The organism is Paracoccus angustae, from assembly GCF_042648745.1.
Lineage (GTDB): Bacteria > Pseudomonadota > Alphaproteobacteria > Rhodobacterales > Rhodobacteraceae > Paracoccus > Paracoccus angustae.
The window spans coordinates 330213-493763 of the sequence record NZ_JBHRXY010000002.1; the positions used below are offsets into that span (position 1 = coordinate 330213).

At 68.1% G+C, this 163551-nt stretch carries 167 protein-coding genes, 1 tRNA gene, 3 pseudogenes and 1 riboswitch (1 of these 172 cut by a window edge); of the genes and pseudogenes, 81 read left to right on the top strand and 90 right to left on the bottom strand.

What is annotated here, in order from left to right:
• Positions 1 to 762, bottom strand: partial view of an efflux RND transporter periplasmic adaptor subunit gene (locus ACFOM8_RS04675; protein WP_377759754.1) — the 5' portion only. Its footprint begins 423 nt before the window's first position; 762 of the gene's 1185 nt are visible here — the first part of the coding sequence; its start codon is at positions 760 to 762; the stop codon falls past the left edge of the window.
• 114 nt (positions 763 to 876) lie between these two features.
• Here ACFOM8_RS04675 and ACFOM8_RS04680 point away from each other — a divergent pair, with 114 nt between their 5' ends.
• A complete protein-coding gene (locus tag ACFOM8_RS04680) occupies positions 877 to 1470 on the top strand; it encodes a TetR/AcrR family transcriptional regulator (RefSeq protein WP_377759756.1) in 594 nt (197 codons plus the stop codon).
• A 112-nt stretch (positions 1471 to 1582) separates the two neighbouring features.
• On the opposite strand, the gene ACFOM8_RS04685 is transcribed toward ACFOM8_RS04680, so the two are convergent.
• From ACFOM8_RS04685 to ACFOM8_RS04700, 4 genes are all read right to left on the bottom strand, one after another.
• A complete protein-coding gene (locus tag ACFOM8_RS04685; protein ID WP_377759758.1) occupies positions 1583 to 2992 on the bottom strand; it encodes an FAD/NAD(P)-binding protein in 1410 nt (469 codons plus the stop codon).
• Between the two features lie 16 nt (positions 2993 to 3008).
• Positions 3009 to 3227, bottom strand: coding sequence for a hypothetical protein (locus ACFOM8_RS04690; RefSeq protein ID WP_377759760.1), 219 nt, complete (start codon positions 3225 to 3227; stop codon positions 3009 to 3011).
• Positions 3224 to 3829 carry an RBBP9/YdeN family alpha/beta hydrolase gene (locus ACFOM8_RS04695; protein ID WP_377759761.1) on the bottom strand — a complete coding sequence of 202 codons (606 nt, stop codon included), beginning with the start codon at positions 3827 to 3829 and terminating at the stop codon, positions 3224 to 3226. Before ACFOM8_RS04695 ends, ACFOM8_RS04690 begins: the two co-directional genes overlap by 4 nt.
• Positions 3830 to 3920: 91 nt before the next feature.
• Positions 3921 to 4394: an Lrp/AsnC family transcriptional regulator gene (locus ACFOM8_RS04700; protein WP_377759763.1), complete on the bottom strand. Its 474-nt coding sequence runs from the start codon at positions 4392 to 4394 to the stop codon at positions 3921 to 3923.
• 180 nt (positions 4395 to 4574) lie between these two features.
• Here ACFOM8_RS04700 and ACFOM8_RS04705 point away from each other — a divergent pair, with 180 nt between their 5' ends.
• Positions 4575 to 5027, top strand: a complete 453-nt coding sequence (locus ACFOM8_RS04705; RefSeq protein ID WP_377759765.1) for an RrF2 family transcriptional regulator — start codon at positions 4575 to 4577, stop codon at positions 5025 to 5027.
• A gap of 183 nt (positions 5028 to 5210) precedes the next feature.
• Positions 5211 to 5913, top strand: a pseudogene (locus tag ACFOM8_RS04710) (transposase); the annotation flags it as partial.
• 141 nt (positions 5914 to 6054) lie between these two features.
• Here the strand turns inward: ACFOM8_RS04710 and ACFOM8_RS04715 are convergent.
• The 5 genes from ACFOM8_RS04715 to ACFOM8_RS04735 all read right to left on the bottom strand — a co-directional run bounded on the left by ACFOM8_RS04715 (position 6055) and on the right by ACFOM8_RS04735 (position 8911).
• Entirely contained in the window at positions 6055 to 6663 is a 609-nt protein-coding gene (locus ACFOM8_RS04715) for an exonuclease (protein ID WP_377759767.1), read from the bottom strand.
• Positions 6664 to 6818: 155 nt separating this feature from the next.
• Positions 6819 to 7469 carry a pseudouridine synthase gene (locus ACFOM8_RS04720; RefSeq protein ID WP_377759768.1) on the bottom strand — a complete coding sequence of 217 codons (651 nt, stop codon included), beginning with the start codon at positions 7467 to 7469 and terminating at the stop codon, positions 6819 to 6821.
• Positions 7466 to 8092 carry a LysE family translocator gene (locus tag ACFOM8_RS04725; protein WP_377759770.1) on the bottom strand — a complete coding sequence of 209 codons (627 nt, stop codon included), beginning with the start codon at positions 8090 to 8092 and terminating at the stop codon, positions 7466 to 7468. The genes ACFOM8_RS04720 and ACFOM8_RS04725 overlap by 4 nt, the downstream gene beginning before the upstream one ends.
• Complete coding sequence (locus tag ACFOM8_RS04730) at positions 8089 to 8466, bottom strand: GFA family protein (RefSeq protein WP_377759772.1); 378 nt, start codon at positions 8464 to 8466, stop codon at positions 8089 to 8091. The genes ACFOM8_RS04725 and ACFOM8_RS04730 overlap by 4 nt, the downstream gene beginning before the upstream one ends.
• The gene (locus ACFOM8_RS04735; RefSeq protein ID WP_377759774.1) at positions 8459 to 8911 is read right to left on the bottom strand and encodes a GAF domain-containing protein; all 453 of its coding nucleotides are present in this window, start codon (positions 8909 to 8911) and stop codon (positions 8459 to 8461) included. Before ACFOM8_RS04735 ends, ACFOM8_RS04730 begins: the two co-directional genes overlap by 8 nt.
• Before the next feature lie 60 nt (positions 8912 to 8971).
• Between ACFOM8_RS04735 and ACFOM8_RS04740 the strand changes: the two genes are divergently transcribed.
• Genes ACFOM8_RS04740 through ACFOM8_RS04760 form a run of 5 tightly spaced genes read left to right on the top strand, consistent with a single transcriptional unit; the run spans position 8972 to position 12650 of the window.
• A complete protein-coding gene (locus tag ACFOM8_RS04740; protein ID WP_377759776.1) occupies positions 8972 to 10306 on the top strand; it encodes an ATP-binding protein in 1335 nt (444 codons plus the stop codon).
• Positions 10303 to 10926 carry a response regulator gene (locus ACFOM8_RS04745; protein WP_377759778.1) on the top strand — a complete coding sequence of 208 codons (624 nt, stop codon included), beginning with the start codon at positions 10303 to 10305 and terminating at the stop codon, positions 10924 to 10926. Before ACFOM8_RS04740 ends, ACFOM8_RS04745 begins: the two co-directional genes overlap by 4 nt.
• Positions 10927 to 10931: 5 nt before the next feature.
• Positions 10932 to 11444: a DUF2478 domain-containing protein gene (locus ACFOM8_RS04750; protein WP_377759780.1), complete on the top strand. Its 513-nt coding sequence runs from the start codon at positions 10932 to 10934 to the stop codon at positions 11442 to 11444.
• Positions 11441 to 11710 (top strand): sulfurtransferase TusA family protein, encoded by a 270-nt coding sequence (locus ACFOM8_RS04755; protein WP_377759782.1) that lies wholly within the window; start codon positions 11441 to 11443, stop codon positions 11708 to 11710. The genes ACFOM8_RS04750 and ACFOM8_RS04755 overlap by 4 nt, the downstream gene beginning before the upstream one ends.
• A 13-nt stretch (positions 11711 to 11723) precedes the next feature.
• Positions 11724 to 12650: an AEC family transporter gene (locus tag ACFOM8_RS04760; protein WP_377759784.1), complete on the top strand. Its 927-nt coding sequence runs from the start codon at positions 11724 to 11726 to the stop codon at positions 12648 to 12650.
• Positions 12651 to 12653: 3 nt separating this feature from the next.
• Here ACFOM8_RS04760 and ACFOM8_RS04765 read toward each other — a convergent pair whose 3' ends face one another.
• The 6 genes from ACFOM8_RS04765 to ACFOM8_RS04790 form a co-directional block, all read right to left on the bottom strand.
• The gene (locus ACFOM8_RS04765) at positions 12654 to 13661 is read right to left on the bottom strand and encodes a sn-glycerol-3-phosphate import ATP-binding protein UgpC (protein ID WP_377759785.1); all 1008 of its coding nucleotides are present in this window, start codon (positions 13659 to 13661) and stop codon (positions 12654 to 12656) included.
• A complete protein-coding gene (ugpE, locus tag ACFOM8_RS04770; RefSeq protein ID WP_377759787.1) occupies positions 13662 to 14510 on the bottom strand; it encodes a sn-glycerol-3-phosphate ABC transporter permease UgpE in 849 nt (282 codons plus the stop codon).
• Positions 14510 to 15388, bottom strand: coding sequence for a sn-glycerol-3-phosphate ABC transporter permease UgpA (ugpA, locus tag ACFOM8_RS04775; RefSeq protein WP_377759789.1), 879 nt, complete (start codon positions 15386 to 15388; stop codon positions 14510 to 14512). The genes ugpE and ugpA overlap by 1 nt, the downstream gene beginning before the upstream one ends.
• 55 nt (positions 15389 to 15443) lie before the next feature.
• Positions 15444 to 16757, bottom strand: coding sequence for a sn-glycerol-3-phosphate ABC transporter substrate-binding protein UgpB (ugpB, locus tag ACFOM8_RS04780; RefSeq protein WP_377759791.1), 1314 nt, complete (start codon positions 16755 to 16757; stop codon positions 15444 to 15446).
• A 204-nt stretch (positions 16758 to 16961) separates the two neighbouring features.
• Positions 16962 to 17555, bottom strand: coding sequence for a restriction endonuclease (locus ACFOM8_RS04785; protein WP_377759793.1), 594 nt, complete (start codon positions 17553 to 17555; stop codon positions 16962 to 16964).
• A gap of 506 nt (positions 17556 to 18061) precedes the next feature.
• Positions 18062 to 18220 carry a hypothetical protein gene (locus ACFOM8_RS04790; RefSeq protein WP_377759794.1) on the bottom strand — a complete coding sequence of 53 codons (159 nt, stop codon included), beginning with the start codon at positions 18218 to 18220 and terminating at the stop codon, positions 18062 to 18064.
• Between the two features lie 178 nt (positions 18221 to 18398).
• Here ACFOM8_RS04790 and yghX point away from each other — a divergent pair, with 178 nt between their 5' ends.
• On the top strand, positions 18399 to 19298 hold the full coding sequence (gene yghX, locus ACFOM8_RS04795) for a YghX family hydrolase (RefSeq protein WP_377759795.1): 900 nt from the start codon (positions 18399 to 18401) through the stop codon (positions 19296 to 19298).
• 15 nt (positions 19299 to 19313) lie between these two features.
• On the opposite strand, the gene ACFOM8_RS04800 is transcribed toward yghX, so the two are convergent.
• Entirely contained in the window at positions 19314 to 20039 is a 726-nt protein-coding gene (locus ACFOM8_RS04800; protein WP_377759797.1) for an SHOCT domain-containing protein, read from the bottom strand.
• Between the two features lie 107 nt (positions 20040 to 20146).
• Here ACFOM8_RS04800 and ACFOM8_RS04805 point away from each other — a divergent pair, with 107 nt between their 5' ends.
• Positions 20147 to 21205, top strand: a complete 1059-nt coding sequence (locus ACFOM8_RS04805) for a hypothetical protein (RefSeq protein ID WP_377759799.1) — start codon at positions 20147 to 20149, stop codon at positions 21203 to 21205.
• Positions 21198 to 22358 carry a UV DNA damage repair endonuclease UvsE gene (uvsE, locus tag ACFOM8_RS04810; protein ID WP_377759801.1) on the top strand — a complete coding sequence of 387 codons (1161 nt, stop codon included), beginning with the start codon at positions 21198 to 21200 and terminating at the stop codon, positions 22356 to 22358. Before ACFOM8_RS04805 ends, uvsE begins: the two co-directional genes overlap by 8 nt.
• 4 nt (positions 22359 to 22362) lie before the next feature.
• Here the strand turns inward: uvsE and ACFOM8_RS04815 are convergent, their stop codons facing one another.
• The 7 genes from ACFOM8_RS04815 to leuB form a co-directional block, all read right to left on the bottom strand.
• The gene (locus ACFOM8_RS04815) at positions 22363 to 23430 is read right to left on the bottom strand and encodes an HlyD family secretion protein (RefSeq protein WP_377759803.1); all 1068 of its coding nucleotides are present in this window, start codon (positions 23428 to 23430) and stop codon (positions 22363 to 22365) included.
• The gene (locus tag ACFOM8_RS04820) at positions 23427 to 25049 is read right to left on the bottom strand and encodes an MFS transporter (RefSeq protein ID WP_377759804.1); all 1623 of its coding nucleotides are present in this window, start codon (positions 25047 to 25049) and stop codon (positions 23427 to 23429) included. The genes ACFOM8_RS04815 and ACFOM8_RS04820 overlap by 4 nt, the downstream gene beginning before the upstream one ends.
• Entirely contained in the window at positions 25046 to 25474 is a 429-nt protein-coding gene (locus ACFOM8_RS04825; RefSeq protein ID WP_377759806.1) for a MarR family winged helix-turn-helix transcriptional regulator, read from the bottom strand. The genes ACFOM8_RS04820 and ACFOM8_RS04825 overlap by 4 nt, the downstream gene beginning before the upstream one ends.
• A gap of 88 nt (positions 25475 to 25562) precedes the next feature.
• Positions 25563 to 27368 (bottom strand): gamma-glutamyltransferase, encoded by a 1806-nt coding sequence (gene ggt, locus ACFOM8_RS04830; protein ID WP_377759808.1) that lies wholly within the window; start codon positions 27366 to 27368, stop codon positions 25563 to 25565.
• 140 nt (positions 27369 to 27508) lie between these two features.
• Positions 27509 to 27585 (bottom strand) — tRNA-Pro (locus tag ACFOM8_RS04835).
• A gap of 47 nt (positions 27586 to 27632) precedes the next feature.
• Positions 27633 to 28592, bottom strand: coding sequence for a DMT family transporter (locus ACFOM8_RS04840; RefSeq protein WP_377759810.1), 960 nt, complete (start codon positions 28590 to 28592; stop codon positions 27633 to 27635).
• Positions 28592 to 29716, bottom strand: a complete 1125-nt coding sequence (gene leuB, locus ACFOM8_RS04845) for a 3-isopropylmalate dehydrogenase (RefSeq protein ID WP_377759812.1) — start codon at positions 29714 to 29716, stop codon at positions 28592 to 28594. Before leuB ends, ACFOM8_RS04840 begins: the two co-directional genes overlap by 1 nt.
• Positions 29717 to 29860: 144 nt before the next feature.
• Here leuB and ACFOM8_RS04850 point away from each other — a divergent pair, with 144 nt between their 5' ends.
• From ACFOM8_RS04850 to ACFOM8_RS04860, 3 genes are read left to right on the top strand one after another with little or no spacing between them, the layout of a single operon-like run.
• Positions 29861 to 31054, top strand: a complete 1194-nt coding sequence (locus ACFOM8_RS04850; RefSeq protein ID WP_377759814.1) for an MFS transporter — start codon at positions 29861 to 29863, stop codon at positions 31052 to 31054.
• Positions 31047 to 32084, top strand: a complete 1038-nt coding sequence (locus ACFOM8_RS04855) for a glycosyltransferase family 4 protein (RefSeq protein WP_377759816.1) — start codon at positions 31047 to 31049, stop codon at positions 32082 to 32084. Before ACFOM8_RS04850 ends, ACFOM8_RS04855 begins: the two co-directional genes overlap by 8 nt.
• Complete coding sequence (locus tag ACFOM8_RS04860) at positions 32081 to 32710, top strand: glycosyltransferase family 29 protein (protein ID WP_377759818.1); 630 nt, start codon at positions 32081 to 32083, stop codon at positions 32708 to 32710. The genes ACFOM8_RS04855 and ACFOM8_RS04860 overlap by 4 nt, the downstream gene beginning before the upstream one ends.
• A 123-nt stretch (positions 32711 to 32833) precedes the next feature.
• Here ACFOM8_RS04860 and ACFOM8_RS04865 read toward each other — a convergent pair whose 3' ends face one another.
• Both ACFOM8_RS04865 and ACFOM8_RS04870 read right to left on the bottom strand, forming a co-directional pair.
• Positions 32834 to 33301 carry a DUF2214 domain-containing protein gene (locus ACFOM8_RS04865; protein ID WP_377759820.1) on the bottom strand — a complete coding sequence of 156 codons (468 nt, stop codon included), beginning with the start codon at positions 33299 to 33301 and terminating at the stop codon, positions 32834 to 32836.
• 6 nt (positions 33302 to 33307) lie between these two features.
• Positions 33308 to 33691 (bottom strand): DUF6152 family protein, encoded by a 384-nt coding sequence (locus tag ACFOM8_RS04870; protein WP_377759822.1) that lies wholly within the window; start codon positions 33689 to 33691, stop codon positions 33308 to 33310.
• A 184-nt stretch (positions 33692 to 33875) separates the two neighbouring features.
• On the opposite strand from ACFOM8_RS04870, the gene ACFOM8_RS04875 reads away from it, so the two are divergent.
• Both ACFOM8_RS04875 and ACFOM8_RS04880 read left to right on the top strand, forming a co-directional pair.
• A complete protein-coding gene (locus ACFOM8_RS04875; protein ID WP_377759824.1) occupies positions 33876 to 34898 on the top strand; it encodes an aspartate-semialdehyde dehydrogenase in 1023 nt (340 codons plus the stop codon).
• Between the two features lie 6 nt (positions 34899 to 34904).
• A complete protein-coding gene (locus ACFOM8_RS04880) occupies positions 34905 to 35504 on the top strand; it encodes a DedA family protein (RefSeq protein ID WP_377759826.1) in 600 nt (199 codons plus the stop codon).
• A gap of 200 nt (positions 35505 to 35704) precedes the next feature.
• Here ACFOM8_RS04880 and ACFOM8_RS04885 read toward each other — a convergent pair whose 3' ends face one another.
• Complete coding sequence (locus ACFOM8_RS04885; RefSeq protein ID WP_377759828.1) at positions 35705 to 35926, bottom strand: hypothetical protein; 222 nt, start codon at positions 35924 to 35926, stop codon at positions 35705 to 35707.
• Positions 35927 to 36108: 182 nt separating this feature from the next.
• On the bottom strand, positions 36109 to 36756 hold the full coding sequence (locus tag ACFOM8_RS04890; protein ID WP_377759829.1) for a carbonic anhydrase: 648 nt from the start codon (positions 36754 to 36756) through the stop codon (positions 36109 to 36111).
• Positions 36757 to 36894: 138 nt separating this feature from the next.
• On the opposite strand from ACFOM8_RS04890, the gene ACFOM8_RS04895 reads away from it, so the two are divergent.
• The 4 genes from ACFOM8_RS04895 (at position 36895) to serB (ending at position 40725) form a co-directional block, all read left to right on the top strand.
• The gene (locus tag ACFOM8_RS04895) at positions 36895 to 37272 is read left to right on the top strand and encodes a hypothetical protein (protein WP_377759831.1); all 378 of its coding nucleotides are present in this window, start codon (positions 36895 to 36897) and stop codon (positions 37270 to 37272) included.
• Positions 37273 to 37616: 344 nt separating this feature from the next.
• A complete protein-coding gene (locus ACFOM8_RS04900) occupies positions 37617 to 38981 on the top strand; it encodes a leucyl aminopeptidase family protein (RefSeq protein ID WP_377759833.1) in 1365 nt (454 codons plus the stop codon).
• Positions 38978 to 39820: a C40 family peptidase gene (locus ACFOM8_RS04905; protein WP_377759835.1), complete on the top strand. Its 843-nt coding sequence runs from the start codon at positions 38978 to 38980 to the stop codon at positions 39818 to 39820. The genes ACFOM8_RS04900 and ACFOM8_RS04905 overlap by 4 nt, the downstream gene beginning before the upstream one ends.
• A 26-nt stretch (positions 39821 to 39846) precedes the next feature.
• Positions 39847 to 40725 carry a phosphoserine phosphatase SerB gene (gene serB / locus ACFOM8_RS04910; RefSeq protein ID WP_377759837.1) on the top strand — a complete coding sequence of 293 codons (879 nt, stop codon included), beginning with the start codon at positions 39847 to 39849 and terminating at the stop codon, positions 40723 to 40725.
• Here the strand turns inward: serB and ACFOM8_RS04915 are convergent.
• Entirely contained in the window at positions 40715 to 41716 is a 1002-nt protein-coding gene (locus ACFOM8_RS04915; protein WP_377759838.1) for an NAD(P)H-dependent flavin oxidoreductase, read from the bottom strand. The two genes, serB and ACFOM8_RS04915, sit on opposite strands and share 11 nt — an antisense overlap.
• Positions 41717 to 41891: 175 nt before the next feature.
• On the opposite strand from ACFOM8_RS04915, the gene ACFOM8_RS04920 reads away from it, so the two are divergent.
• Positions 41892 to 42650 carry a TSUP family transporter gene (locus tag ACFOM8_RS04920; protein ID WP_377759840.1) on the top strand — a complete coding sequence of 253 codons (759 nt, stop codon included), beginning with the start codon at positions 41892 to 41894 and terminating at the stop codon, positions 42648 to 42650.
• Here the strand turns inward: ACFOM8_RS04920 and ACFOM8_RS04925 are convergent.
• Positions 42647 to 43633, bottom strand: coding sequence for an asparaginase (locus ACFOM8_RS04925; RefSeq protein ID WP_377759842.1), 987 nt, complete (start codon positions 43631 to 43633; stop codon positions 42647 to 42649). The genes ACFOM8_RS04920 and ACFOM8_RS04925 overlap by 4 nt on opposite strands.
• Positions 43634 to 43789: 156 nt before the next feature.
• On the opposite strand from ACFOM8_RS04925, the gene ACFOM8_RS04930 reads away from it, so the two are divergent.
• Both ACFOM8_RS04930 and rlmN read left to right on the top strand, forming a co-directional pair.
• Positions 43790 to 44314: an invasion associated locus B family protein gene (locus ACFOM8_RS04930; RefSeq protein WP_377759843.1), complete on the top strand. Its 525-nt coding sequence runs from the start codon at positions 43790 to 43792 to the stop codon at positions 44312 to 44314.
• Between the two features lie 162 nt (positions 44315 to 44476).
• The gene (rlmN, locus tag ACFOM8_RS04935) at positions 44477 to 45646 is read left to right on the top strand and encodes a 23S rRNA (adenine(2503)-C(2))-methyltransferase RlmN (protein WP_377759845.1); all 1170 of its coding nucleotides are present in this window, start codon (positions 44477 to 44479) and stop codon (positions 45644 to 45646) included.
• A 111-nt stretch (positions 45647 to 45757) separates the two neighbouring features.
• Here rlmN and ACFOM8_RS04940 read toward each other — a convergent pair whose 3' ends face one another.
• Entirely contained in the window at positions 45758 to 46174 is a 417-nt protein-coding gene (locus ACFOM8_RS04940) for a VOC family protein (RefSeq protein ID WP_377759847.1), read from the bottom strand.
• 99 nt (positions 46175 to 46273) lie between these two features.
• Positions 46274 to 47107, bottom strand: a complete 834-nt coding sequence (locus ACFOM8_RS04945; protein WP_377759849.1) for an LOG family protein — start codon at positions 47105 to 47107, stop codon at positions 46274 to 46276.
• A 78-nt stretch (positions 47108 to 47185) separates the two neighbouring features.
• On the opposite strand from ACFOM8_RS04945, the gene dapD reads away from it, so the two are divergent.
• The 3 genes from dapD to carB all read left to right on the top strand — a co-directional run bounded on the left by dapD (position 47186) and on the right by carB (position 51919).
• Positions 47186 to 48007, top strand: coding sequence for a 2,3,4,5-tetrahydropyridine-2,6-dicarboxylate N-succinyltransferase (gene dapD, locus ACFOM8_RS04950; RefSeq protein WP_377759851.1), 822 nt, complete (start codon positions 47186 to 47188; stop codon positions 48005 to 48007).
• A complete protein-coding gene (locus tag ACFOM8_RS04955; RefSeq protein WP_377759853.1) occupies positions 48004 to 48462 on the top strand; it encodes a YaiI/YqxD family protein in 459 nt (152 codons plus the stop codon). The genes dapD and ACFOM8_RS04955 overlap by 4 nt, the downstream gene beginning before the upstream one ends.
• A 121-nt stretch (positions 48463 to 48583) precedes the next feature.
• A complete protein-coding gene (gene carB / locus ACFOM8_RS04960) occupies positions 48584 to 51919 on the top strand; it encodes a carbamoyl-phosphate synthase large subunit (RefSeq protein ID WP_377759854.1) in 3336 nt (1111 codons plus the stop codon).
• A gap of 157 nt (positions 51920 to 52076) precedes the next feature.
• Here carB and ACFOM8_RS04965 read toward each other — a convergent pair whose 3' ends face one another.
• The 6 genes from ACFOM8_RS04965 to ACFOM8_RS04990 all read right to left on the bottom strand — a co-directional run bounded on the left by ACFOM8_RS04965 (position 52077) and on the right by ACFOM8_RS04990 (position 55263).
• Positions 52077 to 52847, bottom strand: a complete 771-nt coding sequence (locus ACFOM8_RS04965) for a DUF1217 domain-containing protein (RefSeq protein ID WP_377759855.1) — start codon at positions 52845 to 52847, stop codon at positions 52077 to 52079.
• A gap of 7 nt (positions 52848 to 52854) precedes the next feature.
• Entirely contained in the window at positions 52855 to 53259 is a 405-nt protein-coding gene (gene flbT, locus ACFOM8_RS04970; RefSeq protein WP_377759857.1) for a flagellar biosynthesis repressor FlbT, read from the bottom strand.
• Positions 53256 to 53621, bottom strand: coding sequence for a flagellar biosynthesis regulator FlaF (flaF, locus tag ACFOM8_RS04975; RefSeq protein WP_377759859.1), 366 nt, complete (start codon positions 53619 to 53621; stop codon positions 53256 to 53258). The genes flbT and flaF overlap by 4 nt, the downstream gene beginning before the upstream one ends.
• Before the next feature lie 73 nt (positions 53622 to 53694).
• Positions 53695 to 54537: a flagellin N-terminal helical domain-containing protein gene (locus ACFOM8_RS04980; RefSeq protein ID WP_377759861.1), complete on the bottom strand. Its 843-nt coding sequence runs from the start codon at positions 54535 to 54537 to the stop codon at positions 53695 to 53697.
• A 172-nt stretch (positions 54538 to 54709) separates the two neighbouring features.
• On the bottom strand, positions 54710 to 55006 hold the full coding sequence (locus tag ACFOM8_RS04985; RefSeq protein ID WP_377759863.1) for a hypothetical protein: 297 nt from the start codon (positions 55004 to 55006) through the stop codon (positions 54710 to 54712).
• A 17-nt stretch (positions 55007 to 55023) separates the two neighbouring features.
• Positions 55024 to 55263: a chemotaxis protein chel gene (locus tag ACFOM8_RS04990; RefSeq protein ID WP_377759864.1), complete on the bottom strand. Its 240-nt coding sequence runs from the start codon at positions 55261 to 55263 to the stop codon at positions 55024 to 55026.
• A 156-nt stretch (positions 55264 to 55419) separates the two neighbouring features.
• On the opposite strand from ACFOM8_RS04990, the gene fliK reads away from it, so the two are divergent.
• Positions 55420 to 56346 carry a flagellar hook-length control protein FliK gene (fliK, locus tag ACFOM8_RS04995; protein WP_377759866.1) on the top strand — a complete coding sequence of 309 codons (927 nt, stop codon included), beginning with the start codon at positions 55420 to 55422 and terminating at the stop codon, positions 56344 to 56346.
• Positions 56347 to 56358: 12 nt separating this feature from the next.
• Positions 56359 to 57018, top strand: a complete 660-nt coding sequence (locus tag ACFOM8_RS05000; protein ID WP_377759868.1) for a flagellar hook capping FlgD N-terminal domain-containing protein — start codon at positions 56359 to 56361, stop codon at positions 57016 to 57018.
• Here the strand turns inward: ACFOM8_RS05000 and cbbR are convergent.
• Positions 57015 to 57935, bottom strand: a complete 921-nt coding sequence (gene cbbR, locus ACFOM8_RS05005) for a LysR family regulator CbbR (protein WP_377759870.1) — start codon at positions 57933 to 57935, stop codon at positions 57015 to 57017. The two genes, ACFOM8_RS05000 and cbbR, sit on opposite strands and share 4 nt — an antisense overlap.
• 94 nt (positions 57936 to 58029) lie before the next feature.
• Here cbbR and ACFOM8_RS05010 point away from each other — a divergent pair, with 94 nt between their 5' ends.
• The 8 genes from ACFOM8_RS05010 to rpe all read left to right on the top strand — a co-directional run bounded on the left by ACFOM8_RS05010 (position 58030) and on the right by rpe (position 66725).
• Positions 58030 to 59025 (top strand): class 1 fructose-bisphosphatase, encoded by a 996-nt coding sequence (locus ACFOM8_RS05010; protein ID WP_377759871.1) that lies wholly within the window; start codon positions 58030 to 58032, stop codon positions 59023 to 59025.
• A 7-nt stretch (positions 59026 to 59032) separates the two neighbouring features.
• Positions 59033 to 59905: a phosphoribulokinase gene (locus ACFOM8_RS05015; RefSeq protein ID WP_377759873.1), complete on the top strand. Its 873-nt coding sequence runs from the start codon at positions 59033 to 59035 to the stop codon at positions 59903 to 59905.
• An 18-nt stretch (positions 59906 to 59923) separates the two neighbouring features.
• Positions 59924 to 61918 carry a transketolase gene (gene tkt, locus ACFOM8_RS05020; protein ID WP_377760073.1) on the top strand — a complete coding sequence of 665 codons (1995 nt, stop codon included), beginning with the start codon at positions 59924 to 59926 and terminating at the stop codon, positions 61916 to 61918.
• Entirely contained in the window at positions 61909 to 62988 is a 1080-nt protein-coding gene (gene fba / locus ACFOM8_RS05025; RefSeq protein ID WP_377759875.1) for a class II fructose-bisphosphate aldolase, read from the top strand. Before tkt ends, fba begins: the two co-directional genes overlap by 10 nt.
• A 15-nt stretch (positions 62989 to 63003) precedes the next feature.
• The gene (locus tag ACFOM8_RS05030; protein WP_377759876.1) at positions 63004 to 64467 is read left to right on the top strand and encodes a form I ribulose bisphosphate carboxylase large subunit; all 1464 of its coding nucleotides are present in this window, start codon (positions 63004 to 63006) and stop codon (positions 64465 to 64467) included.
• Between the two features lie 86 nt (positions 64468 to 64553).
• A complete protein-coding gene (locus ACFOM8_RS05035; RefSeq protein ID WP_377759878.1) occupies positions 64554 to 64970 on the top strand; it encodes a ribulose bisphosphate carboxylase small subunit in 417 nt (138 codons plus the stop codon).
• Between the two features lie 97 nt (positions 64971 to 65067).
• Positions 65068 to 66015, top strand: coding sequence for a CbbX protein (cbbX, locus tag ACFOM8_RS05040; RefSeq protein WP_377759880.1), 948 nt, complete (start codon positions 65068 to 65070; stop codon positions 66013 to 66015).
• Between the two features lie 11 nt (positions 66016 to 66026).
• Positions 66027 to 66725, top strand: coding sequence for a ribulose-phosphate 3-epimerase (rpe, locus tag ACFOM8_RS05045; RefSeq protein WP_377759881.1), 699 nt, complete (start codon positions 66027 to 66029; stop codon positions 66723 to 66725).
• Positions 66726 to 66853: 128 nt separating this feature from the next.
• On the opposite strand, the gene ACFOM8_RS05050 is transcribed toward rpe, so the two are convergent.
• Complete coding sequence (locus ACFOM8_RS05050) at positions 66854 to 67399, bottom strand: DsbA family protein (protein ID WP_377759883.1); 546 nt, start codon at positions 67397 to 67399, stop codon at positions 66854 to 66856.
• A 68-nt stretch (positions 67400 to 67467) separates the two neighbouring features.
• Here ACFOM8_RS05050 and ACFOM8_RS05055 point away from each other — a divergent pair, with 68 nt between their 5' ends.
• Positions 67468 to 68247 (top strand): SDR family oxidoreductase, encoded by a 780-nt coding sequence (locus tag ACFOM8_RS05055; RefSeq protein ID WP_377759885.1) that lies wholly within the window; start codon positions 67468 to 67470, stop codon positions 68245 to 68247.
• Here ACFOM8_RS05055 and ACFOM8_RS05060 read toward each other — a convergent pair.
• The gene (locus tag ACFOM8_RS05060) at positions 68244 to 69944 is read right to left on the bottom strand and encodes a glycosyl transferase family 90 (RefSeq protein ID WP_377759887.1); all 1701 of its coding nucleotides are present in this window, start codon (positions 69942 to 69944) and stop codon (positions 68244 to 68246) included. The genes ACFOM8_RS05055 and ACFOM8_RS05060 overlap by 4 nt on opposite strands.
• A 197-nt stretch (positions 69945 to 70141) precedes the next feature.
• A riboswitch (glycine riboswitch) is annotated at positions 70142 to 70230 on the top strand.
• Between the two features lie 156 nt (positions 70231 to 70386).
• On the opposite strand from ACFOM8_RS05060, the gene gcvT reads away from it, so the two are divergent.
• From gcvT to gcvP, 3 genes are all read left to right on the top strand, one after another.
• On the top strand, positions 70387 to 71511 hold the full coding sequence (gcvT, locus tag ACFOM8_RS05065) for a glycine cleavage system aminomethyltransferase GcvT (protein ID WP_377759889.1): 1125 nt from the start codon (positions 70387 to 70389) through the stop codon (positions 71509 to 71511).
• Between the two features lie 7 nt (positions 71512 to 71518).
• Positions 71519 to 71878 (top strand): glycine cleavage system protein GcvH, encoded by a 360-nt coding sequence (gcvH, locus tag ACFOM8_RS05070; protein ID WP_377759891.1) that lies wholly within the window; start codon positions 71519 to 71521, stop codon positions 71876 to 71878.
• 86 nt (positions 71879 to 71964) lie between these two features.
• A complete protein-coding gene (gcvP, locus tag ACFOM8_RS05075; RefSeq protein WP_377759893.1) occupies positions 71965 to 74805 on the top strand; it encodes an aminomethyl-transferring glycine dehydrogenase in 2841 nt (946 codons plus the stop codon).
• Between the two features lie 9 nt (positions 74806 to 74814).
• Here the strand turns inward: gcvP and argC are convergent, their stop codons facing one another.
• The 12 genes from argC to ACFOM8_RS05135 form a co-directional block, all read right to left on the bottom strand.
• On the bottom strand, positions 74815 to 75726 hold the full coding sequence (argC, locus tag ACFOM8_RS05080; RefSeq protein WP_377759895.1) for an N-acetyl-gamma-glutamyl-phosphate reductase: 912 nt from the start codon (positions 75724 to 75726) through the stop codon (positions 74815 to 74817).
• Positions 75727 to 75781: 55 nt separating this feature from the next.
• Entirely contained in the window at positions 75782 to 76111 is a 330-nt protein-coding gene (locus ACFOM8_RS05085) for a DUF779 domain-containing protein (RefSeq protein WP_377759897.1), read from the bottom strand.
• Complete coding sequence (locus ACFOM8_RS05090; protein WP_377759899.1) at positions 76108 to 77166, bottom strand: DNA topoisomerase IB; 1059 nt, start codon at positions 77164 to 77166, stop codon at positions 76108 to 76110. The genes ACFOM8_RS05085 and ACFOM8_RS05090 overlap by 4 nt, the downstream gene beginning before the upstream one ends.
• Before the next feature lie 125 nt (positions 77167 to 77291).
• On the bottom strand, positions 77292 to 78818 hold the full coding sequence (gene adh, locus ACFOM8_RS05095) for an aldehyde dehydrogenase (protein ID WP_377759901.1): 1527 nt from the start codon (positions 78816 to 78818) through the stop codon (positions 77292 to 77294).
• A 131-nt stretch (positions 78819 to 78949) separates the two neighbouring features.
• Entirely contained in the window at positions 78950 to 79894 is a 945-nt protein-coding gene (locus tag ACFOM8_RS05100) for a GAF domain-containing protein (protein ID WP_377759902.1), read from the bottom strand.
• Positions 79895 to 79961: 67 nt separating this feature from the next.
• Positions 79962 to 82373: a membrane-bound PQQ-dependent dehydrogenase, glucose/quinate/shikimate family gene (locus ACFOM8_RS05105; RefSeq protein WP_377759904.1), complete on the bottom strand. Its 2412-nt coding sequence runs from the start codon at positions 82371 to 82373 to the stop codon at positions 79962 to 79964.
• A 99-nt stretch (positions 82374 to 82472) separates the two neighbouring features.
• Positions 82473 to 83648, bottom strand: coding sequence for an ABC transporter ATP-binding protein (locus ACFOM8_RS05110; protein WP_377759906.1), 1176 nt, complete (start codon positions 83646 to 83648; stop codon positions 82473 to 82475).
• 21 nt (positions 83649 to 83669) lie between these two features.
• Positions 83670 to 85205: an alpha-amylase family glycosyl hydrolase gene (locus ACFOM8_RS05115; RefSeq protein WP_377759908.1), complete on the bottom strand. Its 1536-nt coding sequence runs from the start codon at positions 85203 to 85205 to the stop codon at positions 83670 to 83672.
• Between the two features lie 3 nt (positions 85206 to 85208).
• Complete coding sequence (locus ACFOM8_RS05120) at positions 85209 to 86342, bottom strand: carbohydrate ABC transporter permease (protein WP_377759910.1); 1134 nt, start codon at positions 86340 to 86342, stop codon at positions 85209 to 85211.
• Entirely contained in the window at positions 86342 to 87337 is a 996-nt protein-coding gene (locus ACFOM8_RS05125; RefSeq protein ID WP_377759912.1) for a carbohydrate ABC transporter permease, read from the bottom strand. Before ACFOM8_RS05125 ends, ACFOM8_RS05120 begins: the two co-directional genes overlap by 1 nt.
• 60 nt (positions 87338 to 87397) lie before the next feature.
• A complete protein-coding gene (locus ACFOM8_RS05130; RefSeq protein WP_377759914.1) occupies positions 87398 to 88753 on the bottom strand; it encodes an ABC transporter substrate-binding protein in 1356 nt (451 codons plus the stop codon).
• A gap of 83 nt (positions 88754 to 88836) precedes the next feature.
• Complete coding sequence (locus ACFOM8_RS05135) at positions 88837 to 89832, bottom strand: quinoprotein relay system zinc metallohydrolase 2 (RefSeq protein ID WP_377759916.1); 996 nt, start codon at positions 89830 to 89832, stop codon at positions 88837 to 88839.
• Between the two features lie 195 nt (positions 89833 to 90027).
• Here ACFOM8_RS05135 and pqqA point away from each other — a divergent pair, with 195 nt between their 5' ends.
• The 12 genes from pqqA (at position 90028) to ACFOM8_RS05195 (ending at position 99053) form a co-directional block, all read left to right on the top strand.
• On the top strand, positions 90028 to 90120 hold the full coding sequence (pqqA, locus tag ACFOM8_RS05140) for a pyrroloquinoline quinone precursor peptide PqqA (protein ID WP_076522366.1): 93 nt from the start codon (positions 90028 to 90030) through the stop codon (positions 90118 to 90120).
• 71 nt (positions 90121 to 90191) lie between these two features.
• The gene (pqqB, locus tag ACFOM8_RS05145) at positions 90192 to 91073 is read left to right on the top strand and encodes a pyrroloquinoline quinone biosynthesis protein PqqB (protein ID WP_377759918.1); all 882 of its coding nucleotides are present in this window, start codon (positions 90192 to 90194) and stop codon (positions 91071 to 91073) included.
• Positions 91070 to 91837, top strand: coding sequence for a pyrroloquinoline-quinone synthase PqqC (gene pqqC / locus ACFOM8_RS05150; protein ID WP_377759920.1), 768 nt, complete (start codon positions 91070 to 91072; stop codon positions 91835 to 91837). Before pqqB ends, pqqC begins: the two co-directional genes overlap by 4 nt.
• Positions 91834 to 92214, top strand: coding sequence for a pyrroloquinoline quinone biosynthesis peptide chaperone PqqD (gene pqqD / locus ACFOM8_RS05155; RefSeq protein ID WP_377759922.1), 381 nt, complete (start codon positions 91834 to 91836; stop codon positions 92212 to 92214). Before pqqC ends, pqqD begins: the two co-directional genes overlap by 4 nt.
• Complete coding sequence (gene pqqE / locus ACFOM8_RS05160; RefSeq protein WP_377759923.1) at positions 92211 to 93359, top strand: pyrroloquinoline quinone biosynthesis protein PqqE; 1149 nt, start codon at positions 92211 to 92213, stop codon at positions 93357 to 93359. Before pqqD ends, pqqE begins: the two co-directional genes overlap by 4 nt.
• On the top strand, positions 93356 to 94132 hold the full coding sequence (locus ACFOM8_RS05165) for a quinoprotein dehydrogenase-associated SoxYZ-like carrier (RefSeq protein WP_377759924.1): 777 nt from the start codon (positions 93356 to 93358) through the stop codon (positions 94130 to 94132). Before pqqE ends, ACFOM8_RS05165 begins: the two co-directional genes overlap by 4 nt.
• A gap of 10 nt (positions 94133 to 94142) precedes the next feature.
• On the top strand, positions 94143 to 94703 hold the full coding sequence (locus ACFOM8_RS05170; RefSeq protein WP_377759926.1) for a cysteine hydrolase family protein: 561 nt from the start codon (positions 94143 to 94145) through the stop codon (positions 94701 to 94703).
• A gap of 122 nt (positions 94704 to 94825) precedes the next feature.
• A complete protein-coding gene (locus tag ACFOM8_RS05175) occupies positions 94826 to 95533 on the top strand; it encodes a response regulator transcription factor (protein WP_377759928.1) in 708 nt (235 codons plus the stop codon).
• Positions 95533 to 96699 (top strand): FIST N-terminal domain-containing protein, encoded by a 1167-nt coding sequence (locus ACFOM8_RS05180; RefSeq protein WP_377759930.1) that lies wholly within the window; start codon positions 95533 to 95535, stop codon positions 96697 to 96699. Before ACFOM8_RS05175 ends, ACFOM8_RS05180 begins: the two co-directional genes overlap by 1 nt.
• Positions 96689 to 98011 (top strand): ATP-binding response regulator, encoded by a 1323-nt coding sequence (locus ACFOM8_RS05185; protein WP_377759932.1) that lies wholly within the window; start codon positions 96689 to 96691, stop codon positions 98009 to 98011. Before ACFOM8_RS05180 ends, ACFOM8_RS05185 begins: the two co-directional genes overlap by 11 nt.
• A gap of 89 nt (positions 98012 to 98100) precedes the next feature.
• Positions 98101 to 98718, top strand: a complete 618-nt coding sequence (locus tag ACFOM8_RS05190; RefSeq protein WP_377759934.1) for a hypothetical protein — start codon at positions 98101 to 98103, stop codon at positions 98716 to 98718.
• Entirely contained in the window at positions 98715 to 99053 is a 339-nt protein-coding gene (locus tag ACFOM8_RS05195) for a hypothetical protein (protein ID WP_377759936.1), read from the top strand. The genes ACFOM8_RS05190 and ACFOM8_RS05195 overlap by 4 nt, the downstream gene beginning before the upstream one ends.
• A gap of 196 nt (positions 99054 to 99249) precedes the next feature.
• On the opposite strand, the gene ubiB is transcribed toward ACFOM8_RS05195, so the two are convergent.
• Both ubiB and ubiE read right to left on the bottom strand, forming a co-directional pair.
• On the bottom strand, positions 99250 to 100788 hold the full coding sequence (ubiB, locus tag ACFOM8_RS05200) for a 2-polyprenylphenol 6-hydroxylase (RefSeq protein WP_377759937.1): 1539 nt from the start codon (positions 100786 to 100788) through the stop codon (positions 99250 to 99252).
• The gene (ubiE, locus tag ACFOM8_RS05205) at positions 100785 to 101531 is read right to left on the bottom strand and encodes a bifunctional demethylmenaquinone methyltransferase/2-methoxy-6-polyprenyl-1,4-benzoquinol methylase UbiE (protein WP_377759939.1); all 747 of its coding nucleotides are present in this window, start codon (positions 101529 to 101531) and stop codon (positions 100785 to 100787) included. The genes ubiB and ubiE overlap by 4 nt, the downstream gene beginning before the upstream one ends.
• 75 nt (positions 101532 to 101606) lie before the next feature.
• Between ubiE and mutM the strand changes: the two genes are divergently transcribed.
• From mutM to ACFOM8_RS05245, 8 genes are all read left to right on the top strand, one after another.
• Positions 101607 to 102452, top strand: coding sequence for a bifunctional DNA-formamidopyrimidine glycosylase/DNA-(apurinic or apyrimidinic site) lyase (gene mutM / locus ACFOM8_RS05210; protein WP_377759941.1), 846 nt, complete (start codon positions 101607 to 101609; stop codon positions 102450 to 102452).
• Positions 102453 to 102521: 69 nt separating this feature from the next.
• The gene (locus ACFOM8_RS05215) at positions 102522 to 103298 is read left to right on the top strand and encodes an enoyl-CoA hydratase (protein ID WP_377759942.1); all 777 of its coding nucleotides are present in this window, start codon (positions 102522 to 102524) and stop codon (positions 103296 to 103298) included.
• Between the two features lie 154 nt (positions 103299 to 103452).
• Positions 103453 to 103722, top strand: a complete 270-nt coding sequence (gene rpsT / locus ACFOM8_RS05220; RefSeq protein WP_207472085.1) for a 30S ribosomal protein S20 — start codon at positions 103453 to 103455, stop codon at positions 103720 to 103722.
• Between the two features lie 562 nt (positions 103723 to 104284).
• The gene (dnaA, locus tag ACFOM8_RS05225; protein ID WP_377759943.1) at positions 104285 to 105664 is read left to right on the top strand and encodes a chromosomal replication initiator protein DnaA; all 1380 of its coding nucleotides are present in this window, start codon (positions 104285 to 104287) and stop codon (positions 105662 to 105664) included.
• An 89-nt stretch (positions 105665 to 105753) separates the two neighbouring features.
• Positions 105754 to 106872, top strand: coding sequence for a DNA polymerase III subunit beta (dnaN, locus tag ACFOM8_RS05230; RefSeq protein WP_377759945.1), 1119 nt, complete (start codon positions 105754 to 105756; stop codon positions 106870 to 106872).
• The gene (gene recF / locus ACFOM8_RS05235) at positions 106869 to 107945 is read left to right on the top strand and encodes a DNA replication/repair protein RecF (RefSeq protein ID WP_377759947.1); all 1077 of its coding nucleotides are present in this window, start codon (positions 106869 to 106871) and stop codon (positions 107943 to 107945) included. Before dnaN ends, recF begins: the two co-directional genes overlap by 4 nt.
• Positions 107946 to 108039: 94 nt before the next feature.
• Entirely contained in the window at positions 108040 to 110478 is a 2439-nt protein-coding gene (gene gyrB / locus ACFOM8_RS05240; RefSeq protein ID WP_377759949.1) for a DNA topoisomerase (ATP-hydrolyzing) subunit B, read from the top strand.
• 150 nt (positions 110479 to 110628) lie between these two features.
• A complete protein-coding gene (locus ACFOM8_RS05245; protein WP_377759951.1) occupies positions 110629 to 111399 on the top strand; it encodes an outer membrane protein in 771 nt (256 codons plus the stop codon).
• 49 nt (positions 111400 to 111448) lie between these two features.
• On the opposite strand, the gene pdeM is transcribed toward ACFOM8_RS05245, so the two are convergent.
• Genes pdeM through ACFOM8_RS05270 form a run of 5 tightly spaced genes read right to left on the bottom strand, consistent with a single transcriptional unit; the run spans position 111449 to position 117766 of the window.
• Positions 111449 to 112123, bottom strand: a complete 675-nt coding sequence (gene pdeM, locus ACFOM8_RS05250; protein WP_377759953.1) for a ligase-associated DNA damage response endonuclease PdeM — start codon at positions 112121 to 112123, stop codon at positions 111449 to 111451.
• Complete coding sequence (locus tag ACFOM8_RS05255) at positions 112120 to 114495, bottom strand: ligase-associated DNA damage response DEXH box helicase (protein WP_377759954.1); 2376 nt, start codon at positions 114493 to 114495, stop codon at positions 112120 to 112122. Before ACFOM8_RS05255 ends, pdeM begins: the two co-directional genes overlap by 4 nt.
• A complete protein-coding gene (locus ACFOM8_RS05260; protein ID WP_377759956.1) occupies positions 114492 to 116042 on the bottom strand; it encodes a cisplatin damage response ATP-dependent DNA ligase in 1551 nt (516 codons plus the stop codon). Before ACFOM8_RS05260 ends, ACFOM8_RS05255 begins: the two co-directional genes overlap by 4 nt.
• Positions 116039 to 117031, bottom strand: a complete 993-nt coding sequence (locus ACFOM8_RS05265; RefSeq protein ID WP_377759957.1) for a ligase-associated DNA damage response exonuclease — start codon at positions 117029 to 117031, stop codon at positions 116039 to 116041. Before ACFOM8_RS05265 ends, ACFOM8_RS05260 begins: the two co-directional genes overlap by 4 nt.
• Positions 117032 to 117061: 30 nt before the next feature.
• A complete protein-coding gene (locus ACFOM8_RS05270; protein WP_377759959.1) occupies positions 117062 to 117766 on the bottom strand; it encodes a helix-turn-helix transcriptional regulator in 705 nt (234 codons plus the stop codon).
• 63 nt (positions 117767 to 117829) lie between these two features.
• Between ACFOM8_RS05270 and ACFOM8_RS05275 the strand changes: the two genes are divergently transcribed.
• Positions 117830 to 118396, top strand: coding sequence for a glutathione S-transferase family protein (locus ACFOM8_RS05275; RefSeq protein ID WP_377759961.1), 567 nt, complete (start codon positions 117830 to 117832; stop codon positions 118394 to 118396).
• On the opposite strand, the gene ACFOM8_RS05280 is transcribed toward ACFOM8_RS05275, so the two are convergent.
• A complete protein-coding gene (locus ACFOM8_RS05280) occupies positions 118393 to 119286 on the bottom strand; it encodes a DMT family transporter (RefSeq protein WP_377759963.1) in 894 nt (297 codons plus the stop codon). The two genes, ACFOM8_RS05275 and ACFOM8_RS05280, sit on opposite strands and share 4 nt — an antisense overlap.
• Before the next feature lie 180 nt (positions 119287 to 119466).
• Between ACFOM8_RS05280 and ACFOM8_RS05285 the strand changes: the two genes are divergently transcribed.
• Positions 119467 to 119838 (top strand): hypothetical protein, encoded by a 372-nt coding sequence (locus ACFOM8_RS05285; RefSeq protein WP_377759965.1) that lies wholly within the window; start codon positions 119467 to 119469, stop codon positions 119836 to 119838.
• Between the two features lie 78 nt (positions 119839 to 119916).
• On the opposite strand, the gene ACFOM8_RS05290 is transcribed toward ACFOM8_RS05285, so the two are convergent.
• Both ACFOM8_RS05290 and ACFOM8_RS05295 read right to left on the bottom strand, forming a co-directional pair.
• The gene (locus ACFOM8_RS05290) at positions 119917 to 120216 is read right to left on the bottom strand and encodes an HU family DNA-binding protein (protein ID WP_207102658.1); all 300 of its coding nucleotides are present in this window, start codon (positions 120214 to 120216) and stop codon (positions 119917 to 119919) included.
• 149 nt (positions 120217 to 120365) lie between these two features.
• Positions 120366 to 121850: an AMP nucleosidase gene (locus ACFOM8_RS05295; protein ID WP_377759966.1), complete on the bottom strand. Its 1485-nt coding sequence runs from the start codon at positions 121848 to 121850 to the stop codon at positions 120366 to 120368.
• Between the two features lie 93 nt (positions 121851 to 121943).
• Between ACFOM8_RS05295 and ACFOM8_RS05300 the strand changes: the two genes are divergently transcribed.
• Complete coding sequence (locus tag ACFOM8_RS05300) at positions 121944 to 122846, top strand: SDR family oxidoreductase (protein ID WP_377759968.1); 903 nt, start codon at positions 121944 to 121946, stop codon at positions 122844 to 122846.
• Positions 122839 to 124059, top strand: coding sequence for a UbiH/UbiF/VisC/COQ6 family ubiquinone biosynthesis hydroxylase (locus ACFOM8_RS05305; RefSeq protein WP_377759970.1), 1221 nt, complete (start codon positions 122839 to 122841; stop codon positions 124057 to 124059). Before ACFOM8_RS05300 ends, ACFOM8_RS05305 begins: the two co-directional genes overlap by 8 nt.
• A gap of 60 nt (positions 124060 to 124119) precedes the next feature.
• Here ACFOM8_RS05305 and ACFOM8_RS05310 read toward each other — a convergent pair whose 3' ends face one another.
• Both ACFOM8_RS05310 and ACFOM8_RS05315 read right to left on the bottom strand, forming a co-directional pair.
• Positions 124120 to 125541, bottom strand: coding sequence for a UdgX family uracil-DNA binding protein (locus ACFOM8_RS05310; RefSeq protein ID WP_377759972.1), 1422 nt, complete (start codon positions 125539 to 125541; stop codon positions 124120 to 124122).
• On the bottom strand, positions 125538 to 126770 hold the full coding sequence (locus tag ACFOM8_RS05315) for a putative DNA modification/repair radical SAM protein (RefSeq protein WP_377759974.1): 1233 nt from the start codon (positions 126768 to 126770) through the stop codon (positions 125538 to 125540). The genes ACFOM8_RS05310 and ACFOM8_RS05315 overlap by 4 nt, the downstream gene beginning before the upstream one ends.
• 138 nt (positions 126771 to 126908) lie before the next feature.
• Here ACFOM8_RS05315 and ACFOM8_RS05320 point away from each other — a divergent pair, with 138 nt between their 5' ends.
• The 3 genes from ACFOM8_RS05320 (at position 126909) to ACFOM8_RS05330 (ending at position 129611) form a co-directional block, all read left to right on the top strand.
• Positions 126909 to 127502: a LolA family protein gene (locus tag ACFOM8_RS05320; RefSeq protein ID WP_377759976.1), complete on the top strand. Its 594-nt coding sequence runs from the start codon at positions 126909 to 126911 to the stop codon at positions 127500 to 127502.
• A 115-nt stretch (positions 127503 to 127617) separates the two neighbouring features.
• Positions 127618 to 128865, top strand: coding sequence for an MFS transporter (locus ACFOM8_RS05325; protein WP_377759978.1), 1248 nt, complete (start codon positions 127618 to 127620; stop codon positions 128863 to 128865).
• 53 nt (positions 128866 to 128918) lie between these two features.
• Positions 128919 to 129611, top strand: a complete 693-nt coding sequence (locus ACFOM8_RS05330) for a 5'-nucleotidase, lipoprotein e(P4) family (RefSeq protein ID WP_377759980.1) — start codon at positions 128919 to 128921, stop codon at positions 129609 to 129611.
• Between the two features lie 82 nt (positions 129612 to 129693).
• On the opposite strand, the gene ACFOM8_RS05335 is transcribed toward ACFOM8_RS05330, so the two are convergent.
• Genes ACFOM8_RS05335 through ACFOM8_RS05360 form a run of 6 tightly spaced genes read right to left on the bottom strand, consistent with a single transcriptional unit; the run spans position 129694 to position 134606 of the window.
• Entirely contained in the window at positions 129694 to 130287 is a 594-nt protein-coding gene (locus ACFOM8_RS05335) for a hypothetical protein (RefSeq protein WP_377759982.1), read from the bottom strand.
• Entirely contained in the window at positions 130284 to 131105 is an 822-nt protein-coding gene (locus ACFOM8_RS05340; RefSeq protein ID WP_377759984.1) for an ABC transporter permease, read from the bottom strand. Before ACFOM8_RS05340 ends, ACFOM8_RS05335 begins: the two co-directional genes overlap by 4 nt.
• Entirely contained in the window at positions 131102 to 131833 is a 732-nt protein-coding gene (locus tag ACFOM8_RS05345; RefSeq protein WP_377759986.1) for an ABC transporter ATP-binding protein, read from the bottom strand. Before ACFOM8_RS05345 ends, ACFOM8_RS05340 begins: the two co-directional genes overlap by 4 nt.
• 25 nt (positions 131834 to 131858) lie before the next feature.
• Complete coding sequence (locus ACFOM8_RS05350; protein ID WP_377759988.1) at positions 131859 to 132428, bottom strand: hypothetical protein; 570 nt, start codon at positions 132426 to 132428, stop codon at positions 131859 to 131861.
• A gap of 28 nt (positions 132429 to 132456) precedes the next feature.
• Entirely contained in the window at positions 132457 to 133422 is a 966-nt protein-coding gene (locus ACFOM8_RS05355; protein WP_377759990.1) for a YVTN family beta-propeller repeat protein, read from the bottom strand.
• Positions 133423 to 133430: 8 nt separating this feature from the next.
• Positions 133431 to 134606, bottom strand: a complete 1176-nt coding sequence (locus tag ACFOM8_RS05360) for an ABC transporter substrate-binding protein (protein ID WP_377759992.1) — start codon at positions 134604 to 134606, stop codon at positions 133431 to 133433.
• 181 nt (positions 134607 to 134787) lie between these two features.
• Here ACFOM8_RS05360 and ACFOM8_RS05365 point away from each other — a divergent pair, with 181 nt between their 5' ends.
• Positions 134788 to 135342 carry an SRPBCC family protein gene (locus ACFOM8_RS05365; RefSeq protein ID WP_377760074.1) on the top strand — a complete coding sequence of 185 codons (555 nt, stop codon included), beginning with the start codon at positions 134788 to 134790 and terminating at the stop codon, positions 135340 to 135342.
• Positions 135339 to 136271, top strand: a complete 933-nt coding sequence (locus ACFOM8_RS05370) for a YncE family protein (RefSeq protein ID WP_377759994.1) — start codon at positions 135339 to 135341, stop codon at positions 136269 to 136271. The genes ACFOM8_RS05365 and ACFOM8_RS05370 overlap by 4 nt, the downstream gene beginning before the upstream one ends.
• Here the strand turns inward: ACFOM8_RS05370 and ACFOM8_RS05375 are convergent.
• The 11 genes and pseudogenes from ACFOM8_RS05375 to hrcA form a co-directional block, all read right to left on the bottom strand.
• Positions 136246 to 136776 carry a PQQ-dependent catabolism-associated CXXCW motif protein gene (locus ACFOM8_RS05375; RefSeq protein WP_377759996.1) on the bottom strand — a complete coding sequence of 177 codons (531 nt, stop codon included), beginning with the start codon at positions 136774 to 136776 and terminating at the stop codon, positions 136246 to 136248. The two genes, ACFOM8_RS05370 and ACFOM8_RS05375, sit on opposite strands and share 26 nt — an antisense overlap.
• The gene (locus ACFOM8_RS05380) at positions 136773 to 137582 is read right to left on the bottom strand and encodes a substrate-binding domain-containing protein (RefSeq protein ID WP_377759998.1); all 810 of its coding nucleotides are present in this window, start codon (positions 137580 to 137582) and stop codon (positions 136773 to 136775) included. The genes ACFOM8_RS05375 and ACFOM8_RS05380 overlap by 4 nt, the downstream gene beginning before the upstream one ends.
• A 1-nt stretch (position 137583) precedes the next feature.
• Positions 137584 to 138264 carry a c-type cytochrome, methanol metabolism-related gene (locus ACFOM8_RS05385; protein WP_377759999.1) on the bottom strand — a complete coding sequence of 227 codons (681 nt, stop codon included), beginning with the start codon at positions 138262 to 138264 and terminating at the stop codon, positions 137584 to 137586.
• A gap of 185 nt (positions 138265 to 138449) precedes the next feature.
• Positions 138450 to 140246: pseudogene (locus ACFOM8_RS05390) on the bottom strand (methanol/ethanol family PQQ-dependent dehydrogenase); the annotation flags it as partial.
• Positions 140247 to 140413: 167 nt separating this feature from the next.
• Positions 140414 to 141247: an S-formylglutathione hydrolase gene (gene fghA / locus ACFOM8_RS05395; protein WP_377760001.1), complete on the bottom strand. Its 834-nt coding sequence runs from the start codon at positions 141245 to 141247 to the stop codon at positions 140414 to 140416.
• The gene (locus ACFOM8_RS05400; RefSeq protein ID WP_377760002.1) at positions 141237 to 141752 is read right to left on the bottom strand and encodes a GNAT family N-acetyltransferase; all 516 of its coding nucleotides are present in this window, start codon (positions 141750 to 141752) and stop codon (positions 141237 to 141239) included. Before ACFOM8_RS05400 ends, fghA begins: the two co-directional genes overlap by 11 nt.
• Complete coding sequence (locus ACFOM8_RS05405) at positions 141749 to 142390, bottom strand: ATP-dependent Clp protease proteolytic subunit (protein ID WP_377760004.1); 642 nt, start codon at positions 142388 to 142390, stop codon at positions 141749 to 141751. The genes ACFOM8_RS05400 and ACFOM8_RS05405 overlap by 4 nt, the downstream gene beginning before the upstream one ends.
• Positions 142391 to 142468: 78 nt before the next feature.
• Positions 142469 to 143599, bottom strand: coding sequence for an S-(hydroxymethyl)glutathione dehydrogenase/class III alcohol dehydrogenase (locus tag ACFOM8_RS05410; protein WP_377760006.1), 1131 nt, complete (start codon positions 143597 to 143599; stop codon positions 142469 to 142471).
• A 92-nt stretch (positions 143600 to 143691) separates the two neighbouring features.
• Positions 143692 to 144276 (bottom strand): S-(hydroxymethyl)glutathione synthase, encoded by a 585-nt coding sequence (gene gfa, locus ACFOM8_RS05415; protein WP_377760008.1) that lies wholly within the window; start codon positions 144274 to 144276, stop codon positions 143692 to 143694.
• A 345-nt stretch (positions 144277 to 144621) separates the two neighbouring features.
• Complete coding sequence (locus tag ACFOM8_RS05420) at positions 144622 to 145152, bottom strand: nucleotide exchange factor GrpE (protein WP_377760010.1); 531 nt, start codon at positions 145150 to 145152, stop codon at positions 144622 to 144624.
• A gap of 6 nt (positions 145153 to 145158) precedes the next feature.
• Positions 145159 to 146214 (bottom strand): heat-inducible transcriptional repressor HrcA, encoded by a 1056-nt coding sequence (gene hrcA, locus ACFOM8_RS05425; protein WP_377760012.1) that lies wholly within the window; start codon positions 146212 to 146214, stop codon positions 145159 to 145161.
• Between the two features lie 72 nt (positions 146215 to 146286).
• On the opposite strand from hrcA, the gene rph reads away from it, so the two are divergent.
• The 6 genes from rph to ACFOM8_RS05455 are packed head-to-tail and all read left to right on the top strand — an operon-like array spanning position 146287 to position 150081.
• Complete coding sequence (gene rph / locus ACFOM8_RS05430; protein WP_377760014.1) at positions 146287 to 147000, top strand: ribonuclease PH; 714 nt, start codon at positions 146287 to 146289, stop codon at positions 146998 to 147000.
• Positions 146997 to 147605, top strand: coding sequence for an RdgB/HAM1 family non-canonical purine NTP pyrophosphatase (gene rdgB / locus ACFOM8_RS05435; RefSeq protein WP_377760016.1), 609 nt, complete (start codon positions 146997 to 146999; stop codon positions 147603 to 147605). The genes rph and rdgB overlap by 4 nt, the downstream gene beginning before the upstream one ends.
• Positions 147598 to 147972 carry a RidA family protein gene (locus ACFOM8_RS05440; protein ID WP_377760018.1) on the top strand — a complete coding sequence of 125 codons (375 nt, stop codon included), beginning with the start codon at positions 147598 to 147600 and terminating at the stop codon, positions 147970 to 147972. Before rdgB ends, ACFOM8_RS05440 begins: the two co-directional genes overlap by 8 nt.
• Positions 147973 to 147974: 2 nt before the next feature.
• The gene (hemW, locus tag ACFOM8_RS05445; protein ID WP_377760076.1) at positions 147975 to 149153 is read left to right on the top strand and encodes a radical SAM family heme chaperone HemW; all 1179 of its coding nucleotides are present in this window, start codon (positions 147975 to 147977) and stop codon (positions 149151 to 149153) included.
• A gap of 1 nt (position 149154) precedes the next feature.
• Entirely contained in the window at positions 149155 to 149508 is a 354-nt protein-coding gene (locus ACFOM8_RS05450; protein WP_377760020.1) for a YbaN family protein, read from the top strand.
• Between the two features lie 39 nt (positions 149509 to 149547).
• Positions 149548 to 150081: a DNA-3-methyladenine glycosylase gene (locus tag ACFOM8_RS05455; RefSeq protein WP_377760078.1), complete on the top strand. Its 534-nt coding sequence runs from the start codon at positions 149548 to 149550 to the stop codon at positions 150079 to 150081.
• Here ACFOM8_RS05455 and ACFOM8_RS05460 read toward each other — a convergent pair.
• Both ACFOM8_RS05460 and ACFOM8_RS05465 read right to left on the bottom strand, forming a co-directional pair.
• Positions 150044 to 150733 (bottom strand): SOS response-associated peptidase, encoded by a 690-nt coding sequence (locus tag ACFOM8_RS05460; protein ID WP_377760022.1) that lies wholly within the window; start codon positions 150731 to 150733, stop codon positions 150044 to 150046. The two genes, ACFOM8_RS05455 and ACFOM8_RS05460, sit on opposite strands and share 38 nt — an antisense overlap.
• A gap of 64 nt (positions 150734 to 150797) precedes the next feature.
• Positions 150798 to 152282: an HWE histidine kinase domain-containing protein gene (locus ACFOM8_RS05465; RefSeq protein ID WP_377760024.1), complete on the bottom strand. Its 1485-nt coding sequence runs from the start codon at positions 152280 to 152282 to the stop codon at positions 150798 to 150800.
• Between the two features lie 342 nt (positions 152283 to 152624).
• Here ACFOM8_RS05465 and ACFOM8_RS05470 point away from each other — a divergent pair, with 342 nt between their 5' ends.
• The 4 genes from ACFOM8_RS05470 (at position 152625) to ACFOM8_RS05485 (ending at position 155073) form a co-directional block, all read left to right on the top strand.
• Positions 152625 to 153059 carry a YsnF/AvaK domain-containing protein gene (locus ACFOM8_RS05470; RefSeq protein WP_377760026.1) on the top strand — a complete coding sequence of 145 codons (435 nt, stop codon included), beginning with the start codon at positions 152625 to 152627 and terminating at the stop codon, positions 153057 to 153059.
• On the top strand, positions 153049 to 154056 hold the full coding sequence (locus ACFOM8_RS05475; protein ID WP_377760028.1) for a YsnF/AvaK domain-containing protein: 1008 nt from the start codon (positions 153049 to 153051) through the stop codon (positions 154054 to 154056). The genes ACFOM8_RS05470 and ACFOM8_RS05475 overlap by 11 nt, the downstream gene beginning before the upstream one ends.
• 411 nt (positions 154057 to 154467) lie before the next feature.
• The gene (locus tag ACFOM8_RS05480; RefSeq protein WP_377760030.1) at positions 154468 to 154716 is read left to right on the top strand and encodes a hypothetical protein; all 249 of its coding nucleotides are present in this window, start codon (positions 154468 to 154470) and stop codon (positions 154714 to 154716) included.
• A gap of 9 nt (positions 154717 to 154725) precedes the next feature.
• Positions 154726 to 155073, top strand: coding sequence for a hypothetical protein (locus ACFOM8_RS05485; RefSeq protein WP_377760032.1), 348 nt, complete (start codon positions 154726 to 154728; stop codon positions 155071 to 155073).
• On the opposite strand, the gene ACFOM8_RS05490 is transcribed toward ACFOM8_RS05485, so the two are convergent.
• The 6 genes from ACFOM8_RS05490 to ACFOM8_RS05515 all read right to left on the bottom strand — a co-directional run bounded on the left by ACFOM8_RS05490 (position 155047) and on the right by ACFOM8_RS05515 (position 161286).
• Positions 155047 to 156552 (bottom strand): FAD-dependent oxidoreductase, encoded by a 1506-nt coding sequence (locus tag ACFOM8_RS05490; protein WP_377760034.1) that lies wholly within the window; start codon positions 156550 to 156552, stop codon positions 155047 to 155049. The two genes, ACFOM8_RS05485 and ACFOM8_RS05490, sit on opposite strands and share 27 nt — an antisense overlap.
• Before the next feature lie 2 nt (positions 156553 to 156554).
• A complete protein-coding gene (locus ACFOM8_RS05495) occupies positions 156555 to 157586 on the bottom strand; it encodes a quaternary amine ABC transporter ATP-binding protein (RefSeq protein ID WP_377760036.1) in 1032 nt (343 codons plus the stop codon).
• The gene (locus ACFOM8_RS05500; RefSeq protein WP_377760038.1) at positions 157579 to 158466 is read right to left on the bottom strand and encodes an ABC transporter permease; all 888 of its coding nucleotides are present in this window, start codon (positions 158464 to 158466) and stop codon (positions 157579 to 157581) included. The genes ACFOM8_RS05495 and ACFOM8_RS05500 overlap by 8 nt, the downstream gene beginning before the upstream one ends.
• 66 nt (positions 158467 to 158532) lie before the next feature.
• Positions 158533 to 159531: a glycine betaine ABC transporter substrate-binding protein gene (locus ACFOM8_RS05505; protein WP_377760040.1), complete on the bottom strand. Its 999-nt coding sequence runs from the start codon at positions 159529 to 159531 to the stop codon at positions 158533 to 158535.
• A gap of 75 nt (positions 159532 to 159606) precedes the next feature.
• Positions 159607 to 160395, bottom strand: coding sequence for a pyrroline-5-carboxylate reductase family protein (locus ACFOM8_RS05510; protein ID WP_377760042.1), 789 nt, complete (start codon positions 160393 to 160395; stop codon positions 159607 to 159609).
• A gap of 258 nt (positions 160396 to 160653) precedes the next feature.
• Positions 160654 to 161286 (bottom strand): TetR/AcrR family transcriptional regulator, encoded by a 633-nt coding sequence (locus tag ACFOM8_RS05515; RefSeq protein ID WP_377760044.1) that lies wholly within the window; start codon positions 161284 to 161286, stop codon positions 160654 to 160656.
• Positions 161287 to 161435: 149 nt separating this feature from the next.
• Here ACFOM8_RS05515 and hpbA point away from each other — a divergent pair, with 149 nt between their 5' ends.
• Both hpbA and ACFOM8_RS05525 read left to right on the top strand, forming a co-directional pair.
• Positions 161436 to 163472 (top strand): N-methyl-L-proline N-demethylase HpbA, encoded by a 2037-nt coding sequence (gene hpbA, locus ACFOM8_RS05520; protein ID WP_377760046.1) that lies wholly within the window; start codon positions 161436 to 161438, stop codon positions 163470 to 163472.
• 3 nt (positions 163473 to 163475) lie between these two features.
• Positions 163476 to 163551 (top strand): annotated as a pseudogene (locus ACFOM8_RS05525) (electron transfer flavoprotein subunit beta/FixA family protein); the annotation flags it as partial.

Consider the following 163551-nt stretch of genomic DNA (forward strand, 5'->3'; position numbering starts at 1 on the left):
CGCGACCAGTTCCCCGGTCGCGGCATAGGTTTCGCCGGTCTCGAGGGTCAGCGTCGCCTCGATCTTCTCGGTTAGTTGCAGCCGCCCCGCGCTGATGTCCTCGCGCAGCGACAGCATCCGGGCCGAGGGTTCGTACATGTCCACCTCGATGGGGTCCAGGCGGGTGACGGTTGCCAGGGCCTCGGCCTGGTTCGCCGTGACCAGATCGCCCACCGACACCTGGGCCACGCTGGCCATGCCGTCGATGGGGCTGGTGACGGTGGTCCAGTCCAGTTCCGCCTGCGCCAGGGTCCGCGCGGCCTCGGCGGCCTGCAAGGCAGCCTGCGCCTGTTCCAGCGTGGCGCGCGATTCATCGACCTGCGCCTGCGTGGTGCCCGATCCCAGCAGCCGCTCGGTCCGGCTGAACGAGGTTTCGGCCTGGGTCAGCGCCGCGCGGGCCGATGTCACCTGCGCCTCGGCGCTGGACAGGTTCGCCCGGTAGGTGGTCGGGTCGATGCGGAACATGGGCGCGCCCGCCTCCAGCGCGGTGCCGGGCCGGTAAAGAACCTCGGTGATCAGCCCGCCGACCCGGGGCCGGATCGCGGCGTCCGCCTGGGCCACCGCCCGGCCGGGCAGCGTCACGACGCGCGGCACCGGCTCGGGCTGGACCGTCACCACGCCGACCCTGGGGGGCGGCGTCTGGCCATCCTGCGCATGGCCCGGCAGGGCGAGGCCGCACAGCGCCAGCAGCGCCGTGCAGACAAGGGGGCGGATACGGAACATCGGATGATTCCTTCGACATGGAGCACAAGAACGGCGGCGATTGCGCGCCTTGTTGCACAGTCGTGCATACTGTGCAATGTTTGCCTTGCATGAACATTCGGGGGAGGGCGCCACATGGCCCTGAAGTCAACGCTTCGTGATCGCAGACGGGTGCAGACCTCGCGCGAGATCCAGCGGGCGGCGCTGTCCCTGGCGCTGCGGCACGGATACGACGCCGTCACGACCGAGATGATCGCGGCCGAGGCCGGGATCAGCCAGCGGACCTTTTTCAACTATTACCTGAACAAGGACGCGGCGATCGTGGGCACCGCGCCCTGTTTCGACGAGGACACGGTGGCCTGGTTCCGCGCCTCGTCCGGGCCGTTGCTGGCCGATCTGTTGCAGGCCTTGCGGCGGTTGCTGAACGGCAGCGACCTGAACCGCGGCACCTCGCAGCTGATCGACCGGCTGCTGGACACGGCGCCGGAACTGCTGCCGATCTTCTATGGATCGCTGAAACGGCTTGGCGACCAGATCGCGGATCTGGCCGTGACCCGGATCGGAGAGGAGGCGCGCCCCGACGCCGAACTGCTGGCCGAGGCGATCTCTCACGCGCTGGCCGACACCTTCCGCATCTGGGCCAATGACGACGCGATGTCGGCGGACAGCATCGTCGACGTGGCCGCCGCCAAGCTGCAAGTGCTGCGCAGGTTTCTGGAACAGGTCTGACCGACCGCCATGCGCCTGGCGATGGCCAGCGCCCGCCTCGCCTTTGGCCCTGCGCAACCGCCGAGGCGGGCGGCGAGGCGCGATGCCTGGCCCTTGTTCCGCCCGCGCCGGTTCAGTCGGGTCGGATGAGGGCAGATGCGGCGATCAGCCGACGCGCCAGCCCCGTTGTCTGGTCCCGGATGTCGGAAATGGCGGTGATTTCCCAGTAGGCCGCGCGGGACGGGGGGCCGACGGCGAAGATCCGGCTGGAGGGCCTGCCCTGCGCGTCGATGACGGCGGCGTCCGGGGTGACGTCCAGCCCGAGGCGCAGCGGGTCGATGCGCGCCTGGCCATGGCGCAGCAGGCTTGCCACAACCGGCGTCGCGTTGCGTTCGGGATCGCGCCGGACGCCCCGGCAGTCGATGATGCGCGCGCATGTCACGCGCTGTTCGACCCGGCTGCCGCGGCATCGGATCACGGCCAGCAGCCGGCCTTCGGCATCGCGTTCGGCCCCCTGGAATCCGGCGGCCAGAAGGCGCATCCGCCCGGCGGCCATCGCCGCGCGGATCGGAGCCGCGCTTTCGGGCGGCAGGCGGTGGCGGTGAACCTCCCACCAGGGGGCCGCATGGCGCAGGAAGCGGGCGCGCTCTCCCTGGGGCAGCGCCTGCCAGATCGCCCGGACATGCGGACGCACCCCGTCCATGGCGTCGCGCCAGCTGCCGCCCGCCGCCTCGGCCTGGCGGGCGGCCCTGCGCAGCCAGGCCATCAGCCGGCTGACCGGCGCGCCCAGGGGGATGTCGCCGGCCGCGACCGCAAGGGAACGCATCGCGGCATGGACGCGCGGCAGCTGCGCGCGGCGCGAGACGACCAGGATCCCGCCGCAATGGCCGCGCCGCAGCAGGCTGAGAACCTGGTCCACCATCGACAGGCCCGATCCAATGATCACCACGCGCTCGTCCCGGTCGGGCGGATCGCCTTGTTCCCAGGATCCCCGCACCAGCCCCCTGGGGTCAGGCTCCGGCAGGGCGTGGCCCGTCGCCAGGACCGCCATGTCGGCGCGGATAAAGGCGCCGTCGGACAGGCGGGCCGCGACCCCCCTTCCGTCCTCGGCCAGGCCCACGCAGATGTCGCGCAGACAGCGCAGGCGGCGGGAACCGTCGCCGCGCGTCCAGGGGGCGATCAGGCTGGCCATGTAGGCGCCATAGGTGGACCGGCTGACGAAGCCGTCGCCGGGCTGCGGCCCCGCGGAGATCCCCTGTTCGGCCAGCCAGTCGCAAAAATGGCCGGGCCGGTCGGGAAAGGCGCTCATGCCGATGGCGCGGGTGTTCAGCAGATGGTCGGGATCGTCGGTGGAATAGGCGATGCCGCAGCCCAGCATGTGCCGCCCCTCGACGATCGTCACCCGGGCCTCGCCTCGGGCGTCGCCCAGCAGGTGGATGGCCATCAGCACGCCGCTGGCGCCGCCGCCGATCACGACGACATGGGGACCGGCGCCTTCGGCCAGCGGGGCCAGGGGGGCGGCCCGCGTCGGATCAAGGGTCATCGGGGGCCTCGCAGGCTTAGAACAGCGCGGCCGTCAGCAGCGCCAAGGCCGTCAGGCTGGCGGCGATCAGGATCGCGCGCGCGGCGCGGCCTGTGCCATGGACCGCGGCATCGCGTCCGGCGCGGCGCAGGTGCAGTTCGGTCCGGATGTCGAACATGAAGGGCACTCCGAAATCAATGACGGGATCGGGATCGGGATCGGCGCGACGCCGGACGCGGCGGGCGGGTGTCGTCATGGGCCCGGCGGGCGGGACCGGACCGGAGCCGCCTGCCCGAACCACCGGCGCAGGACCGATGGGCGTTCCGTCCGCCCCAGCAGCCGGTCGCGGATCACCTTGCCGCCCGGCCAAGGCCCGAAGCCCGAGGCCACGTTGACATGGCCCGCATGGCCCAGATCCACCAGGTCCGCGCCAAGCGCATCGGCCAGATCCCGGCTGCGGTCGAAGGCCATCCAGGGGTCGTTGCGGCTGGCCACCAGCACCGCGGGCACGTCCGGCGCGGTTTCGGGCAGCGGGCCGAAGCGGCGGATGCGGCGGCACTGCTCGGTGGGGGCCATCGGATCGGCGGGCGCGACCAGCATGGCGCCGCGCACCTTCAGCCCCGACCAGCGGGCCAGCATCTGCGCGATCAGCACCGATCCCAGCGAATGGCCGACCAGGATGCTGTTGGGGTGACGCAGGATCATCACCGCCAGGGCGGCCTCCCAGGCCTCGCGGACGGGGCGGCGGGGATCGGGCAGATCGACGATCATCGCGTCGGGGTCGGTGCGCGCCCACCAGTCCTGCCAATGGGGACCGGGCGATCCGTCAAGGCCGGGAACGATCAGGGTCTTGGACATCGTGCGAATCCTTCCGCTCTGTTCCGCATTAACACTACAATACTTGTCGTGATTTAGATCCCAAAGATCCCCCGCCAAAGAGAAGAAGGATCTAGCGGTCGCGGGTGTTGACCGGGTAGGCGGTGGTATAGCGCAGCCGCTCCATCGCGAAATGCGAGGTCAGGTTCTTGATCGGCACGGCGTCCGTCAGGCGGCGGTAGAAATCGTCATAGGCGGCCATGTCGGACACGGCCACGCGCAGCAGGTAGTCCATTTCCCCCGCCATGCGATAGGCTTCCATGATCTCGGGAAACTTGCGCACCGCGGCCAGAAAGGCGTCGCGCCAGTCGGCGCCGTGGTCAGAAGCCTCGACCCCCACGAAGACGGTCAGGCCCAGGCCAAGCCGCGCGGGGTCGGCCAGGGCCACCCGGCCGGTCAGCACGCCCGCCGATTCCAGCTTCTGGATGCGCTTCCAGCAGGGGGTTTGCGACAGGCCCACGCGGTCGGCGATCTGCGCGATCGGCCGGGTGGCGTCCTCCATCAGGGCGGCGATGATCTTGCGGTCGATAAGATCCAGGCTGTTCATGCGCGGTTCCTTTGGCAGCGTCGTGATGCCCAGGGTGCCAGAAAGATGACAAATGTCTAGCGTGATTGTCGTATATTTGGGGCGAATATGCGCCGGACCCGTCGCCGCGGAACATTCGCGCATGGGGGTCTTGCTAAATCTCGACCTTGAGTCGGGTGTTTTCCCGCCGTAGGGTGGGCCATGATCACGCAAAAGATGAAATACGCGCTGAAGGCGATGCTGGTTCTGGGCGACGAGGCCGCCCGTCCGGCCCCCGAGGCGCTGACCATCGAAAAGATCGCCCGCCGGTCGGACACGCCCAAGCGGTTTCTGGAACAGATCCTGCTGGAACTGCGCAATGCGGGCATGGTCAGTTCGATCCGCGGCCGGTCGGGCGGCTATCTGCTGATCAAGCGGCCCGGCGACGTTTCCATTTCCGAGCTTTTGCGCCTGATCGACGGTCCCATCGCCCCCCTGCCCTGCCTGTCGCGCCGCGCCTATCAACGCTGCGAGGATTGCCGGGACGAGGCCTCCTGCCGCATCCGCAAGGTCTTCGCCGAGCTCTTCTGGTCCTATCTGATCCTGATCGAATCGCTGACACTCGAGGACATGCTGCGGTCCGAACAGGTGGCGGATCAGGTGATCGGGGCGTAGAAGGGAGACGGCCTTGGGATTGGATGCAAAGGACCGAGGCCGTGTGGAAACTGGTGTTCGTGGTCGATTTTGACATGGCCGCGGGGGATCGGCATGTCGGGCTTCATCAAGGGCGTTGAGCGCGGGCAGACGGATCTGTTCCGGATCGTCTCGAGGACCGGATCAGCGAGGATCACCTGATCCGTGCTGTCGATCTCTTTGAACATGGCCGTTGACACCGAGACCCATCTGATCGTGGCGCATGACGTGACCAACCAGGTCCATGATCGCGACCTTTCTGGCGCCCACGGCAAAAGCCGCGAAGAATGCCCTGCGGCGGGACGACCTGCATGCGCTGGCGGACAAGGGCCATTTCGGCGGCCGTGAGATCCTCCTCTGTCATGAGAGGGGCATCACAACGACCGTGCCGCGTCCCGAGACCTCGGGCAACCGCGCCAAGGGCATGTATGTGAAAGCCGACTTTGCTTACGACCAGGACACGGATGTTTACCGCTGCCCAGCGGGCGAGGCGCTGAGCTATCGCTACACCACCGAGGAAGACGGCCTCCAGCTGCGGCGCTGCCGGACCGGCGAATGCGGCAACCCTTCGATCAAGTCACGCTGCACCACCGGCTAGGAACGCCGGATCACGCGATGGCAGCATGAGCATCTGATCGAAGAGGCTTTGACAAGATTGAAAAGCACGTCAGAGCCGATGACGGTCCGCCGATCTGCTGTCGAGCATCCGTTCGCAACGATCAAGGCCTGGATGGGCGCAACCCATTTCCTGACCAGGCGGCTGCCCCGCGTGAAGACCGAAATGGCGCTGAACGTGCTGGCCTACACCATCAAGCGGATGGTTGCCGTGATCGGCATCCGGAACCTCATGGCGGCAATCCGGACCTGAGAAGGCAGAGAGAACTTCCGTTTTTACATGCCGACCGCTTCTGCAATGCGACGCCCAGTCCGAGCACACACCACTTCCGGCGCGGAGAGTTTCCACGCAGACTGGTCCCTTTGCAGACTCTGGATCAGAATGGCTAAGAAGCTAAGCCAGATCTGACGGCCTTAGTTTTTCCTGCTGTAGGAGAGCTTGGAGGACGTAAGCAACAGAGAGGGCATCATCCAAGGCATCATGCCCTTGAAGCGGCGGATGCTCGATCTTGAAGTAATTGGCCAGTTGGTTGCTACGCGTCTTCTTGACATCCTCATATGGCATCCCCGCCTTTAGCAGGAGGGCACAAGCATTGCCGAACCGCGTGGCAGGGATCGGGGGCATCAATCCCTCTACATAGCAACTGATCGCAACCATATTGAACTCGTCCTTTCCCCAGGACCAAAGCCGTGCGCCAGAAGCAAAATCCTTTGTCCGCTCAAGAGCTTCTTCGAGAGGTAGCCCTTTTCGTGCAATGATGTCCTCCGCAATGCCGGTCAGCTTTGTGAAAAAAGGATCAAGCGTAAACTGCTCGCCATGCCGATCACGAGGAATGACGTAAAGGCGCAAGGTGTCCAGCAGTGGAAACTCCCCTTCCAGACCTATCTTTGCCGCGCCAATCTGAGCAACAACCGGATCGGGATCATAAGGCCCGCACCAGAAGCGTGAGGGTGAGCCTTCGGCGGTCAAAAACTCGCAGTCGAAAACCAGGGCATGATCCATTCTGCTACTTCCCCCAATTCCAGGGAAAGCCTATGCCCTCCGCTTAGGTTCAGGCAATTACCGCTTTGTCCCGCATAGCGGTCTGAATTACCATTGGCCAACATGCCGAGAAGCTTGAAGCGCCGGCAGCTCGCAGCATGGTCATCAGCACTGCTTTAGAACGGCGCCGCCTGGCTGAAGCTGACCTGAACCCCGCTGTCTGGATGGCGCAGGCGCAGGCTTTCGGCGTGCAGCATCAGGCGCGGATGGTCCGCCGCGGCGCCGGCGGCATACAGCGGATCGCCCAGGATCGGATGGCCGATCTGGGCCATGTGGACGCGCAACTGGTGGCTGCGCCCGGTCAGCGGGAACAGCCGCACGCGGGTTTCGTCATCGCTGGCCCGGATCACCCGCCATTCGGTCAGCGCCGGGCGGCCCTGTTCGTGATCGACCTTCTGGCGCGGGCGGTTCGGCCAATCGACGATCAGCGGCAGGTCCACCCGGCCCGTCTTCGGCTCCAGCCGCCCGGCGACGCGGGCGGCGTAGGTCTTTTTGACCTTTCGATCCTCGAACTGCTTCGACAGGCTGCGCTGCGCGTGCGGCGTCAGGCCGAAAACCATCACCCCCGAAGTGTCCTGGTCCAGCCGATGCACCAGCAGAACCGTGGGAAAGGCCCCGCGCAGGCGGTTGATAAGGCAGTCGCTCTTGGCCTCGCCCCGGCCCGGCACCGACAAAAGGCCCGAAGGCTTGCCGACCACGAGGATCTCGTGGTCGGCGTGGATCACCTGGGGCGCATCGGGCGGCGGGGCATAGGCGAGAACGCTCACTTCGTGACCAGCCGGATCGCCAGGCCCGCGAACATCACGGCGGCGATCTTGTTGATCAGGCCAAGGCGCTGCCCGATCACATGGCCCGCATAGCCCGCGACGATGCCGTAACCCATCGTGACCAGCGTCCCGGTAAAGGCGAAGATCAGCCCCAGGCCCAGGATCTGCTGCCAGACCGGGCCCCAGGCGGGGTTGGTGAACTGCGGCAGGAAGGCCAGCAGGAACAGCACCGGCTTGGGGTTCAGGGCGTTGGACAGGAACCCGCGCCGGATGATGTTCCAGGGCCGGACGCTGCCGCGCGCGGACGGATCGGCCGGTCCCGCGCGCCAGCTTTTCCACGCGAGCCACAGCAGATAGGCGGCGCCCGCGTATTTCACGGCCAGCAGCGCGCCGGGATGGGCCGCGATCAGGGCGCCCAGGCCCACGGTCGCCAGCGTCACGTGCATCAGCACGCCCAGGCCCACGCCGAAGCCCGCCAAGGCGCCCGCGCGCGGCCCGCCGCCGATGCCGCAGGCGCTGGCGAAGAACACGTCCTGGCCGGGGGCCACGTTCAGCATCAGCCCGCCCGCGACAAAGGCGGTCAGCTGCGCCGCGGGAATGGCGGCAATGGTGTCCCAGATCATCCTTGCGCTTCCTGCGGCAGGCCGTCGGCGATGTCGTAGTAATCGCCCTTGTCGGCCACGAAGATGTGGCCCTGCAAACGCAGGCCGGTGGGGCCGTCCACCGCGCCCGCTGCGACCTCGCAATCGGACGACCCGGCCTTGCGCCAGAACAGGCTGCTGCCGCATTCGGGGCAGAAACCGCGCTCGGCCTCGGGGGACGAGCGGAACCACTTGACCGGGCCGTCCAGCGTGAAGTCCCGGGCCCCTGCGGCCGCCCAGACATGGCCCGACCAGCGGCGGCACTGGCCGCAATGGCAGGCGTTCAGGGGATCGCCGCTCCAGGTGCCCTTGAAGGTGACCGCCCCGCACAGGCAGCGTCCGGTGAAATCAGACATCGGCGAAAACCTCCTCCAGAATGGCGGCCAGCCGGATGGCGTCTTCGTCGGTGAAGGCGTCGGGCCGGTCGCTGTCGATGTCCAGAACGCCGATCAGGCGGCCGTTGTTGCCAAAGACCGGCAGGACGATCTCCGACCGGGTGGAACCGGCGCAGGCGATATGGCCTGGAAAGGCGTCCACGTCGGGCACGATCTGCACCCGCCCCGTCCGCGCCGCCGCCCCGCAGACGCCGCGCGAAAAGGGGATCACCAGGCAGCCATGGCCGCCCTGATAAGGGCCGATCTTCAGCAGCTCGGGCGCGACCACGCGGTAAAAGCCGGTCCAGTCGAAGCGGTCGGAGGCATGGTGGATCTCGCAGGCCAGCGTCGCCATCAGCGCGACGGCGTCGGTCTCGCCCTGGGTCAGGGAGCGGATGCGGGCGTGAAGGGCGTCGTAATCTGTCATGGGGCCTTTCTATGCCGGGCGATCTTTACGGGCAACCGGGCCTCGGCCAATCTGCGGGCCATGAACCGCCTCACGCTGACGCAGCGCATTCTTCTGGTGATCCTGGCCGTGCAGGCGGCGCTGTTCGCGGCGATTGCCGTGGCCAGCCTGGAACGCGTGCGCCGCGACATCGCGACCGAGACGCGGCTGGCGGTGGAAACGGCGCGCGCGCTGGTGCTGGCCACCGTGGGAACCATGCACGGGGCGGTGCCGCCCGACCGGATCATGCGGCTTTTGCCCGAACGGCTGGTGGTGCCGCGCCATGTCACGGTGGGCACGGTCGACGTGCTGGACGGCGTGGTGCGCCGCGCCCCGGTTCCGGCCCCCGCCCCGGCCCCGGCCCCGCGCTGGTTCGCGGCCCTTGTCGCCCCGAACCCGATGGAAACCCGCCTGCCCGTGGTGCTGGAAGGGCGGCCGCGCGGCTATGTCTTCATCGCCACCGATCCCGGCGCGGAAATCGCGCTGGCCTGGCAGCACTTGTCGGCCTTTCTGGGGCTGGCGGCCTTGGGGGCCCTGACGCAGGCGGCGCTGATCCTGTGGGCCACCCGGGGGGCGCTGCGGCCTGTCGCGGTGATCGCCAGCCGCCTGGGCGACCTGCGCCGGGGCGACCTGACGGCGCGGGTCGGCCCGGTGGCCGGGCGCGACCTGGGGCCGATCGCCGCGGGCGTGGACGACCTGGCCCAGGCCCTGGCCCGGGCGCAGGCCGACCGCGCCCGGTTGCAGCGCCGCGTCGTCACGCGGGGCGACGAGGAACGCAAGGCCGTCGCCCGCGACCTGCACGACGAGATGGGCCCCTGCCTGTTCGGCCTCCGGGTCGAGGCCGACGCCCTGCGCGAGGCCGCCCCCACCCCCGCCATCGCGGCCCATGCCCAGGCCATCGCCCGGATCGCCGAGGAGATCGCCCGGGTGAACCGCGCCCTGCTGGGCGACCTGCGGCCCGCGGCCGTCGGGCAGCTGCCCCTGGCCGCCGTGCTGGCCGATTACGTCGCCGACCTGGGACGGCGCTTTCCCGATCTGGAGATCGGCCTGGATCTGGCCCCCGGCCTGCCGGAACCCGACGAGGCGACCGCGCTGACGCTGTTCCGCATCCTTCAGGAAGGCACCACCAACGCCCTGCGCCATGCCGGAGCCAGCCGGGTTTCGGTCCGCCTGTGGACCGATCCGGCCCATTGGCGGATGGAGCTGCGCGACAACGGGCGCGGCATGGCGCCCGGCGCGCGCGAAGGCACCGGCTTGACCGGGATGCGCGAACGCATCACCCTTCTGGGCGGCGATTTGCGCTTGTCCTCGGGCGCAGGGGGAACCACCATCGCCGCCAGCCTGCCCTTGCCGCAGACGGAAGAAGGATCGACATGAAATCCGCGCTTGTCATCGACGATCATCCGATCACCCATCTGGGCGCGAACCGCCTGCTGCGCGATCTGGGGTATGACCGCATCGGCCAGGCCATGTCGGGCGAGGAAGCCCTGGCGCAACTGGCCGGAGACGAGGCGCCCGACCTGATCGTGCTGGACATCAGCCTGCCGGGTGCGGGGGGCCTGGATCTGGTGGCGCCCCTGCGCGCCGCCGCCCCCGATGCCCGGATCCTGATCTTTTCCATGAACGACCAGACCGGCTTTGCCGCCCGCGCCTTGCAGGCGGGCGCGCAGGGCTTTCTGTCGAAGAACGCGCCCCCCGCCGACTTCCGCGAGGCCGTGCGGATGCTGGAGGCGGGCGAATTCTATCTGTCGCCGCGCCATGCCATGGCGCTGGCGACGCTGCGGGCGGGGGCCGCGGCCGATCCCCTGGGGGCGCTGTCGGACCGCGAACGGCAGGTGCTGGCGCTGATAGGCCGGGGTCTCAGCCTGCAAGCCATCGCGGACGAGCTGGATGTGAGCTACAAGACCGCCGCCAACACCTCGTCCATGCTCAAGAAGAAGCTGGGGGTCGAGGGGATCAACGGCTTGATGAAATTCGCGCTGGACAGCGGGGTATGAGGGCGATGCTGGGTTGGTTCGGTCTGGACAACGATGCCCCGCCGGGCGAGGCGGACCGGATTCTGGCGCGGCTGTCGGCCCGGCTGGCCGATGCCGGGCTGCGGGTGGCGGGCGCCGTCCAGCAAAACACCGATCTGGGCGCCGATTGCGCCTGCGACATGGACGTGCTGGTGATCGGCGAGGAGGACGCGCCGGTGCGCATCTCCCAGTCGCTGGGCAGCGGCTCGGGCGGCTGCCGCCTGGATCCCGGCGCGCTGGAGACGGCGGCGGCCCGGGTGTCGGCGCGCATGGCCGGGGCCGAACTGCTGATCCTGCCCAAGTTCGGCCGGCAGGAGGCCGTCGGGCGCGGCTTTCGCAGCGTGATCGCGCAGGCGGTGGCGGACGGCATCCCCGTGCTGCTGCATGTCCCGCCCGAGCAGCGCGCGGCCTGGGCCGATTTCTGCGGCGGCATGGGCGAGCGCCTGTCGCCCGACGCCTTGGCGGACTGGTGCCTGGACCAGGCGGCGGGCGTTCCGTGAGCGTGCTGGTCGATGCGCGCGGACTGTTGTGCCCGCTGCCGGTGCTGCGGCTGCGCAAGGTGCTGCTGGGCCAGGCTGCGGGCGCGCGGGTGCGCCTGCTTGCCACCGATGCCATGGCCGCCGTGGACGTGCCGCATTTTTGCGACGAATCCGGTCACGCGCTGATCGGGCAGCGCGATCTGGAAGACGGGGCGATCGAATTCGTCGTCGAAAGGGGGCCTTCCGCCCCCTCGGCCGCGGGCGGCCTCACCCCCGAGGGTATTTGAGCAAAGAAGAATCATGTTGGCCGTATTCCTGAAGACGCTGCCCTTTTTCGGGCTGATCGGCCTGGGCTGGCTGGCCGCGCGGACGCGGTTCTTTCCGCAGGAGGCGGCGGCCTGGCTGACGAAGTTCGTTTTCTATTTCGCGCTGTCGGCCATGCTGTTCCGCTTTGCCGCGGGCCTGGATCTGGCGGCGCTGTTCGATGGGCGCTTCGTGCTGGCCTATCTGGGCGGATCCCTTGCCGTCTGGCTGATCGGCATGGCGGCGGCGCGGGCGCGCCGCCTGCCCCTGGCCGAGGCCGCGATGGAGGCGCAGTGCTGCATGATCGGCAACACGGGCTTTCTGGGCGTGCCGATGCTGGTGGTGCTGCTGGGGGACCGCGCCATCGGCCCGGTGCTGATGGTGCTGACCATCGACAGCCTGGTTTTTGCCACGCTGATCACGCTGATCATCCATGCCGCGCGCCAGAACGGGCCGCGCCTGGCCAGCCTGATCCCCATCGGGCGCGGCATCGCCGCCAATCCGATGATCCTGTCGATGCTGGCGGGCCTTGCCTGGGCGCAGATGCGCCTGCCCCTGCCCGGCCCCTTCGACGAATTCCTGGCGCTGCTGGGCGGGGCCGCCACCCCCGGCGCGCTGTTCGCCATCGGCGCCAGCCTGGCCGGGCGGCGCATCGGGCGGCTGGCGGTCTCGGCCTGGCTGAGCGGGGCCAAGCTGGTGCTGCACCCCCTGGCGGTGGGGCTGGCGGCCTGGGCCTTGGGGGTCGAACCCTTTGCCGCGGGCGTGATGGTCGCCGCCGCGGCGCTGCCGGTGGCGGGCAACGTCTACATCCTGGCCCAGCATTTCGGCATCGCGCAACAGCGGGTGTCCGCCGCGATCCTCATGTCCACCGCGCTTGGGATCGTGACGATCCCGCTGGTGATGCTGCTGATCGGGCAGGCGTAGGGATCAGCCGATGCGCCGCCCGGTTTCGGGGTGGAACAGATGCAGCGAACCGGGGCGGCAGGCCAGCCGGACGGTGTCGGACAGCGGCGCGCCGGCGGGTATCGCCACGGTCAGCCTTTCGCCGCCCGTCTGGCCATGGACCAGGCGCTGCGCGCCCAGCTCCTCGACGGCCAGCACGTCCATCTCGATGGGACCGTCGGGGGCGAGGCTCAGATCCTCGGGGCGGATGCCCAGGGTCGCGGCCTGGGGAATGCCCGGCAGATAGGGCACGGCGCGGCTGCTGATCAGGTTCATGGCCGGGCTGCCGATGAAGCCCGCGACAAAGGTCGAGGCGGGCTTGCGGTAAACCTCGAGCGGCGTGCCGATCTGTTCGATCCGGCCCGCGTTCAGCACCACCAGGCGATCCGCCAGGGTCATCGCCTCGAGCTGGTCGTGGGTGACGTAGATCGAGGTGGTGCGCAACCGGCGCTGCAACTCCTTGATCTCCAGCCGCATGGTGACGCGCAGCTTCGCGTCCAGGTTGGACAGCGGCTCGTCGAACAGAAAGGCCGCCGGTTCGCGCACGATGGCGCGCCCCATGGCGACGCGCTGGCGCTGGCCGCCCGACAGGGCGCGGGGCTTGCGGTCCAGATAAGGGCCGATTTGCAGGATCTCGGCCGCCTGAGCCACGCGGCGGTCGATTTCCGCGCGCGGCGTGCGGCGGTTCTTCAACCCGTAGGCCAGGTTCTGGCGCACCGACATGTGCGGGTAAAGCGCATAGTTCTGGAACACCATGGCGATGTCGCGGTCGGCGGGCTCCATGTCGTTGACCACCCGGCCGCCGATGCGCACCGTGCCTTCGCTGATGCTCTCGAGCCCCGCGATCATGCGCAGCAGCGTGGACTTGCCGCAGCCGGACGGGCCGACCAGAACGATGAATTCGCTGTCCGCGATGTCGATGCTGACATCGCCCACGGCGCGGGTGCCGCCGGCATAGATCTTGCCGACCGTGTCGAGGGTGATTGAGGCCATCTACTTCTCCGTCTCGATCAGGCCCTTGACGAACAGGCGCTGCATGCCGATCACCACGGCCACCGGGGGCAGCATCGCCAGCATGGCGGTCGCCATCACCAGATGCCATTGCGGCAGCCCGTCCACCGCGTCGGCCATGCGCTTGATGCCCGCCACGATGGTGTAATAGTCGCTGCTGGTGGTGATCAGCAGCGGCCATAGATACTGGTTCCAGCCATAGATGAACAGGATCACGAACAGCGCCGCGATGTTGGTGCGCGACAAGGGCAGCAGGATGTCGCGGAAGAACTTCAGGGGGCCCGCGCCGTCGATGCGCGCGGCCTCGGTCAATTCGTCCGGGATGGTCAGAAAGACCTGGCGGAACAGAAAGGTCGCGGTGGCGGAGGCGATCAGCGGAACCGACAGGCCCGCATAGCTGTTCAGCAGCCCCAGATCGGCGACGACCTGAAAGGTCGGGACGATCCGGACCTCGACCGGCAGCATCAGGGTGATGAAGATGCACCAAAAGGCCATCTGCCGCAGCGGAAAGCGGAAATAAACGATGGCGAAGGCCGAGGTGATGGAAATCGCGATCTTGCCGCAGGCGATCAGCAGCGCCATGATCAGCGAATTCAGCATCATCGTGCCGACCGGCGGCGTGCCGCTGGTGGATACGCCCGCGTCCAGCATCCGGGCATAGTTTTCCACCAGATGCGGGCCGGGCCAGATCGGGATGGTGCCCGACATGAAGTCGGTCGCCGTATGGGTCGATGCGACAAAGGCCACCCAGACGGGCAGCGCCACGATGGCCACGCCGATCATCAGCGTCAGGTGCGCCAGAAGGTTCAGGCCGGGGCGGTTCTCGATCATCAATAGGCGACCTTCTTTTCGACCCAGCGGAACTGGACCACCGTCAGCGCGATCACGATCCCCATCAGCACCACCGACTGCGCGGCCGAGGATCCCATGTTCTGGCCCACGAAACCGTCGAAATAGACCTTGTACACCAGGATGTTGGTGGCCTGGGCGGGGCCGCCCTCGGTTGTGGCGTCGATCACGGCGAAGGTGTCGAACATGGCATACACGATGTTCACCACCAGCAGAAAAAAGGTCGTGGGCGACAAAAGCGGCAGGGTGATGTCGAAGAACCGCCTGACCGGCCCCGCGCCGTCGATGGCGGCGGCTTCGCGCAGGCTGGCCGGGATGGATTGCAGCCCCGCCACGAAAAACAGGAAGTTGTAGCTGATCTGCTTCCAGGCGCTTGCGATCACGACCAGCAGCAGCGCGTCGGTCTTGGAACTGATGTGGTTCCAGTCATAGCCCACCATGTCCAGGACATAGGGCATGATGCCGATGGTCGGGTTGAAGATGAACCACCACAGGATGCCCGCGACCGCCGGGGCCACCGCATAGGGCCAGACCAGCAGTGTCGTATAGATGCTGGCGGACCGGATCATGCGGTCCACGGCCACGGCCAGAAGCAGCGCGAATCCCATCGACAGCACCGTCACCAGCACCGCGAAGACCGCCGTGACCTGCAAAGCGTTCAGGTATTCCGGGCTGTTCCACAGCGCCTGGAAGTTCGACAGGCCCACGAAGCTGGTGTTGATGCCGAAGGCGTCCTGGCGCAGGAAGCTTTGCCGGATGGCCTGGGCCGCGGGCCACAGGAAGAAGACAAGGGTGATCGCCAGCTGCGGCGCCAGCAGCAGCCAGGGCAGCAGCTGGTTTCGGAAAAGCGTGCGCTTCATCTTCGCCTTGCCCTTTGGGACGACAGGGCCGCGACGACGCGCGGCCCCATGCCGGTTACTGGTTCTGCGCCTGGAATTCTTCCAAAAGCGCGTTGCCGCGTTCGACCACCGCGTCCAGCGCGCCTTGCGCGTCCTTGGACCCGGACAGAAGCTGCTCGAACTCCTCGTCGATGATGCCGCGGATCTGGACATAGTTGCCGAAGCGCAGGCCCTTGGAGTTCTCGGTCGGCGCGTTCAGCGTGATCTGCCTGATGCCGGTATCCGCGCCGGGGTTCTGGGCGTAGAAATCCGCCATCTGCTCCATCGCCGCCTGCGTGATCGGCAGATAGCCCGAGAAGGACGCCCAGTCCGCCTGCACCGCGGGCGTGGACAGGTATTCGAAGAACTTCGCCACGCCCGCGTATTCCTCGTCGGGGCGGCCCGACAGCACCCACAGCGAGGCGCCGCCGATGATGGAATTCTGCGGCGCGCCTTCCACGTCGTCGTAGAAAGGCAGCATCCCGTAGCCCACCTCGAAATCCTTGGCGTTGGCGATCACGCCCGCCCGGCTGGCCGAGCTGGCCATGTACATCGCGCAGTCCTGGGAATAGAACATCGGCGCCGCGTTGTCGCCGCCGACCGGGCCGCCGTATTTGAAGACCCCCTCGTCGGACAGGCGCTTGAGGTTTTCCCAGTGCTTGACCTGCACCGGGCCGTTCAGCGTCAGCCGCGCCGACAGCCCGCCAAAGCCGTTCCCTTCGGTGCCGATGGGCTGGTTGTGCCAGGCCGACAGGTTTTCCGTCTGGATCCAGCTGATCCACTGGGTGGTGAAGCCGCAGGTGCCCGCGCCCGAGTCGCGGATCTTGGCGCTGAATTCCTCAAGCTCGGCCCAGGTCTCGGGCGGGGTGTCCGGGTCCAGGCCCGCCTTTTCGAACATGGTCTTGTTGTAGTAAACGATCGGGGTCGAGCTGTTGAAGGGCAGCGACAGCATGTTGCCCTCCGTGTCGGTGTAATAGCCGACCACGGCGGGCAGGTAGGCCTGCGGATCGAAGGCCGCGCCCTGGTCGGCCATCAGCTGGTGAACGGGAACAATGGCGCCCTCGGCGGCCATCATGGTGCCGGTGCCGACCTCGAAGACCTGGACAACGGCGGGCTGCTGCTGCGCGCGGAAGGCGGCAATGGCTGCGGTCATCGTTTCCGGGTAGGTGCCCTTGTAGGACGGCACGACCGTGTATTCATCCTGGGCATCGTTGAAGCCCTTGGTGATTTCCTCCAGCTTGGCGCCCAGTTCGCCGCCCATGGCGTGCCACCACTGGATTTCCGTCTGGGCCTGGGCGGCCGACAGCGACGCGGCCAGCGCCAGCGCGGACGCCGTGAAAAGTCGGTTCATGATTATCCTCCCTTGTGGAGTTGCGGTTCGCGCCCGGGCCTAGCGGGCCCCGGTGACGCGAACGCGACATTCGCATGACGGAAGGGTGACATCGTTCGGGAAACGGGTCAATGAGGCTAAACCGCTGGCGGCATTGGCCTTCTGGCCTGCCGTAGCGTCAAGAAGCCTGCCGTGGCCCGCCCTTGTTCGCCCGATCCAAGCCCCTCAGGTCAGCTTGCGCAGGCGGGGAATGTCCTTGACATGCAGCAGATGGACGCCGGTGCGCCGGGACAAGTCCCTGGCGCTTTGGGTGTAATGGCCGGTGGTGATCACCACGGCCATGTCGACGCGGTGAAAGGCGCGGCCGGAAAAGGCCTCTTGCACCGCCTTGTTGCCGACGGGGCCGCCGTAGCGCTTGCACTGGATGCCCACCTTTCTGCCGTCGCGCCGGGCGATGATGTCGATGCCCTGGTCCCCCGAGCCCGCCGTGACATCGGCGCGCCAGCCGTGCATTTCCAGCCGGCCCGCGACCCATTGCTCGAAGGCATGGCCGTCGGCGGGGCAGAAGGACGGGCGGCGCGGCGCCGCTTTCCCGGAACGGCGCCTTCCCCCGCGCCGCGCGGTTTTCCGGCGCAGCAGAAGCGCGGGCAGCAGCAGCCCGGCCAGGACGATGCCCAGAACCATCGGCTTCGGATCCGGCCCGGTCTCGGCCGCGGTGCCCGCAAAGGACGCCATCAGAAAGCCGCAGATCACGACAAGCGTGGCGGACAGAACGGCGTATCTGAAAAAATAGAAGACGGTCGAGATCAGATGGCGCATTTCCGTTCGATGCCGGGAGAACAACATGCCCCGAGCGCGGGCGACCCGAGGAAGCACATCCTAGGGGAAGAACGAAGCGTCAACAATTCTTGAATCGCGCGACCGGCACTCTTGGCATTTCAAGGCGTTCCGGGCGGCGGCCAGGGCGGATCGGCAATCGGCGGACAGGCGCGCGGCGCCGTTCGCCGGGCGGGAACGGAAGGAACAAGGAACCACGGGCGTTTTCCCGCCCCTCCGCGCCGAGGCTGCCGGGAACGGCACTTGCCGGGGCGGATAACGCGCCGCGCGGGCAAGTCGCAGGCCCGGATGCCGTGCCTCAGATCGCGCGCCCCAGATCGCGCGCCCCGAACCGTGCCCCGAACCGTGCCCGTGCCGGCGGCCTGCCAAGGGAAGGCCGTTCCCGCCTTTCGCCCTGCCATTCGCTCCGCCAAGGGTTCTTCCGGGCCCGGCAGCGATCCGCCGGGCGATCGGCTTCAGCACGTTGCGGGCCCTCGCTCCGCCGGGGGTCAGCCCCCGCCGATGCCCGTCGTCACCTTGCCCGTGCCGCCGCATTCAGGGCATTCCTTGCCGTCGGCCCGCCCGCTGCCCTCGCATCTGCGGCAGATGTTCTCGCCCGATCCGGGCACGCCGGGCGGCACGGCATCGGAATTTTCCTTGTCGCTCATCGCGGCCTCCTCTGCATGTCCTTGTTCCAGTCAACACAAAGCGCCTGGCCCCGTTCCGCCAGACGGCGACGGAATGGCGCCGCCGCCGGAAAGGCGCCCGCTTTCAGAACTGTGATGCGCCTCCGCGGCATTTTGGTTCTAGGATTTCACCCGCACCCCCCGGATGAAGGGATTTCCCATGGCACGCCTGACCGCGAAGGACTTTCCGCCCGAACTGCTGGAGCTTTACGATTTCTACGCCCATGGCCGGATCACCAAGCGCGAATTCCTGGACCGCGCGGCCAAACACGCGGTGGGCGGGATGACCGCGCTGGCGCTTTTGAACATCCTCGGCCCCGATTACGCGTTGGCCCGGCAGGTGGACTTCACCGATCCCGGCATCCTTGCCGAATACGTCACCTACCCCTCGCCCGAGGGACACGGGACGGTGCGCGCCTATCTGGTCCGCCCCGCCCGGGACGGCGTCGCGGTCGAGACCCCTGCGGGCGGCGTCGTGGTGGTGCACGAGAACCGGGGCCTCAACCCCTATATCGAGGATGTGGCGCGGCGCGTGGCCAAGGCGGGCTATGTGGCGCTGGCGCCGGACGGGCTGACCTCGAAGGGGGGCTATCCGGGCAACGACGAGAAGGGCCGGGAATTGCAGCGCGAGGTCGATCCCGCGAAGCTGATGAACGATTTCTTCGCCGCCATCGCCTTCCTGCTGGACAGCCCCATGACCAACGGCAAGGTCGGGATCACCGGCTTCTGCTATGGCGGCGGCGTGTCGAACGCGGCGGCGGCCGCCTTTCCCGAACTGGCCGCCGCCGTGCCCTTCTACGGCCGCCAGGCGCCGGTCGAGGACGTGCCCAGGATCAAGGCCCCGCTGCTGCTGCACTTCGCCGAAACCGACGAGAACGTCAACAAGGGCTGGCCCGCCTACGAGGCCGCGCTGAAGGAGCACGGCAAGACCTACGAGGCGCATGTCTATCCCGGCACCAATCACGGCTTTCACAACGATTCGACGCCCCGATACGACGAGGCGGCGGCAACGCTGGCCTGGGACCGGACCTTGGACTGGTTCGGCAGATACCTGGGCTGAACCGGCGGGCGGCCCTTAAAGCCGCGCCAGCAGTTCGGCCTTCTTCGCGTCGAACTCGGCCTGGGTCAGGATGCCGCGCGTCAGCAGCGCGTGAAGCTGCTCGATCATGGCCGGGATCGACCCTTCCGCTACAGCCGGTCCGGGCCGCGCCTCGGGTGCGGGGGCGAGGGCGGGGGCGGGGGCAGGGTCAGGGGCGGTGTCCGGGGCGGCGACCGGGGCCAGGCTGTCCAGCGGCACCGGCCCGCGCCGGCTGGCGAAGGACAGCGCATGGCCGCCGCCCTGCTGCTGGGACACGCCGCTGATCTGGTGCTCGCCCGTGTCGTAAAGAAACATCCGCCCGCCGCGCATCACGGCCAGCCGCTTTGCCGCGGGAAAGACGGCATAGCGCATGTCGTTCTGCGACCCGCTGGAGGATGGCGCCCCGAGCCAGGACGGCCAGTCCAAGGCATCGCCGGGGTTCGGGGCCTGCGGGGCGGAGGCGGCCGGTCCGGCAAGGCCCGACAGATCGCGGATCAGGCCTTGGACCCGGGCCTTCAGGCCGGTGCCGGACATGTCCCCGACCATCAGCATGCCGCCGGACCACTGGCCCATGCCGCCGAACTCGGGGTGGTCGAACTGCGCCTGCCGCCCAAGGCCCCGCGCCAGCGCGGCCAGCATCGCCTCGGCCGCATCAGGGCTGAAACCGTGCCGCCGCGCGGCCTTTGCGACACGGTCGCGCCTTTCTTCGTCGGTCGATCGCATGCCGGACCCTCCGCCGTTCCGCGCCGCCTTTGTCCTGAAACGCCCGCCGGGGACCGGTCCGTTCCCATGACCCGTGAAACCGGGCGGCCCCTGCGACGTTGGGCACCATGTCCGACCCCCGCCCCCAATGCCCTGCCGACGTGGCCCCCGCCTTCCGGGCGGCCCTTGACCGCTTCGACCCGGGCCGGCGCCCGCTGATCCTGGGCCATTTCGACGCCGATGGGCTGTCCGCGGTGGCGATCCTGGCCCGCGCCCTGGACCGAGCGGGCCGTCCCGCCGACATCCGCGTGACCGGCAAGGGCGAAAATCCCTGGTCCCCCGCGCTTCGGGCGGAACTGGAAGAACGGCAGCCCGGCGGGCTGATCGTGACCGATCTGGGCATCCGCCAGGGCGACATCCTGCCGGGCCTGCCCACGGTTCTAGTCGATCACCACGTGCCCACAGGCACGCCGGGCGAGGCGGCGGTGATCTCGGGCAATGGCTGGCGGCCGGAACCCACCTCGTCGCTGCTGGCCTTCTGGTGCGCGCAGGCCCTGGGCGACAACGACGACCTGCTGTGGCTTGCGGCCCTGGGGCTGATCGGCGACATGGCCGGAGAGGATTTCCCGCAGCTGGCCGATGCGCAGGCGCGCTATGGCAAGACCGCGCTGCGCGACGCGGTGTCGCTGGTCAACGCGCCCCGCCGGACGGCCCGGGCCGATGCCAGCCCGGCGCTGGCGCTGCTGCTGCGGTGCGGATCGCCCAAGGATCTGCTGAAGGGCGGCCATCCCGAAACCGCCCTGTTGCAGGCCGCCAAGGCCGAGGTCGCGGCGGAACTGGACGCGGCCCGGCGCACCCCGCCGAAGGTGCGCGGGGATGTCGCGCTGATCCGCTTTTCCTCGCCTTGCCAGGTCCACCCGCTGGTGGCGCAGGCCTGGCGCGGGCGGCTGCGCGACAAGATCGTGCTGGCCGTCAACACCGGCTACCGGCCCGGCTGGATCCATTTCGCCGCCCGCAGCGCCACCGGCACGGATCTGATCCGCTTTCTGGCCGATCACCGCCCGCCCGGCGCGGGCCCCGAATACGGCAGCGGCCACGCCCAGGCCACGGGCGGCGCGCTTCGCCCCGCCGTGTGGGCCGATTTCGCCGCCCGGATCGGCTTTCCCGAGGAGACCGCGCATGACTGATCGACCGCTCCGCCTGGGCTTTCCCGTCAAGGTGATGGGACGGCCCGGACTGAAAAGCAACGACACCCGGCGCTGGCGGCAGAACCCGCATCTCAAGACCTCGCTGGAACACGTGGACGCGATCCTGGACTACATGGCCCAGGTGGGCATCGACATGTACCGGATGTCCTCGGATCTGGCGCCCTATGCCACGCATCCCGACATGCCGCAGTTCCACGCCATGGTGGCCGAAAGCGACGCCGAGCTTGCGGCGCTCGGGCGCAAGGCGCGCGGGCTGGACATGCGGCTGTCCTTTCACCCTTCCCAGTTCGTGCTGCTGAACAGCCCCGATCCGGCGCTGACGGCGAAAAGCATCTGGGATCTGGCCTCGCAGGCCGAGATTCTGGACCGGATGGGCATGGGGCCGGAAGGCGTTCTGGTCACCCATGTCGGGGGCGTCTACGACGACCGCGAGGCAAGCCGCGCCCGCTGGATCGAGGGTTACGAGCAATGCCCCGACCATGTCCGCCGCCGGCTGGTCCTGGAAAACGACGACATCCGCTTTTCCGCCGCCGACGTGCTGTGGATCCACGACCGCTGCGGGGTGCCGCTGATCTTCGACTACCAGCATTTCTGGTGCCTCAACCCCGAGGGGCTGGCGCTGCGTCCCACGCTGGAACGCTTTGTCCGCTCGTGGCCGGCCGGCGTGCGGCCGAAGATCCATTTCTCCTCGCCCCGGACCGAATTGCGGGAAATCAAGCGCAAGGTGACCGACAAGGAGCGCGAGGCCCTGAAATCGGCGGGTCCGGCCAAGGGCGGCGCGCCGACCAAGGAGGTGGTGAAACCCACGTCGCGCTTCAAGACGGTGCTGCTGCCGCCCGTCTGGACGGGCCACGCGGATTTCACAAACCCGTTCGAATTCGCGACCTTCATGCGCGAGGCGCAGGGTCTCGAGTTCGACGTGATGCTGGAAGCCAAGACCAAGGATCTGTCGCTTCTGAAGCTGCGGGGAGATCTTCTCCGCTATGCGCCCGAGGTGGCGGCGCGATTTGGCGTGGACCCCGGGGAAGCCTCCGATCTGGCCGAGACCGAGGAGATGCCGGACGAAGGGGTCGAGGCCGACGATTCGCCCGACGTGGACGAAGGCGACCAGCTGGCATCCGCGAGGGCCTGAGCCGTCACCCCGGCGCGGTGGCGGTGTCCACATGGACCACCACCGACATGCCGGGGCGCAGGTGTTCCGCCATCTGCTGCCCCGGGTCGATGGAAATGCGCACCGGCAGGCGCTGCGCGATCTTGGTGAAGTTGCCGGTCGCGTTGGTGCCCGCCAGCAGGCTGTATTCCGACGCCGTCGCGGGCGAGAAGGATTCGACCCGGCCCGCAAAGGCGCGGTGCCGCATCGCGTCCACGGTAAAGCGCACAGCCTCGCCCGGCAGCAATCCGGTCAGGCTGGTTTCCTTGAAATTGGCGATGATCCAGACATCGCGGCCCACATGCGACACAAGCGCCGTGCCCGGCGTCACGTATTGCCCGACCCGGACCGCGACCTGGCCCAGACGGCCGTCCGCAGGCGCGCGGATCACGGTGTTGTCCAGCTCGATCCGCGCCAGCTCCACCGCGGCCTGGGCGCTGGCGATGTCGGCCCGGCGCGATTGCAGGGCGGCGCGGGCGGATTTCACCGCCTCGCGCTGCACGTCCAGCTGCGCCTCGGCCTGGGTGACGGCGGCCTCGGCCTGCCGCAAGGCCAGATCCGACTGTTCCGCCGCCGATTGCGATGCGACGCCGCGCGTCCGCAGTTCCCGCGCGCGGTTCCAGCCGGTCCGTGCCGTGGTCAGGGCCGAACGGGCGGAGTCGACCCCGGCCCGATCGGCGCGCACTACCGCCTCGGCCGAGGCGACGCTTTGGGCAGCGACCTCCATCGCGGCCCGGGCAGCGGCCTCCATCGCGGCCCGGGCAGCGGCCAGTTGCGCGTCGGCCTGGGCCAGCTTCTGGCGGGCGATGCGGTCGTCGATCCGCGCGATCGCGTCGCCCGCCTTGACGGGCTGGAAGTCGGTGACATCGACCGCGGCGACATAGCCCGAAACCTGCGGCGCCACCGTTGTGACCTTGCCGCGGATATAGGCGTTCTCGGTTGTCGGCTCGGCGGCCCGGAAGGGCGGCAGATGCCAGGCGTAAAGCAGCAGCAGCACGCCCGCGAGCCCGATGGCCAGGGCGACAAGGGTCGGAAGAAGGTTTTCTTTTTTCATGGGGTCGTGTCCGGTTCGGGGGCGGGCGCCATGCGCAGGGCCAGCCGGTCGCGCAGCAGGTGCAGTACCAGGGCCAGGGCGGCGGCAAGGGCGATCAGGGCGGTCAACAGATAGGCGTCGTTGTAGGCCATCACGGTGGCCTGGGCGGATGCGTCCTGCGCGATCTGCGCGGCGGCCTGCGCGCGCCGGGCGGTGGCGTCGGGGATCTGCGCGGCCAGGGCCGCCACATGGCCCGCGATGGTTTGGGCGGTGGGCGCGTCGGTGGCGGCAAGCTGTTCGGTCAGGGCCGCGTAATGGGCGGCCTGGCGGTGGTCGATCAGGGTGGCGAACAGGCCCGACCCCAGCACGCCCCCCAGGGACTGGGTCGAGATGAAGACGATCACAAAGGACAACAGGTACTGCGGCCCGCGCGCCAGGGCCGAAACCAGTCCGGCCATCATCGCGGGGGGCAGGAACAGCATCCCCGCGAACCCGATCAGCGCCTGGCTGACGATCATCTGTTCGGGCCGCGTGTCCACCGTCGCATGGGCGTCCATAAAGGCGCCAAGCGCGATCAGCAGCAGCGCCGCCAGATGCAGCGCGGGCACGCGGTCCGGGCGCATCCAGGCCAAGCCTCCCAGCAGGCTTGCCCCGACAATCACGGCGAACAGCCCGGTCATCTGCGCGGGCGCGACGCCAAGCGCCTGGAACATGCGCGGCGCGCCCGCGGCCTGTTCGGACAGGATCAGCCGGAACAGGAACAAGGTCGCCGTCAGGTGCAGCATGGCGGGGCTGACCAGCCAGCGGATGTCCAGAAGCGGCGCGGCGCGGTTCAGCTCGACCGCGACGGCAATGGCCAGCGCCGCGGCCGAAGCCGCCAGCAGCGCGCCGATCCAGGGCGCGTCGGTCCAGTGATGGATCGGCCCCATGACAAAGCCGATGGTCAGCCCCGCAAAGCCGAAGCCGATCAGCAGAAAGCTTGCGAAGTCCAGCGCCTGGATCACCTTCATGTGCGGCACGGGCCGCAGCGGCAGGCGGAACACCAGCATCAGCGACACCATCGCCATGCCAAGCGCCGTCAGGTGCATCCATGTCAGCCCGCCATCCCCGATCAGCGCGGGCGAGACGACGCGCGCCAGCGTCGGCCCCGCCATCATCACCGCCATCGCGGCGGGCAGGCCGAGGCGCATCTTCCATGACTGCGACAAGGGTTCCAGCATGTACATGAAGGCCAGCGTGGACAAGGGCGCGGCCGCCGCGCCCGACAGCGCCTGCACCACCACGGCCGACCGGAAGTCGCTGATCCAGACGGAGGCGAAGGCCACCGCGACATAGGCGACGATCCCCACCTCGGCAAAGCGGCGCAGCCCGAATTGGGTGCGGATCTTGATCAGCAGCAGCGGCAGGGACGCGCGCGGGATCATGTAGGCCGCCATCAGCCAGCTGGCCTGGGCGGCGGTGATGCCCAGATCGCCCGCGATCTGCGGGATGTTGGCCGACACGAAGCCCTGGCCCAGGCCCTGCGACAAGGCCAGCATCACCGACGCGCCCATGTAGGCCAGGGCGCGCGGCACGGGCAGCGGGGGGTGGACCACGGGGGCCGGGGCGGCGGGACCGGTCAAGGGGGCGGAACCGCTCATTCCCGGTCCAGCCTTGCGATGTTGGCGGCGATCCGGTCCAGCACGGACTGGGCCACGGCCAGGTCGCCGTCCGGGATGCCCGCCACCAGTTCGGCCCGCATCCGGCGGGTGAAATCGACGATGCCGCTGTCCCGGCCCCGCGCGGTCAGGAACAGCGCGTTCTTGCGCCCGTCCGATTCGGCGGGCCGGCGTTCGACAAAGCCCGCGCGTTCCAGCGCGTCGATCTGGCGCTTGAGCGTGGGCGCCTCGATCTCCAGCGCGGCGGCCAGTTCCGCCTGCGTGGCGCCGTCCATCCGCGACAGGGTGGTCAGCGCCCGGGCGCGCGACAAGGTCAGGCCCATGGCCTGGGCCCGCGCGTCATAGCTGCGGCGCAGCAGGCGCATGAGGTGCAAGAGCGTATCGAGAAGATGCAAGGATCGCGGCATGGCGGAAGCGTGGTTAGATCGTTAGCAAGCTAACCATTCAGGCGCCAGGCTTCAACCCCCCGGGGAACGGGACAGGCCGCGGCATGTCTCAGCCGCCCAGGGCGATGCCCTCGCGCCGGGGATCGGCGCCGCCCGACAGCGCCCCGTCCGGGCCGATCGCGATGCCTTGCAGGCCCGAGGTCAGGTCCGTCTCGTTCAGTTGGAACCCCATGGCGGCCAGGCCCTCGGTCAGGGCGGCGGGCAGCCCCGCCTCGATGTCCATGGGACCGAAGCGGTTCACGATGTTGGGCGCGGCCACGGCCTTCTGGATGTCCATGCCCCAGTCCAGATGCGCGACGATGGCGCGGGCGACATAGCCGATGATGCGGCTGCCCCCGGGCGAGCCGATGACCAGCACCGGGCGCCCGTCCTTCAGCACGATGGTCGGCGCCATGGACGACCGGGGGCGCTTGCCCGGGGCCACGGCATTGGCGATGGGCCAGCCGTTCCCGTCATGGGTTTCGAAGCTGAAATCGGTCAGTTCGTTGTTCAGCAGGAAGCCGCCCGTCATCAGGCGCGCGCCGAAGCCGTTCTCGATGGTGGTGGTCATCGACAGGGCGTTGCCGTCGGCGTCCACGATCGAGATATGCGTGGTGGACGGCAGTTCCAGCGATGCGTCCTGCCCCCACAGCGCCGCATGGGACCAGCCGGGGGCCCCCGGGCTCACCTCGGGCAGGCTGTCGTCGCCCGCCAGCAGCTTGGCGCGTTCGGCCAGATAGGCGGGGTCGATCAGCCCCTGGGTCGGCATCGGCACATGGTCGCTGTCGGCCATGAAGCGGCCGCGGTCGGCGAAGGCCAGGCGCGAGGCATCCCCGATCAGCCGCCAGCTTTCCGGGCTTTCCGCCCCCAGTGCCGTCAGGTCGTAGCCGCCCAGCATCCCCAGGATCTGCCCCACCGTCAGCCCGCCCGAGGACGGCGGCCCCATGCCGCAGACATCGTGGCCGCGGTATTCGACGCAAACGGCGGGGCGTTCCATGACACGATAGGCGGCAAGATCCCCCATCGACAGCCCGCCGGGATTGTCGGCCCCGCGCACGGCGGCGACGATGCCTTCCGCGACCGGACCCCGGTAGAACCCGTCCGCGCCGCGCGCGGCCAGGCTGCGCAGGGTCGCGGCATAGGCGGGGTTCTTCAGCGTCGCGCCCGCCGCGACCGGCTGTCCGCCCGGAAAGAAATAGGCGGTCGTGGCCGGGTCGGCCTGCAAGGCCTCGCCTTCCTCCGCCACAAGCGATGCCAGCCGGGGCGAAACGGTGAAGCCCCCCTCGGCCAGCCGGATGGCGTCGCCGAACAGGCCCGACCAGTTGGCCTTGCCCCAGCGGCGATGCGCGTCCTCCAGCAGCGCGGGGGTGCCGGGCGTGCCCACGGACCGGCCGCCCACCACGGCCTCCATGAACTCCATGGGCTGGCCGTTGTCGGTCAGGAACAGCGTCGGGGTTGCCGTCAGGGGCGCGGTTTCGCGCGCGTCGAGCGTGGTCAGCGCGCCCGTTTCCCCGTCATGCCAGACCAGGAACGCCCCGCCCCCCAGGCCCGAGCTTTGCGGCTCGACCAGGCCCAGGACCGTCTGGACGGCCACCATGGCATCGGCGGCGCTGCCGCCCGCGGCCAGCACCCCCGCGCCCGCCTCGGCGGCCAGGGGGTGGGCGGCGCTGACCATCCAGCCCCGGCCCGCCACGGGGCGCCCTTCGGCCTTGGCCGTCAGCGCCGCGCGCGCGGCGGCGGACAGCGGGCCGAGATCGCCGGCCCGGGTTTCGATGTTCGTCGCCGCTTCGGGCGCGACGGCATCCGTCGCCTGCTGGGCCAATCCTGCGGGGGCGCTGCCCAGAAGCAGCGCGAGTGCCAGGCTTGCTCGTGCCATCCTTCCCTCCACCGTCGGTTCTCGCAGTCTGCGCGCGCGGGAACGATGGCGCAAGGAACTTGAGGGGCGCAAGGAACTTGGGCGGCGGCGGGGGGTGTCATCGCATGATGGGGGCTTTCCCGACAGGCCGGAAAGCCGACTGGTCGGAGCGAGAGGATTCGAACCTCCGACCCCCTGCTCCCGAAGCAGGTGCGCTACCAGGCTGCGCTACGCTCCGACCGTGAGGGGGCAGGTAGCGCGGGGCGCGCGCCATTGCAAGCCCCGTCAAGGGCGCGGCGGCCATATTCTTTGCAAAAGCGAGGTGCGGGGCGCCGTCACCGTTTCCGCCCGGATGCGGGACGCGATCACCGGGCGATTCACGGAATTGCCGCCCCGCCCTTCGCGCCAGACGATGTAGATGCCCGATCCGATGATCACCGCGGCGCCCAGAACGGTGGGCGCGTCCAGCACCTCGCCGAAGACGATCCAGCCATAGGCGGTGGCCCACAGGATCTGGGAATACTGCATGGGGGCGACAATGGCGGCCTCGCCCGCGCGATAGGCCAGGATCAGCAGGAATCCCGCGATCAGCCCCAGGCAGGCGATCACCCCGGCCAGCGCCAGATGCGGCAGTTCCATCGGCCGATAAGCCAGGGCCAGCGACGCCCCGGTGGCCACGAAGTTGCCCAGCATCGGCCACATCAGCAACACCAGCGGGCGTTCGGCCCGGCCCAGCTTGCGCAGGATCACGGCCGTGCTGGCCGACGCGACGGCCGAGGCCAGGGCCGCCAGATGCCCCCATTGCAGCGCCTGCGCGCCGGGGCGCAGCACGATCAGAACCCCCAGAAGACCGATCACCACGGCGGCCCAGCGGTGCAGCCCGACCCGTTCGCCCAGGATCGGGATCGACAGGATCGTCACCAGCAGGGGCGCCGAGAACAGGATCGCGTAAACCTGCGCCAGCGGCAGATGCGAGAAGGCCAGGAAGCTGCCCATCCCCGACACCACGCCCACCACCGTGCGCAGCGCCACCCAGCCGGGATGGACGGGGCGCAACGTGCCGGGGGTGGGGTCGCGCATGACGATCAGCGTGACCAGCGGAAAGGACAGCAGCGACGAAAAGAACAGCACCTGCAACGCGGGATACTGCGCGCCCAGCACCTTGATGACCACGTCATGCGTCGCATAGATGCCCATGGCCAGCAGGGCCAGAACCGCGCCGCGGACGTTGGACGCGCCCTCCATCAGCCTTGGGACAGGGCGGCGAGGATGCGGTCGCCCATCCCGGCGGTCGAGATCGGGGTGCCGCCTTCCGGTCCCATCAGGTCGGCCGTGCGCGCGCCCTCGGCCAGAACCCGTTCGACCGCGCGTTCCAGATCCGCCGCGGCGTCGCCCTGGCCGAAGGAATAGCGCAGCGCCATGGCGAAGGACAGGATGCAGGCGATCGGGTTGGCGCGGCCCTGCCCCGCGATGTCGGGGGCCGATCCGTGGACGGGTTCGTACAGCGCCTTGGGCCGCCCGTTGGCCATCGGCGCCCCCAGGCTGGCCGAGGGCAGCATTCCCAGGCTGCCGGTCAGCATCGCCGCCGCGTCCGACAGGATGTCGCCGAACAGGTTGTCGGTGACGATCACGTCGAACTGTTGCGGGCGGCGGACCAGCTGCATGGCGCCGTTGTCGGCATACATGTGCGACAGTTCCACATCGGGATATTCGGCGTCATGGACCCACTGCACCTCCTCGCGCCACAGGACGCCGGATTCCATCACGTTGGCCTTTTCCATCGAGCAGACCCGGTTCGACCGCCGCCGCGCCAGTTCAAAGGCCGACCGCGCCACGCGCCGGATCTCTCCGCTGGTGTAGCGCTGCGTGTTGATGCCGACGCGCCCGCCTTCGTTGCCGGGATTGTTGCCGTCCGAATGGATGCCGCGCGGCTCGCCGAAATAGATCCCCGAGGTCAGTTCGCGCACGATCAGAATGTCCAGGCCCGCGACCACCTCGCGCTTCAGGGACGAAAAATCGGCCAGCGCGTCGAAGCACTGGGCCGGGCGCAGGTTGGCGTAAAGGTCCATCTCCTTGCGCAGGCGCAAAAGGCCGCGTTCGGGTTTGACGGCGAAATCCAGGCTGTCGTATTTCGGCCCGCCGACCGCGCCCAGCAGCACCGCGTCGACCGATTGCGCCCGGGCCATCGTTTCGTCGGTCAGCGGCGTGCCATGGGCGTCATAGGACGCCCCCCCGACCAGACCGTGGCTCACGTCGAAGGACATGCCGCGATTGGCGCCGAACCAGTCGATGACCTTGACCACCTCGGCCATGACCTCGGGACCGATCCCGTCGCCGGGCAGGATGAGAAGCGAATAAGGGTCGGACATGGTTCCTCCGGGTTCTTGGGTCGCGCCGTCGCGTCCGGTGCTAGCCCCCCGGCCTGGGCGGGTCAAGTTGGGCCGCATTCCTGCCGCCGTGCCTTGCGCCCGGCGCGGGCTTGGCGCAGCCTGCCGCCGCAACGGAGGGATGGAATGCGCTGGATCCTGTCGCCGGGACTGATGTCCCTTGTTCTTGGCTATACGCTGAGCCAGTTTTATCGCGCCTTTCTGGCGGTGCTGTCGCCCACGCTGGGGGCGGAACTGGGGGCGGGGCCGGCCGATCTCGCGCTGTCCTCGGGGCTTTGGTACATCGCCTTCGCCGCCGTGCAGATCCCCGTCGGCTGGGCGCTGGACCGCTTTGGCCCGCGCGAAACGGTGGCGGTGCTGCTGGCCTTTGGCGGCTGCGGCGGGGCGCTGGTCTTTGCGCTGGCGCAAGAGCCCTGGCACATCCACCTGGCGATGGCGCTGCTGGGCATCGGCTGCGCGCCGGTGATGATGGGCAGCTTCTTCATCTTCGCCCGCACCCTGCCCCCCGCGTCGATGAGCGCGGCGGGCGGCGCGGTGGTGGGCATCGGATCGCTGGGCAACATGCTGGGGGCCGCGCCGCTGGTCTGGGTGATCAACGCGGTCGGCTGGCGCGCGGCGCTGGCCGGGCTGGCGCTGGTCACGCTGCTGGTGGCGCTGGCGATCCTGGCCCTGGTGCGCAACCCCGGCAAGCCCGCGGGCCAGGGACGCCCGGCGCGGCTGCGCGATCTGCTGGCGGTGCGGGAACTGCGGCTGATCCTGCCGCTGCTGGGCGTGACCTATGCGGCATCGGCCTGCATCCGCGGGCTGTGGGCCGGTCCCTTCCTGTCCGAGGTTTATGGCGCGGGCGACTATCTGATCGGCTGGGTGACGCTGGGCATGGGGCTGGCGATGGTCGCGGCGAACCTGTCCGTGGGCTGGATCGTGCGCCTGATGGGGTCCGACAAGCGCACCTCGGTCGCCAACACGGTGCTGCTGGGCCTGGTGCTGGCGGGGCTGTGGCTTGGATCGGGCGAAAGCCTGCCGCTGTCGGGGGCGCTGCTGGTGATGGTGTGCATCTCGGACAGCTCGTATTCGCTGATCATGTCGCACGGCCGCGCCTTTCTGCCCCATCACCTGGTCGGGCGCGGGATCACCTTCATGAACATGGTCTCGATTTCCGGCGTGGGGATCATGCAGTTCCTGTCGCGGCCGGTTTATCTTTCGGCGCAGGCCAGCCACCCCCCGGCCGAGGCCTACGGCCATATCTTCCTGTTCTTCCTGGTGCCGCTGCTGATAGGGCTGGCCTTTTACCTGTTCAGCGCCGAGAACCGCCATGTCTGAACCGCTGGTCGTCGCCCCCAATCTCAAGCGCCGCTTGTCGGGCGTCACCGCCACCGTGGTCCGGCTGATCCCCGTGCAGGCGCGCATGATCGCGATCCGCGCCACCGGCCCCGGCCTGCCGCCGGACGTGCCGCATATTCCGCTGGCCCGGGCCGTTCTGATGCCGCGCGACCGCTGGCGCGTCTGGCACGCCCGGCGCAACACGGAAATGGCGCTCGGGCTTATCCTGCGCCGGGTGCTGCGGCGGAAATACCGGCTGCTGTTCACATCCGCCGCGCAGCGGCGGCATACGGGCTTTACCAAATGGCTGATCCGGCAGCAGGACGCGGTTGTGGCGACCTCGGACAAGGCGGCCGGCCACCTGGACCGGCCCGCGACGGTGGTGATGCACGGGGTAGACACCGCGATCTTCCAGCCGCCCGCCGACAAGGCGGCGCTGCGGCGCGAATTGGGCCTTGACCCGGACGCGGTGCTGGTCGGCTGCTTTGGCCGGGTGCGCGCGCAGAAAGGGGTGGATCTGCTGGTCCGCGCCGGGCTGCGGCTGCTGCCGGACCGCCCGCGCGCCCAGATCGTCTTTACCGGCCGCGTCACCCCCGACAACCGCGCCTTCGCCGACGGCCTGCTGGCCGAGATCCGCGCGGCGGGCTTGCAGAACCGCATCCGTTTCCTGGGCGAGCTGCCCTGGGACCGGGTGGTGCGCCATTATCAGGCGCTGGACCTGTTCGCCGCCCCGGCCCGCTGGGAAGGCTTCGGCCTGACGCCGCTGGAGGCCATGGCCTGCGGCGTGCCCACGGTCGCCGCCCGCGTCGGCGCCTACGAGTCGCTGATCCGCGACGGCGTGACCGGCAGCCTGGTTCCCCCCGACGACGGGGATGCCTTGACCGGGGCGCTGCGCCGCTGGCTGGACGAAGATGCCGCGCGCATCCTGGCGGGCCAGGCCGCCCGCGCCCATGTCACGGCGCACCACGCCATCGAGGGCGAGGCCCGCGCCCTTGTCGCGATCTACCGCGACCTGCTGGCCCGGCCATGAACAGGCTGGCCTTTCACGCCGCCCGCCTGCTGCGCGACGAAAATGCGCTGCAATCCCTGTCCGTCCCGCAAGAGAACCTGCTGGCGGATCTCGAGAACAAGTCGGTCGCGCTGATCGGCAATGCCCGGTCCCTGGCGCAGGCCCGGCACGGCGCGGCCATCGACGCCGCCGATCTGGTGATCCGCATCAACCGAGCGCCCCTGCCCTCGGCCGACAGCCACGGCGCCCGCACCGACTGGCTGGCGCTGGCGGTGCGGCTGCCCGGCGAGGACCGCGCCCGCCTGAACCCCGCGCGCATCCTGTGGATGTCGCCCAAGCGCAAGCGGCTGGACTGGCGGACCGCGACAAGCCCCGGCTTCTACCTGCACCCGCTGAAGGATCACCGCGCGCTCAAGGACCGCCTCGCCGCCCCGCCCACCACGGGGGCGATGATGATCGATCTGCTGCTGCGGTCGCGCCTGACCGGCCTGACGCTTTACGGCTTCGACTTCTTCGCCAGCCAGAGCCTGTCCGGCCGCCGCACCGCCCAGCAGGTGCCCCACGATTTCGCTGCCGAGGCGGATTGGGTCGCGGATCTGCGGCGGTCGGACGGACGGTTGACCCTGATCCGGGGCGGATGGGCGTAGGACCGTCCCAAGCCCGGGCGGCGCAACCGCCGCGGCCGGTGCGGCCCCGCGGCCACGAAAGGCCAGGCGGCGCGAACAACCGCGGCGCCGAATGGCGAAGGGCAAAGTCTGCTTTTCCTGCCCTTACAGGAACCCGATCCAGCGGCCCGCCAGCAGCACGGCAGGCCAGGTCGCCGCCGACGTCGCGGCCAGGATCCGGGCCGCGGGGCCGGGCCGCCCGGTCGCCATGACCCGCTTCCAGGCCAGCCCGTGCATGGCCGCGACATTGCCCAGACCCAGGCCCAGCAACGCCAGCTTCCAGCGGAATGCCGCGTTGCCCAGGTATTCGCCCGCGTCCACCGACCACAGGCAGAACCCCGTCGCCACCGCAAGGCCAAGCCCGATTCCCGCCATCCGCGACAGGAACGGCCCGATCACGGGCAAGGGCGGTCCCCGAAGAACCCCCAGCACCCGCAGATCCAGCGGCAGGATCGCGCCCACCAGAAGCCCGATCGACAGGATATGCAGGGCGTTCACGACCATGTAGAGATCGCCCGACCCCCGCAGCGCCCGCGCCAGGCCCGATGCCTCGATCCAGGCCAGAAGCTCCATCGCCGGTCAGTCGGACCGGATGCGTTCGGGATACATGTCGTAGTTCCGCCCGTCGATCACGATGCGCACGGCCTTCATATGCGCCTCGCCGGCGTCGCGGTCGCGGTTGCCGATCACCGTCACCCGGTCGCCGATCCCGGCGGTGTCCGCCGCAAAGCCCGACCGCGCGGTCCGGCCCGGATTGCCCAGTTCCACGAACCAGACCGTTCCGTCCGCCGCCCGGACGCGCAGGCTGGGATGGGGCGGGGCCATCGAGATTTCCTCGATCACGCCCTCCAGACGGGTCTGGTCCTCCTGGGCCCAGGACCAGCCGTGATGCGCCCGCGCCGGCGCGGAAGCGGCAACTGCAAGACCAAGGGCAAGGGTCGCGGAACAAAGGGTGCGGAACATGGCGGAACTTTCCGGTTGCCTGCGTCAAGAATAGCGCGCCTTGGCCGGGCCGCGGTTGACATTGGCGTGACCCTGCGGCCGCCCCTCCGCCCCGCCCCGCTCTGCGGGCGCCCCCTTCCCCCTTCCCCTGCGCCACCGCTTGCGCTAAACGCACCCGACCGCCAGAAAAGGGAGTCCCAAGGAGATGGGCTACAAAGTCGTCGTCGCAGGCGCCACCGGAAACGTGGGCCGCGAAATGCTGAACATCCTGGACGAACGCCAGTTCCCCGTGGACGAGATTGCCGCGCTGGCCTCGCGCCGGTCGCAGGGCACCGAGGTCAGCTTTGGCGACAAGACCATCAAGGTCAAGGACATCGAGCAGTTCGACTTTTCCGGCTGGGACATCGCGCTGTTCGCCATCGGCTCGGACGCCACCAAGCTCCATGCCCCCCGCGCCGCCGCGGCGGGCTGCGTGGTGATCGACAACTCCTCGCTTTACCGCTACGACCCCGAGATCCCGCTGATCGTGCCGGAAGTGAACCCGGACGCGGTGCATGGCTACAAGAACAAGATGATCATCGCGAACCCCAACTGCTCGACCGCGCAGATGGTGGTGGCGCTGAAGCCGCTTCACGACCGCGCGCGGATCAAGCGCGTCGTGGTGTCCACCTATCAGTCGGTGTCCGGCGCCGGCAAGGACGGCATGGACGAGCTGTGGGACCAGACCAAGGGCATGTATGTCCCGGGCCAGGAAGTCGCGGCCAAGAAGTTCCAGAAGCAGATCGCCTTCAACGTGATCCCGCAGATCGACGTGTTCCTGGACAGCGGCGACACCAAGGAAGAATGGAAGATGACAGCCGAGACGAAGAAGATCCTCGACCCGTCCATCAAGGTCACGGCGACCTGCGTGCGCGTTCCGGTCTTCGTGGGCCATTCGGAGTCCATCAACATCGAGTTCGAGGATTTCCTGGACGAGGACGAGGCCCGCGACATCCTGCGCGAGGCGCCGGGCGTCCTGGTCGTGGACAAGCGCGAGCCGGGCGGCTACACCACGCCGGTCGAATGCGTGGGCGATTTCGCGACCTTCGTCAGCCGCATCCGCCAGGACGTGACGGTTGAAAACGGCCTGAACCTGTGGTGCGTCAGCGACAACCTGCGCAAGGGCGCGGCGCTGAACGCGGTGCAGATCGCGGAACTGCTGGGCAACCGCGTCCTGAAAAAGGGCTGAACCCCGGTGTTCGACTGGATCGCGGGCTTTCTGGAAAGCGGCGGGGCCTTGGCCATCGCCGCCCTGATGCTGCTGGAAAACGTCTTTCCGCCGATCCCGTCCGAACTGATCATGCCCTTGGCGGGCTTCAACGCCGCGCGCGGCGGCACGCCCTTGTGGCTGGCGATCCTGGCGGGGGGGCTTGGCTCGTTGGCCGGGGCGTGGTTCTGGTACCATGTGGGCCGGGCCTTCGGCCGTCTGCGGCTGCGCGCGCTGATCGCGCGCCACGGCCGCTGGCTGACCATGAACCTGTCCGATTTCGCCATGGCCGAGGCCTGGTTCCAGCGCCACGAGCGGGCCGTGGTGTTCTTTGGCCGCTTCGTGCCGACGGTGCGGACGCTGATCTCGATCCCGGCCGGAATCGAGCGGATGCCGCAGGCGCAGTTCCTTCTCTACACCGCGCTTGGCAGCTTCATCTGGTCGGGCGGGCTGGCCTTGGCGGGTTATCTGCTGGAGGACAGGTACGAACAGGTCGAACACTGGATCGACCCGCTGTCCACGGCGGTCGTGATCGGCATCGTCGCGCTGTATGTCTGGCGCGTGATCCGCTGGAAGCCCGACGCCTGAACGCCGTCGCATCGCGCGGTCCGCCACACCCGGCTTGTCGTCCATCGCGGCGCCTGCCCGGTCATGCAGGCTGACGTTGCCTTCGCCGTCCACGGACAGCAGGCGGCCATGGGTTTCGTGCGACAGTTCCGACGCGCCAAGCGTCACCGCGCCGCTGTTGTCGCGCTCCGGCAGGGCGGACGAGCCGTTCAGGCGGCCGTTCACCTGGCCCAGACGGGCGTTTTCCGTGGCGACACCATGGTCATGTCGGCAAGCCGGGATGCGCTGGCCGTCCCGCGCCCGGCTTCGGCGGGGGCGGGGGTGGCGCGGAACATCCGATCGACGGAGCCGAAGGCGTTTTCCAGGGCGGCGTCGCGAACATCGCGTTCCTTGACCGCCATCTTCGCCACGGCCTCCGTGACGGCGGCCTGGGGAACGGCCACACTCCCTTTCAGGATATGTCAGCAGAGGGTGTCGGCGGGATGCTGATCACGCGATGATCGCCCGGAACATCGCCAGCGGATCGGTCCCGCGGCGTGCCCCTCGGTCCCCCCTTATCCGGGCGCGACCCTTGCAGGGCCGCCGCCGCACGGCCGTCCGCGTCGATTTCCGGGAAGGCGTCCCGTCAGACGGCCGCCCAGCTTTGCCCGCCGTCCGTCGCCTGGACCAGCGTGCCCTCGCTGATGTCGTGGACAAGGCCGTGGATCGACATCTGGCCGGATTCGACCGCCGTGCGGACAAAGGGAAAGGTCATCAGGTTCTCGATCGAGACCAGCACGGCCTCGCGTTCCAGGGCGGCGATCTGCTGGTCCTCGGGCAGATCCTTCACGCGGTCATAGCCAGGGCGCAACACATCCATCCAGCGGCCGACGAAGCTGGTCTTTTCCTCCAATTCCGGCGCGCGTCCCGAACACATGGCATGGCAGCCCGCGACGCCGCCGCACATGGTATGGCCCACCACGATCAGATGGGCGACCTTCAACGCAGTCACCGCGTATTCCACCGCGGCGGACGTGCCGTGCTGCAACCCGTCCGGCGCATAGGGCGGCACCAGGTTCGCGATGTTGCGGTGGATGAAGAATTCGCCCGAATCCGCGCCGAAGATGCTGGTGACGTGGACGCGCGAGTCGCAGCAGGAAACCACCATCGCGCGCGGGCGCTGCCCGTCGGTGGCCAGGCGGCGATACCAGGCGCTGTTTTCGGAATAGGACGTGGCCCGCCAGCCGTGGAAGCGGCCGACCAGGTATTGCGGCAGGGGGCGGATGTTGTGCATGTCTCACCTCTCTTGTGCGCCGGTTGATAGGCCGGCATTGAAACAAATTCGAGCGATTTCTTGCGGCCGCGGCAAGCCTTTCTTCACCGCCCTGGATCATGGTGGCGGGACTGACGTGCAAGGCAAGGGTTGAGGCAGATGGCACAGATCACGGCATTGGCGGTTTCCGAACCGGTCCGGGTCGATTCACGCCGGGTGGGCGATATCGTGACCGAACTGGGCGAAACGGCGGCGCAGAACGTCATCGGGCTGGCCCTGGAACAGCTGGCAGGCGCGCTGACCTCTGCCGACCGGGCCATCCGCGATGCCGATCTGGACGAGGCCGCGCGCCAATGCGATCTCCTGGCGCGGCTGGCCTGGCAGATCGGGTTGCTGTCGCTGGCCGGCGTGGCGATGGATCTGGGCTGCTGCGCCGAAAGACGCGACCCGGTTGCCCTGGGCGCCATCCATGCCCGGCTGATGCGGGTCGGCAACCGCTCGCTGACGGCGATCTGGGACCGCACGGGATTGGGCTAGGGCGGATCGAGATCCGGGTCAGGCAGGCGGTCCGATCAGGAACGGCGCCCTGCGGCGGTCACGTCGGGCGGGCGCCGACTTGCCGGGCGTGAAGCGCCTGCCAGGGCAAGAAGCGCCCGGACATCGTGCCAGCGGCAGGATTTTTAGCGGCCGACGGGCGAAACGCCGGGAGGAAGGCGCCGACCGGGCCTTGGCCGCCCGGGTTGGGATGGCGCAGCGCGGCGAAGGCAAGGGCCCTCGCCGCAGAGAAGCCGGCACGGCGGGGGATTGCCCCCCCGCAACCCAGGCTTGCGGGCCGGACCGCAAGCTGTAGTCTGGCGCCCGGACAGACAAGGACCAGCCCCATGATCCCCGACTTCGCCCCTCCATCCGCCGATGCCCTGCCGCTCTGGGCCGTGTGGACGGGCGATCCCCTGGTTGATCAGGCAGGCCCCTGGCCCGCCGCCAGCGGCTTTTCGGGAAAGCGGGGCGAAATCTGCCTGCTGCCCGATGCCTCGGGCGGGCTGGCGGGGGCGTTGCTGGGCCTTGGCGACCGGGCGCAGGCCAGCCGCCACCGCTTCGTTCTGGCCCATGCGACCGCCCTGCCCGCCCGCGTCTGGCGCCCGATCCTGCCCGAAGGCCTGGACCGGGACGAGGCCGCGCTGGCCCTGCTGCTGGGCCAGTACCGCTTCGCCCGATACAAGGGAAAGGCTTATGACGGTCCGCAGTTCACCTGCCCCGATGGCGTCGATGCCGCCCCCATCCGCGCCCAGGCTGCGGGCGAGTTCCTGACCCGCGACCTGATCAATACCCCCGCCAACGACATGGGGCCGGACGACCTGGAAGCCGCCGCCCGCGCGCTGGCAAAGGAGATCGGCGCCGCGATCGCCGTCACCGCCGGCCCGGACCTGCTGGACGCGAACCTGCCGATGATCCATGCCGTGGGCCGCGCCGCCGAACAGGCGCCGCGCCTGATCGACATCCGCCTGGGCACCGGCGGCCCGCGCCTGACCCTTGTCGGCAAGGGCGTCTGTTTCGATACCGGCGGGCTGGACATCAAGCCTGCGGCGTCGATGCTGCTGATGAAAAAGGACATGGGCGGGGCGGCGACCGCCCTGGGCCTGCTGAAGATGCTGGCGCTGACCGGCGCGGCGGACCGGATGCGGATCCGGGTGCTGCTGCCGGTGGTGGAAAACAGCGTTTCCGCCGCCTCCTTCCGGCCCGGCGACGTGCTGACCAGCCGCAAGGGCCTGACGGTCGAGGTGAACAACACCGATGCCGAGGGCCGGCTGATCCTGGCCGACGCGCTGACGCTGGGGGCCGAGGAATCGCCGGACCTGATGGTATCGCTGGCCACGCTCACGGGGGCGGCGCGGGTGGCGCTCGGCCCGGACCTGCCGCCTTTCTATTGCGACAACGATGCCACGGCGGACGCACTGTCCCGCGCGGGGATGGCCGTGCGCGATCCCCTGTGGCGGATGCCGTTCTGGGACGGCTACGAACCGCAGATCGAGCCGTCCATCGCGGATCTGGACAACGCCCCCTCGGGGGGCATGGCGGGGTCGATCACCGCCGCGCTGTTCCTGCGCCGCTTTGCCGAAGGATCAGGGCGCTATGTCCACATGGACATCTACGGCTGGCAGCCGACAGCCGCGCCGGGCCTTCCCAAGGGCGGCGCGGGCCAGGGGGCGCGGGCGATCCTGGCCGCGCTGCCGCGGATCCTGCCATGACCCTGGACCGCCGCCTGACGCCCGCGACCGACCGCGTGGCCCTGGAAAGCCTGGCGGGCGTGATCGAGCGTCCGGCCTATACTCCCGGCCATCCCGCGCGGCTGGCCGTGCCGCTGGCCGATCTGATGACCGCCCCCGACGGCCGCCGCGACCGGCAGGTGAATTTCGGCGCCGATGTCACCGTGATCGAGACGCGGGGCGATTGGTGCTTCGTGCAGACGGCGCTCGACGGCTATTGCGGTTGGCTGCCCTTGGCCTCGCTGGGCCACGACCTGCCGCCCATCACCCACCGGGTGACGGCGCCCGCCACGCATGTCTATCCCGCCCCCGAAATCAAGCAGCCGGAACGGGCCAGCCTGTCCTTGGGCGCGCGCCTGTCCGTCGCGGAGGTCGAGGGGCGGTTTGCCCGGCTGGCGACAGGCGGCTTCGTGCCGGTCCAGCATATCGGCGAAAGGCCCGCCGCAGACCCGGCGCGGGTGGCCGAAAGCCTGCTGGGCACGCCCTATCTGTGGGGCGGCAACAGCCGCTGGGGGATCGACTGTTCGGGGCTGGTCCAGGCGGCGCTGACGGCCTGCGACATTCCGTGCCCCGGCGACAGCGACCTGCAACGCGCGGCCTTTCCGGCGGCGGAAGGCATCCGGCGCGGCGATCTGCTGTTCTGGCCGGGCCATGTCGCGCTGGCCATGTCGCCCGACCGGATGATCCACGCGACGGCCTTCGCCATGGCGGTGATCGTTGAACCCGTTTCCGACGCCCTGGCCCGGATCGACACGGCGGGCGACGGCCCCTTTCTGGGCATTCGCCGCCCGCCTCTGGCGCAGCCCGCCGCCTTGGCCTAGACCGCCGCCAAAAGGAGTTGCGGCCCATGTTCACCGTTTCGCTGATCGCCTCGCCCCTGCGCGCCAACCTGACCGAGGACGTGGCCCGGGGGCTGGCCGACCGCTGGGGCGGCGGGCCGCTGCGCTGGCTGAACCCGGGCATCGCGGCGGAATTCGACGTGTCGGCCGAACCGGCCGATGCGGCGGGCGCCTGGGCGGAGTTGCAGCAACAAACCCTGGATCTGGCGGTCCAGCCCACGAAAGGGCGGCGCAAGGCGATCCTGCTGGCCGACATGGATTCCACCATGATCGGCCAGGAATGCATCGACGAGCTGGCCCATGTCGCGGGCGTCGGCCCCCGCGTGGCCGACATCACCGCCCGCGCCATGAACGGAGAGCTGGATTTTCACGGCGCGCTGACCGAACGCGTTTCGCTGCTGGCGGGCTTGCAGGACAGCGTGATCGCGGATGTGCTGGCCTCGCGCATCACGCTGGCCTCGGGCGGGGCGGAACTGGTGGCGACGATGCGCGCCAATGGCGGCTATGCGGCGCTGGTCTCGGGCGGCTTCACCGCCTTTACCGAGGCGATCGCCGACCGGCTGGGCTTTGACGAACACCGCGCCAACACCCTTGTGGCCGAGGGCGGGCTGCTGACCGGACATGTCGGCACCCCGATCCTGGGCCGCGAGGCCAAGGTCGAGGCCCTGATCGAAATCGCCGCCGCGCGCGGCCTGAGCCCCGCCGATGCGATCGCCGTGGGCGACGGCGCCAACGACCTGGGCATGATCCAGCTGGCCGGAACCGGGGTCGCGCTGCACGCCAAGCCCGCTGTCGCGGCGCAGGCGCCCATCCGCATCAACCATGGCGACCTGACGGCGCTGCTGTATCTGCAAGGCTATGCGGCCACGGATTTCGTCACGGGCTGATCGCCAGCACGGTTTCCCCCGCAGGCCGCGCGACGCTGGCGGCGGCGCCGGTGCCTGCCCAGAATGCCCCGTATCCGGTATTCCCCTTGGCGGCCGCGGCGGCGTGCAGCGCCTTGCCGATGTCGTAGGCGACCGGATAATCCGCCGCCGCGCTGTCGTCGACAAGGGTGAAATCATTGGCCAGGCACCGCGCTGGACGCCCCGAGATCGCGCGGGTCATGACCGTCTGTCCGCCCGACAGCGCCGCGCAATGCGCAGCCGCAGTCGCAGCCTCGGGCGCGCGCAGAAAGGCCGTGCCGCATTGCACCGCGACGGCGCCCGCATCCATGGCCGCACGGGCCGAGGCCCGATCCATGATCGCCCCCGCCGCCACCACCGGCAGGCCCAGCGGCACCAGGGCCCGCGCCAGGGCCAGATGATCCAGCCGGTCATCCGGGCCGTGGGGGTGGAAGATGCCGCGATGACCGCCAGCCTCGTACCCTTGGGCCACGATCGCGTCGAAGCCCGCCGCAACGATCGCCCGCCCTTCGGCGACCGAGGTCGCCGTGGCCCACAGCCTGCACCCCGCCGCCTTCAGCGCCGCGATCTGGTCCGGCTTGGGCAGGCCGAAATGGCAGCCGACGATGGCGGGTTTTTCCGCAAGCAGAACCGCCAGCATGGCGTCGTTGCCGCGGAAGCTGGGATAGATTTCGGACAAGGCCGCAGGCGGCTCGGCCCCGAAGCGGCGGAAGACCGGCCGCAGCGTCCGGGTCCACTCCGCCTCTCGCGCCGCATCGCGCCGGGCAGGCGCATGGCAGAACAGGTTCACTCCGAAAACGCGATCCGTTCCCTGCCGCACCGCCCGGATCTGTTTTCCTGCCTCGGCTGCGTTCAAGGCCCCAAGCGCCACAAAGCCCAGCCCGCCCGCATGGCAGACCGCCACCGCCAGCTCCGGCGTCGAGCTGCCCGCCATCGGCGCCTGCACCACCCGATGCGTCACCTCCTCGAACATCGCCGTTTCCTTTCGCCTTGGCCCCAATGTCCCATGGGGTGAAACGCGCCCGGAAAAAAGTCCAGCGGACTTCTTTCGACGGCGAACGCCGGCCGCGTTGCGGCAGGCCGGGGGGCGTGAAATCCCGGGTCTTCGCCGCCTTTACAAACCCCCGCCAAAAGCGCATGGCGCGGTCATGATGGATCTTTCCCTCGAACTTCTGCCGATCCTCGCCGCCGCAGGCTTCGCGGCGGGCTTCATCGACTCGATTGCCGGGGGCGGCGGGCTAATCACCCTGCCGGCGCTGATGCTGGCGGGAATTCCGCCCGCGCAGGCCCTGGCCACGAACAAGGTGCAGGGGGTCTTCGGCGCGGCCACGGCGGCTGTCAGCTATGCCGCGCGCGGCCTGGTCGATCTGCGCAGCCAGTGGCGGTCGGCGCTGATCGCCGGAGCGGCGGGGGCCATCGGCGCGGCCCTGGTCAGCGTCCTGCCCACCGACGGGCTGCGGCTGGTGCTGCCGGTGATCCTGATCGGCATCGCCGCGTTCTTCGCGCTGAAGCCGGGGCTGAACGACATGGATCGGGTGCAGCGCGTGGCGCCCGCGGCATTCGCCGCGACGGCGGTGCCGCTGGTCGGGTTCTATGACGGGGTTCTGGGACCGGGGGCGGGATCGTTCTACATGATCGCCTTTGTCACGCTGGCCGGATACGGCGTCCTGAAGGCGACCGCGCATACCAAGCTGCTGAACTTCGCCTCGAACCTGGGCGGACTTCTGGCCTTTGCGCTGGTGGGCCAGCCCTTGTGGCTGCTGGGCATCGTGATGGGCGCGGCGCAAATCGCCGGGGCGATGCTGGGGTCGCGCCTGGCCAGCCGCGTCGGCGCGCGGCTGATCAAGCCGCTGCTGGTCGCGACCTCGACGGCGCTGGCGCTGCGGCTGATCTGGCAGATGATCTAGGCGGGAAAGCCCGGCGCAGTCCGCATCTCGCCGGTGGCGATGCCGCGCCAGTTGCGGATCGGGTCGGTCAGGAAACGCCCCACCGCCGGGTCGTCCGGGGACAGCGCCCCCAGATGAACCAGCAGGGCGGCGATCGCGGCCTCGGCCGCGCGGGTGGCGCCGTCCGTGACCTTCAGGGCCACGCCAAGACCCTGGCCGGGCAGGATGGCCACGAAAACCGCCTCGGCCCCGGTCTTGGCGGCGACCCGCCCCCCGGTGGCGCGCATCAGGATCGTGCAGGCCCGGCCTTCGCCCGCCACCATCTCGGGATAGCGGCGCATCGCGTCGGCCAGCCGCCGCATCGCCCGGCCGCGCGCATCCTCGGCCGGATCGGCAAAGGCGGCCATTGCCCGGCCCAGGCCCGCCAGCGAACAGGACCAGTTCGGGGCCGAGCAGCCGTCGATGCCGTAACCGGGGCTGACCTCTGCCGTGACCTCCTCGAAGGCGGCCTTCACGGCCTGCTGGACGGGGTGGCCGGGGTCCACGTATTCTGCCCCGCCGCCCAGGTGGCGGTTGAGGGTCAGAAAGCCCGCATGCTTGCCCGAACAGTTGTTGTGCAGCTGGCAGGGGCTTTCGTCGCCGCAGGTCAGGCGGCGGTTTTCATCCCGGTCCTGGGGCATGTGGCAGCCGCAGCGCAGGTCCGGCTCGCCCAGGCCCAGGGCGTGCAGCCACCGGTCCACCGCCTCGACATGCATCCGCGCGCCGCTGTGGCTGGCGCAGGCCAGCGCCAGTTGCCGGTCGGTCAGCCCCGCCGCGTCCGCCGCGCCGCTTTCCACCAGGGGCAGCGCCTGGATCATCTTGCAGGACGAGCGGGGAAAGATGATCTGCTCGGGACGGCCCCAGGCCTCGATGACGCCCTTGGTGTCGCAGATGACCGCGTCGCCGCAATGCAGGCTTTCGCGCTGCCCGCCGCGCCACAACTCGATCAGTTCGGCTGACCGCATCGCCTGTCCCTCCCCCTGACAATTGCGCGATTTCCCGTCTTGCGCTCTTTTTCGCGCAATGATTTTGGCTATCCTGACCGCAGATGGTTGAAAAGACCACAGCAATCGGGAAGAACGCCCCCTGGAGTGGCGAAACCTATGGCAGGAGGCCAGAGCATGACCAACACCACGCTGCGCGGCATGACCGCCGCCCTTGCCCTGATGCTGGGCCTGGGCGCCGCAGGGGCGCAGGAATCCACCAATGTCGTGGCGACGGAAGGCGACTGGACCGTCTTCGCCGCTGAAAACCCCAAGGAATGCTGGGCCGTCTCGCCCCCGAAAGCCACGCAGAACACCGACGCGAACGGCAACCCGCGCGAGGTGACGCGCGGCGACATCCGCCTGTATGTGGCCTATCGCCCCGGCCAGGGCGGCGAGGTGTCCTTCAGCGGCGGCTATCCCTTCGCCCCCGACAGCACCGTCGAGGTCGATATCGGCGGGGCCAAGTTCAACCTGTTCACCGAAGGCGAAAGCGCCTGGACCGGCAGCGCCTCCGAGGACGAGAAGCTGATCTCCGCCCTGCGCGGGGGGTCGAACGCGGTCATCACCGGGCGGTCGTCGCGCGGAACCGTGACAAAGGACACGTTCAGCCTGGCGGGGATCACGGCGGCCACCAACACGGCGCGGTCGCGCTGCGAGTGAAGAAAGGCGGGCGCCGGTCCCGCTGCCGGCCGGTTCCCGAACCGGCGGGGCACCAGCCGGCGCCCGCCGGAATATTTAGGCACGGGTGAAAGGGCGAGGCCGGTTGATTTTCGGCCTCGTTTCGCTTATCTGCGGGTCTTTCGCCCCAGATCGGTATCTGCCATGAACGCGCCCATCACGCAGGATGTCCTGACCCTTCCCCGCAAGCTGCCGGACAGCGGACGGGTGAATGTCGTGGGCCTGACGCGCGATCAGTTGCGCGAGGCGCTGATCGCGGCGGGCACGCCCGAAAAGCAGGCCAAGATGCGCGTGGGCCAGGTCTGGCAATGGGTGTACCACTGGGGCGTGCGCGATTTCGCGCAGATGACCAACCTTGCCAAGGACTACCGCGCCCTTCTGGCCGAGCGGTTCGAGATCGTCCTGCCCGAGATCGTCACGCGCCAGATCAGCAGCGACGGCACCCGCAAGTACCTGGTGCGCATCGCCGGGGGCCACGAGGTCGAGACGGTCTACATCCCCGAGGAAGGGCGCGGCACGCTGTGCGTCAGCAGCCAGGTCGGCTGCACGCTGACCTGTTCCTTTTGCCACACCGGCACGCAGAAGCTGGTGCGCAACCTGACGGCGGGCGAAATCGTCGGCCAGCTGATGCTGGCCCGCGACGACCTGGGGGAATGGCCGCTCCCCGGCGCGCCCAAGGACGAGACCCGGCTGGTCAGCAACATCGTCCTGATGGGCATGGGCGAGCCCTTGTACAACTTCGACGCCGTGCGCGACGCGATGAAGGTCTGCATGGACAACGAGGGGCTGTCGCTGTCGCGCCGCCGCATCACCCTGTCCACCAGCGGCGTGGTGCCCGAGATCGCCCGGACCGCCGCCGAGATCGGCTGCCAGCTTGCCGTCAGCTTCCACGCCACCACGGACGAGGTGCGCAACGTCCTGGTGCCCATCAACAGGCGCTGGAACATCGCAACGCTGCTTGACGCGCTGCGCGATTATCCGCGGCTGTCCAACAGCGAGCGGATCACCTTCGAATACGTGATGCTGGCGGGCGTGAACGACAGCGACGCCGACGCGCACCGGCTGGTGGATCTGATCCGCGGCATCCCCGCCAAGATCAACCTGATCCCCTTCAACGAATGGCCCGGCGCGCCCTACAAGCGGTCCAGCAACAACCGCATCCATGCCTTTGCCGACATCATCTACAAGGCGGGCTATGCCAGCCCGATCCGCACCCCGCGCGGTGAGGACATCATGGCGGCCTGCGGGCAGCTGAAATCGGCGACCGAGCGGGGGCGGAAGTCGCGGGCGGAGATTGCGGCGGAGGCGGGCTAGAGTCCTGGTTGCGGTTTGGATTCGGTCGCGCAGCCTGGTGCAGCTTGGTTCTGTGATGTTCGCCTTGCGGGACAGAGCAAGCCCCCGGTCCCGCGGTTAGCGCATGGCGGCTTACCCGTTTCGTCCGGGCTCGTCGGGGTTACTGGAAAACAGCGCGATCTTGTTGCCTTGGGGGTCGTGAAGATAGCCCACGTAGAAATGGGGTCCGTATGCGTCACGGAAGCCCGGCTGTCCCTCGTCCTGGCCGCCAGCGGCGAGCGCGGCTGAATGAAGATTGCGGACCTCCTGCTGGCTTCGTAGCTGGAACGCGATCATCGCCCCATTGCCGACCGATGCCGGACGTCCGTCTAAAGGCGGTTTGACGTGGAAATCGGGGAAAACCGCAGGTTGGCCTGGACGATCGGGGAGCGCATAGCTCAGGCCCTCTGGACCTTCCTGCAACTGGTAGCCGAGAGCAGGCATGAAGGAGGAGTAGAACCGTTTCGCGCGCGGAATATCGTCCGCACCGACAGTGACATAGCCGATCATGCTGCGGGTCCGTTGCTAGTGGCCAGGATTGCGCCCGCAATCAGTAGACCGAAACACCGCGCGGCTCTAGCTTTCGAAATCGAGTCCGATCCAGCCATTCTATGGCTTCGGCCACCCATCAATAATCCCAACCGCCTCTTCGGCGGTCTCGACATACCGGAACAGCCCCAGATCCTCGTCCGAGATCGTCCCCGCCTCGGCCAGACCCTTCCAGTTGATGATCCCCTCCCAGAACTCGCGGCCGAACATCAGGAAGGGGACGCGGGCCATGCGGCCGGTCTGGATCAGGGTCAGGGTCTCGAACATCTCGTCCAGGGTGCCGAAGCCGCCGGGGAAGATGGTGATCGCGCGGGCGCGCATCAGGAAATGCATCTTGCGGATCGCGAAGTAATGGAAGTTGAAGCACAGCTCCGGCGTCACGTAGACGTTCGGCGCCTGCTCGTGGGGCAGCACGATGCCCAGGCCGATGGACTTGCCGCCGACCTCGTGCGCGCCCAGGTTTCCCGCCTCCATCACGCCGGGGCCGCCGCCGGTGGTGATGACGAAGTCGCGCCCGCCGGACTCAAGGCTGCGGCGGGTCATTTCCCGGGCGAACAGCCGCGCTTCCTCGTAATAGACCGACAGCTTCGCCAGGGCGGGCGTCCGGGCGCGGGCCGCATTCTCGGGCGACGGGATCCGGGCGCCGCCGAACATCACCACGGTCGATTCCACCCCCGCCTCGTCCAGCAGCATCTGCGGCTTCAGCAGTTCCAGTTGCAGCCGGACGGGGCGCAACTCCTCTCGCAGCAGGAAATCGCGGTCGGTGAAGGCCAGCCGGTAGGCGGGCGAGCGCGTCTGCGGCGTGTCGGGGATCTGGGTCGCGCGGGCCGCGTCTTCGTCGCTGTGGGGAAAGGGGTGGGCGCGGTCTTCAGCGGTCTTGGTCGCGTCGTTCATCGGATCCTCGGATTGCACGGGCCTTGTCCCAGGCTTATAGCCCCGGGGTGACAGTTTCCACCCGCCGCAGGAGAGGCCATGACCCAAGCACTTGAGACCGCCATCGAGGCCGCGTGGGAAGCCCGCGCCGATATCGACGCGAACACCACGGGCTTCGTGCGCGAGGCGGTGGAGGAAACCCTGGCCCAACTGGACGGCGGCGTTCTGCGCGTGGCCGAGAAGCGCGGCCATGAATGGCATGTGAACCAGTGGGCCAAGAAGGCCGTGCTGCTGTCCTTCCGCCTGAACGACATGGAGGAGATGTCGGGCGGGCCGCAGGGATCCGGCTGGTGGGACAAGGTGCCGACCAAGTTCGAAGGCTGGGGCGGCAACCAGTGGCGCGCGGCCGGTTTCCGCGCGGTGCCCGGCGCAATCGTCCGCCGCAGCGCCTTTATCGGCAAGGGCGCGGTGCTGATGCCCTCGTTCGTGAACCTGGGCGCCCATGTCGGCGAGGGCACGATGGTCGACACCTGGGCGACGGTGGGATCCTGCGCGCAGATCGGCCGCAACGTCCACCTGTCGGGCGGCGTCGGCATTGGCGGCGTGCTGGAACCGCTGCAAGCCGGACCCACCATCATCGAGGACGACTGCTTCATCGGCGCCCGTTCCGAGGTGGTCGAGGGCTGCATCGTCCGCGAAGGGTCGGTGCTGGGCATGGGCGTCTTCATCGGCCAGTCCACCAAGATCGTGGACCGAGAAACGGGCGAAGTCATGTATGGCGAGGTTCCCGCCGGATCCGTCGTGGTCGCGGGCTCGATGCCGTCCAGGAACGGCGTGAGCCTGTATTGCGCGGTGATCGTCAAGCGGGTGGATGCGAAAACCCGCGCCAAGACCTCGATCAACGAATTGCTGCGCGATTGACGACGCTTTACATCGACGCCGACGCCTGCCCCGTCAAGGCCGAGGCCGAGCGCGTGGCGACCCGCCTGCGCGTGCCGATGGTGCTGGTCTGCAATGGCGGGCTGCGGATGCCCGCCAACCCGCTGGTGCGGCTTCGGATCGTGGCCGAAGGGCCGGACGAGGCCGACAAGTGGATCGCGGACAACTGCGGGCCGGGCGACGTGGTGGTGACGGGCGACCTGCCGCTGGCGGACCGCTGCCTCAAGGCCGGGGCGCAGGTGCTGCGCCACGACGGCGAGGCGCTGACGCCGGCCAATATCGGCCCGCGCCTGGCCACGCGCGACCTGATGGCCGACATCCGCGCGGCCGATCCCTTTCACCAGGGCGGGGGCGCGATGTTCGGCAAGGCGGACCGGGCGCGGTTCCTGCAATCGCTGGACCGGGCGCTGGCGGCGGCCCTGCGCGGGGCGCGGTGATCGCCGTGCCGCCGGCCACCGCATAATCTGCCCGTGCCACCTTGCGCCTTGACCGGGCATGGCTATAAACCCGGTCGATTTATCGAAGCCCCCGCCGCCGCGAAGCCCAAGGATCACGCCCATGCCGAAGAGAACCGATATCAAGTCGATCCTGATCATCGGCGCAGGCCCCATCGTCATCGGCCAGGCCTGCGAGTTCGACTACTCCGGCGCCCAGGCCTGCAAGGCCCTGCGCGAGGAAGGCTTTCGGGTGATCCTGGTCAACTCGAACCCCGCGACGATCATGACCGACCCGGAAATGGCCGATGCCACCTATATCGAGCCGATCACCCCCGAGATCGTCGAAAAGATCATCGCCAAGGAACGCCCCGACGCGCTGCTGCCCACCATGGGCGGGCAGACCGGGCTGAACACGGCGCTTGCGCTGGCCGACATGGGCGTCTTGAACCGCTATGGGGTGGAGCTGATCGGCGCGCAGCGCGCCGCCATCGAGATGGCCGAGGACCGCAAGCTGTTCCGCGAGGCGATGACCCGGATCGGCCTGGAAAACCCCAAGGCCACCATTGTCGCCGCGCCGAAGCTGGCATCGGGCAAATACGACATCGGCGCGGGCGTCGCCCAGGCCATGGACGCGCTGGAGGAGATCGGCTTGCCCGCCATCATCCGCCCGGCCTTTACCCTGGGCGGCACCGGCGGCGGCGTGGCCTATAACCGCGACGACTACGCACGGATCGTGCGTTCGGGGCTGGACGCATCGCCCGTGGCGCAGGTGCTGGTCGATGAAAGCCTGCTGGGCTGGAAGGAATACGAGATGGAGGTCGTGCGGGACCGCAACGACAACGCCATCATCGTCTGCGCCATCGAGAACGTCGATCCGATGGGCGTGCACACGGGCGATTCCATCACCGTGGCCCCCGCGCTGACGCTGACCGACCGCGAATACCAGATCATGCGCAACGGCTCGATCGCGGTTCTGCGGGAAATCGGCGTGGAAACCGGCGGATCGAACGTGCAATGGGCGATCAACCCGGCCGACGGCCGCATGGTCGTGATCGAGATGAACCCGCGCGTGTCGCGGTCCTCGGCGCTGGCCTCCAAGGCCACCGGTTTCCCGATTGCGAAAATCGCCGCGAAACTGGCCGTGGGCTATACGCTGGACGAGCTCGACAACGACATCACCAAGGTCACGCCCGCCAGCTTCGAGCCCTCCATCGACTATGTGGTGACCAAGATCCCGCGCTTCGCCTTTGAGAAATTCCCGGGTTCCAAGCCTGAACTGACCACCGCGATGAAATCCGTGGGCGAGGTCATGGCCATCGGCCGCAGCTTCCACGAGTCGCTGCAAAAGGCGTTGGCCTCGATGGAAAACGGCCTGACGGGCCTTGACGAGATCGCCATCGAGGGCGCCGACCAGGGCAAGGCCGCCGTTATCGCCGCCTTGTCGAAGGCCACTCCCGACCGGCTGCGCGTCGTCGCCCAGGCCATGCGCCTCGGCCTGTCCGACGACGAGATCGGGCGCGTCACCAGCTTCGACCCCTGGTTCCTGTCGCGCATCCGCGAGATTGTCGAGGCCGAAAACCGTGTCCGCGAGGCCGGGCTGCCGACGGATGCCGAGGGGCTGCGCGCGCTCAAGATGATGGGCTTCACGGATGCCCGGCTGGCAGCCCTGACCGGCCGGTCCGAGGCCGACATCCGCCGCGCCCGCCGCAATGCGGGCATTCTGCCCGTCTTCAAGCGCATCGACACCTGCGCCGCCGAATTCGAGGCCCAGACCCCCTACATGTATTCCACCTACGAATCCCCGGCCATGGGCGACGTGGAATGCGAATCGCGCCCGACGGATGCGAAAAAGGTCGTCATCCTGGGCGGCGGCCCGAACCGGATCGGCCAGGGGATCGAGTTCGATTATTGCTGCTGCCATGCCTGCTTCGCGCTGACCGACGCGGGCTATGAAACGATCATGATCAACTGCAACCCGGAAACGGTGTCGACCGACTATGACACTTCGGACCGGCTGTATTTCGAGCCGCTGACCCTGGAACATGTCCTGGAAATCCTGCGGGTCGAACAGGAAAACGGCACGCTGCACGGCGTCATCGTCCAGTTCGGCGGCCAGACTCCCTTGAAACTGGCCAACGCCCTAGAAGCCGAAGGCATCCCGATCCTGGGCACCACCCCCGACGCCATCGACCTGGCCGAGGACCGCGAGCGGTTCCAGAAGCTGCTGAACGATCTGGGATTGAAGCAGCCGAAGAACGGCATTGCCAGCAGCGCCGAACAGGCGCTGCAAATCGCCGACGCGGTGGGCTTTCCGCTGGTCATCCGGCCCTCCTACGTCCTGGGCGGCCGGGGGATGGAAATCGTGCGCGACATGGACCACCTGCGCCGCTACATCACCGAAGCCGTCAGCGTCTCGGGCAAGAACCCCGTGCTGCTGGACAGCTATCTGTCCGGCGCGATCGAGGTCGATGTGGACGCCCTGTCGGACGGCGAAAACGTCCATGTCGCGGGAATCATGGAGCATATCGAGGAAGCGGGCGTCCATTCGGGCGATTCGGCCTGCTGCCTGCCGCCCCATACGCTGGACGCCGCCACCATCGGGGAGCTGAAGCGCCAGACCGTCGCCATGGCCCGCGCCTTGAAGGTCAAGGGCCTGATGAACGTGCAGTTCGCGCTGAAGGACGGCGCGATCTACGTGCTCGAGGTGAATCCCCGCGCATCCCGCACCGTGCCCTTTGTCGCCAAGGCCACCGACAGCGCCATTGCTTCGATCGCCGCGCGGCTGATGGCGGGCGAACCCATGTCGAACTTCCCCTTGCGCGACCCTTATCCCGCGGACGTCGGCCCCGAAACCGACCTGCCCTTCGCCGACCCCCTGACGCTGGCCGATCCGATCACGCCCTGGTTCTCGGTCAAGGAGGCGGTGCTGCCCTTTGCCCGCTTCCCCGGTGTCGACACGCTGCTTGGCCCGGAAATGCGATCCACCGGCGAGGTGATGGGGTGGGACCGCAACTTCGCCCGCGCCTTTCTCAAGGCGCAGATGGGCGCGGGCACCCATCTGCCCAGCGAAGGCCGCATCTTCATCTCGGTCAAGGAAGCCGACAAGACCGAGGCCCTGGCCGATGCTGCCCGCGACCTGACCGCCATGGGCTTCCAGCTGGTCGCCACCAGCGGCACCGCCGATTTCCTGTCGGCGGCAGGCGTCGAAACGGCCCGCGTGAACAAGGTTTATGAAGGCCGCCCCAATATCGTGGACCGCCTGAAGAACGGAGAGATCGCGATGGTTCTGAACACCACCGAGGGCGCCCAGGCCATTGCGGATTCGCGCGAGATCCGGGCCGTCGCCCTGTATGACAAGATCCCCTACTTCACCACGGCGGCAGGAAGCATCGCAGCCGTGGCCGCCATCAAGTCGCGGGGCGAGGGCGAGGTCGGCGTGCGGTCCTTGCAGGCCTGAAACCCCGGTCACGGCATGGCCGCCGCACCGGCGACGGCGGCGCGAGGGAAGGATTACCCCGGCGTCCGTCGCATGGCGGTTTGCCCAAAAGGTGCTGCGGCCTTATCCGGCAAGGGTCCGCCGGGCCTGACCGCCTGCCGCGCGCCGTTCCTGTCACTCAACTCGACAGCAGGGTCAGGGCCGCGCTGTAACGGTTGCCGCTTGTGGCGGCCTGGACCTGGGACAGCGCCAGATAGCGCGTGACCAGCTTGCCGATCACCTCGTCTGTGCCGATCTGGGCAAAGCTGCTGCTGCCCAGGATGCGTTCGGACGCCGACATGAAGTCCTCCAGCTGCCGGTCGACGGACAGGTTCGCCATCGCGCTGCCAAAGCCGAAGGCACTTTGAAAGACCTCCCGCAGGGCCTCGTTTCCCAGCACCTCGTACCACATGGTCTTGTCGCTGGAGGTCCGGCCGGCGAAGGCCTTCAATTCGTTCCGGGCGTTCAGCGCCAGGCGATAGCTTTCGTCCCCTTCTCCGACACGTTTTTGGAACTGCTGCCCGACATAGGCTTCGGTCACCGTGTCGGCCATGGCCTCGGGATCGTTGCGGTTCTTGAATTCCGTGGCAAGCTTCAGATAACGCTTGTCGCTCAGCCGGTTTACCAGGGATGCGCTGTCGCCGATATCCGATTCCAGCACCTTGCGGATAAAGGCCTTGTTGGCGATGTCGTCCTCCAGGCCAAAGGCCCCCAAAGCCACCTGCAACATCTTGTAGTCGCCGACCAGATCCTCGGCCGTGGTGTCTTCGGTCAAATTCTCGCGGAAATAGGTCGTGGCGCGCTGGATCACCGGATCCTTTGCGGTGGCCTCGATCTGCCGGGTTTCGATCCGTTGCAGAACGCGCCAACCCGCAAGACCGCTCAGTCCGATGCTGATGGCTGAGGTCACGGCACCCTCACTGGCGGCGGGCGTGAATAAGCTGGTCTTCCTGCGGCAGAAGTTCGCGCAAGCGGCGCAGGGCCGGATAGATCGCACCGTCCTCGGCGCTGGCCCGGGCTTCTTGCAGGACGGCCTGCGCCGCCGCGCCGTCGAAGACCTGCGACAGCTGCGCGATGGCGAGCAGCAACTGGCGCTTGCCTTCGTCCGGCTGCGCATCGCCGGACAGGATCAGCTGCGCGATATAGCAGGCCCGGCCGACGGGAGTATTGGCGCGGTCGGGATGGATGGCATCCTTCAGGCGCAGGACATTGGCGTTCGGCGTGCGGATGGCGATCTTGGAACGGCGGTCGCCGTTCTCGATCACGGCGCCGTTGATCAGCACGCGTTCGTTCGGGGCTAGCTTCAGGACAAGGCCGCTCATTCCGCGGCCTCCTGGCGCAGGCCGCGCATCATCGCCAGATTGATGTCGATCAAGGGGGCGACGCCGACCTTGCCCGACAGCGCCTGATGGCCGTGGCGCAGGACAAATCCCGCCAGCGACAAAAGCCCGGCCCGGATCTGGTCCGGCAGCCCGTTGCCCGGGCTGGCAAGGTCCGCGGCAAGGATCGTCCACAATTCGTTGTTCTTGTGGACCGCCGCGATCACATCGGCGCCGTGCGCCCCGTCCGCGGCCTGGCGCAGCATTCGGGTGACGCGAGAGAAGACTTCGTATTCGGCATCGCGCGGCGTGCGCAGGATGCTGCTGCCGTATCCATGGCCGGCAAAGGACGGAACCGCGTTCAAGATGATCTTCCTGATCTGAGGGGTTCAGCGGGATGGGTGCGGGGCGCCGGCATGGCGCCCCTGCCTGTCAGGATCAGCGGAACAGGCTCAGGATCGCCGAGGGCGCCTCGTTGGCGATGGACAGGGCCTGGATGCCCAACTGCTGCTGCGTTTGCAGCGCCTGCAAGCGGGCCGAGGCTTCCTCCATATCCGCATCCACCAGCGAACTGACGCCAAGCTTCAGCGAGTCCGCCAGGCTGCCCACGAAGTCGGCCTGATCGGTGATCCGCTCGGACGCCGAACCAAGGGTTGCAGAGCCTGCAATCGCGATGTCAAGCAGCGCCTCGATCTCGCCAAGGGCGGTCTTTGCGCTGGCTTGGTCGGTAATGGACGTAACTGTCGCCTCGGCGATATTGGCCTGGTAATCCAACGAGTTGACAACGATTTCATTGGCAGTGGTGGCACCCGTTCCCGCAAGCCGATCCAGCGAGGCCAGCGTGGTGAAGGTCGCGCCCCCATTGATGCCGTCGGTACTGAGCAGATTGATGCCGTTCATCTGCGTGCCGGACACGACCGACGTGATGTTTGCCATCTTTTCTTCGATCTGTTTTTGCACGGTGGCGAAGTCGAAGCCGTCGTTACCGGCGTTCGTCGCCAGTTTCTTCATGTCGGTCAGCAGATCCACGACCATATCCGACCCCTTCAATGCAGTCGTAACAGTCGCGTTGGCGACGTTCAGGCTGCTGTGCAGGGTCTTGGCTGCAGCCTGGTCGGTTTCCATGGTCTTGGAAATGGCCCACAGCGCGGCATTGTCCGAAGCGTCCGAAATGCTTTTGCCGGTCGAGATTTCCGACTGCGCCTTGTTCAGGCTGGAGTTCACGTTCTTCAGGGTCTGGAGTGCAACGATGGCGCCGTTGTTGGTCAGAATACTGGACATCTTATCCTCTGGAATATTGGATGCTTTGCATCCGCGATTGTGGCGATTGGCCTTCTGACCCTGGGCGCTTGTCCCTGTGCCGCTTTCGGCATGACCGCAGTTCTAACAGCCGGTGATTTACGGATAGTGAATTCGCTTTCCTTTCTCAAACATCGAACGCGAAACATTTTAGTCAAAACCGCTGCGGCAGAACGGCATTGGTCGGCGTCTGTTGCCGCCGTCCCGCCTGGTCATAGGTTTGCAGCATGCGCGCATTTTGCAGGATGTCCTTAATCTGGGCGATGGCGCGTTGCGTGCCGCGCGCAGAATCCTCTGCCAGGCGGCGCAGATGCAGCAGGCTGCGTTCGATCTCGGCCCTGGTTTCGGCATCCGGGCGGTCGCGCTGGAATCGCCCGGCAAGCGCCTCGATCCGGGCGAGGGCCAGGGCGGCGTCGCCTGAAATGATCGCCTGCTGGACGGCGTCCAGCATGGTTCTGTGCCTTGCCTTCATTGCAAATCCAACCGTTTTCCAAATCCGAGGTCGAGCTTCGCGGCCAAGACGGCGGCGTATTCCTGGGTCAGGAAGCTGCCGAACTGGTTTTCGCCGATGCCGCCGCCAAAGGCGCCGCCTTCCGGTTTCGGGCCGCAATATTTAAGCATTTCTTCAAGAAAGGCCTGTTCCAGCTTTTCCGCTGCGGGGGGCGATGATTTCAAGGGCGGCGACAACGGGTTCAGCGTTTCATTCACATGCATGGATGATGTCCCAATTGCGAGATTTTTCCAGGCTTAGCGGTTTGCGGTAAATAAATCGTAAGGACTTCCGCTTATCCATCGGCTTGATGATTTGGGAATCGGCAGATGGCAGAGTGTCTTGTTTCACCAGTTGGAAGCGTTCCGCAGCCCGTGGCAATCGCGGCTCCGGCAGAGGCCGAAGGCCCCGGCGCGGATTTCACCGTCGAGCAGGCGCCGCCCGAGGAGAAGCTTGAGGAGGCCCGTTCCGACGCGGTTTGCGCCGACGCCCCGGCGCCCGATCCCTTGCAGATGCTGATGGAGGATATGTCCGGCATCACCGGCGCCCTGCGCGAGGCCGTGCCCCAGGGGACCGGCAACACCGAGTCCAAGGTTGGCGCGGCAGACAGGGCGTCGTCTCTTCCTTTGCCGCTTTCGGAACCGCCGCTGGAGGCGCGAATCGGCGGGGTTTCCGCCGATCAGGCCCAGACGGGCGCGACGGCAGAGACGCCGGGCCGGTTCTCGCCGGCAGATCTTCCGGACTTGGCGCCCGACATGCCGGTCGAGGGCGCGGCCATCGACCCGGCCCCCGGCGGCATGTCCCCGCCCGAGACCGACGCCATGCTGACCGATTCGGCAACGCCTCCGCCCGCCACCACGCATGGCGCGACCGCGGTCCCCACCGAAGCCCGCGCCGCCCGGGCGGCGGTTGTCCCGGTGGCCCGCCAGATCGCCGAGGCGGTGGTGACCGCGCGCGACGATCTTGTCGAGATTGCCCTGGCGCCCGAGGAACTGGGCAAGATCCGCATGGTGGTGACCGGACCCGATCACAACCCCCATGTCACGGTCTGGGTCGAGCGGCCCGAGGTTCTGGACCAGCTGCGCCGCAATGCCGCCGTTTTGCAGGAATGCCTCGGCGATGCGGGAATGCCCGACGCGACCTTCGAATTCCAGGGCGACACCCCATCCGATTCGCGCAGGGGCCAGGCGGCGGCACCGGACGCACCCTCTTTGGCCCTCGAGGCGGCGGAACCCGCCCGATCCATCCAGGTCGCCTGGACGCCGCTGGCCGTTCCGGCGCGGCTCGACATTCGCATCTGACAGGAGAAACAGGTGATTTCCGCACTCGCCAGCTCGACCGCTGCAACCACCACGACCGCAACGCCGGCCACGACCGGGTCGGCCATCTCGACGAACTACGACACCTTTCTGAGGATGCTGACCACCCAGTTGCAGAACCAGGATCCCCTGAACCCGATGGAGGGATCGGATTTCGCAGTCCAGCTTGCGACCTTTTCGGGGGTGGAACAGCAGGCCCAGACCAACAAGCTGCTGGAGCAGTTGGTCACGCAATCGGGCGGCGGCCTGGGGCAGCTGGCCGACTGGATCGGAAAAGAGGTCCGCACGACCGAGCCGGTCTGGTTCGGGGACAAGGCGCTGACGCTGGACATCGCCCCCCCAAGCAGCGCCGACGGCGTGACGCTGGTGGTGCTGAACGAATCGGGCCGCGAGGTCACGCGCGAGGAGATCGGGACGGGCGAAGGGCAGATCGACTGGTACGGCCGCGACGCGGCGGGCGAGAAGCTGGCCGACGGGCGTTATTCCTTTGTGATCCAAAGCAGCCGCGCGGGCGAGGTGATCTCGGAGGACGCGGTCGGCGCCTATGTCCGCGTGACCGAGGCCGCGGTGGGCGCCCAGGGGGTCGAGCTGATCTTTGAAGGCGGCGGCTCGGCCCCTGCCGGCGAGATCGAGGCGATCCGCGACCCAGGCTAAAGCTGCGGCAGGAAGCTGCCGCGCATGGCCAGGGTCTCGTCGCGGATCCGGGCGGCAGCCGCGCTCATCTGGCGGTCGGCGCGGCGCAGCAGGTACCAGCTGCGCTGGATGGGCAGCCCGATGCCGCGCAGGGCGATCAGGCGGCCCGAGCGCAGCTCCTCGGTCACGGTGTGCTGAGAGATCAGCGCTACGCCCAGACCCGCGATCACCGCCTGCTTGATGGTCTCGTTTGTGCCCATCTCGACGGCGCGCCAGGTCGCGCCCTCGCCGATGCGGTCCAGAAAGCGAGTCATCAGGATGCGGGTGCCCGACCCTTCCTCTCGCGACAGAAAGGTCTGGGCCAGCAGGTCGCCGGGCATCACCGGATCGGCATCGGCCAGGGGGTGGTCGGGTGCGGCGATGATGATGTGCGGATGAGGTCCGACGGGGTCCGCGATAACGGCGGGTTCGCGCGGCGGACGGCCCATGACCGCCAGGTCCAGGTCGTCGCCCGCCAGCGCCGCCAGCACCGCGTCGCGGTTGCCGATACGCAGCGTCACCTCGATCTCGGGCAACAGTCGCAGCAATCGGGCGACCAGGCCAGGGGCGAAATACTTGCCGGTGGACACCACCCCAAGAACGACATTGCCGACGCGGCCTTGCCGCAGCGCGCCGATCTCGCGCCCCGCGCGGGACAGGGCGGTGGCGATCTGCGATTCGGCCAGCAGCAGGGCCTGACCCTCGGGGGTGGGACGAAAGGCGCCGTGTTCGGCGCGGACCATCAGCGCGCAGCCCGCCAGATCCTCCAGCCCCCGCAACTGGCTGTGGATGGCGGGAGTGGTCAGGCCCAGCAGGCCCGCCGCCGCCGTCAGGCTGCCGCTGTCGGCCACGGCGCGCAGGCAGCGCAATTGGCGCAGGCTGATCCCCTCGGGCTTCATCTTCAACCAAATCTAATCCGTGTTCCGAATTTTTAAATTTTCCTGAAAACCCGGTCCTGTCAATCTGCTTCCATCAGACGCCAGGGAGGGGCCGATGACGACGCCCAGCATCGACACCACGCATATCCCGCCGCAGTTCAGGCCGCTGATGCTGGCCTTGGCGCGCGGCGGCGCGACCCTGGCGGGCGTGATCCGGCGCGGCGACACCAGCCTGTCCGCCGAGGTCGGCATCAACAGCGACGGCGACGGGCAGAAGCGGCTGGACATCCAGGCCGACGCCTTGTTCCGCGACGTTCTGCGCGAGGCCGGGCTGCGGTGGTATGCCAGCGAGGAACAGGACGCCCCCCTGGCCATGCAGCCCGGCGGCGCCTTCGCCCTGGCCATCGACCCGCTGGACGGGTCGTCCAACATCGACACCAACATGTCCATCGGCACGATCTTCGCGGTTTATCCGGCGGCGGACCAGGCGGAAACCAGCTTTCTGCGCCCCGCCCGCGACCTGATCGCCGGGGGCTACGTTATCTATGGCCCGCGCTGCTGCCTGGTGGTCAGCTTCGGCGACGGCACGCAGATCTACACGCTGAACCCCGACACCCACAGCTTCGACCTGACCGATCCGCGCGCGACCCTGCCGGATTGCTTTTTCGAATTTGCCATCAACGCCTCGAACTATCGCCACTGGCCGCGCCCGGTCCGCGCCTATATCGACGACTGCCTGGCCGGGATCGACGGCCCGCGCGCGCGGAACTTCAACATGCGCTGGATCGCGTCCCTGGTAGCCGAGGCGCACCGGATCCTGATGCGTGGGGGCATCTTCCTTTATCCCTCGGACGCGCGGAAGGGCTATGAACGCGGCCGGCTGCGGATGCTTTACGAATGCGCGCCCATCGCCTTTGTCATCGAGCAGGCGGGCGGACGGGCGACCGACGGCGCGCTGCCGATCCTGGACGCGGCCATCACCGACCTGCACGGGCGCACGCCCCTGGTGTTCGGCTCCGCCGAGAAGGTGGACCGCGTGGCCGCCTATCACGACCTGCCCGAGGCCGAGGTGTCGGCGCTGTTCGGCCATCGCGGCCTGTTCCGGGCCTGAGGAAACCATGAGCAAGAAACATCCCATCATCTCCGTCACGGGCAGTTCCGGCGCGGGCACGACCACGGTCAAGACGACCTTCGACCAGATCTTCCGCCGCGAGGGCATCACCGCCGTCAGCATCGAGGGCGACGCCTTTCACCGCTTCGACCGGCAGGCGATGAAGGACGAACTGGCCCGCAGGCAGGCCGCGGGCGACCAGACCTTCAGCCATTTCAGCTTCGGCGCCAACGAACTGGAGAAGCTGGAGGACATCTTCCGCGTTTATGGCGAAACCGGCCGGGGCGAGACGCGCCATTACGTCCACGACGACCGCGAGGCCGAACGCTGGGGCGCCGCGCCGGGCACCTTCACCCCCTGGGCGCCGTTCGAGGAAGGGTCCGACCTGCTGTTCTACGAAGGGCTGCACGGCGCGGTCGTCAACGACCGGGTCAATCTGGCCAAGCTGGCCGATCTGAAGATCGGCGTGGTGCCGGTCATCAACCTGGAATGGATCCAGAAGATCCACCGCGACAAGGCCAGCCGGGGCTATTCGACCGAGGCCGTGACCGACACGATCCTGCGCCGGATGCACGCCTATGTGCATTGCATCTGCCCGCAATTCACCCAGACCGACATCAATTTCCAGCGGGTGCCGGTGGTCGATACCTCGAACCCCTTTATCGCGCGCTGGATTCCCACGCCCGACGAAAGCCTTGTGGTGATCCGGTTCAGGAACCCGCGCGGCATCGACTTTCCCTACCTTGCCCAGATGATCGACGGGTCGTGGATGACGCGGGCCAATTCCATCGTCATCCCGGGGCCCAAGACCGACCTCGCCATGCAGCTGATCCTGACGCCGATGATCCTGCGTCTGATCGACGACGCCAAGCGCGCCTGAGGACACGCCATGAACCAGATGACCCGCATCGACGAAGCCCTTGAGACAAAGATGGCCAACGCGATCCGCGCCCTGGCCATGGACGCGGTCGAGGCCGCGAAGTCCGGCCATCCCGGCGCGCCGATGGGCATGGCCGATGTGGCGACCGTGCTGTTTCACCGCTTCATGCGGGTGGACCCGGGCAATCACCGCTGGCCGGACCGCGACCGTTTCGTGCTGTCGGCGGGACATGGCTCGATGCTGGTTTACGCCATCCATCACCTGCTGGGCTATGACGACATGGGCATGGACCAGATCCGCGCCTTCCGGCAGATGGGCTCGCGCACGGCGGGTCATCCCGAATACGGCCACGCCCAGGGGATCGAGATGACTACCGGCCCCCTGGGCCAGGGCATCGCCACGGCGGTCGGCATGGCGCTTGCGGAACGCATGACCCATGCCCGCTGGCCGGATCTGACCGATCACTGGACCTATGTGATCGCGGGCGACGGTTGCCTGATGGAAGGGATCAGCCACGAGGCCATCGACCTTGCGGGCCACCTGCGCCTGGGGCGGCTGATCGTGCTGTGGGACGACAACGGCATCACCATCGACGGCGGCACGGACCTGTCCGCCAGCACGGACCAGGGCGCGCGCTTTGCCGCCGCCGGATGGCATGTGCAGGCGGTGAACGGCCATGACCGCGAGGCGGTGGCGGCGGCCATCGGGGCCGCGCGGGGGGACGGCCGCCCCTCGATGATCGCGTGCAGGACCGTGATCGGCTTCGGCGCGCCGAACAAGCAGGGCGGTCACGATGTCCATGGCGCGCCGCTGGGGGCCGAGGAGATCGCCGCCGCGCGCAAGGCGCTGGACTGGCCTCACGACCCCTTTGCCTTGCCCGAGGATGTGGCCGCTGCCTGGGCCGCGATCGCCACGCGTGGCGCGCAGGCCCGGGCAAGCTGGGCGGCACGGTTGGACGCCTCCCCCGACCGTGCCGCCTTTCTTGCCGCCCAGGATGCGCCCGATGCGCGGGCATTGCGCAAGGCGATTGCCGGACACTGCCAAAGGCTTGCCCAGGATCGCCCGAAGGTCGCGACCCGCAAGGCCAGCGAGATGGCCTTGGAGGTGATCAACGCCACCCTGCCCCTGACCGTCGGCGGAAGCGCGGACCTGACCGGTTCGAACCTGACCCGCAGCAAGGGCATGGCGACGATCCGCCCCGGCGACTATGGGGGCCGCTATGTCCATTACGGCATCCGCGAACATGCCATGGCCGCGGTGATGAACGGCATCGCGCTGCATGGCGGCTTTGTCCCCTATGGCGGGACGTTCCTGGCCTTTGCCGACTATTCCCGCCCCGCGATCCGGCTGGGCGCGCTGATGGGGGTGCCGGTCGTCCACGTGATGACCCATGACAGCATCGGCTTGGGCGAGGACGGCCCGACCCACCAGCCGGTCGAGCATCTGGCGTCCCTGCGCGCGATTCCGAACCTCCAGGTCTTCCGCCCCGCCGATGCCGTGGAAACCGCCGAAGCCTGGGAAATCGCGCTGACCAGCCCCGGCCCCTCGGTTCTCGCGCTCTCGCGGCAGAACCTGCCCGCCGTGCGGGTCGAGGACGAGGACGCCAACCGCTCTCGCCGGGGGGCCTATGTGCTGCGCGCCACGCCCCTGCCCCGAGACGTGACGCTGATCGCCACCGGATCCGAGGTCGAAATCGCGCTTGCCGCCGCCGACCTGCTGCGGGCGGACCGGATCAACGCGGCCGTCGTGTCGGCCCCCTGCTTCGAACTGTTCGCCCGGCAGGACCGCGCCTATCGGCAGGGCGTGTTGTGCGACGCCCCCCGCATCGGGGTCGAGGCCGCGATCCGCCAGGGATGGGATCTGTTCCTGCGCCCGGACGACGGCTTTGTCGGCATGACGGGCTTTGGCGCATCCGCCCCCGCCCCCGCGCTTTACCGCCATTTCGGCATCACGCCCGAGGCCGTCGCGGCCTTGGCACGAAACCTTGTCAAGGGAGAGGACCCATGGCGCTGATCACGCTGAGACAGCTTCTGGACCACGCCGCCGAGCACGGCTACGGCGTGCCCGCCTTCAACATCAACAACATGGAACAGGGCCTTGCGATCCTGAAGGCGGCATCGGCGGTCGATGCCCCGGTGATCCTGCAAGCCTCGCGCGGGGCGCGGTCCTATGCGGGCGACATCATGCTGCGCCGCATGGTCGAGGCCCTGGCCGAGATGAACCCGGGCGTCCCGATCTGCCTGCACCAGGACCACGGCAACAACCTGGCGACCTGCATGTCCGCGATCCGCCACGGGTTCACGTCGGTGATGATGGACGGCTCGCTGCACGAGGACATGAAGACCCCCGCCGATTACGACTACAACGTCGCGGTCACGGCAAAGGTGGCCGAGGCGGCGCACGCGGTCGGCGCGTCCGTCGAAGGCGAGCTGGGCGTGCTGGGTTCGCTGGAAACCGGCGAGGCGGCGGCCGAGGACGGATCGGGCGCCGAGGGCAAGCTGGATCACGGCCAGCTTCTGACCGACCCCGGCCAGGCCGTCGATTTCGTGCTGCGCACCGGCTGCGACGCGCTTGCCATCGCTTGCGGCACCTCGCACGGCGCCTACAAGTTCACCCGCAAGCCCGACGGCGAGATCCTGGCGATGCACGTGATCCAGGCGATACACGACCGCCTGCCGGGCACGCATCTGGTGATGCACGGGTCGTCCAGCGTGCCGCAGCACTTGCAGGATCTGATCAACGCCTCCGGCGGCGAGATGCCCCAGACATACGGCGTCCCGGTGGAGGAAATCGAGCGCGGCATCCGCATGGGGGTGCGCAAGGTCAACATCGACACCGACTGCCGCATGGCGATGACCGGGCATTTCCGCAAGGTCGCCCGCGACAGGCCCGACGAATTCGACCCCCGCAAGTTCATGATCCCCGCCATGGCCGAACTGACCGCGCTGTGCCGCGACCGGTTCGAACGCTTCGGGGCGGCGGGGCAGGCCCACAGGATCAAGGTCATCGCGATGGACGAGATGGCCAAACGCTATTCGTCGGGGGCTTTGGACCCGGCCATCACCGGCGCGAAAGCCGCCTGAAAGGAGGAAACACCCATGAACGAGATGTCGAACCCCAAGATGGATGCCAAAAAGCGGTATGCCGCGGGCGTGCTGAAATACGCGCAGATGGGATACTGGGAACCCGACTACACCCCCAAGGACACCGACGTGATCGCGCTGTTCCGCATCACGCCGCAGGACGGGGTGGACGCGGTCGAGGCGGCTGCGGCGGTGGCGGGCGAAAGCTCGACCGCGACCTGGACGGTGGTCTGGACCGACCGGCTGACGGCCTGCGACAAGTACCGCGCCAAGGCCTACCGGGTCGATCCGGTGCCGAACAGCGCGGGCGAATATTTCGCCTATATCGCCTATGACCTGGACCTGTTCGAACCGGGCAGCATCGCCAACCTGACCGCATCCATCATCGGCAACGTCTTCGGCTTCAAGCCGCTCAAGGCCCTGCGGCTCGAGGACATGCGCCTGCCCGTGGCCTATGTGAAGACCTTCCAGGGCCCGGCGACCGGCATCGTCGTGGAACGCGAACGCCTGAACGTCCATGGCCGCCCGTTGCTGGGCGCGACCGTGAAGCCCAAGCTGGGCCTGTCGGGCCGCAACTATGGCCGCGTGGTCTACGAGGCGCTGAAAGGGGGCCTCGACTTCACCAAGGACGACGAGAACATCAACAGCCAGCCCTTCATGCATTGGCGCGACCGGTTCCTGTATTGCATGGAGGCCGTGAACCGGGCCTCGGCGGCGACGGGAGAGGTGAAGGGCACCTATCTGAACGTCACCGCGGGCACCATGGAGCAGATGTACGAACGCGCCGACTTCGCGAAATCTCTGGGCAGCGTGATCGTGATGATCGACCTGGTGATCGGCTATACCGCGATCCAGTCGATGGCCAAATGGGCGCGGGACAACGACATGATCCTGCACCTGCACCGCGCGGGCCATTCGACCTATACCCGCCAGCGCAGCCACGGCGTCAGCTTCCGCGTGATCGCCAAATGGATGCGGCTTGCCGGGGTGGACCATCTGCACGCGGGCACGGTCGTGGGCAAGCTGGAAGGCGATCCGGCCACCACCAAGGGCTATTACGACATCTTTCGCGAGGAGCGGAATCCCATGGCGCTGGAAAACGGCATCTTCTTCGACCAGGACTGGGCGTCCTTGAACAAGATGATGCCGGTCGCATCCGGCGGCATCCACGCGGGCCAGATGCACCAGTTGCTGACCTATCTGGGCGAGGACGTGGTGCTGCAATTCGGCGGCGGCACCATCGGCCATCCCCACGGCATCCAGGCGGGCGCCACCGCCAACCGCGTGGCGCTGGAGGCGATGGTGTTCGCGCGCAACGCCGGCCGCGACATCTGGAACGAGGGCGAGGACATCTTGCGCGATGCCGCCCGCACCTGCACGCCGCTGAAGCAGGCGCTGGACGTGTGGAAGGACGTGTCCTTCAACTATGCCTCGACCGACGCGCCGGACTTCGCGCCGACGCCCGAAGTGTCGATCTGACCGCAGCGGCGGGGGAAACCCCGCCCCACCGATGCCGCCGGACGGGATTTCACCCCGCCGCGCCCCTACCGGAAAGGAATCACGTTATGAAACTGCGCCAAGGACAGTTCAGTTTTCTGCCCGACCTGTCGGACGACGACATCCGCGTGCAGGCCCAATACGCCATCGACAACGGCTGGGCCGTGTCCGTGGAATACACCGACGACCCCCATCCCCGGAACACCTATTGGGAAATGTGGGGCCATCCGATGTTCGACAACCCGGATGCCGCCGCCGTGGTCTTCGAGGTCAACGAATGCCGCAAGGAACACGGCGGCACATACATCCGCGTTATCGCCTTCGACGCCTCGCCCGGATGGGAGTCGATCCGCATGAGCTTCATCGTGAACCGTCCCGAAACGGAACCCGGCTTCCGCCTGGTCCGGCAAGAGGCCGAGGGCCGCAGCGTCCGCTACACCATCGAAAGCTATGCCGCCCGCGAACCCGAAGGGCTGCGCTATTGACCGACGCCGGGGGCGCTTCGCCCCCCGGACCCCCCGAGGATATTTGAGCAAAGGTGAAGACGCGGTTTCCTTCCGCGTCGGTCCTTAGAGGTGAAAGATGGACGATCCCCGCCCCACCCATGTCGATCTGGCCCGGTCCTTCGAGGAAAGCGGCGTCAAGGACGTGCTGCGCGAGCTGGACGAAACGCTGATCGGCCTTGAACCCGTCAAGTCCCGCATCCGCGAAACCGCCGCCCTGCTGCTGGTGGACAAGGCCCGCCGCCAGATGGGGCTGGCTACGGAAACGCCCACGCTGCACATGTCCTTCACCGGAAATCCCGGCACCGGCAAGACCACGGTGGCGCTGAAGATGGCCGACCTGCTGCACCGCCTGGGTTACGTGCGCAAGGGCCACCTGGTGACGGTGACGCGCGACGACCTGGTCGGCCAGTATATCGGCCACACCGCCCCCAAGACCAAGGAGGTGCTGAAGAAGGCCATGGGCGGCGTGCTGTTCATCGACGAGGCCTATTACCTTTACCGCCCGGAAAACGAGCGCGACTACGGCCAGGAAGCCATCGAGATCCTGTTGCAGGTCATGGAAAACAACCGCGACGACCTTGTGGTGATCCTGGCGGGCTATGGCGACCGGATGGACCGCTTCTTCGCCTCGAACCCCGGCTTCCGGTCGCGGATCGCCCATCATGTCGAATTCCCCGATTATACCGACCCGGAACTGCTGCATATCTCCGAACGGATGCTGGCCGCGCAGAATTACCGCTTCGACAACGGCGCGCGGGCCGCGATGGAGGAATACATCGCCGCCCGCCGCCACCAGCCGCATTTCGCCAATGCCCGGTCGGTAAGGAACGCGCTTGACCGCGCGCGGCTGCGGCAGGCGAGCCGGCTGTTCAACGGGGCGAAGGGCCCGCTGGACGCCGATACCCTGTCCACCATCACAGAGCCCGACCTGCGCGCCAGCCGGGTGTTCCGGGGCGGGCTTGCGGTGGACAGGCTTGACGGGGATCGCAGGACAAGGCAGGCGATGGACCAGGCCGCCGAATAGGGAAACCGCTTATGACCTTCGACCGCAGCATCAAGATCGCGCCCTCCATCCTGTCCGCCGATTTCGCCGATTTCGGACGCGAGATCCGCGCCATCGAGGACGGAGGCGCCGACTGGGTCCATGTCGACGTGATGGACGGGCATTTCGTGCCGAACCTGACCTTTGGCCCGCCCGCCGTGAAGGCCTTCCGCCCGCACGTCAAGACCTTCATGGACGTGCACCTGATGATCGCCCCGGTGGACCCTTATATCGAGGCCTATGCCGAAGCCGGCGCCGACATGATCACCGCCCATGTCGAAGCGGGCGCCCATCCCCACCGCACCCTTCAGGCGATCCGCGCGACGGGAAAGAAGGCGGGGATCGCGCTGAACCCCGGCACCCCGGTCGAGGCGGTGGAATACCTGCTGGATCTGTGCGACATGGTGCTGGTCATGACCGTGAACCCCGGCTTCGGCGGGCAGAAGTTCATCCATTCCCAGATCGACAAGATCGCCCGCCTGCGCGGCACCATCGGCGACCGGCCCATCCACATCCAGGTGGACGGCGGCGTCGATCCCAAGACCGCGCTCCTTGTCGCCAAGGCCGGGGCCGACGTGCTGGTCGCGGGATCGGCGGTCTTCAAGGGCGGCTCGGTCGGCCAGCCGGAGGTTTATGGCGGCAACATCCGCGCGATCCGCGATGCCGCGCAGGGGCTGGCGCTGTCGGCCTGAAGATCGGGACTGCGGTTCTTTCCCTCGGTCGAGAGGCGCGACATCGCCCCCAAAGGGCGGTGCCGTTTCGCGATCCGGCGGCCTTGGGGGCAATGGCAACGCATGGCGAAGGCGACCGGGTCAGGGCGTCAGTCCAGCGCCGCCGCCCAATCCTCGACCCCATCCCCGCTGCCGAGTTCCGTCACCAGCCCGTTCACCATGAACGTGGGCGAGACATGGATGCCGTTCTGGCGGGCGTACCTGGTGTGCCACTTGATCGCGGCCTCAAGCTCGGGGAACGCGAAGGCCTCGGCCAGGGGAACGCCGCTGCAATCCTCCAGCCGGGCGATGATCCGGTTCGGCGTCGCGTCCATGTTCGGGCCCTTGCGGTGCTGCTCGAACTCGAACGCCTCACGATGATCGGCGATGGCGGCCAGGACGCGGCGGGCGGTCTCGCGCCCGCCGGCGGTCATCGACGCCGCCAGGACGCAGCGCGTCACCACCGGGGAAAACATGTGCCAGGGCTGCGACTGCATCCGCAGCTTGACGGTCACGCGGTCCCGCCCCGCCACGTCCAGAAAGGCATCCATCTTGCGGAAGGCCTTGACCGAGAAGGGGCAGGTCGGCTCCAGGAAGATCTCGAAGCTTTGCAGTCCCTGGCCCCAGAACAGCGGATCGGCGGTTCTTGTCGTCATGGCACGGTTCCTTCGGTTTGACATTCTCCACGGCGCGCGCATCCTGCGGCCAGCAACAGGAGATGGCAATGGATCTGGGCATCAGGGGAAAACGGGGGCTGGTTTGCGCGGCCTCCAAGGGATTGGGCCGCGGCTGCGCCGAAGCCCTGGCCGAGGCGGGCGTGGATCTGGTGATCAACAGCCGGACCGAATCCGAGATCGTTGAAACCGCCCGGCAGATCGCCGAAAGGCACGGCGTCTGCGTCACGCCGGTCGCCGCCGACATCACCACCGACGAAGGCCGCGCCCGCGTGCTGGAGGCGGCCGGACAGACCGACATCCTGGTCACGAACGCGGGCGGTCCGCCGCCGGGCGACTGGCGGGACTGGACGCGCGAGGACTTCATCCGCGCCATCGACGCCAACATGCTGTCGGCCGTGGCTCTGATGCAGGCCCTGGTGCCAGGCATGATGGATCGCGGTTGGGGCCGCGTGGTCAACATCACCTCGCAATCCGTGCGTTCGCCCATTGCCGCCCTTGGCCTGTCGAACACGGCGCGGACCGGGCTGACGGGGTTTGTCGCGGGCATGTCGCGGCAGGTGGCGGGCCATGGGGTCTGCGTGAACAACATCCTGCCCGGCATCCACGCCACCGACCGCGCGGTGAGCCTGGACAAGGGGGTCAGCGACAAGCAGGGCATCAGTCTGGATCAGGCGCGCCAGCAGCGGCAGGCCACCATTCCGACCGGCACCTACGGCGATCCGGGCGATTTCGGCGCGGCCTGCGCCTTTCTGTGCAGCCAGCAGGCGCGCTTCATCGTCGGTCAGAACCTGCTGCTGGACGGCGGCGCGCTGAACGTGACGATCTAGGCGGGCTGCCCGGTCGCCGCGCGATAGTCGCGCAGGATGGCCGAAAGCTGGTCGCCCCTCGCCTCCGGGTCGGCCAGCAGCGCGCACAACCCGCGGGCCCGGGCCGAGATCTGCCGGCAGGCATCCAGATTGGCGCGCGCCCAGGCCAGCCTGTCCGCCAGATCGCCCGCGCCGGGGCGCAGCGGGATGTAATGCCGCCAAGGCCGGAAGACCGCCCGGGCGAATGTTTCCCAGCCGTCCTCCTCCAGCAGCACGACCGAATTGCTGTTGGCGAGCGGCAGGAAATCCTCGGCCCCCGAGGTCGCGCCGAGGCATATCAGGTAGCGGTGCGACAGCAGGAACTCGTCGCCCTGGCGGGGCGCGGTCAGATGCGCCAGGCCCGCACGCTCCAGCGCCCGCTGCCCGCGCGCGTCGGGGGTCAGCGCCGCGTCGATGTCGGGCGATCCCTGGTGCGCCAGGGCCAGCGCCACCCGGGGGGCCGCGCGCAGCCCGGCCCCGGCACGCGGGTCGCCCGCCAGAACCTCGGCCACGACCTCGTGCACGGGGCGGCAAGGCAGGCCGTCCGGCGACAGCACATGGCCCGACAGATCGCCCCGCCACACCGCGCGGTCACGCTTGTGCCGAAAGGGCGGGTCGATGCGGTCGGGACGGCCCAGATGGCCGTCATTGCCCAGCCGGTGGATCCAGGGCATCGGCCACAGAAAGGCATTGGCCGCCCCCGCCCTGCGGCAAGCCGCCAGCACCGGGGCGGTCCCTCCGCCCGCATGGCCGGGTTGCATGTCGATGTGATAAACGCCGCGATCCGCCGCCTGGGCGATGTCGTTGGCCGTGGTGGCGATGCGCAGCAGCTGCGGCACCCCCGCCCGCGCGTAGAAGAACCCGTCCGGCCCCCGGCGCAGCGGCATGAGCTTGCCCCGCGGGTCGCGGACCTCGCCCTTGTCCAGGTCGATGGCGGCCCGATGGCCGGGTCCGGCGGGATGGTCCGCCGGGAGGATCCGGGCAGGCCGGGCGGCGCCGACGATGCCGGCGCTGATCCGGTCGCGGTCGGCCCGGGCGATCCCGGTTCCGGACGGGGGCGCGTCCAGCATCCGCGACAAGCGGGCCAGATAGCCTTCGCGCCGCGACCTGACGCCCGCGCCGGGCCGGGGCGGGCAATCCTTCAGGTCGAACCAGGGCGCCAGGGCATCGCGGTAATCGCCGGGGGCGGCCTGGTCGATGTCGATCTCGACGAACTCGGCCCGGCCCGCGAAATAGGCCCGGCACCCGGCCAGATGCGCGTCCCATTCCCCGGCCCAGAGATCCGCCAGATCCGGCAGGGCCACCCCCCGGATCCGGGCATGGGCGCGGGCATAGCTGCCGCCGCGGTGCATGTAGCGGCTGATCACCCAGTCCTCGACATTGCGGGTGTTCAGCAGAAAGACCGAGCCGGGATAGCTGCCATCCAGAAAGCGGTATTCCTTGAAGGCCTCGACGATCGGCATGTTCAGATAACGCACCGATTCCATGTCGGTGAAGGCCACGGCCGTGCCGGCCCAGGGTTGCAGGGGCCTGACGCCCGCCAGCTTGGACCAGGCGACATCCTCGGCCAGGGCGCCCTCGGCCCAGTGGACGGCGGGATAGCCGTTCATCTGAAACAGCCGGGCGATAAAGGTCGTGCCGCATTTGTTGAAGCCGATCTGAAAGAATTTCCGCGACACGCCGTTCCCTTCCGTGCCCGATGCGCCCGATGCCCGGTGCCCCCTGGCCGATGCCCCCTGGCCGATGCCCCCTGGCCGATGCCCCCTGGCCGATGCCGTGCGACCCTGCGGCGGGTGCGGCCCGCTGTCAATCGCGTCGGAGTTGCAGGCTACGACAAAAGGCTTGCCTTGGCCTTGTGGCCCGGCTAGCTGTCAGCCATCGGAACTCGGGAGAAGCTGGCCCGCGCCAGTGCCGAAGGAGCAGCCGCCCCGGCGAACTCTCAGGCAGAAGGACCGTTTTCCGACAGAAGCTCTGGAGAGTGGCCGGAAGGCCCGCCGAAGGGATAACGATCTCAGGCGCCCCAGACCGGTCGATCCGGGCGGGGCAGGGACAGAGGGGGCATCGTTCCGGGCATCCGCCCGCCAACCGATGCCGGCTGTCCGGCTCGTCAAAGGAGGCCGCATGGCCGAAGAACCGCGCCGAACCGGGCTTTACGATCTTCACGCCGCGCTTGGCGCGCGCATGGTGCCCTTCGCGGGATGGGAGATGCCCGTTCAATACCCGATGGGGGTGATGGCCGAACACCTCCACACCCGCGCAGAGGCCGGGCTGTTCGATGTCGGCCACATGGGCCAGGTCGTGATCGCGCCGCGAAACGGCGACATGGCGGCCGCGGCCCTGGCCCTGGAACGGCTGATCCCTGCCGATGTGCTGGGCCTGGCCCCGGGGCGGCAGCGTTACGGGCTGTTCACGAACGATGCGGGCGGAATCGCCGACGACCTGATGTTCGCCAACCGGGGCGACCACTTCCTTTTGGTGGTCAACGCCGCCTGCGCGGACCGCGACATCGCGCATCTGCAAGGCCTGGACGACATAACGGTGACGCCCGTGACCGATCGCGGGCTGCTGGCGCTGCAAGGGCCGCAGGCGGCCGAGGTGCTGGCCCGGCTGGTGCCCGCCGTGGCCGCCATGCGCTTCATGGACAGCCAGATCCACGCCTGGGACGGGGCGGAGCTGTGGATCTCTCGGTCGGGCTACACCGGCGAGGATGGGTTCGAGATCTCGGTCCCCGAAGACGCGCTGCGCCGGTTTGCCCAGGCCCTGCTGGATCAGCCCGAGGTGGCGCCCATCGGCCTTGGCGCCCGCGACAGCCTGCGCCTGGAGGCCGGGATGCCGCTTTACGGGCACGACATGGACGCGTCCGTGACCCCCGGACAGGCGGCGCTTGGCTGGTCGATCCCCAAGGCGCGGCGCGCGGGCGGCGCGCGGGCGGGCGGCTTTCCGGGGGCGGACGCGGTGCTGGCCGAACTGGCCCAAGGCCCGGCGGCGACGCGGCGCGGCCTGCGCCCCGAGGGCCGCGCGCCGATCCGCGAGGGCGTGGCGATCCTTGCCGCAGCCGACGGGGGCGAGCCGATCGGCCATGTGTCCTCGGGCGGCTTCGGGCCGTCGGTCGGCGGTCCGATCGCCATGGCCCGCCTGCCCGCCGGCCTGCCCGACGGCGCGACGGTTTATGCCGAGTTGCGCGGCAAGCGCATCCCCGTGGCGGTTGTCCCCCTGCCCTTCATCACCCCTTCCTACAAACGCTGAGGATCCCATGCTGAAATACACCGAAGACCACGAATGGCTGCGCGCCGAGGGCGACGAGATCGTGGTCGGCATCACCGCCCATGCCAGCGAGCAACTGGGCGACGTGGTCTTTATCGAACTGCCCGAGGAAGGCCGCGAGGTTGCGGCGGGCGACGAAGTCGTGGTGATCGAATCCGTCAAGGCGGCGTCCGACATCGCGGCCCCGGTGGCGGGCGTGATCACGGCGGTGAACACGGCCTTGGGGGACGCTCCGGGCAGTGTCAACGACGACCCGCTGACGGCCTGGTTCTTCCGCATCAAGCCTGCCGATCCGGCCGCGATCGAGAGTTTCATGGATGAGGCCGCCTATCGGGCGCTGATCGGCTGACGACGACGCCCGGGGGGGCTGCCTGCCCCCGGGACCCCCGAGGATATTCAAGCCAAGGTGAAACGCATCTTGGAGAGATGGCGATCATGACCCGCTGGACCCCGACCGACTACAACCCCGACGATTTCGCGAACCGCCGCCATATCGGACCCTCGCCCGCCGAGATGGAGGCGATGCTGAAGGTCGTCGGCGCCGACAGCCTGGACGCGCTGATCGACCAAACCATCCCTGCGGCGATCCGGCAGCAGGCGGCGCTTGACTGGCCCGCGCTGTCCGAAGCCGCCCTGCTGGACCGGATGCGGCAGGTCGCGGCGAAGAACACCGTGATGACCAGCCTGATCGGCCAGGGCTACCACGGCACCGTCACGCCGCCCGCGATCCAGCGCAACATCCTGGAAAACCCGGCCTGGTACACGGCCTATACCCCCTACCAGCCCGAGATCGCGCAAGGGCGGCTAGAGGCGCTGCTGAACTTCCAGACCATGGTGGCCGATCTGACCGGGCTGCCGGTCGCCAACGCCTCGCTGCTGGACGAGGCGACAGCGGCGGCCGAGGCCATGGCGATGGCGCGGCGGCAGTCGAAGTCCAAGGCCGATGCCTTTTTCGTGGCCCACGACCTGCACCCCCAGACCATCGCCGTGATCGAGACGCGGGCCGCGCCGCTGGGCATCCGCATCGTCAAGGCCTCTATCGACGATCTGCAACCCGATCAGGTCTTCGGGGCGATCTTCCAGTATCCCGGCACCTACGGCCATGTCCGCGACCTGACGCCCGAAATTGCGGCGCTGCACGCGGCGGGCGCGCTGGCGGTGGTCGCGACCGACCTGCTGGCGCTGTGCCTTTTGCGCGAACCGGGCGCCATGGGGGCCGACATCGCGGTGGGTTCCGCGCAGCGGTTCGGGGTGCCGATGGGCTATGGCGGGCCTCATGCCGCCTTTATGTCCTGCCGCGACGATCTGAAGCGCGCCATGCCGGGCCGGATCGTCGGCGTCAGCATCGACGCCAAGGGCAACAAGGCTTACCGCCTGTCGCTGCAAACGCGCGAACAGCATATCCGGCGCGAAAAGGCGACCAGCAATGTCTGCACCGCGCAGGCGCTGCTGGCGGTGATGGCGTCCTTTTATGCCGTGTTCCACGGCCCCGAGGGCCTGCGCGCCATTGCCCAGCGGGTGCATCTCCATGCCGCGACCATCGCCGAGGCCCTGCGCGCGGCGGGGGCCGAGGTCGCGCCCGGGGCGTTTTTCGACACGATCACCGTCAAGGTCGGCGTGGGCCAGGCCGGGATCCTGGCCGCCGCGCGCCATCGCGGCATCAACCTGCGCAAGGTCGGGCGCGACCGGGTGGGGATCAGCGTCGACGAGACCACGGATGCCGATGTGATCGCGCGCCTGCTGGATGCCTTCGGCATCGCCGACGCGCCTGCCCCGGCCGGATCCCCGGCGATCCCCGACGCGCTGCTGCGCGAAACGGATTACCTGACCCATCCGGTCTTCCACATGAACCGCGCCGAATCCGAGATGATGCGCTATATGCGCCGCCTGTCGGACCGCGACCTGGCGCTGGACCGGGCGATGATCCCGCTGGGATCCTGCACCATGAAGCTGAACGCCGCGGCCGAGATGATGCCGATCACCTGGCCCGAATTCGGCGCGCTGCATCCCTTCGCCCCCGCCGACCAGGCGGCGGGCTATGCCGAGGCCATCGCGGATCTGACCGACAAGCTGTGCCGGATCACCGGATACGACGCCTTTTCCATGCAGCCCAACAGCGGCGCGCAGGGAGAATACGCGGGGCTGCTGACCATCGCCGCCTATCACCGCTCGCGCGGCGAGGATCGCGATGTCTGCCTGATCCCGGTGTCCGCCCACGGCACCAATCCTGCCTCGGCGCAGATGTGCGGCATGAAGGTGGTCGTGGTGAAATCCGCGCCGAACGGCGACATCGACCTGGAGGATTTCGCAAACAAGGCCGCCGCGGCGGGCACCAGGCTGGCGGCGGTGATGATCACCTATCCCTCCACCCATGGCGTCTTCGAGGATACCGTGCGCGAGGTCTGCGACATCACCCACAGGCACGGCGGGCAGGTCTATATCGACGGGGCGAACATGAACGCCCTGGTGGGCCTTGTGAAACCGGGCGAGATCGGCGGCGATGTCAGCCACCTGAACCTGCACAAGACCTTCGCCATCCCGCATGGCGGCGGCGGGCCGGGCATGGGGCCGATCGGGGTCAAGGCGCATCTGGCGCCCTTCCTGCCCGGCGATCCGCGCGAGGCGGACAGCAGCGGCGCGGTCAGCGCGGCGCCCTTTGGCAGCGCCTCGATCCTGCTGATCTCCTGGGCCTATTGCCTGATGATGGGCGGGGCGGGGCTGACGCAGGCCACGCGGGTGGCGATCCTGAACGCGAACTACATCGCCTCGCGCCTGGCCGGGGCCTTTCCGATCCTGTTCATGGGCAACCGCGGCCGGGTCGCGCATGAATGCATCATCGACACGCGGCCCTTCGCCGAACACGGCGTCACCGTGGACGACATCGCCAAGCGGCTGATCGACAACGGCTTCCATGCGCCCACCATGAGCTGGCCCGTGGCGGGCACGCTGATGGTGGAACCCACGGAAAGCGAAACCAAGGCCGAGATCGACCGCTTCGTCACCGCCCTGCTGGCCATCCGGGACGAGATCACGGATGTGGCCGAAGGCCGAATCGCGGCGGACCAAAGCCCGCTGCGCCACGCCCCGCACACGGTCGAGGATCTGGTGGCCGACTGGGACCGCCCTTATTCGCGCGAACAAGGCTGCTTTCCGCCGGGCGCCTTCCGGGTGGACAAGTACTGGCCGCCGGTGGGTCGGGTGGACAACGCCTATGGCGACCGCAACCTGGTCTGCACCTGCCCGCCCCTGGAAAGCTATGCCGAAGCGGCGGAATAAGGATCGGGCCTAAAGGCCCGACCCTTCGTCCACGCCCAGCATGATGTTGAGGTTCTGGACCGCCGCGCCCGATGCGCCCTTGCCCAGGTTGTCCAGAACCGCCACAACCGTGGCGCAGCCATTCTGCGCATCGCCCTGCACGGTGATGCGCAGCCTGTTGGTGTTGTTGAGATCCGTCGGGACGATGCGGGGACCGGCGCCCTGGGCGACCTCGATGAAGCATTGGCCCGCGTAATGATCGGCCAGAACCCGGGTCAGGCTGTCCAGGGTCCGCCGTCCGTCCAGGAACAGCGGCACCTGCACCGCCATGCCCTGGGCGAAATTGCCCACCGCCGGCGCGAAGACCGGCTGCCGGGAAAGGCCCGCATGGGCCATGATTTCCGGGATGTGCTTGTGGCGCTGGTTCAGGCCGTAGACGAAATGGACGGGCGCCGCGCCGCTGTCGTATTCCGCAATCAGCGCCTTGCCGCCGCCGGTATAGCCGCTGACGGCGTTGATGGTCAGGGGTTCGTCCGGGGCGATCAGGTTCGCGGCCACAAGCGGCGCGAGGATGGCGATGGCGCCGGTGGAATAGCAGCCGGGATTGCTGACCAGCCGCGCGCCCGCGATCCGGTCGCGCGCCCCGGCATTCAGTTCCGGGAACCCGAACGCCCAGGCCGCGTCCACCCGGTGCGCGGTCGAGGCGTCGATGATCCGCGTGTCCAGATCGGCGGCCAGGGCCACGGCTTCGCGCGCGGCGTCGTCGGGCAGGCACAGGATCGCCACGTCGGCCTGCTGGAACGCCTCGCGCCGGGCGTCCGCGTCCTTGCGGCGGTCGGGGTCGATGGCGATCAGGCGGATGTCATCGCGCGGTGCCAGCCTTTCGCGGATTTGCAGGCCGGTGGTGCCTGCCTCGCCGTCTATGAAAACGCTGTATGCCATGACCCGATCCCCGATGATGTCGGGGCGTTATAGGGGACCGCCGACCCCCTGCCAATCAGATCCGGCAGATTTCCGACCGGGTGAGGAACCGCTTTTCGCGCCCGTTGTCCAGGCTGAACATGCCGCCGCGCCCGGGCACCACGTCGATGACCAGATCCGTATGCGCCCAGGCCTCGGCCTGGGAGGCGCTGATGTAGAAGGGCGCGCCGCCGATCTCGCCCAGCTTCACGTCGCGTTCGCCGACGCGGAAATCGCCCTGCGGATAGCACATGGGCGATGACCCGTCGCAGCAGCCGCCCGACTGGTGGAACAGGACGGGGCCGTGATCGGCCACGATCTCGGCGATCAGATCAAGGGCGGCGGGGGTGGCGGTGACGCTGCTCATGCCTTCAACCTTTTCTTCAGGAATTCCAGCACCTGCCGCTCCTCGGGGCGCAGGCCGGGTTGTTGCAGATCGTCCTCGATTTCCTCGCGCAATTCCAGCTTCAACTCGTCGGCCAGATAGGCGTCGATCACCTCGGGGTGGATATAGCATTTGCGGCAGATCGTGGGCGTGTTGCCCAGGCGGCTGGCGACCCGCTCGATCGCGTCGCGGATGTTGCGCTTGGCGGCGGCCTGGCTGTCGCAGGCCTCGTATTCCATCAGCGCCAGGGCGGCCAGAACGGTGCCGGTCCAGGTGCGGAAATCCTTGGCGGTGACGTTCTGGCCGGAAATCTCGCGCAGGTAATCGTTCACCTCGGTCGAGGTGACCTTTTGCCGTTCGCCGTTCTCGTCAAGGTACTGGAACAGGTGCTGGCCGGGGATGTCCTGGGCGGCGCGCACGATCCGGGCCACGCGGCGGTCGCGCAGGCCCAGGTTCCATTCCTTGCCCGACTTGCCCTTGAAGCGGAAGCGCACCTCGCTGCCGTCGATCTTCACATGCCGGTCGCGCAGTGTGGTCAGCCCGTGCGACTTGTTCTGCCTGGCATAGTCGAGATTGCCCACGCGGATCATGGTGTTTTCCAGCAGGTGCACCACGGTCGCCAGCACCTTTTCGGCGGGCAGCCCGCGCCGCGACATGTCCGCGTCCACCCGCGCGCGGATCTGCGGCAGGGCATGGGCGAAGTCCAACATGTGATCGTATTTGGCGCTGTCGCGGACGGCGCGGAAATCGGGATGATAGCGGTATTGCTTGCGCCCCTTGTCGTCGCGGCCCGTGGCCTGGATGTGGCCGCGCGGATCGGGGCAGATCCAGACATCGGTATAGGCCGGCGGGATCGCCAGGGACGCCAGCCGCGCCCGTTCGGCCTTGTCGGTGATCGCCCGGCCGTCGGGCCCGCGATAGGTGAAGCCCTTGCCGGACCGTTTCCGGGTGATCCCCGGCATGTCGTCGTTGACATAAACCAGCCCCGCCTCTTTCGCGGCATCGCGGGGGTCGGAGATAACGGCGTCCTTGGGCATGTGAGAACCGGAAGCGGTTGGCTTCCGGTTCAACGCCGCGCCCGGCGGAAGGTTGCGCCCTGGGGGAAGGACAGGCGCACGCCGGGCGCGGCAGGACAGGCCGGGTTCGCCCCGGCCCGCCCGTTTCAGAAGAAGCCGAGCTTCTTCGGGCTGTAGCTGACCAGCATGTTCTTGGTCTGCTGGTAATGATCCAGCATCATCTTGTGGTTCTCGCGGCCGATGCCCGACTGCTTGTAGCCGCCAAAGGCCGCATGGGCCGGATAGGCGTGATAGCAATTGGTCCAGACCCGGCCCGCCTTGATCGCGCGGCCGAAGCGGTAGCAGGTGTTGGCCTCGCGCGACCAGATGCCCGCGCCCAGGCCGTAAAGCGTGTCGTTGGCGATCGACAGCGCCTCGTCCCTGTCCTTGAAGGTGGTGACGGACACAACGGGGCCGAAGATTTCCTCCTGGAAGATGCGCATCTTGTTGTTGCCGCGGAACACCGTCGGCTTGATGTAGTATCCGCCCGACAGTTCGCCGCCGTGGTCGGCCGCCTCGCCGCCGATCAGCACCTCGGCGCCTTCCTTGCGGCCGATGTCGAAATAGGACAGGATCTTTTCCTTTTGTTCCGACGAGGCCTGGGCGCCGATCATGGTGGCGGCATCGCGCGGGTCGCCCCCCTTGATCGCCTCGACGCGCTTGAGCGCGCGTTCCATGAACCGGTCATAGATCGATTCCTGGATCAGCGCGCGCGACGGGCAGGTGCAGACCTCGCCCTGGTTCAGCGCGAACATCACGAAGCCCTCGATGGCCTTGTCGAAGAAATCGTCGTCTTCGCGGACCACATCCTCGAAGAAGACGTTGGGGGACTTGCCGCCCAGTTCCAGCGTCACCGGGATCAGGTTTTCGGACGCGTATTGCATGATCAGCCGCCCGGTGGTGGTTTCCCCGGTAAAGGCGATCTTGGCGATGCGCGGATTGCTGGCCAGCGGCTTGCCCGCCTCCAGCCCGAAGCCGTTGACGACGTTCAGCACGCCCGGCGGCAGCAGGTCGGCGATCAGGTCCACGAAGACCATGATGCTGGCGGGGGTCTGCTCGGCCGGTTTCAGCACCACGCAGTTGCCCGCGGCCAGGGCGGGCGCCAGCTTCCACACCGCCATCAGCAGCGGAAAATTCCACGGGATGATCTGGCCCACCACGCCCAGGGGTTCGTGGAAATGATAGGCGACGGTGTCGTGGTCGATTTCCGAAATCCCGCCTTCCTGCGCGCGCAGCACGCCCGCGAAATAGCGGAAATGGTCAATGCCCAGCGGCAGGTCGGCGGCCATGGTTTCGCGGATCGGCTTGCCGTTGTCCCAGGTTTCCGCGGTCGCCAGCAGTTCCAGGTTCTGTTCCATCCGGTCGGCGATGCGCAGCAGGATCAAGGACCGTTCCGCGGCCGAGGTCTGGCCCCACTTGTCCTTGGCGGCGTGGGCGGCATCAAGCGCCGCTTCGATGTCGTCGGCGTTCGACCGGGCGATCTCGCCGATTTCGGCGCCGGTGATGGGGGTGGTGTTGGTGAAATAGCGGCCCGACTTCGGCGCGGTCCACTGTCCGCCGATGAAGTTGTCGTAACGCTTGGCAAAGGGCATCACGCCCACGCCGCGGAATTCGTGCGTCTGGTCGTTCGGCATCGTTTCCTCCTCTCGGATTTGGCCCGGAGTCTCTCCCTCTCCGGGTATGGATGACAGCTTGGCGGCTGCGCGATTCGATGCAACCGCCGACCCCGCGCCGCAGCCGCGGCCCTGTCTCACGGATGAGACAGTCAGCCGGATCTTTCGGTCAGCCCCAGCCTTGCCATGCGGCGGTAAAGCGTGGCCCGCCCCACCCCCAGGGCGCGCGCGGCGGCGGACACGTTGCCGTCGGCCCGCGCCAGGGCGCGGGCCACGGCGGCGCGTTCGGCCTTGTCGAAGCCCGTCAGGTCGTCGTCCCGGCCCAAAAGGTCGGCGGCCGGGCGCGGGCGGATCGCGCCTTCGCGCTCCAGCCCCAGGACGCGGCGCGCCGCGCGGGTCGCGCCGATGGCCAGATCGTCCGTGTCCACGGCCAGCAGGACCGCCGCATCGACCGAATCGCCGGGCGCGACGATCCGGGCGCCGGGATAGCTGGCGCGGAAGAACACCGTTTCGATGGCGCGGGCGGTCTGCGCCACCTGGGCCGAGATCAGACGGTTGTAGCGTTCGGTCTGGTCGGCCCGCGCGCTGCTGACATCCAGCGCCGCCAGCAGCCGCCCGTCCGGTCCCCAGATCGGCGCGTCCATGCAGGACATGGCGGTGTTGCGGGTGTGGAAATGTTCGCCGCGGTGGATCGTGATGGGCCGCCCCTCGGCCAGGCAGGTGCCGATGCCGTTGGTGCCCTGCACGGCCTCGGACCAGTCGGCGCCCTGCCACAAGCCCCAGTCCCGGAACTGTTCGGCATCGGCCGCATTCACCCGCTGGTCCAGCACCACGCCCTCCGCATCGGTCAGCAGGACATTGCAGCCCGACAAGCCCACCAGGCCGAACAGCTGGTCCAGTTGCGGTCCGGCCACGCGCAGGAAATGCTCCATCGCCTGCCTGCGGCGGGCCAGTTCGGCCAGGGTCAGGCGCTCGGGGCGGCGCGCGTCGGACGGGTCCAGCCCGTGCTTCAGCAGCGACCGCCGCCAGGACGCGGCAAGGGCCGAGGTTTCGGAACTGGACTGCGATGTCCGGGCGACGTGATCGGCGTGACGCATACCGGGCCGGCTCCTCCTCGGTCGGTAGCGGGCACTATAACACGCAGGAACGCGATCCGGCCAAGCGTTAATTGCCGGTGGCCGCAGGCAGGCGCCAGGCCAGCACGTGATCGCCCAGGTCGGTGCCGATGGACCCGTGCCCCCCCGCGACCAGCACCACCGTCTGCCGGCCCTGGCTGTCCAGATAGGTCATGGGCGTGGCCTGTCCGCCCGCGGGCAGCCGCCCGCGCCACAATTCGCGGCCCGTGGTCAAGTCGTAGGCCCGCAGGTAGTTGTCCACCGCGGCCGCCATGAAGACCACGCCCGATCCGGTGATCACCGGCCCGCCGATGCCCGGCATTCCCAGGGGCAGCGGCAAGGGCAGCGGCGTCATGTCCATGGTCGTGCCGTTGCGGCGCTTCCAGGCGATCTCTCCGGTGCGCAGGTCGGCGCCCGCGACGAAACCCCAGGGCGGCTGCTGGCAGGGCACCCCCAAGGGCGACAGGAACGGCCCCATCTCGACCGCGTAGGGCGCCCCGGCATTGGAATTGAGGCCCTGTTCACCGGAATTGGTGGCGCGGCCCTCGGCCTGTTCGGCAGGCACCAGGCGCGAGGTGAAGGCCAGTTGCAGCGGCATCCCGAACATCACCTGGCGGCGCGGATCGACGGCGATGCCGCCCCAGTTGAAGACGCCGAAATTGCCGGGGTGAACGATCGTGCCCTGCAAGGACGGGGGCGTGTAGCGGCCTTCGTAGCGCAGCTTGCGGAACTCGATCCGGCACAGCATCTGGTCGATCAGCGTCGCGCCCCACATCTTCTGTTCGGTCAGCGGCTCCGGTTCAAAGGACAACGCCGAAACGGGCTGCGTGGGGGCCGCGAAATCCTCGGGGATGGTGCCCTGGGGGGCGGGGCGTTCGGTGACGGGCAGGATCGGCTCGCCCGTCTGGCGGTTCAGCACATAAACGTCGCCCTGCTTGGTGGGCACCACCAGGGCGGGCACCCGGCCCTCCGGCATGTCCAGATCCAGCAGCGTGGGCTGCGCGGGCGTGTCCATGTCCCACAGGTCGTGATGGACGAACTGCCGGACCCAGCGGGCCTGCCCGGTCGCCGCGTCCAGCGCCACCACGGAACTGGAATAGGTTTCCTCGGCCTCGTTGCGGAACATGCCCAGCTGATCGGGCGTGCGGTTGCCCATGGGCACATAAACCAGCCCAAGCGCGGGATCCGCCGACAAGGGCGCCCAGCTGTTGGGCGAGGACGGCGTATAGGTCTGCGTCGGGTCGGTCACGTCAAAGGGCGCGGTGGCGTCGGGATTGCCCGAATCCCAGTTCCACAGCAGCCGCCCGTCGCGCACGTCATAGGCGCGGATCACGCCCGACGGCGCGTTCACGTCGTAATTGTCGTTCACCGCCCCGCCCACGATCAGGGCATTGCCCACGATCACCGGGGGCGAGGTGGAGTAATAGAAGCCCGCCTGCCGGAAGGGCATGTTGTGGATCAGGTTCAGCGCGCCGTTGTCGGCGAAATCGCTGCACAGCTGCCCGGTCTGCGGGTTCAGCGCCAGCATGTGCGCGTCCGAGGTCGGCATGAAGATGCGGTCGGTGCAGGGCCCCGAGGATTGCGCATCGGCGCTGACGGCGGGGCTTTGCGGATGGTCGGTCGAGGCGGGCAGCACCACGGGTTCGGGCGCCGCGGCGGACGCGGTGGCCGCGGCCCCTTCGCCCGGCCAGTAGCTGACGCCCCGGCAGGTCTGATGCTGCCGCTGGCCCAGCGGGCCGATGGCCGCCTTGTAGACCCAGCGTTCGGCCCCGGTATCGGCGTCCAGCGCCACCAGCCAGTTGTGCGGGGTGCACAGATACAGCGTGTTGCCCACCTTGATGGGGGTCGCCTGATAGGTCGTCTCGTCGGTGTCCTCGGGCAGGCGCATGTCGCCGGTCCGGTAGGTCCAGGCGGTTTCCAGCGCGCCCACGTTTTCGGCGGTGATCTGGTCCAGCGGAGAGAACCGCTGCCCGAAGCTGGTGCGCCCATAAGCCAGCCAGTCGTCCGGGCCGCCGGGCGGGCCCATGGCGGGGTCGGGATTGACGATCCGGTCGGGAAGCGCGCCCCGGATCTCGTGCGGGTCGGTGGCAAGGCTGCCCAGCAGGGCGATGCCGGCAATGGCGGTGACGGCGAACAGGGCGATCCGGCCGGGCCGGTCGCGCGGGGCGCCGATGGGCAGCAGAAGCAGCAGGCCCAGGATCAGGAACATCCCCATCCGCGACGCCAGCGCCCACCAGTCATAGCCGGACTCGCGCCAGGACCAGACCGCCAGGGCGATCAGAAAGGCCGCGTAGATCCACCGGGAATAGGGGCTTCGGGCGGCCGCCAGCACCGCCACAAGCAGCAGCGCCGCGCCCGAAAAGGCGATAAAGGGGCTTCCGCCCAAGGTCGCAAGATAAACGCCTCCGGCCAGAAGAACGGCCCCGATGACGGCGAAAACCAACGTGATGATGATGCGCATGCCTGCCCCCTTCGCAACCCGAACCGGAACGGCCGCCCATGGTTCCCGGAAATTTCGGAAGGCCGGCCATGCGCCTTGCGCAAACCGCCGGCCGTTCCTTCAGGCCGGAAGATGCGCCCCCGCCCCTGCCCCCGCCCCCGCCGCCGTCCCTGCCGTCGCGCGCGGCTGGTATGGCGGCAGATCCACGCCGTCGCGATACAGCAGCGACCTGCCGTCGTGGAACAGGTGCAGCGCCGCCGGATCGGCGGTCAGGCGCACGGTTCTGCCGGTCAGGCCGGGATGGATGCCGGGCAGCTTGGCGATGACGGGGGCGGTCTCGCCGCCCGTGCCGAAGTAAAGCAGCGTCACCTCGCCCAGGGCCTCGGTCAGATCGACGGCGCCTTCGAACAGCGCGGATCCGTCGGTTTCGCGCATGTCCTCGGGGCGGACGCCCAGGCTGACGCGCATCCCCTCGTCGCCCGGGCGGGTGGGGATCGCCACAAGCGCGGTGTCGCCGCCGTCAAGCTGCACGGTGGTGGTGGCGCCTATGCCCGCCACGCGGCCGGGCAGCAGGTTCATGGCCGGGCTGCCGATGAACTGTGCCACGAATTCGTTGACGGGCCGTTCGTAAAGCTCCAGCGGCGCGCCGACCTGGGCGATGCCGCCGCCCGCCAGCACGACGATGCGGTCGGCAAGGGTCATCGCCTCGGTCTGGTCGTGGGTGACGTAGATCATCGTGCGGTCGGGCATCGCGGCCTTGAGCTGCGCGATCTCGATCCGGGTGGCCACGCGCAGCGCGGCGTCCAGGTTCGACAAGGGCTCGTCGAACAGATAAACCTTGGGGTCGCGCACGATGGCCCGGCCGATGGCGACGCGCTGGCGCTGCCCGCCCGACAGGGCCTTGGGCAGGCGGTCCAGATAGGGGGTCAATTGCAGCATCCGGCCCGCGCGGTCGGTGGCCTCCTGCACCTCGGCGCGCGACTTGCCCGCGATCTTCAGCGCAAAGGCCATGTTGTCGCGCACCGTCATGTGCGGATACAGCGCATAGGACTGGAACACCATGGCGATGCCCCGCTGGGAGGGCGGGATGTCGTTCATCCGTTGCCCGTCGATCTCCAGCGTGCCGGCGCTGATCCGCTCCAGCCCGGCGATCATGCGCAGAAGGGTGGATTTCCCGCAGCCCGAGGGGCCGACGAAGACGATGAACTCGCCCGACCGGATGTCGAGGTCGATGTTCCGCAGGACATGCACGTCGCCATAGGATTTGGCGACATCTCTCAGTGTCAGATCGGCCATCGGCGTCCTCCCTTGTGAACCCTATCCCTCGATGATCTGGACCTGCCAGGGACGAAGGCCCCCCGCCTCGTCAGCCGACAGGTTGGCGCGGATATGCAGCGTCTGCTGGTCATCGGCCCGGTTGAAGGTCAGCACCGGACCCTCGGCCCGGATGTCGGTCATGTCCCCGCCCCGCAGCGCCGAATGCTTGCGGCGCAGGCCGATGGCCCAGCGGTAATGGTGCAGCACCGACTGGGCGTCGGCTTCCTGCGCGACCACGGTGCGTTGCAGATGCGCATGAGGGATCGGCAGCCAGGGTCGTGCGGTCGAGAAGCCGCCGTTGACGCCCATGTCCCAGACCATCGGCGTGCGGCAGCCGTCGCGGCCCTTGAACTCGGGCCAGAACTCCTTGCCGTAGGGATCCTGGAGGTCTTCGAAGGCGATGTCGGCTTCCGGCAGGCCCAGTTCTTCGCCCTGGTACAGGCAGACGGACCCCTTCAGGCACAGCAGCACCGTGGCATAGGCCTTGGCGGCCTGGTCGGACAGGTTCCAGCGGCTGATGTGGCGAACGACATCGTGGTTCGACATGGCCCAGCATGGCCAGGAATTGGGCGCCACCGCATGCAGCGCCTCGAAGACCTGGCTGATCCGGGCCGCGGCCAGGTCGCTGCCGGACAGGAAGTCGAAGACATAGGACATCTGCATCCGGCCCGCGACGCCGGTATATTCCTCGAGCAGTTCCAGCGCGCGCTCGCTGTCGCCGATCTCGCCGATCACGGCGGCGCCGTAGCCGCTCAGAAGCGCCGCGAAACGTTCCAGAAAGGCGATGTTCTGGGGCTGCGACTTGTCGAAGCGGTGGCTCTGGTGGTTGTAGGGATTCACCGCGGGCGCGGTGTCGGCCTTGCGCTGCTCCCTGGGCAGGGGCGGGTTGTCGCGCAGCTGCGCGTCGTGGAAATAGAAGTTGACGGTATCCAGGCGGAAGCCGTCCACCCCCTTGTCCAGCCAGAACCGCGCCATGTCCAGCAGCTCGTCCTGCACATCGGGATTGTGGAAGTTCAGATCGGGCTGCGAGGCCAGGAAATTGTGGAGGTAATACTGTTCGCGCCGGGCGTCCCATTGCCAGGCGGGGCCGCCGAAGATCGACAGCCAGTTGTTGGGCGGCGTCCCGTCGGGCTTGGGATCGGCCCAGACATACCAGCCGGCGCGCGGGTTGTCCCGGCTGGCGCGGCTTTCCGCGAACCAGGGATGGCGGTCCGAGGTATGCGACATCACCAGGTCGATCATCACCTTCAGGCCCAGATCATGGGCCCGTTCGATCAGAACGTCGAAATCCTCCATCCTGCCGAACAGCGGCTCGATGCCGCGGTAATCGCTGACATCATAGCCGAAATCCTTCATGGGCGAGGTGAAGAAGGGCGAGATCCAGACCGCGTCCACCCCCAGCGAGGCCACATAGGGCAGGCGCTGCGTGATGCCCGCAAGATCGCCGATGCCGTCGCCGGTCGTGTCCTGGAAACTGCGCGGATAGATCTGATAGATGACTCCACCCTTCCACCAGTCGATTGCCGTTGCGGTCAAGTCTCATCCACCTTTCACGGACCCGGCCAGAAGGCCGCGGACCAGATATTTCTGCATCGCGAAGAACACGGCCAGCGGAACCGCGATCGAGATGAAGGCCGAAGTGGCGAGGATTTCCCATTCGCCGCCCTTTGATCCCATCAGCTCGCGCAGGACGCCGGTCATGACCAGCTGTTCGCGTGTATTGCCAAGAAAAACGGTGGCGACAAGCAGGTCGTTCCAGACCCAAAGGAACTGAAAGATCGCAAACGAGGCCAGCGCCGGAAAGGACAGCGGCAGGATGATCCTGCGGAAGATCTGGAACTCGGTGGCGCCGTCCACGCGGGCGCTCTCGATCACCTCGCGCGGCAGGCCGACCATGTAGTTGCGCAACAGATAGATCGCCAGGGGCAGGCCGAAGCCGGTGTGGGCCAGCCAGATCCCCAGGTATCCCTTGCCGATGCCCAGATCGTTGTGCAGGCGCAAAAGCGGGATCAACGCCACCTGCAAGGGCACGACCAGCAGGCCCACCACGGCGGCGGTCAGCAGGGCGCGGCCCGGAAATTCCATCCAGGCCAGGGCATAGGCCGCAAAGGCCGCGATCAGGATCGGGATCACGGTTGCCGGAATGGTCACGGTCAGGGTGTTCATGAAGGCGCGGCCCAGGCCCTCGGCGGTCAGCACGCGGTTGTAGTTCTCGGTCGTCAGCCGGGCGGGCGCGCCGGTCGTAACGAAGATCCGCTCGCCCCGCCGCATCTCGAAGGGGGCGGGCGAGGTCATGCGGTAGGTGCCGTCCTCCGCCACCGTGACCTGCCAGCCGTCGCCGATCTCGGCCGTCTCGCCGGGGGCAAAGGCTGCGGGTTCGCGGGCTCGGGTGCCCCAGCCGATCAGGGTCTGGCCTTCGGACAGCACATTGCCCTCGATCACGTAAAGCCCGTCTTGCTGCACCGCATCCTCGCCCGTGCCGGTGCGCACGAAACCCGTCGCCTCTTGCGGCGAAAAGGACTGCCACCAGCCCGAGGTCAGGATCTGCTCGCGGTCGCGGAAGGACGAGACCAGCAGCCCCACCGTCGGGATCGTCCACAGCAGCACCAGCAGAAAGGCCGCGATGTTCACGGCCCAGGTCAGGCTCGACTTTTGTCCGGCCATGCCCTCCATCACCGCACCTCCCGCCGGGCGTTCACGATGTTCCAGATCATGATGGGCGTGACCAGGATCATCAGGATGATGGCGATGGCCGATCCGCGTCCGTAATCGGGCGTGCCGCGGAACATCCAGTCATACATCAGGTTCGCCAGCACCTGCGTGCCCCACTGCCCGTTGGTCATCACGAACACGATGTCGAAGACCTTGAGCACGACAATGGTGATGGTGGTCCAGACCACCGCGATGGTGCCCATGATCTGCGGCACCTTGATCTTGAAGAACACCTGCCAGGCAGAGGCGCCGTCCAGGATCGCGGCTTCGATGGTTTCCTCGGGGATGCCGCGCAGGGCGGCGGACAGGATCACCATGGCGAATCCGGTCTGGATCCAGACCAGCACGATCATCAGGAAGAAGTTGTTCCAGGGGATCAGCGTCAGCCACAGCTGCGGCTCGCCGCCGAACGCCTGCACGATGGCGTTCAGCAGCCCGATCTGGTTTTCGCCCGGCTCGCGGTATTCGTAGATGAACTTCCAGATCACCCCCGCGCCCACGAAGCTGATGGCCATGGGCATGAAGATCAGCGACTTGCCGATATTGCCCCATTTCAGCCGGTCGGTCAGCTGCGCGGCGATCAGCCCGAACAGCGTGGACAGCGCGGGCACCACCAGCAGCCAGACCAGGTTGTTGCGCATGGATTCGCGGAACTTGCCGTCGCCCAGAAGCCAGGCATAGTTCGAGCCGCCCACGAAATCGGTGCCGCGCGCGTTGTGGACCGAGCGCCACAGGCTGTCGAAGATCGGGTAAACCAGATAAACGCCCAGAAACAGGATCGCGGGACCCATAAACAGCCAGGGCCGGATCTGGTTGGCCTTGCGGATGTTGTCCCCGGCATTCGGCCCGCGCGGAGGATAGATGCGGTCCAGGATCCAGTTCGATCCCCAAAACCAGGCCACGCAGCCGAAAACGCCGATGGCGATCGTGCTGACGGCCAGCCAGAACAGTTCCATGCCGAAACCCCCCCGTGAACCCGTGACGCGGCGCGGCGGCGGACCGCCGCGCCCAAGGCGTTACTTCAGCGTGGCCCAGGTCTGCTGGATGCGGTCCGCGACATCCTGCGCGGAAGCCCCGCCCACGAAATCGACCATGCCCGTCCAGAAGGCCCCCGCGCCCACCGCGCCGGGCATCAGATCCGACCCGTCAAAGCGGAAGGTGGTCGCGTCCAGCAGGATCTGGCCCATCTTGCGCTGCGTCTCGCCGGCATAGGCGTCCATGTTGACGGCGGTGTAAGGCGTGGTGAAGCCCGACTGCGCCATCCACAACTCGTGGGCCGCGGGCGTCTTCAGGAACTCGATAAAAGCCATGGCCACGGGATTGTCGGTGAAAATCCCGAACAGCGTGCCGCCGCCCAGCACCGGCTGGCCCAGGCTGCCGTCGGCAGGGGCGGGAAAATAGAAGAAATCGTAATCCTCGCCCTCGACCGTGCCTTCGGGGAAGAACGAGGGGATAAAGCTCGCCTGCCGGTGCATGTAGCAGCCCGGGGGGCTTTCGAACAGACCGGCGGGGCTTTCGCGGAAGTCGTTCGAGGCGACCGAGGCCGCGCCCCCTGCCACGAAATCGTCGTTCTTGGCGAACCAGCCGAATTCCTCGATGGCCTTGACGACCTTGGGATCGTTGAAGGCCAGCGCGTTGGTGGTCCAGGCGTCGTAATCCTCGGGGCTGTTCAGGCGCAGCATCAGATCCTCGACCCAATCGGTCGCGGGCCATCCGGTCGCGCCCCCGGACGCCAGGCCGATGCACCAGGGGGTTTCCCCGTCGGCGGCGATCTGTTCGGTCAGCGCCTTCAGATCCTCGTAGGTTTCGGGGATCTCGTAGCCCGCGTCCTCGAAGTTCTCGGGCACGTACCAGACCAGCGACTTCACGTCGGCCTTGTAGGGAAAGGCGAACATCCCTTCGGCCCCGTCCGCGCCCTCATAGGTGCCAAGCGCGGCCCAGCTGTCGCCCGCCGCGTAATTGTCGCGCACCCATTGGGCGGTCTCCTGGCCCAGATCCTTGAGGTATCCCTTTGCGGCCAGTTCGGCGGCCAAGCCCGGCTGCGGCAGCACGCCGATGTCGGGGGGCGATCCGGCCTCGCTGTCGATGACGATCTGCTGCTCGAAGCTGGTCGAGCCGGAATAGTTCACCGTTGCGCCCGTCGCGTCCTCGAAATAGGCGGCGATGGAGGTGAACAGTTCCTGATCGGCCCCCATCCAGGGCGCCAGGATCGTCACGCTCTGCCCCTGGAGATCGGCATGGGCCGCGCCGAAATCCTCCAGGCTCTTCCAGTTGATCCGGTCGTCGCTGCCTTTTTCGATGACCAGTTGCGCTTGGGCGCCCCCGGCCAGCAGCGCGGCCGTGGCCACGGTGATGTAGAATGATCGTTTCACGTCTTTCCTCTCTCCCTGTGCCCGCGACCGATGCGCGAGGCTTTGACATGATCGTCACTTGAAAGCGGCGGTTGTGTCAATTCTCACTCCCACTCCAGCTCCTTGTAGGCGGCCGTCGCGTCGCGCGCGGCGGTCTCGGGAAAGGAAGCCCAATCCCCCCCGAAGGGTTGCAGGGCATCGACGATGGCGGGAACCGCCTGGGACAGGGGCAACCCGGCGTCCAGGGCGTCGCGGGTGGCGCGGTCCAGCGCGGCCAGGAAATCGCGCTGCGCGCCGACGGCCTCCTGCCAGTCCCGGGCCACCGGGCCGTGGCCGGGCACAACGGGACCGCCGTCCCGCGCGCCGTCCATCCAGCCGATCCAGCCGGTCAGGGAACCATCGACCACCGGGGTGAGGCCGCGAAACACCAGATCGCCCGCGAACAGCGTGCCGGTGGCCCTGTCCAGCACGGTCAGGTCGTTGTCGCTGTGGGCGGGGCCGGCGGCCGTCAGCGTCAGGACGCGCCCGCCCAGGTCGATGTCCAGACTGCCCACGACGGCGCTGTCCGGCAGCACCACCCGCGTGCCGATCATCGGCCCCGGCCCGTAAAGCCGGGTCAGGTTGTCCAGATAGGTCGGCCCGCGCGCCTGCAAGGCATCGGCCAGCCGTTCATGGCCGACGATGGCGGCGCCCGCCTCGCGGAACACTTCGGCCCCGAAGGCGTGGTCGGGATGCATGTGGGTGACGATCAGATGGCTGATCGGCTTGTCGCTGACGGCCCGGATGGCCGCGAACAGCGCCTGGCCCTGCTGGCGCGAGGCGCCCGCGTCGATCACCGCGATGCTGTCCCGGCCGATGATGAAGCCCAGATTGGCGATCCAGCCGTCCGGGCTGTCCTCGAACTGCGCGACCTGGCCCAGATGGACATGGATGCCCGGGGCCGGCGTTTCGACCGGCAGGGCGGCAAGCCCGGACAAGGGCAGGCAGGACAAGCCGCCCCGGGTCAGCGGGGAACGGTCCGCCAGCCAGTCTTCCGCGATTCGCGGTGCCTCGGCGGCGCATTGCTCCATGCTGGGAAAGGGCCGACCGACCAGGGTCACGGGTCCGCAGGCGGGAACCTCTGCCGGCAGGCAGGCGGATAAAACGGCGAAGAACATTGCCATATCTTCCCGGAGAAGGCCGCAAGGCGTTTAACTTTCCGTCATCTGCGACCTTAGTCGTGTTGAATCGCGTTGTCTCTGTTCTAACATGACAAGCAGTCGCCTCGATGGCGGCCGTGGATTTGGAGGAAATGCATGGCTTGGACGAAACCCACCCTGAAAGAAATCGCCTGCGGCATGGAAATCAACATGTACGCCCCGGCCGAGGACGAACCGGTCCTGTTCTGAGGCGTCCGCTTCAGGCATCATGAACGGCCCCGTCCGACGCGATCGGACGGGGTCTTTTCATCAGGGGGATCATGCGGATCATCGTGCTGGGCGCGGCGGCGGGCGGGGGCCTGCCGCAATGGAACTGCGGCTGCGGCAACTGCAACGCCGCCCGGGCCGGACGCATCCCGGCGCTGACGCAAAGCTCGGTCGCGGTCAGCGCGGACGGGCGGGCCTGGGCGATCCTGAACGCCTCGCCCGACATCCGCGCGCAACTGGCGGCCACGCCTGCGCTGCATCCGACGGGGCTGCGCGACATGCCCTTGCATTCGGTTCTGGTCACGAACGGCGACATCGACCATGTGGCGGGACTGCTGACCCTGCGCGAATCCCAGGCTTTCGCGCTTTACGCCACGCCCGCCATTCACGAGGTTCTGGCCGCCAACCCGATGCTGGCGGCGCTGCGCGAGGATCTGGTGCCGCGTCGGACCGTGGCCCTGGACCGGACGGTGAACCTGGCGCCGGGGCTGAGTGCCACGCTGTTCGCGGTGCCGGGCAAGGTGCCGCTTTATCAGGAAGGCGCCGTGGTCGAGACGGGCCTGGTGGGCGAAACGACCGTGGGGGTCGAACTGGCGGCGAACGGGCGGCGGGCGCTGTATGTGCCGGGTTGCGCCGACTTGCCGGACTGGCTGACCCAAAGGATCGCCGGGGCCGACCTGCTGATGTTCGACGGCACCCTGTGGGAGGACAACGAGATGATCCGCATGGGCCTGGGCCAGAAGACCGGGCGGCGCATGGGCCACATGCCGGTGGTGGACAGCCTGGCCGCGCTGCGGGACGTGCCCGTCGGGCGGCGGGTCTTCGTCCACATGAACAATTCGAACCCGCTGACCGATCCGGCCAGCCGCCAGACGCGCGACGCAGAAGCCAGCGGCTGGCAGATCGGCCGCGACGGAATGGAGATCACGCTGTGAAGGACGCCTTTCCAGAATCGGGGCAGGACCGGCCCCAATCGCGCGACGGTTTCGAGGCCCGGCTGCGCGCCATCGGGGCCGAACGTTACCACGACCGCCATCCGTTCCACGAACGGCTGCACGGCGGATACTGCACCCCCGACGAAGTTCGGGCCTGGGTCGTCAACCGCTGGATGTACCAGTCCCGCATCCCCATGAAGGACGCGGCCTTCATGTCGCGGGTGGAGGATCCCGACCTGCGCCGCCATTGGCGCAAGCGGATCGAGGATCACGACGGCACCGTTGCCGAAGGCGGCGGCATCCGCCGCTGGCTGGCCCTGGCGCAGGCCGTGGGGCTGGACCCGGATTACGTCGCCTCGGGCGTGGGGATCATGCCCGCCACCCGGTTCGCGGTGGATGCCTATGTCCGCTTCGTGCGCGACATGCCCTTGCTGGACGCGGTGGCGGCCAGCCTGACCGAACTGTTCGCGCCCCGGATCCACGCCCAGCGGATCGAGGGGCTTCTAGCGCATTACGATTTCGCCGACGAGAGCAGCCTTGCCTATTTCAGGAAACGCCTGACCGAGGCGCCCGAGGACGTGAAATTCGGCCTCGATTACGTTCTGACCCATGCCGACACGCGCGAAAAGCAGGATGCGGCGGCGGCGGCGCTGGTCTTCAAGACCGATGTTCTGTGGGCGCAGCTCGACGCGCTGTGGCACGGCTATGTCGAGGGCAACATCCCCCCCGGCGCCTGGCGGCCCGGAGAAGGAATGGCGCCATGACCGCCCAGCCAGCCCCCGTCCGGCCAGCCCCCGCCCGGCCAGCCACCGTCTCTCCGGCTCCCGTCTCTCCGGCTCCTGTCCCTCCGGCCCCCCTGATCGGCCCGGACGACATCCCCTATCTGCCGCGCGGGGTCCGGCTGGCCGACGACCGCGTGCGCGGCATCCGCGTCTTGCAGGCCCCGGAGCGGGCCATGCAGCTGGACGCCATCGGCGACGCGATCCTGTCGGAACTGGACGGCGCGCGCTCCATGTCGGCCATCGTCAGCGGCCTTGCCGCGCGCTACAATGCCCCCCAGGACCAGATCGCGGGCGACGTGCGCGATTTCCTGTCCGGGCTGATCGAGCGGCGGATGGTCTTTGTCAGGGGGCAGCCATGAAGGACCAGCAAAGCCGGCCCCGCGACCTGGACGGCAACCCCGTCACCCCCGGCCTGCCCATGGCCCTGCTGGCCGAGGTGACGCATCGCTGTCCCCTCGCCTGCCCTTATTGTTCGAACCCGGTTGAACTGACCCGCGCCGACGCGGAACTGACCGCGGACGACTGGGGCCGCGTCTTCCGCCAGGCCGCCGATCTGGGCGTCTTGCAGGTCCACGTCTCGGGCGGGGAACCGGGGGCGCGGCGCGACCTTGGGCAGATCGTGGCCCATGCGCGGGATGCGGGGCTTTACGTGAACCTGATCACCTCCGGCATCGGCATCACCCGCGAGCGGCTGGAGGATCTGGACCGCGCGGGCGTGGATCACGTGCAGCTGTCCTTGCAGGGCATCCGGCCCGACATGGCCGACCGGATCAGCGGCCATCCCGGATCCTGGGACAAGAAGATGGCCTTCGCCGGTTGGGTGAAGGACATCGGCTTTCCCCTGACGGTCAACGCCGTGGTCCACCGCCAGAACCTGGAACGCCTGCCCGACATGATCGGCCTGGCCGAAACCTTGGGCGCGCGGCGGATCGAGGTCGCCACCGTGCAGTTCCACGGCTGGGCGGATCTCAACCGCCGCGCGCTGATGCCCACCCGCGACCAGGCGGCCTTCGCGCGGCAGGTGGTGAACGACGCGCGGGTGCGGCTGCGGGGGCGCATGGTCATCGACTATGTTCCCGCGGACCACCACGCCGTTTATCCCAAGGCCTGCATGGGGGGGTGGGGCTCGACCGGGCTGAACGTCGCGCCCGACGGCACGGTGCTGCCCTGCCACGCCGCGCAGTCGATCCCCTGGATGCGCTTCGAGAACGTGCGCGACCGGGACCTGGGCGAGATCTGGCGCGACTCGGACAGCTTCAACGCCTTTCGCGGCACGGCCTGGATGCCCGAGCCCTGCCGGTCCTGCGACCGCAAGGCCATCGACTTCGGCGGCTGCCGCTGTCAGGCCATGGCGCTGGCGGGGGACGCGCGGGCGACCGACCCGGTTTGTTCGCTGTCGCCCATCCACGCGGATGTCGTGGCGCGGGCCGAAGACGATGCCGATGCGGATGCCGGCGCGGCCGGATTCGTTTATCGCCGCATGAGGAAAGGAGAACAGCCATGAAGGGCCTTCTGATTGCCGCGCTGCTGCTGGCCGGACCCGCCGCGGCGCAGGACAACCCTTTGCAAGACTCGGCCACCTGGGACGACCTGCGGGAATCGGTCCTGGGCCTTGCGGCGGATGTGCCGCAGGACGCGGGCGTTCTGGACATGGATGCCCCGATGCGCGCGCACGAGGCGGCCATCGTCCCGATCCGCCTGACGCAGCCGCACGGCGCCCCGGCGATCCGGGCGGCCACCCTTGTCATCGACGAGAACCCCGCCCCCGTCGCCGCCGAATACAGCTTCGGCGCCGCGATGATGCCGCTGGATTTCGAATTCCGCGTCCGCGTCGACAGCTATTCCGGCGTGCGCGCCATTGCCGACACGGGCACCGGCAGCCAGGTCATGGCGGGCCGCTTCGTCAAGGCCTCGGGCGGCTGCTCGGCCCCGGCGGGCAAGGACATGGCGGCGGTCGAGGCGACCATGGGCCAGATGCGCTGGCGCACGGGCCAGGAAAACGGCCGCCAGATCGGCACGCTGATGATCCGGCACCCGAACTTCTCGGGGCTGCAACGCGATCAGGTCACGCTTCTGAACATCCCCGCCCATTTCATCGACCGGCTGGACGTGCGCCAGGGCGAGGAGCTGCTGTTCTCGCTGAAGGCCGGGATCTCGGTCAGCGAGGATCCGGTGTTCCGCTTCGCCTACCGTCCCAACGGCCAGCCGATCCGCGTGCATGTCGAGGATACCGAGGGCAATGTCTGGGACCAGACCTTTGATGCCGTCAACGGATAGGAACACCATCATGACCAGACGCGCGACCATCGCCGTGGACATCCAGAACGACTATTTCCCCGGCGGCAGATTCCCGCTGGAGGGGATGGAGCAGGCCGCCGCCCAGGCCCGCGCCGTGCTGGACGCCGCCCGGGCGCGGGGCGACCTGATCGTGCATGTGCGCCATGAATTCGCCGACCCCTCGGCCCCGTTCTTCCATCCCGGCAGCGAAGGCGCCGAGATCAACCCCGCCGCGGCGCCCCAGGAAAACGAGATCGTCGTGACCAAGAACCGGGTCAACGCCTTCAAGGACACCGACCTGCAACGCATCCTGGACGACAACGGCGTCACCGAGGTGGTGATCGTGGGCGCCATGAGCCACATGTGCATCGACGCGGCCACCCGCGCGGCTTCGGACCTGGGCTACCGGACCACGGTGATCTCGGACGCCTGCGCGACCCGCGACCTGGAATTCCAGGGCACCGTCGTGCCCGCCGCCCAGGTCCATGCCGCGATGATGAGCGGGCTTGCCTTCGGCTATGCCACCGTGACGGACGCGAAAGACTGGATCGCCGGGCAGCCTGCCGCCTGACGCCCGGAGGGCGCGGACCCACGACTTTGGTCGCAGCTGCGGGCTTGCTTTACGGCAACACTGTCCTAAGATCGCAAGGGTGCGAAGGGGAGACCGCACCATCACGCGAGGGAGGGTTTTGGATGACAGCCGCAGCCATGCAGGCGAAAGCGCCGCAGACGCCACGGCAAAGCGCCGATCATGTCCGGGAAATCCTGATCGTGGATGATCATCCCTTGATGTGCGACGCCCTGGCGCTGACGCTGAAGATCAGCTTCGGGTTGAAGAATGTCCGCACCGCCCGCAGCCTGGGCGCCGCGATCGAGCAGATCCGGGCGCAGGGCGCGCCCGACGCCGTGATCCTGGACCTGAACCTGCCCGACGCGCGCGGGGCCGAAGGCATCGTGACCCTGCGCCGGCAGTTGCCCGACGTGCCGATCACGATGATTTCCGCCGACCTGGACGGCGCGATGATTTCCGCCGCGATGGCGGCGGGGGCGCAGGGCTATATCAGCAAGTCGCTGAGCCGCGAGGCCCTGGTGGACAGCCTGCGCCGCATGTGGGAGGGCGAGCATGTCACCCCCGAAGGCTATGCCCCCGACCAGGCCGATGCGGACGACGCGGCCAAGGCGGAACTGGCCCGCCGCTTCGCCACCCTGACGCCGCAGCAGATGAAGATCCTGCGGCTGATCTGCCAGGGCAAGGCGAACAAGGAAATCAGCTACGACCTGTCCATCGCCGAGGCCACGGTGAAGACCCACATCACCGCGATCATGTCCAAGATCAACGCGCGCCGCCGCACCCAGGCGGTGCTGCTTGCCAACACGGTCCGCCTGTTCGAGGCGGGCTGATGAATACCGGCCCGGCTGCGAAGGAGGGCGCCACCGGGCCGGTGGCCGTGCAGGCCGACCGCGGAGCGGCCGATCCCGGCCGCATCCTGCTGGACGGCCTGCGCGGAGCCAATCCGGGACTGGTTCTGATCTTTGGCGCGCATGGCCCGGATCTGGCCACGCTGGACGCCGTGCTGCGCCGGGGCCTGCCCGAGGGCTGCGTCGTCGCGGGCTGTTCGTCGGCCGGAGAGATCGGGCCCGCGGGCTATGCCAGCGACAGCATCGTGGCGATCGGGTTTCCGGCCTCGCATTTCCGCGCCTCGGCCCTGGTGCTGCCGCATCTGGACGCGCTGCCGGTGTCGGACTGGATGGCGGCGCTGCGCCGGTTGCAGGCGGGCTTCGGCCCCGATCCGCAGCGGTCGCTGTTCGGGCTTTTGCTGGTCGACGGGCTGGCCGGGCAGGAAGACGCGCTGGTCGCCACCATCGACGCGGCGCTGCCCTCGGTTCCGACGCTGGGCGGCTCGGCGGGCGACGGGCTGTTCTTCCGCCAGACCTGGCTGCTGGCGGGGGGCAAGGTCGTCACCAACGCCGCCGTCTTTCTGCTGGTGGAAACCGATCTTGCCGTCAGCGAGGTCACCTTCGCCCATTTCAGCCCGACCGCCACCCGCGTGGTCGTGACCGCCGCGATTCCCGAAAAGCGCCGCATCCTGGAACTGAACGCCGAACCCGCGGCCGCCGAATACGCCCGCCTGACCGGCATGGCGCCCGACGCGCTGACGCCCACGGAATTCGCGCGTCATCCCCTGCTGCTGCGGGTGGGGCGCCACCACCATGTCCGCGCCATCAGCGCCCAGACCGGCGATGGCGGGCTGTCCCTGATGTCGTCCATCGACATCGGCACCGTGCTGACCCTGGGCCGGGCCGAGGACATGACCCAGGGATTCGCCGAGGCCCTGGCCGCCCTGCCCCGTCCGCCGCTGATGGTTCTGGGCTTTGACTGCATTCTGCGCAGGCTGGCCCTGGAACGCGAAGGGCTGCGCGACCAGATGTCCGAAATCCTGGCGCGCTATCGCGTGGCGGGCTTCAACACCTATGGCGAACAGCACAGCGGAATGCATGTGAACCAGACATTCGTGGGCCTGGCCTTCATGCCCAACGCGGATGCGGCGACCACCCATGCTGCGTGAAGACGACACGCCCGAACGCCAGGTCGAGAAGCTGCGGCGCATCAACCAGGTGCTGATCGACCGCATCGACCGGCTGGAGGAGTCGCGCGGTTCCGCCTGGTCGATGTTTCAGGCCGCCGTCGCGCTGGAGCAGGAGGTGATGGCCCGGACCCGCGACCTGGAACGGGCGCTTGCCGACCTGTCGCAAAGAAACCGCGAACTGGCCGTGGCCCGCGCCTCGGCCGAGGAGGCGAACCGCTCCAAGACCCGCTTTCTGCGCGCGGCCAGCCATGATCTGCTGCAACCCCTTTCGGCGGCGCGGCTGTTTCTGTCGATGCTGACCGACACGCCGATGAACGAACTTCAGACGGAACTGACCGGCCGTCTGTCGGGGGCCTTCGAATCGGTGGAACAGTTGATGCACGCGGTTCTCGACATCTCGCGCCTGGACAGCCAGCGGATCGAATTTCACCGCCAGCCCGTCCCCCTGGGCGATCTGTTCCGCCGCCTGGCCGTCGAGTTCGCCCCCCTGGCCGAGGCCAAGGGGCTGCGGCTGACCTTCGCCCCCACCGAGGCGGTGGTGGAAAGCGATCCGGTCTTTCTGCGGCGGATCGCGCAGAACCTGGTCTCGAACGCGATCAAGTACACGCACAAGGGCGGCGTGGTGGTGGGGGCGCGCAAGCGGAGCGAATTGTGCTGGCTGTGCGTCTGCGACACGGGCGTCGGCATTCCGGCGGTGGACCGCAACCGCGTCTTCGACGAATTCCAGCGCCTGTCCCATGACGCGGCGACCCCCGGCATGGGCCTGGGCCTGTCCATCGTGCGGCGCGCCTGCGCCAAGCTCGACCATCCGATCCGCCTGGATTCCGAAGCCATGCGCGGCACCGTGTTCCGGGTGGGCCTGCCCCTTGTGAACCGCGGTCCCGCGGTTCCGCCCGCCTGGCCCGACCAGGCGTCCCTGCCCCTGCGCGGACGCGTGGCGCTTGTGGTGGAAAACGACCCCGGCATGCGGCGCGGATACGAGATGATCCTGCGCGACCGGCTGGGCATGGTCGCCCGCGTCACCGGCGGCACGGCCGAGGCCCTGGCCACCATGGGCGACGACCCGCCCGACGTGATCCTGGCCGATTACAACCTGGAAAACGGCGACACCGGGGTTGAAGCGATCCGGGCGCTGCGCGGATCGGTGGGCCAGGCCATCCCGGCGGTGATGATCACCGCCCACCGCGATCCGCAGATCGCGCGCAGCTGCGCGGCCATGCAGGTGCATCTGATGGAAAAGCCCGTCCGCCCGGCGGAACTGGCCGAGATGCTGGGCGGTCTTCTGGCATGAACTGCGACCAAAGGCCGAGGAGGCATCCGGCAGGGCTTGTTCTCGGGCCGCAGCGGCGCAAATCTGGATCCGCATTTGGGAGGATGACCATGAACCGTTCCATTGCCGCAGCCTTGTGGCTGGGGCTGTCCGCGCTGGCCGCCGGCCCCGCTCTGCCGGGCGAGGCCGGAGACGCCGTTTTCGCCGAGCGCGGCCCCTGGTCGCTGAAAGGCAGGGATCTGCGCTGGATCGTCCATGTCGAGGGGCCGGAAACGCCTGGTTTCCTGCCGATCGACGCGGGCAGCCTGACCCTGACCGAGGCGACGGATCCGTCCGACCGGCAGCCGATCCTGCAACTGGTCCAGAAGACCGACACGCGGACCCGCCAGATCGGGCCGTTCCCGATTTCCGGCGGGGATCCGGTGCTGACCTTCTTTCTGGAACAGACCACCCGCGACATGGCGCGGCTGACCGGCGGCAGCCCCTTTTACATCCGCAACCGCATCAAGGAGGCGATCTTCGGCGGCGGCCGGATCGACCGCAGCGGCGACGGAACGGTTGCCAGTTTCCAGCCCTTCGCCCAGGATCCGAACGCGGCCCGGATGAAGGGCTTCCAGACCCTGACGCTGACCTTCGTGCTGGGCGATCCCAAGCAGCCGATCCGCGAATTGCGCGCCGAGACCCAAGGCGGCCAGCCCGGCTATCTGAACCGGATGGCGCTGCAATGACCCTGCGGGCGATCGTTCTGGCGACCGTCCTGGGGGCGGGGGCGGTCCAGGCGCAGGCGGTGAACGATTACCCCACCAGTGCGCGGGCCGAATACGTTTTCGCCTGCATGGCCACCAACGGGCAAAGCCGCGACATGCTGGACCGCTGTTCCTGCGCCATCGACCAGATCGCCGGGGTTCTGCCCTATGACGATTATGTGCAGGCCGAGACCGTGCTGCGGATGCAGCAGACCACCGGCGAACGCGCCGGCATGTTCAAGAGCATGGCCCAGATGACCGCCATCGTGGCCGACCTGAAGCGCGCCGAGGCCGAGGCCGAAATCCTGTGCTTCTAGCGCCAGAACTCCGGCAGGCAGCCGTCCGGCGGACGGATGCCCGGACCGATTGCCCGAAGGCGCAAGCCGCGGCGCAAGAAGGGTGCCGCAAGTTCCGGCCCTGCAATCCGGCCGTGACTGCCCGGGCCGGCGCGGGATCGGTCGGGGGCAGGCAGGCGCTGCCGGCTTTGCCGCGGGACAGATCCGGCAAGGCCCCCTACGCCAGCGCCATTCCCAGGGCCGCCCCCGCGCCAAGCGCCAGCACCACCGCCAGCCAGACCGGCGCGCCGCGCCGGACCAGCACAGGCGCGACCGGGCGCGCATCCTCGGGATGGGCGCGTTCCCACAGCGCCTGTTCGACGATCCGCGGCAGCAAGGGACCGTAACGGCCCACCGTCTGCGCCACGCGGGCCATGTCGCCCGCCAGCGCCTTGGGGCCGATGTTCGACCGGATGTAATCCGACACCACGGGCTTGGCCGCGTCCCAGATGTTCAGCTGCGGATCGACCGACCGGGCCACGCCCTCGACCACGACCATGGTGCGTTGCAGCAGGATCAGCTGCGTCTGAGTCTGCATCCCGAAGCGTTCCGTCACCTCGAACAGATAGGCCAGCAGGTTCGCCATCGAGATCTTGCTGGCATTGGCGCCGAAGATCGGCTCGCCCACGGCACGCAGGGCCCGGGCGAACTGCGCCTCGTCCCGGTCGCGGGGGACATAGCCCGCCTCGAAATGGACCCGGGCCACGCGGCGGTAATCGCGCTGGATGAAGCCGTAAAGGATCTCGGCATAGATGCGGCGGGTATAGTCGTCAATCTCGCCCATGATGCCGAAGTCGTAGGCCAGCACGTCGCCATTCGCCGCGACCTTGAGGTTGCCGTGATGCATGTCGGCGTGAAAGAACCCGTCGCGCAGGGCGTGTTGCAGGAACAGCTGGATCACCCGCGTGGCGATGCGGCTGGTGTCGTGGCCCGCAGCGACAAGGGCGGCGCGGTCGCCCATCGGCAGCCCCTCGGCCCAGTCCGAGGTCAGGATCCGGCGCGAGGACAGGTGCCAATGGGGATGGGGAATGGCAAAGCCCGCGTCGCCCTTGGTGTTTTCCGCGAATTCCGAGGCATTGGCCGCCTCGAGCCGCATGTCCTGTTCGGCGGTGACGGTGGATTCGAAATGGCGCACCACGTCGCGCGGGCGCAAGCGGCGGCTGCCGGGCGACAGGAACTCGATGATACCCGCGGCGAAATGGAACGCGTCGATGTCGCGGCGGAAGGCGCCGGCGATGCCGGGGCGCAGCACCTTGACCGCGACCTCGTGCCCCGTTTCGCGGATCCGGGCGCGGTGGACCTGGGCGATGGAGGCCGCCGCCACGGGTTCGGAAAATTCCGAAAACAGCAGATCGACGGGCTGGCGCAGGTCCGCCTGGATGATCTCCTTCGCCTGTCCGGTCGGGAAGGGCGGCAGGCGGTCTTGCAGCATCCGCAGCTGCTGGGCCAACTCGACGCCCACGACATCGGCGCGGGTCGAAAGGATCTGGCCGAACTTGATATAGGCAGGCCCAAGCGCGGTGATGGCGCGCGTGATCGGCGGTAGGCCGGGGTCGCCGCGATAGCCCATCCAGCGGAAGGGCCAGCCCAGCACGCGCGCGGCGATGCGCAGCCGGGGCGGGGCCTCGACCGCGTCCAGAACCGCGCGCATGGCGCCGGTGCGCTCGAAGGTGGCGCCCGTGCGGATCAGGCGCAGCAGGTTGTGCGGACCCCTCAAAGCTTCCAGCCCGAATGCAGGGCGGCGATGCCCATGGACAGGTTGCGGTAATGGACGCGCCCGAAGCCCGCCGCGCGGATCATGTCGGCAAAGGCGTCCTGGTCGGGAAACCTGCGGATCGATTCGACCAGGTACTGATAGCTGTCGCGATCCCCCGTCACCGCCCGGCCCATGGCCGGGATGACGTTGAAGCTGTAGCGGTCATAGGCCCATTGTATCGCGGGCACCGGGATCTGGCTGAACTCCAGCACCATCAGCCGCCCGCCGGGCTTCAGCACGCGATGGGCCTCGGCCAGGGCGTCGGGAATGCGGGTGACGTTGCGGATCCCGAAGCTGATCGTGTAGCGGTCGAAGCTGGCATCCGCGAAGGGCAGCGCCATGGCGTCGCCCGCGACCCAGGCCAGCCGGTCGGATTTCTCGACGGCATCGGCGCGCTTCCTGCCTTCGGCCAGCATGGATTCGGTCATGTCGCAGACGGTCACGCGGGCGCCCGGCGCGCGGTCCAGAAAGCGAAAGGCGATGTCGCCCGTGCCGCCCGCCACGTCCAGCAAGTGCTGGTTGTTCCGCGGGGCCAGCCAATCCATCATGGCGTTTTTCCAGACCCGGTGGACGCCCGCGCTCATCAGGTCGTTCATCAGGTCGTAACGGCTGGCGACCGAGGAAAACACCCCGTGGACCATCCCGGCCTTGGCATCCTCGTCCACGGTCCGGAAACCGAAATGGGTCTGCTTCTTGTCGCTCATCCGCTTGCCGATCCGCTGTTTCATCGCCAGATAAGCCCGAAGTTCCCCACGCACAATGGATGGGAAGGCCTACACTTGCCAGAACTGCCCGAAGTCGAAACCGTTCGCCGCGGCCTGTTGCCGCACCTGGAGGGCCAACGCATCGCGCGCGCCGAGGTTCGCCGCCCCGACCTGCGCTGGCCCCTGCCGGTCGATCTGGTGCAGGTGCTGACGGGGGCCACGGTGACGGCCCTGCGGCGGCGGTCGAAATACCTGCTGGCCGATCTGGACCGGGGCGGCACGCTGCTGATGCATCTGGGCATGTCGGGGCGGATGCTGGTCCAGGGCGCGTCCTTTGGCGATTTCCACCGCGACCCGGCGATCCTGCCGCGCCACGACCATGTGGTGCTGGTGACCGCAGGGGGCAGCACGATCACCTTCAACGACGCCCGCCGCTTCGGCATGGTGGACCTGATCCGCGAGGGAACCGCGCATCCTTTGCTGGACCACCTGGGGCCGGAACCCTTCGACGACGGCTTCACGCCCGCCTACCTGGCCGCGGCCTTCGCGGGGCGCAGGGTGCCGGTCAAGCAGGCGCTTCTGGACCAGCGGATCGTGGCGGGGCTTGGCAACATCTATGTCTCCGAGGCGCTGCACCGCGCGGGCATCGACCCGCGCCGGGCGGCGGGGCGCATCGGAGCCGCGCGCATCGCGGCGCTTGTGGGCCATGTCCGCGACGTGCTGACCGAGGCCATCGCGGCGGGCGGTTCCAGCTTGCGCGACCACCGGCAGGCCAGCGGCGAACTGGGCTATTTCCAGCACAGCTTCCGCGTCTATGACCGCGAAGGCGCCCCCTGCCCCATGCCGGGTTGCTCAGGCACGATCCGCCGAATCGTGCAGGGCGGGCGGTCCAGCTTTTACTGCCCCGCTTGCCAGCGCTAGGCCGATTGGCTTTCCGTTTCGGCTTTTGCTAGGGTCCGGCGCAAACCTATCGCAACGGGAACGCAGCCCATGGCCTATGAAACCATCATCGTCGAGATCGAGGACAGCGTCGCCCTGATCCGGCTGAACCGCCCCGAGGCGCTGAACGCGCTGAACACCGCCCTGATCACGGAACTGGGCCACGCCCTGGCGGATGCAGACCGCAACGACAAGGTCCGCTGCGTGGTCCTGACCGGCAGCGAAAAGGCCTTCGCCGCCGGCGCCGACATCAAGGAGATGTCCACGAAGACCTTTGTGGACGCCTACGAGGAAGACCTGTTCGGCGCCCGCGTCGACGCCATCACCCGCATCCGCAAGCCCATCATCGCCGCCGTCGGCGGCTATGCCCTGGGCGGCGGCTGCGAGCTGGCGATGATCTGCGACTTCATCATCGCGGCGGACACCGCCAAGTTCGGCCAGCCCGAGATCAACCTGGGCGTCATCGCGGGCATCGGCGGCACGCAGCGCCTGACCCGCTTTGTGGGCAAGTCCAAGGCCATGGACATGCACCTGACGGGCCGCTTCATGGACGCGGCCGAGGCCGAGCGGTCCGGCCTTGTCAGCCGCGTGGTTCCCGCCGCCAAGCTGATCCCCGAGGCCATGGCTGCCGCCCGCAAGATCGCCGAGAAATCGCAGGTCTCGGTCAAGGCCGCCAAAGAAGCCGTGAACCGCGCCTACGAGACCACCATGGCCGAGGGCATCCTGTTCGAACGGCGCAATTTCCAGGCGCTGTTCTCGACCGAGGACCAGAAGGAAGGCATGGCCGCCTTTCTGGAAAAGCGCGAGCCGCAGTTCCGCGACCGCTGATTGCCCCTTTCCTTTGCGGGACATTTGCCCTATAGGCCCCGGCTTACATGCGCGTGGGCCCGCTTAGGCAAGAATCATGGCTGCTTTCCCCGGAAAGCGGATGCCTTGGGTCTTTCGCGCCACCGAAACGCTGAAAGACCAAGAGGATAAACCCATGGCCAACACGCCCCAGTCCAAGAAACGCGCCCGCCAGATCGAGCGCCGCACCGATGTGAACAAGGCCCGCCGTTCGCGCATCCGCACCTTTATCCGCAAGGTGGAAGAAGCCATCGCCTCGGGCAATGCCGACGCGGCCAAGGCGGCGCTGCAAGCGGCCCAGCCGGAACTGATGCGCGGCGTGACCAAGGGCGTGGTCCACAAGAATACTGCGTCGCGGAAAATCTCGCGCCTGGCGGCCCGCGTGAAGGCGCTGTCGGCGGCCTGATCCGCAGCCGGGCCTTGGCCCGGATTGCCTTGAAATCGCGGCCCCTGGGGCTGGCGGACATGACCGGGCGTGGATGCGGATCCGCGCCCGTTTTTGCGTTTCTGCATCCGCGAATGTTGCAAAAATGCCTACAAATCAAGGCGTTCGGGATTCTTTCCTTTTGAGTCAAGGGGCTCGCAGATTCGCTTTGGCAAAGATCCTGTCAAGCGCATAGTTCGGTTGCGGCGGGTCTGCCGCCATGGCTAACCTGATGGGGCGATTCACGTCGCTGTGTTGGGGGACAGGCCGGCCAAGGGCGGATTTTCGATCCGCAGGCGGCAGGCCGGGTCAGTGAAGCAACAGGCGCTTCTTTCTGCCCTCGGGTTTCTTGCAGACGGCTGCCACCGGATGCTCGGAAACCCGTGTCTTGGATCTGGAACCGGGCGGAAGCCCCGTCGTGCGGCCCTGTTTCGGGCCGCAGGGTGGGGTGTTGGCGCGGCTCTGCCATTCCCGATGCGCGTCGCGGATCCTGTTTCGCCGGCGATCCGGCGAAGGCTGGGGACAGGATAGATAGGGCAAAACGATGGACGATCTTTGGGGCCAGGCATGCGCCACGCTGGAAACAAGCGTGGGGCCGAACAACTTCAACCATTGGATCAAGCCCCTGCGGCTGACCGGGCTGGACTCCGGCATCGCCCATTTCGCCAGCCCGACCCGGTTCATCTCGGACTGGGTGAACCGCCACTTCGCCAAGGACATCATGGGCGTGCTCAGCCGCCACGGCCAGCCGGTCGAACGGCTGCGCTTTGACGTGGTTCCGCAGGCCGCCCCCGGCCGCGCCCGCCCTGCCGCGGCGCCCGCCCGCCCCGCCCGCCCCGCGGGGTCGGCCGCCGCCCCCGCCACCGCCCGCGTGGCCCGTCCCGACCTGGGCGCGCCGCTGGATCCGCGCTATACCTTCGGCAACTTCGTTGTCGGCAAGCCCAACGAGCTGGCCCATGCCGCCGCGCGCCGCGTGGCCGAGGGCGGGCCGGTGGGCTTCAACCCGCTGTTCCTTTACGGCGGCGTGGGCCTGGGCAAGACCCACCTGATGCACGCCATCGCGCATGACTATCAGACCCGCCATCCGCTGGCCCAGGTGCTGTATCTCTCGGCCGAGCAGTTCATGTACCGCTTCGTGCAGGCGCTGCGCGAAAGCACCATCATGGATTTCAAGGGCATGTTCCGCAACGTGAACATGCTGATGGTCGACGACGTGCAGTTTATCGCCGGCAAGGACAGCACCCAGGAAGAATTCTTCCACACCTTCAACGCCCTGGTGGATCAGGGCAAGCAGATCGTGATTTCCGCCGACCGCGCGCCCGCCGAGATCAAGGGCCTCGAGGAACGCATCAAGTCGCGCCTGTCCTGCGGGCTGATCGTGGACCTGCACCCCACCACCTACGAGCTGCGCCTGGGCATCCTGCAATCCAAGACCGAGGGTTTCCGGGCCCAGCAGCCGGACTTGCAGATCGGCGCGGGCGTGCTGGAATTCCTGGCCCATCGCATCACCACCAACGTCCGCGTGCTGGAAGGCGCGTTGCAGCGCCTGTTCGCCCACGCAAGCCTTTTGCGCCGCGAGATCACGCTGGAGGTCGCGCAGGAATGCCTGGCCGACATCCTGCGCACGAACGACCGCAAGATCTCCATCGACGACATCCAGCGCCGCGTGGCGGAACATTACAACATCCGCCTGGCCGACATGATCGGCCCCAAGCGCGCCCGCAACGTCGCCCGTCCCCGTCAGATCGCCATGTATCTGTCGAAACAGCTGACCAGCCGCAGCCTGCCGGAAATCGGCCGCCGCTTCGGGGGGCGCGACCACACCACGATCATGCACGGCATCCGCAAGATCGAGGAACTGGTGATCGAGGATCACGCCCTGGCCGAGGATGTGAACATGCTGCGGCGCCTGCTGGAAGCCTGACCGCACGAAACGCTTGTGAGCCACCGCAGGGCTGGTTACAAATCAGGTCCGCAAAAGGGCCGGGATGGCCGCAGGCACAGGGAAAAGCGATGAAATTCTCGATCGAGCGCGCCGTTCTGGTCAAGGCCGTGTCTCAGGCCCAATCGGTTGTGGAACGTCGCAACACCATCCCGATCCTGGCCAACGTGCTGATCGAGGCCACGCCCGAGGGCGTCAGCTTCCGCGCCACGGACCTGGATACCGAGGTGGTGGACCAGGCCCCCGCCCAGGTCGAACGGCCCGGGGCCACCACCGTCAGCGCCGTGATGCTGAACGAGATCGCGAGAAAGCTGCCCGACGGCGCGCTGGTCCAGATCAGCTCGGACGACGCGGCGGGGCGGCTGTCGGTGCAGGCGGGGCGGTCCTCGTTCAGCCTGGCCACGCTGCCGCGCGAGGATTTCCCGGTCATGGCGTCGTCGGAATACAGCGTCAACTTCAAGGCCAAGGCCGACGTGCTGCGGCGGCTGTTCGACAAGGCCAAGTTCGCGATCTCGACCGAGGAAACGCGCTACTACCTGAACGGCGTCTATATGCACGTGGCCCAGGCCGACGGCCAGCCCATGCTGCGCTGCGTGGCGACCGACGGGCACCGCCTGGCGCGCATCGACGCGCCCCTGCCGGTCGGCGCGGACGAGATGCCGGGCGTGATCGTGCCGCGCAAGACGGTCGCGGAACTGCGCAAGCTGCTGGACGACGACGACACCGACATCGCCGTGTCCGTCAGCGAAACCAAGGTGCGCTTCGCCACGCCCACGCTGACGCTGACCTCGAAGGTGATCGACGGCACCTTTCCCGATTATTCGCGCGTGATCCCGCTGAACAACGCCCGCAAGCTGGAAGTGGACGCCAGCGACTTCGCCCGCGCCGTGGACCGGGTGGCGACCGTCAGCAGCGAACGCTCGCGCGCGGTCAAGCTGTCGCTGGACCAGGACCGGCTGGTTCTGTCCGTGAACGCCCCCGACGCCGGCGCGGCCGAGGAGGAGCTGATCGTGGCCTATGGTGACGATCCGCTGGAAATCGGCTTCAACGCCAAGTATTTGCAGGAAATCGCGTCCCAGGTGGACCGCGACAACGCCGTTTTCATGTTCAACGGCTCGGGCGATGCGGCGCTGATCCGGGAAGGGTCCGACCAGACGGCGGTTTATGTCGTCATGCCGATGCGGGTGTGACGCTTACCCGGTTTTCGCTGGCGCAGTTCCGGTCCTGGTCCCGGCTGGATCTGGACCTGGACGGACGGCCCGTGGCGGTTTTCGGTCCCAACGGGTCGGGCAAGACGAATATCCTGGAAGCCGTGTCGATGCTGGCGCCGGGGCGCGGGTTGCGCGCGGCGCCCGCCTCCGAACAAGCCCGGCAGGGGCTGGACGCGGGCTGGCGCATCCGGGCCGCGATTGGCGATCATGCCGTCGAGACCGTCGCCCTGCCCGGCCAGCCCCGCAGCGTCGCCGTTGACGACAAGCCGGTGGCTCAGACGGCGCTTGGGCGGCTTTTGCGGATCCTCTGGCTGGTGCCGGCCATGGATCGGCTGTGGTCCGACCCGCCCGAGGCGCGCCGCCGCTTTCTGGACCGGGTGACCCTGTCCTTGTTCCCCGACCATGCCGACCTGGCGCTGGCCTATGACAAGGCGATGCGCGAACGCAACCGCCTGCTCAGGGACCAGGTGGGCGACGGGGGCTGGTACCGCGCGCTGGAGGCGCAGATGGCCGAGGCGGGCGCGGCGCTGACCCGCAACCGCCAGGCCGCGCTGACGGCGATCATGGCCGCGCAGGAGGGCGGCGACTTTCCCGCCGCCACCCTGGCGCTGCTGCCCGGCGAAGGCCGGGCCGACGACCCCGAGGCGGGTTCCATCGCCGGCCGCCTTGCCGCCATGCGCCCGCGCGACATGGCCGCGGGCCGCACGCTGACCGGCCCGCACCGCGCCGATCTGGGCGCCCATTGGGGGCCGCAGGACATGCCGGCCGCGCTGTCCTCGACCGGGGAACAGAAGGCGCTTCTGCTGTCGCTGATCCTCGCCAACGCCCGCGCGCTGGCGGGCCAGCCGGTGGTGCTGCTGCTGGACGAGGTCGCGGCCCATCTGGACGCCGACCGCCGCGCGGCGCTGTATGACCGCATCGCCGCCCTGCCCGCGCAAAGCCTGCTGACAGGCACCGGAGCCGAGCTGTTCGCGGCCTTCGGCCCCCGCGCGCGGCGCCTGTCGGCGACGAAAACCGGCGGGGTGTCGCAAGCCGTCGAAACGGCCGGCTGAACCCTGCCAAAATCGCCGGAAAATCCCGTCTTTCCCGTGACTTTGCCGCGCCGAATGCTTATATCGGGCGGACAGGAACAGGACACATTCACCCATGACCGCACCCGCCGCGCAGACCGCCGAATACGGCGCCGATTCCATCAAGGTTCTCAAAGGTTTGGAAGCCGTCAGGAAGCGGCCCGGAATGTATATCGGCGACACCGACGACGGGTCCGGCCTGCATCACATGGTTTACGAGGTGGTGGACAACGGCATCGACGAGGCCCTGGCCGGTCACGCGGACTATGTGAAGGTGAAAATCCACGCCGACAACAGCGTCTCGGTCCGCGACAACGGCCGCGGCATCCCGGTGGACCTGCACCCGACCGAGGGGGTTTCGGCGGCCGAGGTCATCATGACCCAGCTGCACGCGGGCGGCAAGTTCGACCAGAACAGCTACAAGGTTTCGGGCGGGTTGCACGGGGTGGGCGTGTCGGTGGTGAACGCGCTGTCGGACTGGCTGGAACTGCGCATCTGGCGCAACGGCAAGGAGCATTACGCCCGCTTCGAGCATGGCGACACGGTGGAACACCTGCGCGTCGTGGGCGATGCCGGGCCCGGCGAAAAAGGGACCGAGGTGCGCTTTCTGGCATCGGCCAAGACCAATCGCCCGGACGGCACTTTCAGCAATCTCGATTACGTCTACAAGACCCTGGAAAACCGGCTGCGGGAACTCGCCTTTCTGAACAGCGGCGTCCGCATCATCCTGGAGGACGAGCGCCACGCCGAGGTCCAGAAGACCGAACTGTTCTACGAAGGCGGCGTGCGGGAATTCGTGAAGTTCCTCGACCGGTCCAAGGCCGCCGTGATGCCCGAGCCGATCTTCATGACCGGCGAGCGCAACGGCATCGGCGTCGAGGTCGCGATGTGGTGGAACGACAGCTACCATGAAACGGTGCTGCCCTTCACCAACAACATTCCGCAGCGCGACGGCGGCACCCATCTGGCGGGCTTCCGCGGCGCGCTGACCCGGGTGATCGGCAAATACGCCCAGGACAGCGGCATCGCGAAACGCGAAAAGGTCGATTTCACCGGCGACGACGCGCGCGAGGGGCTGACCTGCGTGCTGTCGGTCAAGGTGCCCGACCCGAAATTCTCCAGCCAGACCAAGGACAAGCTGGTCTCCTCGGAAGTCCGCCCGGCGGTCGAGAACCTGGTCGGCGAAAAGCTGGCCGAATGGTTCGAGGAAAACCCCGCCGAGGCCAAGCTGATCGTCGGCAAGATCGTCGAGGCCGCGCTGGCCCGCGAGGCCGCGCGCAAGGCCCGCGAGCTGACGCGCCGCAAGACCGCCATGGACGTGGCCTCGCTGCCCGGCAAGCTGGCCGATTGCCAGGAAAAGGATCCGGCGCTGTCGGAACTGTTCATCGTCGAGGGAGACAGCGCGGGCGGGTCGGCCAAGCAGGGCCGGTCGCGCCAGAACCAGGCGGTGCTGCCGCTGCGGGGCAAGATCCTGAACGTGGAACGGGCGCGCTTCGACCGGATGCTGTCGTCCGACATGATCGGCACGCTGATCACCGCCCTGGGCACCGGGATCGGGCGGGACGAGTTCAACCTGTCGAAGCTGCGCTACCACAAGATCGTCATCATGACGGACGCCGACGTGGACGGCGCGCATATCCGCACGCTGCTGCTCACGTTCTTTTTCCGCCAGATGCCCGAGCTGATCGACGCGGGCCACCTGTATATCGCGCAGCCGCCGCTCTACAAGGTGTCGCGCGGGCGGTCCGAGGTTTACCTCAAGGACGAGGCCGCGCTGGAGGACTATCTGATCCAGCAGGGGGTCGAAGGGGCGGTGCTGAAGCTTGCCTCGGGCGAGGAGATCGTGGGCGCGGATCTGGCCCGCGTGGTGGGCGAGGCGCGCGTCGCCCGCCGCCTGCTGCGCGCCTATCCGACGCATTACCCGCCCCATATCACCGAGCAGGCGGCGATCGCGGGCGCCCTGCTGCCGGGCCGGATCGACGCGGACGCCCAAGGGGCGGCCGATGCGGTCGCCGCCCGCCTGGACATGATTGCCGAGGAATACGAGCGCGGCTGGACCGGACGCCCGACCCAGGACGCGGGCATCCGCCTGACCCGCACCCTGCGCGGCGTGGAGGAAAACCGCAGCCTGGACGGCCAGATGCTGCGCAGCGCCGAAAGCCGCCGTCTGGGAGAGATGACCCAGGCCTTGCAGGATGTCTACGCGCGGGGCGCGCGGCTGGTGCGCAAGGACCGCGACCAGCCGATCTTCGGGCCGCTGGGGCTGTTGCAGGCGATCTTCCTTGAAGGTGAAAAGGGCCTGTCGCTGCAACGCTACAAGGGGTTGGGCGAGATGAATCCCGAACAGCTGTGGGAAACCACGCTGGATCCGGGCGCGCGCACCATGCTGCAAGTCCGGGTCGAGGATGTGGCCGAGGCCGAGGATCTGTTCACCAAGCTGATGGGCGACGTGGTGGAACCGCGCCGCGAGTTCATCCAGCAGAACGCGCTGAGCGTCGAAAACCTGGATATCTGACGCATCCTGTGGCAGATCTGCCGCGCCCGCCGGGGGGGCGGCTGGGGCGGCGGCGGATCGGCAATTGCCGCAGCGGCATGTTGCCGGTATGCGTTGGCCCGTCCCGCGATTCGCGTTGCGATTGAAAATTTTGAAATGAAGGAGCCTTTGATGCGTCACACCCTGTTTCTGGCGGCGGGCGCCCTTGGCGGTCTCGCGGGCGCATCCGGCGCCCTGGCCGGCGGTTATACCGCCCCGACCGCGGATCCTGTCGTGACGGCCCCGGTGATCGAGGCTGCCCCGGTCAGTGACTGGGCTGGCGGCTATGTGGGCGGGCATATCGGTTACGCCTTTGGCGGCGATGATGCCGTGGGCGCCGAAATCTACAAAGGCGACGCCTTTCTGGGCAGCGAGCGCGACCTTACGGACCTCAAGGTCAAGGGGCTGAACGCCGGGGTGCAACTGGGCTATCGCTGGCAGCGTGGAAACTGGGTTTTCGGCCCCGAACTGACTATCGAGGGGGGCGACATCGGCGACGACAAGTCCGGTTCGGCCACCGTGGACGGTTCCGCCGTCACGCTGGGCATCGAATCCAAGGTCAACCACATCGCCGGCCTGCGGTTCAAGACCGGCTATGCCGTGAACCCGGAAACGCTGGTCTACGGATCCGCGGGCTATGTGCGCGGAGACTTCGACTACATCCTGTCCGCCTCCATCGACGGAGAGGGCGGGTCCATGACCGAGGGCTATACGGCGGATGGATATTCGCTGGGCCTCGGCGTCGAACGGAAAGTGCGCGACAACCTGTCGGTGTTTGCGGAATGGCAGTATCGGAACTTCGGCAAGGAAGAGGTTTCGTTCGCCGATGGCGAAGCCGCCATCGTGACCAACGCCACGCCGGAACATCACAACATCAAGGTCGGCGTGAACTTCAGCTTCTGAGATCGACAGAACCCGCTCCGGGGGCCGGGCGCGCGGCGTCCGGCCTTTTTCATGCGCGGCGGCCAGGCCGCCCGGCGCGCGCCGGAACGCCCACGGGGATCGGCAGGGCGCGCGCGCCGCAGGCGATCGCCAGGCCCTGCGGAACAAGCGCCGTCAGCACCGGGCTGTCGATGGCGAGGCCGCCGGTATAGGCGCCGAAGGCGGGCAGGATCAGGTGGTCGCGCCCGACCAGAAAGCAGCGCCGCCGGTCGCCCGCCAGGCGGACGCAGGGATGGAAATGCCCCGACATGTCCGGCCCCTGCCCCGCCTGGTGCCGCAGAACCGGCCCGTCCCCCAGTTCGGCCAGGGTTTCGCCCGGCAGACGCGGGCAGACGGGGGCGGGGTCGTGATTGCCGCTGATCCAGATCCAGCGCCGCCGCCAGGCCATCGCGCGCAGCCGGTCGCAAAGCAGGTCGGGCAGCGCTTCGGCCGCGGCATCGTCGTCGAAGCCGTCGCCCAGGCTGATGACGGCAGCGGGGTCGGTGGCGGCGATCTCTGAGTCCAGCCGGTCCAGGGTCACCAGGGTCTCGTAGGGGGGCAGCAGGGATCCGCCGCGCCGGGCCATGCGCTCGGACTTGCCCAGGTGCAGGTCGGCCACGACGAGCCAACGGCGGTCAGGCCAGAAAAGCGCGCCCGAGGGCCGCGCCTCGAGCCTTTCGCCCGCGAAGTCGAAGGGATAGCTCACGTCAGGCCCGCCTCGGCCATCAGGGCGGCGGCCTCGGCCTCGGCCAGGCGTTCGCGGCCCTGGCCCGCGATGGGAACGCGGCCGAATTCCAGCAGCAGGGGCGCCGCAAGCGGCGTCACGCGGTCCAGCATCCGGTGATCGTGGCGGGGGGAATGGTTCAGCATGTCCTCGATCCGGTCGAAATCGACAAGGCCCCGCCGCGCCTCGTCCGCGGTGATCCGCAGCAGCAGGTGGTCGGGGTCATAGCGGCGCAAGGTATCGTAAAGGATGTCGCTGGAAAAGGTCGCCTGCTTGCCCGACTTGCGCCCCCCCGGCATGTTACGCTGGATCAGCCCGGAAACGACCGCGACGTTCTTGAAGGTGCGCTTCATCACCGCATTGCCCGCCAGCCAGTCGCCCAGGCCCGCGCGCAAGGCGTCACGGTCCAGCAGCGGTTCGGGATCGGTCACGGGATCCAGCGACCAGATCCACAAGGCGTAATCGGTCGCGAGAAACCCCAGCGGCCCAAGGCCCGCGTCCTCCATCGTCTTGGTCATCAAGAGGCCCAGCGTCTGCAAGGCATGGCGCCCGGCAAAGCCATACAGCGCGAAGTGCCATTGGCCGCGATGCGGGAAAGTCTCGCTCAGCAGCACGCCGGGCCGCGGCAGGGTGCTGATGCGCGCCTGCAAGGCCAGCCAGTCCGCCGTGTCCTTCGGCAGCGCCCAGTGACGCGAGGGATCGCCGATCAGCGCCTGCACCCGGTGCGACAGTTGCGTGGACGTGGCCAGCTTCAGCCCCGAATAAACGGCGATCCGGGGCTGGCGGGTCGGCTGCTTCGTCACCTCGACCACCAGTTCGCGCAGGCCTTCGTAGCGCACGGTCTGCCCGCCGATCAGAAAGGTGTCGCCCTTGACCAGGGTGGCGGCAAAGCCCTCCTCGACTTCGCCCAAGAGATTGCCGCCCCGGCCGCGAAAGCGGACCTTCAGCATCTCGGCCTCGACGATGGTGCCGACGTTCATGCGCAGCTCGCGCACCGCGCGGGGGTCGCGCAGGCGCCACAACCCGTCGCGTTCCATCAGCCGCTGCCAGCGGTCATAGGCCCGCAGCGCGTATCCGCCGGTCGCCGCGAAATCCAGGCAGTCGTCGAACTGCGCGCGGGACAGGCCGCGATAGGGTCCGGCGGTGCGCACCTCGGCGAACAGCGCGCCTGCGTCGAAGGGACCGGCGCAGGCGGTCAGCAGGATATGCTGGCAAAGCACGTCCAGCGGTCCGGGACCGCGCGGCTCTCCGTCCAGGTCGTGTTCGTGGACGGCCTCCAACGCCGCCACGCATTCGATCACCTCGAAGCGGTTGGCGGGCACGATCCGGGCGCGCGAGGGCGCGTTGTAGCGGTGGTTCGCGCGCCCGATCCGCTGAACCAGCCGCTTGACGTTCTTGGGCGCGCCGATCTGGATCACCAGATCCACCGATCCCCAGTCGATGCCCAGATCCAGGCTGCCCGTCGCCACCACGGCGCGCAGCTCGCCCGCGGCCATCGCGGCCTCGACCCGCTGGCGGGCGTCGCGGGCCAGGCTGCCGTGGTGCAGGCCGATGGGCAGGTTGTCGTCGTTGGCGGCCCACAAGGCCTGGAAGAACAGTTCGGCCTGGGCGCGGGTGTTGATGAAGATGATGGTGGTGCGGGCCTGCCTGATCTCGGCCAGAACCTCGGGGATGGCGTAATGGCCGCCGCCGCCCGACCAGGGCGCGGGACGCGCGGTCGCCAGCATGGCGATGTCGGGATCGGGGCCGGGATCGGCGTGGATGATGGACGCGCCGCCCATGAACCGGGCCAAGGCTGCGGGGTCTTCAACCGTGGCCGACAGGCCGGTGGCCGCCACGCCGGGGGCCAGCGTGCGCAGCCGCGCCAGGCACAGCATCAGCTGATCGCCGCGCTTGTTTTCCGCAAGCGCGTGCAGTTCGTCCAAGACGACGCGCTTCAGGCTGCCGAAGATCTGCGGCGCCTGTTCATAGGACAGCATCAGCGCCAGCGATTCCGGCGTGGTCAGCAGGATCTGCGGCGGATCGACCCTTTGCCGCGCCCGCTGCGAGCTGCGCGTGTCGCCCGTCCGATCCTCGACCCGGATCGGCAGGTCAAGGTCCGCCACCGGCCGCGCAAGGTTGCGGGCGATGTCCGCCGTCAGCGCCTTCAAGGGCGACACATAAAGCGTGTGCAGCCCCTTGTGCCCGCCCTTCAGCGCCACCAGCGAGGGCAGAAACCCCGCCAGGGTCTTGCCGCCCCCGGTGGGCGCGATCAGCAGGGTGTCGCCCTGGGCCTCCAGCAGGTCCAACTGGTGGGGATGCGGCTGCCAGCCCTGGCGGGCGAACCAGTCCTGGAAATCGGGCGGCAGGGTCACGGGATCATCGCCCTCAGCGTGGACAGGCGGTCGGCCTCGGCGGCGGGCTTGTCCCAGCGGATGCGGCTGATGCGGGGAAAACGCATGGCGACGCCGGACTTGTGGCGGCCGGACGCGTTCAGCCCTTCAAAGGCGACCTCCAGCACCAGTTTCGGGGCGACGGACCGGACGGGACCGAACCGCTCGACCGTGTTGTTGCGCACGAAGCGGTCCAGTTCGCGCAGCTCCTCGTCGGTGAAGCCGAAATAGGCTTTTCCCACCGGGACAAGCTGGTCCGCGTCCCACAGTCCGAAGGTGAAGTCGCTGTAGAATCCCGACCGCTTGCCATGGCCGCGCTGCGCGTAAAGCAGCACGGCATCGACCACATGGGGATCGCGCTTCCACTTGAACCACGGACCGCGCGGGCGCCCGCCGACATAAGCGGAGTCGCGGCGCTTGATCATCACGCCCTCGATCACCGGGGCCGGGGGATCGGCGCGCAGGGCGGCCAGATCGTCCCAGGTGGCGAAGTCCAGCAGCGGCGAGACGTCAATGCGGTCGCTGCCGAAATCGGCCCCTTCCAGCACGGCGCGGCGTTCGACCAGCGGCAGGCCGCGCAGGTCGCGTCCTTCCCAGATCATCAGGTCATAGACCCGCAGGCCGGCCGGGTGGCTGTCCAGCATCCCCCGGCCCACCTGCTTGCGGCCAAGGCGCTTTTGCAGGTCGCCGAAGACCGCAACGTCCTCGCCCCGCCGCACCAGGAGTTCGCCGTCGGCGGCGCCGTCGAAGTTCAGCGCCTCGATCACGTCGGGGAAGCTGCCGCCGATGTCCTCGCCCGTGCGGGAATACAAACGCCGCACGCCGCCGTCGTTGATCGCCTGGACGCGGATGCCGTCCCATTTCCATTCGGCGATATAATCGGCGGGATCGAAGGCCCGCAACTGATCCAGATCGACCGGGGTCGACAGCATCACCGGGCGGAACGGGGCGCGGGCGGCCTGTTCGGGGCGCGCGCCCCCCGCGATCCAGTCGAACAGCGGCCGATAGGGCGGCGTCAGCCCGTGCCAGATTTCCTCGATCTGGGCCACGTCGGGGGCGCCCATCTCGGACAGGGCGATGCGGGCCATGCGGGCGGACAGGCCGATGCGCATGTTGCCGGTGGCCAGCTTCAGAAAGGCCAGACGCTGCGAAGGGCCAAGCCGGTCCAGCATTCCGGCGATGGCCAGGGGCAGGCCCGCCTTGCCGGTGTCCGACAGCAGGGCGACGGCCTGGTGCAGCGGCACGTCCTCGTCGCGGTCGGTGTCCCACAGCAGCGCGATGGTTTCGGCCAGATCGCCCACGAAATCATAGGACAGCGCGAACAGCTGTTCGTCCACGCGTTCGACCATCAGCCCGCGCAGCAGGCCGGGCGTGACGGTGCGCAGCTTCAGATCGCCGGTCAGCGCGGCCAGGGCAAAGCCGCGGTCGGGATCGGGGGTGGCCTCCAGGTAATGCCGCAGCAGGCGCAGCTTGGCGTTGCGCGCGGGCGTGAAGGCCAGGCGTTCCAGCAGGGTTGCAAAGGCCCTCATTCCGGCTCGTCCTCATAGCCGATCAGCCGCAGGGGACGCGCGGGAATGCCCTGGATTTCGCACCAGCGCATCAGGCCGTCCTCGGTGCCGTGGGTGATCCAGACCTCGGACGGGGAAAGGTCCGTGATGGTTTGCGTGACCTGCGGCCAGTCCACATGGTCGCTGATGACCAGGGGCAGTTCGACCCCGCGCTGGCGCGCCCGCGCCCTGACCGCCATCCAGCCCGAGGCGAAGCCGATCACCGGATCGCGGAACCGCTGCACCCAGGCCGAGGCAAAGGCCGACGGCGGCGCGATCACCAGTTGCGCCTCCACGCGGTCGGCGGTGGCGGGCACCAGCGGGCCAAGGTCGATGCCCTGGGCCACGTGGTAATCGCACAACCGCTGCAACGCGCCGTGAATGGCGATCGGGCCGTCGATGCCCGCCGCGCGGGCCAGCATGATCAGGCGTTGCGCCTTGCCCAGGGCATAGGCGCCGATCAGGTGGGGACGTTCGGGAAACTCGGCCATGCTGGCCAGCAGGCGCGTCATTTCGCCCGCCGGATCGGGGTGCTTGAAGACCGGCAGGCCGAAGGTCGCCTCGGTCACGAAGATGTCGCAGGGCACGGGTTCGAAGGCCGCGCTGACCGGGTTCGGATGGCGGCAGTAATCGCCCGACACGACAATGGTCGGGCCATGGTCGGGCCGCACGGCGATCTGCGCCGATCCCAGGATGTGGCCCGCCGGATGGAAGCTGACGGTGGTGCCGCCCACGCGGAGGGGACCATCGGCCGCCTGCCGCTGGCCCGCAAAATCCTCGCCATAGCGGATCGCCATGATCTCCAGCGTTTGGCGGGTCGCCATGACCGCGCCATGGCCGGACCGGGCATGATCGCCGTGGCCGTGGGTGATCAGCGCGCGGGGCACCGGGCGGATCGGGTCGATAAAGAAATCACCGGGGGGGCAGTAAAGACCAGCCGGGGTGGGGTGCAGGATCTGATCGGCGCGCATGGATCCAAGATGGTGAACATTCCATGAAAATCAACGCGTCCCCCGGTTGGCGTGTTCCCGGCGCGCTTGCGCATAGTCGCGCACCAGCGCCACGCGGCGGGGGCGGAAGCTGTCGCCGGTCAGGCGGACCGCCGCGATGCGGTTCACATGAAAGACCCGATAATCCATCCGCAGCCGGCAATGGGCCAGCAGCATCAGCGACTGGTCGGAATAGGACAATCCCAGGGGCCAGATCTCGCGCCGGGTTTGCCGGCCGTTCAGGTCCACGTATTCGATCAGCAGCGCCTGTTCGTCCCAGCAGGCCGCCCGGATCGGCGCCAGATCGACGCTGGGGGCGGACCGATGGGGCGTTTGCGGAAAGCAGCGGGTGATCGCGTGCATGGCCTGGCGCGCCTGGCGTTCCGGCAGGGTGGCCACGATCCGCGCCAGGGCGTCGCGTCCGGCCGCCACCAGATCCTGATCGCCGATGCCCGCCAGCGATTCGACGGCCAAGCGCAGGGCCTCGATCTCGAGCCGGGAAAAGCTTTGCGGCGGCAGCGCCGGATCCTCGGTCAGGCTATAGCCGAGACCCGCCGCGCCGTCGATCAGCGCCCCGCCCGCGCGCAGGGTGGCGATGTCGCGATAAAGCTGGCGGGCCGAGACGCCGGTCTCCTCGGCCAGCCGCGCGGCAGTGACGGGCGCAGGCAGGCGGCGGAGCGTGTCCATCAGGCGCATCAGGCGGTCGGTGCGGGCCATGCTGCCACCTTTTGTCAGGGTTCCGCGCTATTCTGAGGCCACGCAACCAAAGGAGGCAAGCCCATGCCGACGCTTTATCACGCCCCGCAAAGCCGGTCCGACAGCATCGTCACCCTGATCGAGCTGATGAACATCCGCGACAAGGTGGAGATCGTCGAGGTGACGATCCCCCGCCAGGACGGCAGCGGCGGCCCGGACCCGAAGAACCCCCACCCCGAGGGCAAGGTGCCCTTTCTGGTCGATGGCGACGATCATGTCCGCGAACGCGGCGCGATCATCGTCTGGCTGACCGACCGTTTTCCCGACAGCGGGCTTGGCCGCCCGGCGGGCCATCCGCAGCGCGGGGCCTTTCTGTCCTGGCTGTTCTATTACCAGGGCGTGATCGAGCCGGTGGCGGTGCTGCATTACCTGAAGATCGACCATCCCGTCATCCGGGCGACGTTTCGCGACCTTGATACCATGGTGCGGCAGCTTGAAACGGCCGTGTCGGACAGCCCGTTCCTGCTGGGACAGGATTTTTCGGCGGCGGATCTGCTCTGCGCTTCGCCCTTTATGTTCTTTGGCGACGCGATGCCTGCGCCGCCCGCCGTGAAGGCTTGGGTGGACCGCTGCGCCGCGCGGATGTCCTAGGGCACCGGGCGGGCCACGGCGGCGGGCGCCTTGGACAGCTGCACGGCCAGGATGCCCGCCATGATGATGCCGACGCCGATCACGTCGCCGGCCGCAAGCTGTTCGCCCAGCAGGGCCGCGCCGGTGGCGACGCCGAAGAAGGGCGTCAGGAAATGGAAGGTCGCCGCGCGCACCGCGCCGATTCGGCCCACCAGCTTGAACCAGACCCAGGTGGCGACCAGCCCCGGCACGATCACGGTGTAAAGAAAGGCCCAGACCAGCCGCGGATTGGGATCGACGCGCCAATCCTCCAGGATCGGGGCGATGACCCACAGGGTCGCCGATCCGACCAGCATCTGCAATCCGACGATCATCATCACGTTGCCCCCGGAACTGGCGCCGCGCACCGTCAGCGTGGCCACGGCCAGCGCCAGGGCGGCGGCAAAGCACATGACGATGCCCACCGGGTCGCTGCCGCCCCCTTGCAGCCGTGCGCCCATGATGATGGCGACCCCCGCCAGGCCTAGGGCCAGCCCCGCGATCCCCAGGGGCCGCAGCCGTTCGCCCATCAGCATCCAGCCCAGGGTCGCCACGATCAGCGGCATGGTGGCGGCGATGATCGAGGCCAGCCCCGCCTCGATCCACTGCATCGCCACCCAGTTGAGGCCCAGATACAGCGCGTTCTGGCACAGCCCCAGGACCACCACCGCCCGCCATTGCGCGCGGGTCAGGGCGCGCCAGGTCTCGCCCATCAGACGCGCGATGATCACGCCCGCGACGCCCGACAGCAGAAAGCGCAGGGCCAGGGCGAACAGCGGCGGCACCTCGGTCACGATCATCCGGGTCGAGGTGAAGGCCGAGGCCCACATCACCGCGAAGAACACCCCCATGAGGATCGCGCGAATGTCCATGCGGAAGGCTCCGTTTGCAGATGATGCAGAAGGGCTAGCAGGTCGGGGCGGCGGCGGGAAGGGCGAAGGTGCAGGCCACCTTGGGCAGGCGGCGGTTTCACGGCATACGCGGCAGAAAGGACCAACAAGATGTTTTGAAACGTGCCGAGTCCGTTTACCGGATCATGAAACAGGACAGCGGTGAAGGCATTCCTGACAGCGATCCCTGTTGTCATGGTTCTTGCCGGATGCCGGGACGGCGGCTTGTCCGCGCCGATCCCGTTCCGGCTTTCAGCCCTTATGCCAGAGGACGCCTCCACCCGGAACGGGGCATGGTCCCGCGATACCTCGGTGAATGATTTCGTCTCACAACAGGATAACGATCAGGGCAATGCGTCGGGTAGAGCCGTTCTGGATGGAAAGAAATGCCTGCGCAGAACGACGTCGCAGGCGGATCACATCCTTTTCGGGCAGAATTCCGACCTTTATCACGGATCGCAGAACGGGCATGTCGTCGCCGTCCTTTTCGATGATCCTCCCGATACCAAAGTGATTTTCGTGCAGGGCCGCTGAAAGCTGGCTGTCGTGGGTGCCCAAACGAAAAAGGCCGCGCCCCATGGCACGGCCCCCTCATCCGGCGTTGCGGACGGATCAGCTGTTCACGCTGTCCTTCAGCGACTTGGCGACCGTCACCTTGACCTGCTTGTCGGCGGGCTTGGTCATCATTTCCTGGGTCTGCGGGTTGCGGACCTGGCGTTCGGGGCGCGCGCGGCAGGCGATCTTGCCGATGCCGGGGATCGTGACGGAACCGCCGGCGGCGACTTCGCGGGCCACAACGGCGGCGATCGCGTCCAGCGCGGCCGTGGCCGATTTCTTGTCCGAGCCCATTTCCTCGGCCAGCGTGGCGACCAGCTGGGTCTTGGTCATCGGTTTAGCGGAAGGCGTAGCCATCGTTCTGTCTCCTCTTGCCCGGTTCTGCGGGGCCCAAACATAGCGCCTTTTGCGGCATATCGCCTGCTACACACCGTTTTCCCCAACAGTTCAAGCCTTTTTCGCGGCTTCCTCGGAAAGCAGGCGCGGCACGGCCGGTTGACGCAGGGTCACAGGAACGCCGTCTCGTTGAAGGACCGCAATTTGCGCGAATGGATCCGCTCCAGCGGCATCTCGCGCAGCTTCTCCATGGCGCGGATGCCGATCAGCAGGTGGTTGGCGACCTGCGTGCGGTAAAAGTCGGTGGCCATGCCCGGCAGCTTCAATTCGCCGTGCAGCGGCTTGTCGCTGACGCACAGCAGCGTGCCGTAAGGCACCCGGAAGCGGAAGCCGTTCGCGGCGATGGTGGCGCTTTCCATGTCAAGCGCGACCGCGCGCGACAGGGACAGCCGGTGGACCGGACCGGACTGGTCGCGCAGCTCCCAGTTGCGGTTGTCGATGGTCGCCACCGTGCCGGTGCGCATGATGCGCTTCAGTTCGTAGCCGTCCAGCCGCGTGACCTCGGCCACGGCCTCTTGCAGGGCCACCTGAACCTCGGCCAGGGGCGGGATGGGCACCCAGACGGGCAGGTCGTCGTCCAGGACGTGATCTTCGCGCAGATAGGCATGGGCCAGCACGAAATCGCCCAGCGACTGGCTGTTGCGCAGCCCCGCGCAATGGCCGACCATCAGCCAGGCATGGGGGCGCAGCACGGCGATGTGGTCGGTGGCGGTCTTGGCGTTCGACGGCCCCACGCCGATGTTGACCAGCGTGATGCCCTGCCCGTTCGCCCGCTTGAGGTGATAGGTCGGCATCTGCGGCAGCTTGGCCAGCGTGGCCAGGGGCGCCTCGGGGTCCGTGATCTCCTGGTTGCCGGGGGCCACGAAGCTGTCATAGCCTCCGTCGGGATCGCCCAGGACGCGGCGGGCGAAGGCCTCGAACTCGTCCACGTAGAACTGGTAGTTGGTGAACAGCACGAAGTTCTGGAAATGCCCGGCCGCGGTGGCGGTGTAATGTTGCAGCCGCGCCAGGGAATAGTCGATGCGCTGCGCCGTGAAGGCCGCCAGGTGCAGCGATCCGTCGGGCATCGGCCCGGCCACGCCGTTCACGATGTCGTCGTTCATCGTGTTCAGATCCGGCACGTCGAAGATGTCGCGCAGGCTGAAATCCAGCACCCCTTCCTGCGGCACGGCCAGGTCGCTCTGGTCGGCGACGGCGAAATGCACGGGCATGGGCGTGTCGCCGACACCCACCGTCACCGGCACGCCGTGGTTGCGGATCAGCAGGCCGATCTGTTCCTTGAGGTAGTTCTCGAACAGATCCGGCCGGGTGATGGTGGCCGAATAGCTGCCGGGCGCCACGACATGGCCGAAGGACAGGCGCGAATCGACCTTCGGATGGGTCGGCACGGTCAGGCGCAATTCGGGGTAAAAGGCGCGATAGCGGGCGACGGGCTTGTTGCCTTCCAGCGCCCGGGTGAAACGGTCCAGCAGAAAGCCGGTGGCCTGCGCATAAAGATGCTGCAACTGCGCCACGGCGGCTGCGGCATCGGTGAACTGCTGGCGTCCGGGCGCGTCGGGCGTCTCGACCGGGAGATAGCGGGAATCCGTGTCCATCGTTCTTGTCCTTGCTTTCCCTCGACCCTGCCAGCCCCGCCCGCCGCAGGCAAGCGTCTGGCGCCGGGCCGCGCGGGCCGTTACGCTGCCGTCATGAGAATGCTTGTCTTCGGTCACGGCTATTGCGCCGGTTTCCTGACGCCCTTGCTGCGCGAGCGCGGCTGGCAGGTCGCGGGCACGACCCGCACCGATCCCGGCCGCGTGGCGGCGGCGGGCGCCCGGCCGATCCTGTGGCCCGGCGAGGAGGCGCGGCTGCGCGCCGAGATCGCGGCGGCCGATGCGATCCTGGTATCCGCGGCGCCCGGCCCGGGGGGCGATCCGGTGCTGGCGGCGTTCCGCGGCGATCTGGCGGACGCGCGTCCGCGCTGGCTGGGCTATCTGTCCACGACCGGGGTTTACGGAGACCGGAACGGCGATTGGGTGGACGAGAACAGCCCCCTGGACGCCGCCGGGCCGCGCGGCCGGGCCCGCATCCGGGCCGAGGCGGACTGGCGGGCGCTTGCCGGCCAGGCCGGGCTGCCGCTGCACATCTTCCGCCTGGCCGGGATCTATGGTCCCGGTCGCGGACCGTTCGAAAAGCTGCGTAACGGCACGGCGCGGCGGATCGTCAAGCCGGGCCAGGTGTTTTCCCGCATCCATGCCGAAGACATCGCCCTTGTGCTGCTGGCCTCGCTGGAGCGGCCCGCGCCGGGCACCGCCTACAATGTCTGCGACGACGACCCGGCCCCGCCGCAGGACGTGCTGGCCCATGCGGCGGATTTGCTGGGCCTGCCGCCGCCGCCCGCCGTCGCCTTCGAGGATGCGGAGATGACGCCGATGGCGCGGTCCTTCTATGCCGACAACAAGCGCGTCTCGAACCGGCGCATCAAGGAGGATCTAGGAGTCCGGCTGCGCTATCCCGATTACCGCAGCGGCCTGGCGGCGATCCTCGCATCCGAGGGCGGATCGCCGCATGGACTTCCCGCCGCTCGCGTGCATGATCGGCGCCATGAGTGATGCGGATGTCCTGATTGCGGGCGGCGGGCTGAACGGCCCGGCATTGGCGCTGGCCCTGGCAGGGGCCGGGCTGCGCGTGGCGGTGGTCGATCCGCGCCCCGCGGACGCCCGCGCGGGCGGCAATTTCGACGGGCGCGCCTATGCGCTGGCGGTGGCCTCGCAGCGGCTGCTGAAGGCGCTTGGGCTGTGGGCGGGGCTTGCGGGCGACAGCCAGCCGATCCGGCAGGTCAAGGCCTCGCAAGGCCGGCCGGGCGAAGGCGCCGCGCCCTTTTTCCTGCATTTCGACAGCGCCGAGATCGAGGAAGGCCCGGTCGGCTTTATGCTGGAAGACCGCTTCCTGTATCGCGCCCTTCTGGCGGCGATGGCAGGCAAGGTCCGGCACCTGCCGGGGGTGTCGGTCGTGGACCAGCAGGTCGCGGGGGGCGGGATTGAGGCGGTGCTGTCCGACGGCCGCCGTTTGCGCGCCCGGCTGCTGGTGGGCGCCGACGGGCGCGGCTCCGGGGTGGCGGCGCGCGCCGGGATCCGGCGGCGGGGGTGGGATTACGGCCAGACGGCGCTTGTCGCGGCCATCGCGCATGAACGTCCCCATGACGGCATCGCGCAGCAGTATTTCATGGAAACCGGCCCCCTGGCGATCCTGCCCCTGCCCGGCAACCGCAGCAGCGTGGTCTGGTCGGAAACCCATGACAACGCCCGCGCCATCGCGGCCCTGGCCGACGACGCCTTTCTGGACGTGCTGCGCCCGCGTTTCGGCGATTACCTGGGCCGGATCGAACTGGCGGGCGCCCGCTTCGCCTATCCGCTGAGCCTGTCGCTGGCCGACCGCTATGTGGCCGACCGCGTGGCCCTGGTGGGGGATGCCGCCCACGGCGTGCATCCCATCGCGGGCCAGGGATTGAACCTGGGACTGCGCGACGTGGCGGCCCTGGCCGAGGTTCTGGTCGATGCCGCGCGGCGGGGCGAGGATATCGGGTCCGATCTGGTGCTGGAGCGGTATCAGGGCTGGCGGCGGTTCGACGCGACAACGCTGGCGCTTGGCATGGACGGGGTGAACCGCATCTTTGCCAGCGGCAATCCGGTGCTGGCTGCGGCGCGCGGCATCGGCATGGGGATCGTCAGCGCGGTTCCGGCCCTGCGGCGCGGCTTCATGCGGCAGGCGGCGGGGCTGTCGGTCGATCCGATGCCGCGGCTGCTTCTGGGGCGGGCGTTGTAGGGGGCTTTGCCCCCCTCCGCCAAGGCGGACTCCCCCAGGGTATTTGGGCAAAGGTGAAAGCTATGCCGCCATCAGGCGGGCCGCTTCGGACAGATCGGCGGCGAACTGTTCCCTTGCGGCTGCCGCCGGCGCGGGATCAAGCCGCAGGATCAGGCTGGGGTGCCAGGTGATCAGCGCCGGGCCGCCGTCGAGCGTGGTTTCCAGCTTGCCGCGCCGGGGGGTCAGGGGAGACCGGTTGCCAGTCAGGGCAAAGGCGGCGGTGGCGCCAAGGGCCAGGGTCAGGCGCGGCGCGATCATCCGGCGCTCGATGTCCAGCCACCACTTGCAATGCCGGATCTCGCCCGCTGCCGGGTTCTGGTGGATGCGCCGCTTGCCACGCGGGGTGAACTTGAAATGCTTCACCGCATTGGTCATCCAGGTCCGCGCGGGATCAAGGCCCGCCTGAGCCATGGTCTGGCGCAGCAAATGCCCCGCCGGTCCCACAAAGGGGCGGCCTTGCAGATCCTCGTGATCGCCCGGCGCCTCGCCCACGATCATCAGGGAGGCCGCGGGATCGCCCTCGCCCCAGACGGTCTGGGTCGCGGTATGGCAAAGGTCGCAGCGGGTGCAGCGCAAGGCCTGCTCTCGGGCCGCTTCCAGGGTTTCGGGCGGGCCGTCGTCGGGCAACTGGCGGATGCGGGCGGTCACGCGGGCGGCGAAAGCGGGGGCATCCGTCGCGCCCGCGTCGCGCATGGCCTGGACGCGGCGGGGAGCGTCGGCCAGCATGGCGGGGATCAGCCCGGTTTCGGGCAGGTTCTTCCAGTACTTGCGCGGCATCTCGGACCGCATGGCATGGGTCTTGATGCGGGCCGGGTTGAAGATGTTGGCGAAATAGGTGTGCCACAGCGCATGATTGGCATCCGCCGGAAAGTCCGGGCGCGGCGCGGGGGGCGCATAGGCGATGGCGCCGTCGAAGCGGGCGATGCCTTCGGGCGTGGCGATCAGCCAGTCCATGTCGGAAAAGCGCCGGGCGAAGAAGGGAGCGGCGGCCTCCAGGATCAGGTGTTCCGGCTCGAACCAGGCGCCGAAGCTGCGGCGCGTGCCGTCGGAGGGCAGTTCGTGAAAGCGCACAAAGGCGTGCATCTTGTGGATGTCGCGGCGCACCGACTTCGCCATGCGCCCCAGCCGGTCGGTCAAGGGATCGGCGGGGTTGGCGATAAAGCTCCGGTCGTCCTGCAAGCGGATCAGCGCGGTGTAAAGCAGCGCCCAGCGTTCCGGGTCGGAATGGCTGGCGACCGTTTGGGCGAGGCTCAGGAATTCCTTGGTGGCGGTGACCGGACAAGGGCCAGCGGGCGGCATGGGGTCGGCACCGAACAGTTCGGGCGGCGTTCCGTCATCGGCCCAGGTCACATCGCCCGCCGCAACGCGATTGCCGGCAAGCTGCCTGGCGGCTTCGCGCCAGGCCTGGAAGCGGCCGAACCGGGGCAGGTCGGCGCGGATCACAGCAGCTGCAACTGTTCGGGCCGGGGCGCGAACCGCGCGCGCAGGGACGCGCTGTCGGTCAGCGCGCCGGGATGCCAGTCGGGCAGCGTCACGAAGGGCTGCGCCTTGGCCATGATCGCCCCCATCCGCAGCAGGTCGGCATACCGCACCGGCCCGTTGCGGCGCGCGGCCAGGATCCGGGTCACCGTCTTGGTGCCGAAGCCGGGGACGCGCAGCAGCATCTCCCTAGACGCCGTGGCCACATCGACCGGGAACTGCGCCCGGTTCGCCAGGGCCCAGGCCAGCTTCGGGTCGATCGCCAGGTCCAGGAAGCCGGACGGGTGGGCCGCGCCGATCTCGTCGGCCTCGAAGCCGTAGAAGCGCATCAGCCAGTCGGCCTGATACAGGCGGTGTTCGCGCATCAGCGGCGGCTTGATCAGCGGCAGGGCGGCGGAGCTGTCGGGGATCGGGCTGAAGGCCGAGTAGTAAACCCGCTTCAGGTCATAGCCGGAATACAGGTTCGCCGAGGTCCTGAGGATGTCCCGGTCGGTGGCCGCGTCGGCGCCGACGATCATCTGCGTGGACTGGCCCGCGGGCGCGAAGCGCGGCGGGCGCTTGCCGGTATGGGTCTTGTCCTTCGCCGCCTCTCGCGACAGGCGCACGTCGGCCATGGCGGCGCGGATCGTTTCGGGGCGTTTTTCGGGCGCCAGCTCGCGGATGCTGGCGTCCTGGGGCAGTTCGATGTTGACGGACAGCCGGTCGGCGTAAAGCCCCGCCTCGGCCACCAGGTCGGGCGCGGCGTCGGGGATCGTCTTGAGGTGAATATAGCCCTTGAAGCCGTGGTCGGTGCGCAGCATCCGGGCGATGCGGACCATCTGGCTCATCGTCTCGTCCGGGCTGCGGATGATGCCCGAGGACAGGAACAGCCCCTCGATCATGTTGCGGCGATAGAATTCCAGCGTCAGCGTCACGACCTCCTCGGGGGTGAAGCGGGCGCGTTCCACGTTGCTGCTGACGCGGTTGATGCAGTAAGCGCAGTCGTAGATGCAGAAGTTCGTCATCAGGATCTTGAGCAGGCTGATGCAGCGCCCGTCGGGGGTGTAGGCGTGGCAGATGCCCATGCCCTCGGTCGATCCCAATCCGCCGCTGCGGGAGTCGCGCCGGGTCGTGCCGCTGCTGGCGCAGGAGGCGTCGTATTTCGCCGCGTCCGACAGGATCGCAAGCTTGTGCTGAAGGGTTCGCGGTGCCATGGGACGAATATATGTTCATGATGCGTTCCGTTCAACCGGCCGGTGCCAGGAACCCTCACGGTGCCGCGAGCGTTCGCCGCCCGTGCCATCCGCCAGACGTGATGTGCATCCGGCTTCAGGAAGGATAAGATCGGCGCCATGAACATCAGATCCCTCGCCCTTGCGCCCGCCCTTGTTCTCGGCCTTGCCTTTCCGGCCCTGGCCGAAAAGATCCCGCTGAACGAATTGTCGCGCTATCTGAACCGCTTGACCACCGCGACGGCGGAATTCACGCAGGTCAATCCCGACGGGTCGATCTCGACCGGAACGGTTTACATCCAGCGGCCGGGCCGCGTGCGCTTCGAGTACAACAACGACAACACCCTGGTGATGGCGTCGGGCGGGAACGTGGCGGTGTTCGATCCGAAATCGGGCGGGCCGCAGCAATACCCGCTGTCGCAAACGCCCTTGTCGATCATCCTGGACGCCAACGTGAACCTGGGCCGTGCGAACATGGTCACGGCGCATACGGAATCGAAGAACGCCACGGTTGTGACCGCCCAGGATCCGCAGAACCCGCAATACGGCAACATCCAGATGGTCTTCACCCCGGGACCCACGCAGTTGCGCCAATGGGTCGTGACCGACGACAGCGGCCAGAAGACCACCGTGATCCTGGGCGAGATGCGCGAAGGCGGCTCGATCCCCGCCTCCAAGTTCTCGATCAACAACGAGATGTCACGTCGCAACTGATGGGTTTCGGCGATTCCATCACGGCGGTTGATGGGTCGCATCACAGCAGGGAGCTTGATCTTCGGCGCTGACGGGTTCAACGCTGACTGCGACCTTTCGCCGCGCAGGTTCCGCCATGTCCAGTTCCCGCCTGTTCACGCCCATCCTGATCGGCGGATCGCTGATCCTGCTGATCAACTTCGCCCTGCGGGCCAGCTTTGGCGTGTTCCAGATCCCCATCGCCGCCGATTTCGGCTGGCCCCGGGCCGAATTCTCGCTGGCCATCGCCATCCAGAACCTGGCCTGGGGGATCGGCCAGCCCCTGTTCGGCGCGCTGGCCGAACGCTGGGGGGACCGCTGGGCGATCATCCTCGGGGCGATCCTGTATTCCGCCGGACTGATCCTGACGGCCTTCGCCACCTCGCCCGCGACCATGCAGCTGCTCGAGGTGATGGTGGGCTTCGGCATCGCGGGCACGGGCTTCGGCGTGATCCTGGCCGTTGTGGGCCGCGCGGCCAGCGACGAGAACCGCAGCCTGGCCCTGGGCATCGCCACCGCCGCCGGATCGGCGGGGCAGGTCTTCGGCGCCCCCCTGGCCGAGATCCTGCTGAGCCTGTACGCCTGGCAGACGGTGTTCGTCATCTTCGGCGTGATCGTGCTGTCCTGCATGGCGTTCCTGCCGATGCTGGGCGACGGCAGGCCCGCCCCCCGCCACGCGCTCGAGGAAAGCCTGGGCAGCGTCCTGAACCGCGCCTTCCGCGATCCGTCCTATCTGATGATCTTCGCGGGCTTCTTTTCCTGCGGCTACCAGCTTGGCTTCATCACCGCCCATTTCCCCGCTATGGTGACTGAGATGTGCGGGCCGATCAGCCCGATGGGAACGCTGGCCTCCGTCGGAATCACCACGACCTCGGCCCTGGGAGCGGCGGCGATCAGCCTGATCGGGCTGGCCAACATCGCGGGCTCGATCTGGTCGGGCTGGCTGGGCAAGCGATACACAAAGAAATACCTGCTGGCGGGCATTTATACCCTGCGCACGATTGCCGCCGCGGCCTTTATCCTGCTGCCGATCACGCCCGCCAGCGTCATCGTCTTCTCGCTGGTGATGGGGGCGCTGTGGCTGGCGACCGTGCCGCTGACCTCGGGGCTGGTCGCCCATATCTACGGTCTGCGCTACATGGGCACGCTTTACGGCTTCGTGTTCCTGTCCCACCAGATCGGGTCCTTTCTGGGCGTCTGGCTGGGCGGCAGCCTTTACGACGCCTATGGCGACTATACCCTGGTGTGGTGGGTCGGCGTCGGCGTCGGCGCCTTCAGCGCGCTGATCCACCTGCCGGTGCGCGAGGCGCCTGCCCGGCTGCCCGCCACGGCCGCGGCGGTTTGACGGGGGCGGGCGGCGGTTCTAGTGTTTCCGTCCCGCAAGGACAGGATTCGCCGATGACCACTCCGCCCCGCCGCCACAACCCGTCCGAACGCGCGATCGCGATCCGCTATCAGCAGCGCTCGGCCGAGGTGAAGGCCCTGCAACGGCAATGCTATGCCCTGGCGACGCTGCGGCTGCGCGCGGCGGTCGAGGCGAACGGCACCGGCAAGGGACTGGCCGTGGTCAGCGACATCGACGAGACGATCCTGGACAACACCGCCGTCATGGCCCACGCCATGGGCCTGGGCGAGCATGTGGACGGGTTCGAGACCTGGAAGCTGTGGGAACGCGAAGGCACGCCCCACCTGCTGCCGGGCGCCGCCGATTTCTTCCACCTGGCCGACAGCCTGGACGTGACGATCTTCTACGTCTCGGACCGGTTCGAGGAAAACAAGCTGGCGACCATCGCCACCCTGTCGCGCCTCGGCCTGCCGCAGGTTCATGCCGACCAGGTGCTGCTGTTCGGCCCGCCCAAGGCGGAACGGCGCGCGGCGGTCGAAAGGGATCACCGCATCATCCTGCATCTGGGCGACACGCTGCACGATTTCCACGGCTGCTTCGCGGGCGTGACCCTGGACGAACAGCACAAGCTGGCCGAGGACCACGGCCACCGCTTCGGCGAGGACTGGATCGTCTTCCCGAACGCCGCGCATGGAACGTGGATGGAGGCCGAACTGCGGCCCTGGGAGGCGCCGGGCGGCACCTGAATGGCGACGGGCATCGCCGTCGCCATGCGATGCGGATGCCCGAGATGCCGCAGGGCTTCAAAAGCCCGTCCCGCAGTCTCGCCTAGTCTCCCAGATGCTCCGCGATCGCCCGGCCCAGGGCAAAGACGCGCTGTTCCAGGATCACCGGGGTTTCGCAGACATAGGTCAGCGATTGCTGGCGCTCGGTGAAGACGCGCTGGTCCCAGTCCAGCGCCTCCTCGGCCGCGTCGATGGCGTCGAAGTCGGGTTCCGCCGCGGATTCCAGTTCCGCCATCGCGGCGCGGCGCTCCTCGATCCTGCGGGCCATGGCGACCTGACTGCGGCCGTAACGGGCGATGCCGTCGATGAGGGCCGTCCTGTCCGGCTCGATCTTGTCGAAGATCGCCACCATCAGGGCGGTCAGATGCGCATCGTCAGCCCCCGCCGCGAAGTCGGCGATCATGGCCTCGGCCTCCTCCAGCGGCAGGCGGCGCTGTTCCAGCCGGGCGGCCAGCGCCTCGATCCGCGGGTCGTGGGCCAGTTCCGCCACGCGCTGGTCGGGGACCGGGCCGGTCCAGACCTGGCCCAGCGACAGATGCGGCTGCTTGCGCTGGATGCAGGGCCAGTCGGGATCGGTGCCGCTGGCAGGCCATGCGGGTCCGGCGGCGATCATCAGCGCGAACAGGATGCGTTTCATCCCCTCTCCTTCCGTCTGGCCCAAAGGCCCTTGGCGGGATCATACATGAAGACCGCCCCGCCGAAGAACAGCGCCAGGCAGCCCGCCACCACCCCGAAGGCCAGCCAGTTCATCTTCAGATACAACGCGAAGCGGATCAGCTCCACCGCGTAGGTGAAGGGGTTCGCCGCGCAGATGTCGTGCAGCAGGGGCGAGCTTTCCCGCATCCGCCATAGCGGATACAGCGCCGATGACGCGAAGAACATCGGAAAGATCACGAAGTTCATCACCCCCGCGAAGTTTTCCAGCTGCCGGATGGCCGAGGACAGGAACAGCCCCAACGCCCCCAGCATCAGCCCCGACAGGACCAAGGCCGGAAAAACCGCGACATAGCCCCAGGCGGGCGGGCGGATGTCCCAGAACCAGGCGATCAGCAGAAAGGCATAGGCCTGGATGATCGACACGATCACCCCCGCCATCAGCTTGGACCCCAGCAGGAACCATCGGGGAAAGGGGCTGACCAGCAGCGTGCGCATGGCGCCGGTTTCCCGGTCGTAGACCATCGACAGCGACGATTGCATCCCGTTGAACAGCTGGATCATCGCCACCAGGCCGGGGGTCACGTAGACCTCGTAAAGGACATAGGTCTGGTAGGGCGGCGTGATCGACAGGCCCAGCACGGCGCGGAAACCCGCGGCGAAGATGAACAGCCAGACCAGCGGGCGCACCAGGGCCGCGAGGAACCGCCCGCGCTGCTGGACGAAGCGCAGCGTTTCGCGCCAGGCGATGCCGCGAAAGGCGGTGGCCCAAGCCCGGGCCGGAAAACGCCGGTCGGTCATGCGGCGGCCCCGGTCAGGGACAGAAAGGTCTGCGTCAGCCCGGCCGACCCGGCGATGGCCGCCGCCTTGCCCGCCTGCAACACGCGGCCCTTGTGCAGGATCACCAGGTCGTCGTCGGGTCCGATCTCGTCCATGATATGGGTGGCCCACAAGGCCGACACGCCCTCGGAGGCGATCAGGCTGCGGGTCAGGGCCAGAACCTCGGCCCGCGACTTCACGTCGAGGCCCACCGTCGCCTCGTCCAGCAGCAGCAGGTCCGGGCGGTGGATCAGGGCCCGGGCGATCTCGGCCCGGCGCTGCTGGCCCCCCGACAGGGCGGACACCCGGTCGCCCGCCCGGCTTTCCAGCCCCACCTGCGCCAGCACTTGAAGGGTCCGGTCCCGCGCGGCCCGGCGGCCGATGCCGTGCAGCGCGGCATGATAGGCCAGGTTCTGCGCCACGGTCAGATCCGCGTCCAGCGCCCGGCTTTGGAACACCACCCCAAGCCGGGCCATGGCTTGCGCAGGCTGCCGGCGCAGGTCGTATCCCGCCACCTCGATCGTGCCCGAGACATTGCTGTAAAGCCGCGTCACCAGCGAGAACAGCGTGGTCTTGCCCGCGCCGTTCACCCCCAGCAGCGCGGTGAAGCTGCCGCGCGGCACATGCAGCGACACGTCCGACAGCGCGGTGACGCTGCCGAAGCTGTGCGACAGGCCGGTGATGCGCAGGGCGCAGGCCGGGTCAGTCAAGAACGGGAGTCCCCATCGCCTTTTCCTACTGGATGTTGAACACGGCCTGCTGCGTTTCGCCCGAGGATCCGGGCACCGACAGGGTATAGCGGCCCGGCGTTATTGCAACAAAGCTGATCACCGCGGTGCCCGCATTGTCGAATTCGATGCTGTGCACGCCCATCGGGCGGATTTCGATGTCGTTGATGACGATCTCGTTGATCCAGATGGCGCGGAAGAAATCGCCCCCCGACAGCGCCAGTTCCTGGCTGCCGTCCGCATTGATGGCGATGCGGTAAAAGCCGCCCGATTTCAGCGTGTAGCTTCCGCCCGCGACGGGCTGGCCGGATGCCAGCGTCAGCGGCGCGAGATCCGTGCGGTTGTCGCGCGCCATGATGCCCGAAAAGCCATAATCGAACTTGCCCTTGGCGTCATAGGTGGTCGCGACGGCTCCTCCCTCGTCCTCCTCGTCTTCTTCGCCTTCTTCCTCCTCGGCCTCGGCGGCATCGGGGGCGGCCTCGGACGCGGCGGCGCCTTCGGGGGCGGCGGCCTCCTGGGCGGCGGCGGGAACCGACAGGCCGGCCAGGATCATCAGGACGGTCAGCAAACGGGTCATGTCATTCTCCTTGGAAAGGGGGGTCGCGTCAATTCGGCGCGACCACGACGCCCCAGGGCTGCTGGCCCACGGGGACGGATTTCACGACCTCCTCGGCGGCCACGTCGATCACGGACACGTCGTTGGAATTGCCGTTGGTGGTGAACAGGTATTTCTCGTCGGGCGTGAAGGCCATCTGCCAGACCCGCTGGCCGACCAGAAGATAGTCCTTGACCTCGTCGGTTTCGCCGTCGATCACCGCCACGCGGTTGGACGGACCCAGGGCCACGAAGACCTTCTTGCCGTCGTTCGTCACCCGCACGCCGACCGGCTGGATCGCCTCGGGCAGCACGCCCGGAACCTCGAAGGTGATCTTCTTGACGATCTCCTGCGTGGCGGGGTCGATCACGCTGACCGTGCCGCCGATCTCGGCGCTGACGTAAAGCTTGGTGCCATCGTGGTTGTATTCGGCAAAGCGGGGGCGGCTGTCCACCAGGACGTTGGCCACGATCTGGAACGTCTCGGTGTCGATGAAATGCGCCATGTTCGTCGTCTCCGACGTGTTGATGACGATCTTGCCATCGGGGCTGACGCCCATCCCCTCGGGTTCGACCCCCACGGGGATTTCGGCCAGCACCTGCTTGGTCTTCACATCGACCACGGTGACGAGATTGTCGTCCTCGTTCGCGATGTATAGCGGATTGCCCGAGGGATGGAGCACGAACAGTTCCGGGTCGGGACCGGAAGGCAGGGTGTGCATCTCCTCCATGGTGTTCGGATCGAAGACGCGCACCAGGTTGTCGTCCGAGGCGCAGACGTAAAGCTCGGTTCCGTCGGGGGAAATGGTGATGCCGCGCGGGCGGTTGCCGACCGGATAGGTGCCGATCACCTCCAGCGTCTCGCTGTCCAGAACGGTGACATCGTTGCCCTTTTCGTTGCTGACGAAGACCCGGTTGGCAAGCGCCGGTTCCGCCAAAAGGGCAAATGCGGGGGCCAGGGCCAGAAGCTGCTTCATGGAACCTCTCAAAATGAACATTCGGTTTCGGGGCGGTCGATGCCCAGGGTGTCCAAGGCGCTGGTCTGGTGCAGATACTGGTCCTGCGGGCTGACCGAGGTGGTCAGCACCCCGGTGGTCAGCAGGATCGGCTGGCGGACCTGATGGTCCCAGTCCCGCACGGTCAGCTTTTGGCCCTTGAAGCCCGCCACGTCGAACTGGTCGGACAGGATGAAGTCGCGCAGTTCCGCCGGATCGGCGGATCGGGTCCGCGTCGCGGCCTCGCCCACGATGCGCAGGGCCAGCCAGGCCTGATAGTCTTCCTCGCGGATGGGGCGGTTCGCCATGCGTTCGAAGCGGTTCTGGTATTGCGTGCCGCCCCAGGCCTCCATCGCGGGATGCCAGCTGCGCGGAACCAGCCCGGCGGACCCGGCCACGGGGCGCGGATCCCAGGTCAGGTAAGGCAGATAGGGGGCGAAGATGTCGCTTTCGTCGGCGGCGATCAGGATGTCGTAGTCCGGCGCGCGCTGCGTGAAGACCGGCATCTGCGCCTGAACCTGCACATGGCCCGAATCGGTGGCGCGGGCGCCGCCGGTATCGGTGAACACGCGTTCCTCCACGATGGTCGCGCCGAACTTGGCCGCAGACCGGCGATAGGCGGCGGCGAGGTTTTCGTCATCGGGGTGGCTGCCATGGACCAGCAGCCAGTCGGGCCAGTTCTTCCACATCAGGAACTGCGCCAGGGCGTCGGCCAGCATGGCATGGCTGGGCGCGACGTGAATGGTGTTGAACCGGCAATCGGCCCCGCGCAGGTTGTCGCCCCGCGCGCGCGCGTTCAGCAGCATGGCCCGGTCCCCCGCCTGGTCGGCCAGGGCCAGCGTCGCCGCGTCGCCGGCCAGAACCACGACGAACTGGATGCCGTCCGCGATGATCCTGTCCAGTTCGGCCCCGGCGGTGTCGGGGGTGGCGGTGATCTCGACCGTTTCGAAGTCCTGGCCCATGAAGCGGCCGGTGGTGTCGTTGTCTTGGGTCGCAAGCCGCGCGCCGGCAAAGCCCAGGTCCGCGGGCGGCAGATCCAGCCGGGAAATCGGCGGCAGCCGTTCCTCGTCCACGCGCAGCACGGCGGCGCGGATCTGCTGCGTCTCGGGCGGCTGCTGGGCCGCGACCGGTCCGGCCAGCGCACAGGCGCCAGCCAGAAATCCCATGATTCCCTTGAGCATTTTGCATCTCCCTGTTCGCATGTTGGGTCGTGAAAGGCCTTGAAACAAGACGGTTTATGTTCCCGCCCCGGTCGGGAAGATTTGGATCAGTCAAAGGTCTTATGGACGCAAGGCACCTGCGGGACGCATGGTCGGTGCTGCCATTGCAAGGGGAACAACGCAGATGATGCACAGGATGCTGGGCCTGGCCGTGGCCATGACGCTGGCCTTGACCGGAGGGGCCCATGCGCATGGACCGGCGCGGCTGAAGACCGAACGGACTGTCGTGCTGGACGCCGCCCCCGACGAGGTGTGGCGGGTCATCGGCCGGTTCGACGACATGAACTGGCACCCCGCCGTGGCCCGCACCGCCATGACGCCCGAAGGCGCGCCCGCCGATGTCCCCGAGGAATCGACCCGCGTCCTGCACCTGAAGGCCGAAAGCGGCGATCCGACCATCACCGAACGGCTGATGTCCCTCGATCCCGAAAAGCGGCAATACAAGTACATGATCACCGATGTCGCGGTCGCCGTTCTGCCGGTGACGAACTATTCCTCGACCCTTCAGGTCAAGGACAAGGACGGCAAGGCGGAAGTGACCTGGAAGGCCGGGTTCTACCGCGGCTATCCGAACAACGACCCGCCCGCCGACCTCAACGACGATGCCGCGATGGCGGCGGTGAACGGCATCCACCAGGCGGGTCTCGACGCCCTGGCCGAACGCTTCGGCAAGGCCGAGTGAGGCTTGCCGCGCTGGCCCTGACGCTGCTGGCGTTTCCCGCGCTTGCGGCGGATCTGGCCTTTGTGACCAGCCAGAACGCGGACATGGTCACGCTGGTCGATACCGCCACAGGGCAGGTGCTGGCGCAGACCCCGGTCGCGGGCAAGCCCGCGCCGGTGGCCTATGATCCAACGGCGGGACGCGCTTACGTGATCGCGGCGGATACCGGGCGGCTTGTCGTGCTGGACGAGGCGGGCCGCGTGACCGCAAGCCGCGACCTGGGCGAGGGCGCCTTCGGCCTTGCCGCCGCGCCGGAGGGCGGGCTGTTCGTGACCGACTGGTTCGGGGCGCGGCTGATCCGTCTGGACGGGAACCTGGAACGGGTCTGGGCGGTGCCGACCGGCGCGGCGCCTGCCGGGGTGGCGGTCAGCGACGACGGGCAATGGGTGGCGACGGCGGACCGCGACGCCGACGGGGTCAGCATCTTCGACGCCGCGACGGGCGCGCTGCTGGCCCGGGTCAAGACGGCGGGCGCGCATCCCTTCGGCATCACCTATCACGACGGGCGGTTCTGGACGGCGGATGTGCAGGGCGACACGGTGTCCGCGATCGACCCTGCCGCGGGCCGGCTGGCGGGCAGCGTGCCGACCGGCAGCCATCCCTATGCGGTGGCCTTCGCCCGGGGGCGCGGCTTCGTGACCAACCAGTATGCGGGGACGCTGACGGTCTTCGATCCCGCCGCGCTGGCGGTCCTGGCCGAGGTTCCCATCGGCGATTATCCCGAAGGCATCAGCCCCCTGCCCGGGGGCGAGGCCCTGGCGATCGCCAACTGGGATTCGGACACGCTGGTCCTCATCGACGCCGAAAGCCTGGAAATCACGGCAGAGATCGCCATGCCGCCGGGCCCCCGCGCCTTCGGACAGTTCACGGGGCGACAGGTGTCGCCCTGACCAGGGGCGCGCCGCCCGCCGCCAGCCAGCCCTCGAGCCCGCCGGGAAACCAGTGGATCCCGGAATAGCCAAGGGCCACGGCCCGGCGGGCGGCGTTCCAGCTCATCCAGCAGTCGCTGCGGCAGAAGATCACAAGGGGCGCGGCCGGATCGCCTTTCGCGGCCTCGGCCAGGCCGCGCTCCAGCCGGGCCTGTTCGGCCGGGGCCAGGGCCTCGTAGCCGGTGTCCCACAGCCAGGTGGCGCCGGGGATCGTCTCGTGCGCCGGTTCGCGCCAGACCGTGCCTTCCGGCAGGCCCTGGGGCCGGGTCTTGCGGGGCAGCACGTCCAGAAAGGGCACCCCCTCGCCATGCAGCCGGATCGCCTGCGCGCCGTCGATCACGGTGGCGCCTTGCAGGGTGGCGGGAACGGGCGCGCGGTAAGGCTCGCCCCGGTAGGCGTCGGGTTCGGGCACCTGGGCGGCCGCCGGTCCCGCCAGCAGCAGCGCCAGCAGGACCGCGCGGATCACTGGATCAGCTCCTTGCCGTAATCGTCGACCAGGGGCACGCCCGCCTCGCGCAGGATGGCGTTGATGTCGTCCTGGTGGCGGCGGATCAGGCTGTTCAGTTCCCGCTTCCATTCCTGTTCCGGCAGGCGGACGCCCATGGTGATGCGGTAGAACATCTTGGGTCCGGCGGTTTCCTTCAGCAGCGGCGTGAACTGCAAGTCCGGGTCGTTCTTGACGCGCGGCCCGGCCAGCGGACCCCACAGCACGGCCGCATCCAGCGTGCCGTCCTTGACGCCCCGGATCAGGTCGCCCACCGGATCCTTGACGCGGCGGTCCACGAACAGATCGGCGCCGCGCATGTCCTTGGCCAGGCCCGCCTGGGCCATGATGGTGGCGGGCGGCGATCCGGCGACGACGCCGATGGGATGGCCCTTCAGCGCCGGATCGGACAGGCGGTCGACATCCGCCAGCTCGCTGTTCTTCCGCGTCACGATGCCAAAGACCGAGGTGTAGTAATGGTTGGTGTTCTGCACCAGCTCGTCGCCCTGGGCATAGCCCATGACGACATCGCATTCCCCAGCCCGCAGGGTCTTGGCGATAAAGCCCATGCCCGACGGGAACCAGGTATAGGTCACGGGCAGGCCCAGCCATCGCCCGAAGGCCTCGGCCAGCTTGTTTTCAAAGCCGGACCCGTCGCGGACCGACATGGGCGCGTTGGCGGGATCGGCGCAGACGCGGAACTGCGTGGTCGAACGCAGATCCGCCACCTGGGCCGCGGCAGGCTGGGCGGCAAGGGCAAGGCCCAGGATCAGGACAAGGCCGCGCATGTCACATCGACATGCAGGAATCTTCCTGCGCGATGTAATCCTCGGTCTTGTCGGCACGCTTGGCGGGACGCCCGCGCGGCAGCTCCTCGGTTCCGCGCGCCAGCAGATAGGCATAGATGTCGTCGATATAGCACCAGACGTTCTTGTTGGTGCCAAAGGCCGGCATCACCTGGTTCTGCGCGGTGTTCACCTCCTGCTTGCCGGATGCCACGATCTCCTGGAACTCATAATAGTCCAGCCGCAGGACCGAGGTCTTCAGCGCGGGGGCGTAGGTCGAGCCCTCGCCGTCGGGGCCGTGGCAGACATGGCATTCGGCGGAATAGCGGCGATAGCCGTTGAAGGTCGCGAAATCGACGGTGCCGTCTTCCTCGATCTTCGGCACGGGAATGCCCTCGGCGTTGTACCAGCGGCCGTTTTCCTGCGTGACGGGTGTGATGTCCATGCCGTTGGGAAGGGTGGTCTGACCTTCGGCCATCTCGACGGGCGCGTCGCCGCCTTCCGCCGCCCCGGTGGCCGCATCCGCCGCGTCTGCGGCGGCGGGCGCCTGGCCCGAGGTCGCGGCCGCCGCCCCCGCGCCCGCCTCGGCCGGAGAGGGTGTCGAGTTCGTCGTTTCCTGCGCCAGGGCCGTGGCGGCCAGCGACGCCCCAAGGACCAGCGCCGTCAGGCTGGTGATGGCTTTCATGCTGTCATTCCTCCCGAATTCCAATCTACCCGTCCTCCGCAGGTAAAAATCCCCCCGCAGCTTAATCACGGGGGGATCGTTTCACAGTGCAAGTTTACGTTAGCGGGCCGAAAGTATTAGCCGCTGGTTCCGCCTTCGGCGGGCGCGGGCTCCGCCGCCGGCTCGGCCGCGGCCGAAGCCTCGCCCGGCAGTTCGAACACCGTCAGCTGCCCGCCCAGTTCGGTATAATCGGCCAGCGCGGCATAGCCGCCCACGGCGCCCAGGCCCTCGTTCGGGTTGGTCAGGCCGGCCGCCAGGCCGATCCCCGCCCATCCGCCGACGCCCGACAGCACGCCGATATACTGCTTGCCGTCCTGCACATAGGTCATCACGTTGCCGATGATCCCGGACGGGGTCTTGAACTTGTAAAGCTCCTCGCCCGTATCGGCGTCGATGGCCTTCAGATAGCCTTCAAGCGTGCCGTAGAAGACGATGTCGCCCGCCGTCGCCAGCGCGCCCGACCAGACCGAGAACTGTTCCGGCAGCGACCACTTGATCTTGCCCTCGATGTTGTCCCAGGCGATGAAGTTGCCCATGCCGCCATGGCTGTCGGGCGCCGGATACATCGACAGGGTGGCCCCGACATAGGGCTGGCCCGCCGTATAAGCGACGCGGAACGGTTCATAATCCATGCAGACGTGGTTCGTCGGCACGTAGAAGGTCTGGGTCTTGGGCGAATAGGCCGCCGGCTGCTGGTCCTTGGTGCCAAGGGCGGCCGGGCAGATGCCGGTGGTGTTCTCGTCCTCGCCGTTCTGCGCGGTCGAATATTCGGCCACGACCTGCGGGCGGCCATAGGTTTCCGAATTCGGATCCATGTCCACGCCGGTGGTCCAGTTCACCGCCGGGTCGTATTTCTCGGCCACCAGCAGCTCGCCCGACTCGCGGTCCAGCGTGTAGGCCAGGCCGTTGCGGTCGAAATGGGTCAGCAGCTTGCGCGGCTGGCCGTCGATCTCCTGATCCGTCAGGATCATTTCGTTCACGCCGTCGAAGTCCCATTCGTCGTGCGGCGTCATCTGGTAGAACCACTTGGCCATGCCGGTGTCGGCGTCGCGGGCCATGATGGTCATCGACCACTTGTTGTCGCCCGGCCGCTGCGACGGGTTCCAGGTCGAGGGGTTGCCGGTCCCGTAATAGATCAGGTTCAGGTCCGGGTCATAGGAATACCAGCCCCAGGTGGTGCCGCCGCCGATCTTCCACTGGTCGCCTTCCCAGCTGTTGAGGCTGCTGTCGGCGCCGATGGGCTTGCCCAGATGGGTGGTCTTTTCGGGATCGACCAGCATTTCCGCGTCCGGGCCGGTGGAATAGGCCTTCCAGACTTCGGACCCGTCGGCCAGGCTGTAGGCCGTCACGCGGCCGCGCACGCCGTATTCGCCGCCCGAGACGCCGACGATCACCTTGTCCCCGACCGGCAGCACGGTCGCGGTGTTGGTCTCGCCGACGGCCGGATCGCCGGTCTTGACCTGCCACTTGACCTCGCCGGTCTTGGCGTCCAGCGCGACAAGGGTGGTGTCGGCCTGGTGCGACAGGATCAGCCCGTCGGCATAGGCCACGCCGCGATACACCGTGTCGCAGCACATGACCGCGATGACTTCCGGATCCTGCTGGGGTTCGTAGCGCCACATGATCTTGCCGTCATTGGCCAGATCCAGCGCAAAGATGTTGTTGGGAAAGGGCGTGTGGACATACATCACGTCGCCGATCACCAGGGGGCTGCCCTCGTGCCCGCGCAGCACCCCGGTCGAGAAGGTCCAGGCCACCCGCAGGTCGCCCACGTTGTCGCGGTTGATCTGGTCCAGTTCGGAATAACGCGTGTTGGCGTAGTTCCCCATCTGGATCGCCCATTGCTCGGGCTTGGCCGTCTCGGCCAGGACGCTCTCGTTGGCATAGCCCGCCGCGCCCGTCAGAAGCAGAACGGCAACCGTGCTGTTCAGCAATCTTTTCATGAAGTGCTCCTCCGCTGTTGGAAGCGCGCGACAGGCTCCCTCCTCCCGTCGCCGTCCTGGAAGGCAGTCTTCGGCGGACACCCTTTTGCGTCAATCTGCCGCCCCGGCAATTGCCCCTAAAGTCTTAGGGTGAAATGCCAGCGCGGCCGGGAATGATCGGCAAGCCCTTACAGAAGGCGCTCGGCGTGCCACATCACGTGGTCGGCCATGAAGCTTTGCACGAAGAAATAGCTGTGGTCATAGCCCTGCTGCATGCGGAACTGCCCCGGCTGGCGGCGCGCCATCATGGCCTGCGCCAGCGCCTCGGGCTTGAGCTTGTCCAGGAACTGGTCGGCGCTGCCCTGGTCGATCAGCACCTCGCGCGGGAAGCCCTTTTCGGCCATCAGGATGGTGGCGTCATGGGCGCGCCAGGCGGCGCGGTCATCGCCAAGATAGGCGGTCAGCTGCTTGCGGCCCCAGTCGGATTCGGTCGGGTTGGCGATGGGGGCGAAGGCCGACACGGACTTGTAGCGTTCGGGATGGGTCATGGCGATGGTCAGCGCGCCGTGCCCGCCCATGGAATGGCCGGTGATGCCCATGGCCTCGCGGTCGATGGCGAAGGCGTCGCCCACCAGTTCGGGCAGTTCGTGGACCACATACCGCCACATCCGGTAATGCGGCGCCCAGGGATCCTGGGTGGCATCGACATAAAAGCCCGCGCCCTTGCCAAGGTCATAGGCCTCGTCGTCGGCCACGTCGTCGCCGCGAGGCGAGGTGTCGGGAAAGACCATGGCGATGCCGGCCTCGGCGCACCATTGCTGGGCGGCGGCCTTGGTCATGGCGTTTTCATGGGTGCAGGTCAGGCCGGACAGGTACCACAGCACCGGCACGCGTTCGTTCGCCACCAGTTCCGGCATGAAGACCGCGAAGGTCATGTCGGTGCCCGTCGCCTGCGAGCGGTGGCGGTAAACGCCCTGCGTGCCGCCGAAGCTGCGGTTCTCGGAAAGGGTTTCAAGCGTCATCCGACACCTCCAGGTTTTGAAACATGACCAGCCCGTCGACCGGCCCTAGACGCGGGTGAAGAAACGCGCCCGGCAGGCGGCCGACAATGGCAAATCCGGCCTTCTGCCACAAATGGACGGCATCGGCGTTGGTCGAGACAACGAAGTTGAACTGCATCGCCGCGAATCCTTGCGACCCGGCCCAGGATTTCGCGTGTTCCACAAGCGCGCGGGCGATCCCCTTGCCCCGCGCGTCGGGTTGGGTGGCAAAGGACGCGTTCGCCACATGCGAGCCCCCGCCCGGACGATTCGCGCCGACATGGCTGGTGCCCAGGATCCGGCCGTCCGCAACCGCGACAAAGGCGGTGAAGGGCTTGGCGAACCAGTCCGCCAAGGCGTCGTCGCGGGAAATGTCGCGCGGGATGCAATAGGTTTCCCCCGCGCGGTAGACCGGCTCCAGGATCGCCCAGATGGCGTCGCGGTCGGCGGCGGTCGCGGGGCGGATCTCCACCCCGCCCCCCGTCATTGCAGCTCGTCCACGCTGCGGATCACCTTGCCCAGCAGGCCGTAGTCCAGCGCCTCCTGCGTGTTCAGCCAGAAGTCGCGCTGCGTGTCCTTCTCGATCCGCTCGACCGGCTGACCGGTGGCGTCGGCGAAGATCTGGTTCAGCCGGTCGCGCATCAGCCGCACCTGTTCCGCCTGGATCATCATGTCCGAGGAGGTGCCGCCGATCCCGCCCGAGGGCTGGTGGATCAGGAAGCGCGTGTTGGGCAGGCAGTAGCGGTTTTCCTTTTTCGCGGCCACGAAGATCAGCGCGCCCGCCGATGCCACCCAGCCGGACCCGATGGTGCGGACGGTGGGGCGGATGAACTTGATCACGTCATGGATCATGTCGCCCGATTCCACATGCCCGCCGGGGGACGAGATCAGCATGTTGATCGGACGGTCGGAGTCCTCGGCCAGGGCCAGCAAATGGGCCACGGTGCGCTGCGCCAGCTTGTCGTTGATGGTGCCCGCGACGATCACCGTGCGCGACTTGAAATACAGCTTGCCGATCTTGTCGCCTTCGGGAAGGCCCAGGCCGCCGTCCTTTTCGCCCTCGTGACGCCGGTCGTCTTCTTCCGGTTCGTCGTCGTCGTCATCGTCCAGCCACTGGTGACGCATCGGCCTGCTCCTTTTATTCCTCATGGCGACGGCGGGACCATGGCCCCGCCGTTCTTTTACCTATGCAGGGATGAACGATCAGTAAAGGACGACCGAGCGGATCGACTCGCCCTTGTGCATCAGGTCGAAGCCCTTGTTGATGTCGTCGAGCGGCATGGTGTGGGTGATCATCGGGTCGATCTCGATCTTGCCGTCCATATACCAGTCCACGATCTTCGGCACATCGGTGCGCCCGCGCGCGCCGCCGAAGGCCGTGCCCTTCCAGACCCGGCCGGTGACCAGTTGGAACGGGCGCGTGCTGATCTCGGCGCCCGCCGCCGCCACGCCGATGATGATCGACTGGCCCCAGCCGCGATGGGTGCATTCCAGCGCGTCGCGCATCACCTTGGTGCTGCCGGTCGCGTCGAAGGAGTAATCCGCCCCGCCGATCTGGTCGAAGGGGGTCTTGGTCATCTCGACGATATGCTGCACGACCGACCCGTCGATCTCCTTGGGGTTGACGAAGTGCGTCATGCCGAAGCGTTCGGCCATGGCCTTCTTGTCGTTGTTCAGGTCCACGCCGATGATCATGTCCGCGCCGGCCAGCCGCAGGCCCTGGATCACGTTCAGCCCGATCCCGCCCAGGCCGAACACCACCGCCTTGGCGCCGATCTCGACCTTGGCGGTGTTGATCACCGCGCCGATGCCGGTGGTCACGCCGCAACCGATGTAGCAGATCTTGTCAAAGGGCGCGTCCTCGCGGACCTTGGCCACCGCGATTTCCGGCAGCACCGTGTAGTTGGAAAACGTCGAGCAGCCCATGTAGTGGCGGATCATCGTGCCGTCGGGCATGGAAAAGCGCGAGGTGCCGTCCGGCATCAGCCCCTGGCCCTGCGTGGCGCGGATGCGGGTGCACAGGTTGGTCTTGCCCGACAGGCAGGACGGGCATTCGCGGCATTCGGGGGTGTAGAGCGGGATCACGTGGTCGCCCGGCTTGACGGATTTCACGCCAGGGCCGACCTCGACCACCACGCCTGCGCCCTCGTGGCCCAGGATGGCCGGGAACAGGCCTTCGGGATCGTCGCCCGAGCGGGTGAACTCGTCGGTGTGGCAGATGCCGGTGGCCTTGATCTCGATCATCACCTCGCCCTCTTTCGGGCCTTCGAGGTTGACCTCCATCACTTCCAGCGGGCGGCCCGCCTCCAACGCTACGGCGGCACGGGTTTTCATCGTCAGTCTCCTATCCGTTCGGACATTCCGTCAGGGCAACAGGGGCCGCAGGCAGCCCCTGTGCAGCTGTGTTCATTTTTTGACCCGAGAGGTCAAGCCGCCAGCGCGCCCGACCGCTTGGCGACATGGGTGGCGATGGCGTCCATCAGCGGCGGCGACAGCGCATCATAGGGTTCCAGTCCCAGTTCGCGCAAACGCGCCCTGATGCCGTCCATCCGCGACGGATCGACGCCCGATTCGATGACCGAACTGACAAAGGCCGCGAATTCGGGGGCCGACCAGCCCTCTTCGGTCGACAGTTCGGTATGAACGAAATCCAAACCGTAGAACGGATGGTCCTTGTTCTCGATCCGGCCATACATATGCGTGCCGCAATCGCGGCAGGCGTAACGCTGAATCGGCGCGTCCTTGTTGACGACGTGCAGCTTGTCGCCGTTTTCCACCACCTGAACCGCGTCGCGCGACACAACGGCCACCATGCTGAAGATCGCCCCTTCGGGCTTCCAGCACTTGGTGCAGCCGCAAACGTGGTTGTGGGCCGTCTGGGCGCCGACCCGGACCTTGACCGGGTTGGTGGCGCATTTGCAGGTCAGCGTGCCGCCTGCGAAACCGGGATTGCCTCCCTTGATGCCGTTGTCCACGGCGGGGTGAATCTTCACCCCATCAGTGCTGGCCATGGTTCTTCCCTCCCGATGAACCGAATGCCCCGCCACCGTCGCGCCATCGGGAGCTTTCGGCAAGTCAGAGGAAGGTTGTAGCGGGCGATCGCCGGGAAAGCCCGCGTCGATCAAGGGCCGGCCGGCGATCGGGCGGGATCAGGAAACCCGCGCCTTTGCCCCGTTCGCGATGCGGCGCCCCGGCCAGAAAGGGTGCAGCCCACGGGTGTCCGGAGGCCGGCGCCCGAACCGGCGGCAGGGGGCTGCCCGAGGCGCTTTCGCAGGCCCGGCGGTTCGGGACGCACATGGCCCGTCCCGCAAAGGCAAGGGCCTTTGCCGGACGGGCCGTGGTTCGGGGCGGAGAAATCAGCTTGCGGGGGTCGAGGACACGCCGACCTTGGCCGGGCGCAGCAGGCGGTCGTGCAGGCGGAAGCCGTTGTCCATGACCTGGATGATCTCGCCCTGAACGGTGCCGGGAACGGCGGCCTCGAACATCGCTTCGTGTTCGGAAGGGTCGAACCTGTCGCCGGGCTTCGGCGTGATAACGGTGATGCCGTGCTTGGCGAAGACGTTCGACAGCTCGCGCAGGGTCAACTCGACGCCCTCGATCAGGGCGGCTGCGGCGGCGCGCTGCTCCTCGTTCGCGGCGTCCAGGGCGCGGGTCAGCGCATCGTGGACCGGCAGAAGATCGCGCGCCAGGCGCGATCCGCCGTACTGTTCGGCGTCGCGGCGGTCCTTGTCGGCGCGCTTGCGGGCGTTTTCGGCATCGGCCAGGGCGCGCATCCACTTGTCGCGCAGTTCGTCGCGCTCGGCCGTCAAAGCCGCGATCTCGGCCGCCGGGTCGGCCAGCGGATCCGCCAGGATGTCGTCAAGGGGCTGTTCGTTCTGCTCGTTCATCGTCCTTCATCCTTTCCGGCCGGACAGAACCCGCCCGACCAGTTGCGCGGTGTAATCGACAATCGGCACAATGCGGCCATAGTTCAGCCGCGTCGGACCGATGACGCCCACCGCGCCTACAATCTTCCGATCGGCATTCATATAGGGAGAAACCACCAGAGCGGAACCCGAAAGCGAAAAAAGCTTGTTTTCCGACCCGATGAAGATGCGCACCCCGTCGCCCTTTTCCGCCAGTTCCAGGAATTCCACGATGTCGCGCTTGCGTTCCAGGTCGTCGAACAGCACGCGGATGCGGTCCAGATCGGCGGCCTCCTGGTCCAGAAGATTGGCGCGCCCCCGCACGATCAGGCGGGGATCGTGGGATCCGCCGTCCCACAGCGCCAGCCCGGACTGGACCAGCTCGGCCGCCAGAACGTCCAGTTCCCGCCTGCGCGCCGCGATCTCCTTGCCGATATGGCCGCGCAGTTCGGAAAGGGTCTTGCCCTCGGCCATGGCGTTCAGGAAATTCCCCGCCTCGCGCATGGACGAGGGCGTCTGGCCCACGGGCGGGGTGAACAGGCGGTTTTCCACGTGACCGTCGGCAAAGACCAGCACCACCAGCGCCCGGTCGGGGCCGAGGCTGACGAATTCGATATGGCGGATCGGCGCCTCGTGCTTGGGCATCAGGACCAGGGACGCGCCGCGCGTGATGGACGACAGCGCCGTGCTGACCCGGTCCAGCAGCACGCCCGTGTCGGGATCGTCGTTGCCCAGGGTCTGGTCGATGGCCGCGCGGTCGGTGGCGCTGACGGTGTCGACCTCCATCATGCCGTCCACGAACAGCCGCAGCCCCTGCTGGCTGGGCATCCGCCCGGCCGACACATGCGGGCTGTCCAGCAGCCCCATCAGTTCCAGATCCTGCATGACGTTTCTGACCGTCGCCGCGCTGAGGCGTTCGGACAGCGCCCGGGTCAGGGTGCGCGATCCCACGGGTTCGCCCGTTTCCAGATAAATCTCGACCACGCGGCGGAAAATCTCGCGCGAGCGGTCGTTCATGTCCTGCAAAGGCGTGTTCTGGTCCATGTCCCTCGCGGGGTTGCGTGATGGGCCGCTGGAGCGGTATGGGGCAGGGATCTTCGCGAAAAGGAACGACCCATGCGCCCGTCTGGCCGGAATCTAAGCCAAATGCGTCCGATTTCAATCGAAACCGGCGTGATGGCCCATGCCGAAGGGTCGTGCCTGATCCGCGTCGGCAACACCCACGTGCTGTGCACCGCGTCCCTGGAGGAAACCCCGCCGCGCTTCCTGAAGGGCACGGGCCTGGGCTGGGTCACGGCGGAATACGGGATGCTGCCCCGCGCCACCAACACCCGCAACCGGCGCGAGGCCGCGGCGGGCAAGCAGTCGGGCCGGACCCAGGAAATCCAGCGCCTGATCGGGCGGTCCCTGCGGGCGGGCGTGGACCGGGTGGCTCTTGGCGAACGCCAGATCACGGTCGACTGCGACGTGATCCAGGCCGACGGCGGCACCCGCTGCGCCTCCATCACCGGGGGTTGGGTGGCCTTGCGGCTGGCGGTGAACAGGCTGCTGAAGGCGGGCGTGATCACCAGCGATCCGATCATGGATCACGTCGCCGCCGTGTCCTGCGGCATCTATGCGGGGCAGGCGGTGCTGGATCTGGACTATGCCGAGGACAGCGAGGCGGGGACCGACGGCAACTTCGTGCTGACCGGCGCGGGCCGCCTGATCGAGGTGCAGATGTCGGCCGAAGGCGCGACGTTCTCGCGCGACCAGATGGGGCAGTTGCTGGACTTGGCCGAGGCGGGGATGGCCGACCTGGTCGCCGCGCAAAAGGCCGCCCTGGCATGAGGCGCTTCGACGGCACCCGCCTGCTGGTCGCCACCCACAACGCGGGCAAGCTGGCCGAGATGCGCGCCCTGCTGGCCCCCTACGGGGTCGAGGTCATGGGCGCCGCCGAGGCCGGTCTGGCGGAACCGGAGGAGACGGAAACCACCTTCATCGGCAATGCCCGCATCAAGGCCCGCGCCGCCATGGAGGCGACCGGCCTGCCGGTCCTGTCCGACGACAGCGGCATCTGCGTCGATGCCCTGGGCGGCGCGCCGGGCGTCCACACCGCCGACTGGGCCGAAACCGGCCAGGGGCGCGACTTCCGCATGGCCATGCAGCGCACCTGGGACGCGCTTGAAGCCGCGAAGGCCCCCGCCCCGCGCCGCGCGCAGTTCCGCTGCACGCTGGTGCTGATGTGGCCCGACGGGCATGACGAGGTGTTCGAGGGCGTGCTGCCCGGCCAGGTCGTCTGGCCTCCGCGCGGGGTTGAAGGGCATGGCTACGACCCCATCTTCATGCCGGACGGGCATGGCGTGACCCTGGGGGAAATGCCGCCCGCGATGAAGAACAGCCTCAGCCATCGGGCGCGGGCGGTGGAGCAGATGATAAGGGGCAGCTTTGCATAGGATCTCGACCGGATCGCCCTTCGAGGCGGCCATGGGCTATAGCCGCGCGGTGGTGAAGGGCCCCTGGTGCTTCGTGTCGGGCACCACGGGCTATGACTATGCCGCCATGACCATGCCCGACGATCCCTGCCAGCAGGCGCGCAACTGCTTTGCCACGATCTTCGCCACCCTGGCGGAAGCGGGCTTCGCCCCCGCCGACATCGTGCGCGTCCAATACACCGTCACCGACGCCGCCCTGGTGGAAGCCATCGCCCCGGCCCTGGCCGAGGCCCTTGGCAACATCCGCCCCGCCGCCACCATGGTTGTCGCCGGCCTGATCCGGCCCGAGATGAAGGTCGAGGTCGAAGTCACGGCGATGCGCGCATGATGATGCCGGGGCCGGACAGCTTCGCGACGGAAGACTGGCGGGCCGGGGGCTTCGGCCTTTACGTCCACTGGCCCTTTTGCGCGGCCAAGTGCCCGTATTGCGACTTCAACAGCCATGTGGCGCCCGCCGTGGACCAGGCCCGCTGGGCCGCCGCGCTGTCGTCCGAGATCGCCCGGCTGGGCGCGGAACTGCCCGGCCGTCACCTGGGCAGCATCTTCTTCGGGGGCGGCACGCCCTCGCTGATGGAACCTGAAACCGTTGAGTCCGTCCTGGGCGCCGCCCGCGCCGCCTGGAGCTCCGCCAACGATATCGAGATCACGCTGGAAGCCAATCCCACCAGCGTCGAACGCGGGCGTTTCCGGGGCTTCGCCGAGGCGGGCGTGAACCGGCTGTCCATGGGCATCCAGGCGCTGAACGACCCCGACCTGAAGCGCCTTGGCCGGATGCATTCCGTGGCCGAGGCCCGCGCGGCCTTCGACGTGGCGCGGGCCTGCTTCAGCCGGGTCAGCTTCGACCTGATCTATGCCCGCCAAGGCCAGACGCGGGACGCTTGGCGGGCGGAACTGCACGAAGCCCTGGCGATGGCCGTGGATCACCTGTCGCTTTACCAGCTGACCATCGAACCCGGCACCGCCTTTGGCGCGCGGGCGGCGGCGGGCAAGCTGCGCGACCTGCCCGACGACGACCTGGCGGCCGACATGTACCTTGAAACCCAAGACATCTGCGGGGCGGCGGGCATGGCGGGCTACGAGACCTCGAACCATGCCCGATCCGGCGCGGAAAGCCGCCACAACCTAGTCTATTGGCGGCAGGGCGATTGGGCGGCGGTCGGTCCGGGCGCGCATGGCCGCATCACCCTGCCCGGCGGGCGCTTCGCCACCGAGGCGCATCGGACGCCCGGCGCTTGGCTGCAATCCGTGGAAAGCCGGGGAACGGGCGAGTCGCTGCGCGAGTTGGTGCCGATGGATGAACAGGCGACCGAATATCTGCTGATGTCCCTGCGATTGAACGAAGGGCTGGACGAGGCCCGCTACGCCCGCCTGGCGGGCGCCCCCCTTGATCAAGGCGCGGTCGGACGGCTGGCCGATCTGGGCATGGTGGAACGGGCAGGCGGACGGTTGCGCGCGACCCTTGCGGGCCGTCCGCTGCTGAACGCCATCCTGCGCGAACTGGCGGCCTGAGATGCGGCCCCTGTGGTATGCCATCGGACTGCTTGCCCTTGCCCTGGGCATCATCGGCATCGCCCTGCCGGTTCTGCCCACGGTGCCCTTTCTGCTGCTGGCGGCGGCGGCCTTTGCCCGCTCCAGCCCGCGTCTGGAACGCCGGATCCTGAACCACCCGACCTATGGCCCGCCCGTCCGGGCCTGGCGCGAGCGCGGCGCGATCAGCCGGCTGGCGAAGATCTGGGCCACGCTGGCCATGGCCTGCGGGGTGGGCTTCAGCCTGCTTGTCGGAATGCCGCTGTGGGTCGTGGCGGCGCAGGCCATGATCTGCACCGCCATCGCCGCCTTCGTGGTGACGCGGCCGGAAGCCTGACCCATGACCGAAGTCCCGTTTCGCGACCGGATCGCCGGAATGGGCGCCGTTGATCTGGCCCGCCGCCTGATCGGCGCCACCCTGACGGTCCGCGGCGCGGGCGGCACCGTGATCGAGACCGAGGCTTACCGCCGCGACGACCCCGCCTCGCACAGCTTTCGCGGCCCCACGGCGCGCAACGCCTCGATGTTCGGCCCGGCGGGGCACGCCTATGTCTATCGCTCCTACGGAATCCACCTGTGCCTCAACGTGGTGGCCCGACCGGGCGAGGCGGTGCTGATCCGGGCGCTGGCCCCGGCAACGGGCGTGGACCTGATGGAACGGCGGCGGAACAGCGCGCTTTTGTGCAACGGCCCCGGTCGGCTGGCCCAGGCGCTTGGCATCCGGCCCGAGGATGACGGCGCCCCCTTCGACGGCCCGGACCTGTTCATCACCCTGTCCCCCGTCCTGCACGGCCTTCTGGCCGGACCGCGCATCGGCATCAGCCGGGCGCGGGATCTGCCCTGGCGCTTCGGCCTTGCCGGCGCCCGGGGCCTCAGCCGTCCCTTTCCCCCGCAGGCGGCCGGGCCGTGACGGGCCGTTCCACCATCGCCAGCGCGTCGTCGGCCAGGGGCCGCTGAAGCGCGCGGGCGACCGGCCAGGGGGCGGTCATCCAGGTCTCGATCTCGTCCGGTTCCGTCAGGATCACCGGCATCGCCTTGGGGTGAACCGGCCTGACCACCGCATTGGGTTCGCAGGTCAGAAAGGCGAACAGCTGATGCTCGCCCCCGCGCGGGGTCTTCATCGACCCGCGGGTGCCGGTCCACGGCGTCCAGATGCCCGCGAAGAAGAACAAGGGCTGCGTTCCGTCCAGGGCGAACCAGTGCAGGGGCTTGCGCTTCGTGACCGGATCGGGCCTTTGGCCGTATTCCGAAAAGGCCGTGGCGGGCACCAGGCAGCGGTTTCCGGTGCCCAGCCAGCGGCGCCAATGCGGACTGGCGGTGTTGCGGATGTTGGTCACGCCCGCGTCGGGCGCATCGGGGGCCTTCAGGAACTGCGGCGGCGTGGGCATTCCCCAGGTCAGCCGCGCCAGCTCTCGCCCCCGGGGCGTGTTGCGCACCACCGGCGCGGGCCGGTCGGGATAAATGTCCAGCGCGGGTTCCAGATTGCCCAGGCTGTCGCGCATCGCGCCCGCGATGTCGCGGATCGCCTGCTGGTTGGTGGTCAGGCTGTACAGGTTGCACATGGCGGGCGTTCTCCTTGGTCAGCCGGCATGTCCCGGTGCGGCCCCCGCCCCGCCCCCCGCGGGATCAGTCCGAGGTCTGGAAGCTCAGCAGATCCGCGCTGATTTCGCAACGCAGCCCGTCGGGCGCGTAATCCGTCACCACCTCGCAGTCGGCCGTGCCGGACAGGCCCGCCCCGATCAGGCGCGAACCCGATCCGAAGCTTTCCGGCTGGCTGACCGGGGGGCCGCCCTCCTCGGTCCAGGTCAGAACGAAGCGGTCGGTGCCGCGGGCCGACCGGGCGGTTCCCCAGTCGATGCGCACGGTGCCGCGGTCGCCGGACAGGGCGCCGTACTTGGCGGCGTTGGTGGACAGCTCGTGCAGGATCAGCGACAGCGACAGCGCCGGGCGCGGCCCGATGGCCAGGGCCGGCCCCTGGACCCGGAAGCGCGTGCCGCCGTGGTCGTGCAGCGCCAGGGCCTTCTGGACGATCTCCTCGACCGTGGTGCTGCTGGCGCGGCCTTCGATCAGGATGTCGTGGGCGCCGGACAGAACCCGGATCCGCTCGCTCAGCGCCTTGGTGGCCGAGGCCAGGTCGTCGGCCGAGCGCAGCGTCTGGTTCACGATCGCCTGGACCATCGCCAGCTGGTTCTTCATGCGGTGGCTCAACTCGCCCAGCAGCATCTGCCGCCGCTGATCCTCGTCCACGCGCTCGGTCACGTCGAGGGCCTGGACGAAGATGCCGTTGATCGCATCGGAATCGTCGCGGATCGGATGATACAGGAAATCCAGGAAATGCTGCTTGGGGGTCGCGCCGGGGTGGCTTTGCAGGGTGATCGGGATATGGCGCCCGACATGGGATTCGCCCGTCTGGTAAACCCGGTCCAGGATGTCCACGAAGCCCTGGGCCACGACCTCGGGCAGGGCCAGGCGCACGGGCCTTCCGATGACATCGCGGTTGCCCACCAGCCGCAGGTAATCGGAATTGGCGAAGCGGAAGATGTGGTCCGGCCCGCTGAGCAGCGCCACGGCGCCAAGAGCCACCTCGAAGATCTGCAAGAAGCCGCTGCGTTCGACCCGCTGGGCATCGCGCAGGGCGACGGCGCGGGTGGTTTCGGTGCAGGGGCAGAACATGCCCCGCACCGCGCCCGAACGGTCGCGCACCGGCGTATAGGAAAAGGCGAAGTTGGCCTTTTCGGGATAGCCGTTGCGGTGCATGGTGAACTGGATGTCCTCCATCGAGGTGCTGATGCCGTTATAGGCCGCCGCGATGATCGGCTCGACCTGGTCCCAGATGTCGAACCACAGATCCTTGAAGGGCCTGCCCAGGGCCGCGGGATGGCGCCGCCCGCACATGGCCGCATAGCCGTCGTTGTAAAGCGTGATCTGCTGCGGACCCCAGACGATCAGCATCGGCTGGGCCGACACAAGGGCCATGCCCACCAGCACGGCCAGTTCGTCCGGCCAGCCCGAGGGGGGGCCGAGCGGATTGCGGGCCCAGTCCAGCCCGCGCAGCAATGCACCACAGTCTCCGCCGCCCTGAAGGATCGGCTCATTCTCGGCGTCAATCATATCACAATGGAAATTGAATGTTTTCCGTTTCCTAGACGGGGTTTCGGTCCGCCGCCACTAAACTTTTCTTAGCGGCCCCCGCTTTGGCAGAATGCCGCCCCCCGGGTCTGCCCGACCAGGATCAAGCCGCTTCCCGGATGTCCCCGGAAGGCGCCGGTTCAGACGGCCCGATCCTTGCCTTTCTTGTGCGATTTCAACGATGAACTGTGAAGCGGCAGGATCGCCGCGCTTGCATGGGCCCCCGGCCCCGCGCCCCAGGCCGCGCATCCCCGCCGATAACGGCGATGTCAGGGAACGCATGGCGCGATGCTTTGTTGTCCCTCACCGGTTGCGGGGGAAGACATGTCCGAGGATCAGAAAACCACGTTTCTTCCCATTGTCGAGGAAACGCTGTCCCTGACAAGCCGAAAAGTGGTCACCGGCCGGGTGCGAATCGCGACCCGGACCGAATCCGTCGACCAGATCCTGCCCGCCGATCTGTCCAGTATGGACGTGGAGGTGACACGGGTTCCCGTGGACCGCAAGATCGACGCCGCGCCCGGGATCAGGACCGAGGGCGACCTGACCATCATCCCCGTTGTCGAGGAGCGGCTTGTCGTCACGCGGGAACTGTATCTGCGCGAGGAAGTTCATGTTCGCCGCGTCGAAAGAACGGACACCATCGAGATACCGGCGACCACCCGTCGCCAGACCGTCCAGATCGACCGTCTTCCGCCCGGGGGCGACGACGCCGGTCCGGCCCAAATCCAGAACAAGGACGATCAAGATGACCTATGACAACGAAGCCGGCACCACGAGAACGACCTCTGTTTCGGCGCTGTTCGACAGCGAGACGGATGCGCAGCGCGCCGTGGACAGGCTTGTGCAGGCCGGCATTCCCTCGGCCAGCATCCGCATGGTTGCGGGCGGATCCGACACCGCCGCCGCCACGGCCGCGGGCACCGACAATCGCGACAAGGGCTTCTGGGACAGCCTTGGCGACTTCTTCTTCCCCGACGAGGACCGCTATACCTACGCCGAGGGCCTGTCGCGCGGCGGCTATCTGGTGACGGTGACGGGCCTTGCCGCGTCGCACTACGACACCGCCCTGGACATCCTGGACGACGAGGGCAGCATCAACCTGGACGAGCGCGAGCAAAGCTGGCGCGCCGAAGGCTGGGGCGGCTACGAGGCCAGTTCCTATGCCACCCGGACCGGCGGGACCGCCGAACCCTCGATCAGCGGCTATGACGCCGCCGGCCTGCAAACCGATCGCGACGCCGCGCGCGATTACGACACCGCGGGCACCGGCGCGACCGGCACGGGCATGGGCACGGGCACGGGCGCGGCCCGCACGGGCATGGGCACTGGCACTGGCACTGGCACGGACGAGTCGATCCCGGTGATCGAGGAACGCCTCCAGGTCGGCAAGCGCGAAACCGCCCATGGCCGCGTCCGCGTCCGCGCCTACACGGTCGAGCAGCCGGTCAACGAAAGCGTCGAACTGCGCGAGGAACGCGTCGAGATCGAGCGCCGGCCGGTGGATCGTCCCGTTGACGCCGGGGACACGGCCTTCCAGGACCGCACCCTGGAGGCCGAGGAATACCGCGAGGAAGCGGTGGTCCAGAAGGAAGCCCGCGTGGTCGAGGAGATCGGACTGCGCAAGACCAGCGACACGCATCGCGAAACCATCTCGGACACCGTCCGCCGCACCGAGGTCGAGGTCGAGGACGACCGCACGGACCCGAACCGCACGGATGTGAACCGCACCGATCTGGATCGCGACCGCACCTGACGGCTTTTCTGCCGCAGCCACCGATCCCCGCGCCATCGCGCGGGGATTTTTCATGCCCCTTCCGCCCATCCCCTGCGCTTCAAGCCTCCTCCCGGCGGCCCGTTCGGATACCCGGAGCGATCGTCGCCGCGGATGCCGCCGTTGCGGACCGTGTGAACCAGCCCCGCCGCCCGCGCGACGGCGCGTCGCGGACCGCCTGCATGAAGGGTCCGGGGTCGCGGCGGAACGCGCCGCGCTTCAGGTCGCGGGGCACCGTCAGGCCCGGCGTCGCTGATTGACCATGTCCCGCAGGCCGGTCCACGGGGAATGACGATCCTTATTGCCGGCCACCCGTTTCCGGCAAGATGCCTTTGCGCAGCCGTCCGTTCCAGGCGCTTGCGGAAGACGGTTTCGGGCTGGCCGGGCCCGGCGATGATCGCCGGCGGCCTGAACGGGGACGGCGAAACCGGGATCGCGCAGGTCCGCCTCCGCCAGGGTGAACTGCGCGGACCCCCCGGCGGCCAGGCAGATAAAGATCGGCCCGTTCAGGTCGCGCGACTGGACGGGCCTCAACCCGTGCTTCATGGGATCGAAATCCGGTCCCATGTTGTTGACCCGGATCAGCCGTCCGCGCCCTTCACGATCACCACGCTCTGGGCGCCGACCACCAGCGTCGCATAGTTGCTCGCCTTGACCAGCTACGCCGCCGGAACCGCATCATCGCCGTGGGAACGCCGCAGTTCGCCGCGGCCCTTGCCATCCGGGGGCCATGCGGATCTGGCCCATGCGCCGCTGGTCCATTACGACAGGAACCACAGGACCAACCGGGCCGAATGGCTGGCGATCCGGGGCGGTCCCGCGCCGGCGGGCCGGGGGCTGTTCGTGAACAACCCCATGATCGCCTTGCAAGCCGCGCAGGACATTGCGTCTTCGGTCCCGTTCCGCGTGGTGATCCATCCCCGCGCCTCGGCCGGGGCGCGGCTGTTCGCCAGCTGGCTGCTGCGCGACGCCTCAGCCGGTGGGGCGCAGGTCGGCTGACACTGGCGTCATGGCGGGGTAGATCCGGTCGGTCTCGTCGTGAAAGCGGCGCAGCTCCCGGATGCGCCGGTCCTCGGACCAGCCGAGGGCGGCGGCGGCGAGGCGGGACAATTCCTCGGCCCGGCCGCGGCCCCCGTCGGGATCAAGGCCACAAGGCAGGCGGCGGCGGATCAGGTCGTCCAGACGGGTGACATGTTCGGTCCTCAGGATCCGCGCGATGTCGCCGTCCGGTTTCGGGATCGTCCCCGCGGCAGGCGCCCCGCGCCGCCCCAGCCGCCGTTCCACCGCCCGCGCCGCCATCCTCGCCGCGTGGCGGTGCAGCATGATTGTCGATCCGGTGACGGCCAGCAGGTTCGGGCGGCCCGGCTCCTCGACCACGCGGACCGGCAGCACGGTTTCCCGCCCGTCCAGGGTCGAGGTCGGGCGCACCCCGCACCAGCAATGAACCACATCCCCGCGCGTCAGGTCCAGGCGCGGGAACAGGCGGTTCGCCTCGGCCAGGATGTAATCGACCTCGGCATCGGTCACGCGGATGTCGTCGGGATCGTCGCGGACCACCGTTTCGGTCGGGCCGATGAAATGCAGGTCGCGCCAGGGAAAGACGTAAAAGGGTTCTCCCTTGCTGGAAAACGCCTCGAGCCCCTGGCCCCGGAACCCTTCGGGCAGGCGCACCATCACGTTGACGCCCTTGACGCCCAGCACGCGCGGCCCGGTGCCCCCGCCCGGCACGCGGTCGATCCAGGGACCGGCGGCGTTGATCACCAGACCGGCCGCCACACGCGCCTGCGCCCCGGCCTCCGCGCGGTCCTCCGCGCGGTCCTCCAGCGCCACCCGCCAGCCGTTCCCTGCCCGCTCGATCCCCGCGACGGCGGTATAGGTCCGCAGGGTGGCGCCGCGCCGTTCGGCATCCAGCGCGGTATCGACGCAGATCCGCTCGGGCCAGGCATACATGTATTCCTGAAAGGTGCCGATCCCGGTCAGCGCGCCGCCCAGTCCGGCGGCCATGGCGCTTTCGCCGGCAGCCCGGGCCACCGGTTTGCGGCGATAGGACAGCGGCACCCTCCAGCCGCCCAGCGCCTCCATCAGCCGGAATCCCAGATCCACCAGCCAGGGCGGATAGCGGTCGCCCCTGCGGAAAGGGTAATGGAAGCGGTGCCGGGTCAGGTGGCCCGGCATGTCGCGCACCAGTTCCGCCCGGCACCGCATCACCGCCCGCGCATAAAGCAGCCGACCGATCATGTCGCGCGGCCGGAAGGCCATCTGCCACAAGGGATAACGCGCGGCCAGATAGCCCAGACCGGAGTAAAGCATCCGGCTGGACCGGGACGAGGTGCCCGCCCCGATGTCCCCGCGGTCCGCCAGCAGCACGCGGAACCCCCGGGCGGCCAGTTCGCGGGCGGTGGCGCAGCCCACGGCCCCGGCGCCGACGATCACCACGTCGAAGCGGTCCCCGTCCAGATCGGTCAGCGCGGTCCGCATGATCAGGCCGCCCCCGCCGCGACCGAGATCGCGCGGTCCAGCGACAGCCGGCCCACGGCCCGGCCCGCCTTGTCTTGAACCTCCAGATGCTGGACGCCCCGGGTCATCATCTGCCGCATCGCATCGGTCAGCGTCACGTCGGACCTGACCATGATGCCCGGCGCCAGGCCGTTGATGCCCAGCGGCTCCATCACGGAAGCCACCTGCACGACCTTGCCGCGATCCACATGCTGGACGAAGTTCGCCACATAATCGTCGGCCGGGTTCAGCACGATGTCCTGGCCGGTGCCCTGCTGGATGACCCGTCCGTCGCGCAGCAGCGCGATGCGGTCGCCGATGCGCAGCGCCTCGTCCAGGTCGTGGGTGATGAAGACGATGGTCTTGCGGACCTCCTGTTGCAGGTCCAGCAGCACGGTCTGCATGTCGTAGCGGATCAGCGGGTCCAGCGCCGAATAGGCTTCGTCCATCAGCAGGATCGGCGCGTCGTTGGCCAGCGCGCGCGCAAGCCCCACGCGCTGCTGCATCCCGCCCGACAGCTGGCTGGGATACTTGTGTTCAAACCCCAGCAAGCCCACGCGTTCGATCCAGCGCATCGCCACCTTGTTGCGCGCGGTCCCGTCCACCCCTTGCACTTCCAGGCCGTAGCCCACGTTCTCGATCACGGTGCGGTGCGGCAGCAGGCCGAATTTCTGGAACACCATCGCCGTCTTGTGGCGGCGGAAGTCGCGCAGGGCCTCGGGGGTCATGCCGACGACATCCTGGCCCTCGATCACGATCTGGCCCGCGGTCGGGTCGATCAGCCGGTTGATGTGGCGGATCAGTGTGGACTTGCCCGACCCCGACAGGCCCATCACCACCTGGATGGCGCCTGCGGGGATGGAGATGTTGATGTCGCGCAGGCCCAGGACGTGGCGGTGGCGGTCGTTCAGTTCCGCCTTGGTCATGCCGCGGTTCACGGCATCCACGTAATCGGCGCCGCGAGGGCCGAAGATCTTGTAAAGATTGCAAATCTCGATCCCGATGGGTTCAGACATGGTGGCCCCCCCGATGTTTCTGCAAGCGGCGGCCCCAGGCCTGGCTGACGCGGTCGAAGACGATGGCGATGCCGACGATGGCCAGCCCGTTGAACAGGCCCAGCGTGAAATACTGGTTGGAAATCGCCTGCAACACCGGCTGGCCCAACCCCTGAACGCCGATCATGGACGCGATCACCACCATGGCCAGCGCCATCATGATGGTCTGGTTGATCCCCGCCATGATCGTGGGCAACGCCAGCGGCAGTTCCGCCTTGACCAGCCGCTGCCAGCGGGAGCTGCCAAAGGCATCCGTGGCCTCCAGCACCTCGCCATCGACCTGGCGGATGCCGAGGTTGGTCAGGCGGATCATCGGCGGGATCGCATAGATCACCACCGCGATCAGGCCCGGAACCTTGCCGATGCCCAGCAGCATCACCACCGGGATCAGATAGACGAAGGGCGGCATGGTCTGCATCACGTCCAGAACCGGGTTGACGAAGGCCTGCACCCGGTCGGACCGCGACATCAGGACGCCTACGGGCAGGCCCACCGCGATCGCCATCAGCGTCGAGGTGAGGATCATCGAGATGGTCTTCATCGTGTCCTCCCACATGCCGAAGGCGCCGATCACGGCAAGGGTCAGGATGGCGCCCATCACCATCTTGGCGCTGCGGCTGGCCAGCCAGGCCAGGGCGGCGGCGATCAGCATGACGATCGGCCAGGGGGTGCTGGTCAGCAGGTCCTCGGACCAGTTGAGGAAATGGCGCAGCGGATCGAACAGGCCTTCGATGGCGTCGCCATAGCTGCGGGTGAAGGATCTGAAGCCATCGTCGATGGCCCGTTTCAGATCGCGGAGCAGGCCGTTGTCGATCTGCGGGAATTCGTCAAACCACGTCATGGCGACCTCATGGATTGGGTGGTGCTACCACAAGCGCGCGGGCGGCGCGGGCCGCCCGCCCTTGGTTCACAGGGCGTCCTTGATCCTTTCGGCCGCTTCCGCGCTGACCCAGCCCGTCCAGATCTCGGGGTGGGTTTCCAGAAACCGGAGCGCGCCGTCCTCTCCGGTGGCCTGGTTGTCGGTCATCCAGGCCATCAGCGCGTTCACGGTCTGGTTCGACCAGCCGCGTTTGGACAGGTATTCCATGACCGCCGGATCGGTCTTTTCCGAAAAGTCCTTGGCCACCAGCGTCAGCACCTCGTCCGCGGGCCAGTTGTTGGGCTTGGGATCGGCGCAATCGGCAACGGCGGTGCAACGGTCCCATTCGGCCTGGTCCAGCGGCACGCCGAAATCCACCTTGACCATCTGGTACTTGCCCAGCAGCGAGGTCGGCGCCCAGTAATAGCCGATCCAGCCCTCGCCCCGTTCATAGGCCCGCGCGATCGAGCCGTCATGGCCCGCCGCCGATCCGGTATCGACCAGTTCGAAGCCATGCTCCTCGGCCTTGAAGCCCTTTGCCAACTGGGTGGTGATCACGGTGCCGCCCCAGCCCTGCGGGCCGGTATGGATGGCGCCCACGCCCTCCTCGCCGGTGCCGGGGAACAGTTCGGGATGTTCCAGCACGTCGGCCACGGTTCTGATCTCGGGATACCGGTCCTGGACGAACTTCGGCATGAACCAGCCCTGCACGCCGCCGTCCGACAGCGACTTGCCGACGGCGACGATGCTGCCCTCGTCCATGCCCTTCCTGAACAGTTCCGGCATCAGGCCGACCCAGCCTTCGGGGATGATCTCGGGCTCGCCCTTTTCCACCAGCGAGGTGATGGCGGGCACCGTGTCGGCGATGATCACCTGGGCGTCGCAGCCATAGCCCTCGTTCAGGATGAACTGGTCCAGGCTCGCCAGAACCTCGGCGCTTTGCCAGTTCATGCTGGCAATGGTCAGCGCGCCGCATTCGGCCAGGGCCGCGCCCGACCACAAGGTCAAGGGCAACGCGAGGGTGGTGGCAAATGTCAGTTTGTTCATGGTTCTTCCCTGTCGGCGGCCCTTCCCGTCCGATGCCGCCGGGCCGCCGCCGGGGCCGGACCGCGGGGATTTCATCTAATCCTTCGCCGCGTCGGCCATGGCGCGGGCCTTCGCTGTCGCGGCTTCAAGCGCGGCCCGGATGGCCGCGGAAAAGCCCGCCGCTTCGGCGGCCTCGATCCCGGCCGCCGTGGTGCCGCGGTAATCGCGATAGGCCGCCAGCAGCGCGGGCGCCTCCGCGATGCGTCCCGCCAGCATGGCCGCGCCGCCGCAAACCGCGGCCTCGGCCGCGCGCCAGGCGATGTCGGGCGGCACGTCCTGGCCGGTCATGAAGTCCGCCATGGCGGCCGCCATCAGCGCGGGATAGGCCGCGCCCGATCCGGGCAGGGCGGTCATCAGGTCGATCTGCGGTTCCCGGGGAATTTCGTCCGAGGTGCCGATGGCCGACAGGATCATCGTCACCGCCTGCCGGTCCGCGTCGGTCACGCCGCCGTCGGCCCACCAGGGCGACCAGGATCGGCCGATCCCGGCGGCCGCGTTGGGCATGGCGCGGACGATGCGCCCGCCGCAGGCCCGCAGGCGATCCGCGCCCACCCCCGCCATGAAGGACAGAACCAGCTTTCCCTCGGCGCGCAACCGCAAGGCGGGCCAGTCCTCGGGCCTGACCGACACCACAACGACATCCGACAGCGCCGCCAATTCGGCAGGGTCGCGCGCCCATCTGACCGGGTGCCCGTGGTAATCCGGGCGCGGGCCGCTGCGGTTCGCGATCACCATCCGGTCCGGCGCCACGATACCCCCGGACAGCAACCGGCCCCCCAGGGCCGATCCCAGCCATCCCGTCGCGCCGATGATGCCGATCCGCATGCCTTTTCTCCCCCCCCCCTTGGTGCCGGGCGTCGCGGCCCGGGCCTTTGTCACTGGCTACAATCCCGCCCCTCGCCTTGCAACAAAATGTTCATGACTGTCATCCTAAAGTTCATGAAAGCGCATCATATATGCACAACAGAACCCGCAAACGACTTTCGTGAACATGCTGCGCGATACCTAAATCCGGCACGGACGCCTTGTTCGGGGCGACCATGGGGCATCGGGCGAATCGGCGGATCGGTTCAAGCGACCTTTTCAGGCCTGGGCGCGACGGATTCCGGCATTGAATCGGGCGATCTCACGCGGTTCGGGCTCTCGGCCCGAGTAGATCTTCACATAAAGCGGAATGCGCGCCAGCCGCGTCTCGATGTCCTCCTGGGCCTGCATCGAGATATAGCCGATCTGGACCAGATAGATCGTGCGCGCCCGCACATCGGCCTCGACCGGGTCATGGCCCCAGCGGGCCATCATCCGGGTCAGCGCGTCCAGCCGCGCGTCGTCCGCGGCATGAACCCGGGCTGCCACCTGCTCGTCCTGCAAGGCCCAGCTCCGCACGGCGAATTCCAGGCGCGAATCAAAGACATTCGCCGCCAGAAAGCAGGTCAGCACGTTCAGCATCGCCTCGGACACGCTTTCGGCGTATTGCGTGGTGGCGTCCACCAGGGGCTTGGTGGTGCGGTCTTCCCAGCCGTCGATCAGGGCGGCCAGCAGCGCCTCGCGGTCTTCGAAGAACCAGTAGAAGCTGGTCCGCGACAGGTTCAGCCGCTTGGCCAGCGGCAGGATCTTCACGGCGTCGATGCCGCCCTCGATCAGCGCCTGATAGCCGGCGTCAAGCCAGCCTTCGCGCGATCCGCGCCATCCGGTTTCTGGTGCATGTGCCTGATCCATGTCCTTGTCGATATGCAATCGAACCCCGTCCCACAAGTTGAATGTGCAATTTTGGGTGCCTTGCGTTCACGCATGATTTTTAACTTGACGCATGTGAACATTTCAGGGAACGTCCTGTCAGCGCATTCCACCTTCTTCGCAGGCAGTCCATGTTGAACGATCCCCTTCTTCAGCCCTTCCAGCTCAAGCACCTGACGCTGCGCAACCGGATCATGATCACCAGCCACGAACCGGCCTATCCCGAGGACGGGATGCCCAAGGACCGCTACCGCGCCTATCACGTGGAACGCGCCAAGGCGGGCGTGGCGCTGACCATGACCGCCGGATCGGCATCCGTGTCGCGCGACAGCCCGCCGGTCTTCAACAACATCCTGGCCTGGAAGGACGAGGTGGTGGGCTGGATGCGCCAGCTTGCCGACGAATGCCATGACCACGGCTGCGCGGTGATGATCCAACTGACCCATCTGGGCCGCCGCACCCGCTGGGACAAGGCCGACTGGCTGCCGGTGGTCTCGCCCAGCCACGAACGCGAGGCCGCGCACCGCTCCTTTCCCAAGAAGATGGAGGACTGGGACATCGCCCGCATCATCGGCGATTACGTCGATGCCGCCGAACGGATGAAGGCGGCGGGCCTGGACGGGCTGGAATTGCAGGCTTACGGGCATCTGATGGACCAGTTCTGGTCGCCGCTGACCAACGACCTGGACAACGAATACGGCGGCAGCCTGGACAACCGGCTGCGCTTCACCTTCGACATCCTGCGCGGCATCCGCGACCGCTGCGGGCCGGACTTCCTCGTGGGCGTCCGCTACACCGGCGACGAATGCCTGCCGGGCGGCTTCGACGCGGCGGACGGCATCGCCATCTCGCAAAAGCTGAAGGACAGCGGGCTGGTGGATTTCCTGAACGTCGTGCGCGGCCATATCGACACCGACGCGGGCCTGACCGACGTGATCCCCGTCCAGGGCATGCGCAACGCCCCGCACCTGGAGTTCGCGGGCCAGATCCGGCGGGCCACCGACTTCCCGACCTTCCACGCGGCCAAGATCCCCGACGTGCCCACCGCCCGCCACGCCATTGCCGCGGGTCTGGTGGACATGGTCGGCATGACCCGCGCCCACATCGCCGACCCGCACCTGGTCCGCAAGATCGTCGAGGGCCGCGAGGACGACATCCGCCCCTGCGTCGGCGCGAACTACTGCCTGGACCGCATCTACCAGGGCGGCCTGGCCTTCTGCCTGCACAACGCCGCCACGGGGCGAGAGGAAACGATGCCCCACGCGATCCCGCCCGCGCCCGCGAAGAAGCGCGTGACGGTGGTGGGCGCCGGTCCCGCCGGCATGGAGGCCGCCCGCGTCGCCGCCGAGCGCGGCCATGACGTGACCGTGTTCGAGGCCGCCGACCGGCCCGGCGGCCAGATCCGCCTGACCGCGCTTCAGGAACGGCGGCGCGAGATGATGGCGATCATCGCCTGGCGGCAGGCGATGTGCGAGAAGCATGGCGTGTCCTTCCGCTTCAACAGCTTTGCCGAAGCGGACGACGTTCTGGCGACGAACCCCGACGAGGTGATCATCGCCACCGGCGGCCTGCCCCATACCGAGGTGCTGGCCGAGGGCAACGACCTGGTGGTCTCGGCCTGGGACATCCTGTCGGGCGACGTGAAGCCCGGCCAGAACGTGCTGGTCTATGACGACGCGGGCGACCATGCCGCGCTGCAAGCCGCGGATCTCATCGCGGCCACGGGCGCCAAGGTCGAGATCGTGACCCCCGACCGCGCCTTCTCGCCCGAGGTGATGGCGATGAATCTGGTGCCTTACATGCGCAGCCTGCAACGGCGCGACACCACCTTCACCGTGACCTGGCGGCTGCGATCGGTCGCGCGCGACGGCAACCGGCTGCGCGCCACCCTGGGCAGCGATTACGGCGACATGACCCGCGACCGGATCGTCGATCAGGTGGTGGTCAACCACGGCACCCGGCCCCTGGACGAGCTTTACTTCGACCTGAAGCCCTTGTCCTCGAACGGGGGCGAGGTCGATTACGAGGCGCTGACCACCGGCGCGCCGCAGGAGGTTCGCAAGAACCCCGATGGCACCTTCCGCCTGTTCCGCATCGGCGACGCCGTGGCCGCCCGAAACACCCATGCCGCGATCTACGACGCGCTGCGTCTGGTAAAGGACATCTGAAACATGAAGATCCTGGTGCCCGTGAAGCGGGTGATCGACTACAACGTGAAGGCTCGGGTGAAGGCGGACGGGTCCGGCG

What these genes read in the sequence shown, in the direction of transcription:
- gyrB (WP_377759949.1), top strand. Translation starts at nt 108,040, where the DNA reads ATGACCGCACCCGCCGCGCAGACCGCCGAATACGGCGCCGATTCCATC.
- ACFOM8_RS05175 (WP_377759928.1), top strand. Translation starts at nt 94,826, where the DNA reads ATGACAGCCGCAGCCATGCAGGCGAAAGCGCCGCAGACGCCACGGCAA.
- ACFOM8_RS05355 (WP_377759990.1), bottom strand. Translation starts at nt 133,422, where the DNA reads ATGAAGCAGCTTCTGGCCCTGGCCCCCGCATTTGCCCTTTTGGCGGAA.
- ACFOM8_RS05015 (WP_377759873.1), top strand. Translation starts at nt 59,033, where the DNA reads ATGAGCAAGAAACATCCCATCATCTCCGTCACGGGCAGTTCCGGCGCG.
- adh (WP_377759901.1), bottom strand. Translation starts at nt 78,818, where the DNA reads ATGCCGAACGACCAGACGCACGAATTCCGCGGCGTGGGCGTGATGCCC.
- ACFOM8_RS04740 (WP_377759776.1), top strand. Translation starts at nt 8,972, where the DNA reads ATGAACCGCCTCACGCTGACGCAGCGCATTCTTCTGGTGATCCTGGCC.
- ugpB (WP_377759791.1), bottom strand. Translation starts at nt 16,757, where the DNA reads ATGAACCGACTTTTCACGGCGTCCGCGCTGGCGCTGGCCGCGTCGCTG.
- ACFOM8_RS05480 (WP_377760030.1), top strand. Translation starts at nt 154,468, where the DNA reads ATGATCGCCGGCGGCCTGAACGGGGACGGCGAAACCGGGATCGCGCAG.
- ACFOM8_RS05165 (WP_377759924.1), top strand. Translation starts at nt 93,356, where the DNA reads ATGAAGGGCCTTCTGATTGCCGCGCTGCTGCTGGCCGGACCCGCCGCG.
- ACFOM8_RS04815 (WP_377759803.1), bottom strand. Translation starts at nt 23,430, where the DNA reads ATGAAAAAAGAAAACCTTCTTCCGACCCTTGTCGCCCTGGCCATCGGG.
- ACFOM8_RS04735 (WP_377759774.1), bottom strand. Translation starts at nt 8,911, where the DNA reads ATGACAGATTACGACGCCCTTCACGCCCGCATCCGCTCCCTGACCCAG.
- ACFOM8_RS04785 (WP_377759793.1), bottom strand. Translation starts at nt 17,555, where the DNA reads ATGCGCCATCTGATCTCGACCGTCTTCTATTTTTTCAGATACGCCGTT.
- gcvP (WP_377759893.1), top strand. Translation starts at nt 71,965, where the DNA reads ATGACCCGCTGGACCCCGACCGACTACAACCCCGACGATTTCGCGAAC.
- ACFOM8_RS05300 (WP_377759968.1), top strand. Translation starts at nt 121,944, where the DNA reads ATGAGAATGCTTGTCTTCGGTCACGGCTATTGCGCCGGTTTCCTGACG.
- ACFOM8_RS05380 (WP_377759998.1), bottom strand. Translation starts at nt 137,582, where the DNA reads ATGCGCGGCCTTGTCCTGATCCTGGGCCTTGCCCTTGCCGCCCAGCCT.
- ACFOM8_RS05105 (WP_377759904.1), bottom strand. Translation starts at nt 82,373, where the DNA reads ATGCGCATCATCATCACGTTGGTTTTCGCCGTCATCGGGGCCGTTCTT.
- rph (WP_377760014.1), top strand. Translation starts at nt 146,287, where the DNA reads ATGCGCCCGTCTGGCCGGAATCTAAGCCAAATGCGTCCGATTTCAATC.
- ACFOM8_RS04840 (WP_377759810.1), bottom strand. Translation starts at nt 28,592, where the DNA reads ATGGAGGGCGCGTCCAACGTCCGCGGCGCGGTTCTGGCCCTGCTGGCC.
- ACFOM8_RS05245 (WP_377759951.1), top strand. Translation starts at nt 110,629, where the DNA reads ATGCGTCACACCCTGTTTCTGGCGGCGGGCGCCCTTGGCGGTCTCGCG.
- ACFOM8_RS05365 (WP_377760074.1), top strand. Translation starts at nt 134,788, where the DNA reads ATGCACAGGATGCTGGGCCTGGCCGTGGCCATGACGCTGGCCTTGACC.
- ACFOM8_RS05185 (WP_377759932.1), top strand. Translation starts at nt 96,689, where the DNA reads ATGCTGCGTGAAGACGACACGCCCGAACGCCAGGTCGAGAAGCTGCGG.
- dapD (WP_377759851.1), top strand. Translation starts at nt 47,186, where the DNA reads ATGACCCAAGCACTTGAGACCGCCATCGAGGCCGCGTGGGAAGCCCGC.
- rdgB (WP_377760016.1), top strand. Translation starts at nt 146,997, where the DNA reads ATGAGGCGCTTCGACGGCACCCGCCTGCTGGTCGCCACCCACAACGCG.
- ACFOM8_RS04715 (WP_377759767.1), bottom strand. Translation starts at nt 6,663, where the DNA reads ATGGATCATGCCCTGGTTTTCGACTGCGAGTTTTTGACCGCCGAAGGC.
- ACFOM8_RS04805 (WP_377759799.1), top strand. Translation starts at nt 20,147, where the DNA reads ATGTCCGACCCCCGCCCCCAATGCCCTGCCGACGTGGCCCCCGCCTTC.
- pqqB (WP_377759918.1), top strand. Translation starts at nt 90,192, where the DNA reads ATGCGGATCATCGTGCTGGGCGCGGCGGCGGGCGGGGGCCTGCCGCAA.
- ACFOM8_RS05510 (WP_377760042.1), bottom strand. Translation starts at nt 160,395, where the DNA reads ATGCGGATCGGCATCATCGGCGCGACGGGATGGCTGGGATCGGCCCTG.
- ACFOM8_RS04765 (WP_377759785.1), bottom strand. Translation starts at nt 13,661, where the DNA reads ATGGCCTCAATCACCCTCGACACGGTCGGCAAGATCTATGCCGGCGGC.
- ACFOM8_RS05100 (WP_377759902.1), bottom strand. Translation starts at nt 79,894, where the DNA reads ATGCGTCACGCCGATCACGTCGCCCGGACATCGCAGTCCAGTTCCGAA.
- ACFOM8_RS05465 (WP_377760024.1), bottom strand. Translation starts at nt 152,282, where the DNA reads ATGATTGACGCCGAGAATGAGCCGATCCTTCAGGGCGGCGGAGACTGT.
- ACFOM8_RS04980 (WP_377759861.1), bottom strand. Translation starts at nt 54,537, where the DNA reads ATGTCCAGTATTCTGACCAACAACGGCGCCATCGTTGCACTCCAGACC.
- ACFOM8_RS04945 (WP_377759849.1), bottom strand. Translation starts at nt 47,107, where the DNA reads ATGAACGACGCGACCAAGACCGCTGAAGACCGCGCCCACCCCTTTCCC.
- ACFOM8_RS05050 (WP_377759883.1), bottom strand. Translation starts at nt 67,399, where the DNA reads ATGACGACAAGAACCGCCGATCCGCTGTTCTGGGGCCAGGGACTGCAA.
- hemW (WP_377760076.1), top strand. Translation starts at nt 147,975, where the DNA reads ATGCCGGGGCCGGACAGCTTCGCGACGGAAGACTGGCGGGCCGGGGGC.
- ACFOM8_RS05360 (WP_377759992.1), bottom strand. Translation starts at nt 134,606, where the DNA reads ATGGGATTTCTGGCTGGCGCCTGTGCGCTGGCCGGACCGGTCGCGGCC.
- ugpE (WP_377759787.1), bottom strand. Translation starts at nt 14,510, where the DNA reads ATGATCGAGAACCGCCCCGGCCTGAACCTTCTGGCGCACCTGACGCTG.
- ACFOM8_RS04855 (WP_377759816.1), top strand. Translation starts at nt 31,047, where the DNA reads ATGTCTGAACCGCTGGTCGTCGCCCCCAATCTCAAGCGCCGCTTGTCG.
- ACFOM8_RS05125 (WP_377759912.1), bottom strand. Translation starts at nt 87,337, where the DNA reads ATGGAACTGTTCTGGCTGGCCGTCAGCACGATCGCCATCGGCGTTTTC.
- ACFOM8_RS04930 (WP_377759843.1), top strand. Translation starts at nt 43,790, where the DNA reads ATGACCAACACCACGCTGCGCGGCATGACCGCCGCCCTTGCCCTGATG.
- ACFOM8_RS05190 (WP_377759934.1), top strand. Translation starts at nt 98,101, where the DNA reads ATGAACCGTTCCATTGCCGCAGCCTTGTGGCTGGGGCTGTCCGCGCTG.
- ACFOM8_RS05475 (WP_377760028.1), top strand. Translation starts at nt 153,049, where the DNA reads ATGACCTATGACAACGAAGCCGGCACCACGAGAACGACCTCTGTTTCG.
- ACFOM8_RS04745 (WP_377759778.1), top strand. Translation starts at nt 10,303, where the DNA reads ATGAAATCCGCGCTTGTCATCGACGATCATCCGATCACCCATCTGGGC.
- cbbR (WP_377759870.1), bottom strand. Translation starts at nt 57,935, where the DNA reads ATGAAGCCCGAGGGGATCAGCCTGCGCCAATTGCGCTGCCTGCGCGCC.
- ACFOM8_RS05120 (WP_377759910.1), bottom strand. Translation starts at nt 86,342, where the DNA reads ATGGAGGGCATGGCCGGACAAAAGTCGAGCCTGACCTGGGCCGTGAAC.
- rpe (WP_377759881.1), top strand. Translation starts at nt 66,027, where the DNA reads ATGACCTTCGACCGCAGCATCAAGATCGCGCCCTCCATCCTGTCCGCC.
- ACFOM8_RS04680 (WP_377759756.1), top strand. Translation starts at nt 877, where the DNA reads ATGGCCCTGAAGTCAACGCTTCGTGATCGCAGACGGGTGCAGACCTCG.
- ACFOM8_RS05460 (WP_377760022.1), bottom strand. Translation starts at nt 150,733, where the DNA reads ATGTGCAACCTGTACAGCCTGACCACCAACCAGCAGGCGATCCGCGAC.
- cbbX (WP_377759880.1), top strand. Translation starts at nt 65,068, where the DNA reads ATGGACGATCCCCGCCCCACCCATGTCGATCTGGCCCGGTCCTTCGAG.
- ACFOM8_RS05090 (WP_377759899.1), bottom strand. Translation starts at nt 77,166, where the DNA reads ATGCCCAAGGACGCCGTTATCTCCGACCCCCGCGATGCCGCGAAAGAG.
- ACFOM8_RS05410 (WP_377760006.1), bottom strand. Translation starts at nt 143,599, where the DNA reads ATGAAAACCCGTGCCGCCGTAGCGTTGGAGGCGGGCCGCCCGCTGGAA.
- ACFOM8_RS05305 (WP_377759970.1), top strand. Translation starts at nt 122,839, where the DNA reads ATGAGTGATGCGGATGTCCTGATTGCGGGCGGCGGGCTGAACGGCCCG.
- gfa (WP_377760008.1), bottom strand. Translation starts at nt 144,276, where the DNA reads ATGGCCAGCACTGATGGGGTGAAGATTCACCCCGCCGTGGACAACGGC.
- ACFOM8_RS04725 (WP_377759770.1), bottom strand. Translation starts at nt 8,092, where the DNA reads ATGATCTGGGACACCATTGCCGCCATTCCCGCGGCGCAGCTGACCGCC.
- ACFOM8_RS04900 (WP_377759833.1), top strand. Translation starts at nt 37,617, where the DNA reads ATGATCCCCGACTTCGCCCCTCCATCCGCCGATGCCCTGCCGCTCTGG.
- ACFOM8_RS05515 (WP_377760044.1), bottom strand. Translation starts at nt 161,286, where the DNA reads ATGGATCAGGCACATGCACCAGAAACCGGATGGCGCGGATCGCGCGAA.
- ACFOM8_RS05270 (WP_377759959.1), bottom strand. Translation starts at nt 117,766, where the DNA reads ATGGCCCGCACCGACCGCCTGATGCGCCTGATGGACACGCTCCGCCGC.
- ACFOM8_RS04875 (WP_377759824.1), top strand. Translation starts at nt 33,876, where the DNA reads ATGGGCTACAAAGTCGTCGTCGCAGGCGCCACCGGAAACGTGGGCCGC.
- ACFOM8_RS04860 (WP_377759818.1), top strand. Translation starts at nt 32,081, where the DNA reads ATGAACAGGCTGGCCTTTCACGCCGCCCGCCTGCTGCGCGACGAAAAT.
- ACFOM8_RS04760 (WP_377759784.1), top strand. Translation starts at nt 11,724, where the DNA reads ATGTTGGCCGTATTCCTGAAGACGCTGCCCTTTTTCGGGCTGATCGGC.
- ACFOM8_RS04865 (WP_377759820.1), bottom strand. Translation starts at nt 33,301, where the DNA reads ATGGAGCTTCTGGCCTGGATCGAGGCATCGGGCCTGGCGCGGGCGCTG.
- ACFOM8_RS05455 (WP_377760078.1), top strand. Translation starts at nt 149,548, where the DNA reads ATGGGCGCCGTTGATCTGGCCCGCCGCCTGATCGGCGCCACCCTGACG.
- gcvH (WP_377759891.1), top strand. Translation starts at nt 71,519, where the DNA reads ATGCTGAAATACACCGAAGACCACGAATGGCTGCGCGCCGAGGGCGAC.
- fba (WP_377759875.1), top strand. Translation starts at nt 61,909, where the DNA reads ATGGCGCTGATCACGCTGAGACAGCTTCTGGACCACGCCGCCGAGCAC.
- rlmN (WP_377759845.1), top strand. Translation starts at nt 44,477, where the DNA reads ATGAACGCGCCCATCACGCAGGATGTCCTGACCCTTCCCCGCAAGCTG.
- ACFOM8_RS04895 (WP_377759831.1), top strand. Translation starts at nt 36,895, where the DNA reads ATGGCACAGATCACGGCATTGGCGGTTTCCGAACCGGTCCGGGTCGAT.
- pqqE (WP_377759923.1), top strand. Translation starts at nt 92,211, where the DNA reads ATGAAGGACCAGCAAAGCCGGCCCCGCGACCTGGACGGCAACCCCGTC.
- ACFOM8_RS05335 (WP_377759982.1), bottom strand. Translation starts at nt 130,287, where the DNA reads ATGAAACGCATCCTGTTCGCGCTGATGATCGCCGCCGGACCCGCATGG.
- pqqA (WP_076522366.1), top strand. Translation starts at nt 90,028, where the DNA reads ATGGCTTGGACGAAACCCACCCTGAAAGAAATCGCCTGCGGCATGGAA.
- ACFOM8_RS04820 (WP_377759804.1), bottom strand. Translation starts at nt 25,049, where the DNA reads ATGAGCGGTTCCGCCCCCTTGACCGGTCCCGCCGCCCCGGCCCCCGTG.
- ACFOM8_RS05400 (WP_377760002.1), bottom strand. Translation starts at nt 141,752, where the DNA reads ATGACGGGGGGCGGGGTGGAGATCCGCCCCGCGACCGCCGCCGACCGC.
- ggt (WP_377759808.1), bottom strand. Translation starts at nt 27,368, where the DNA reads ATGGCACGAGCAAGCCTGGCACTCGCGCTGCTTCTGGGCAGCGCCCCC.
- carB (WP_377759854.1), top strand. Translation starts at nt 48,584, where the DNA reads ATGCCGAAGAGAACCGATATCAAGTCGATCCTGATCATCGGCGCAGGC.
- ACFOM8_RS05280 (WP_377759963.1), bottom strand. Translation starts at nt 119,286, where the DNA reads ATGGACATTCGCGCGATCCTCATGGGGGTGTTCTTCGCGGTGATGTGG.
- dnaN (WP_377759945.1), top strand. Translation starts at nt 105,754, where the DNA reads ATGAAATTCTCGATCGAGCGCGCCGTTCTGGTCAAGGCCGTGTCTCAG.
- ACFOM8_RS04920 (WP_377759840.1), top strand. Translation starts at nt 41,892, where the DNA reads ATGATGGATCTTTCCCTCGAACTTCTGCCGATCCTCGCCGCCGCAGGC.
- ACFOM8_RS05325 (WP_377759978.1), top strand. Translation starts at nt 127,618, where the DNA reads ATGTCCAGTTCCCGCCTGTTCACGCCCATCCTGATCGGCGGATCGCTG.
- ACFOM8_RS05340 (WP_377759984.1), bottom strand. Translation starts at nt 131,105, where the DNA reads ATGACCGACCGGCGTTTTCCGGCCCGGGCTTGGGCCACCGCCTTTCGC.
- ACFOM8_RS04800 (WP_377759797.1), bottom strand. Translation starts at nt 20,039, where the DNA reads ATGCGATCGACCGACGAAGAAAGGCGCGACCGTGTCGCAAAGGCCGCG.
- ACFOM8_RS04700 (WP_377759763.1), bottom strand. Translation starts at nt 4,394, where the DNA reads ATGAACAGCCTGGATCTTATCGACCGCAAGATCATCGCCGCCCTGATG.
- ACFOM8_RS04705 (WP_377759765.1), top strand. Translation starts at nt 4,575, where the DNA reads ATGATCACGCAAAAGATGAAATACGCGCTGAAGGCGATGCTGGTTCTG.
- ACFOM8_RS05450 (WP_377760020.1), top strand. Translation starts at nt 149,155, where the DNA reads ATGCGGCCCCTGTGGTATGCCATCGGACTGCTTGCCCTTGCCCTGGGC.
- ACFOM8_RS04825 (WP_377759806.1), bottom strand. Translation starts at nt 25,474, where the DNA reads ATGCCGCGATCCTTGCATCTTCTCGATACGCTCTTGCACCTCATGCGC.
- ACFOM8_RS04750 (WP_377759780.1), top strand. Translation starts at nt 10,932, where the DNA reads ATGCTGGGTTGGTTCGGTCTGGACAACGATGCCCCGCCGGGCGAGGCG.
- ACFOM8_RS05110 (WP_377759906.1), bottom strand. Translation starts at nt 83,648, where the DNA reads ATGGCCGATCTGACACTGAGAGATGTCGCCAAATCCTATGGCGACGTG.
- ACFOM8_RS05180 (WP_377759930.1), top strand. Translation starts at nt 95,533, where the DNA reads ATGAATACCGGCCCGGCTGCGAAGGAGGGCGCCACCGGGCCGGTGGCC.
- rpsT (WP_207472085.1), top strand. Translation starts at nt 103,453, where the DNA reads ATGGCCAACACGCCCCAGTCCAAGAAACGCGCCCGCCAGATCGAGCGC.
- ACFOM8_RS05055 (WP_377759885.1), top strand. Translation starts at nt 67,468, where the DNA reads ATGGATCTGGGCATCAGGGGAAAACGGGGGCTGGTTTGCGCGGCCTCC.
- ACFOM8_RS05405 (WP_377760004.1), bottom strand. Translation starts at nt 142,390, where the DNA reads ATGCGTCACCAGTGGCTGGACGATGACGACGACGACGAACCGGAAGAA.
- dnaA (WP_377759943.1), top strand. Translation starts at nt 104,285, where the DNA reads ATGGACGATCTTTGGGGCCAGGCATGCGCCACGCTGGAAACAAGCGTG.
- tkt (WP_377760073.1), top strand. Translation starts at nt 59,924, where the DNA reads ATGACCCGCATCGACGAAGCCCTTGAGACAAAGATGGCCAACGCGATC.
- fghA (WP_377760001.1), bottom strand. Translation starts at nt 141,247, where the DNA reads ATGACGCTTGAAACCCTTTCCGAGAACCGCAGCTTCGGCGGCACGCAG.
- ACFOM8_RS05010 (WP_377759871.1), top strand. Translation starts at nt 58,030, where the DNA reads ATGACGACGCCCAGCATCGACACCACGCATATCCCGCCGCAGTTCAGG.
- ACFOM8_RS05315 (WP_377759974.1), bottom strand. Translation starts at nt 126,770, where the DNA reads ATGGCACCGCGAACCCTTCAGCACAAGCTTGCGATCCTGTCGGACGCG.
- ACFOM8_RS05320 (WP_377759976.1), top strand. Translation starts at nt 126,909, where the DNA reads ATGAACATCAGATCCCTCGCCCTTGCGCCCGCCCTTGTTCTCGGCCTT.
- ACFOM8_RS05195 (WP_377759936.1), top strand. Translation starts at nt 98,715, where the DNA reads ATGACCCTGCGGGCGATCGTTCTGGCGACCGTCCTGGGGGCGGGGGCG.
- ACFOM8_RS05470 (WP_377760026.1), top strand. Translation starts at nt 152,625, where the DNA reads ATGTCCGAGGATCAGAAAACCACGTTTCTTCCCATTGTCGAGGAAACG.
- ACFOM8_RS05290 (WP_207102658.1), bottom strand. Translation starts at nt 120,216, where the DNA reads ATGGCTACGCCTTCCGCTAAACCGATGACCAAGACCCAGCTGGTCGCC.
- hrcA (WP_377760012.1), bottom strand. Translation starts at nt 146,214, where the DNA reads ATGGACCAGAACACGCCTTTGCAGGACATGAACGACCGCTCGCGCGAG.
- ACFOM8_RS05505 (WP_377760040.1), bottom strand. Translation starts at nt 159,531, where the DNA reads ATGAACAAACTGACATTTGCCACCACCCTCGCGTTGCCCTTGACCTTG.
- pqqD (WP_377759922.1), top strand. Translation starts at nt 91,834, where the DNA reads ATGACCGCCCAGCCAGCCCCCGTCCGGCCAGCCCCCGCCCGGCCAGCC.
- ACFOM8_RS04915 (WP_377759838.1), bottom strand. Translation starts at nt 41,716, where the DNA reads ATGTTCGAGGAGGTGACGCATCGGGTGGTGCAGGCGCCGATGGCGGGC.
- ACFOM8_RS05495 (WP_377760036.1), bottom strand. Translation starts at nt 157,586, where the DNA reads ATGTCTGAACCCATCGGGATCGAGATTTGCAATCTTTACAAGATCTTC.
- ACFOM8_RS05035 (WP_377759878.1), top strand. Translation starts at nt 64,554, where the DNA reads ATGAAACTGCGCCAAGGACAGTTCAGTTTTCTGCCCGACCTGTCGGAC.
- ACFOM8_RS04730 (WP_377759772.1), bottom strand. Translation starts at nt 8,466, where the DNA reads ATGTCTGATTTCACCGGACGCTGCCTGTGCGGGGCGGTCACCTTCAAG.
- ACFOM8_RS05385 (WP_377759999.1), bottom strand. Translation starts at nt 138,264, where the DNA reads ATGAAAGCCATCACCAGCCTGACGGCGCTGGTCCTTGGGGCGTCGCTG.
- ACFOM8_RS04985 (WP_377759863.1), bottom strand. Translation starts at nt 55,006, where the DNA reads ATGCTGGACGCCGTCCAGCAGGCGATCATTTCAGGCGACGCCGCCCTG.
- ACFOM8_RS05500 (WP_377760038.1), bottom strand. Translation starts at nt 158,466, where the DNA reads ATGACGTGGTTTGACGAATTCCCGCAGATCGACAACGGCCTGCTCCGC.
- ACFOM8_RS04850 (WP_377759814.1), top strand. Translation starts at nt 29,861, where the DNA reads ATGCGCTGGATCCTGTCGCCGGGACTGATGTCCCTTGTTCTTGGCTAT.
- hpbA (WP_377760046.1), top strand. Translation starts at nt 161,436, where the DNA reads ATGTTGAACGATCCCCTTCTTCAGCCCTTCCAGCTCAAGCACCTGACG.
- ACFOM8_RS05330 (WP_377759980.1), top strand. Translation starts at nt 128,919, where the DNA reads ATGACCACTCCGCCCCGCCGCCACAACCCGTCCGAACGCGCGATCGCG.
- ACFOM8_RS04690 (WP_377759760.1), bottom strand. Translation starts at nt 3,227, where the DNA reads ATGACGACACCCGCCCGCCGCGTCCGGCGTCGCGCCGATCCCGATCCC.
- ACFOM8_RS04940 (WP_377759847.1), bottom strand. Translation starts at nt 46,174, where the DNA reads ATGATCGGCTATGTCACTGTCGGTGCGGACGATATTCCGCGCGCGAAA.
- ACFOM8_RS04870 (WP_377759822.1), bottom strand. Translation starts at nt 33,691, where the DNA reads ATGTTCCGCACCCTTTGTTCCGCGACCCTTGCCCTTGGTCTTGCAGTT.
- ugpA (WP_377759789.1), bottom strand. Translation starts at nt 15,388, where the DNA reads ATGAAGCGCACGCTTTTCCGAAACCAGCTGCTGCCCTGGCTGCTGCTG.
- ACFOM8_RS05490 (WP_377760034.1), bottom strand. Translation starts at nt 156,552, where the DNA reads ATGCGGACCGCGCTGACCGATCTGGACGGGGACCGCTTCGACGTGGTG.
- flbT (WP_377759857.1), bottom strand. Translation starts at nt 53,259, where the DNA reads ATGAGCGGCCTTGTCCTGAAGCTAGCCCCGAACGAACGCGTGCTGATC.
- ACFOM8_RS04685 (WP_377759758.1), bottom strand. Translation starts at nt 2,992, where the DNA reads ATGACCCTTGATCCGACGCGGGCCGCCCCCCTGGCCCCGCTGGCCGAA.
- ACFOM8_RS05420 (WP_377760010.1), bottom strand. Translation starts at nt 145,152, where the DNA reads ATGAACGAGCAGAACGAACAGCCCCTTGACGACATCCTGGCGGATCCG.
- ACFOM8_RS04925 (WP_377759842.1), bottom strand. Translation starts at nt 43,633, where the DNA reads ATGCGGTCAGCCGAACTGATCGAGTTGTGGCGCGGCGGGCAGCGCGAA.
- ACFOM8_RS05265 (WP_377759957.1), bottom strand. Translation starts at nt 117,031, where the DNA reads ATGCGCGCCGATCAGATCCTGCACCCCACCCCGGCTGGTCTTTACTGC.
- ACFOM8_RS05030 (WP_377759876.1), top strand. Translation starts at nt 63,004, where the DNA reads ATGAACGAGATGTCGAACCCCAAGATGGATGCCAAAAAGCGGTATGCC.
- ACFOM8_RS05215 (WP_377759942.1), top strand. Translation starts at nt 102,522, where the DNA reads ATGGCCTATGAAACCATCATCGTCGAGATCGAGGACAGCGTCGCCCTG.
- ACFOM8_RS04905 (WP_377759835.1), top strand. Translation starts at nt 38,978, where the DNA reads ATGACCCTGGACCGCCGCCTGACGCCCGCGACCGACCGCGTGGCCCTG.
- yghX (WP_377759795.1), top strand. Translation starts at nt 18,399, where the DNA reads ATGGCACGCCTGACCGCGAAGGACTTTCCGCCCGAACTGCTGGAGCTT.
- gcvT (WP_377759889.1), top strand. Translation starts at nt 70,387, where the DNA reads ATGGCCGAAGAACCGCGCCGAACCGGGCTTTACGATCTTCACGCCGCG.
- uvsE (WP_377759801.1), top strand. Translation starts at nt 21,198, where the DNA reads ATGACTGATCGACCGCTCCGCCTGGGCTTTCCCGTCAAGGTGATGGGA.
- ubiE (WP_377759939.1), bottom strand. Translation starts at nt 101,531, where the DNA reads ATGAGCGACAAGAAGCAGACCCATTTCGGTTTCCGGACCGTGGACGAG.
- serB (WP_377759837.1), top strand. Translation starts at nt 39,847, where the DNA reads ATGTTCACCGTTTCGCTGATCGCCTCGCCCCTGCGCGCCAACCTGACC.
- ACFOM8_RS05275 (WP_377759961.1), top strand. Translation starts at nt 117,830, where the DNA reads ATGCCGACGCTTTATCACGCCCCGCAAAGCCGGTCCGACAGCATCGTC.
- ACFOM8_RS05260 (WP_377759956.1), bottom strand. Translation starts at nt 116,042, where the DNA reads ATGAGGGCCTTTGCAACCCTGCTGGAACGCCTGGCCTTCACGCCCGCG.
- ACFOM8_RS04790 (WP_377759794.1), bottom strand. Translation starts at nt 18,220, where the DNA reads ATGAGCGACAAGGAAAATTCCGATGCCGTGCCGCCCGGCGTGCCCGGA.
- argC (WP_377759895.1), bottom strand. Translation starts at nt 75,726, where the DNA reads ATGGCATACAGCGTTTTCATAGACGGCGAGGCAGGCACCACCGGCCTG.
- leuB (WP_377759812.1), bottom strand. Translation starts at nt 29,716, where the DNA reads ATGTCCGACCCTTATTCGCTTCTCATCCTGCCCGGCGACGGGATCGGT.
- ACFOM8_RS04890 (WP_377759829.1), bottom strand. Translation starts at nt 36,756, where the DNA reads ATGCACAACATCCGCCCCCTGCCGCAATACCTGGTCGGCCGCTTCCAC.
- ACFOM8_RS05085 (WP_377759897.1), bottom strand. Translation starts at nt 76,111, where the DNA reads ATGAGCAGCGTCACCGCCACCCCCGCCGCCCTTGATCTGATCGCCGAG.
- ACFOM8_RS05295 (WP_377759966.1), bottom strand. Translation starts at nt 121,850, where the DNA reads ATGGACACGGATTCCCGCTATCTCCCGGTCGAGACGCCCGACGCGCCC.
- ACFOM8_RS05350 (WP_377759988.1), bottom strand. Translation starts at nt 132,428, where the DNA reads ATGACCCGTTTGCTGACCGTCCTGATGATCCTGGCCGGCCTGTCGGTT.
- ACFOM8_RS04695 (WP_377759761.1), bottom strand. Translation starts at nt 3,829, where the DNA reads ATGTCCAAGACCCTGATCGTTCCCGGCCTTGACGGATCGCCCGGTCCC.
- ACFOM8_RS05170 (WP_377759926.1), top strand. Translation starts at nt 94,143, where the DNA reads ATGACCAGACGCGCGACCATCGCCGTGGACATCCAGAACGACTATTTC.